The organism is Rhizobium leguminosarum bv. viciae USDA 2370 (assembly GCF_002008365.1).
GTDB classification, from domain to species: domain Bacteria; phylum Pseudomonadota; class Alphaproteobacteria; order Rhizobiales; family Rhizobiaceae; genus Rhizobium; species Rhizobium leguminosarum.
Window position 1 is genome coordinate 113,603 of sequence record NZ_MRDL01000025.1, and the last position, 226,688, is coordinate 340,290.

209 protein-coding genes, 1 tRNA gene, 1 other RNA gene and 1 pseudogene (2 of these 212 running past the window's edge) are annotated in these 226,688 nt (G+C 61.6%); 101 read left to right on the plus strand and 111 right to left on the minus strand.

Features of this window, described 5'->3' with window-relative positions; all coding sequences use genetic code 11:
- Window positions 1–295 carry the final stretch of a LacI family DNA-binding transcriptional regulator gene (locus BS629_RS11560; RefSeq protein WP_003542973.1) on the plus strand. It extends 728 nt beyond the left edge of the window, so only the last 295 of its 1,023 coding nucleotides appear in the window; the start codon falls outside the window, past its left edge; it ends in the stop codon at window positions 293–295.
- 29 nt (window positions 296–324) lie between these two features.
- Complete coding sequence (locus BS629_RS11565; RefSeq protein ID WP_018243592.1) at window positions 325–1,281, plus strand: 2-hydroxyacid dehydrogenase; 957 nt, start codon at window positions 325–327, stop codon at window positions 1,279–1,281.
- Between the two features lie 69 nt (window positions 1,282–1,350).
- On the opposite strand, the gene BS629_RS11570 is transcribed toward BS629_RS11565, so the two are convergent.
- Window positions 1,351–2,130 carry a gamma-glutamyl-gamma-aminobutyrate hydrolase family protein gene (locus BS629_RS11570; protein ID WP_018243591.1) on the minus strand — a complete coding sequence of 260 codons (780 nt, stop codon included), beginning with the start codon at window positions 2,128–2,130 and terminating at the stop codon, window positions 1,351–1,353.
- 293 nt (window positions 2,131–2,423) lie between these two features.
- Between BS629_RS11570 and BS629_RS11575 the strand changes: the two genes are divergently transcribed.
- Window positions 2,424–3,530 (plus strand): TRAP transporter substrate-binding protein, encoded by a 1,107-nt coding sequence (locus tag BS629_RS11575; protein WP_018243590.1) that lies wholly within the window; start codon window positions 2,424–2,426, stop codon window positions 3,528–3,530.
- An 84-nt stretch (window positions 3,531–3,614) separates the two neighbouring features.
- On the opposite strand, the gene BS629_RS11580 is transcribed toward BS629_RS11575, so the two are convergent.
- On the minus strand, window positions 3,615–5,108 hold the full coding sequence (locus tag BS629_RS11580) for a TRAP transporter large permease (RefSeq protein WP_018243589.1): 1,494 nt from the start codon (window positions 5,106–5,108) through the stop codon (window positions 3,615–3,617).
- A 21-nt stretch (window positions 5,109–5,129) separates the two neighbouring features.
- The gene (locus tag BS629_RS11585) at window positions 5,130–5,669 is read right to left on the minus strand and encodes a TRAP transporter small permease subunit (protein WP_026188528.1); all 540 of its coding nucleotides are present in this window, start codon (window positions 5,667–5,669) and stop codon (window positions 5,130–5,132) included.
- A 329-nt stretch (window positions 5,670–5,998) separates the two neighbouring features.
- Between BS629_RS11585 and BS629_RS11590 the strand changes: the two genes are divergently transcribed.
- The 6 genes from BS629_RS11590 (at window position 5,999) to BS629_RS11615 (ending at window position 12,769) form a co-directional block, all read left to right on the plus strand.
- Window positions 5,999–8,302, plus strand: a complete 2,304-nt coding sequence (locus BS629_RS11590; protein WP_018243587.1) for a putative bifunctional diguanylate cyclase/phosphodiesterase — start codon at window positions 5,999–6,001, stop codon at window positions 8,300–8,302.
- 142 nt (window positions 8,303–8,444) lie between these two features.
- Window positions 8,445–9,197 carry an N-acyl amino acid synthase FeeM domain-containing protein gene (locus tag BS629_RS11595; protein ID WP_003542957.1) on the plus strand — a complete coding sequence of 251 codons (753 nt, stop codon included), beginning with the start codon at window positions 8,445–8,447 and terminating at the stop codon, window positions 9,195–9,197.
- Between the two features lie 244 nt (window positions 9,198–9,441).
- Entirely contained in the window at window positions 9,442–9,666 is a 225-nt protein-coding gene (locus BS629_RS11600) for an aa3-type cytochrome c oxidase subunit IV (RefSeq protein WP_018243586.1), read from the plus strand.
- 155 nt (window positions 9,667–9,821) lie between these two features.
- A complete protein-coding gene (locus BS629_RS11605) occupies window positions 9,822–10,970 on the plus strand; it encodes a Re/Si-specific NAD(P)(+) transhydrogenase subunit alpha (RefSeq protein ID WP_018243585.1) in 1,149 nt (382 codons plus the stop codon).
- Window positions 10,970–11,368 (plus strand): proton-translocating transhydrogenase family protein, encoded by a 399-nt coding sequence (locus BS629_RS11610; RefSeq protein ID WP_003542949.1) that lies wholly within the window; start codon window positions 10,970–10,972, stop codon window positions 11,366–11,368. The genes BS629_RS11605 and BS629_RS11610 overlap by 1 nt, the downstream gene beginning before the upstream one ends.
- Window positions 11,369–11,374: 6 nt before the next feature.
- Complete coding sequence (locus tag BS629_RS11615; RefSeq protein WP_018243584.1) at window positions 11,375–12,769, plus strand: NAD(P)(+) transhydrogenase (Re/Si-specific) subunit beta; 1,395 nt, start codon at window positions 11,375–11,377, stop codon at window positions 12,767–12,769.
- A gap of 88 nt (window positions 12,770–12,857) precedes the next feature.
- Here the strand turns inward: BS629_RS11615 and BS629_RS11620 are convergent, their stop codons facing one another.
- From BS629_RS11620 to BS629_RS11640, 5 genes are all read right to left on the minus strand, one after another.
- The gene (locus tag BS629_RS11620; RefSeq protein ID WP_018243583.1) at window positions 12,858–13,340 is read right to left on the minus strand and encodes a DUF992 domain-containing protein; all 483 of its coding nucleotides are present in this window, start codon (window positions 13,338–13,340) and stop codon (window positions 12,858–12,860) included.
- Between the two features lie 100 nt (window positions 13,341–13,440).
- Window positions 13,441–15,096: a sensor histidine kinase gene (locus tag BS629_RS11625; RefSeq protein WP_077988239.1), complete on the minus strand. Its 1,656-nt coding sequence runs from the start codon at window positions 15,094–15,096 to the stop codon at window positions 13,441–13,443.
- Between the two features lie 447 nt (window positions 15,097–15,543).
- Window positions 15,544–16,413 carry a tetratricopeptide repeat protein gene (locus BS629_RS11630; RefSeq protein ID WP_018446048.1) on the minus strand — a complete coding sequence of 290 codons (870 nt, stop codon included), beginning with the start codon at window positions 16,411–16,413 and terminating at the stop codon, window positions 15,544–15,546.
- Window positions 16,414–16,547: 134 nt separating this feature from the next.
- The gene (gene rpsU / locus BS629_RS11635; RefSeq protein WP_003585885.1) at window positions 16,548–16,760 is read right to left on the minus strand and encodes a 30S ribosomal protein S21; all 213 of its coding nucleotides are present in this window, start codon (window positions 16,758–16,760) and stop codon (window positions 16,548–16,550) included.
- 178 nt (window positions 16,761–16,938) lie between these two features.
- A complete protein-coding gene (locus tag BS629_RS11640) occupies window positions 16,939–18,540 on the minus strand; it encodes an adenylate/guanylate cyclase domain-containing protein (RefSeq protein WP_018243580.1) in 1,602 nt (533 codons plus the stop codon).
- 275 nt (window positions 18,541–18,815) lie between these two features.
- Here BS629_RS11640 and BS629_RS11645 point away from each other — a divergent pair, with 275 nt between their 5' ends.
- On the plus strand, window positions 18,816–20,987 hold the full coding sequence (locus tag BS629_RS11645; protein ID WP_018243579.1) for a CHASE2 domain-containing protein: 2,172 nt from the start codon (window positions 18,816–18,818) through the stop codon (window positions 20,985–20,987).
- Between the two features lie 5 nt (window positions 20,988–20,992).
- Here the strand turns inward: BS629_RS11645 and BS629_RS11650 are convergent, their stop codons facing one another.
- Window positions 20,993–22,018: a FecR family protein gene (locus tag BS629_RS11650; RefSeq protein WP_018243578.1), complete on the minus strand. Its 1,026-nt coding sequence runs from the start codon at window positions 22,016–22,018 to the stop codon at window positions 20,993–20,995.
- 252 nt (window positions 22,019–22,270) lie between these two features.
- On the opposite strand from BS629_RS11650, the gene BS629_RS11655 reads away from it, so the two are divergent.
- From BS629_RS11655 to BS629_RS11680, 6 genes are read left to right on the plus strand one after another with little or no spacing between them, the layout of a single operon-like run.
- Window positions 22,271–23,524: a sarcosine oxidase subunit beta family protein gene (locus BS629_RS11655; RefSeq protein ID WP_018243577.1), complete on the plus strand. Its 1,254-nt coding sequence runs from the start codon at window positions 22,271–22,273 to the stop codon at window positions 23,522–23,524.
- On the plus strand, window positions 23,524–23,925 hold the full coding sequence (locus BS629_RS11660; protein WP_018243576.1) for a hypothetical protein: 402 nt from the start codon (window positions 23,524–23,526) through the stop codon (window positions 23,923–23,925). The genes BS629_RS11655 and BS629_RS11660 overlap by 1 nt, the downstream gene beginning before the upstream one ends.
- Before the next feature lie 12 nt (window positions 23,926–23,937).
- Complete coding sequence (locus BS629_RS11665; RefSeq protein ID WP_018243575.1) at window positions 23,938–24,279, plus strand: sarcosine oxidase subunit delta; 342 nt, start codon at window positions 23,938–23,940, stop codon at window positions 24,277–24,279.
- A complete protein-coding gene (locus BS629_RS11670) occupies window positions 24,276–27,269 on the plus strand; it encodes a sarcosine oxidase subunit alpha (protein WP_077988240.1) in 2,994 nt (997 codons plus the stop codon). The genes BS629_RS11665 and BS629_RS11670 overlap by 4 nt, the downstream gene beginning before the upstream one ends.
- Complete coding sequence (locus tag BS629_RS11675; protein ID WP_018243573.1) at window positions 27,262–27,810, plus strand: sarcosine oxidase subunit gamma; 549 nt, start codon at window positions 27,262–27,264, stop codon at window positions 27,808–27,810. Before BS629_RS11670 ends, BS629_RS11675 begins: the two co-directional genes overlap by 8 nt.
- 44 nt (window positions 27,811–27,854) lie before the next feature.
- Complete coding sequence (locus BS629_RS11680; RefSeq protein ID WP_018243572.1) at window positions 27,855–28,253, plus strand: VOC family protein; 399 nt, start codon at window positions 27,855–27,857, stop codon at window positions 28,251–28,253.
- A gap of 15 nt (window positions 28,254–28,268) precedes the next feature.
- Here the strand turns inward: BS629_RS11680 and BS629_RS11685 are convergent, their stop codons facing one another.
- The 14 genes from BS629_RS11685 to BS629_RS11750 all read right to left on the minus strand — a co-directional run bounded on the left by BS629_RS11685 (window position 28,269) and on the right by BS629_RS11750 (window position 52,283).
- Window positions 28,269–28,757, minus strand: coding sequence for a MaoC family dehydratase (locus BS629_RS11685; protein ID WP_011653528.1), 489 nt, complete (start codon window positions 28,755–28,757; stop codon window positions 28,269–28,271).
- A 90-nt stretch (window positions 28,758–28,847) separates the two neighbouring features.
- Window positions 28,848–30,827 carry a glycogen debranching protein GlgX gene (gene glgX, locus BS629_RS11690; protein ID WP_018243571.1) on the minus strand — a complete coding sequence of 660 codons (1,980 nt, stop codon included), beginning with the start codon at window positions 30,825–30,827 and terminating at the stop codon, window positions 28,848–28,850.
- A 12-nt stretch (window positions 30,828–30,839) separates the two neighbouring features.
- Window positions 30,840–32,471: an alpha-D-glucose phosphate-specific phosphoglucomutase gene (locus BS629_RS11695; protein WP_018243570.1), complete on the minus strand. Its 1,632-nt coding sequence runs from the start codon at window positions 32,469–32,471 to the stop codon at window positions 30,840–30,842.
- Between the two features lie 6 nt (window positions 32,472–32,477).
- A complete protein-coding gene (gene glgA / locus BS629_RS11700) occupies window positions 32,478–33,920 on the minus strand; it encodes a glycogen synthase GlgA (RefSeq protein WP_018517635.1) in 1,443 nt (480 codons plus the stop codon).
- A gap of 3 nt (window positions 33,921–33,923) precedes the next feature.
- Complete coding sequence (glgC, locus tag BS629_RS11705; RefSeq protein ID WP_018243568.1) at window positions 33,924–35,186, minus strand: glucose-1-phosphate adenylyltransferase; 1,263 nt, start codon at window positions 35,184–35,186, stop codon at window positions 33,924–33,926.
- Window positions 35,187–35,205: 19 nt separating this feature from the next.
- Window positions 35,206–37,413, minus strand: a complete 2,208-nt coding sequence (gene glgB / locus BS629_RS11710) for a 1,4-alpha-glucan branching protein GlgB (protein ID WP_077988241.1) — start codon at window positions 37,411–37,413, stop codon at window positions 35,206–35,208.
- Window positions 37,410–39,872: a glycogen/starch/alpha-glucan phosphorylase gene (locus tag BS629_RS11715; protein ID WP_018243566.1), complete on the minus strand. Its 2,463-nt coding sequence runs from the start codon at window positions 39,870–39,872 to the stop codon at window positions 37,410–37,412. The genes glgB and BS629_RS11715 overlap by 4 nt, the downstream gene beginning before the upstream one ends.
- 277 nt (window positions 39,873–40,149) lie before the next feature.
- A complete protein-coding gene (locus tag BS629_RS11720) occupies window positions 40,150–41,376 on the minus strand; it encodes a TadE/TadG family type IV pilus assembly protein (RefSeq protein ID WP_018243565.1) in 1,227 nt (408 codons plus the stop codon).
- 115 nt (window positions 41,377–41,491) lie between these two features.
- Window positions 41,492–42,370 carry a transglutaminase family protein gene (locus BS629_RS11725; RefSeq protein WP_032980791.1) on the minus strand — a complete coding sequence of 293 codons (879 nt, stop codon included), beginning with the start codon at window positions 42,368–42,370 and terminating at the stop codon, window positions 41,492–41,494.
- Window positions 42,371–42,375: 5 nt separating this feature from the next.
- Window positions 42,376–44,793, minus strand: a complete 2,418-nt coding sequence (locus tag BS629_RS11730) for a circularly permuted type 2 ATP-grasp protein (protein WP_018243563.1) — start codon at window positions 44,791–44,793, stop codon at window positions 42,376–42,378.
- A 37-nt stretch (window positions 44,794–44,830) separates the two neighbouring features.
- A complete protein-coding gene (locus BS629_RS11735) occupies window positions 44,831–48,157 on the minus strand; it encodes a transglutaminase family protein (RefSeq protein ID WP_018243562.1) in 3,327 nt (1,108 codons plus the stop codon).
- Window positions 48,158–48,260: 103 nt separating this feature from the next.
- Complete coding sequence (locus BS629_RS11740) at window positions 48,261–49,643, minus strand: sensor histidine kinase (RefSeq protein WP_018243561.1); 1,383 nt, start codon at window positions 49,641–49,643, stop codon at window positions 48,261–48,263.
- A complete protein-coding gene (locus BS629_RS11745; protein WP_017967883.1) occupies window positions 49,640–50,317 on the minus strand; it encodes a response regulator in 678 nt (225 codons plus the stop codon). The genes BS629_RS11740 and BS629_RS11745 overlap by 4 nt, the downstream gene beginning before the upstream one ends.
- 97 nt (window positions 50,318–50,414) lie before the next feature.
- Window positions 50,415–52,283 (minus strand): adenylate/guanylate cyclase domain-containing protein, encoded by a 1,869-nt coding sequence (locus tag BS629_RS11750; protein WP_018243560.1) that lies wholly within the window; start codon window positions 52,281–52,283, stop codon window positions 50,415–50,417.
- 434 nt (window positions 52,284–52,717) lie between these two features.
- On the opposite strand from BS629_RS11750, the gene BS629_RS11755 reads away from it, so the two are divergent.
- The 7 genes and pseudogenes from BS629_RS11755 (at window position 52,718) to BS629_RS39180 (ending at window position 59,283) form a co-directional block, all read left to right on the plus strand.
- Window positions 52,718–53,587 carry an ornithine carbamoyltransferase gene (locus BS629_RS11755; RefSeq protein WP_026188527.1) on the plus strand — a complete coding sequence of 290 codons (870 nt, stop codon included), beginning with the start codon at window positions 52,718–52,720 and terminating at the stop codon, window positions 53,585–53,587.
- 183 nt (window positions 53,588–53,770) lie between these two features.
- Window positions 53,771–54,292 (plus strand): annotated as a pseudogene (locus tag BS629_RS11760) (GNAT family N-acetyltransferase); the annotation flags it as partial.
- A gap of 95 nt (window positions 54,293–54,387) precedes the next feature.
- Window positions 54,388–55,434 carry an ABC transporter substrate-binding protein gene (locus BS629_RS11765; protein WP_077988242.1) on the plus strand — a complete coding sequence of 349 codons (1,047 nt, stop codon included), beginning with the start codon at window positions 54,388–54,390 and terminating at the stop codon, window positions 55,432–55,434.
- A gap of 379 nt (window positions 55,435–55,813) precedes the next feature.
- Complete coding sequence (locus BS629_RS11770; RefSeq protein ID WP_018243556.1) at window positions 55,814–56,758, plus strand: Bug family tripartite tricarboxylate transporter substrate binding protein; 945 nt, start codon at window positions 55,814–55,816, stop codon at window positions 56,756–56,758.
- Window positions 56,755–57,246 (plus strand): tripartite tricarboxylate transporter TctB family protein, encoded by a 492-nt coding sequence (locus BS629_RS11775; protein WP_018243555.1) that lies wholly within the window; start codon window positions 56,755–56,757, stop codon window positions 57,244–57,246. Before BS629_RS11770 ends, BS629_RS11775 begins: the two co-directional genes overlap by 4 nt.
- 88 nt (window positions 57,247–57,334) lie before the next feature.
- A complete protein-coding gene (locus tag BS629_RS11780; protein WP_018243554.1) occupies window positions 57,335–58,852 on the plus strand; it encodes a tripartite tricarboxylate transporter permease in 1,518 nt (505 codons plus the stop codon).
- 260 nt (window positions 58,853–59,112) lie between these two features.
- On the plus strand, window positions 59,113–59,283 hold the full coding sequence (locus BS629_RS39180) for a hypothetical protein (RefSeq protein ID WP_018243553.1): 171 nt from the start codon (window positions 59,113–59,115) through the stop codon (window positions 59,281–59,283).
- Window positions 59,284–59,377: 94 nt separating this feature from the next.
- On the opposite strand, the gene BS629_RS11785 is transcribed toward BS629_RS39180, so the two are convergent.
- Window positions 59,378–60,469: a DUF475 domain-containing protein gene (locus tag BS629_RS11785; protein WP_018243552.1), complete on the minus strand. Its 1,092-nt coding sequence runs from the start codon at window positions 60,467–60,469 to the stop codon at window positions 59,378–59,380.
- A gap of 354 nt (window positions 60,470–60,823) precedes the next feature.
- Between BS629_RS11785 and BS629_RS11790 the strand changes: the two genes are divergently transcribed.
- Together BS629_RS11790 and BS629_RS11795 are read left to right on the plus strand one after the other, a co-directional pair.
- Complete coding sequence (locus tag BS629_RS11790) at window positions 60,824–61,054, plus strand: hypothetical protein (RefSeq protein ID WP_018243551.1); 231 nt, start codon at window positions 60,824–60,826, stop codon at window positions 61,052–61,054.
- Window positions 61,055–61,113: 59 nt separating this feature from the next.
- Window positions 61,114–61,296, plus strand: a complete 183-nt coding sequence (locus BS629_RS11795; protein ID WP_018243550.1) for a hypothetical protein — start codon at window positions 61,114–61,116, stop codon at window positions 61,294–61,296.
- 56 nt (window positions 61,297–61,352) lie between these two features.
- Here the strand turns inward: BS629_RS11795 and BS629_RS11800 are convergent, their stop codons facing one another.
- The gene (locus BS629_RS11800) at window positions 61,353–61,865 is read right to left on the minus strand and encodes an MgtC/SapB family protein (protein ID WP_018243549.1); all 513 of its coding nucleotides are present in this window, start codon (window positions 61,863–61,865) and stop codon (window positions 61,353–61,355) included.
- A gap of 234 nt (window positions 61,866–62,099) precedes the next feature.
- On the opposite strand from BS629_RS11800, the gene BS629_RS11805 reads away from it, so the two are divergent.
- A complete protein-coding gene (locus BS629_RS11805) occupies window positions 62,100–62,825 on the plus strand; it encodes a hypothetical protein (RefSeq protein WP_026188526.1) in 726 nt (241 codons plus the stop codon).
- A gap of 156 nt (window positions 62,826–62,981) precedes the next feature.
- Here the strand turns inward: BS629_RS11805 and BS629_RS11810 are convergent, their stop codons facing one another.
- The 3 genes from BS629_RS11810 to BS629_RS40330 form a co-directional block, all read right to left on the minus strand.
- The gene (locus BS629_RS11810) at window positions 62,982–63,476 is read right to left on the minus strand and encodes a hypothetical protein (protein WP_020572931.1); all 495 of its coding nucleotides are present in this window, start codon (window positions 63,474–63,476) and stop codon (window positions 62,982–62,984) included.
- A gap of 443 nt (window positions 63,477–63,919) precedes the next feature.
- A complete protein-coding gene (locus BS629_RS11815; protein WP_018243546.1) occupies window positions 63,920–64,963 on the minus strand; it encodes a porin in 1,044 nt (347 codons plus the stop codon).
- Window positions 64,964–65,517: 554 nt separating this feature from the next.
- Window positions 65,518–65,712, minus strand: coding sequence for a hypothetical protein (locus BS629_RS40330; protein ID WP_018243545.1), 195 nt, complete (start codon window positions 65,710–65,712; stop codon window positions 65,518–65,520).
- A 1,398-nt stretch (window positions 65,713–67,110) separates the two neighbouring features.
- Here BS629_RS40330 and BS629_RS11830 point away from each other — a divergent pair.
- From BS629_RS11830 to BS629_RS11870, 9 genes are all read left to right on the plus strand, one after another.
- Window positions 67,111–67,512: a hypothetical protein gene (locus tag BS629_RS11830; protein ID WP_028742289.1), complete on the plus strand. Its 402-nt coding sequence runs from the start codon at window positions 67,111–67,113 to the stop codon at window positions 67,510–67,512.
- A gap of 819 nt (window positions 67,513–68,331) precedes the next feature.
- The gene (locus BS629_RS38260) at window positions 68,332–68,895 is read left to right on the plus strand and encodes a hypothetical protein (protein ID WP_131705065.1); all 564 of its coding nucleotides are present in this window, start codon (window positions 68,332–68,334) and stop codon (window positions 68,893–68,895) included.
- Entirely contained in the window at window positions 68,892–69,251 is a 360-nt protein-coding gene (locus BS629_RS11840; protein WP_077988245.1) for a hypothetical protein, read from the plus strand. The genes BS629_RS38260 and BS629_RS11840 overlap by 4 nt, the downstream gene beginning before the upstream one ends.
- Window positions 69,241–69,786 carry a hypothetical protein gene (locus BS629_RS11845; RefSeq protein ID WP_077988246.1) on the plus strand — a complete coding sequence of 182 codons (546 nt, stop codon included), beginning with the start codon at window positions 69,241–69,243 and terminating at the stop codon, window positions 69,784–69,786. Before BS629_RS11840 ends, BS629_RS11845 begins: the two co-directional genes overlap by 11 nt.
- Window positions 69,783–70,178, plus strand: coding sequence for a hypothetical protein (locus BS629_RS11850; protein ID WP_077988247.1), 396 nt, complete (start codon window positions 69,783–69,785; stop codon window positions 70,176–70,178). Before BS629_RS11845 ends, BS629_RS11850 begins: the two co-directional genes overlap by 4 nt.
- A gap of 4 nt (window positions 70,179–70,182) precedes the next feature.
- Window positions 70,183–70,425 (plus strand): hypothetical protein, encoded by a 243-nt coding sequence (locus BS629_RS11855; protein WP_077988248.1) that lies wholly within the window; start codon window positions 70,183–70,185, stop codon window positions 70,423–70,425.
- Window positions 70,426–70,577: 152 nt separating this feature from the next.
- Window positions 70,578–70,835 carry a phage tail assembly protein gene (locus BS629_RS11860; RefSeq protein ID WP_158081457.1) on the plus strand — a complete coding sequence of 86 codons (258 nt, stop codon included), beginning with the start codon at window positions 70,578–70,580 and terminating at the stop codon, window positions 70,833–70,835.
- Between the two features lies 1 nt (window position 70,836).
- Window positions 70,837–72,921 (plus strand): phage tail tape measure protein, encoded by a 2,085-nt coding sequence (locus BS629_RS11865; protein WP_158081458.1) that lies wholly within the window; start codon window positions 70,837–70,839, stop codon window positions 72,919–72,921.
- A 182-nt stretch (window positions 72,922–73,103) separates the two neighbouring features.
- A complete protein-coding gene (locus BS629_RS11870; protein ID WP_245315083.1) occupies window positions 73,104–74,639 on the plus strand; it encodes a phage portal protein in 1,536 nt (511 codons plus the stop codon).
- 5 nt (window positions 74,640–74,644) lie between these two features.
- On the opposite strand, the gene BS629_RS11875 is transcribed toward BS629_RS11870, so the two are convergent.
- The 4 genes from BS629_RS11875 to BS629_RS11885 all read right to left on the minus strand — a co-directional run bounded on the left by BS629_RS11875 (window position 74,645) and on the right by BS629_RS11885 (window position 77,370).
- Complete coding sequence (locus BS629_RS11875; RefSeq protein WP_077988252.1) at window positions 74,645–75,607, minus strand: DUF2971 domain-containing protein; 963 nt, start codon at window positions 75,605–75,607, stop codon at window positions 74,645–74,647.
- Between the two features lie 141 nt (window positions 75,608–75,748).
- Window positions 75,749–75,940 (minus strand): hypothetical protein, encoded by a 192-nt coding sequence (locus tag BS629_RS11880; protein WP_077988253.1) that lies wholly within the window; start codon window positions 75,938–75,940, stop codon window positions 75,749–75,751.
- Between the two features lie 542 nt (window positions 75,941–76,482).
- Complete coding sequence (locus tag BS629_RS38265; protein ID WP_131713632.1) at window positions 76,483–76,680, minus strand: hypothetical protein; 198 nt, start codon at window positions 76,678–76,680, stop codon at window positions 76,483–76,485.
- A gap of 180 nt (window positions 76,681–76,860) precedes the next feature.
- Window positions 76,861–77,370, minus strand: coding sequence for an Arc family DNA-binding protein (locus BS629_RS11885; RefSeq protein WP_077988254.1), 510 nt, complete (start codon window positions 77,368–77,370; stop codon window positions 76,861–76,863).
- A gap of 110 nt (window positions 77,371–77,480) precedes the next feature.
- On the opposite strand from BS629_RS11885, the gene BS629_RS11890 reads away from it, so the two are divergent.
- Genes BS629_RS11890 through BS629_RS11905 form a run of 4 tightly spaced genes read left to right on the plus strand, consistent with a single transcriptional unit; the run spans window position 77,481 to window position 79,496 of the window.
- Complete coding sequence (locus tag BS629_RS11890; RefSeq protein WP_077988255.1) at window positions 77,481–77,651, plus strand: Arc family DNA-binding protein; 171 nt, start codon at window positions 77,481–77,483, stop codon at window positions 77,649–77,651.
- 50 nt (window positions 77,652–77,701) lie between these two features.
- Window positions 77,702–78,154 carry a hypothetical protein gene (locus tag BS629_RS11895; RefSeq protein ID WP_077988256.1) on the plus strand — a complete coding sequence of 151 codons (453 nt, stop codon included), beginning with the start codon at window positions 77,702–77,704 and terminating at the stop codon, window positions 78,152–78,154.
- 14 nt (window positions 78,155–78,168) lie between these two features.
- Window positions 78,169–78,567, plus strand: coding sequence for a hypothetical protein (locus tag BS629_RS11900; RefSeq protein WP_077988257.1), 399 nt, complete (start codon window positions 78,169–78,171; stop codon window positions 78,565–78,567).
- A 47-nt stretch (window positions 78,568–78,614) separates the two neighbouring features.
- Window positions 78,615–79,496 carry a site-specific integrase gene (locus BS629_RS11905; protein WP_077988258.1) on the plus strand — a complete coding sequence of 294 codons (882 nt, stop codon included), beginning with the start codon at window positions 78,615–78,617 and terminating at the stop codon, window positions 79,494–79,496.
- A gap of 77 nt (window positions 79,497–79,573) precedes the next feature.
- On the opposite strand, the gene BS629_RS11910 is transcribed toward BS629_RS11905, so the two are convergent.
- Window positions 79,574–79,648: transfer RNA gene (locus BS629_RS11910), tRNA-Val, on the minus strand.
- A gap of 84 nt (window positions 79,649–79,732) precedes the next feature.
- A complete protein-coding gene (gene cpdR1, locus BS629_RS11915) occupies window positions 79,733–80,095 on the minus strand; it encodes a response regulator CpdR1 (protein WP_003542883.1) in 363 nt (120 codons plus the stop codon).
- 187 nt (window positions 80,096–80,282) lie between these two features.
- On the opposite strand from cpdR1, the gene BS629_RS11920 reads away from it, so the two are divergent.
- Window positions 80,283–81,164, plus strand: coding sequence for an N-formylglutamate amidohydrolase (locus BS629_RS11920; protein ID WP_011653502.1), 882 nt, complete (start codon window positions 80,283–80,285; stop codon window positions 81,162–81,164).
- Window positions 81,165–81,440: 276 nt separating this feature from the next.
- Window positions 81,441–82,214 (plus strand): histidinol-phosphatase, encoded by a 774-nt coding sequence (gene hisN, locus BS629_RS11925; protein ID WP_018243544.1) that lies wholly within the window; start codon window positions 81,441–81,443, stop codon window positions 82,212–82,214.
- Between the two features lie 39 nt (window positions 82,215–82,253).
- Here hisN and BS629_RS11930 read toward each other — a convergent pair whose 3' ends face one another.
- Window positions 82,254–83,228, minus strand: coding sequence for an alpha/beta fold hydrolase (locus tag BS629_RS11930; protein WP_018243543.1), 975 nt, complete (start codon window positions 83,226–83,228; stop codon window positions 82,254–82,256).
- Window positions 83,229–83,654: 426 nt separating this feature from the next.
- Between BS629_RS11930 and BS629_RS11935 the strand changes: the two genes are divergently transcribed.
- Window positions 83,655–84,125: an Hsp20 family protein gene (locus BS629_RS11935; protein WP_018243541.1), complete on the plus strand. Its 471-nt coding sequence runs from the start codon at window positions 83,655–83,657 to the stop codon at window positions 84,123–84,125.
- A gap of 163 nt (window positions 84,126–84,288) precedes the next feature.
- Here the strand turns inward: BS629_RS11935 and BS629_RS11940 are convergent, their stop codons facing one another.
- On the minus strand, window positions 84,289–85,338 hold the full coding sequence (locus BS629_RS11940; protein WP_018243540.1) for a bile acid:sodium symporter family protein: 1,050 nt from the start codon (window positions 85,336–85,338) through the stop codon (window positions 84,289–84,291).
- Between the two features lie 45 nt (window positions 85,339–85,383).
- Between BS629_RS11940 and BS629_RS11945 the strand changes: the two genes are divergently transcribed.
- Window positions 85,384–86,238, plus strand: coding sequence for a LysR substrate-binding domain-containing protein (locus tag BS629_RS11945; protein ID WP_018243539.1), 855 nt, complete (start codon window positions 85,384–85,386; stop codon window positions 86,236–86,238).
- Between the two features lie 55 nt (window positions 86,239–86,293).
- Here BS629_RS11945 and BS629_RS11950 read toward each other — a convergent pair whose 3' ends face one another.
- Window positions 86,294–87,346 (minus strand): threonine aldolase family protein, encoded by a 1,053-nt coding sequence (locus BS629_RS11950; protein WP_018243538.1) that lies wholly within the window; start codon window positions 87,344–87,346, stop codon window positions 86,294–86,296.
- 538 nt (window positions 87,347–87,884) lie between these two features.
- On the opposite strand from BS629_RS11950, the gene gltB reads away from it, so the two are divergent.
- The 3 genes from gltB to BS629_RS11965 all read left to right on the plus strand — a co-directional run bounded on the left by gltB (window position 87,885) and on the right by BS629_RS11965 (window position 95,192).
- Window positions 87,885–92,609: a glutamate synthase large subunit gene (gltB, locus tag BS629_RS11955; RefSeq protein ID WP_184328252.1), complete on the plus strand. Its 4,725-nt coding sequence runs from the start codon at window positions 87,885–87,887 to the stop codon at window positions 92,607–92,609.
- Between the two features lie 227 nt (window positions 92,610–92,836).
- Window positions 92,837–94,291, plus strand: coding sequence for a glutamate synthase subunit beta (locus tag BS629_RS11960; RefSeq protein ID WP_026188524.1), 1,455 nt, complete (start codon window positions 92,837–92,839; stop codon window positions 94,289–94,291).
- 268 nt (window positions 94,292–94,559) lie between these two features.
- Window positions 94,560–95,192: a hypothetical protein gene (locus BS629_RS11965; protein WP_018243535.1), complete on the plus strand. Its 633-nt coding sequence runs from the start codon at window positions 94,560–94,562 to the stop codon at window positions 95,190–95,192.
- A gap of 37 nt (window positions 95,193–95,229) precedes the next feature.
- Here BS629_RS11965 and BS629_RS11970 read toward each other — a convergent pair whose 3' ends face one another.
- Both BS629_RS11970 and BS629_RS11975 read right to left on the minus strand, forming a co-directional pair.
- Window positions 95,230–96,462 (minus strand): SGNH/GDSL hydrolase family protein, encoded by a 1,233-nt coding sequence (locus tag BS629_RS11970; protein WP_018243534.1) that lies wholly within the window; start codon window positions 96,460–96,462, stop codon window positions 95,230–95,232.
- Between the two features lie 174 nt (window positions 96,463–96,636).
- Entirely contained in the window at window positions 96,637–97,860 is a 1,224-nt protein-coding gene (locus BS629_RS11975; RefSeq protein ID WP_018243533.1) for a lytic murein transglycosylase, read from the minus strand.
- Between the two features lie 204 nt (window positions 97,861–98,064).
- Here BS629_RS11975 and galU point away from each other — a divergent pair, with 204 nt between their 5' ends.
- Complete coding sequence (galU, locus tag BS629_RS11980) at window positions 98,065–98,952, plus strand: UTP--glucose-1-phosphate uridylyltransferase GalU (protein ID WP_018072820.1); 888 nt, start codon at window positions 98,065–98,067, stop codon at window positions 98,950–98,952.
- Window positions 98,953–99,023: 71 nt separating this feature from the next.
- On the opposite strand, the gene BS629_RS11985 is transcribed toward galU, so the two are convergent.
- Complete coding sequence (locus BS629_RS11985) at window positions 99,024–100,562, minus strand: outer membrane beta-barrel protein (protein ID WP_018243532.1); 1,539 nt, start codon at window positions 100,560–100,562, stop codon at window positions 99,024–99,026.
- Between the two features lie 143 nt (window positions 100,563–100,705).
- Between BS629_RS11985 and BS629_RS11990 the strand changes: the two genes are divergently transcribed.
- Window positions 100,706–101,701, plus strand: coding sequence for a KpsF/GutQ family sugar-phosphate isomerase (locus BS629_RS11990; RefSeq protein WP_018243531.1), 996 nt, complete (start codon window positions 100,706–100,708; stop codon window positions 101,699–101,701).
- Between the two features lie 14 nt (window positions 101,702–101,715).
- Here the strand turns inward: BS629_RS11990 and BS629_RS11995 are convergent, their stop codons facing one another.
- The 12 genes from BS629_RS11995 to BS629_RS12050 all read right to left on the minus strand — a co-directional run bounded on the left by BS629_RS11995 (window position 101,716) and on the right by BS629_RS12050 (window position 113,735).
- Window positions 101,716–102,171, minus strand: a complete 456-nt coding sequence (locus tag BS629_RS11995; RefSeq protein WP_018243530.1) for an NfeD family protein — start codon at window positions 102,169–102,171, stop codon at window positions 101,716–101,718.
- A gap of 3 nt (window positions 102,172–102,174) precedes the next feature.
- On the minus strand, window positions 102,175–103,215 hold the full coding sequence (locus BS629_RS12000) for an SPFH domain-containing protein (RefSeq protein WP_003542866.1): 1,041 nt from the start codon (window positions 103,213–103,215) through the stop codon (window positions 102,175–102,177).
- Between the two features lie 285 nt (window positions 103,216–103,500).
- Entirely contained in the window at window positions 103,501–104,535 is a 1,035-nt protein-coding gene (hemH, locus tag BS629_RS12005) for a ferrochelatase (RefSeq protein WP_018243529.1), read from the minus strand.
- A 125-nt stretch (window positions 104,536–104,660) separates the two neighbouring features.
- Window positions 104,661–106,619 carry a bifunctional metallophosphatase/5'-nucleotidase gene (locus tag BS629_RS12010; protein WP_018517637.1) on the minus strand — a complete coding sequence of 653 codons (1,959 nt, stop codon included), beginning with the start codon at window positions 106,617–106,619 and terminating at the stop codon, window positions 104,661–104,663.
- A 175-nt stretch (window positions 106,620–106,794) separates the two neighbouring features.
- On the minus strand, window positions 106,795–107,115 hold the full coding sequence (locus BS629_RS12015; RefSeq protein ID WP_018243527.1) for a hypothetical protein: 321 nt from the start codon (window positions 107,113–107,115) through the stop codon (window positions 106,795–106,797).
- A gap of 27 nt (window positions 107,116–107,142) precedes the next feature.
- On the minus strand, window positions 107,143–107,511 hold the full coding sequence (gene omp10, locus BS629_RS12020; protein ID WP_018243526.1) for an outer membrane lipoprotein Omp10: 369 nt from the start codon (window positions 107,509–107,511) through the stop codon (window positions 107,143–107,145).
- A gap of 171 nt (window positions 107,512–107,682) precedes the next feature.
- Window positions 107,683–109,134 (minus strand): homospermidine synthase, encoded by a 1,452-nt coding sequence (locus tag BS629_RS12025; RefSeq protein ID WP_018243525.1) that lies wholly within the window; start codon window positions 109,132–109,134, stop codon window positions 107,683–107,685.
- Window positions 109,135–109,329: 195 nt separating this feature from the next.
- Entirely contained in the window at window positions 109,330–109,695 is a 366-nt protein-coding gene (locus BS629_RS12030) for a nuclear transport factor 2 family protein (protein WP_026188523.1), read from the minus strand.
- 17 nt (window positions 109,696–109,712) lie between these two features.
- Window positions 109,713–109,997: a YciI family protein gene (locus BS629_RS12035; protein WP_018243523.1), complete on the minus strand. Its 285-nt coding sequence runs from the start codon at window positions 109,995–109,997 to the stop codon at window positions 109,713–109,715.
- Window positions 109,998–109,999: 2 nt separating this feature from the next.
- A complete protein-coding gene (locus BS629_RS12040) occupies window positions 110,000–110,629 on the minus strand; it encodes an aminotransferase class IV family protein (protein WP_020572932.1) in 630 nt (209 codons plus the stop codon).
- Window positions 110,626–111,786, minus strand: coding sequence for an aminodeoxychorismate synthase component I (locus tag BS629_RS12045; protein ID WP_018243521.1), 1,161 nt, complete (start codon window positions 111,784–111,786; stop codon window positions 110,626–110,628). The genes BS629_RS12040 and BS629_RS12045 overlap by 4 nt, the downstream gene beginning before the upstream one ends.
- A 92-nt stretch (window positions 111,787–111,878) precedes the next feature.
- Window positions 111,879–113,735 (minus strand): M3 family oligoendopeptidase, encoded by a 1,857-nt coding sequence (locus tag BS629_RS12050; RefSeq protein WP_018243520.1) that lies wholly within the window; start codon window positions 113,733–113,735, stop codon window positions 111,879–111,881.
- Window positions 113,736–114,045: 310 nt separating this feature from the next.
- Between BS629_RS12050 and BS629_RS12060 the strand changes: the two genes are divergently transcribed.
- Together BS629_RS12060 and BS629_RS12065 are read left to right on the plus strand one after the other, a co-directional pair.
- Window positions 114,046–115,590, plus strand: a complete 1,545-nt coding sequence (locus BS629_RS12060; RefSeq protein WP_018243519.1) for a sigma-54-dependent transcriptional regulator — start codon at window positions 114,046–114,048, stop codon at window positions 115,588–115,590.
- Between the two features lie 178 nt (window positions 115,591–115,768).
- Window positions 115,769–117,616, plus strand: a complete 1,848-nt coding sequence (locus BS629_RS12065) for a peptidoglycan L,D-endopeptidase MepK (RefSeq protein WP_018243518.1) — start codon at window positions 115,769–115,771, stop codon at window positions 117,614–117,616.
- 154 nt (window positions 117,617–117,770) lie between these two features.
- Here BS629_RS12065 and BS629_RS12070 read toward each other — a convergent pair whose 3' ends face one another.
- The 3 genes from BS629_RS12070 to BS629_RS12080 all read right to left on the minus strand — a co-directional run bounded on the left by BS629_RS12070 (window position 117,771) and on the right by BS629_RS12080 (window position 119,235).
- Window positions 117,771–118,034, minus strand: a complete 264-nt coding sequence (locus BS629_RS12070; RefSeq protein WP_008533181.1) for a DUF2312 domain-containing protein — start codon at window positions 118,032–118,034, stop codon at window positions 117,771–117,773.
- A gap of 91 nt (window positions 118,035–118,125) precedes the next feature.
- Window positions 118,126–118,431 carry a DUF1244 domain-containing protein gene (locus tag BS629_RS12075; protein WP_003582233.1) on the minus strand — a complete coding sequence of 102 codons (306 nt, stop codon included), beginning with the start codon at window positions 118,429–118,431 and terminating at the stop codon, window positions 118,126–118,128.
- 15 nt (window positions 118,432–118,446) lie between these two features.
- Entirely contained in the window at window positions 118,447–119,235 is a 789-nt protein-coding gene (locus BS629_RS12080) for an N-formylglutamate amidohydrolase (RefSeq protein WP_026188522.1), read from the minus strand.
- A gap of 201 nt (window positions 119,236–119,436) precedes the next feature.
- Here BS629_RS12080 and BS629_RS12085 point away from each other — a divergent pair, with 201 nt between their 5' ends.
- From BS629_RS12085 to BS629_RS12095, 3 genes are all read left to right on the plus strand, one after another.
- A complete protein-coding gene (locus BS629_RS12085) occupies window positions 119,437–119,922 on the plus strand; it encodes a DUF1036 domain-containing protein (RefSeq protein ID WP_017967841.1) in 486 nt (161 codons plus the stop codon).
- Window positions 119,922–121,361 carry a pyruvate kinase gene (gene pyk, locus BS629_RS12090; RefSeq protein ID WP_018243516.1) on the plus strand — a complete coding sequence of 480 codons (1,440 nt, stop codon included), beginning with the start codon at window positions 119,922–119,924 and terminating at the stop codon, window positions 121,359–121,361. Before BS629_RS12085 ends, pyk begins: the two co-directional genes overlap by 1 nt.
- 139 nt (window positions 121,362–121,500) lie before the next feature.
- Entirely contained in the window at window positions 121,501–122,136 is a 636-nt protein-coding gene (locus BS629_RS12095; RefSeq protein ID WP_018243515.1) for a LysE family translocator, read from the plus strand.
- A gap of 2 nt (window positions 122,137–122,138) precedes the next feature.
- Here the strand turns inward: BS629_RS12095 and BS629_RS12100 are convergent, their stop codons facing one another.
- The 3 genes from BS629_RS12100 to BS629_RS12110 are packed head-to-tail and all read right to left on the minus strand — an operon-like array spanning window position 122,139 to window position 123,513.
- Window positions 122,139–122,696: a DUF4865 family protein gene (locus tag BS629_RS12100; RefSeq protein WP_018243514.1), complete on the minus strand. Its 558-nt coding sequence runs from the start codon at window positions 122,694–122,696 to the stop codon at window positions 122,139–122,141.
- Window positions 122,693–123,097, minus strand: coding sequence for a cupin domain-containing protein (locus BS629_RS12105; protein ID WP_018243513.1), 405 nt, complete (start codon window positions 123,095–123,097; stop codon window positions 122,693–122,695). Before BS629_RS12105 ends, BS629_RS12100 begins: the two co-directional genes overlap by 4 nt.
- Complete coding sequence (locus BS629_RS12110) at window positions 123,094–123,513, minus strand: tautomerase family protein (RefSeq protein WP_018243512.1); 420 nt, start codon at window positions 123,511–123,513, stop codon at window positions 123,094–123,096. Before BS629_RS12110 ends, BS629_RS12105 begins: the two co-directional genes overlap by 4 nt.
- A gap of 117 nt (window positions 123,514–123,630) precedes the next feature.
- Here BS629_RS12110 and BS629_RS12115 point away from each other — a divergent pair, with 117 nt between their 5' ends.
- Both BS629_RS12115 and BS629_RS12120 read left to right on the plus strand, forming a co-directional pair.
- On the plus strand, window positions 123,631–124,527 hold the full coding sequence (locus BS629_RS12115; protein ID WP_018243511.1) for a LysR substrate-binding domain-containing protein: 897 nt from the start codon (window positions 123,631–123,633) through the stop codon (window positions 124,525–124,527).
- Window positions 124,528–124,756: 229 nt separating this feature from the next.
- Complete coding sequence (locus tag BS629_RS12120; RefSeq protein WP_018243510.1) at window positions 124,757–125,563, plus strand: phytanoyl-CoA dioxygenase family protein; 807 nt, start codon at window positions 124,757–124,759, stop codon at window positions 125,561–125,563.
- A 39-nt stretch (window positions 125,564–125,602) separates the two neighbouring features.
- On the opposite strand, the gene BS629_RS12125 is transcribed toward BS629_RS12120, so the two are convergent.
- Complete coding sequence (locus BS629_RS12125) at window positions 125,603–126,547, minus strand: GlxA family transcriptional regulator (RefSeq protein WP_018243509.1); 945 nt, start codon at window positions 126,545–126,547, stop codon at window positions 125,603–125,605.
- 116 nt (window positions 126,548–126,663) lie between these two features.
- Here BS629_RS12125 and BS629_RS12130 point away from each other — a divergent pair, with 116 nt between their 5' ends.
- The gene (locus tag BS629_RS12130; RefSeq protein ID WP_018243508.1) at window positions 126,664–127,461 is read left to right on the plus strand and encodes an SDR family NAD(P)-dependent oxidoreductase; all 798 of its coding nucleotides are present in this window, start codon (window positions 126,664–126,666) and stop codon (window positions 127,459–127,461) included.
- A gap of 96 nt (window positions 127,462–127,557) precedes the next feature.
- On the opposite strand, the gene BS629_RS12135 is transcribed toward BS629_RS12130, so the two are convergent.
- The 3 genes from BS629_RS12135 to BS629_RS12145 form a co-directional block, all read right to left on the minus strand.
- Window positions 127,558–128,532 carry a threonine ammonia-lyase gene (locus BS629_RS12135; protein ID WP_018243507.1) on the minus strand — a complete coding sequence of 325 codons (975 nt, stop codon included), beginning with the start codon at window positions 128,530–128,532 and terminating at the stop codon, window positions 127,558–127,560.
- A 156-nt stretch (window positions 128,533–128,688) separates the two neighbouring features.
- The gene (gene ggt / locus BS629_RS12140; protein WP_018243506.1) at window positions 128,689–130,425 is read right to left on the minus strand and encodes a gamma-glutamyltransferase; all 1,737 of its coding nucleotides are present in this window, start codon (window positions 130,423–130,425) and stop codon (window positions 128,689–128,691) included.
- Window positions 130,426–130,561: 136 nt separating this feature from the next.
- Window positions 130,562–131,419 carry a helix-turn-helix transcriptional regulator gene (locus tag BS629_RS12145; protein ID WP_018243505.1) on the minus strand — a complete coding sequence of 286 codons (858 nt, stop codon included), beginning with the start codon at window positions 131,417–131,419 and terminating at the stop codon, window positions 130,562–130,564.
- A 116-nt stretch (window positions 131,420–131,535) separates the two neighbouring features.
- Between BS629_RS12145 and BS629_RS12150 the strand changes: the two genes are divergently transcribed.
- Window positions 131,536–132,252, plus strand: a complete 717-nt coding sequence (locus tag BS629_RS12150; RefSeq protein WP_018243504.1) for an SDR family oxidoreductase — start codon at window positions 131,536–131,538, stop codon at window positions 132,250–132,252.
- A 58-nt stretch (window positions 132,253–132,310) separates the two neighbouring features.
- On the opposite strand, the gene BS629_RS12155 is transcribed toward BS629_RS12150, so the two are convergent.
- The 6 genes from BS629_RS12155 to BS629_RS12180 all read right to left on the minus strand — a co-directional run bounded on the left by BS629_RS12155 (window position 132,311) and on the right by BS629_RS12180 (window position 136,385).
- Entirely contained in the window at window positions 132,311–133,366 is a 1,056-nt protein-coding gene (locus BS629_RS12155; protein WP_018243503.1) for an alpha/beta fold hydrolase, read from the minus strand.
- A gap of 192 nt (window positions 133,367–133,558) precedes the next feature.
- Complete coding sequence (locus BS629_RS12160; RefSeq protein ID WP_018243502.1) at window positions 133,559–134,194, minus strand: tetratricopeptide repeat protein; 636 nt, start codon at window positions 134,192–134,194, stop codon at window positions 133,559–133,561.
- A 111-nt stretch (window positions 134,195–134,305) separates the two neighbouring features.
- Window positions 134,306–134,431: a type B 50S ribosomal protein L36 gene (gene ykgO / locus BS629_RS12165; protein WP_003566454.1), complete on the minus strand. Its 126-nt coding sequence runs from the start codon at window positions 134,429–134,431 to the stop codon at window positions 134,306–134,308.
- A gap of 164 nt (window positions 134,432–134,595) precedes the next feature.
- A complete protein-coding gene (locus tag BS629_RS12170) occupies window positions 134,596–135,672 on the minus strand; it encodes a 5-(carboxyamino)imidazole ribonucleotide synthase (protein WP_018243501.1) in 1,077 nt (358 codons plus the stop codon).
- Window positions 135,669–136,163, minus strand: coding sequence for a 5-(carboxyamino)imidazole ribonucleotide mutase (purE, locus tag BS629_RS12175; protein WP_011653459.1), 495 nt, complete (start codon window positions 136,161–136,163; stop codon window positions 135,669–135,671). The genes BS629_RS12170 and purE overlap by 4 nt, the downstream gene beginning before the upstream one ends.
- 18 nt (window positions 136,164–136,181) lie before the next feature.
- Window positions 136,182–136,385, minus strand: a complete 204-nt coding sequence (locus BS629_RS12180) for a YdcH family protein (protein WP_017968168.1) — start codon at window positions 136,383–136,385, stop codon at window positions 136,182–136,184.
- A gap of 228 nt (window positions 136,386–136,613) precedes the next feature.
- On the opposite strand from BS629_RS12180, the gene BS629_RS12185 reads away from it, so the two are divergent.
- Window positions 136,614–136,787 (plus strand): YdcH family protein, encoded by a 174-nt coding sequence (locus tag BS629_RS12185; protein ID WP_003542831.1) that lies wholly within the window; start codon window positions 136,614–136,616, stop codon window positions 136,785–136,787.
- A gap of 206 nt (window positions 136,788–136,993) precedes the next feature.
- On the opposite strand, the gene BS629_RS12190 is transcribed toward BS629_RS12185, so the two are convergent.
- Together BS629_RS12190 and BS629_RS12195 are read right to left on the minus strand one after the other, a co-directional pair.
- Window positions 136,994–137,254 carry an ArsR/SmtB family transcription factor gene (locus tag BS629_RS12190; protein ID WP_003542830.1) on the minus strand — a complete coding sequence of 87 codons (261 nt, stop codon included), beginning with the start codon at window positions 137,252–137,254 and terminating at the stop codon, window positions 136,994–136,996.
- A 181-nt stretch (window positions 137,255–137,435) separates the two neighbouring features.
- Entirely contained in the window at window positions 137,436–138,200 is a 765-nt protein-coding gene (locus BS629_RS12195) for a sulfite exporter TauE/SafE family protein (protein WP_018243500.1), read from the minus strand.
- A gap of 107 nt (window positions 138,201–138,307) precedes the next feature.
- Between BS629_RS12195 and BS629_RS12200 the strand changes: the two genes are divergently transcribed.
- The gene (locus tag BS629_RS12200) at window positions 138,308–138,961 is read left to right on the plus strand and encodes a thiamine phosphate synthase (protein ID WP_018243499.1); all 654 of its coding nucleotides are present in this window, start codon (window positions 138,308–138,310) and stop codon (window positions 138,959–138,961) included.
- Between the two features lie 10 nt (window positions 138,962–138,971).
- The gene (locus BS629_RS12205; RefSeq protein ID WP_018243498.1) at window positions 138,972–140,054 is read left to right on the plus strand and encodes a tetratricopeptide repeat protein; all 1,083 of its coding nucleotides are present in this window, start codon (window positions 138,972–138,974) and stop codon (window positions 140,052–140,054) included.
- A 15-nt stretch (window positions 140,055–140,069) separates the two neighbouring features.
- On the opposite strand, the gene BS629_RS12210 is transcribed toward BS629_RS12205, so the two are convergent.
- Complete coding sequence (locus tag BS629_RS12210; protein WP_018243497.1) at window positions 140,070–141,812, minus strand: hypothetical protein; 1,743 nt, start codon at window positions 141,810–141,812, stop codon at window positions 140,070–140,072.
- Window positions 141,813–142,151: 339 nt separating this feature from the next.
- On the opposite strand from BS629_RS12210, the gene BS629_RS12215 reads away from it, so the two are divergent.
- The 10 genes from BS629_RS12215 (at window position 142,152) to BS629_RS12260 (ending at window position 153,797) form a co-directional block, all read left to right on the plus strand.
- The gene (locus BS629_RS12215; RefSeq protein WP_018243496.1) at window positions 142,152–142,481 is read left to right on the plus strand and encodes an STAS domain-containing protein; all 330 of its coding nucleotides are present in this window, start codon (window positions 142,152–142,154) and stop codon (window positions 142,479–142,481) included.
- A complete protein-coding gene (locus BS629_RS12220; protein ID WP_003552634.1) occupies window positions 142,478–142,846 on the plus strand; it encodes a response regulator in 369 nt (122 codons plus the stop codon). Before BS629_RS12215 ends, BS629_RS12220 begins: the two co-directional genes overlap by 4 nt.
- Complete coding sequence (locus tag BS629_RS12225) at window positions 142,843–144,882, plus strand: chemotaxis protein CheA (protein WP_018243495.1); 2,040 nt, start codon at window positions 142,843–142,845, stop codon at window positions 144,880–144,882. The genes BS629_RS12220 and BS629_RS12225 overlap by 4 nt, the downstream gene beginning before the upstream one ends.
- On the plus strand, window positions 144,879–145,391 hold the full coding sequence (locus tag BS629_RS12230; RefSeq protein ID WP_018243494.1) for a chemotaxis protein CheW: 513 nt from the start codon (window positions 144,879–144,881) through the stop codon (window positions 145,389–145,391). The genes BS629_RS12225 and BS629_RS12230 overlap by 4 nt, the downstream gene beginning before the upstream one ends.
- 33 nt (window positions 145,392–145,424) lie before the next feature.
- Window positions 145,425–147,131 carry a methyl-accepting chemotaxis protein gene (locus tag BS629_RS12235; RefSeq protein WP_018243493.1) on the plus strand — a complete coding sequence of 569 codons (1,707 nt, stop codon included), beginning with the start codon at window positions 145,425–145,427 and terminating at the stop codon, window positions 147,129–147,131.
- A 247-nt stretch (window positions 147,132–147,378) separates the two neighbouring features.
- Window positions 147,379–149,301: a HAMP domain-containing methyl-accepting chemotaxis protein gene (locus BS629_RS12240; protein ID WP_018243492.1), complete on the plus strand. Its 1,923-nt coding sequence runs from the start codon at window positions 147,379–147,381 to the stop codon at window positions 149,299–149,301.
- Between the two features lie 162 nt (window positions 149,302–149,463).
- Complete coding sequence (locus BS629_RS12245; RefSeq protein ID WP_018243491.1) at window positions 149,464–151,272, plus strand: methyl-accepting chemotaxis protein; 1,809 nt, start codon at window positions 149,464–149,466, stop codon at window positions 151,270–151,272.
- Complete coding sequence (locus tag BS629_RS12250; RefSeq protein ID WP_018072866.1) at window positions 151,269–151,751, plus strand: chemotaxis protein CheW; 483 nt, start codon at window positions 151,269–151,271, stop codon at window positions 151,749–151,751. Before BS629_RS12245 ends, BS629_RS12250 begins: the two co-directional genes overlap by 4 nt.
- Window positions 151,752–151,781: 30 nt before the next feature.
- Entirely contained in the window at window positions 151,782–152,639 is an 858-nt protein-coding gene (locus BS629_RS12255) for a CheR family methyltransferase (protein ID WP_018243490.1), read from the plus strand.
- 60 nt (window positions 152,640–152,699) lie between these two features.
- Window positions 152,700–153,797, plus strand: a complete 1,098-nt coding sequence (locus tag BS629_RS12260) for a protein-glutamate methylesterase/protein-glutamine glutaminase (protein WP_018243489.1) — start codon at window positions 152,700–152,702, stop codon at window positions 153,795–153,797.
- Window positions 153,798–153,880: 83 nt separating this feature from the next.
- Here the strand turns inward: BS629_RS12260 and BS629_RS12265 are convergent, their stop codons facing one another.
- On the minus strand, window positions 153,881–154,621 hold the full coding sequence (locus BS629_RS12265; protein ID WP_018243488.1) for a 3-oxoacyl-ACP reductase family protein: 741 nt from the start codon (window positions 154,619–154,621) through the stop codon (window positions 153,881–153,883).
- A gap of 74 nt (window positions 154,622–154,695) precedes the next feature.
- Window positions 154,696–155,274 carry a TetR/AcrR family transcriptional regulator gene (locus BS629_RS12270; RefSeq protein ID WP_018243487.1) on the minus strand — a complete coding sequence of 193 codons (579 nt, stop codon included), beginning with the start codon at window positions 155,272–155,274 and terminating at the stop codon, window positions 154,696–154,698.
- A gap of 218 nt (window positions 155,275–155,492) precedes the next feature.
- Between BS629_RS12270 and BS629_RS12275 the strand changes: the two genes are divergently transcribed.
- The 3 genes from BS629_RS12275 to BS629_RS12285 all read left to right on the plus strand — a co-directional run bounded on the left by BS629_RS12275 (window position 155,493) and on the right by BS629_RS12285 (window position 158,543).
- Window positions 155,493–156,293 carry an inositol monophosphatase family protein gene (locus BS629_RS12275; RefSeq protein WP_018243486.1) on the plus strand — a complete coding sequence of 267 codons (801 nt, stop codon included), beginning with the start codon at window positions 155,493–155,495 and terminating at the stop codon, window positions 156,291–156,293.
- Window positions 156,294–156,404: 111 nt separating this feature from the next.
- The gene (locus BS629_RS12280) at window positions 156,405–157,508 is read left to right on the plus strand and encodes a MotA/TolQ/ExbB proton channel family protein (protein ID WP_018243485.1); all 1,104 of its coding nucleotides are present in this window, start codon (window positions 156,405–156,407) and stop codon (window positions 157,506–157,508) included.
- 3 nt (window positions 157,509–157,511) lie between these two features.
- The gene (locus BS629_RS12285) at window positions 157,512–158,543 is read left to right on the plus strand and encodes a peptidoglycan -binding protein (RefSeq protein WP_018243484.1); all 1,032 of its coding nucleotides are present in this window, start codon (window positions 157,512–157,514) and stop codon (window positions 158,541–158,543) included.
- Between the two features lie 84 nt (window positions 158,544–158,627).
- Here BS629_RS12285 and BS629_RS12290 read toward each other — a convergent pair whose 3' ends face one another.
- From BS629_RS12290 to BS629_RS12315, 5 genes are all read right to left on the minus strand, one after another.
- A complete protein-coding gene (locus BS629_RS12290) occupies window positions 158,628–159,893 on the minus strand; it encodes an RNA polymerase sigma factor (protein WP_077988259.1) in 1,266 nt (421 codons plus the stop codon).
- Between the two features lie 7 nt (window positions 159,894–159,900).
- Window positions 159,901–160,239 (minus strand): YciI family protein, encoded by a 339-nt coding sequence (locus BS629_RS12295; RefSeq protein ID WP_026188521.1) that lies wholly within the window; start codon window positions 160,237–160,239, stop codon window positions 159,901–159,903.
- A 267-nt stretch (window positions 160,240–160,506) separates the two neighbouring features.
- Complete coding sequence (locus tag BS629_RS12300) at window positions 160,507–160,695, minus strand: YegP family protein (RefSeq protein ID WP_017968150.1); 189 nt, start codon at window positions 160,693–160,695, stop codon at window positions 160,507–160,509.
- Window positions 160,696–160,982: 287 nt separating this feature from the next.
- Complete coding sequence (locus tag BS629_RS12310; protein ID WP_018243480.1) at window positions 160,983–161,975, minus strand: Bug family tripartite tricarboxylate transporter substrate binding protein; 993 nt, start codon at window positions 161,973–161,975, stop codon at window positions 160,983–160,985.
- Between the two features lie 143 nt (window positions 161,976–162,118).
- Entirely contained in the window at window positions 162,119–163,921 is a 1,803-nt protein-coding gene (locus tag BS629_RS12315) for an ABC transporter transmembrane domain-containing protein (protein WP_018243479.1), read from the minus strand.
- A 193-nt stretch (window positions 163,922–164,114) separates the two neighbouring features.
- Here BS629_RS12315 and rpmE point away from each other — a divergent pair, with 193 nt between their 5' ends.
- Window positions 164,115–164,336 carry a 50S ribosomal protein L31 gene (rpmE, locus tag BS629_RS12320; RefSeq protein ID WP_003542805.1) on the plus strand — a complete coding sequence of 74 codons (222 nt, stop codon included), beginning with the start codon at window positions 164,115–164,117 and terminating at the stop codon, window positions 164,334–164,336.
- Window positions 164,337–164,524: 188 nt separating this feature from the next.
- Here the strand turns inward: rpmE and rcdA are convergent, their stop codons facing one another.
- The 3 genes from rcdA to BS629_RS12335 form a co-directional block, all read right to left on the minus strand.
- A complete protein-coding gene (gene rcdA / locus BS629_RS12325) occupies window positions 164,525–165,040 on the minus strand; it encodes a protease adaptor protein RcdA (protein ID WP_018243478.1) in 516 nt (171 codons plus the stop codon).
- A 391-nt stretch (window positions 165,041–165,431) separates the two neighbouring features.
- A complete protein-coding gene (locus BS629_RS12330) occupies window positions 165,432–165,623 on the minus strand; it encodes a DUF1192 domain-containing protein (RefSeq protein ID WP_018243477.1) in 192 nt (63 codons plus the stop codon).
- An 86-nt stretch (window positions 165,624–165,709) separates the two neighbouring features.
- Window positions 165,710–167,008: an MFS transporter gene (locus BS629_RS12335; RefSeq protein ID WP_018445941.1), complete on the minus strand. Its 1,299-nt coding sequence runs from the start codon at window positions 167,006–167,008 to the stop codon at window positions 165,710–165,712.
- A gap of 173 nt (window positions 167,009–167,181) precedes the next feature.
- On the opposite strand from BS629_RS12335, the gene BS629_RS39185 reads away from it, so the two are divergent.
- Window positions 167,182–167,346 (plus strand): hypothetical protein, encoded by a 165-nt coding sequence (locus BS629_RS39185; protein WP_018243475.1) that lies wholly within the window; start codon window positions 167,182–167,184, stop codon window positions 167,344–167,346.
- A gap of 45 nt (window positions 167,347–167,391) precedes the next feature.
- Here the strand turns inward: BS629_RS39185 and BS629_RS12340 are convergent, their stop codons facing one another.
- The 8 genes from BS629_RS12340 to tkt form a co-directional block, all read right to left on the minus strand.
- Complete coding sequence (locus BS629_RS12340) at window positions 167,392–168,315, minus strand: PhzF family phenazine biosynthesis protein (RefSeq protein ID WP_018243474.1); 924 nt, start codon at window positions 168,313–168,315, stop codon at window positions 167,392–167,394.
- Window positions 168,316–168,472: 157 nt separating this feature from the next.
- Entirely contained in the window at window positions 168,473–169,498 is a 1,026-nt protein-coding gene (locus tag BS629_RS12345; protein WP_077988260.1) for a class I fructose-bisphosphate aldolase, read from the minus strand.
- A gap of 224 nt (window positions 169,499–169,722) precedes the next feature.
- Complete coding sequence (locus tag BS629_RS12350) at window positions 169,723–170,925, minus strand: phosphoglycerate kinase (RefSeq protein WP_026188520.1); 1,203 nt, start codon at window positions 170,923–170,925, stop codon at window positions 169,723–169,725.
- A gap of 70 nt (window positions 170,926–170,995) precedes the next feature.
- Window positions 170,996–172,870 carry a potassium/proton antiporter gene (locus BS629_RS12355; protein WP_026188519.1) on the minus strand — a complete coding sequence of 625 codons (1,875 nt, stop codon included), beginning with the start codon at window positions 172,868–172,870 and terminating at the stop codon, window positions 170,996–170,998.
- Window positions 172,871–173,361: 491 nt separating this feature from the next.
- Complete coding sequence (locus BS629_RS12360; RefSeq protein ID WP_018243470.1) at window positions 173,362–173,541, minus strand: hypothetical protein; 180 nt, start codon at window positions 173,539–173,541, stop codon at window positions 173,362–173,364.
- A gap of 265 nt (window positions 173,542–173,806) precedes the next feature.
- Window positions 173,807–174,121 carry a hypothetical protein gene (locus BS629_RS12365; protein WP_018243469.1) on the minus strand — a complete coding sequence of 105 codons (315 nt, stop codon included), beginning with the start codon at window positions 174,119–174,121 and terminating at the stop codon, window positions 173,807–173,809.
- Window positions 174,122–174,472: 351 nt separating this feature from the next.
- Window positions 174,473–175,483 carry a type I glyceraldehyde-3-phosphate dehydrogenase gene (gene gap / locus BS629_RS12370; RefSeq protein ID WP_026188518.1) on the minus strand — a complete coding sequence of 337 codons (1,011 nt, stop codon included), beginning with the start codon at window positions 175,481–175,483 and terminating at the stop codon, window positions 174,473–174,475.
- Window positions 175,484–175,565: 82 nt separating this feature from the next.
- Window positions 175,566–177,539 (minus strand): transketolase, encoded by a 1,974-nt coding sequence (gene tkt, locus BS629_RS12375; RefSeq protein WP_018243467.1) that lies wholly within the window; start codon window positions 177,537–177,539, stop codon window positions 175,566–175,568.
- A gap of 333 nt (window positions 177,540–177,872) precedes the next feature.
- Between tkt and BS629_RS12380 the strand changes: the two genes are divergently transcribed.
- The 3 genes from BS629_RS12380 (at window position 177,873) to ssrS (ending at window position 178,769) form a co-directional block, all read left to right on the plus strand.
- Complete coding sequence (locus tag BS629_RS12380) at window positions 177,873–178,148, plus strand: DUF4164 domain-containing protein (RefSeq protein ID WP_012758879.1); 276 nt, start codon at window positions 177,873–177,875, stop codon at window positions 178,146–178,148.
- Window positions 178,149–178,163: 15 nt separating this feature from the next.
- Window positions 178,164–178,541 (plus strand): cell division protein ZapA, encoded by a 378-nt coding sequence (locus BS629_RS12385; protein WP_018243466.1) that lies wholly within the window; start codon window positions 178,164–178,166, stop codon window positions 178,539–178,541.
- Window positions 178,542–178,610: 69 nt separating this feature from the next.
- A non-coding RNA gene (gene ssrS / locus BS629_RS12390) (6S RNA) lies at window positions 178,611–178,769 on the plus strand.
- 81 nt (window positions 178,770–178,850) lie between these two features.
- Here ssrS and BS629_RS12395 read toward each other — a convergent pair.
- From BS629_RS12395 to BS629_RS12410, 4 genes are all read right to left on the minus strand, one after another.
- The gene (locus BS629_RS12395; protein WP_018243465.1) at window positions 178,851–180,338 is read right to left on the minus strand and encodes an esterase-like activity of phytase family protein; all 1,488 of its coding nucleotides are present in this window, start codon (window positions 180,336–180,338) and stop codon (window positions 178,851–178,853) included.
- 249 nt (window positions 180,339–180,587) lie between these two features.
- Window positions 180,588–181,571, minus strand: coding sequence for an NAD-dependent epimerase/dehydratase family protein (locus BS629_RS12400; RefSeq protein WP_018445934.1), 984 nt, complete (start codon window positions 181,569–181,571; stop codon window positions 180,588–180,590).
- A 97-nt stretch (window positions 181,572–181,668) separates the two neighbouring features.
- Window positions 181,669–182,205, minus strand: coding sequence for a helix-turn-helix transcriptional regulator (locus tag BS629_RS12405; protein WP_018243463.1), 537 nt, complete (start codon window positions 182,203–182,205; stop codon window positions 181,669–181,671).
- A gap of 76 nt (window positions 182,206–182,281) precedes the next feature.
- Complete coding sequence (locus BS629_RS12410; protein ID WP_018243462.1) at window positions 182,282–182,614, minus strand: ArsR/SmtB family transcription factor; 333 nt, start codon at window positions 182,612–182,614, stop codon at window positions 182,282–182,284.
- Window positions 182,615–182,684: 70 nt separating this feature from the next.
- Here BS629_RS12410 and BS629_RS12415 point away from each other — a divergent pair, with 70 nt between their 5' ends.
- The 3 genes from BS629_RS12415 (at window position 182,685) to BS629_RS12425 (ending at window position 186,654) form a co-directional block, all read left to right on the plus strand.
- Window positions 182,685–183,167: an SRPBCC domain-containing protein gene (locus tag BS629_RS12415; RefSeq protein ID WP_018243461.1), complete on the plus strand. Its 483-nt coding sequence runs from the start codon at window positions 182,685–182,687 to the stop codon at window positions 183,165–183,167.
- 135 nt (window positions 183,168–183,302) lie between these two features.
- A complete protein-coding gene (gene gnd / locus BS629_RS12420; RefSeq protein ID WP_018243460.1) occupies window positions 183,303–184,334 on the plus strand; it encodes a phosphogluconate dehydrogenase (NAD(+)-dependent, decarboxylating) in 1,032 nt (343 codons plus the stop codon).
- Window positions 184,335–184,542: 208 nt separating this feature from the next.
- Window positions 184,543–186,654 (plus strand): mechanosensitive ion channel family protein, encoded by a 2,112-nt coding sequence (locus BS629_RS12425; RefSeq protein WP_018243459.1) that lies wholly within the window; start codon window positions 184,543–184,545, stop codon window positions 186,652–186,654.
- 6 nt (window positions 186,655–186,660) lie between these two features.
- Here the strand turns inward: BS629_RS12425 and BS629_RS12430 are convergent, their stop codons facing one another.
- Window positions 186,661–187,038 (minus strand): DoxX family protein, encoded by a 378-nt coding sequence (locus tag BS629_RS12430; RefSeq protein ID WP_018243458.1) that lies wholly within the window; start codon window positions 187,036–187,038, stop codon window positions 186,661–186,663.
- A 236-nt stretch (window positions 187,039–187,274) separates the two neighbouring features.
- Between BS629_RS12430 and mprF the strand changes: the two genes are divergently transcribed.
- Together mprF and BS629_RS12440 are read left to right on the plus strand one after the other, a co-directional pair.
- On the plus strand, window positions 187,275–189,878 hold the full coding sequence (mprF, locus tag BS629_RS12435) for a bifunctional lysylphosphatidylglycerol flippase/synthetase MprF (protein ID WP_018243457.1): 2,604 nt from the start codon (window positions 187,275–187,277) through the stop codon (window positions 189,876–189,878).
- Complete coding sequence (locus BS629_RS12440; RefSeq protein ID WP_018243456.1) at window positions 189,875–191,257, plus strand: virulence factor family protein; 1,383 nt, start codon at window positions 189,875–189,877, stop codon at window positions 191,255–191,257. Before mprF ends, BS629_RS12440 begins: the two co-directional genes overlap by 4 nt.
- Before the next feature lie 48 nt (window positions 191,258–191,305).
- Here BS629_RS12440 and BS629_RS12445 read toward each other — a convergent pair whose 3' ends face one another.
- From BS629_RS12445 to ruvC, 8 genes are all read right to left on the minus strand, one after another.
- The gene (locus BS629_RS12445; protein WP_018243455.1) at window positions 191,306–191,869 is read right to left on the minus strand and encodes a DinB family protein; all 564 of its coding nucleotides are present in this window, start codon (window positions 191,867–191,869) and stop codon (window positions 191,306–191,308) included.
- A 91-nt stretch (window positions 191,870–191,960) separates the two neighbouring features.
- Complete coding sequence (locus BS629_RS12450) at window positions 191,961–192,473, minus strand: NUDIX hydrolase (RefSeq protein ID WP_018243454.1); 513 nt, start codon at window positions 192,471–192,473, stop codon at window positions 191,961–191,963.
- 7 nt (window positions 192,474–192,480) lie between these two features.
- Entirely contained in the window at window positions 192,481–193,383 is a 903-nt protein-coding gene (locus tag BS629_RS12455) for a metallophosphoesterase (protein WP_018243453.1), read from the minus strand.
- Window positions 193,384–194,424, minus strand: a complete 1,041-nt coding sequence (ruvB, locus tag BS629_RS12460; RefSeq protein ID WP_018243452.1) for a Holliday junction branch migration DNA helicase RuvB — start codon at window positions 194,422–194,424, stop codon at window positions 193,384–193,386.
- Window positions 194,421–194,819 (minus strand): type II toxin-antitoxin system VapC family toxin, encoded by a 399-nt coding sequence (locus tag BS629_RS12465; RefSeq protein ID WP_017968120.1) that lies wholly within the window; start codon window positions 194,817–194,819, stop codon window positions 194,421–194,423. Before BS629_RS12465 ends, ruvB begins: the two co-directional genes overlap by 4 nt.
- Window positions 194,816–195,076: an AbrB/MazE/SpoVT family DNA-binding domain-containing protein gene (locus BS629_RS12470; RefSeq protein ID WP_018243451.1), complete on the minus strand. Its 261-nt coding sequence runs from the start codon at window positions 195,074–195,076 to the stop codon at window positions 194,816–194,818. Before BS629_RS12470 ends, BS629_RS12465 begins: the two co-directional genes overlap by 4 nt.
- A gap of 54 nt (window positions 195,077–195,130) precedes the next feature.
- Entirely contained in the window at window positions 195,131–195,745 is a 615-nt protein-coding gene (gene ruvA, locus BS629_RS12475) for a Holliday junction branch migration protein RuvA (RefSeq protein ID WP_018243450.1), read from the minus strand.
- A gap of 41 nt (window positions 195,746–195,786) precedes the next feature.
- On the minus strand, window positions 195,787–196,296 hold the full coding sequence (gene ruvC / locus BS629_RS12480; protein ID WP_018243449.1) for a crossover junction endodeoxyribonuclease RuvC: 510 nt from the start codon (window positions 196,294–196,296) through the stop codon (window positions 195,787–195,789).
- Between the two features lie 244 nt (window positions 196,297–196,540).
- On the opposite strand from ruvC, the gene BS629_RS12485 reads away from it, so the two are divergent.
- Window positions 196,541–198,856: a methyl-accepting chemotaxis protein gene (locus BS629_RS12485; RefSeq protein WP_020493406.1), complete on the plus strand. Its 2,316-nt coding sequence runs from the start codon at window positions 196,541–196,543 to the stop codon at window positions 198,854–198,856.
- Window positions 198,857–198,980: 124 nt separating this feature from the next.
- Window positions 198,981–199,982, plus strand: a complete 1,002-nt coding sequence (locus BS629_RS12490; protein WP_018445920.1) for an LLM class flavin-dependent oxidoreductase — start codon at window positions 198,981–198,983, stop codon at window positions 199,980–199,982.
- A 165-nt stretch (window positions 199,983–200,147) separates the two neighbouring features.
- Here the strand turns inward: BS629_RS12490 and BS629_RS12495 are convergent, their stop codons facing one another.
- Window positions 200,148–200,894: a YebC/PmpR family DNA-binding transcriptional regulator gene (locus BS629_RS12495; RefSeq protein WP_018243446.1), complete on the minus strand. Its 747-nt coding sequence runs from the start codon at window positions 200,892–200,894 to the stop codon at window positions 200,148–200,150.
- A gap of 141 nt (window positions 200,895–201,035) precedes the next feature.
- Here BS629_RS12495 and BS629_RS12500 point away from each other — a divergent pair, with 141 nt between their 5' ends.
- Window positions 201,036–201,539 (plus strand): pyridoxamine 5'-phosphate oxidase family protein, encoded by a 504-nt coding sequence (locus tag BS629_RS12500; RefSeq protein ID WP_018445919.1) that lies wholly within the window; start codon window positions 201,036–201,038, stop codon window positions 201,537–201,539.
- 136 nt (window positions 201,540–201,675) lie between these two features.
- Here the strand turns inward: BS629_RS12500 and BS629_RS12505 are convergent, their stop codons facing one another.
- From BS629_RS12505 to BS629_RS12535, 7 genes are all read right to left on the minus strand, one after another.
- The gene (locus BS629_RS12505) at window positions 201,676–202,521 is read right to left on the minus strand and encodes an MBL fold metallo-hydrolase (RefSeq protein ID WP_018243444.1); all 846 of its coding nucleotides are present in this window, start codon (window positions 202,519–202,521) and stop codon (window positions 201,676–201,678) included.
- Between the two features lie 163 nt (window positions 202,522–202,684).
- Window positions 202,685–203,509 (minus strand): TIGR00282 family metallophosphoesterase, encoded by an 825-nt coding sequence (locus BS629_RS12510; protein WP_011653409.1) that lies wholly within the window; start codon window positions 203,507–203,509, stop codon window positions 202,685–202,687.
- Window positions 203,510–203,512: 3 nt separating this feature from the next.
- Window positions 203,513–204,100: a 5-formyltetrahydrofolate cyclo-ligase gene (locus BS629_RS12515; protein ID WP_018243443.1), complete on the minus strand. Its 588-nt coding sequence runs from the start codon at window positions 204,098–204,100 to the stop codon at window positions 203,513–203,515.
- A gap of 118 nt (window positions 204,101–204,218) precedes the next feature.
- Window positions 204,219–204,926, minus strand: coding sequence for a hypothetical protein (locus tag BS629_RS12520; RefSeq protein ID WP_018243442.1), 708 nt, complete (start codon window positions 204,924–204,926; stop codon window positions 204,219–204,221).
- Window positions 204,927–204,986: 60 nt separating this feature from the next.
- Window positions 204,987–205,904 (minus strand): NAD-dependent epimerase/dehydratase family protein, encoded by a 918-nt coding sequence (locus BS629_RS12525; protein WP_018243441.1) that lies wholly within the window; start codon window positions 205,902–205,904, stop codon window positions 204,987–204,989.
- Window positions 205,901–206,737 (minus strand): glycosyltransferase, encoded by an 837-nt coding sequence (locus BS629_RS12530; protein ID WP_018243440.1) that lies wholly within the window; start codon window positions 206,735–206,737, stop codon window positions 205,901–205,903. The genes BS629_RS12525 and BS629_RS12530 overlap by 4 nt, the downstream gene beginning before the upstream one ends.
- A gap of 10 nt (window positions 206,738–206,747) precedes the next feature.
- Window positions 206,748–207,968 (minus strand): NAD-dependent epimerase/dehydratase family protein, encoded by a 1,221-nt coding sequence (locus tag BS629_RS12535; protein WP_018243439.1) that lies wholly within the window; start codon window positions 207,966–207,968, stop codon window positions 206,748–206,750.
- A 119-nt stretch (window positions 207,969–208,087) separates the two neighbouring features.
- Between BS629_RS12535 and ybgC the strand changes: the two genes are divergently transcribed.
- The 14 genes from ybgC to serA all read left to right on the plus strand — a co-directional run bounded on the left by ybgC (window position 208,088) and on the right by serA (window position 224,192).
- Window positions 208,088–208,543, plus strand: a complete 456-nt coding sequence (ybgC, locus tag BS629_RS12540) for a tol-pal system-associated acyl-CoA thioesterase (protein WP_018243438.1) — start codon at window positions 208,088–208,090, stop codon at window positions 208,541–208,543.
- 375 nt (window positions 208,544–208,918) lie between these two features.
- Entirely contained in the window at window positions 208,919–209,638 is a 720-nt protein-coding gene (gene tolQ / locus BS629_RS12545; protein WP_003542733.1) for a protein TolQ, read from the plus strand.
- An 18-nt stretch (window positions 209,639–209,656) separates the two neighbouring features.
- Complete coding sequence (tolR, locus tag BS629_RS12550) at window positions 209,657–210,109, plus strand: protein TolR (RefSeq protein WP_017968102.1); 453 nt, start codon at window positions 209,657–209,659, stop codon at window positions 210,107–210,109.
- 8 nt (window positions 210,110–210,117) lie between these two features.
- On the plus strand, window positions 210,118–211,254 hold the full coding sequence (locus tag BS629_RS12555; protein ID WP_018243437.1) for a cell envelope integrity TolA family protein: 1,137 nt from the start codon (window positions 210,118–210,120) through the stop codon (window positions 211,252–211,254).
- 21 nt (window positions 211,255–211,275) lie between these two features.
- Complete coding sequence (tolB, locus tag BS629_RS12560; RefSeq protein ID WP_026188517.1) at window positions 211,276–212,586, plus strand: Tol-Pal system beta propeller repeat protein TolB; 1,311 nt, start codon at window positions 211,276–211,278, stop codon at window positions 212,584–212,586.
- 153 nt (window positions 212,587–212,739) lie between these two features.
- Window positions 212,740–213,273: a peptidoglycan-associated lipoprotein Pal gene (gene pal / locus BS629_RS12565; protein WP_018243435.1), complete on the plus strand. Its 534-nt coding sequence runs from the start codon at window positions 212,740–212,742 to the stop codon at window positions 213,271–213,273.
- A 163-nt stretch (window positions 213,274–213,436) separates the two neighbouring features.
- Window positions 213,437–214,426 carry a tol-pal system protein YbgF gene (gene ybgF, locus BS629_RS12570; protein ID WP_018243434.1) on the plus strand — a complete coding sequence of 330 codons (990 nt, stop codon included), beginning with the start codon at window positions 213,437–213,439 and terminating at the stop codon, window positions 214,424–214,426.
- Window positions 214,427–214,437: 11 nt separating this feature from the next.
- Window positions 214,438–215,841 (plus strand): tRNA lysidine(34) synthetase TilS, encoded by a 1,404-nt coding sequence (tilS, locus tag BS629_RS12575; RefSeq protein ID WP_018243433.1) that lies wholly within the window; start codon window positions 214,438–214,440, stop codon window positions 215,839–215,841.
- Window positions 215,842–215,937: 96 nt separating this feature from the next.
- A complete protein-coding gene (gene ftsH / locus BS629_RS12580) occupies window positions 215,938–217,869 on the plus strand; it encodes an ATP-dependent zinc metalloprotease FtsH (protein ID WP_077988261.1) in 1,932 nt (643 codons plus the stop codon).
- Between the two features lie 241 nt (window positions 217,870–218,110).
- The gene (glmM, locus tag BS629_RS12585; RefSeq protein WP_018068990.1) at window positions 218,111–219,463 is read left to right on the plus strand and encodes a phosphoglucosamine mutase; all 1,353 of its coding nucleotides are present in this window, start codon (window positions 218,111–218,113) and stop codon (window positions 219,461–219,463) included.
- A gap of 307 nt (window positions 219,464–219,770) precedes the next feature.
- The gene (locus tag BS629_RS12590) at window positions 219,771–220,010 is read left to right on the plus strand and encodes a hypothetical protein (RefSeq protein ID WP_018243432.1); all 240 of its coding nucleotides are present in this window, start codon (window positions 219,771–219,773) and stop codon (window positions 220,008–220,010) included.
- Window positions 220,011–220,307: 297 nt separating this feature from the next.
- A complete protein-coding gene (locus tag BS629_RS12595) occupies window positions 220,308–221,144 on the plus strand; it encodes an outer membrane protein (protein WP_032980655.1) in 837 nt (278 codons plus the stop codon).
- Between the two features lie 190 nt (window positions 221,145–221,334).
- Entirely contained in the window at window positions 221,335–222,513 is a 1,179-nt protein-coding gene (locus BS629_RS12600; protein ID WP_018243430.1) for a phosphoserine transaminase, read from the plus strand.
- Between the two features lie 83 nt (window positions 222,514–222,596).
- On the plus strand, window positions 222,597–224,192 hold the full coding sequence (gene serA / locus BS629_RS12605) for a phosphoglycerate dehydrogenase (protein ID WP_003542699.1): 1,596 nt from the start codon (window positions 222,597–222,599) through the stop codon (window positions 224,190–224,192).
- A 157-nt stretch (window positions 224,193–224,349) separates the two neighbouring features.
- Here serA and BS629_RS12610 read toward each other — a convergent pair whose 3' ends face one another.
- Window positions 224,350–224,613: a hypothetical protein gene (locus BS629_RS12610; protein ID WP_018068984.1), complete on the minus strand. Its 264-nt coding sequence runs from the start codon at window positions 224,611–224,613 to the stop codon at window positions 224,350–224,352.
- A 163-nt stretch (window positions 224,614–224,776) separates the two neighbouring features.
- On the opposite strand from BS629_RS12610, the gene BS629_RS12615 reads away from it, so the two are divergent.
- Window positions 224,777–226,688 carry the 5' portion of a putative bifunctional diguanylate cyclase/phosphodiesterase gene (locus tag BS629_RS12615; protein WP_018243429.1) on the plus strand. The gene runs 242 nt beyond the window's last position, so 1,912 of the gene's 2,154 nt are visible here — the first part of the coding sequence; the start codon lies at window positions 224,777–224,779; the stop codon falls past the right edge of the window.

A 226,688-nucleotide genomic window follows, 5' to 3' on the forward strand; every position in this document is an offset into this window, starting at 1 on the left:
CGCAGCGGTCTGCTGGAACGATCTCGTGGCGATCGGCCTGATGAACGGCATTGCACGCGCCGGGCTAGTGCCGGGACGCGATATTTCCGTCACCGGTTATGACGATCTAGAGGAGGCCTCGATCGCCACCCCGGCGCTGACGACCGTCTGGAACGGTCAGGCCGAGGTCGGGCGCCTGGCAGCCCGGGCGCTGCTCGATCGCCTTGCCGGCAGCCATGAGCCTGATGGCATGCATCTGATCAAGCCGGAAATGCGCATTCGCCAGTCCACCAGTCCCCATCGGCCCCGCGCCTGAACCACGACCGCCATCCAAGAGGAAAAGCCATGTCCCGCATCGCCATTCTCGTTCCTGGGAAGATACACGAGCGTGTTCTTGCAAGGCTGAAGGATCGTTTTGAGATTATTGCCGTCGCACGCGAGGAGAAGCTTGCGCTGGACGGCGAGACCGCCGGCCGCATCCGCGGCGTCGCCGTTTCCGGCTCCTTCCCGGGCGCCTGGATGGAGCAGCTTCCGCATGCTGAAGTGATCGCCAATTTCGGTGTCGGTTATGACGGCGTCGACGTGAAACACGCTGCCGAAAGAGGCATCGTCGTCACCAATACGCCTGATGTGCTGAACGACGAGGTCGCCGATACGGCGATCGGCCTGCTACTGAACACGGTCCGCGAATTGCCGCGGGCCGAAGCCTGGCTGCGTGCGGGCAACTGGAAGCCGGGCACGGCCTATCCGCTGTCGCGCTTCTCGCTCAAGGGCCGCCATGTCGGGCTCTACGGCCTTGGCCGCATCGGGCTCGAAATCGCCAAGCGGCTGGAGCCGTTCAAGGTGAAGATCAGCTATCACACGCGTTCGCGCCATGCCGACGTGTCCTACGATTATCACCCGACGTTGAAGGGGCTGGCGGAAGCGGTGGACACGCTGATCGCCATCGTTCCGAAGACGCCGCAGACGCACAAGACGATCGATGCGGATATTCTGGCAGCACTCGGCCCTAACGGCATTCTCGTCAATGTCGGCCGTGGCTGGACGGTGGACGAAGGGGCGCTGAGTGCCGCTCTTGCCTCCGGCGCGCTCGGGGCTGCCGGCCTCGACGTCTTCTATGAAGAGCCGACCGTGCCGGCCGACCTGTTGGAACCGACCAACGCCGTGCTGCTGCCGCATGTCGCCTCCGCATCCGTGCCGACGCGCAATGCGATGGCCGATCTCGTCGCCGACAATCTCATTGCCTGGTTCGAGAAGGGTGCGGCTTTGACGCCGGTGCCGGAGACGCCGCAGAAGGCTTAGGCGCGGGTTGGTTCGGCGGACGATGCTTGCTGCCAAGCAACAGACATAGCGCTTCGCGGGCGCCTGGAATCAGGCGATCGCCTGCGCGGAGATGACCGGCAGCTTGGCAGCGGCATAGGCGCGGACGGCGTCGCCGAAAGCGGCGAACAGCTGGTTCGAGGACTTGTCGGTTTCAGCCCAATATTCCGGATGCCATTGCACGCCGACGGCGAAAGCCTTGGCGTCGATAACGGAAACGGCCTCCACCGTGCCGTCCTCGGCGATCGCTTCCACCTGCAGGCGTGGGGCGGTTCTGGCGATTGCCTGGCGATGCAGGGAATTCACGCGGATCTCGCCCGGACCGAGAATGCCTGCGATGCAGGAACCTTCCTTGACGTGGACGGTCTGGCGAATGGCGTACATGCCGTCCCGGTCGACGCCTTCCGGCCGGCGATGGTCCCAGATTCCGGGCTGCTCCTGGATCTCGCTTGCCAGCGAGCCGCCGAGGGCGACATTCAGCTCCTGGATGCCGCGGCAGATGGCGAGCAGCGGGATGGCGCGGTCGATGGCGCGGCGGATGAGCGGCAGGCTGGTGGCGTCGCGGGCGGGGTCGAAGGGGCCGTCCTTGTCATTCGCCTCGGCACCGTAGAGGGAGGGATGAACATTGCTGGCCGAACCCGAGACCAGCAGGCCGTCGACGCGGTCGAGGATCGCGTCGGTATCGTAGCCCTCCTCGAAAGCGGGGATGATGAAGGCCATGACACCGGATGCGTTCAATGCGGCGCGCAGATATTGATGCTGCACGGCATGCCAGGTCGCGCCGTCGAAGCTGCGGATATCGGCAGGAATGGCAACGATCGGTTTCGTCATATCAGCCCCGGTCAAAATCTTTATTCTCGTCGTTTCTTCCGCCTGAACGGCCGTCAAGTCAACGCTTGGCTGTATCAGGCGGCCAAATTGCGACGGAAGCGGCGCTCTGCCTTTCCGGTTTACCGCTAAGCCGCTGATTCTGATGGATACGTGCGCGTTGCCTTATTGCCGTCTTGATGCCAAAGGCTAATAGACTAAAGCTTGAATCGCGGCTTGCGCCATGCTTAGCTTTGCCCTTGCTGCGGGTAGGGGTGAGATTGGCCGCGCAGTGTCATCTATATGGGAGGTTTTTGATGGATCGTCGTTCGTTTTTCAAGAAGGCGGGAACCGCCAGCGCCGGTGCGGTTGCCGCAACGGCATTGGCAGCGCCTGCGATCGCGCAGGAGAATCCGAAGATCGCGTGGCGCATGACGTCGTCGTTTCCGAAGAGCTTGGATACGATCTATGGCGGAGCCGAGGATATCGCCAAGCATGTTGCCGCCGCGACGGACGGCAATTTCACGATCCAGCCCTTCGCGGCCGGTGAAATCGTGCCCGGCCTGCAGGCCGTCGATGCCGTTGCCGCCGGTACGGTTGAGGCAGCCCACACCACTTCCTATTATTTTGTCGGCAAGGACCCGACCTATGCCATCGGAACGGCCATTCCGTTCGGGCTGAACAGCCGCCTGACCAATGCCTGGTACTATGAAGGCAACGGCAATAAGCTGATGAACGAATTTTATGCCACACAGGGCATGTATGCGCTGCCGGCAGGCAATACCGGTGCGCAGATGGGCGGCTGGTTCCGCAAGGAAATCAACACGCTCGATGACCTCAAGGGTGTCAAGATGCGTATTGCCGGTCTCGCCGGCCGCGTCATGGAGAAGGTCGGCGTCATCCCGCAGCAGATCGCCGGCGGCGACATCTATCCGGCGCTGGAAAAAGGCACGATCGATGCGGCGGAATTCGTCGGCCCTTACGACGACCTGAAGCTCGGCTTCCACAAGGTGGCGAAGTACTACTATTATCCCGGCTGGTGGGAAGGTGGCCCGACGGTGCATGGGTTCTTCAATCTCGAAAAATGGAGCAGCCTGCCCAAGCATTATCAGGCAGCGCTGACCGACGCCTGCGCTTTCGCCAACACCAACATGCTGGCGAAGTACGACACGAAGAACCCGACCGCGCTGAAGCAGCTGGTGGCGGAAGGCGCGACGCTGCGCCCGTTCAGTCAAGAGATCATGGAAGCCTGCTTCCAGGCGGCGACGGGCATCTACAGCGAAATCTCGGGCACGAACCAGTATTTCAAGAAGATCTACGACGACCAGACCGCCTTCAAGCGGGATGCCTATCTCTGGATGCAGCTGTCGGAATACACCTTCGACACGTTCATGATGATCCAGCAGCGGGCCGGGAAGCTTTAAGGCTTTCCGCCGGCAGGCTCGGCGCTTCAGACGAATGCGATGCCAGAACCCCGGATTTCCGTCCGGGGTTTTGTTTTTGCTGGACTATTTTGCCGGTGGCGGCGGTGCTCCCGGCAGGCCGTTCAGTGGCGGCAGGGTCAGGCCGGGGATCTGCGGTGAGCCATTGCCGCCGCCGCCCATCGGCGGTAGGCCGAGCTGGCCGCCGAAGCCCGGGACTTCGATCTTGATCGAGTTCGGGTCGACCTTCGGACCGTGATCCAGCCAATAGGTTACCGATTGCGGCCAGAAGATCACGATCGCCACCAGGATCAGCTGCATGCCGACCCAGGGGAGAGCACCCATGTAAATATCCGAGGTCTTGACGTCCTTGCTGGCGATGGAGCGCAGGTAGAAGAGCGCGAAGCCGAAGGGCGGGTGCATGAAGCTCGTCTGCATGTTGACGCAGATCAGGACGCCGAACCAGATCAGGTCGATGCCGAGACTGGAGGCGACCGGTGCGAGCATCGGGATGACGATGAAGGCGATCTCGAAGAAATCGAGGAAGAAGGCGAGCACGAAGATGAAGATGTTGACGAAGATCAGGAAGCCGACCGGGCCGCCGGGAATGCCCGACAGCATGTGCTCGATCCAGCGCGAGCCGTCCATGCCCTGGAAAACCAGGCTGAAACAGGTGGAGCCGATCAGGATCATCACCACCATGGAGGTGATGTGCGTGGTCGATGCCATGGCCTCGCGGATCAGCGGCCAGGTGAGGCGCCGGTTCATGGCGGCAAGCAGCATCGCGCCGACGACACCGAGCGCGCCTGCCTCTGTCGGCGTCGCAAGGCCCATGAAGATCGTGCCGAGCACCAGGAAAATCAGGACGATCGAGGGCACCATGCCCATCAGCACTTTCACGAGCAGCGCCCAGTTGAAGTCGCCGCGCACCTCCTTCGGCAGCGGCGGCATCGATTTCGGCCTGATGATCGACAACACCAGGATGAAGAGCACGAAGATCGTCACCTGCAGGATCGAGGGGCCGATCGCGCCGAGATACATGTCACCGACCGACCTGCCGAGCTGATCGGCAAGAACGACGAGCACCAGCGAGGGCGGGATCACCTGGGTGATCGTGCCCGAGGCGGCGATGACGCCGGTGGCAAGGCGCGGATTGTAGCCATAGCGCAGCATGATCGGCAACGAGATCACCCCCATGGTGATGACGGAGGCGGCTACCGTTCCGGTGATCGCGCCCAGCACGGCGCCGACGAGGATGACGGCATAGGCGAGGCCGCCGGGAATGCCGCCGAAGAGTTTGCCGGTACCTTCGAGCAGATCCTCGGCAAGCCCGCAGCGCTCCAGTATCGCGCCCATGAAGGTGAAGAAGGGGATGGCGAGCAGGAGGTCGTTGGAAAGGATGCCGAAGAAGCGCAGCGGCAGCGCCTGCAGGAAGACTTCGCCGAAATGGCCGGTGACGATGCCGACGATGCCGAAAAACAGGCCGACGGCGGCGAGCGAAAAGGCGACCGGAAAGCCGTAGAGCATGAAGATGACCATGCCCAGGAACATGGCCGGCGGGATGATGCCGAAATCAAACAAGTCCGTTTCTCCCAGCCCGCGCTACTGCAGCGGTTTTTCGTATTTTGTATCGATGCTGATATGGCCGGTAACGGCTGCGATCCGCTTGATCAGTTCGGAAACCCCCTGAAGGGAAAGCAGCGCGAAGCCGGCGACGAGGATCAGCTTGACGGGCCATCGGATGAGCCCGCCGGCGTTGCCCGATATTTCTCCCTGCTGGTAGGACAGTGCGAAGAACGGCCAGCAGATCCAAGCGAGGAAGACGCATGCGGGAAGGAGGAAGAGGATGAGGCCGACGATGTCGATCCAGATCTTCGCCCTGTCGGAAACCGAACCATAGATCAGGTCGACGCGGACATGCTCGTTGTTGCGCAACGCATGCGAGGCGCCGAGCATGACGACGAAGGCGAAGAGATACCACTGGATCTCAAGCCAGCCGTTCGAACTGTAGTTGAAGGCATAGCGGACGATGGCGTTTCCGGCGCTGATCAGACAGCAGAACAGCACCATATATTCGGAAATTTTGCCCATGAACTGACTGATCGAATCGATCAGCCGGCTTGCTGCCAGAAGTACCGACATTCGCCTCCCCTTGTTCTTGTCCTGCCGGTTTTCCGGCAGCTTTTCCCTCTTGCAATCGATGTAGACCACGGCCTTTGAAATTGGAAGGATAAATGCCTCGCGTTGGAGTATAGTCTTAGATGCATCGGCCGGGCGGTATGGCCGTCAAATATTTCAACAACCCAGGCGTGGATAAATTATTTCAATAATCTCGCCAGTAGGCTGCATTAGCGCGTGTAAGCTGTGCTGTTCATCCTATGGTTTTAGAAAATTTGACCAAATGTTTGATTCCATTGAAATCAATTTTTAAAGTGTTGGGCTTAGAATTCCCGCGCACAGGGAAAGTGTGGATGAAGCCAGATAACCCGAACAGGGTCCCTTTAGATGTGTATCTGTCGTTTGTGAGTTCCCTTTCCGGGAACCGCATGACGCTGCTTGCTGGCGTGATCGTGCATGTTGCGACCTGCCTTGCCGTTGCTGCCAAGACGCAGTCCTTCGTCTACATCGTGCTGTCGGTCGCCTTCCTCCTGGTCTTCTGCGTTCGCATGGTCGTCTTCCGGCAGTTCGATCGCGTCGACAAGGAGAGCCTGTCGCACGTCGGGATCGAGCGTTGGGAAAGGATCCTGGTTGCCGGTGCGGCCTGCACCACCGCGCTGCTTGGCATCGCCAGCGGATACGCCATCTTCGTGGTCCACGATTCCTTTGCGGAACTTGCCTGCATTGCCGTCACTATGGCGACCATGGTTTCCGTTGTCGGCCGCAATTACGGTTCGCGCCTGGCGGTCGACCTCCAGACCTTCTCCTGCTGTCTGCCGATGATCGTCTGCAGCCTGTTGGCGCTGGATTTCTATCGTGGCCTGCTGTCGATCTTCCTCATTCCGTTCTGGCTGACGACGCGAGCCATGGCGAACGGCGTGCGCGAGTTCCTCTATGAGAATGTCATCGCGCGCCGGGAAATCACCATCATCGCCGACCGCTTCGACACGGCGCTCAACAACATGCCGCATGGCCTGGTCATGGTCGATGCCGAAAACCGTATTCAGGTCGTCAATCGGAAGGCCTGCGAGCTTCTGAAGATCGGTGCGCCGGAGCGGTTGAAGGATCGCGAACTTGGCGCCGTGCTGCGCTACGGTGCGCGCTACAGCTTCATGGACGCCTCGCAGCCGGAGCTTATTCTGCGCCAGCTCACCCAGGTCGCCGAAGGCAACCTATCGCGGACGCTCATTCATTTCCCCGAGGGCCTGTCGCTCGAATTCTCCGCCAGCCGAAGGGCCGACGGCGGGGCCGTGTTGATCTTCGAGGACGTGTCGAGCCGGGTGAAGGCCGAGCAGAAGATCATGCACATGGTCCGCTTCGATGCGCTGACCGGCCTGCCGAACCGCGAATATTTCGGCCAGCTGGTGCAGGAGTATCTCGCCAAACATCAAAGGAAGTCCGGGCCGCTCGGCTTCATGGTCCTCGATATCGACGAATTCAAACATGTCAACGACATGCGCGGCCACGTTACGGGCGACCACCTGCTCTGCGCCATCGCCGCCCGGATCAAGCAGGCCTCCGGCAACGCCATCCTCGGCCGGTTGATGGGAGACCAGTTCATCCTGTTCTTCCCGCATGCCAAGGAACCGGCTTCGCTCGACGTCGAGATTCGCCGCGTGCACGCCGCAATCCAGGGCAATTACGCGGTCGACGAGCTGACCTTCCTGGTTTCGCTCAGCGCCGGCTACGCGATTCTCGAAAGTGCCGCGTTTGCGATGGATGAATGGAGCGTCAAGGCGGATCTGGCGCTGTTTGAAAGCAAGTCGCGCTTCAAGGGCGGCATATCAGGCTTCGAGCGGGAGATGGATGGCCGCTATATCGAGCAGCAGAAACTGAAGGCGGATCTGCGCGAGGCTGTCTCGGCGCAGGCGTTGCATCTCGCCTTCCAGCCGATGTTCCGGTCCGACGGATCGCGGATCGAATGCGCCGAGGCGTTGGCGCGCTGGGTTCATCCGGAGAAGGGCTCGATCCCGCCCGACGTCTTCATCCGGCTCGCCGAGGATATGGGCATCATCTCCGACATCACCCGCTTCGTCCTGTTCAAGGCGTGCAGCGAATGCATGAACTGGCCCGAACATATCGCCGTCTCGGTCAATCTCTCGGCGCGGGATCTGCGCGATGCCGATATTCTTTCGGTGGTCGCCGAAGCACTTGCCCATTCCGGCCTCGACGCAGCGCGGCTGCATCTCGAAGTCACCGAAAGCTGCCTGATCGACGAGCCGGCGGCCGTGCGCGCCATCCTGGCGGAGCTCAGGGCCCGCGGCATCACCATCGCTATCGACGATTTCGGTACCGGCTTCTCCAGCCTCAGCTATCTCGACACACTGCCGCTCGATATCGTCAAGATCGATCGCTCCTTCGTGCGCAACATCGTCGAGGATAACCGCCGCCTGAAGCTGCTGCGCGGCACGGTCCATCTCGCTCGCGAACTGGGCCTGAAGATCGTCATCGAAGGCGTCGAAACCGAGGAACAGCTCGCACTGCTCAACAAGCACCGCAGCGCCGATCTTGTTCAGGGCTACGTTTTCTCGCCGCCGGTGCCTTCCCAGAATATCCCGCTGTTGCAACACGGCATCGGCCGCCGCGTCGTGCAACGCCGCCGCAGCAAGGTCGCCTGAGCGGTCTCAACGGAGAGTTTTCCCCCTGAAGAGTGCGTTCCGCGTTAACCTTAACGATTTAAAAACGGCCGAAATTATCGGATTTCCTTGCCTAAATGTTGCTGGCGTATGATTAATGATCCGTTAACGAGCGGATCGAGAAATGTCAGAGACACTGTTCAAGCGTAGTGATTTCAGCACAAAAATTTTGGAAGTTTTGGATCATGTCGAGTATCGCCGCGTCGAAAGCAGCGAAGACATGGAGCAGGTAGAACGGTTGCGCTACAAGGCCTATAAGGCCCATGACGTGTTGGCGCTCGCCCCGAAAGGGCTGCTGGATGACAGCGATTTCGATAGCCACGCCTATATCTTCGGTCTGTACTATTATGGGGAATTGGTCAGTACGATCCGGGTTCATTATGTGACACCGGAACATCGTCTCAGTCAGTCCGGTGGCGCCTTTCCCGAGGCGATGGATGAACTCCTGGATGCGGGGCTGACCTTGATCGATCCGGCGCGTTTTGCAGCCGACCCCGAGCTCACCGCCGATCTGCCGTGGGTTCCCTATCTGACGCTGAGGCCCACCATCGTGGCGGCGGCGTATTTCCGTGCCGACCGCGTTCTTCAATTCGTTCGGCCGCCGCATGCGGCCTTCTACAAGCGGGTCTTTTATGCCGATACGGTCGTGCCCGGCCGGCTGGCGAAAAATTACGGGATCGACATGACGCTGATGGCGACGAATGTGATCGAGGTCGGACGAAAGCTGCTGACGCGCTATCCCTTCTTCATCTCCAGCGCCAGCGAGCAGCGCATGATGTTTTCGCGCAATCCCAACGACACCTTGCCGCCGCTCACCATCATTCCGACGGCGCGTTTCGTGCCGCAAGGCGAACTCGGCACCGACCTGCCGCTGTAATTTGCCCTCGTCCCCGACGGCGAGACGATCTTCGCCGGGGCAAATGAGGTGGACGACGGACGCAGGCGATATCGGCCGTCCTCAGGTCATATTCCGGGCCTCTGACATGGCGGTTGCCACACGCGCCTGCGGCATTCTCATGCATTGCGCTTTCGCCTGTCATTGTGTAATCCCTGCACGTAGGGATTTCCCTCGCCTAGAGGGAAATTAGGCAGCGCAGAGGCATTTCAGGGAGACGATATTTATGGCCGAACATCATACCGGACCGGTCGAGACCGGCGCGCCGATGGATTACAAAGAACATGAAAAGACCTACGACATGTTCATCGCCGGCGCGAAATACGGCTCGATGCTTCTCATCGTCCTCCTGCTTGCGATGACCGCCGGTTTCTTCGGCGGCGCCGGCCTTCTCGGCGGCCTCTTCGTCTTCATCATTCTTCTCGCCGCCGGCATCTTCCTGTTCCGCTGACCGCGTGGATTCAGAGGGTCAGAGCGTCCTTTGTGCGTCCGAAAGGACGCACGGCGCTCTGAGGGGAGGAGAGCTTCTCTGAAGCTTTGTGAATTAGATGCTTGGCCCGCGCAGGGGAGCCTGCGGCGGTCTGGCTGACCCGGAGGAGGGGGCAGTTGGGCAATATCGTTTTCGTTGCAAGGGAAATCACGGGCGAGGAGACACGTGTCGCCGCCTCCCCCGAGACCGTGAAGAAGATGAAGAGTTTCGGCTTCGACGTCATCGTCGAAGCCGGTGCTGGTGCAGCTTCACGCATTCCGGACGGAGAATTCGAGGCCGCGGGTGCCAGGATCGGCATTTTTGCGGATGCAGCCTCCGCCGACGTGGTCTTGAAGGTGCGCCGGCCCAGCGGATCGGAAATCTCCGGCTATAAAAGCGGCGCGGTCGTCATCGCCATCATGGATCCCTACGGCAATGACGAAGCGATCGCGGCTTTGGCAAGCGCGGGGCTTTCGGCTTTCGCGATGGAACTGATGCCGCGCATTACCCGCGCCCAGTCTATGGATGTGCTTTCGTCCCAGGCCAATCTCGCCGGTTACCAGGCTGTCATCGAGGCGGCGGCGGTTTATGACCGCGCCATGCCGATGATGATGACGGCGGCCGGCACCGTGCCGGCCGCCAAGGTCTTCGTCATGGGCGCCGGCGTCGCGGGTCTTCAGGCGATCGCGACCGCGCGCCGCCTCGGCGCGGCGGTCTCGGCCACTGACGTTCGGCCCGCCGCCAAGGAGCAGGTCGCCTCGCTCGGCGCCAAGTTCATCGCCGTCGAGGACGAGGAGTTCAAGGCGGCGGAAACGGCCGGCGGCTATGCCAAGGAAATGTCCGCCGACTATCAGGCGAAGCAGGCGGCTCTGGTTGCCGAACACATCGCCAAGCAGGATATCGTCATCACCACCGCGCTGATCCCCGGTCGTGCGGCGCCGCGGCTCGTTTCGCACACTATGCTCGCCTCGATGAAATCAGGTGCGGTCGCCGTCGACCTTGCGGTCGAGCGCGGCGGCAATATCGAGGGTGTCGTCCCCGGCGAGATCGCCGATATCGAAGGCGTCAGGGTGATCGGTTTCGCCAACATGCCGGGCCGGGTTGCGGCCAGCGCCTCGGCGCTCTACGCCAAGAACCTCGTCACCTTCCTCGAGACGATGGTCAACAAGGAAACCCGGAGCGTCGTCGTCAATCTCGACGACGAGCTGGTCAAGGCGACGATGCTGACCTATGCCGGCGACGTGGTTCATCCCGCCTTCGGCGGCGCGAAGAAGGGAGACATCTGATGGCCAGTGAAGCAATGGACAGAGCGCTGGAGCAGCTCGACCAGGCGGTGACCGCCGTCATCACGGCGGCGGCCCAGGCACCGGAAGCGGCAAGTGCTGCGACCGGCGGGGCGATCGATCCCTTCGTCTTCCAGCTCGCCATCTTCGTATTGTCGATCTTCGTCGGCTATTACGTCGTGTGGTCGGTGACGCCGGCGCTGCATACGCCGCTGATGGCCGTCACCAATGCGATCTCCTCCGTCATCGTCGTCGGCGCGCTCCTGGCGGTCGGCATCTCGACCAGCGGGCTTGCGACCGGTTTCGGCTTCGTGGCTCTCGTGCTCGTCTCGGTGAACATCTTCGGCGGCTTCCTCGTCACGCAGCGGATGCTTTCGATGTACCGCAAGAAGGACCGGTGAGGACTGATGACCAATATCGCAGCCTTCCTCTACCTCGTCTCCGGCGTGCTCTTCATCCTGGCGCTGCGCGGCCTGTCGCATCCGGCCACCAGCCGCAAGGGCAATCTCTACGGCATGATCGGCATGGGGATCGCGATCCTGACGACGCTGGTGCTGGCGACCCCGAATTTCGGCGGCTTCGTGCTGATCATCCTTGGCCTTGCCATCGGCGGCAGCGTCGGCGCCTATGTCGCCCGCACCATCCCCATGACCTCGATGCCGCAGCTCGTCGCGGGTTTCCATTCGCTGGTCGGCCTTGCCGCCGTGCTGGTCGCGGCCTCCGCGCTCTACACGCCTGCTTCCTTCGGCATCGGCGAGATCGGCCACATCCACACCGAGGCGCGCATCGAGATGGCGCTCGGCGTGGCAATCGGAGCGCTGACCTTCACCGGCTCGATCATCGCCTTCCTGAAGCTTGACGGACGCATGTCCGGCAAGCCGATCCTGCTGCCCTACCGGCATGTGATCAATGCCAGCCTGCTGGTGCTGATCGTGCTCTTCATCATCGGGCTTGCCGTCACTGAAAGCCATTTCGACTTCTGGGCCGTCGTGGCGCTGTCGCTGGCGCTCGGCGTTCTGCTGATCGTGCCGATCGGCGGGGCCGATATGCCGGTCGTCGTCTCGATGCTGAATTCCTATTCGGGCTGGGCCGCGGCCGGCATCGGCTTCACGCTCGGCAATCTGGCGCTGATCATCACGGGCGCGCTCGTCGGTTCTTCCGGCGCGATCCTCTCCTACATCATGTGCAAGGGTATGAACCGTTCCTTCGTCTCCGTCATCCTCGGCGGTTTCGGCGGCGAGACGGCGTCCGGCGGACCTGACACATCAGACAGGACGGTCAAGCTCGGCTCGGCCGAGGATGCGGCTTATCTGATGGCAAACGCATCGAAGGTCATCATCGTGCCGGGATATGGCATGGCGGTCGCCCAGGCCCAGCATGCGCTGCGCGAGCTCGCCGACAATCTCAAGAAGAACGGCGTCGAGGTGAAATATGCGATCCACCCGGTGGCGGGCCGTATGCCCGGCCACATGAACGTGTTGCTCGCCGAAGCGAATGTTCCCTATGACGAGGTTTTCGAGCTCGAGGACATCAACTCGGAATTCGCCCAGGCCGACGTCGCCTATGTCATCGGTGCCAACGACGTCACCAATCCGGCGGCGCGCGACGACAAGACCTCGCCGATCTACGGCATGCCGATCCTCGACGTCGACCGGGCAAAGACCTGCCTCTTCGTCAAGCGCTCGCTCGGCTCGGGTTATGCCGGCATCGACAATACGCTGTTCTACAAGGACGGTACGATGATGCTGCTCGGTGACGCGAAGAAGATGACCGAGGATATCAACAAGGCGATCGCGCACTGATCGACGCAGATACAGCCGCCCTTCGGGCGGCTGTTTGATTCATGCGGCAGGCCACGGCAGTCTGCCTTGGCCGGGCCGGCCGCTTTCGTCAGGTCTCCCCCGGCACGAGCGTCATCTTTTCGACGCCGATCGCCAGGTTCAGGCCTTCCTGAGCCTGGACGTTCAATGGCTGCAGCATGAAGGCCTTGTTATTGCCGCCGGCGATGACCTTGGCGCCGGCCCCTGCACCGATGCTCGCATCGGCACCGATCCCGTAATATTCGCCGGCAAGGGCGAATTGCGGAATATCCGTCCCGGTCTTTGCCAGCACCTGCCAGATCATGACGCTCTTGCCGGTCTGACCGATATCGAGGCCGAATTTCTCGATTTTGCCGGCATAGACCGCCTTGGCGCCGCCGGCCGCCGGCGTATAGGTGCAGATGAGGTTCTTCTGCGAGGTGACGATCAGACCTTGGCCGCCATCCGATCCGCAGACAAGACGGCCAAGCGTGACATAGTTTTCCGCGCCCGCCGGGCTCCCCCAGGCAGCGGCCGTCAGTGCCGCGGCTGCGATCATCGTTTGCTTGAACATGGTCTTTCTCCTTTGGAACGACCTGTCCGAAACGGGTGGAGGTAGCGAATGTTCCGGGCGCGGATTCAAACTTAACGCGTCTGAAGAGACGCGCGGCGCTCTATTCCCGCTCCAGCGTGGCGCGCTGCGCCGTCAGTACCCATAACAGGCCTTCGGGCCGGAAATCGATCTCAACCGTGCCGCGAAAGGCGGAGGCGGCATGGGCTTTGATAACGGTCGTGCCGAAGCCCGAGCGCGATGGCTGCTCGGTGACCGGCGGGCCGCCTTGCTCTTCCCAGGTGAAGCGGAGCAGGGCATCCGGCTTGTCTTCCTCCTTGAGGTCGCGCCATGCGAAGCGGACCCGGCCTTGCGGTACGGAGAGCGCGCCGTATTTTACCGAATTGGTGGCGAGTTCATGCAAGGCGAGGCCGAGATTCTGCACGGCATCCGGCTTCAGCACGAAGTCTTTGCCGCTGATGTCGATCTGCTCGCGCGATTGCGGGAAGGCCTGCAGATGGATGTCGACGACCCGCCGCAGCGACACGCCTCCCCATTGTTCGCTGGTCAGGAGCTCGATCGAACGCACCAAACCCTCGAGCCGGTCGGCGACGGCGGCGCGGAAGGACTCGACGCTGTCGGACTGCTTGGCGAGCTGGCGCATCATTGCCTGGGCAAGCGTCAGAAGATTCTTGGTGCGGTGGACGAGCTCGTGCATGACGAAACGCAGCCGGTCCTCGGTCTGGCTACGATCGAAAGAGGCATTCGAAAGGGCAATCGCCACCTGGTTCGCCTCGATGACGCTGGTCTCGACTGGCGAGACGATATGGCCTTCGCCCATGCGGTTCGCCATGTCGGCGATATCGCGGATGGTGGTGCGCACCTGTCTTGCGACGGCATAAGCGCCTAGCACGGCGACGAGCACCAGTGCCACGCCGCCGATGATGAGGAAACGCCAGGTGCTGAGGATCGATGCCTGGGCGATCGGTCCCCAGATCACCGTCTTCCACGACCAACCGGGAATTTGGGCATAACCGAGGAGCATGTGCGGCAGGATTGTCTCGTCTTGGAAGACGCCGCGGGACACGGTGAGCGCCGGCAGAATGCGCGGGTCGAAGGGCGTGCCGGGTTCGAGGTTGGCAGGGCCGGTGGCCGCGACGACGTGGCCGCTCTCATCTATGACGGCGGCCGACCAGCCGGGCGCAAGGCCCTCGGTGGTCACGAGCTTGCCCAGATCCTTGGCGTCCTGCGTGATGATAAGGGCCGCGACCGGATCATTCTTCCGTGGCAGGGTGACGTTATAGACCCATTCGCCGCTGGTCCAGCCGCGAAAGACGTCTGATGCCTCGATGCGACCAGAAGCCATGACCGCTTCGAGGGCTGTCATGTTCGCCGTCTTGCCAAGCGGCGTGCCGAACGCCCGACGCGTGTTCAACAGCTGCTGGCCGGTGCGGTCGACGGCAATGACGAAAAGCGTGTTGTCTCTGAGGGCCGTTTCCGTGCGCTCGTGGAAGGAGGCGAGATTGCCGTTTTCAAGCTCGGGCGAACTCGAAAGCAGCCGCAGGGTCGTCGCCATGTCCTGAAGCTGGCGGTCGATGATGCGTGAAAGGGCAAGCGCATCCTGGGCCGTCTCGCGCTTCAGCGTCGAACGCTGGTTGTCCTCCAGCTGTAGCAGAAGCAGCGCCACGAAGGCGAAGATCGGCAGTGCGATCGCCACCGCCATGGCGACGAGGTAGGTTCCGATCGAGGCTTTCGGAAAGAACAGCGCGACGATCTTCATCTGTCGCAATTCAAAATGTTACAGCGCCCTTTGCGCCTCTGAAAAGACTCGCGGCGCTGTAATGCGCGTGGCCCGCAACGGTTTTCGCTTGCGGCCAGGACAGCAAAGATCCGCATCTCTCGCAAATCGCCCCCAACACGTGTTCGACCGCTCGATAGCGGGCTATCGAAGCAGGTCCATGTTAGGGGGAGCAAGAGCAGGTTGCAACATACTATGACAGGCATCGACGACGACGGACGCTTTTTCGGCGTCTCGTCTTAATGTCGGTGCGCCGCCTTTGCGCCACGTCGCTTCCACTGCCTGGCGTGGCACGATATCACCTCGATGATATCCAGAGCCGGAAGATTCGATTGAATCATCAGGGCCTTTGCCGGCGTCCGATGGGTGGTGCGACCGGCAGGTGGCGGTTGCGGGCCGCCCGATGCTCAGGGCCGCCCAATTATATCTTTAGCCGGCTGGGGCGACGCCGACGCGGGCAAGGCCGTCGCGAGCCGGCTGGTATTTGGGGTCGAGGCCGATCGCGTGGCGATAGGACCGGGCGGCCTTTGCCTTGTCGCCGCGGCGTTCGTAGACGAGCGCCTGGTTGGCCCAGGATTCGGCGATGTTGCCGTTGAGCTCGATCGCATGATTGAAATCGGCAAAGGCGTTGTCGTCGTCGTTCAGCGCAATATAGGAAATGCCGCGGCCATTATAGGGCTCGGGTGAATTCGGCGCGAGCGAGATCGCTTTCGAGAAATCGTCGATTGCCTTATCCTGCTGATTACGCTTCTGATAGATCAGGCCACGATTATGATAGGCGCGGCCATCGGTGGTGCCGAGCTGGATCGCCTTGTCGAAGTCGTTGAAAGCCTGATCGTCCTGGCCGGCCATCCGGTAGACATTGCCGCGACCGATATAGGCGACATCGTAGCTCGGATTGATCTGCAGGGCGGCATTGTAGTCGCCAATCGCCTGGGCCTGCTGGCCCATATTGCGATAGACGAGAGCGCGGTTGGCGTAAGCCTGGAAAAACCGCGGATTGATCTGCAGCGCCGTGTTGAAATCGTTCAGCGCCGGGCGGAACTGGCCGGCGCGGCCATAGGCGGAACCACGGACGTTGTAACCTTCCGGATCCCTCGGATTGGCGTTGATAACCGCCGTCAGGGAAGCGATATTCTCTTCCGAACCCTGCGCCTTATCGATGCGGATCACGGCATCCGAGGTATTGGTCGTCTCGCAGCCGGCGAGGCCGAACATTGCCGCCAGCGCCAAAGCGGGCAGGAATGCCGTTTTCTGCAAGCGCAAAGCGCGGGACGGATTGAAGGTGTTGACAGCCATTCGGGCTCGCTTTCCCCATGCGGCATATCCGGTGCGCGGATATGCGATCTTCAGCGGCAAACTAAAAAAGCGGCGGCGAACCCATCGCCCCCGCCACAATGCATCTGAAAACGTCGAAAAAACGACGGAAACGCTCAGCGTGCAACCAGACCTTCGCGCTGGGCGCGCTTACGGGCCAGCTTGCGAACGCGACGAACGGCTTCGGCCTTCTCGCGAGCACGCTTCTGCGACGGCTTCTCGTAGTAGTCGCGCATCTTCATTTCGCGGAAAATGCCTTCGCGCTGCATCTTCTTCTTGAGAGCGCGGAGAGCCTGATCAACATTGTTATCGCGGACAAGTACCTGCACGAGAATCACGTTCCTTTGGTTGGTTGATGCCGGAGGCGGCGCAGCGGCCAGAGGCAAAACAATAACGTTCGCGCGGCCGGGGCCTTGCGATTGGTGATGCGAAATAGCAGATTGGGTACGGGAAGTCTAGACGGGATATGGGCGGCGGCGGAAAAATCACGCTTCGCCTGATATCCGGTCATGATCGGGCCGGTTCGGGCGCAGCTTCATCCAGCGCGGCAATTGCCTCCTTGAGAGCGGTTCTGACCCGGAGGCGGTCGGCAGGCTCCAGCCGGCTCATATCCAGATGCAGGTCAAGGCCCGAGAGATGCTCGCTGAGAACACGGCTCTTGTGGTCCGCACCGAGGGTCAGCCCATCCACTGCATAGGGCACGATCTCGCGCTGTATGCCCTTCATCGTGATCGGCGGCAGCGGATGGGCGTCGACGATTTCGTTCACCAGCGCAAAGGTTTCATAGCTGATGACAATCTCTCCTCCCTGGGCGATCGATTGCAGCCGGGCTGCGAGATTGGCCTCCGCCCCGATGATCGTATAGTCCATGCGGTCGCTGCTGCCGAAATTGCCGACGTTGCAATAACCGCTGTTGATTCCCATGCGGACGACGAAAGGCTCTTCTGTGCCATTTCTGCGCCATCTGTCCTTGAGTTCGCCGAGACGGCGCTGCATGTCGACGGCCATGCGCAAACACGCTTTCGCGTCCTCCTCCGGCCCCTTGGTTTCGGGATCGCCGAAGAAGACCAGCATCGCGTCGCCGATGAACTTGTCCACCGTGCCGCCATGCTCCAGGGCAATGTTCGACATCTCGGTCAGATATTCGTTGAGCATCTCCGTCAGGGCTTCCGGCTGCAGACGCTCGGTGGTCGCCGTGAAATCCTTGATGTCGGAGAAGAAGATCGTCAGACGCTTGCGCTCGGTATGGACGACCACGTCCTTCTGCCCGGAGAAGATGCTCTTGTAGATCTGCGGTGAGAGATAGCGCGAGATCTTCAGGGAAACGCTGGCGAGGAATTCGTTCGCCGCTTCCAGATCCCGGTTGGCGCTGTGGATGGTGCGCGTCTGCTGCCGCTGGAGCACAATGAAGCTGATGCCGATGAAGGCGACGAAAAGGAAATAGCAGAGCAGGTATTTGAAGGCGAAGACGTTGCTCGCATAGGGCTGCCGGATGATGACTTCCTGAATGCCGCGCACATCGCCCACCTTCCAATCGGTCTTCGGGCTTTCGGGATGGCCATTGTGGCAGGCAACGCAGGCCTGGCCCATGACGACAGGGGTGATGAGCCGCAAGGTATCGGTCAATCCGACACGGGTGAGGTCGTTCAGCGTCTGCTGCGGATTGGCGCGCAAGGCAGCGAGCGCATTCTTTTCGAAGTCGTCGAGCTCGTGGGATGCGCGGCTTTTGAACGGCAGGTCGGAGACGAAACGGTAGGTGATATTGGCCTGCTGCTCCTTGATGACGTCGCCGAGCTCCAGGGAAAGCGTGGCCGGCAGCGGGATGGCGCCTGGAATATTCGCATAATTGTGAGAGACGACCGTGCCCTCAGTCGTGCCGTTGGCGTGAGCGGCCAGAACGCGCCCCACGACATTCGTGGAATAATAGGAGCGGATGCTCGATATCAGCGAGCTCATATCGCGGGCCTGGCGGCGCAGGGTATTTCCCGAGAGATCGCTGATATCAAGCCAGACGGCGAGCGGCAGGCCTGCGAGCATTGCCAGCACGACGACAATCAGCCAATAGCCGCTGCGACGCGCGGCGGTTTCGGAAATCACGGCGACCTTCATTCTTCTCTCGAAAAAGCATCCGATTTTCGATCGTTACAAGAACATTTCGCCGCGCACCGGGCAAGGTCGAAGCCTCGTCGTCCAGGCAAAAGCCGGGTGAAAACTGGAGGCGTAGCCGTATTCATGGCGCTTCTCCGCCGCCCGGCGGAGGTGACCGAAAGGAGAGTGCCCCGGAACGCAGGTGCGAATGGCATTTGGATGGAAAGCGGCGTAGCCTGTCCGCCGGCAGGTGCGGGTCGCCCTGCCGGCCGTGGGAGGGGACACCCGGTGAGATCATGACGCGCGCGCAGCAAATCGGTGTCGTTCTCGGTCTGGCGATCGTGACTGCGCTTACGATCCTTCGAGCAAGTGATCCCGGGATCTTCAAGTTGATCCGCGGCGTGACCTTCGACGAGTATCAGCGGCTGGTTCCCAGGACCTTCGAGCCGATGCCGGTCCGCGTGATCGACATCGACGAGACTTCGCTGCACGAATTCGGCCAATGGCCATGGCCGCGGGACCGGATGGCGCTGCTGGTGGACCGGCTTTCGGAAATGGGCGCCTCGGCCATCGCCTTCGATATTCTCTTCGCCGAGCCGGACCGGCTGTCGCCGCGCAATGTCGTTCGCGAGGTCGCCGGGGTCGATCCTTCCCTTGCCGAGAAACTGCCTGATAACGACGAGATATTCGCCCGTGCAATTGCCGAAAAGCCCGTCGTGCTCGGCTTCGGACTTTCCAACGAGGGCAATTACCGGCCGCCGGTCAAGGCGGGTTTCGCCTTCACCGGCGAAAGCCCCGTCTCAGCCCCCCCCTATCTCGGTGCTTCGACGCCGTTGCGGCCGCAGTTGGAAGCCAATGCGGCGGGGCTCGGTCATATCAGCCTCAATCCCGGCAATCCCTCGCCGGTGGTACGGGCGGTCCCACTGTTCCTGACCGACGGCGAGCAGCTCTATCCGAATCTCGCGATCGAAGCGCTGCGTGTCGCACAGGGGGCATCGACCTACGTGCTATCAGGCGCACCCGATCGCGCCGGCATCATGACATCGGTAAAGATCGGGGATTTCGTCGTGCCGCTGACGGCGGCGGGTGAGCTTTGGCTCTATGTCACCCCCGACCGGGCGGAGCGTTATATATCCGCCCGGCAGGTGCTTGCGGCCGAAGGGGCCTCTCCAGATGTCGCCGCCGCCGTCGCCGGCAGCATCGTCTTCGTCGGGACATCGGCGGCCGGCCTGCAGGACATCCGCGTCACCGCGCTCGGCGAGAACGTTCCCGGCGTTTCGCTGCATGCGCAGGCCGTCGAGCAGATCCTTGCGGGCCGCTTTCTCTCGCGGCCCGACTGGGCGGACGGGCTGGAGATCCTGATGATCGCCGTGCTCGGATGCCTGCTCGTCGGGGTGACGACCTTCGTCAGTCCGGCCGTCGCGCTGGCCTGCGGCCTGCTGATCACAGCCATGGCGCTGGTGGCGTCCTGGCTCTCGTTTCTTTATGCGGGGCTTCTCCTCGATCCCCTGGCTCCGATCATCAGCGGATCGATCACCCATTTCGCCTCGACCTCGTTCCGGATCCTGGTGATCGACCGGGAGCGGCGCGAGGTGCGGCGCGCCTTCGGGCATTATCTTTCCCCGTCGCTGCTCCATCGCATCGAGCATTCCCGCGACGCGTTGCGCCTCGGCGGAGACGATCGCGAGCTGACGGTCATGTTCGTCGATGTCAGAAGCTTTACCGAGATCAGCGAGCGGCTGGCGCCGACTGCCGTGGTCGCGTTCCTGAATACCTTGCTCGATGCGCTGAGCCGCCATGTGGTGGCCAATGAAGGCACGCTCGACAAGTTCATCGGCGATTCGATCATGGCGTTCTGGAATGCACCCGTCGATGTGGCGGATCATGAAATCAAGGCCGTTCGCGCAGCGCTTGCCATGCGTGAAACGCTGGCCGAACTGAACGCCGGCGACGCCTTCGGCTTCGGGCCTGGACAGCAAGTCGGCATCGGCATCGGCATCCATACCGGTCTCGCCTGTGTCGGTAACATGGGCGCCAAGACCCGCTTCAACTATTCGGCGGTCGGCGATGCCGTCAATGTCGCGGCGCGCCTGGAGTCGTGCTGCAAGGAGGTGGGCTTCGATATCCTCATATCAGACAGCACGGCGAGATCGGTGCAGGGAATGGCGCTGATCGAGGCCGGCGCCATCCCGCTCAAGGGAAAGAGTAGCCGAACGCAGATTCTCGCCGTTGTCGGCGACGAGCGCGTCGCAGCCTCCGCGGAGTTCGCCGCGCTTACGGTCGTTCACGAGCAGCTGACGCAGGCGCTGCATTCGCATTCGAAAAACACGCGCAAGCTTATCGGCACGGCAAAGCTCAGGGCGGCGCAGGTGATCGGCGGGCTGGCAGAATTCTACCAGCGGATATCCGGCAGAAGCGATCACTTCCGCGAGGTGCCGGATGGCTTCGAGAAGAGCGTCGCCGATTGACGGCATCAGCGGTTGCGATTGAAATTCCGGCCCCTATCGTGGTTCCGGTCCCCATCACGATCGCGATCCTTGTCGTGATCGCGGTCACGGTCACGATCTCGATGATGCCCTTTATCGTGATAGTCGTGATCATCGTGCTGATCGTGATGTTCATGCCGGCCACGGCCATCATGCTTGTCGGGTTTATCCGGTTTGTCGTGATGCGGCTTGTCAGGCTTGTCAGGCTTGTCAGGCGTGGCCGGCCGCTCCTTCTGCGGCTCGGCCTGCCGCTGCGGCGGATCTTGCCTCTGCGGACTGGGTGCCGGCGCCGGATCGCGAGGAGGCGGGGGGCGGTTTCTGTCTTTTCTTTCCGGCGCGACGGAGGCCATATTGCAGCCGCCGAGCATGCCGATGCCGCCGGCAAGCCGCTGATTGCCGGAGAGGAAGGGGAGGGCGCGCTGATTTCCGAGCGTCTCGAGGATGCTGGGATCGACCCGGCGTGCTGCCGACATATCGCCGTTCGGCTTGGCCACCACGCAATCGCAGCGCTGCTGCAACTGCCGGCAGCCGCCCGGACCGCAGAAGCGGGCTGCGCCGTTCAGCAGCACGACGGCGGTCGTGCCATCCGGGCCGACGTAGAAATCGAAAGCGGTGCCGCGTACGCCGATCGTGCCGGCCGGTGTCAGGATCTGGTAGGCCGAAGAATTGGAACTGCCGCTGACCCAGCGGAATGTACCCTTTGCCGCCCTGATGGTGAGTTTCTTGACCGATTGGGAATCATCGAAGACATATTTGTCGATGACGACCGACGAACCCCAGCCGACCGCGAGCTTCGTGCCGTCACGAAACAGGAACTGGCCAAGCCCGGATTGCGATGTCTTGATGCGCTCGTTGCGATGGACGCTGGTGTCGACCTCGATCGGGCCGCTCTGTCCCGTCACTTCCGTCTTGATGACGACAGCCTGGCCGACCGGCTCGGCGGCGGGTGCCGGCGATGCGCTGCTTAACGCGATGCAAAGCGTCGCGACTGATACTGAGCGCCAACCCCACATGATACACGTACCCCGGAACACGCGATTGTTAACATTTTAGCAATTGCTTGTCTTCTAACCCTATTGGGTTAGGTCGCCGGCCGACGGTTAGCGGAAATGCCGCGGCTTGCGTCTTCCGCTTGAAGCGGCATTCTCTTCGGCGTGTCGAAACCAAAGCTCTCGCGCGTCGCAAAAGAACCGTTGTGCCGCATTTGGATTTGCGATTTGTATGAGCGCGGAGAACAAGCCCTTTCCCGAAGGAGAAGAAGGCGGATGCGGAAATATTCGGTTTTTGCCGTGGCACGGGAGGCCCTTCGTGGCCACAAGGGTTGGGAGAAGCAGTGGACTTCGCCTGAGCCACGCGCCGAATACGACGTCGTCATCATCGGTGCCGGCGGCCACGGGCTGGGTGCTGCCTACTATCTCGCCAAGGAGCACGGCATCACCAATGTGGCGGTGATCGAGAAGGGCTGGCTCGGCGGCGGCAATACCGGGCGCAACACCACCATCATCCGCTCGAACTATCTCTACGAAGAGAGCATGCACATCTACGAGCATTCGATGAAGCTCTGGGAGGGGCTTTCCCAGGAGCTCAACTACAATGTGATGTATTCGCCGCGCGGCGTGATGATGCTCTCGCACAATATTCACGACCAGCAATCCTTCAAGCGGCATATCCATGCCAACCGGCTCTACGGCATCGACAATGAATGGCTGACACCGGAGCAGGCGAAGGCCTATTGTCCGCCGCTCGATATCTCGGCCAGCGCGCGCTACCCGATCAACGGGGCGGCACTGCAGCGGCGGGGCGGTACGGCGCGGCACGACGCCGTTGCCTGGGGTTATGCGCGGGCGGCTTCAGACCGCGGCGTGCACATCATTCAGAATTGCGAAGTGACCGGTATCCGGCGCGGTCCGGACGGGCGGGTGACCGGGGTCGAGACCTCGCGTGGCTTCATCGGCGCCAGGAAGGTGGCGGTGTCGGCGGCCGGCCATACGACCACTGTCATGCAGATGGCTGGCGTGCGCGTGCCGCTGCAATCGAGCCCGCTGCAGGCGCTGGTTTCCGAACCACTGAAGCCAATCTTTCCCTGCGTCGTCATGTCGAACACGGTGCATGCCTATATCTCCCAGTCCGACAAGGGAGAACTCGTCATCGGCGCCGGCACCGACCAATATAATTCCTATTCCCAGACCGGCGGGCTGCAGATCATCACGCACACGCTCGACGCCATCTGCGAGCTCTTCCCGATGTTCCGGCGCGTCAAGATGATGCGGCAATGGGGCGGCATCGTCGACAATACGCCGGATCGTTCGGCGATCCAGTCGAAGACGCCGGTTCCCGGGCTTTACGTCAATTGCGGCTGGGGCACCGGCGGCTTCAAGGCGACGCCGGGCTCGGCCAATCTCTTCGCGCATCTGATTGCCCGCGACGAGCCGCACAAGTTCAATGCCGGCTTGACGCTGGACCGTTTCCGCAGCGGCCGGCTGATCGACGAGGCGGCGGCGGCGGCGGTGGCGCACTGATGTGGACGGCGGCTCTCCTCGCAATCGGGATCGACGGCGCGGCCATGCCGGCTGGTGACGTCTTTCCCGGCGCCGAGGATTTCCGCCTGCAGAAGATCCACAGGGCTGCCGGCGAAAGCGAGTGGCCCTTCGTCGCCGAGAGCGGCACGCTGCTTTGCGCGATGATCCTGCGCAAACCAGCCGTCTATTTCGTGCCTGAGGTCGGCGGAACGCCGGGACGTGCCTTCGTGATCGACAACGATATCGCCAAGATGGCTTTTGCGAATATCGGCATGACCGATGTGCTGGAGCCCTACGACAATTTCGAACAGCTTCTCAAGCGCCTCATTCCCTACGTAACGATGGGAAAGCGTCTCTGCAATCAACCTCCGGGAACCAATGTTTCCGGATCGGAACTCTAAGACGGGTAACACATGCTGCTGATCTATTGCCCATACTGTCAGGAAGAGCGCTCCGAGCTCGAATTCCGTGGCGCAGGTGACGCGCATATCGCGCGGCCCACCGACATCGCCTCGATCTCGGACGAGGAGTTCGAAGCCTATTTCTTTCTGCGCGACAATCCGAAGGGGCTGATCTTCGAACGCTGGCGGCACATTCACGGCTGCGGGCGCTTCTTCAATGCAGCGCGCGATACGGTGACCGACAAGTTCATCATGACCTACAAGGCGGGTCAGCCGAAGCCTGAGATCGGCGCGGCGGCCCAGCAGCATGGGCCCGTCGAAACATATGAAGCCGTGGAAGGAGAGGCGCAATGAGCGGCGTGAACCGTATCGCCGGCAAGGGGCGCCTGACACCGGCCAGAACCGCGCGCTTCAGCTTCGACGGCAAGAGCTATACGGCGCTCGAAGGCGATACCGTCGCCTCGGCGCTGATCGCCAACGGTGTGCATCTCGTCGGCCGTTCGTTCAAATATCACCGGGCCCGCGGTATTCTGTCTGCAGGGGCCGAGGAGCCGAACGCGCTGATCGACGTCGCCCGCGATACGGCGCGCAAGCAGCCGAACGTGCGCGCCACGGTGCAGGAAGTTTTTGACGGCATGATCGTCAACTCGCAGAACCGCTGGCCCTCGCTTGCCTTCGATGTCGGCGCGGTCAACAATCTGATGTCGCCGTTCTTCGCCGCCGGCTTCTACTACAAGACATTCATGTGGCCGCGCGCCGCCTGGAAACACGTGTACGAACCGCTCATCCGTCGTGCCGCCGGCCTCGGCGTCGCGCCGACGGAGGAGGATCCGGACCATTATGCCAGCCGCTATGCCCATTGCGACGTGCTGGTGGTCGGCGCCGGCGTGGCCGGGCTTTCGGCGGCGCTGGCCGCCGCCGAGACCGGTGCCCGGGTGATGCTTTGCGACGAGCAGGCGGAAGCGGGCGGGGCGTTGCGTTATGATACCGGCGTGACGATCGACGGACAGGACGGCAATAGCTGGGCACAGAAGGCCGTGGCGCGGCTGGAGGCGATGGACAATGTCGAAGTGCTGGTCCGCACAACCGCTTTCGGCTACTACAACCACAATTTCGTTGGTCTTGCCGAGCGCGTCACCGATCATGTCGCCAAGCCTTCCCGTGATCTGCCGCGCGAGCGGCTTTGGCAGGTCCGAGCAAAGCGCGTGATCCTCGCCACCGGCGCGATCGAGCGTCACATGGTGTTTCCGAACAACGACCGGCCGGGCATCATGCTGGCCTCAGCGGGGCGGATGTATCTCAATCATTACGGCGTCGCGGTCGGGGCCAAGGTCGGCATCTACACGGCGCACGACTCGGCCTATGAGGCGGCCTTCGATCTGAAGCGGGCTGGTGTTTCGATCGCCGCCATCGTCGATAGCAGGCAGGCGCCGGGAGCGGCGGTGCTGGCCGAGGCCCGTGCACTCGGTATTGATGTTCTGGCCGGCCAATCGGTCGTCAACACGGCCGGGCGGCTGCGCATCTCCTCGATGACGGTGGCGCGCAACGGCGGCGGTTCGCCGCGCAAGATCACGGTCGATGCGCTGCTGGTTTCGGCCGGCTGGACGCCGTCGGTCCATCTCTTCTCGCAGTCGCGCGGCAAAGTGGCCTTCGATGCCGAAAGCCAGCGATTCCTGCCCGGCTCCTATGCCCAGGACTGCCTCTCGGTCGGCGCCTGCAACGGCACCGACGACCTGCAGCGGACGATCGAGGAGTCGCTTGCCGCCGGCGAGCTGATGGCGCAGGCCACCGGCAAAGGCAGCGACGCGAAGATCGCAATTTCGGCCGAGCAAGCCTATGACTGGACGGGCGGCATGATTGGTGCTGCCGAAGGCGCCGGGCCGAAGACCAACGCCAAGGCCTTCATCGATTTCCAGCATGACGTCTGCGCCAAGGATATCCGCCTTGCCGTGCGCGAGGGCATGCATTCGATCGAGCATATCAAGCGTTTCACGACCAACGGCATGGCCTCGGACCAGGGCAAGCTCTCCAACATGCATGGCCTGGCGATTGCCGCCGAAATGCTCGGCAAGGAAATCCCGCAGGTCGGACTCACCACTTTCCGCGCGCCCTATACGCCGGTCACCTACGGTACGCTGATCGGCCATTCGCGCGGAGAACTGTTCGACCCGACACGCAAGACGCCGCTGCACGATTGGGAAGAAGCGCATGGCGCGGTCTTCGAGGATGTCGGCAACTGGAAGCGTGCCTGGTTCTATCCGAGGGCCGGCGAGAGCATGCATCAGGCGGTGGCTCGCGAATGCCGGACAGCACGCGAGGCGGCCGGTATCTTCGACGCCTCGACGCTCGGCAAGATCGAGGTGGTGGGGCCGGATGCGGCGGAATTCCTCAACCTGATCTACACCAATGCCTGGGACACGCTGAAGCCCGGCAAGGCCCGCTACGGCATCATGACTCGCGAGGACGGCTTCGTCTATGACGACGGTGTTGTCGGACGCCTGGCAAACGACCGTTTTCATGTGACGACGACGACCGGCGGCGCGCCGCGCGTTCTGCATCACATGGAAGATTACCTGCAGACGGAATTCCCGCATCTGAAGGTATGGCTGACCTCGGTGACCGAACAATGGGCTGTCATCGCCGTGCAGGGGCCGAAGGCGCGCGAGATCGTCGCGCCGCTGGTCGAAGGGCTCGATCTTTCGAACGAGGCATTCCCGCATATGAGCGTTGCCGAGTGCACGGTCTGCGGCGTGCCGGCGCGGCTCTTCCGCGTCTCCTTCACCGGCGAAACCGGTTTCGAAATCAATGTGCCGGCCGATTACGGCCAGTCGGTACTCGAAGCGGTCTGGGCCAATGCCGAACCGCTCGGCGCCTGCGTCTACGGCACGGAGACGATGCACGTTCTTCGCGCCGAGAAAGGCTACATCATCGTCGGCCAGGATACGGATGGGACCGTGACCCCCGATGATGCCGGACTTTCCTGGGCGGTTTCGAAGAAAAAGACGGATTTCGTCGGTATTCGCGGGTTGAAGCGGCCGGATCTCGTCAAGGACGGGCGCAAGCAGCTCGTCGGCCTCGTCACCAACGACCCGAAGCTGGTGCTCGAAGAAGGCGCGCAGATTGTCGCAAGCCCGAACGAGCCGAAGCCGATGACCATGCTCGGCCACGTCACATCTGCCTATTGGTCGGAAAATTGCGGCCAGTCGATCGCCTTCGCGCTCGTCGCCGGCGGCCGGGCGCGGATGGGCGAGACGCTCTATGTACCGATGCCGGACAGGACGATCGCCGTCGAGGTGACGGATCTGGTGTTCTTTGACAAGGAAGGGGGCCGCATCCATGGCTGATGTCGCAATTCGCAAGCCGGCGCTTGCCGGACGTCTCGGCGGCTCCGCAACGGTGCGGCTGACGACCGCTCCCACTGCCAGCCGGGTGGCGTTGCGTGCGCCGGCGGAATCGCTCTCGGCACTTTCCTCGGCACTCGGCCTGACGTTGCCGGATGCCCCGAAGACATCCGGCCGGGCCGGCGCCCGATCGGCGCTCTGGATTGGGCCGGACGAGTGGCTGGTGATCGACGAGGCCAGTGCCGATCTGATGGCAACACTTTCGGGTGTCGGCACGCTGCATTCGGCGACCGACGTTTCCCACCGCAATCTCGCGATCATCGTCTCGGGACCGGGTGCTGAGGCGACGCTTTCGGCCGGCTGCCCGCAGGATCTGTCGCTTTCCTCCTTTCCGGTCGGGGCTGCATCGCGCACCGTTTTCGGCAAGGCGGAAATTGTGCTTTTCCGCACGGAAGAAGACACGTTCCGGGTGGAATGCTGGCGGTCGTTTTCGGATTATGTCTTCGGGCTGCTGAACGAGGCGGCTGAAGACGCGGGGCACTGAGCCTCAGCGAATCGCCGGCGTGCGCTCATTTAGGAGGTTAACGAATGCTGCACCATGCCTCGCTCGGCGTTTCCGATATCGAGCGGTCGGCGGCATTTTACGATGCTGCCCTTGCCGCGCTCGGTTATATCAGGGTCTGGGACGATATCAGGCCGGGGCAAACAGGGCAGGCAATCGGCTACGGCCTTCCCGGCGGCGGGGACAAACTGGCGATCAAGCATCGTCCGGACGGCCAGCGTGCGCCTGGCCCGGGTTTTCATCTGGCGTTTGCCGCGCCGAGCCGCCAGGCAGTCGATCAGTTTTATGCGGTGGCAATCGCGCAAGGCGGCAGTGACAATGGCCGTCCCGGCCTGCGGCCCCAGTACGGTGAGCACTATTATGCGGCGTTCGTCATGGATCCCGACGGACACGCGCTCGAAGCCGTGTTCAATTCGGCCGAGTAACAAAAGCAGTTTTGCTCAAACGTCGTCGGGACGGTCCTTCGGGTCGAATTGGATGATGGTGATCCACTTTGCCGTCAGTGCCGGCTTCTTCTCGTTTTCGATCTCGATCGTGACGTCATAGGTGGTCATCAGCATGCCGGCGCCGCGGAAGCGGGCTTCGGAGAGCAGGAAGCGGCCACGGACGCGGGCGCCGCTTTTCACCGGCGTCATGAAGCGGACGCGATCGAAGCCGTAATTGATGCCGAGGGTCTGCTCGCGCACTTTCGGCAGGCAGTTGTAGTTCATCGTCGACAGCAGAGACAGTGTCAGGAAGCCATGGGCGATGGTTCCTCCGAAGGGACTCTCGGCCGCCGCTCGCTCAGGATCGACGTGGATGAACTGATGGTCGTCAGTCGCCGACGCGAAGGCGTCGATCATCGTCTGGTCCACGGTGACCCAATCCGAAAGGCCCGTTTCCATACCGATCAATCCCCGCACGTCGGAGAGTGAAATTTCCGTGACCATGAATTCCTCGTAAAATAAGCCGCCGCGGCAAAGCCTTATCGTGCATTTGTGACGATTGCGACAAGGATTTGGGTGAGGGAGGGGAGGCGGTCAATTTTCTACGAAAAAGGCGACGGAGCGTGGCTCGACGGTTACGGGGCCAGTAGTTTTCTTTGCTCCATCCGGCGTCAACTGGCGCCAGCCCGGTTCGCCCTTAGAGGGAAGCGTGAAAAATTGGCGGTTCCCCGAGCGGTTGAAAAGCACGCCAAGCCGGGTCTGCCTGCCGCGCGCGGAGCGGTCACCGGTCGATAGCAACATGCCGAGGGAGGAAAGCGACGGCGTCTCCCATTCGGCAACGGTCATCGACTCGCCGGAAAGCGAAATCCATTCGACATCGCCATTTCCCGCCAGGAAGCCCATTTCGGAAAAGACGGTGAAGCGGCGACGCAACCCTGCAACGAAGGCAGTATGGACGATGAGACCCTCGTCCAACACCTTCCAGTCAAGCCAGGTGATCTCGTTGTCCTGGCAATAGGCGTTGTTGTTGCCGTGCTGACTGCGGCCGCCCTCGTCGCCCGCCGTCAGCATGATGCTGCCGCGGGTGGCAAAAAGCGTCGATATCAGCGCCATCACATCGTCCCGGCGACGCTTGCGGATCGTCGGATAGACGGTTTCCCCCTCGACGCCGTTGTTCCAGGAGTGGTTCTCGTTATGGCCGTCACGATTGTGTTCGCCGTTGGCGTCGTTGTGCTTTCCGGCGTGGGAGACGAGATCGATCAGCGTGAAACCGTCATGGGCGGCGAGGAAATTGACGCTGCGTGTTTCCTTGCCGTCGTTGCGGGAGAAGATGTCGGAGGAGCCGGCGAGTGCGGTTGCCAGCGAGCCGGTCTTCCAATCGTCTCCGCGCCAGTAGCAGCGCAGGTCGTCGCGAACCCGGTCGTTCCATTCAAGGAAGGGCAGCGGGAAATTGCCGAGCTGGTAACCGCCCGGGCCGATATCCCAGGGTTCGGCGATCATGATCCGGTCGGCCAGCACATCGTCGGCCAGGATCGCGGCAAGTGTTCCGCCGTCGCGCTCGAAGCCTGTCGCGGTGCGTCCGAGCACTGGGGCGAGATCGAAGCGAAAACCGTCGATGCCGGCGTTGAGCACAAAGTGGCGCAGACTGTCGATGACGAGGCGGCGGACCTTAGGATGATCGCAGGCGAGCGTGTTGCCGGTGCCCGTGTCATTGACGAGTTCGCCCGGCCAATTCTGGGCGTGGCGATAATAGTGCAGGTTGTCGAGGCCGCGCAGCGACAGCGTCGCGCCGTACCGGTCGCTCTCGCCGGTATGGTTGAAGACGAGGTCGAGGATGACGGCGATGCCTTCGGCATGGAGAGCCGCGACCGTCTCGCGCAATTCCGTCATGCCGCCGGGGACGAGCCGCGGATCGAGCGCCATGAAGGCTACGGGATTGTAGCCCCAGCCGTTGGTAAGGCCCAGCGGCGGCAGGTGGCGTTCATCGATCCAGGCGGTTATCGGCATCAGTTCGACGGCATCGACCCCGATCCGCTTCAGATGCGCGACGACGGAGGGATGGGCAAGCGCTGCGACCGTGCCGCGCTGGGCCTCCGGCACGTCGGGATGGAGAATGGTGAAGGGCCGCACCGCCACCTCATAGATAAAGCCGCCCGGTTTGAAGAGCGGCTTGCTGATCGCGGCTGGGGTATCGCTGGTGACGATCGCCTTCGGCATCAGATCTTGGCTGTCCTCGCCATAGATGCCGAGGCGGGGATCATAGCGGAACGGCCTATCGATCTCCTTGGCGTAGGGATCGATCAGCAGTTTGGAAGGATCGTACCAGAGGCCGTTGTCGGGCGCGTAGATACCGTCGGCGCGATAGCCGTAGCGAGCGCCCGCCTTCAGTCCATCGACAAACAGACGATGGATGTGGTTACTGTCGCGCGCCATCGGCAGGCGCGCGAATTCCCTGTTGCCGTCATCCTCGAAAAGGCAGAGTTCGATCTGTGCGGCATGATGCGACCACACGGCAAATTCGACGCCGGTCTCGAAGACGATCGCGCCGGCTTGCGCCGAACTGCTTCCCCGCATGTTCCCCCCGGATCAGGTGATCACGGTTGGCGCGTCGCGTCCCGTGCGTTCCCGAATGCTGGCAATGCTTTCGGCGGCCGCGATCAGATCGGCGAGCGCTTCCTGCGTTTCGATGTTATGGCGAGTCGAATCCGGCTCGTAGCGCTCGATATAGACGCGCAAGGTTGCGCCAGACGTGCCGGTGCCGGACAGGCGGAAGACGACGCGGGAGCCGCCTTCAAAGAGCACGCGGATACCCTGATGTTCGCTGACCGATTTGTCGATCGGGTCGTGATAGGCGAAGTCGTCGGCCTTCTCGACCTTCAGGTTGCCGAAGCTCTTGCCGGGCAGGGTGGAAAGCTGGCTGCGCAAATTGTCCACCAGGCCGTTTGCGGCATCGGTGTCGAGGCCTTCGTAGTCGTGGCGTGAATAATAGTTGCGGCCGTAGGTCTGCCAGTGCTGGGTGACGATATCGGCGACGCTCTCGCCACGCACGGCCAGAATGTTCAGCCACAGCAGCACGGCCCAGAGGCCATCCTTTTCGCGGACGTGACTGGAGCCGGTGCCGGAGCTTTCCTCACCACAGATCGTCGCCATGCCGGCGTCGAGCAGGTTGCCGAAGAACTTCCAGCCGGTCGGCGTTTCATACATGCCGATGCCGCGCTTTTCGGCGACACGGTCGGCCGCGCCTGATGTCGGCATCGAGCGGGCGATGCCGGCAAGGCCGCCCGAATAGCCGGGGGCGAGATTGGCATTGGCGGCAAGGATCGCCAGGCTGTCGGAAGGGGTGACAAAGATGCCGCGGCCGATGATGAGGTTGCGGTCGCCGTCGCCGTCGGAAGCGGCGCCAAAATCGGGCGCGTCATCGCCCATCATCTCATCGAAGAGTTCCTTGCAGTGAACCGGGTTCGGATCGGGATGATGGCCGCCGAAATCCGGCAGCGGCATGAAGTTGCGCACCGAGCCCGAGGGAGCGCCGAGACGATTTTCGAAGATTTCCTTGGCATAGGGACCGGTGACGGCGCTCATCCCGTCGAAGGCAATGCGGAAGCCGAGGCTGATCAGATTGCGGATGGCGCCGAAATCGAACAGCTCTTCCATCAGCGCAGCATAGTCCTCGACCGGGTCGATGACTGAGAGGATCGTGCCGCCGGGAAGCTCGTCCTTGCCGATGCGGTCGAGATTGACGTCTGCGAAATCAGCAATCTTGTAGCTGTCGATCGTCTTGGAGCGCGCATAGATCGCGTCGGTGATCTTTTCCGGCGCCGGGCCGCCATTGTTGATGTTGTATTTGATGCCGAAGTCTTCGGTCGGCCCGCCGGGATTGTGGCTGGCGGAGAGGATGATGCCGCCGAAAGCCTTGTATTTGCGGATGATGTGGGAAGCGGCCGGCGTCGACAGGATGCCGCCCTTGCCGACCATGACCTTGCCGAAGCCATTGGCCGCGGCCATCTTGACCGCCTTCTGGATGACCTCGCGATTGTAGTAGCGTCCGTCGCCGCCGATGACGAGGCACTTGCCCTGATAGCCTTCCAGCGAATCGAAGATCGACTGGATGAAGTTCTCCGCATAGTTCGGCTGTTGAAAGACCGGAACCTTCTTGCGCAGACCCGACGTGCCGGGTTTCTGGTCCAGATAGGGCGTGGTGGGGACGGACTTGATCATTTTAGTTCACATGCCTTTCGAGACGAGGCTTGAATAGAGGGCAGCGTAGCGTTCGGCGCTCTTCTCCCAGGAGACATCCGATTTCATGCCCTGCTTTTGCAATTGGGTCCAGAGTTTTCGGTCCTGATAAAAATGCATCGCACGGCGGATTGCCTGTAGCATGCCTGTTTCGGTTACGGGCGCAAATTGTATGCCGGTTGCGACTTTCGCCGCAAGTGCGGCGTGATTGGCGTCGATCACCGTGTCATTCAAACCGCCGGTGCGGGCGACGATCGGCACGCAGCCGTAACGCAGGCCGTAAAGCTGGGTCAGGCCGCAGGGTTCGAAGCGCGAGGGGATGATGATCGCATCGCAGCCGGCCTGCATCAGGTGCGACATCGGCTCGTTATAGCCGATCGAGACGCCGATGCGGCCGGGATGGCGGCTGGCGGAGGCGAGCAGCGCGCCTTCAAGTGCAGCTTCGCCGGAGCCGAGCACGACGAGCTTGCCGCCCATGGCGACGATCTCATCGGCGACATTGGCGACGATATCCATGCCCTTCTGCCAGGTGAGACGGCTGATGACACAGAAGATCGGGGCGTCGTCATTGTCGAGGCCGAAGAATTCGGCGATCGAGCGACGGTTCTCCTCGCGGTTCTTCAGCGTCGTCGGGCCGTAATGGGTGTGGACGACAGGATCGGTCGCCGGGTTCCAGATATCGGTGTCGATGCCGTTGACGATGCCATGCAGATCGTCGATGCGGCTGGCGATGACGCCCTCCAGCCCCATGCCGAATTCCGACGTCAGAATCTCATCGGCATAGGTCGGGCTGACCGTCGTGATCGCATGCGCAGTCTTGAGGCCGCCTTTGAGGAAGCCGACAGTACCGTAATATTCGATGCTTTCGGTGGCGAAGGCATGGGCAGGCAGGCGCAGGCCGGGAAAGATCTCGGAACCGAACTGGCCCTGGAAGGCGATGTTGTGGATGGTCAGTACGCTCGGAAGTTCCAGCGTCGGATAATAGCGCATATAGACCGACGTCAGCGCCGCCTGCCAGTCGTGGGTGTGGACGAGATCCGGCCGCCAGCCGGGCAGCAGGCCGGCGGCGATCTCGGAGGCAGCGAGCGACAGGGCGGCGAACCGACGCCAGTTATCGGGATAGTCCTTGCCGAGCGGATCGAGATAGGGCCCGCCGGGCCTGTCGTAATAGGCCGGCGCATCGAGGACGAGCAGGTCGAGGCCCTCGTGCTGGACCTCGAGCACGGTCGCCCGCTCACCGAGCAGGTCGGGGAATTCGAGCCTGACGACCGGGTCGCGAATAACCTTCATGACGGCGGGATAGCCGGGTAGAAGGGTCTTGGTCTCGACCCCGAAGGCTTTCAGAGCAATCGGCAGGGCGCCGGACACATCGGCCAGACCCCCTGTCTTGATCAAAGGGAAGACTTCGGACGAAACCGAAAGAACTTTCATAAGTTAGATATCCAGCTTGTCGATCATCGGTTGGGTGATCAGGCAGATGCCGCTTTCCGTCCGCCGGAAGCGCTTGGCATCGAGCTCGGGATCCTCGCCGACGACCAGACCTTCCGGAATGACGACGCCATGGTCGATCACCACATTCTTGAGCTGCGCGCGCCGCCCGATCTTCACGTTCGGCAGGATGACCGCCCCTTCCATCTTGGAGAAGGAGTTGGCCCTGACACCCGTGAAGAGCAGGCTGTTGTTCAGCATGGCGCCCGAGATGATGCAATCGCCTGACACAACGGAGGAGGTGGCCGAGCCGCGGCGATCCTCGTCGTCATGGACGAATTTCGCCGGCGGGGTGATCTCGGCATAGGTCCAGATCGGCCAGGACTTGTCGTAGATATCAAGCTCCGGAACGATCGCCGTCAGGTCGATATTGGCTTGCCAATAGGCGTCGATCGTGCCGACGTCGCGCCAGTAGGGTTCGTGCTCGAAATCCGAACGGACGCAGGACTTGGCGAAGCGGTGAGCGACCGCCTTACCGTTGTTGACGATATAGGGGATAATGTCCTTGCCGAAGTCGCGGCTCGAGGTCGGGTCGGCGGCGTCGCGGCGTAGCGCATCGAGCAGGAACTTGGTGTGGAAGACGTAGATGCCCATCGAGGCGAGAGCGAAATCCGGCTTGTCGGGAATGGGCGGTGGATCGGCCGGTTTCTCGACGAAGGCGATGATCTCGTCCTTGTCGTTGACATGCATGACGCCGAAGCCGACCGCTTCCATGCGCGGCACTTCCAGGCAGCCGATCGTGACGTCGGCGCCGGAATCGACGTGCTGCTGCAGCATCCATTCGTAGTCCATCTTGTAGACGTGGTCGCCCGCAAGAATGACCATGTATTCGACGCCGTAATCCTGGATGATGTCGATGTTCTGATAGACGGCGTCGGCCGTGCCCTCATACCATTGCGTCTCGGAGACGCGCTGGCTGGCGGGCAGGATATCGAAGCTCTCGTTACGCTCAGGGCGGAAGAAGTTCCAGCCGCGCTGCATGTGACGGATCAGCGAGTGCGCCTTGTATTGCGTCGCGACGCCAATGCGGCGGATGCCGGAATTCAGGGCGTTCGACAAGGCGAAATCGATGATGCGGGCCTTGCCGCCAAAATAGACGGCCGGCTTGGCACGCCGGTCGGTGAGTTCCTTGAGACGGCTTCCCCTACCGCCCGCCAGGACATAAGCCATTGCATCGCGGGCAAGTGGCTGAACGCGTTTTTCTACCATTTTCTCCTCCCACCAGTCACTAATTTTCAGGTTCAAGCATGATTGTCGCCAAGGGCGGCAAGGTAATCGAGCAGGTGATCTTGCCGCCGGCATCGACGGCCTGCACGCGCCCGCCGTTGCCCTTGCCGCTACCGCCGTAAATGTCGGCATCGGTGTTCAGGATTTCCCGCCAGCGGCCTGCGGACGGCAGGCGGATCGAGTAGTTCTCGCGGTAGACAGGGGTGAAATTGGTGATGACGGCGACCGGCTTCTGGCCCGGCGCCTTGCGCAGCCAGGCAAAGACGGAATTCTGGTGGTCGTCGGCGACCAGCCATTCGAAACCTTCGCCCTCGCAGTCACGCTCATGCAGTGCCGGCTTGCTGCGATAGGTGAAATTGAGGTCGCGCACCAGACGCCGCATGCCCTCGTGCATGCGATACTGAAGCAGGTTCCAGTCGAGCGACTTCTCCTCGCTCCACTCGCTCCACTGGGCGAATTCCTGGCCCATGAACAACAGCTTCTTGCCGGGATAGCCCCACATATAAGCGTAGTAGGCGCGCAGATTGGCGAATTTCTGCCAGTCGTCGCCCGGCATTTTGGCGATCAGCGAGCCTTTTCCGTGAACAACCTCGTCATGCGAGAGCGGCAAGACGAAATTTTCCGAATAGGCGTAGAGCAAGCCGAAGGTGAGCTCGTTGTGGTGGTGCCCGCGGTAGATCGGATCGCGGCTCATGTAGCTCAGCGTATCGTGCATGAAGCCCATGTTCCACTTGAAGCCGAAGCCGAGGCCGCCTTCATGGACGGGCTGCGAGACCTTCGGCCAGGAGGTCGATTCCTCGGCGATGGTCATGACGTTGGAATGATTGCCGTAGAGGCGGATGTTGAGATCCTGCAGAAAACGGACCGCTTCGAGGTTCTTGTTGCCGCCATATTCGTTCGGGATCCATTCGCCGTGCTTGCGGGAATAATCAAGGTAGAGCATCGAGGCGACGGCATCGACACGCAGACCATCGAGATGGAATTTTTCGGCCCAGTAGAGCGCGTTGTTGACGAGATAGGAAACAACCTCGGTGCGGCCGAAATTGTAGATCGCCGTGCTCCAGTCCGGGTGGAAGCCCTTGCGCGGGTCTTCGTGCTCGTAGAGTGCGGTGCCGTCGAACCAGCCGAGGCCATGCTCGTCGGTCGGAAAATGCGCCGGCACCCAGTCGAGGATGACGCCGATGCCGACCTTGTGGCAGCCATTGACGAAACGGGCGAAACCTTCCGGCTCGCCGAAACGCGCGGTCGGCGCGTAGAGGCCGGTCGTCTGGTAACCCCAGGAGGGGTCGTAGGGGTACTCGGTGATCGGCAGGAATTCGATATGGGTGAAGCCCATGTCGGCGCAATAAGGGATGAGGCTGGAGGCGAGCTCGTCCCAGGACAGCATCGTGCCGTCCTGCCGGCGTTGCCAGGAGGCGGCATGCACCTCGTAGATCGAGATCGGCTGGCGGCGCTTGTCGGTCTCGCGCCAGTGCTTCAGATGGGCCTCGTCTTCCCAATCCTGCACCAGTTCGGCGGCGGCGATGGAGGCGGTCTTCGGTCGCAGCTCGCTGCGCCGCGCGAAGGGATCGGCCTTCAGCGGCAGCAATACGCCGTCCTGGCCGCGGATCTCGAACTTGTAGGCGACGCCGATCGGTACGTCAGGGGCAAAGATTTCCCAGATGCCGCTATCGGAGCGGAAGCGCATCACGTGGCGACGGCCGTCCCAATTGTTGAAATCGCCAACGACGGAAACGCGCTGTGCGTTCGGCGCCCAGACGGCGAAATGGATGCCCTGGGCGCCGTCATGCTTGATGAGATGGGCGCCCATCTTGTCGAACAGCCGCAGATGCGAGCCCTCGCGGGCGAAATAATCGTCCATCGGTCCGAGCACCGGACCGAAACTATAGGGATCGGTGACTGCCCATTCGGCATCGCCGCGCCGGGCGCGGTAACGCACCGGCTGGAGCTTCGTGAGGGAAACCGGGCCGGCAAAGACGCCTTCGGCATGGAGCTGTTTCAGCTCGCCGATGACGCTGCCGTCGAGCGTCATGGCGGTCACCTCCTCCGCGCCCGGGATGAAACACCGGGCGACGAAGGCGTCACCGGCCTGGTGCACACCCAGGACGGCAAAGGGATTGGAATGCGAGCCGGCAAGGATCGCCGTGATTTCATCTGCCGAAATTTCCCAGGAAAGCTTTACTTCAGGGACGGTCTTCGGCGTTTTCATCCGGCTCTCCAGATTTCGTCTGCATATTGCCTGATGGTTCGGTCGGAAGAGAACCAGCCCATTCGCGCCGTATTGTTGATCGTCTTGGTGTACCAGGCGGACTGGTTGGTCCAGATCTGGTCGACTTCCCGCTGGGCCTGGGCATAGGCGTCGAAGTCGGCAGCGACCATGAACCAGTCATGCGAATAGATGCCGTCGATCAGCGCCGTGTAGCGATTGCGGTCATCGGGCGAGAAGACGCCGGAACCGATAGCGGCAAGCGCCTGGGCGAGTTCGCGCGATCCCTCGATGATGGCGCGGGGATTGTGGCCATCACTGCGGACTTTCGACACCTCGTCGGCCTTGAGGCCGAAGATGACGATGTTGTCCTCGCCGACATTGTCGCGCATCTCGACATTGGCGCCATCGAGCGTGCCGATTGTCAGCGCGCCGTTCAGGCCAAACTTCATGTTGCCCGTGCCGGACGCTTCCATGCCGGCGGTCGAGATCTGCTCCGAGAGGTCAGCGGCCGGAACCATGACTTCGGCGAGCGAGACATTGTAGTTCGGCACGAAGACGATTTTCAGCAGGCCGCGTACCGACGGATCGTTGTTGATCGTGCGGGAGACGTCGTTGATCAGCTTGATGATGAGCTTGGCATTGTAATAACTCGGCGCCGCCTTGCCGGCGAAGAGTTTCACGCGTGGCACCCAGTCAAGCTCGGGATGCGAGCGGATCTGGTCATAGAGCGCGACGGCCTCGATGATGTTCAGCAGCTGGCGCTTATATTCGTGGATACGCTTGATCTGGATATCGAACATCGCCGACGGATCGAGCTTCACACCCATGCGGCTGGCGACGAGGTTGGAGAGTGCCACCTTGTTGGCGCGCTTTACCGCTGCGAACTTCTGCTGGAAAGCCGGATCGGAGGAATGCACGTCGAGCGCGCGTAGCTTCTCGGCATCATCGAGGAATTCGTCGCCGATCGCCTCGCGGATCAGGCCGGTGAGGCCGGGATTGCACTGCTGCAGCCAGCGGCGCGGCGTGATGCCGTTGGTCTTGTTGTTGATGCGGTCGGGATAGAGCTTGTGCAGGTCGGCGAAGACGGTGACCTTCATCAGGTCGGTGTGCAGGGCCGAGACGCCGTTGATCGAATGCGAGCCAACGAAAGCCAGGTTGCCCATGCGCACGCGGCGGTCGCCGCTTTCATCGATCAGCGAGATCGAGCGGATTTCCCCATCGGAGAAGTTCTTGCCCTTGCGGGCGTCGATCAGGATCTTGGCATTGATCGCATAGATGATCTGCATATGGCGCGGCAGCAGACGCTCGAACAGCGGCACCGCCCAGCTTTCCAGCGCTTCGGGCAGAAGCGTGTGGTTGGTGTAGGAGAAGGTATGGCGGGTGATTTCCCAGGCTTGATCGAAGTCCATGCCATGCACGTCACAGAGCAGGCGCACGAGTTCGGCAACCGAGACGGCGGGGTGGGTGTCGTTCAGCTGGATCGCCACCTTGTCCGGCAGCGAGGTGAAATCGTCATATTGCTGCAGATGGCGGCGCAGGATGTCCTGCAGCGAGGCCGACGAGAAGAAGAATTCCTGGCGCAGGCGCAGTTCCTGGCCGGCCGGGGTGGCGTCGGCAGGATAGAGAACCCGGGTCAGGCTTTCGGCCTTGTTGCTTTCGCGGAGCGCGCCGATGTGGTCGCCGGCGTTGAAGGCATCGAGCAGGATCGGATCGATCGGTTGCGCCGACCAGAGGCGCAGCGTGTTGACGCGCTTGCCGCGCCAGCCGACGGCAGGCGTGTCGAAGGCGGCGGCAATGACGCGCTCGGCCGGTTTCCAGACGTAGCGCGGCTGGTCGTCATGGGTGGTGATGAATTCGACGGCGCCGCCGAAGCCGATTTCATAGGAGCTTTCGCGGCGCTCGAATTCCCAGGGATTGCCATGGGCGAGCCAGTTTTCCGGCAGTTCCACCTGCCAGCCGTCGGCCAACTGCTGGCGGAAGAGGCCGTGAACATAGCGGATGCCATAGCCATAGGCCGGAACGTCGACCGTCGCCATGCTCTCCATGAAACAGGCAGCCAGACGGCCGAGGCCGCCGTTGCCGAGTGCGGCATCCGGCTCCAGGCCGGCAATGACGTTGACGTCGACGCCGAGCGAGGCGAGCGCATCGCGCACCTCCTCCATCAGGCCGAGGTTGGAAACGGCGTCGCGCATCAGGCGGCCGATCAGGAATTCAAGAGAAAGATAATAGACGCGCTTGGCGCCGGTTGCATAAACCTCGCGAGTGGATGCCATCCACCTGTCGATGATGCGGTCGCGCACCACCAGGATCGTCGCCGTCAGCCAGTCATGCGGCTTTGCCACCTTGGCATCCTTGCCGATGCGGTAGGTCAGACGTTCGATGATTTCTTCAGCGAGAATTTCCGGCCTTGAACTGCGAGGGGCGGGGGAGGGGATGATCGGCTTGGAAACAGTGTTCATCGTCAGGTCTCGCCAATTTTAATTTTGTTTCAGGATGTTATGCCTGATTCAATCAATTTGTCGCTTGCGCAGCCGACAGTTTATGCATCGTTACTAAGCACTTGCAACAAGGGATTTGGGCAAACGAAAAATTTGCGAAACCTTCATATTCACACGGGTTGAGGGGGTTGATTTCAATCGCTTTTCTCGATCTGATGGGCCAAACGAGGATAACGAAAAGCCGCTCCGGTTTGTTCCGCAGCGGCTTTTTTGTTCGGCTTTTCGCCGGGACCGATCGTCAGTTCGTCAGGCGCGTCAGCTGTGCGGAGGCCTTCGCTCCGATCGCCTCGAAGGCGGCCAGCAGGTCTTCCATCTTTTCCGCCTGGAAATAATGCGCGTCATCGGAAGCGCAATAGTGCAGCAGCGCCTGTCCGCCCGCGGGTGCCATGAAGGCGATCGTATAGATTTCGATGCCCTTGGACTTGGCGGCGTCGCATGTCTTCTTGGTCGCGGTGTCGTAGGAACGGCCGCCGCTGCTATCATTGTTATTGTCGCCGTCTGTCATAAAAACGATGTACTTCTTGGGCACTTGCCCGGTCTTCTGCTGGTGGGCGGCGTCTTCGGCGTCATTGCCCGCGGCGTTCTTGGCGGTGAGAGACGTGTAAGCCGTGTTCACTGCGCCGCTCGAATTCGTGCCACCTCCCGACTGAAGCGCGTTGACATAGCTCGTGACAGCGGTGGTTCCCCAAGCGAGCTTGCTCGCCGTGTACTCAACGAGATCGTAGGATACCGCGCCTGTGCGTACATATTCGGCATTGGGATCCGCGCTATTGAGCTGATCAAAAAGATTGCCGGCAGCGAGCTTCAGTGCTTCTATTTTTGTATAATAACGCGTACGCGTGCCGGTGCAGGTGTCGTAGATTGTCGTCTTACCGTTTTGGTTGAGGTGAGGGTTGCATTTATAGGTGTATGATTCCGTCATGACGGTGGCGGTCGGTTCTCCCATTGACCCCGATTTATCGAGTGCGAGGAACATAGAGATCGAGCCTTGGGTCTGTGAATGCCCGCCGACCGTCGTGCCAGAGGTCGAGAGATGCTGCGTCTTGAAGCCGACCGCCTGCATCAGCGGGTTGACCGTAAGGTCGTAACTCGGTGAAACCGTCACCTGATAGGATGTCGACTTGCCCGATGTCGTTGTCTGGACACTGACGCTCGTCGTGTCCTTGATATCGGTGCCGCTCTGCAGGTAGTTCGCCATTTGCCCGGCAACGAAATTCTGCGCAAAGGCCTCGGCCTGCGACGTTTGGATCGTGCCGTTCGCTAGCGCGGTAGCGGTTGCGAGCGCCGCCGAATCGGCGGCCTCCTGCAATTGCTGCTTCGAGAGCAGCATATCGCCCACCTGGATCGCCATGCCGGCCGCCCCAAAAAGGACGGGCAGCAGGATCGCCGTCATCATACCGAAATTACCGCCACGGTCGCCAAGCATGCGACGCAGGCAGGGAGTCTGTAGAAAGGAGGTGCTCATCATGTTCACCCAACTGGAGGCCCTGTGAGGTGATATTAGGCACGCCCCTCCTTTCCGCTGTCCTTACGGCGTCAATAGAATTTTAACGAATCGTCGGATTTTTCCAGTTTTGGGATTATTTCAGGGGGATCACGTCGACCGCCTGGACGGCGCGTTGGCCGCCATAGCTTTTCAATACGCCGATGACGGGAACGACGTCGGAATAGTCCCGCCCATAGGCGACGACGATGTGGTCCATGCCGGCGGGGATGTTGTTGGTCGGATCGAGTTCGATCCAGCCGATCGTCTCACCGCACCAGATCCTGACCCAGGCATGCATGGCGTCCGCCCCTTCCAGCCGCTCCTTGCCGGGGGGTGGGATGGTGCGCAGGAAACCGGAGACGTAGCCGGCCGGAATGCCGAGGCTTCGGAGCGCCAGGATCATGATGTGGGTGAAATCCTGGCAGACGCCGCGCTTCAACTTGAACGCCTCGAGCGGCGTCGTGTCCACCGTCGTCGCGTCGGGGTCGTAGGTGAAATCCTTGTTGATGCGGGCACAGAGCGCATGGGCGATCTGCATCGCCGTCAGATCAGGCATGGCGCAGCTTCGCGCATAGTCGGCGATCTCGCGCGCTTGGGTCAGGCGCGGGCTATCGCCAAGGAAGTGGTGCGGCGAATCCGGCGCCAACGACCAGATGCCTGATATCTCCTCCGGCAGGTCGGCAAGCAGCGGCGAGAAATCGGCGGCGATCGGCTGGCTTTCCACCTGCACGCGGGCTTGCATGCGAATGTCGAGCGTCTCGTGCGGCGCGCGCAGCATGAAGGAGGTGGTGGGATGATGGAAGAAATCGACGAAATGTGACTGCTCGTCCGGCGTCGGCGAGATGGTGATCGAGCCGGCGACCAGGCGCTGCCGGTTGGGCAGCGACAGCGGCATCAGGCGCATGACGTGGCGGGCGCCGGAGGCCGGCACGTCGTAGATGTAACCCATGTGGAGGGAGAGATCGTAGAGCATCGCCGTCACCCGAGATAGGTCTGGGCGAGCAGATCGGAAAGCTGCTCCAATTCGCGTTCGAGCCGTTGATAGACCTCGACCCCCATGCCCTCCGGCGTCATCACCGCCAGGCCGGAATGGAGCCGCATCGCCTCGCGGTAGAAGGGCGACATCTGGCCGTTGATCAGGGCATTCGGCAGCTGCTCGACCTCGTGGTGGATCTCGTTCACCTGGAAGAGGACCGAGCGGGGGTTAAGGGGGTCGAGCGCCAGCAAGTCGGTGACGGTCAGCCGCGCCGTGTTGACGTTGTAGCGGCGGCGGTGGGTCATGACGCTGTCGCCGATCTCGAGCAGCATGTCGAGGGCGCCGTCAGGCGCTTCCGGGCCGGACATGTGGCCGAGCAGGCGCGTCATGTGCAGGCCGCGCTCGATATAGCGTCCGAGCGAGAGGAAGCGCCAGCCGGTGAAGCGGTACATGTTCTCGTGCACAAGGCCGGCGAAGCCCGCGAGTTTACGCAGAAGGATCGTCATCGCATGGCTGGCATCGTCGCCGGCAGCGACGGTGACGTGAAAGCGGCGGGCGGTCTTGGCGAGATCGTTGAGTGCCAGCCAGCCGTCCGGCGAGAAACGGTCGCGGATGTTGCTCGCCGAATAGACGGCGCTGTCGATGTTGCGCAAAAGCGTTTCCGGCACGGCCTCGGCGGTATCGATATCGACGGCCGTGAGATACTCGGAGACATCGGCGAGCAGCGGCTGGTTCGGATCGGCAGCTTCGGCGTAACGCGCATGCCAGGCGCGCAGGATGCGCAGCGCCCCTTCGGCGCGTTCGATGTAGCGGCCGAGCCAGAACAGATTATCGGCTGCCCGGCTCGGCAGGCTGCCCGGCATGTTGCGGGTGAAGCTGCCCTCGGCCGGCAGCAGCGTGTGGCGCTCGACCGGCTTGTCACTGACGATCCAGACGTCGGCGGCCGCTCCGCCCGACTGCATGGCGATGGCTGCGACATCGGCGCCGGAGCCGATTCGGGCAAACCCGCCGGGCATGATCTGCCAGCCATTTGCGGTGCGGGCGGCGAAGACGCGCAGCGACATCGGCCGCGGCACGAGCTTGCCGTCAACCCAGGCCGGCGTCGTCGACAGCGTGACGACCTCCTGGCCGACCAGTTTCGGGCCATCCGAATTTAGCCAGTCGGTGATGGAATCCCTGGCGGTGGCACGCAGCGAGGAGCCGAGCACGGATTCGCCGTTGTCGTCGAAGAAGGGCGCCCGGGAATAGGCCGGGCCGATGACCATCTTCTCGATATTCTTTGCGACGTGCTCACGCTCTTCCTTCTGGCCGCACCACCAGGTGGCGATCGAGGGCAGTTGCAGATCCTCCCCCAGCAGACGGTGGCAGATGGTCGGCATGAAGGCCAGAAGCGCCCGGGTTTCGAGAACGCCGGTGCCGAGCGCATTGACGATGGTGACGCTTTCGGCGCGCAGCGCTTCCACCAGGCCGGGCGTGCCGATATGCGAATTCTGGTTCAGCTCCAGCGGATCGGCAAAGGCCGAATCGAGACGGCGCCAGAGTACGCCGATCGGCTTCAGACCGGCGACGGTGCGCACCATGACGCGGCCCTTGACGACGGTCAGGTCCTCGCCCTCGAGCAGCATGAAGCCGAGATAGCGGGCGATGTAGGCGTGCTCGTAATAGGTCTCGTTGGCGGGGCCGGGCGTCAGCACGGCAATGCGGTCGTCGCCCGAATGTTTCATGCCCTGAAGCGCGTCGCGGAAGGCACCGAAGAAGGAGGCGAGACGGTGGACCGGGGTTTCGGCGTAGATATCCGAGAAGGCCCGGGTTGTCGCGACGCGGCTTTCCAGCGCGAAACCGGCGCCTGAGGGCGCCTGCGTCCTGTCGGCCAGCACCCACCAGTTGCCGTCAGGTCCGCGGCCGATCTCGAAGGCGCAGAAATGCAGATAATGGCCGGAGCCTGGCCGGATGCCGGCGAGCGGGCGCTGGAATTCGGGATTGGCGGCCATCAGCGCCGGCGGCAGGACGCCTTCCTCCACCAGTCGGTTGTCGCCGTAGATATCGGCAACGATCGCCTCCAGCAGGTCGGCGCGCTGGACGAGGCCCGCCGACAGTGTCTTCCATTCGCGCTCGTCGATCAGCACCGGGATATGCGAGATCGGCCAGGCGCGTTCGCCGGTGCCTTTGCTGCCATAGGCGCGGTAGAAGACTCCCGCATCCCGGAGGTAGCGGTCGGCGCGGGCGAAACGCTCGGCGAGATCCTTTTCCGGCATCGTGCTCAGATGCGAGAGGAAACGCTGCCAGACCGGGCGGACAGCGCCTTTGTTGTCGACCATCTCGTCGGCGGAACCAGGAAGCGGCGCATAGTCGAAGGCCGCATCCTTGATGATACGTTCCTCTGCCTCTCCCCTGCGCTCCGCTGCCGGCCTCTTACCCATCAAAATTCAGCCTTACCCCCGGCCCGAATCCTCGGCCTTAAATTCCGGCGGGCCGCCTCAAATCCAGCGTCAGCGGGAATTCAAGCGAACCTGTCTCGGCGCGCGGGATATAACCGCCCGCCGTATGTCCCCACGGCTCGAAGCGGGCGAGCCGCCTTGCTTCCGCCTCGTTGCCGTTGACCGGGAAGGTGTCATAGGTCCGGCCGCCCGGATGGGCAACATGATAGATGCAGCCGCCGATCGAACGCTTCGACCATGTATCATAAATGTCAAAGGTCAAAGGTGTGTTGATCGGCAGGACAGGATGCAGGCCGGAGGACGGTTGCCACGCCTTGTAGCGGACGCCGGCCACCGACACGCCGGCGGTGCCGGTCGGCGTCAGCGGCAGGGTGCGGCCATTGCAGGTGACGGTATAACGCGCGGTATTGCTGGTTTCGAGCCGCACCTGAAGGCGCTCGACGGAGCTGTCGACGTAACGGACGGTACCGCCCGGCGCGCCTTCCTCGCCCATGACATGCCAAGGCTCCAGCGCCTGACGCAGTTCCAGCTTCGAGCCCTCATATTCGACTTCGCCGCAGAAGGGGAAGCGGAATTCGAGCTGGGCCTTGAACCATTCCGGGCTGACGTCGAAGCCGTTTTCACGAAGGTCGGCAAGCACGTCGAGGAAATCGGCCCAGACGAAATGCGGCAGCATGAAACGGTCATGCAGGGTCGTACCCCAGCGGACAAATTTGCCGTCGACCGGGTTGACCCAGAAGCGGGCGATCAGCGCGCGCACCAGCAATTGCTGGGCAAGCGACATGCGTGCGTTCGGCGGCATCTCGAAGCCGCGGAACTCGATGAGGCCGAGCCGTCCGGTCGGGCCGTCGGGCGAGAACAGCTTGTCGATGCAGATCTCGGCACGGTGGGTGTTGCCGGTGACGTCGGTCAACAGATTGCGGAACAGGCGGTCGACGAGCCAGGGCAGCGGCTGCTGGCCGCGGCCGGGAGCGGCGATCTGCGCCATGGCGATTTCCAGCTCGTAGAGGCTGTCGTGACGAGCCTCGTCAATGCGCGGCGCCTGGCTGGTCGGCCCGATGAACATGCCGGAGAAGAGGTAGGAGAGCGAGGGATGGCGCTGCCAGTGGAGGACGACGCTCTTCAAGAGATCGGGACGTCGCAGGAAGGGGCTGTTGTTCGGATTGGCGCTGCCGACGACGACGTGGTTGCCGCCGCCGGTGCCGGTATGACGGCCGTCGATCATGAACTTGTCGGCGCCGAGCCGGGTGGCGCGCGCCTCCTCGTAGATCGCCGTGGTGATGTCGACGCAGTCCTTCCAGTTCGAGGCAGGATGAATGTTGACCTCGATGACGCCGGGATCCGGAGCGACGCGGATGACGTTGATGCGCTCGTCCTGCGGCGGCGGGTAACCCTCGATGTGGACCGGAAGCTTGAGTTCGGCTGCGGCGTTTTCGGCAGCCGCGATCAGCTCGAGATAGTCCTCGATGCGCTCGACCGGCGGCATGAAGACGCAGAGCCTGCCGTCGCGCGGCTCGACCGACATGGCGGTGCGCACGGCACCGCGAAGTTCGCCGAGCGTCTGTTCGATCCGGCCGCGATTGCTCTCGTCGGCATGGAAAGAGGCTTCCGGCATGGCCCGGCCGGCCGGTACGAAGACATCTGGCAGCGGTCCGCGCGGGATCGTCGGATCGGCGGGGTGGATATAGGGATAACGCGCCGGGGGGACATAGGGCAGCGTGCCGAGCGGCAGGCGATAACCGATCGGGCTGTCGCCCGGGACGAGGAAGATCTTGCCGCGGCGGGTGCGCCATTTCTCGCTGATCCAGACTCGGCTTTCCGCTGCCTTGGCGTTCCAGGCCTGGACCGGAAGGACGTAACCGGTCGCGACGGTGAGGCCGCGGGCGAAGACGCGGGCGATGCGGTTGCGTTCCTCGGGATCCTTCAGCTTCGAATTTGCCGGATCGACATTTTCGGGAAGGTTGCCTTCCTTGATGATCCAGTCGGCCGGATCCTCATAGGCCGGCTGCACCATCTCAGGTTTGATCGCCAGTTCCTTTGCGATCGCCGTCAGGAGCTTCTCGGCATCTTCGGCGGTGACGCCGGTATCCTTGCCTTCGGTGGCGACCAGATCGAGGTTCTGCCAGACCGGCTTGCCGTCGCGGCGCCAGTAGAGCGAGAAGGTCCAGCGCGGCAGGCTTTCGCCCGGATACCATTTGCCCTGGCCGTAATGCAGGAAACCGCCGGGGGCGAAACGTTCTTGCAGCTTGCGGATCAGGATGTCGGCCTTTTCGCGCTTGGTCGGGCCGACTGCGGCGGTGTTCCATTCCTCCGACTGGAAATCGTCGATCGAAACGAAGGTCGGCTCGCCGCCCATCGTCAGATGCACGTCCTCGGCTTCGAGGACACGATCGACCTTCTCGCCGAGTTCGTTGAGCTCCTCCCAGCTTTCATCGGAGAAGGGCTTGGTGATGCGCGGGTGCTCGGCGACGCGCGAGACCTTCATGTCGAAGGCGAACTCGGTTTCGGCCTCGCCGAAATAACCGCCGGAAATCGGGGCGGCGTTGCGATAATGCGGCGTTGCGGCAAGCGGGATGTGGCTTTCGCCGGTCAGCAGGCCGGACGTCGGATCGAGGCCAACCCAGCCGGCGCCGGGCAGATAGACCTCTGCCCAAGCGTGCAGATCGGTGAAATCGACTTCGGTGCCGGAGGGGCCGTCGAGCGCCTTCAGGTCCGGCGTCAGCTGAATGAGATAACCGGAGACGAAGCGGGCGGCGAGGCCGAGATGGCGAAGGATCTGGACGAGCAGCCAGCTGGTGTCGCGGCAGGAGCCCTTGGCGCTTTCCAGCGTTTCCTCCGGCGTCTGCACGCCGGTTTCCATGCGGATGACATAGCCGATCTGCCGCTGCAGGCGGGCATTGAGGCCGACGATCATATCGACCGTCGGCTGGTCGGGCGACCAGTCGAGAGTCGGCAGCAGCGCCTTCAAGCGCGGACCGGCCGGCTCCGGCGTCATGTAGATCGACAGATCCTCCTGGATCGTTTCAGGGTATCCGAAGGGCCACTTGGTCGCCTCTTCCTCGACGAAGAAGTCGAAGGGATTGTAGACCGTCATGTCGGCGACGAGATCGACCTCGATCTTGAATTCCGACACCGGATCCGGAAAGACGTAACGGGCAAGGTAATTGCCGTAAGGGTCCTGCTGCAGGTTGACGAAATGATTGGAGGGCGTGACCTTCAGCGAATGGCTGAGCACCCGTGTCTTCGAATGCGAGGCAGGTTTCAGCCGGATGATCTGTGGGCCGAGGCGGACCGGCTTGTCATAGGTGTAATGCGTCAGATGATAGATGCTGGCTTTGATCGACATATTTCTCTTTTTATCCGGCGCGCATCGTCGTGCGGCTTGCTGTTCCCGAAAATCAGTGTGTGCAATGCAGCGAAAGAAAGCAAGGCGGAAAGGTCGACGGCTCTTACGCCGCCTTGGCAAAGGTGACGGCCGCTTTCAGGCCTTTGCCATCTGCGCCCGGTTCCAGTGTCAGGTCGGCGTTGAAAAGATTGGCGATTTCTTCGACGATCGGCAGGCCGAGGCCGGCACCGGGCGCACCGGACTCATTGCCGCGCGAAAAACGCCGGCGCACCGCCTCCAGCTTCTCGCGGGGAATACCGGGGCCATTGTCCTCGACTTCGAGGCGGATCGTCTCTGACGCGGCGATAATACGGACGGTGACCTCAGCTCCCTTGCCGGCATAGGCGATGGCATTGCCGGCAAGGTTGCGCAGCATTTCGCCGATCAGCAGCGGCTCGGCGCGGACCATCGCCGGGCTTTCGCCCTCGAAGCCGAGATCGATGCCGGCGACGGCGGCCGTCGGGATTTGCTCGCCGGTGATTTCCTGAGCGATGGCGGCAAGATCGATGGCGGAGGCGGTCAGTGCCTCCTTGGCGGTGGCGGCGTCGATCTTGGCCATCAGGAGAAGCTGGGCGAGGATGCGTTCGGCATGTGCAACCGCCTGGTCGCCCTTCAGTGCCGCCGCCTGGGCCTCATCAAGCGAGCCGGCGCGGGCGGAAAGGGCAAGCTGGGTGCGGATGATCGCCAGCGGCGTGCGCAACTGATGGCTGGCATTGCCGGTGAAATGGCGCAGCGCATCGAGCGCCGATTGCAGGCGGACCATGAAGGAATTTACCGTATCGACCAGTGGTTCGACCTCGCTCGGCACGGTCTGCTTAATCGGATGCAGGTCATCGGGGCTGCGTTCGCCGATGGCGTCGCCGAGCTTGTAGAGCGGGCGCAGAGCCACCGTGACCGAGATCCAGACGATGACGGCCGCGCCGGCGATCATGAAGGCGAGGCGGAGTGCGGAGCGGACGAGGATCGCCTGCGCCAGTTGCCGGCGGCCGATGGTGGTTTCGGCGACCGTTACGGCGAAGGGCACGGAGCGGATGCCCGTCGAGGCGGAGCGCTCGAGGGTGGCGACGCGGATCGGCTCGCCGCGGAACGTGTCGTCGGCGAAAGCGGCCACACCGCCTGGCGTCTTGTCCAGCACCGGCAGGGACTGGTAGCCGGTGATGAATTGGCCCGGCGGGCCGTCGACGCGGTAGAAGACGCGATCCTGCGCGGCCGAGGTCAGCATTTCAAGCGCGACATAGGGGATATCGACCTGCAGCGTGCCGTCTTCGGCGACGACGACCCGCTCGGCGATCGCTAGCGCTGAGCCGGCGAGCACGCGGTCGGAGACGATGTTCGAGGTCTGGACCGCCTCGCGATAGGTATCGGCGAGCGCCAGCGTGCCGATGACGGCTGTCGAGACGAGCAGCCAGAAAAGCAGCCGGCGCCTGAGGGAATAGGCGGCTTTCATGAGGCCTCGGGCAGCTTGTCGAGATAATAGCCGATGCCTCGGGCGGTCTTGACGGTCAGGCCGTGCGGCGAGAGGCGCTTTCGCAGGCGGCTGACATATTGCTCGATGGCGTTTGCGGAAATGTCGTCGTCGAAGGCGGTCAGCGATTGAATGATCGCCTCTTTGGCGACGACCTTGCCGGCCCGCATGAAGAGGATTTCGAGCAGGCCGAGCTCGCGAGCGGGAATATCGAGGGGCGTGGCGCCCGATGAAAAGGTGCGGGAATTGAGATCGAAGGAGATGCCGCCGAAGCTGACCGTCGCCGAGCGCAGCCCGGCCTGGCGGCGCAGCAACACGCGCACACGGGCCTCGAATTCAGCGATGTCGAAGGGCTTGATCAGATAGTCGTCGGCGCCGAGATCGAGGCCCTTCACCCGTTCTTCCGGCGTGCCGCGCGCGGTCAGGATGAGAACGGCCGCCTGGTTCTGCCGGGCGCGCATGGCGCGCAGCACGTCGAGCCCGTCCATCTCGGGCAGGTTGAGGTCGAGGATCACCAGATCGAAATTTTCCGCGGCGATGACCGCATTGGCAGACGCCCCATCATGGACGACATCGACGGCATGACCCGTGCCGCGCAAGATCGCCGACAGGCCGTCGGCCAGCGCGATATTGTCTTCGGTGAGCAGGATGCGCACGGATGTTTCCCCTGTTTTTCAAAGGAGATTACAGAGGTGGCGGAGCGATGTCACAGCGATTTTGAAGATTCGGTGAACGGCCGGGAAAGCCTCGATTTCAGCTCCCGGTTCTTTCGATCCGCTCGCGCTGTGTCATCGCGGCGGCGAGGAGTTTCCGGAAGCGGGGATCGTCGCGGATGTTGTCGAGGTCGGAATCATTGTTGAACCATTTGATATGGTAGACGGAGCTGTTCGGCAGCAGCCTCTCAAGAAGGTCGATAGACTGGTCGACATCGCCGAGGACGGAATAGACGCAGGCGAGATTATACTGCGCGACGATGTCATCGGGATCGATGGCGATCGCGCGGGCAGCCCAGTCGCGTGCCCTCGCCGCGTCGCCGAGATGGGCAAGCGCCAGCGCGCCGCGATGGGCCGGGCCGGAATTTTCCGGATTGAGGTTCAGGGCGCGTTCGGCGCGCAGCAGGCCGAGGCTTGCCCAGTTTTCCGTGTCCACCATACGGCCGAGCGAGCGGTAGGCGGACATCAGATGGATCGGTGAGACATAGTCATCCGGACGGATTTCGGCAGCGCGGGTGAAATATTGAACGGATTCAGCAAAGTTACCCCGCATGAAGAAGAACCGGGCATAGTGGAAATTCGCCTCGAAGAGGTTCGGGTCGAGCGCCAGGGCACGTTCGAAGGCCGCCGCCGCCCTATCATCATAACCGCTCTGATGTAGGGCCAGGCCGTGCGAGGCATGGGCCTCGGGGAGGTCGGGATCAAGCGCCAGGGCACGAGCGCTCATGTCGAGGATGCGCCGCAGCGGCACGTCATCAGGAGCCCAATCGCGGATCGCCGCGTCGCAATCGGCAATGCCGGCATAGGCGCGAGCATAATCCGGGTCGAGCTCGACCGCCTTGCAGAACATGCGCCTTGCGAGCTGGAGATAGGATTTGGTCCAGGTGTGGGAGAGCTGGCGGCCCCTGAGATAATAGGTGTAGGCCTCGACATTGGCGGTCGGCTCCGTCGCGATCGCCTTCTTCTCTTCCGGCAACAGACGCACCTTCAACTGGCCGACGATCGCATGGGTGATCTCGTCCTGGATGGCGAAGATGTCGGTCATGTCGCGGTCGTAACGCTCGGCCCAGAGATGGTCGCCATTGGCGGTGTCGATCAGCTGGCCGGAAATGCGCACACGATTGCCGGAGATGCGGACGCTTCCCTCGAGCACGTAGCGCACGCCAAGCTCCTGGGCGAGCCGCTTCACCTTCACCGATATGCCCTTGTAGGTGAAGATGGTATTGCGCGGCACGACGTGCAGGCTGGAGATCTTGGAGAGATCGGTGATGATGTCTTCGGTAATGCCGTCGGAGAAGTAATCCTGATCTGCATCACCGCTCATATTGGTGAAGGGCAGTACCGCGATGAAGCAGGTATTGCGGTTCTGCGCCACCAATCTGGCGGAGGTGGGCGGCGCCAAGCTGACGGTATAGACCTGAACGGGCTGCCTGATGTTCTTCAGCATATGTTCGCCGATGAATTCGAAGCCGAGATTGAGGCGTGAGCCGACCTGATCGCGCACCGAGGCCGACACGGCGATGCCGCCCGGCGCTGCGATACGTTCAAGCCTGGCGGCGAGATTGACGCCATCTCCGAATATGTCGCCGTTCTCAACCACGACGTCGCCGAGATTGATGCCGATGCGGAATTCGACGCGCTCGTCCTTGGGCACGTTCTCGTTGCGGGCGGCCATGCTGCGCTGGATTTCGGCGGCGCAGGCGACCGCGTTCACCACGCTCTGGAATTCGGCAAGAATGCCGTCGCCGGTGAGTTTGACGATCCGGCCCTTGTAGTCTGAAATACGAATATCGACCAGCTCGCAGCGATGGCGGTTCAGCGCCTGCAACGTGCCGGATTCATCGATGCCCATCAGTCGGCTGTAGCCGACGACATCCGCAGCGAGAATAGCGCTCAGTCGTCGTTCCATGACCCCTCCCATGGATCTTCCCAGATTAGTCTAGCTTTTTATAGAGTTTTTGTCGCGTAGAGTCGTCCCCCGAATAAGAAATTCGGGCGGTTTCGACGTTTTTAATACGGCAGCGCGACCATATAACGTCGTCGATCTTCATCAATACTCTAAATGGGTGAAGGATGGAGCCAGCCTCTAATCCTTTGTGATGAAAAGGGGATTCTAATCGGAGAAAGCGGGAGTGTTCTGCTTTGGTCGATGCTTCCGGGATCGGCATCATTAAACCTATCGCGGATCGATTAAGGCTTGAGCCGGACCCAGGGGCATGGCTTGGACGACGAATCGCGAGGTATCCAACGCGGTATGCAATGTGATTCGCGGTTGCTTCGGCGATTGCCGTGAGGCCAGCGAAGGGTATTGTGGCGACGTTTCATGCCTGACGGAGATTTTAGATGACAGGTTCGGCCCGGAATTTTCTGGAGTTTCATGATATTCCGGAGGCCGGGCTTCGATCGATTGTCGCTCGCGCCGGCGAGCTCGCCGAAGCCTGGGATGAGCGTGCGATGCCACAGAGCCTTGCGGAAAAACGCGTCGCGCTGATTGTCGACGACGGCGGCTGGCGCAATACGACCGCCTTCGATCTCGGCATCCAGGCGATGGGTGGTATCTGCGTGCAAGTGCCGATCGCCTTCAATACCAGGGAGGAAACCGGCGATCTCTCGGGTTATCTCGGCAACTGGTTCGACATGCTGGTGATCCGCACGAAGGAGCTTGCGACATTGAAGGCGGTGGCGGCGGCCTCGCCGGTGCCTGTCATCAATGCGCGCACACGCTCCAACCATCCCTGCGAGACGCTCGGCGACCTTGCCTATATCAAGAGCCGGCGCGGCTCGATCGACGGGCTGAAGGTCGTTGGCGTGGCGGCGGACGCAAATATCCTCCGCTCCTGGGCCGAAGCGTCGATCGTATTGCCGATCGAGGTGGTGCAGGTCTATCCCGAACGCTGGCACATCTGTGACGCCGCGCTGTTCAACAGACGTTTTCGCGTGAGCACCGATATGGGCGAGGTGCTGGATGCCGACATCGTCATCACCGATTCATGGCCGGGTGACGCTGTTGGCGACGCGCTTACCAGCTACCGGATCGGGAGCGATCTGCTCGATCGGCTGGGGGAGGATGCGATCTTCCTGCCATGCCCGCCGGTTCGGCGCGGCGAGGAGGTGACGGCCGAAGCGATGGAGCATCCGCTCTGCCAAAGCCGCGCCGCCAAGGCCTTTCTGCTGCATGCGCAAAATGCGCTGATGGAGTGGGTCGCGACCTAGAGCGGTTCAGCTTTCAGGGAAGCGCAGAACCGCTCCAGCCTTTTGTTTTTACGCAATTCCCGGCAAAACCGCTTCGCGCTTTGCCTGGGAAAACCGCTTCGCGCTTTGCCTGGAATTGCTCTAATCCGGCCTTCGATCTCCACTTGCGCAACAGGTTCGTGATAGAAGGGCGGGGATCGGGAGGTTGGGCGGATGGGAGAGTTGACGATCGAACTCGCGGAAAGCCCGACGGAGGTTGCCGCGGTGCGGGATCTCTGCCGATCATTCCGGCAATGGCTCTATGACAACTACCCCCAGCATCGGCCGGTAGTCGATCTCTATTACAATCCGCAAAAATTCGAGGCGTTGCTCGCCGGCCTGCCGCAGATTCACGAAAGGCCGAAGGGTGCAATCTTCCTGGCGCGGCTTGATGGAGAGCCTGTTGGCTGCGTCATGCATCAAGAGCAAGCGCCGGGCATTGCAGAGATGAAAAGGCTTTTCGTCTCGGCGGCGGCACGCGGTCGCGGTGTCGCTGCGGCACTCTGCGAGGCATCGATGGCAAGGGCAAAAGCCGACGGTTATCTGTCGATGCGGCTCGATACCGGCATTCTGCAGACGGCAGCGCAGGGGCTCTATCGCCGCCTCGGCTTCCGCGAACGGGATGCCTATTATCCGGTCCCGCCGGAACTCGAGCAGATCCTGCTCTTCTTCGAGCGCGATCTCTGACCCCGCAAAACAGGCAGCGAGGCCACCGTCTGGCCGGCGCCCTTGCTCCTCCCGGCGCGCTCGGGCATTGTTGCTGCATGAGGAGAGTTTTCATCTTGCTGCTGGCGCTCTGGCCGGGCTTTGCCCTGGCCGATCAGGTGTCCTATACGGCAAAATCCGGCAATGCCGATGCGCCGGTACTGACGGTTTATTCCTCGCTCGACGAGCCGTTGGCGCAGCCGATGATCCGGGGTTTCCTGGAGGCCAATCCCGATGTCGCAGTCAAATACGAGGACATGCTGACTGGCGACATCTACGACCGGATCGTCAAGGAGACGGATGCCGGCAAGAAGACGGCGGATTTTGCCTTTTCCTCGGCGATGGACCTGCAGGTGAAGCTTTCCAACGACGGATATGCGCAGGTCAGCAACCTGCCGATGAGCGCTGCATGGCCGAAATGGGCGAACTGGCGCAACACCGCCTATGCGCTCACCTTCGAGCCGGCGGTGTTCGTCTATCACAAGCCGAGCTTTGCGCACGAGCCGGTGCCGAGCTCGCGGGCTGAATTCGTCGATTATCTGAAGCGCAAGGGCAACGAGGTCTATGGGCGGATCGGCACCTACGATATCGAGCGCTCCGGCGTCGGCTTTCTTTTCATGGCGCGCGACCAGGAACAGTTCGGCGACATCTGGTCAGTGATCGGGGCGATGGGGGCTGCCGGCGTCAAGCTTTATTCAACGAGTTCGGCGATTCTCGAACGCGTTGCCGACGGGCGCTTCGTGCTCGGCTACAATATTCTCGGTTCCTATGCGGCCGACTGGGCCTCGCGGAATCCCGACGTCGGCATCGTGCTGCCGAAGGATTATACCGTGGTGATGTCGCGGATCGGGCTGGTGCCGCAGGCGGCCGCCGAGCCGGAGCTCGGGCGGCGCTATCTCACCTTCTTCATGTCGAGGGAAGGGCAGACGATCCTGGCGCGCGAACTGCAGATTCCGGCCGTGAGCCCGGAGGTCGCGGGGGAGAATACCGCCAACACGCTGCAGGAACTGCTCGGCGCCCAACTTCGGCCGGTGCCGGTCAGTCCCGGGCTGATGGTCTATCTCGATCAGGTGAAGCGAGCACGGCTGATCGCGCATTGGAACGAGGTTCTACGGATGCAGTGAAGGCGTCAGCTTTCGGCGGGCTGGCCCTCCTTAGAGAGCTTTGGGTCGCTGCGCCCGTAGCTCTTATCAGAAAGGCTCGCGGCCATGCTTCGCGGCGGCCAGTGGTGCTGGCCATGCGGCAGCGAAGAACCGGAATGAGACCGCCGTCCGCCAATTACGGCAAAAAAGTGTCCTGTCCTTCTGGATATCTCGCCGATGTCAGCTAAATGACAGCTTGTTGTGGTCGCTTTGGCTACTTCTTCTCCGTGGAGGCGGAGAGCTGAAGCCTTGGGAGGTATTCCGCTCGTCATTCAGGACCCTTGCGTCCGCTGGCCGGCCCATTCCTCCCGATTCCCAGAGAACAACAGGCGGTCTGCTCAGCCGCCACGGAGGACACATCGTGAAGCATACGTTCATCGCAACTCTTCTTGCCGCGACTATCGCGCTGCCGGCCTATGCGGCCGATTACACCATCATCGCGCCGGCCGCTCCGGGCGGCGGCTGGGACCAGACGGCTCGTTCGCTGCAAACCGCGCTGCAGCAGGAGAAGATCTCCGGCAACGTGCAGGTCCAGAACGTCCCCGGCGCCGGCGGCACCATCGGCCTTGCGCAGTTCAGTAGCCAGGCTGCCGGCAACCCGAATTCGCTGATCGTCGGCGGCTATGTCATGGTCGGCGCGATCCTTACCAACAAGTCGCCGGTGACGCTCAAGGATGTCACGCCGATTGCCCGTCTGACCGGCGAGTATGAGGCCGTCGTTGTTCCTGCCGCGTCCGAGATCAAGACGATGGCCGATCTGGTCGCGGCGCTGAAGAAGGATCCGGGTGCGGTTTCCTGGGGTGGCGGTTCTGCCGGCGGCACCGACCACATCACCGTCGGCTTGATCGCCAAGGCTTCCGGCGTCGATCCGACCAAGATCAACTATGTCGCCTTCTCCGGCGGCGGTGAAGCCCTCGCCGCCATTCTCGGTGGCCAGGTCACGGCCGGCGTGTCGAGCTATAGCGAGTTCGAATCGCAGGTGAAGTCGGGCACGCTCCGTCTTCTCGCCGTATCCAGCGATAAGCGTATCGACGGCGTCGATGCCCCGACGCTGAAGGAAGCCGGCACCGACGTCACCATCCAGAACTGGCGCATGGTCGCCGCAGCCCCCGGCCTGTCGGCCGAGCAGGTGGCAAGCGTCACTGCCGATTTCGAGAAGCTGCACAGCTCCGCAACCTGGCAGGAAACCCTGAAGACCAAGGGCTGGGCCGACACCTATCTCTCCGGCGATGCCTTCAAGGCGCAGCTCGAGAAGGATGTCTCGGCCACTGAAGGCATTCTCAAAGATATCGGACTTGTTCAATGAGCGAGGATAACACCTCCTCGGCAACCGAGCGTCGCCCTGATTGGGCGGCGTTCATCATTGCCGTTTTCCTCTTCGTCGTCGCCGGCGTGATAGCCTGGGATGCCTTGCATCTGAAAACGATTGCGCAATACGACCGCATCGGTCCGGCAACAGTACCTCAAGTGGTGGCGTTCGGCCTCTTCTGTCTCGGGATCTGGACTGCCTTCGAAGCCTGGCGCGGCGATTTTCCCGAACGTGACCGGCAGGAAGTGGCGCCCGTCATCTGGATCGTCGCCGGTCTTGCCGGCCAGATGCTGCTTTTGCGCGCCGCCGGCTTCTCGATCGCGACCGGCATCCTCTTCGCGCTGACGGCACGCGGCTTCGGCAAGCGTAAGCTCTGGATCTCGCTGCCGCTGGGCATCGTCCTTAGCTTCGTCGTCTGGGCGATCTTCTCGCAGCTGCTGCAATTGACGCTGCCGGCCGGCCCGCTCGAACATCTGTTCTTCTGACCGCGCGGACGCGCTGTCAGCTCTTTTGATTTTGCGCGGCGCCTGACCCCGAAATCGGACGGTCGGGAACGCCGCTTGGGACACCAAGATGAGCACATTCGAATTCCTATGGCAGGGTATCCTGGTTGCGATGCAGCCGATGAACCTGGTTTATGCGCTGGTCGGCGTGACGCTCGGCACCGCCGTCGGCGTGCTTCCCGGCATCGGCCCGGCACTCACCGTGGCGCTGCTGTTGCCCGTCACCTACAAACTCGATCCCGGCGGCTCGCTGATCATGTTCGCCGGCATCTATTACGGCGGCATGTATGGCGGTTCGACGACCTCGATCCTGCTCAACACGCCGGGTGAAAGCGCCTCGATCGTCACCGCGCTCGAGGGCAACAAGATGGCGCGCGCCGGGCGCGGCGGACCGGCGCTGGCGACGGCGGCGATCGGCTCCTTCGTCGCCGGCCTGATTGCGACGCTCGGGCTTGCCTTCATCGCTCCCTATATCGTCAAGCTGGCGCTGGTCTTCGGGCCGCGCGAATATTTCGCACTGATGGTGCTTGCCTTCGTCACCGTCTCCTCGGCCTTCGGCGACTCCGCCTTGCGGGGCCTGACCTCGCTGTTCATCGGCTTTGCGCTCGCCATGGTCGGCATCGACCAGCAGACAGGGCAGGCGCGACTTTCCTTCGGCATCCCGGACCTGCTCGACGGTGTCGAGGTGACGACGCTTGCCGTGGCGATGTTTGCGATCGGCGAGACGCTTTATATCGCCGCGCAGGGCAACCGGATCGCGGAGAAGGTCGAGGCGGTCAAGGGTTCGCTCTGGATGACCGCTGAGGACTGGGCGCGTTCGTGGAAGCCCTGGCTGCGCGGCACGCTGATCGGTTTCCCGATCGGCGCGATGCCGGCGGGCGGCGCCGAAATCGGCACGTTCCTCTCCTATGCGACCGAAAAGCGGCTGGCGAAAAACCCGGAAGAGTTCGGCCATGGCGCAATCGAAGGCGTGGCCGGTCCCGAGGCGGCGAACAACGCCTCGGCCGCCGGCACGCTGGTGCCGCTTCTGACACTCGGCCTGCCGACGACGGCGACGGCGGCGATCATGCTCGCCGGCTTCCAGCAATACGGCTTGCAGCCGGGGCCGCTGCTGTTTGCCACCAATCCGCAGCTCGTCTGGGGACTGATCGCCAGCCTGCTCATCGCCAATGCGATGCTTTTGGTGCTGAACCTGCCGATGATCGGGCTCTGGGTGCGGTTGCTGACCATTCCAAAGCCGTGGCTCTATGCCGGCATCCTGCTGTTTGCGACGCTTGGGACAATCGGCGCCAATCCATCCGTGTTCGAGCTCGGCATGCTGCTCACTTTTGGCCTGCTCGGCTATGTGATGCGGCTCTTCGGCTATCCGATCGCGCCTACCGTCGTCGGCCTGATCCTCGGGCCGCTTGCCGAACAGCAGCTGCGCCGGGCGCTGGCGATCAGCCAGGGCGATGTGACGACGCTGGTGATGTCGCCGATCGCGGCGGGTCTGCTCATCGTTGCAGCCGCCGCCTTCCTCATCCCGCTGATTCTGCGGCTGCGTGGCAGGGGCCAGGTGCTGTCGCAACTGGCGGCAAACGAAGACTAGCGCATCGGCCCGAAATCGGAATCGATTTTCGGAAAGCACGATGCGCAGATTTCAAAATGAGATCGTCCTTTGTGCGTCCGAAAGGACGCACGGCGCTCTAAGAAGAAAAAGACGACCCACCCCCTCCCTCGAGGCCGGCTATGGAGACATGTGCCGGCCTGCTGTTTTTTGCATGGCTGAGGTGATTTTCTGAGCATTGTGGAGGTCTGTGCGCGATGCCATCTATGAGTGGTCAATCATAGAGCAAAAGGAAAAGGACAATGTCCGCACTCCGCAATTCAATCCGTACGGGTTTCTTTGGCCGCGCATTCGCCGTCCTTGGTGCTGCAAACGCGGTCAGCGCCGCCGTTGAAGCAGGCCGTCGCCCGCGTGCCGGCGACCTCAGGGAGCTCGGTATCGACCCAGCCTCCTTCGGTCAGGTCTCCCGCTAACACCTGCAAGCCATGCATGAATGAATTAGCCCGCAACCGGATGGTCGCGGGCTTTATTTTTATCCCTATGGGTGCCGCCCAGCGGCTTGCATTGTCAGGCGTGAAGTTCCTCCTGCCGGGCGACGTGACCCTCGACCTTTTCGCGCCTGTTGTGGCGGATGGATGACCAGAGGGACAGGCCGATCAGCGCCGCGCCGCCGAGGCCGGTGATGACTTCGGGGATGTGCACCATCGTCTGCGCATACATGATCACCGAGAGGATCAGGATGGCGTAGAAGGCGCCATGTTCGAGATAGCGGTATTCGGCAAGCGTTCCCTTCTCCACCAGCATGATCGTCATCGAGCGCACGTACATGGCGCCGATGCCAAGGCCGATGGCGATGACGAAGAGGTTCTGCGTCAGCGCGAAGGCGCCGATGACGCCATCGAAGGAGAAGCTGGCGTCCAGCACCTCCAGATAGATGAAGGCGCCGAGGCCGCCCTTGGCGGCAGCACTCATCGTCTGCTGCGAGGCATCGAGCAGCCCGCCGACCACCTCGACCGCGAGGAAGGTAAGCAGGCCGTAGATGGCGCAATGGACGAAGACGGTGGCTTCCTCGCCGCCGATCAGCCAGGAGAAAACCAGCATCAGCGCCAACACGAAGGCGATCTCAATACCCTTGATGGTGGCGGAACGTGCCATCATCTTTTCAAGACCGCCAATCCAGTGCACCTGCTTCTCGTGATTGAAGAAGTAGTTGAGCCCGACCATCATCAGGAAGGTGCCGCCGAAGGCTGCGATCGGCAGATGCGCGTCGTTCATGATGCGGGCATATTCGGCCGGCTCGCGGGCGGCAAGCACCAGAGCATCCCAGGGGCCGATCTGTGCCGCGATCGCGACGATCGCCAGCGGGAAGACGATGCGCATGCCGAAGACGGCGATGATGATGCCCCAGGTGAGGAAGCGCTTCTGCCAGACCGGCGTCATCTCCTTCAGCTTGTTGGCGTTGACGATGGCATTGTCGAAGGAAAGCGATATCTCCAGCACTGCAAGCACCGTGCAGATGAAGAAGACGGTTGCCATGCCGCCGATGGTGCCCGTCGTCTGCCAGCCGAGCACGGCGCCGAGAACGAGGCCGAGGGCAGTAACGATGAAAGCCCAGCGGAAATAGCTGAGCGAAGATTTATGGGTCACGGACTGGTTCATGGCCGCACCTCGCGGCCGCAAATCGCATTGAAGAGGGGTGATATATTGGAAAAACGCGACATGCCATAACGGGCATGCGGGTCAGGCATGGTGAGCTTGTTCATCGATGAAAAATCCGCCGGCTAAGCTGCAGGCGGTACCGACATCACGAGAGCGCCGTAAAAACTCTCGCCAGAGGGGCCCGGCACCAAAGTTCCCCCGTCAGCCGATGTCTGGGAGGCTGCAGGATAGGCTCTAGGTAATGAGCTTCCCGGGCCAGTCAAGGCCGACAGGCATATCGAGATTGGGTAATTTTTTTTGGAACCATCCTGATGCCCGTCCGTTAGGCACTGTTGAGCTTAAAAAAGGAGGCCGATGATGCACACTTCGACCCATGTTCCCGACAAGCGCACGGAGGCGTCCGACCGCATGAAGCGGGCGAAGCCAAACCGCATGCAGAAGGCGCAGGTGCTGCCGCCGCATCATGTCGATCTGACCCTGACGCCCGGCGTCTATCACGACATTCACGTGCCCGCCCATGTTACCGGCGCAGACCTTTCCAAGGGTGGTCCCGACATTAAAGGCAATGCTGACACCAAGAAATAACGGATATTCCGGAGGCCTCTTTGGCGCTGACGGTAGATTTGAAACAGGGTGAGAAACATATGACGATCAACTTTGTGCCCCGCGAGATCTTCATCCGGCACGAAAGTGAATGGCAGGCCGTACGCGAGGCGGCGGACGAGCGCATCAATATCGGCATCGGCGAACGCCAGAAGCCGCTTTCGTCCATCGGCGGTACGGCATCGGTTGGGAAAAACGATCCTTCGGCCGCACGCTCCGAATGACCAGCAGACAGTCACGCTGATACGAACGCCCGGCATGATGCCGGGCGTTTTGTTTTCTATTGATGGTCATCCCGATCGATACGCTGTCCGGAGTTAAAGCCGAATCGTTGCTCGAGCTTACCGAAAGCGAAGAGCACACAGATGGCGGCGAGCGTCGTGAAGAAGGCGATCGGCCAATAGCCGAAGCCCATGGCGAGGCCGATCGCGCCGGAGAGCCACATGCCGGCGCCCGTCGTCAGCCCGTGCACCCGACCTCTGGCAAAGACGATCATGCCGGCGGCAAGGAAAGCGACGCCGGCGGTTACGGCTTCGATGACACGCAGCGGATCGATACGCACCTGCTCGTCATCGGCGAAACCCGGCATGTGCACGGCCTCGATCGAGATGATGGCAAAGAGGGCCGCGGCAAGACTGATCAGAATATGGGTGCGGAAGCCTGCCGGGCGGTCGCGTGCCTCGCGCTCGAAGCCGATCAGTGCGCCGAAGACGATGGCGCCGAGCAGACGGGCGAAGATGACCGGATAGTGGATGCGCGACGCCGGTATCATGTCGGCGATGATGAGATCCATGGATTTTTCCCCTAGAATAGATGGAATTTTTCGCTGGCTAACGTGTAAGCGCGGAATTTGTTCAGCTTTTTCCTCGTCGTGTGTTTCAGGCGCCGCACAGGCCCCGCCGGTGCGCCCCGGCGCTTTCCTGTCATTGGAGGAAAAGATCGCCGAACCAGGCATCATCCTGTCGCCGCGCCAACCTTTCGGAAAGGATTGGGCAGCGATAATCCCGGCCTCACGGGAATCGGACAGATGGCCAAGACAGCGACACGCGGCCGCCGCAAGGCGCCGGCCAGAGGAAAGAGCAAAGCGCGCAGCAGCGGTGGCGGATTGCTGCCCTGGGCGGTGATCGGCATTGCCGCGATCGGTGGCATCGTCGCTCACGACCATTGGAAGAGCATCCAGCCGATGCTTGCAAGGCAATCGGCGCCGATCACGCGGGAAACGGCGGAGCCGAAACCCCTCGTCAGGAAGGACGTGCCTCCGAAGCAGGTGGCGCTTGCCGCACCCATGCCGAAAGCCGTATCGCCGGTGCCACAGTCGCAGCCGCTGCCGCCGGCCGCGATCCCGACGCCGATGATCCAGCCGATAAAAGCAGTGCCGTCCCCGGCCTCTCCTGCCGTTTCGGAAACCGGGAGGGTCGCTTTCGGCTATTGCGGGCAGGGCGCCCATATCAATTGCGTCGGCGATGGCGGCGTGTTCTGGTACAAGGGCGAGAAGATCGTGATCGCCGACATGGCAAGCCCTGTCGTCGACCAGGCCCGCTGTGACGGCGAACGCAGGGTGGCCTTTGCCGCCAAGTCACGGCTGCTGGCACTTCTGAACGCTGGACCCTTCACGATGAATGCCGCGGGCAAGACCGAGTCCTCAGGCGCACCGCGCGTCGTCTCGCGCGACGGGCGCTCTTTCGGCGCGCAACTGATCAATGAGGGACTGGCACGCAAGCCGGGGGCTGCCGGTAGCGCCTGGTGCGCCTGACGGCAATTCAAAATGCTACAGCGTCCTTTGCGCGTCTGAAAAGACGCGCGGCGCTGTAGAGCATTTCCATTCTCGAATGCACGGAAACGCTCTCGCTTTGTTTTCAGGCGATTCCCGACGCAAAACCGCTGCGCAGTTTTGCTGGAGTTGCTCTGGCTATTTGCCTTTTTTCACCAGCTTGCCGCCGGTGCGGAAGCTGCCGGTGAAGGAGGAATCCTTGCTTTCTGCGGTGCATTCGATCGCAATCGGCTTACCGGCATAGGGATTGCCGAAGGTGCAGAAGCCGGCAACCTTGACCTCCCCGGTCATCTTGTTGCCGACACCCGTGGTGACGAGGCTGAGCGGCAGGCGGGCATTGCCGTTGGAGGCGGGCTTGATGCCGCCGCCGTCGCCCTGGAAGCCGAGCGCCTTGCCATCCGAAGTGAAGATGAAGGTCACCAGGCCATTGACCAGGGTGACGCTGGCAAGCTCGTTCTTGCAGCCCTTGGTGGCGTCGAACTTGGCGACAACAAGCTTGGCGCATTTGCCGGAAAGCGTGATGACGCCAGGCGCGCCGGGAAAAGTCTCGGCGGGTGCGGCTGGCGCGGCAGAGGCCGGCAAGGCGAAGGCAGCGGAAAAAATTGCGGCGGCGGCACGCGCGGATAACTTCATTTCGATCTCAAAACCCCATGTCCTGTCGAGGCGAATCACCACCTCATGCTCGGTTCGCCATGGCATGGCTCTGTGTCCGAATTTGGCTCCGTTATTCCAGAGGCACAAAAATTTCGTCGGCCGCCGGGCGGGCTCGGCGATCGGCGGCAGGTGAGTCAAAAGTTGGTTGAGCCTGCTGGTTACAGGGTCCAGCAATGACATAGGCTGCCGGACATCGGCAACGAACCGATGTGACACGACCGTAGCAAGGCGCTCATCGCGCGCCTGCCATCTTGGACGCACTTCTGGTCAAGGGGAATGGGCCCAGGCAGGGAAGTCCAGGCCCATTCTTTCCCGATCGGAGGTCAGTCAGATCAGGAATTTGTAGCTGCCGGTCCAGAGCATGATGCCGAAAAGTATGAGCGGTTTTCGGACGACATCCTGTTCTAGCCGGCAGCCTTTTGTCAGAACGCGCGCTGCAGGCGGAAATAGCCCGAGGTTACGTCTTCAGCATTGTCCGGATCGAGGTACTGAACCGAAACCTTTGCCGAGAGGTTTTCAACGATCTGGTAGTCGATCGTTACGCCGGCCTTCCAGGCGTTAACGTCGTCGTTGAACTCGCCAGCAGTGATGCCGTAATTGTCGTAGTACTGAACGGCCGGGGTGATCTTCAGCTTGTCGGTCGCCTTGATTGCGTATTCAGCAGCGATGGCCCACTCAGCCTTGTTGTAATAGGCGTTCGGGTTGGTCGCGTAGACGACTGCGAGGCCGAGCGTGCCCGGACCGACAGCAACCGTACCCATAGCGCGGACGGCACCTTCTTCGTTGTCGGTGTCGTAACCAGCAGTGATCTGGTAGCTGAATGCTCCAGCCTTGCCCCCGAGACCGACTGCAACGCCGAAGTTGTTAGCGGTTTCGCCATCATAGAACGGGCTGTCTTCCAGCTCGTCGACGCTGATGCCAGCGTAGAAGGCGTCGGTTTCGTACTGATAACGGATAGAGTTGTGCAGCGTTACCGGAGAACCGATATCGTCCGTTTCGCCGGAGAGACCATCGTCCCACCAGGAGTAAAAGAGACCAGCGCGGAAACCTGCGATGTCGATGTAAGCAGAGTCCAGCTGGGCCTTCTGGGCAGAAGCGTTGTCAGCATTGAACTGCATGACGATGACGCCGGTCAGCGGACCATATTCGGTGTCGCTCTTGGCCGTAAACTGAACCTGACCACGCGTACGGGCATCCCAGTCCGAGTCGTTGGCGACAGAACCACCGCCGGCGGCGCCGATCGAGCTGGCGTGCGGAGCCACGTCAACCTGGAAACGGACGTAACCGTTGATCTTGAGGCAGGTTTCGGTGCCCGGGATGTAGAAGTAGCCGGTGCCGTAGGCGTCGCAGACGCGAACGTATTCAACCGGTTCCGGTTCGGCAGCAACGATAGCGTCAGCTGCCTGAGCGCCGGGTACTGCTGCAAGTGCAGCAGCGGAGCCGAGAAGAAGGCTCTTGATGTTCATGGAATAACCTCCAGTTCAGATGCAAGAGGATGAAGACCGTCTGCGCTCGGCAGTCCCTACGTGTCTTCACCCCGTGTGACCGAAGCGGCACCTTTTTGGGTCGGTGCCTGCCTCGCCGCGGAAGTTACATAGGGGATGTTGCACTGCAACGACATTGTCGATCGTGACAGCAGGCTGTCACTGCTATGTTGCTGAAATCACACGCATTTTGTCATAAACCCGTCATCTGTCCGTCACAAAGCTCGCGCTTCCGAATGCTTGAGCAACGAGGGGCTGAACTTCGGCAACGGTATGCAATTGATGATCGCGTGAGCACGTCCTCATATGCGAAAACGCCATCGCTGCAATCTGCACGAATCGGACAAAGCCGAACAATGCCCCAGGACATACCGATGTCGGGCCACAGCTTCTCACCGGCAGTGATCGGTGACTGGCGAATGTCGCCTCGACGGGAAGCAACGAAGACGCGCTTTTGCTGGAACTGCTCAATTTGCCCTCTTTCACCAGCTTGCCGCCGGTCGCTCGGGCGTCGAACGGGGAGAGCAGTCGTCTCGCTAGGGATTTTTGAAATCGTCCCAGAGGATCGCTACCCCAGCCGCGAGGATCGTGATCGGAATTAGCCAAAGCTTGATGCTAATGGGTTCGACGACATGAAACTGCATATAACCGAAACCGAGGAGGCCAGCCCCAGCCAGGGCGAGGCCGAGGATTATGGATATCGCTTTACGTGTCCGCGTCCTTTGCGTCATACGTCCTCCTATTTCCCGCGTGTGGGGGCTATCCCACAGCCATTGAAATCCGGCCCCCGGATCATGGTCGCGGACCAATCACGTACAAGCCCTCGCTGCGCAAAGTGCTGGATCTCGATCGCGTGCCAGGTTCAGGAAACAGAAAATCCCCAAGGCGGGGATTTGTCAACGATGTCAGGGAGATCGGATGGTGGGCGTGACAGGGATTGAACCTGTGACCCCTACGATGTCAACAAGGTAGGCAGCCCAGAAACGGTGGGTTTCGTATCGCCAGCAGACGCCGAAATCAATCCAATTTCGTCCCTTACCCATGGTATTCTTGGGCGAAGATTGGGCATACCTCGTCCCATAAATCAGCCCAAAAACGTTGTCTTAGCGGCCCAATGGCTGGCCGATTTGTCAGTGCCAATTTCCATCGACGACCTTATCGCCGAGTTCGACCTTAGTCGAGAAGAGGTCGAGCAAGCGTTGGCCCTATCGAAAGCGTTTCGGATATGCCGGAGGGCTTTCGGATGACTACTAAGCACCCGCCAACCGGCCCGCAGGCAAGTGAATTGTTGTCCCTATCGGTGCTGGAACGCCTCGCGGTCGCTAGGGAGGCGAGGCTCATTTTTGGCGTTCAGGCTGCGCGGAGGGTCTGGGTCGCGGCCCAGCTCCCCCATGTAGATCGAGCCGCAACCGAGCGACTTCCAAGTGAGAATATGAGCCAGGTCGAGAGGTTCCTTGAAGGCTACACGGTCGCGGACCCTGCATCGGAGGTGTCCGCGAAGATCTTGATCGATGCTTATGTCAACTGGTGCCAATCAACAGGTCTTCCCGCGCCCTCTCGTCCGTCGGTCGGCCGCTTCTTTGTGCGCTGTGGCCTTCGACGTCGAAAACGCAGCGGCACCATTTACACCGGCGTCCGTCTGATTGGCGCCTCATCATCTCAGCACCCAAATCAGCCAAGCCTGCTAGAGGAGTTTGAGGTATGAAAACCCGGACCCCTTGTGTTATTTTGCAGGCAGGATCTCGCTTTCCTTCCCTCGGCGGCCGCAATCGCGGGACAGTGGGGGCGGTAAATCGAGCGCGCAGAATTTCCTTCCCGCCCGAAAATTATGGATTTTCAGGAGCTTGCGACGGTAGGGAAAGTAGGGAAGGTAATTTTCAGGTTGCCTACATATGTGCGAGGGCAGCTAAAAGAATTTCCCTTTCTATAAAAAAACGATCTGCGTGTTTGCGCGCATCACGTAAGGGCTTTTTTGCCTCCCTACGTTCCCTACCCTCCCTCTTCATCAAATTAATCAATACAATCAATGGGGAAAAAAGAAACAGCGGGGACGATAGCCTTAGAATAGGGGACGGAAACCAAAAAATGGGGACGGAGGGCGATTGCTCGACTAGCCGGGGGGCTTTTCGATGAACGCAAGGCGTCCGCCAAGTGCCGAGGACATCATCGCCTGGCTGCAACATGGGATTGCTTTGCTTGAGGCTGCCGGGGTCGCCATCCCCCGCGATCGGATCTTGAGGCCGGAGCGGCCGAGGATCGAGCGGCCGCTGAATTCAGAGCAAAGACGGATCAGAGATCATGTTGATCAGTTCATGGCGGCATCGGTCGACGAGTTGCCGGGCGCGCCGCCGCTGCAGGCTCAGAGGCTCTACGAGGCCTACAGGCGATATGCCGATAAGAAAGCGCACCAGCCTGTTTCACAGACAGCATTCGGCCGAGCGCTAGCGAAGCGCCTCCGAAAAGAGAAGATGGGATCGAGAATCTACTATCTCGACGCGCAGCTGCGCGATGAACCGGGGCTGCCGCTATGAACCCCGTACCCCACCCCTCGAATGAGCCGCCGGTCTCGATGGCGTCAGCAGTGCTGATCCCATCCGCACAAGCACTTAAGGTTTTGGATACCAGGGGTACGCTATCCCCGTACCCCACCCGCATAACGCCTGCCGGCGACGACTATCGAAAGCTGGGCTATCGGCCGGATAGTTGGATAGTTGTCGTAGAGTTTTCGGATAGTCGACGGCGGCGAAAGCGCAGAAACTTCAGGCACTTGGAGAGTCCGGATAGATTTCCCGCGCGTATACATAAGGAAAATTCGACGGCGGCAGCTTTTATAAATAATTGCCTTACGTTACGGGGAAAACTATCCGAACTATCCAATCTATTGAAATGTCTAACATATACTCTCCATACAACTATCCAGAAACTAACCAAACTATCCAATGTTGAGAGGAAAAGTTGCGATAGTTGCGGTAGTTGTTGCGGGTGTTTTTGCGATAGTAAAAGCCTTGCAGCGCAGGGGATTGCGGTAGTTGCGATAGTTTTCCCCCTATATGCGCGCGCGAAAAAATGGGGTGCGGGGCGCAATATCTTTTTTTTCCATATACGTAATACGAGAAAACTACCGCAAACTATCGTACCCTTTGATTTCATTGATAAATACTATCTCTTAAACTACCGCAAAACTATTGCAACTATCGCAGAGTTTGCCTTTAGGGGTTCGACGTTCCCAGAGCCGGCGATGGTGGCACCCCCCCATTCAGGGACCGTGTTTTCGGTAAGCGGCCCAGACGGAAGCGCGCGACTGCGGGATTTGTCCAGTGTGAGACTTCGCAAGCGGTACACGAATACACGTGCGCACGCGTGCGCGCACGGGAGGGCATGAGACCGTGACGTCATCACCATCTCGCTCCGATCCAGCCCTGCGTGCGGTCTTCGATTTGGCGGAACATTTGACCAGTTGCCGACCGATCCCGGCCGATAGCCGGGAGCTGCTTAGGCAGGCTTTGCACGAGGGCATTACCAGCGGGTTTGAGGTGTCGCTATATGCGGCCCTTGGCCTGAAGACGTGGGGAGGAACTTCAGCACTGCGAAAAGTCGATCTCTTGCGCCGCGACAGAGTTCTTCGGCGGCTGCGCAAAACAGTACCGGAATGGAAGGACCTTAGTTCGAGCGCAGCCGCAAGGGCGATGTCGGCTTCAGTGAAGCGTTATGAGACCACGCGGTGGCCGCGCGAGCGAGATCAAGTGGCCGGCCCGGCGACGCAGCCCTATTCGACCTGGTGGAGCTTCCTGCGCAACGGCATCGCCATTCCTGGTGAGCGTCAGCTTTCGACGATCCTCAAAATGGAAATTCAAGATGGTTTTGAATTTCGTGCCGGACCGACGATCCTCGATGCCAAAGGAGCACAGCGATGAACGCACCACACCCCCTCGACCCCCTTCGGCTTGATCGATTGCGCGGGCAGTCGGAAGCCGCACGCGCCGCAGCATCACGTGCACACGACGCGTACCTGCAAGTCCATCAAAAGATTGGCGCAGCAGAGGCAGATATCCGCCTCTTGGAGGAAAGATCGTCCTCCAACATGGTCGACATGGGTCGCAGCCAGTTGTTGCGGCGAAAAGGCGAAATCAGCGAGCAGATCGCGAAGATGGCCACTGAAAAAAGCCGGTTGTACGCCGTCGCCGAGGTCGCTCGCGAAAAGTCGAATGCGATCGGGGAGCTCTACCGCCGCTGCGCTGAATTCGCGGGAGCCGATCCCTATGCTCGATAAGTCAAAAACCGCGATTGCTGCGCTCAAGCGGGCCAAGTCCGTCTCAAACGTCATTGCGGAAAGCCTCGAGGAGATCAGGAAGCAGATCGATGATCTTAAATCCGCCCGCGAGGACATCAGCAGCCTGCCGGTGGCAGAGGAGTATGCCGTTTCCAGGGCGGTCCAGTCGGTTAAGATGAGTATCGCCACAGCGCAGCAGGAAGTAAGATCTCCGTCAGACTTCACTCTTCCGCCAGGCAGTTGGCAAAATCAGTACACACCTCGACAGGACTTCGGAGCTCTGGTGCTCGCATACCTCGGAGACCAGATCGTCGAGGCTGTGACGGCTCAAGTCAGGCAGGCTTATGAAGACCGTCCAGGCGTCAGCGCCGAGGACCGTGAAAATCTCCTCGCTGCGAATGATCACGAGATTCTCGCCGCCGAACTGATGGAAGAGTCGATCATCCGCCAAGCCGAAGAGCAGGGCTTTGCGATTGAACGTCGAATTGACGCGGATCCTCGCGCGGTTCTCGCTCATGGAAGCGCACTGCCATGAGCGATGCACCGATCCTCTTTCGCAAGCGCCGGACGTACCTTGATGAGTGCCGTGAACGCGGTGTGTTCCAAAAGCATGAGGAACTGCTGGCCGAGAACGCGGAGCTGACGTCACAGATCGCCAACGTGAAAAAGTCCGCCGTTGCTGAATTGCACGATATCGCGTCGCATAGTCCCAGCTCGGCGGCTTTCAGCGATGCGCTCGAAGCCTGCCGAAATGAGATGCGGGCAAGAGCTGCCCTGATCTTCGATGCTTTCGCGAGCGTTGGATTAGGCGCGGCTTACCTGCCGCTGCTTGCACATGTTCTGATCCACACAGACACCCCGGGCGAAGAGGCTGAAGGTCTTTTTCGCGCCGCAGCAGCCCCTTCAACTGTTTCAAAGGATAAATAATCCCATGGCTAATGAACTCGATGCTCAGGCATCTCGCGAAGCTCTCAGGAAGTCCGTCGCTAACTTCAATCGTCGTGGCACGATGGCGTTCCGGCCGCGCGCGGCTGATGCGAACCCCGGTGACAAAGTAGCTTCCGCAGACCAGCACACTCCACCGAAGAACGACAAATCCACTGCGCCGGGAGCCGTCAAGACTGCGGTTCTTCGAGACGTCATGGATAAAATTATGGCCGGCAAACGGTCCTAAGAGCCTGTGGCGCGCCCTCTGTTGAGGCCGATGAGCCAGGCCGATAACCAAAGCGAACCTCCCTGCGCCACGATCAGAGGATGGGCCAAGGTTCGCAGGCAATCGGGAAGCGGGCGGGTGACCGCTTCCCACTTAATTTTCAGGGGAACGACATGCTTGCCGATCAAGATCCGGATGTGAAACTCGAAGCGCCAGTGGAGCACAATGGCAAACTTCTAAGCGAGTTGCGTTTCAGAGCGCCGACGATCGGCGACATTGAGGCTGCTGAAAAGATCGCTGGTGGCGTGGCCAGATCCGTTTTCCTCATTTCAAGGCTCTCGGGGGTGGATATTGCGCATGTCCGGAAAATCCCTGCCGCCTATCTCGACAACATTTTAGACCAGCTAAATGACCAGAAGGGAACGGTCTGATATGGCAACGCTCGAATCGAAACTCCGCGTCAGCCTGCTCGACGATGTGAGCCGCAAAGCCAAGGTTATCGGCGGCGCGCTTAACCAGCTGCAGCGCAATGCTGCCATGCCGTTTGGGGGCCTGGCTGGAAAGGTGGCGGCCTTCGGCGGCGCCTATCTCGGCGTCAATGCCGCGATTGAGGGCGGCTTCAAGCCTGCCGCCGACATGCAGGCCGCTATGACCGAGATCGGCATCAAGGCCGATCTTTCACAGACGCAGCTTGGGCAGCTGCAGGCTCGGTTGCAGAAGCTGGCACCACAGGTGAACCAGTTGGTACCGGCGCTCACTGAAGGCGTCGACACGATGCTGACGATGGGCTTGGCCGCCAATGATGCCAGCACGGCAATTCCGGCCGTCGGCAAGGCTGCGACGGCCACGGGCGCCGCGATAACCGATCTCTCTGCCGCCTCGGTTTCAGCCATCCAGAACCTGAAGGTAGCGCCTGGCCTCATCTCGCAAATGCTTGACGGGATGGCGGCGGCCGGCAACGCCGGTGCTTTCGAGCTGAAAGACATGGCGCAGTATTTCCCGCAACTGACAGCCTCGGCGCAGACGCTCGGGATGGAGGGCGTGCCGGCCATTAACGACCTTGCCGCAGCTCTGCAGATCGCCCGCCGCGGCGCTGGCGATGCATCGACCGCGGCGAACAACCTCAGCGACTTCATGGGCAAGATCATGACGCCGCAGACGATCAAGAACTTTAAGAAGTTCGGTGTCGACGTCACCAAAGAGTTGCAGAATGCGCACAAGAAGGGTGTTTCGCCGATCGAACACTTTATCAAGCTCATCGACGAGAAGACGAAGGGCGGACAGGGCGACCTGCTAACGCAGATTTTCGGCGACAAGCAGACGCTGGATTTCATCCGGCCGATGATCGCCGGGTTCAAGGACTACCTGCGTATCCGCGACCAGGCGGACCGCGCCAACGGCACGGTCTCTGAGGCCTTCAACCGCCGTATGCAGGACGCCAACCAGAAGATCAAGGCGGCGCAGATCGGCCTTTCCAACCTCGGCATGTCGATCGGCGCGAACTTCCTCGGTCCGATCGGCGAGGGCGCGCAGTACATTGCAGATATCCTCAACACGCTCGACGAGCGTGCGACGATCTTCGACAGGATCGGGGTCGGTGCGCAAGGTTTTCTGAATGGTCTTGGAATTGGCAGCGGCGAATTGAAGGATGTCGCGAAAGAGGCCGAGGAATTCTTCTTCGGGGTGAAGGATGCCAGCAGAGCGGCAGATGAATATGGCCGCATCTTTCACCGCTTTCAGGAGTGGGGCCAGAATATCCGGAGCTTCTACGACCAGGTGAAGGATAATCCGGTCGTTAAATTCATGGAGCAAATGTCAGGCTACGGCTTTCAACTTGTGTTGTGGTCGGCAGGTTTCTCGATGCTTGCAGGCACGATCATGAAGCTCGGCCGCGCGATCGCCTTCCTGACAGGTATCACGACCGCGATCAGCATCATCAAGTCGTTGGGCAAGGTCGGAGACCTCGTAACCGGCCCTGGCGGCAAGCCCGGAGGCTCATCGACGAAGCTGCCATCCGTTTTGCCGTGGTTCAAGTGGATGAAAGGCTTTGGAGTTCAAAACATCATCGGCGCCGTCCCACAGATTTTGGGCGACACACCGGGAGACACATTCGAGCAGCAGGTCCAAAATCAAAAGCAATACCGCGAAGGCTTGTTGCGGCTGCTCGGGATGGATGATCCGTTGAAGAAGACCAATCCACTTGGAAGCTATTCAGGATCTTGGGCTCAGCTGAACGCGCAGCGCGGTACGAATTATTCGCCGTTGCAGCAGGCAGTGGACAGCAGCAACAGCCCGGTCAAGCTCGATCGCGCGACGATTGTGGAGATGATGAAGCCGAGCGGCGTGCAGGATGTGAAGATCACCAATCCCACCCGGCCGAACATAACCATTCATGCACCGATTTCCATCACCGGCGTCGTCGATCCGAGAGCGGCGGCAGCTGCAGCGGCCGACCAGCTTGGCAAGGCAGCGAAGAGCGCAGTCGAGGGATCGTTCGGTGGTGGCGGCGGGTTTTAGCCCGGATTAACTGGTCAAACACAGGATAGGAAGCGCATTCCATGGAAGCAAAACCTCGTTACCGCGTTAAGGCCATCACTGTTGCTAGCCCGGCCGTTCAGTCCCCTTCGGCGTCGCCGACGGCACAGCAACAACGCTTTACCGCTCGATACCTGCGCGGCGACAGAGCCGGCATTCTCGGCATGCGACGGGCAATCACCCGTGACGCAAAGCAGGACGTTCGCGAGGCCGCCGATCGTGCATCGGCGCTGGCAACGGATTTTCTCCACAACAGCGGATGGATCGCCGGCGCGGTTACGCAGATTTTATCGGACACGATCGGCGAGGAGCTGAAGCTCAACTGCCGCGCGCAGCTAACGAAGTTCGGCTATGCGGACGAAGAGGCGGCCGAATGGTGTCGCAATGTCGAGAAGGAATGGCGGCGGTGGGCTTGGAACCCGAAGGAATGCGATCTCGCCGGTAAGGCAACGATTGCGGAAATGCTCGAAGCTGTGCTTCGCTCCTATCTGGTGTCGGGTGAGGCATTCGGCATCCTCGACAATCTGCCATTACGAGAGCAGCGCCGCCTGGGCCTGAAAACCGGGACGAAGGTATCCCTGACCGATCCGCACCGCTTGCCTCGCGACACGCGAGAGGCGGAAGGCCTTGAGCAGGGCATATTTCAGGACGCCTATGGCCGCGCTCAGACTTACCGTTTTCGGGCACGAGAAGGGGGAATTGAGACAGACCGGGATATCGACGCCGCCGATGTCATCCACGTTATGGATCGTGGCGAGAACCTGAATAGTGTGCGCGGCATTTCTGTTCTAGCTGCAGCGCTGAAGGTCATCGCTCAATCGGACCAGCTCGCGGACGCGACATTGGCAACAGCGTTGATGCAGACGATTTTCGCGGCGACGATCAAGAGCCCGGAAGCGAGCGCTCAGGCGTTCGAGGCGATCTCCACGCTCAGTGACATTCCGGAACCCGATGGCTTCGATCACACCGACGGTTCCTGGAACGAGTTTATAGGCGGCATTCAAAACGATCTTCTTGGTGTTTGGGATGCCCGTCTGGGGGCGCTGAGAGAAAAGGGCATATCAATGTCCGATTCCGCGAGGATCAATCACCTCGGCCCAGGCGAAGAATTCCAGATGCATACGGCGTCGACGCCTGGCTCTCAGTATCTGCCTTTCTTTCAAAATCTGCTTCGAGAAGTCGCGCGATGCCTCGGGATCACGTTCGAGAACCTGACGATGGATCACTCGTCAGCCTCGTACTCTTCGGTCCGAATGTCCGTCGCTAGCATCTGGCCGATCGTCTTGCGTCGTCGGGCGCGGATTGCAGCACCATTCGTTCAGGCGATCTTCGAGCGATGGCTCGAGGAGAAGATCGAGCGCGGACAAATCCCCTTTAAAGGCGGAGCCATTGCGTTTCGACGTGACCGTGAAAGTGTCTTTCAGGCAGAATGGAGCGGACCGGCCGCGCCATCGGCGGACGATTACAAGGCCGCCATGGCTCAGAAAGTCCGGCTGGAGATCGGGACATCGACCTTCTTCGACGAGTGCGCGATGATGGGCAGGAATGGCGAAGAGCAGATCGTCCAGCTCGGCCGGGAGATCAAGATGTTCGCGGCGGAAGGCGTGCCGCACCCATTCGGCCGATCCAAGGGTGGCGGGGGTGGCCCCGATGGTGCGGCCGTCGAGGGGAACCGGGAACCGAAAAAGCAATCTGTTTGATGAATTTAACGACGAATCGGAATTCTAGAAAAGTATGTAGGAACGTTGTAACCTTGATCGACAAGAAACTGTTTTAGCGCAAGGTCCGAGACAGTCGCGTAAGGTGATGGGCCGACCGTCACGCTCACCACTGGTAGCGGCAACGGTCCTTCCTTGCCAACCCATTCGTAATAGGGAACGACGCCGAGAGAGCTAGATCGATACTTTCGCGGGACGCTGTTGCTTTGGATGTCCGGACGATAGCAAATCGCGCGATACTCCTCCTCTGCCTCAAAAGCCGAATTTTTGAAACGAGTGATGAGCTTGACGATCTCCATCGCCGCCGCAACCGACAAACGCTGTGCTTCGTCGTCGTCGAACCGTTCGCGCTCGCCTTTGAGGGCTGTCGCTTTGTCATAGATATCTTTGACCAGTCCGGTCATGAGATCCTTCTGGAACTGCGCATCATAGACCACCTTCGTTAGGAAGTGCGGAAAGTTTCGAAGTTGCCACTTTTCCAGCTCTATCACATCGAATTCGATGCAGTATGGAACGACATCTCTTCCATAATCTCGCCACTGGTTGAGAAGGTTATTCCGCGCACTCATGCAAAAAATGACTGGCTGATAGTGGCGCATCGCGTCCGCGATTTGATCGATCAATTCTGATCCTGCGTTCTTTTCGGCATCCGTTTTGTCTTCGACAAATTCACGGATAGCGTACGCGGCGACGTCGACACCATAGACGACTTCTGACCCATCATTCATGAAGGTGGCGTCGGAGAACCACAGCTTGTGCTCGCTCAAGATACCAATAAGCCCTTGAGCACTGGTGTAGTGGAAGAGAGTGGTCGGGATGATTACGTTCTCGTAGATTTTCTCAATCTGGATCTCAGCCAATCCATCAAACACGTTGACAAACGGCGGCGGCGCGGCTGGCTGCTGCTCTAGTCCCTCCGACCCTTTTTCATCTGGTGATGCGTCTTCCATTGGATTTCCCCGTTGTGAGGTCGAGCGCTCATCCGCGCTTCATCTTCAGCGAAAATTAGCCGGACGATCACCCGCCGGAGGTTTCTCACTCCGGCGGGTGGCATCAATATTCAAGGGCGTGCGGGGTCCGCCACAATTGCCTCAGTGAAGATCGCGCTTTTCCCGAGCGATCAGCTCACTGCCAGGGTGGCGCTTACCCTTCAGCACTTCGTTGACGCGTCCCTGATTGACGCCGAAGCGGAAGGCGATCTCGTGCTGATACTCGCCGTTCCATCGATGGATCCATACCTGCACGGCGTCGTCGAGGGTGAGGCGGTTGTTCGTATGCTTCATTTTCGAGTTTCCTACTGGTTAAGAAACCTCGATCAGCTTGACAGGCCAGCCTCCCCAAGTATCCTTGGGTTGTTAAGGGGTGAGCCGTTTTGCCGATCGAGGCATTCGGTTTATTCGACACGAGGCCGGGGTTGCACCCCCGGCCTTTTTCGTGCCCTGCTCGCCCGATTGGCGATCAGTGATGAAAGTAAAGTTTGAAACCGATGATTCCGTCAAGGGGTTGAAAACAACTCCTGTGGAACGGGTGCAGGCGATAAGCATCTGCATCAACTAGCTTTTTTGCCATCCACAATTAAAAGCTGTTTAAAATCAATGCGTTTCACCTGAAACACTAACCCCATGAAAATACTTATAAAAATTAGTATTTATCCCACCGCTATCCACATAATTCACAGTTTACACTTGTGGACATCCGCATTTAGTGGGCGCGACTGAGAATCGCAACCGCGCGTTTCGTCAAAAGTCCATCACAAGATTTGTCGGAAGTGATTCTCTGGCGATGCTTGGCCTTGGCAGGTCAAGGCTGCCGAGGCCGATCGAACTCAGCCGATTTCCCGCCACCGGGTGACGTCGAAAAGGGGGCCTTCGCCTCCCAATCGATATTGTCGTCTCTGATCAGTGTGATCCGAGCCTTGAGAAACTGGTGTCGACGTGAGGCGGCCGCGTTCGATTGTCCTGCCGTCGCGCTCGAACTCGACATCGCGGTCCGTTGGCGGGTTCGATGTTTGCCATTCGCCCATTTCTCTCTCCTCGGCTCAACAACTCGCAAACGATACATCGTTTCGAGTGAGTGTTGAATGCGTCTGCACGTGGTCCACCTTCGGATAGTTCTGGCGGCATCTGCTGGCGCAATGGGGGGCCGGGGGCGCGATAGTTGCGACTGCCTTTTGCTGCGCAAGGGGTGCGGGGGAGATAGGCTTTCAGCCGGCATCCTTTTTCACCAGATCAAAGCCGTATCGTGCCGCGATCGTCTCCACCTGCCTTAGCAGCGCCTCGTCATAGCCGGGCTCGGTGGGCTTCGGAAACGACTGGGGATCAGGTAATGGAGGGTTGTCGGTGCTTGCGTTCGACGGCGCGAATTCAACCTCGCGCCGGCCGTCCGGATATTGCCGGACGTCGAGGATCGACATGCGCAAACTGCGCACCTCATCGAAGATCCTGTCGAGTGCACCTTTGATGGCTATACCAGGCGTGGGATGCGACTGAAGATGTTCGCCGAACGAAACGCCATAGGCATCTTCGCTCGGTTCAGGCGCCTCCACATGACGGCTCATGTGTTCATCGAAGTCGAGCGTATCTTGCAGCCGCTTGATTATCTCCGCGTTCATCGACCGCCCGTTGGCTTCGGCAACGTTGGCGATTTTGCCGCGCATCCCGTCTGGGAAGCGAAGGTTAAACTGGTCTGAACCTCTACCTGGATTTTTCGACACTGTGGCTCTCGTCTATCACGCCATAGGACTACTGTAATATTACCGACTTGACGTCAATAGGACTACGGTACTATAGGTATGACGGTGATCCTATCGAAGGAGTATGGAAGATGACGACGCGCAGTGCCGAAAAGCTGATGGTCCGGTTCTCAGAGGGATTGAAGGCTAGGATCAAGGAAGAGGCGGAGAGAAATCATCGGTCGATGAATTCAGAAATCGTCACCCACTTGGAAAGGGCGATGTTCGATCCCCTGGAAATGAAAAAGAGCGAAGCGGCCTGATCCGCCGCCTCGCCCTCTAAGATCAACATTCTGGTTAGGAGAATGCCGAAATGCAAAGAGATGATATCCAAAATCCATCGGGAAAAGCAAGCGGCGCGTTGAGCCGGCGTTTCCTGTTGCGTAGCGCGGCGGCAACCGCAGCGCTGGCGGTTCCAGTTGTCGCGGCAGCTGATGAGGAAACCGCGCTCGAAAAGCTGCAGCGCCTGATGTCCGAAGCGTCGGCTGCGTTGGACGATTACCAGGGCGGAACATTCTCCGCCGTCATCCATCCCGCCAGCACTGCGGAAAGGCCGATCTCTATTGAGAAGAGGCCGGCCACATTGGATGAAGAGGTCGACCGCTGCGTGGGTGCGCTAAAGCGGCTGCTTGTCCAGATGCATCCGGAGGCCACAGTCACGGCCTTTCGGTGCATCAGAGAAGACGATCAGGACCGCAGCATCATTTTCAACGTCCGCTACCCTCGTGAAAGCGCCGGGAAGCCGCATTCGGACCTTAACTCCTGAGGCAAAGCTGAACCATGGCTGACATCGACGTTTCAACCCTCGACCCCGACACGCCGCTTCGTCTCAAGCTGGCGGCCAGCCTCGCTTTCCCCGACGGCTCGATGACGGAAAGCGGGTTGAAACGTGAGATCGAGCGCGGCCGCCTCGAATGCGAGCGCATCGCCGGCAAGACCTATGTCAGCCTCAACGACATCAAGAGAATGAGGGAACTATGCCGCGAAAGTCGAAGGGGGTCCGAAAATACCTCCGCAAACGAGAAGGGCGGCCGTCTGTCTGGGTCATCCTCGATGGCGGAAATGAAGTCAGCACAGGATGCGGCGAGGACGATAGCGCTGCAGCTGATCGCTTCCTCGAAAGCTACCTCGCCGAAAAGCATAAGCCGGAATGGCGGAGCGGAGATCCGGACGAAGTAGCGATCGCGGACGTACTGCTGTTCTATGCGACCGAGAAGGCGCCAACTATGGCGCATCCCGAGCTGGTCGGCTTCCATATGATCCCGTTGCTGGAATTCTTCGGCGCGCCGAAGAGGTGTTCATTCGTCGACGGCACCAGCTGCCGCCAGTACGTCAAGGATCGCGTCGCCGGCAAGATCGGTAAGCGAGCCGTGAAGGAGGCGACAGCCGGCCGGGAGTTGGAGACGCTGAGCTCCGCCCTCAACTTCGCGTTCAAGGAAAAGAAGCTGATCATTCCGGTGCCCGTGACCCTGCCTCCGAAGGCGCTTGCTCGCGAGCGCTGGTTGACGCGTTCAGAGGCGGCAGCCCTCGTCGCCGGCTCTCTTGGCATCACAGCGACCGCCTATGACATCGAGACGCGCAAGCCGATCAAATGGGGGCGGATGTTTCGCCCCTCATATCACGTCGCACGCTTCATTCTGATCGGCCTCTATTCCGGCTCGCGCCATGAAGCGATCGTCAAGCTCCACTGGCTTCTCAACACGCGTGGCGGTTGGTTCGACCTGGAGAATAATATCCTGTACCGGCGAGGGCAGGGCGAGCGCGAGACGAACAAACGGCGTCCTCCGGTTCCGATCCCCGAGAACCTGCTGCCTCACGTTCGGCGCTGGCGGAGAATCACTTCTGTTGGCCCGGTCGAGTATCACGGCCGACTGATTGTCAAAGAGCGGAAGGGATTTGCCCGCGCTCGCGAACTGGCAGGCTTAGGCGATGACGTCACGCCTCATGTTCTCAAGCACACCTGCATTACTTGGATGATGCAGCGGGGCGTTCCGATCTGGGAGGTTGCCGGCTTCTCCGGAACCTCTGAAAACATCATCCGGAAGGTCTATGGGCATCATCACCCGGACCATCTTAGCGGCGCTTCGAAGCGGTTTCGTGGGCGATAAATGGGCGAGGCTATGAAGGACGATATTTCACCAAGTAGCGCTTTGGCGAAATCCCCTTGCGGGCCAAGGGGATCGGATGGTGGGCGTGACAGGGATCGAACCTGTGACCCCTACGATGTCAACGTAGTGCTCTCCCGCTGAGCTACACGCCCATCCGATGGCGGCGCATAGATCACAAAACCTTCGGAGCCGTCAATAGGCTTTTTTCAGTTTTGTGACGCGCCGCCCGGCAAGCCTTACGCGGCAAGCATCTTGTTGACCTCATCGACGAGATCGCGCAGGTGAAAAGGCTTCGAAAGGACCTTGGCATCCTTCGGCGCCTTCGAATCAGGGTTGAGCGCCACGGCGGCAAAACCGGTGATGAACATCACCTTCAGGTCGGGGTCGAGCTCGGTGGCGCGTCGCGCCAGCTCGATGCCGTCCATCTCGGGCATGACGATATCGGTCAGCAGCAGGGAAAACGGCTCCTCGCGCAGCCGGTCATAGGCGCTGGCGCCATTGTCATAGGAAAGGACCTTGTAGCCGGCCTTTTCGAGCGCTTTCACCAGGAAGCGGCGCATGTCGTTGTCGTCTTCGGCGAGAAGTATCTTCTGAGTCATCAATCCAGACCGCGATCCATAGGTTTTTGGTGGGCTGCCAGCCGTTTACACTAGTCTTTACCCGGTAAACAACCGGTGAATTGTCTGTGCGTGACCGCCATCCCTCCTACATAGTATGGACTTGCGGCCGGGCAACTGGCAACATGGGCCAAGCAGTCAGTTCATGACATGGTAAAGAGGGCCGAAAGTGCCGGAAATACGCGAATACGAGCTTTTTGAGGTCCATGAGCCCGTGTCGCAGACCATTCCTTTCGTCTACAACTCCCCCCATAGCGGCCGCATTTATCCACCGGAATTTATCGCTCAGTCCAGGCTTGAGGGCATCGCCATCCGCCGTTCCGAGGATCACTATGTCGACGAGCTCTTCGGCTCGGCCGTCGCACTCGGCGCGCCGCTGCTGGCAGCCAACTTTCCGCGCGCCTATCTCGACGTCAATCGCGAGCCTTATGAGCTCGATCCGCGGATGTTCGACGGGTTGCTGCCGCCCTATGCCAATGTCAATTCGCTCAGGGTCGCCGGCGGGCTCGGCACCATTCCGCGCATCGTCGCCGAGAACATGGAGATCTATGCGCGGCGCCTGCCGGTGCAGGAGGGGCTCGACCGCGTCGAAGCGGTCTACAAGCCCTATCATGCGGCGCTTCGACGGCTGATCGCGCGAACGCATGTGCAGTTCGGCTTCGGCGTGCTGATCGACTGCCACTCGATGCCCGGCAATGTGCGCGTCGCCGGCAGCACTGCGCGACCTGATTTCATCATCGGTGATCGCTACGGCACCAGCGCTTCGGCCGAACTTTCGCGCGCTGCCATCGCCATCCTGGAGGAAATGGGTTTTGCTGCGATCCGCAACAAACCCTATGCCGGCGGCTTCATCACCGAACATTACGGCCGGCCTTCGCGCGGACTGCACGCGCTGCAGATCGAGGTGAACCGGGCGATCTACGTCGATGAGCTGACTCTGGAGAAACGCGAGGATTTCGCTGCGGTGGCTGATGCGGTCACGGACTTCATGCAGCAGATGGCGGAATATGTTGAGAAATTTGCCGGTGAGCGGGCGCTGGCCGCCGAATAGATCTCTTTTTCGATGTCGCTGACGTCTGGCCTTCGTCTTCCCGGCCAAAAAAAACCGCGCTTGTGAGCGCGGCTAAGTCTAGGGAGGAAACACCCAAGGAGGGTATTTACAGTCAGAAGACTGTATGGAGACGCTACTATTGCATTGCACAAATGTCAAGCAATATATTGCGCTGCGATATCTTTGGGCAGTTAGAGCCAAATTGCCTGCTGCGTTTGCATTCCCATTGCTTTTCGCTATGAAAAGCGCCACTCCCGCCAGCCAAACGGATCCATCATGTTTCCTGACCGTTCGTTTTTCAACCGCCTGGCGGAAGCCGCCCGAGCCGAGACGCTGCCGCGCTTCCGCTCCGGCCTCGATGTCACGAACAAGCTTTCCTCCGGTTTCGATCCGGTGACGGAAGGTGACCGGGCGGCCGAACTCGCCATCCGGGCGCTGATCGAGGAGAGTTTCCCCGGCCACGGCATTCTCGGCGAGGAACATGGCAATGTCGGGCTCGACCGCGAATATGTCTGGGTGATCGATCCGATCGACGGCACGCGTGCCTTCATCTCCGGTGTGCCGGTGTGGGGAACGCTGATCGGCCTGCAGAGGGATGGCAGGGCGATCATGGGCATGATCGAGCAACCCTTTACCGGCGAGCGCTATTTCGCCGACCAGAACGGCTCGATCTATACCGGGCCGGAGGGCGAGCGGCGGCTGGCGACGCGCCAGTGTGATGCGCTTTCGAACGCCATCCTGTTCACCACCTCGCCGCATCTCTTTGTCGGCGAGGAGATGGAGAAATACCGCGAGATCGAGAGCCAGGTGCGGCTCTTCCGCTACGGCTGCGACTGCTATGCCTATGCGTTGCTTGCCGCCGGCCATATCGATCTCGTCATCGAAAACAGTCTGAAACCCTATGACGTCGGCGGCATCATTCCCGTCATCGAGGGGGCAGGCGGCATCATCACCACCTGGGACGGCGGACGGCCTGAGAACGGCGGCTCGATCATCGCCGCCGGCAGCCGGGCGGTCTACGAACAGGCGATCGCCGTTCTGCAGCGGTGATCCCGCCGTGCTGATTCCGCGGTCAGCAATGCTGGCCGGTCATGTGCCGAGGGCGGCGACTTCTTGGTTTTCTTCGGCATCGCTGCCGGGAATGAAGGCGTGGAAGGCCGCAAGGGCGGCAGCGCGGTAGATATCGCGCTCCTGGAAGATCTCGTGGCGGGCGCCGTTGATCGGCACCAGCTGGCCGGCGCGGAAATAACGCGAAAGCCGCTCCTGCGCCGTGTAGGGCACGACACCGTCACGCGTCGGGGCGATGACGATGGTCGGGATGGTGATGGAAAAGAGATGGTAGGGCGAGGTGACCCGGTCCATCGTGCGAAAGGCCTCGATCAGCCAGCGGGCCGTCGGCGGCCCGAGCGTCAGTTCCGGATGAGCCCTCATCATCGCAACATTGCGCTCGAACCGGTGTTCGTCCGAGGTCAGCGGATTGTCGCTGAAGTTCGGCTCCTTCAGTTTCGAGGTCAGCGGCAGAAAACCAAGGCCGAGGGCCGTCAGCGTGCCTGCAAGAGCGCGGATGACGCGAGGCGAGACCGATTGGCCGGTCAGGCCGATAAAGGGCGCCGACAGCACCATGCGATCGATACGGGTGGTGAGATAGGGCGCGGCCGACAGCGCAATCAGGCCGCCTGTGGAATGCGCGAGCAGATAGAAGGGCAGGCGGGTATCCGGCAACACCACCCTTTCGAGGAAGGTGTCGAGATCACGCTCGTAATCGACGAAGCGGCGAATGTGGCCGTGGTTGCGGCTCTTCAGCAGCCGCGGCGAACCGCCCTGGCCGCGCATATCGAAGGTCGCGACCCAGAGGCCTTTGGCCGTCAGGTCGCGGATCGTCTCGAAATATTTCTCGATATATTCGTTGCGGCCATGCAGGATGACGACCGTGCCCTTGGCGACCAGAGCGCTCGAGCGGAAGACGGCGTAACGCAGCTGGTGGCCGTCATGGGTTTCGAAGAACCCCTCCGTGCGGTTTTCCGGGGCGGGATTGTCGGGCGTCGAATAGAGAACCTGATCCATGACTTTGCCAATGCGCCGCTGCTGACTGCTTCGCCTTCAGGGATAGCGCACGGCATCCGGATTGGAAAGCGGTGGCGCTCGCAAGGCCGGCTGGAGGAAAAGGGCCGGCAGGAGCATGAGGGTGCTCGCGGCCGGCCGAAGTTGAGGCTGAAGAAGAAGGGACGGATGCACTTCAGCCATCGGGACCAGATTCACCCGACGCGGAAATTTCTAGGCGAATGTGCCTGAACGCGCTCCGAACCGGTCGTTCATGCGGGGTTCACGGGCTGATCAAGGCGATTCCGAAAAGGTCTTGAACTCCTCGAATCCCATCACCATCTCCTTTCTGCGGGTGCCGAACAGGGCCCGCGCAACCGCCCCAAGGCCGCCAAAGATGGGGTCTCAGGGGCACTTCATCGCAACACGTCGCTTCCACAGGAGGACATCATGCGTCACGTAGACTTCTCTCCCCTTTATCGTTCGACCGTCGGTTTCGACCGGCTCTTCACCATGCTCGACAGCCTTGCCCAGCCGGAGCAGGCGCAGACCTATCCGCCCTATAATATCGAGCGCACCGGTGAAAACACCTATCGCATCACCATGGCGGTTGCCGGTTTCGACGAGACCGAACTTTCGATCGAAGCCCATGCCCATGTCCTGTCCGTGAAGGGTGAAAAGAACGAGGAACCTGCCGAAAGCGGCGAATTCCTCTACCGCGGCATTGCCAAGCGCGCCTTCGAGCGCCGCTTCCAGCTTGCCGACCATGTCGAGGTGATCGCCGCTTCGCTGAAGAACGGCCTGCTGCACATCGACCTTCTGCGAAATATTCCCGAGGCCATGAAGCCCCGCAAGATTACGATTGCTGCAGAACCGGTCGAGGCTCCGAAAGCCATCGAAGCGCAGATCATCAACGGCTAATCAGATCCTTATCGGATAAAATGAACGGCGCTCCTATGGGGCGCCGTTTTTTGTTTCGGCTTGAAGCGCGTCGCGATCTTTCAGATTCGCTCATCGCGCTTTAGCTCTTATTTTTACGCATGTCGTTGTCGCAAAACCGCTGCACAGTTTTGCGCGACATGCTTCATGCCGGGCTGGCGGCTTCGTCGATTTCCTTGTCCGTTGCACGGCGGGCCGCAGCGGCGGCGTATTTCTGGGCGATGACGGCGCAGACCATCAGCTGGATCTGGTGGAACAGCATCAGCGGCAGCACGATCGCGCCGATCGACTGGCCGGCGAAGATGACGTTCGCCATCGGTACGCCGCTCGCGAGGCTCTTCTTCGAGCCGCAGAAGGTGATGGTGATCTCGTCGGCCTTGTTGAAGCCCAGCCAGCGGCTGCCGAACATCGTCAGCACCAGGACAATCGCCAGCAAAACCATGTCGGCGACGATGACGACGGCGATATCGGCGATCGAAAAGGTGTGCCACAGGCCCTCGACGACCGCCGTGCTGAAGGCGAGATAGACGACCATCAGGATCGAGCCGCGGTCGACAGGCATCAGGATCTTCTTCTTGGCGCGGATCCAGTCGCCGATCCAGGGCTGCAGGATCTGGCCGACAATGAAGGGGGCAAGCAGCTGCAGCAGGATCTGCTCTAATGCATCGAAGGAGAAGCCGCCATGGCCGCCGACGGAAAACAGCAGGCCGACGAGCAGCGGTGTCAGGAACATGCCGAAAATGTTGGATGCCGAGGCCGAGCAGATGGCGGCCGGTACGTTGCCGCCCGCCATCGAGGTGAAGGCAATCGACGACTGCACCGTCGACGGCAGCACGCAGAGGAAGAGGATGCCGAGATAAAGCGGCTGCGGCAGGATCGTGTCGGGGATCAGCCCGAGCGCCATGCCGAGCAGCGGGAAAATGCCGAAGGTGGTCAGCAGGATGACGAGATGCAGGCGCCAGTGCAGCAGGCCTGATATGACGACGTCGCGCGACAGGCGCGCGCCATGCAGGAAGAACAGCAGCGCGATGGCAAGGTCAGTGGCGATACCGAAATAATCCGCGAATGTGCCGCTTGCCGGCAGCAGCGACGCGAGGATGACGGTGCAGACGAGCAGGATGGTGAATGTATCGGGCAGAAAGCGGCGCATGGCGATCTCGCGGCGTGATAAAACAGTCATTGTTCTGTCGTCCATTATGATCCAGGATGCAAGGAATAACAGTTATCGAGAATATGGATCATGCTGGACCTTTCGCAATTGCGCAGTTTCGTCGCCGTCGAGCAGATGGGCAGTTTCACGCTCGCCGCAGAAAGGCTCGGCCTCGGGCAGTCGACGGTCAGCCAGCACATCCAGCGGCTGGAGACGGCGCTCGGGCGCAGGCTGCTGGCGCGCGACACCCATAAGGTGATGTTGACCGGCGATGGCGAGGCACTGCTGTCGCATGCGCGCGCCATGCTTTCGATCGAGGGGCAGGTGCAGTCGCTGTTTAAGAGCAACAGCCTGCGCGGCAGTCTGCGGCTCGGCGTATCGGAGGATTTCGTCACCAGCCAGCTGCCGGCGGTGCTGGAGGATTTCGTGCGTTCGCATCCATCGGTCGACCTGGAACTGACGGTTGCGCTTTCCGGTGTGCTTTACGAGATGCAGGACAATGGCGAGATCGATCTGGTGCTCGCCAAGCGTCGGCTCGGCGATGCGCGCGGAAAACTCGTCTATCGCGAGCCGCTCGTCTGGCTGGCGCGCGATCCCGAGCGCGTGCTCGCCTCAGGGCCTCTGCCGCTGATCGCCTTTCCGCCGCCGAGCGTCACACGGGTGATCGCGCTCGAAGCGCTCGGGCGAAACGGGGTGCCGTGGCGGATCGTCTGCACCTGCGGCAGCCTGAGCGGGTTGACGGCAGCGGCGCGAGCCGGGATGGGCGTGCTGGTGCAGCCGCGCAGCATGGCACCATCGGGCCTGAAGGAGATCGCTGCGGGAAAACTTCCGGTGCTGGAGGACGTGGAATTCGTGCTGGTGCCGCGTAAGGGAGCGGACCAGGCACTGGTTTCAGCACTGTCGGAGGATATTCTGCAAAAGGTGAGGGGACTGAGGTCGGCGTGAATCCTTGCCCGTCACCGAAAGGCCTGCCGGGCCGGCAGGCCTTTCCGGCAGGCGATCAGGCGGCCAGGCACTTCAAGAAGCCATCGACATCCGCTTCGGTGGTCGCGAAGCTGGTGACGAGGCGGATCAGGGTTTCGCTTTCGGAAACGAGTTCGGGCGTTGCCGCCGGGACCGGCCACTCGTAAAATTTGGCCCCCTTTTCCTCCGCAATTTTTGCGGCACTTTTGCTGACCACAGCAAAGACTTCGTTGGATGCGGTCGGCCAGGCCAGGCGAGCCGAGTTGCTCGTGCCGATGCCGGCGCGCAGCCTGTCGGCCATGCCGTTCGAATGACGGGCGAGATCGAGCCAGAGACCGTCTTCGAAATAGGCATCGAACTGGGCGGCGATGAAACGCGATTTGGAGAAAAGCTGGGCGGCGCGCTTGCGGATGAACGGCATTTCCCGGGCTTGATCCGGATTGAAGATGATGATCGCTTCGGCACACCAGCAGCCGTTCTTGGTGCCGCCGAAGGACAGCATGTCGACGCCGCGCCTCCAGGTCATTTCGGCCGGGGTGGCGCCGAGTGCGACCAGGGCGTTGGCGAAGCGGGCGCCATCCATGTGGAGCGGCAGATTGCGCTTCCTTGATATGGCGGCGATCTCGCCGATCTCCGGCAGGGAATAGACGGTGCCGATCTCGGTCGCCTGGGTGATGGTCACGGCGCTGGCGCGGCCGTGATGGACGGCGTCCTCGGGAAAGCTTGCGATCTTTGCCGAAAGTTTTGCCGGGTCGATCTTGCCGGCTTCGCCGTCAACGGCAACGAGACGGGCGGCACCGGAGAAAAATTCCGGTGCACCGCATTCATCCTCGATCACATGGGCTTCCGAATGGCAGAAGGTGATGCCGCCGGGGCGCTGGACGCTTGCCAGCGACAGCGAGTTGGCGGCCGTGCCGGTAGCGACGAAGAAGATCGAAACCTCACGCTCGAAGATCTCGGAAAAACGGGCTTCGACCTTTCTGTCGAGATCGCCGGCGCCATAGGCGGCGGCAAAGCCGGTCGATTCCGTCAGCAGACGTTCGGCAATGGATTTGTGGGCGCCGGCCCAGTTATCGGAAGCAAAGAACATGTGGGGAAACCGTGAGAAAGGAAGGGGGTGGCAAGTCCGCAGCGGACATTACGCCAAAGCTTCACAGGATCAAGGTTGTCGCCCGCGACACATCACGGAAATTGAACTACGCAATTAATAAACAAAATGATACGGCACAACGTAATTTTCTTTCGTCATGGCCGCTACCCAGGCAATCTTCCGTCGCAAATTGACGTTTTTTGACGGAGCGCTCTTGCAGAGCCGAATGCTTTCTGGCATAGAACTGATGAATTAGGACAGTGTTGCTGTCCTATTTTGGCCTTTATGACCGAAGAGGCGCCGAAAGCCCTGGAACAGAACGGCTTTCACGCTATAGTTCTTCCGAGCGTCAAGCCTCAAGGGCGGCGCGCGGAGGCGAATGGCAGGCGCGGAACGCGACGGTTTGCTTTCCTTTAAAGCAGATGTCTGCGGCCGATCTTCACAATGCAACAGCGCTGTCATGCGCCGAACCTATCTTCGGGTTGCGGCGCGGGACGAAAAGCCGCCCGCGGCCCCGCGGGCTTCGACAGGAGGAAAGATGATGACGAAGACGCCATCCATGGAAGTTGACCGGTTTGCTGCTGCAGAGCTGCGCGCGACGGCCAATATGTCCAAATCCGCCTCCGGCCTGCCGAAGAAACAGGGCCTCTACGATCCGCGCAACGAACATGATGCCTGCGGCGTCGGCTTCGTCGCGCATATGAAGGGCCAGAAGTCACACCAGATCGTCAAGGATGGCCTTTTCATCCTTGAAAACCTGACGCATCGCGGCGCCGTCGGCGCCGATCCGCTGATGGGTGACGGCGCCGGCATCCTGGTGCAGATCCCCGACCGTTTCTTCCGCGAGGAGATGGCCGAGCAGGGCATCACCCTGCCGCCGGTCGGCGAATATGGCGTCGGCCATATCTTCATGCCGCGCGATGAAAAGCAGATCGAGCACTTCAAGAAGGTGATCAAGGACGTCATCACCGAGGAAGGTCAGGTCTTCATCGGCTTCCGCGACGTGCCCGTCGACAATTCCTCGCTCTCCAAGGCGCCGGCCATTGCCGCAACCGAGCCGCATCATGTGCAGGTCTTCATCGGCGCCGGCGAGGATGCCGAAAACAACGACGAGTTCGAGCGTCGGCTGTTCACGCTGCGCAAGGTCATCTCCAACCGCATCTATGACGAGTTCGACGGCGAGGAGAGCAATTTCTATCCGGTGTCGCTGTCGTCGGCGACGGTGGTCTACAAGGGCATGTTCCTGGCCTATCAGGTCGGCGTCTATTACAAGGACCTGTCGGATCCGCGCTTCGAAAGCGCGGTCGCCCTGGTGCACCAGCGCTTCTCGACCAACACCTTCCCGTCGTGGAAGCTCGCGCATCCTTACCGCATGGTCGCCCATAACGGCGAGATCAACACGCTGCGCGGCAACGTCAACTGGATGGCGGCGCGCCAGGCATCGGTCTCCTCGCCGCTGTTCGGCGAGGACATCTCCAAGCTCTGGCCGATCTCCTACGAGGGGCAGTCAGACACGGCCTGCTTCGACAACGCACTCGAATTCCTGGTGCGCGGCGGTTATTCGATGGCGCATGCCGTGATGATGCTGATCCCGGAGGCCTGGGCCGGCAATCAGTCGATGGCCGCAGAACGCAAGGCCTTCTACGAATATCATGCGGCGCTGATGGAGCCCTGGGATGGGCCGGCTGCCGTTGCCTTCACCGACGGCAAGCAGATCGGCGCGACGCTCGACCGCAACGGCTTGCGGCCGGCGCGCTACCTCGTCACCGATGACGACCGCGTCATCATGGCGTCCGAAGCCGGCGTGTTGCCGGTTCCGGAGGAGAAGATCATCCAGAAGTGGCGCCTGCAGCCGGGCAAGATGCTGCTGATCGACATGGAAGAAGGCCGCATCATCTCCGACGACGAGGTGAAGTCGCAGCTTGCGACGGCGCATCCCTATCGCAGCTGGCTCAACCGCACCCAGCTCATCCTCGAAGACCTGAAGCCGGTGGAGCCGCGGGCGCTGCGCCGCGACGTGTCGCTGCTCGACCGCCAGCAGGCCTTCGGCTACACGCTCGAGGATACACGCATCCTGATGTCGCCGATGGCGACGACGGGCCAGGAGGCGATTGGCTCGATGGGCACGGATACGCCGATCTCGGCGATGTCGGAAAAGCCGAAGCTGCTCTACACCTATTTCAAGCAGAACTTCGCGCAGGTGACCAATCCGCCGATCGACCCGATCCGCGAGGAACTGGTCATGAGCCTGGTTTCCTTCATCGGGCCGCGGCCGAATATTCTCGACCACGAGGGCGCGGCGAACGCCAAGCGGCTCGAGGTTCGCCAGCCGATCCTGACCAATGGCGATCTCGAGAAGATCCGTTCGATCGGCCATACGGAAGATCGTTTCGACACCAAGACGCTCGATTTCACCTATGATATCGAGCGTGGCGCCGAAGGCATGCCCGAGATGCTCGACCGGCTCTGCGAGCGCGCGGAAGCGGCGGTCAAGGGCGGCTACAACATCATCGTGCTCTCCGATCGTCAGATCGGGCCGGACCGGATCGCCATTCCGGCACTGCTGGCGACGGCTGCCGTGCACCATCACCTGATCCGCAAGGGGCTTCGCACCTCGGTCGGTCTCGTTGTCGAGACCGGCGAACCGCGCGAGGTCCATCATTTCTGCCTGCTCGCCGGCTACGGCGCCGAGGCGATCAACCCCTATCTCGCCTTCGACACGCTGCTCGACATGCATGCCAAGGGCGAATTCCCGAAGGAAGTGGATGCTTCCGAAGTTGTCTACCGCTACATCAAGGCAGTCGGCAAAGGCATCCTCAAGGTCATGTCGAAGATGGGCATCTCGACCTACCAGTCCTATTGCGGCGCGCAGATCTTCGATGCGATCGGCCTGCAGTCGGAACTGATCGACAAGTATTTCTTCGGAACCGCGACGATGATCGAAGGCGTCGGCCTCGAGGCGATCGCCGCGGAAACCGTCGCTCGCCATAACGCTGCCTTCGGCACCGATCCGCTTCTTGCCACGACGCTCGACATCGGCGGCGAATATTCCTACCGCATGCGCGGCGAAAGCCATGCCTGGACGCCGGATGCGGTCGCCGCCCTTCAGCATGCCGTGCGCGGCAATGCCGAGGATCGCTACCGCGAATTCGCCGATATGGTGAACAATTCGGCGCTGCGCATGAACACGATCCGCGGGCTCTTCAAGATGAAGAGCGCCGAGGCGATTGGCCGCAAGCCGATATCGATCGACGAGGTCGAGCCGGCGGCCGATATCGTCAGGCGTTTCTCGACGGGGGCGATGTCCTTCGGCTCGATCTCCAGGGAGGCGCATACGACACTGGCGATCGCCATGAACCGGATCGGCGGCAAGTCGAACACCGGCGAGGGCGGCGAGGAATCCGACCGCTACATGCCGCTGGCCGATGGTTCGATGAACCCGGAACGTTCGGCGATCAAGCAGATCGCGTCGGGCCGCTTCGGGGTGACCACCGAATATCTCGTCAATGCCGACGTGCTGCAGATCAAGGTGGCGCAAGGCGCCAAGCCTGGCGAAGGCGGTCAGCTGCCGGGCCATAAGGTTGACGCGACCGTTGCCAAGACCCGCCATTCGACACCGGGTGTCGGCCTGATTTCGCCGCCGCCGCACCACGACATCTATTCCATCGAAGATCTGGCGCAGCTGATCTACGATCTGAAGAACGTCAACCCGACCGCCGATGTTTCGGTCAAGCTCGTCTCTGAAGTCGGCGTCGGCACGGTTGCCGCCGGTGTGGCCAAGGCACGCGCCGACCACATCACGGTCGCCGGCTTCGACGGCGGCACGGGTGCGTCGCCGCTGACGTCGCTCAAACATGCTGGCAGCCCTTGGGAAATCGGACTTGCCGAAACCCAGCAGACGCTGGTGCTGAACGGGCTGCGCTCGCGCGTCGCCCTGCAGGTGGACGGCGGGCTGAAGACCGGCCGCGACGTCATTATCGGGGCGCTGCTTGGAGCCGACGAGTTCGGCTTTGCCACCGCGCCGCTGATTGCCGCCGGCTGCATCATGATGCGCAAGTGCCATCTCAACACCTGTCCGGTGGGTGTGGCGACCCAGGATCCGGTGCTGCGCAAGCGCTTCAAGGGCGCGCCGGAGCACGTCATCAACTATTTCTTCTTCGTCGCCAACGAAGTGCGCGAAATCCTCGCCTCACTCGGGTTCACCCGGCTTGACGAGATCATCGGCGCCTCGGAGCTTCTGGAGAAGGACGAGATGCTGAACCACTGGAAGGCGAAGGGCCTCGATTTCAGCCGTATCTTCCACAAGGTCGACGCTCCCAAGGAAGAGACCTTCTGGACGAGCCGGCAGAAGCACCCGATCGACGACATTCTCGACCGCGTGCTGATCGAGCAGGCGCAGCCGGCACTGACGGCCAAGACGCCCGTCGCCTTCGAGGTCGGCATCAAGAACGTCGACCGGTCGGCGGGAGCAATGCTTTCCGGCGAGGTCGCCAAGCGCTTCCGCCATCGCGGACTGAAGGAAGACACGATCAATGTGACGCTTCGCGGCACGGCGGGGCAGAGCTTCGGCGCCTTCCTGGCGCGCGGCGTCACTTTCAACCTGATCGGCGACGGCAACGACTATGTCGGCAAGGGCCTTTCAGGCGGCAAGATCATCATCCGGCCGCCGGAGAATTCGAGGATCGTGGCCGAGGACTCGATCATCGTCGGCAACACCGTGCTTTATGGTGCGACCGAGGGCGAATGCTATTTCCGCGGTGTGGCAGGCGAACGTTTCGCCGTGCGCAATTCGGGCGCGATCGCCATCGTCGAGGGTGTCGGCGACCATGGCTGCGAATACATGACCGGTGGCGTTGTCGTCGTGCTTGGCGCCACGGGCCGCAACTTCGCGGCCGGCATGTCCGGCGGTGTCGCCTACGTGCTCGATGAGACCGGCGATTTCGCCAGCCGCTGCAACATGGCGATGGTCGAGCTCGAGCCGGTGCCCGAGGAGGACGACATGCTGGAGAAGCTGCATCATCACGGTGGTGACCTCATGCACAAGGGACGCGTCGACGTCTCTGGCGACATGACGCGCCATGACGAGGAGCGCCTCTACCAACTGATCTCCAACCATCTGCACTATACGGGCTCGGCCCGCGCCACGCAGATCCTCGACAACTGGGCCGACTACCGTCCGAAGTTCCGCAAGGTCATGCCGGTCGAATACCGTCGGGCGCTCGAGGAAATGGAGCGCAGCCGGATGGGCATCGCCGCAGAATGAATTGCACCGGGACATCCGTCACCAGCTGACTGCAGGTGACGGATGACGAAAATATCTCAATGACCCGTGACGATCATACCGACGGCGAAGGCTGTTCAGATCGCACGGATGTCTTGCAGGGGATATGGTCCAATGACGGTCAAGACAAGCAACTTGCCCCGGGTACCGGGACTGACGATAGACAGATTGGCTGCGGTGAGGCGGTCATGAGGGTAAGGGACGAAAACATGGGTAAGGTAACAGGGTTTCTGGAAATCGACCGGCAGGTGGCGAAATACCAGCCGGCGTCGGATCGTATCCGCCATTTCCGCGAGTTCACGATCCCGATGTCGGACCCGGAAGTGCAGAAACAGGCCGCGCGCTGCATGGACTGTGGCATCCCCTATTGCCACGGCCCGACCGGTTGCCCTGTTCACAACCAGATTCCCGATTGGAACGACCTCGTCTACAACAACAACTGGGAAGCGGCGATCCAGAACCTGCATTCCACCAACAACTTCCCCGAGTTTACCGGTCGCGTCTGCCCGGCGCCCTGCGAGGAAGCCTGCACGTTGAATCTCGAGGATGCGCCGGTTGCCATCAAGACGGTCGAACAGGCGATCGCCGACAAGGCCTATGAGCTCGGCTTCATCCGGCCGCAGCCGGCGACGGTCCATACCGGCAAGAAGGTCGCCGTCATCGGCTCCGGCCCCGCCGGCATGGCGGCTGCCCAGCAGCTCGGCCGCGCCGGCCATGAGGTGCATCTCTATGAGCGCGAGACCAAGCCGGGCGGCCTGCTGCGCTACGGCATTCCCGATTTCAAGATGGAGAAGAACTTCATCGACCGCCGCGTCGAACAGATGAAGGGCGAGGGCGTCACCTTCCATTGCGGCGTCAATGTCGGCGTCGACGTCAAGGTCGAGCAGTTGCTTGCCGATCACGACGCCGTTCTTTACTGCGGCGGCTCCGAGACGCCGCGTGAGGCGGGCATTCCGGGCACCGACCTTGCGGGCGTGCATGATGCGATGCCCTATCTGGTGCAGCAAAACCGCCGCGTCGGGCGGGAGAACATCGACAGCGTCGGCTGGCCGTCGGACCCGATCCTTGCCGGCGCCAAACATATCGTCGTCGTCGGCGGCGGCGATACGGCTTCGGACTGCGTCGGCACGGCCTTCCGCCAGGGAGCCGTCAAGGTCACACAGCTCGACATTCGGCCGCAGCCGCCGGAGAAGGAAGACAAGCTTGCCGTCTGGCCCTTCTGGGCGACGAAGATGCGAACCTCCTCCTCACAGGCCGAGGGTGCCGTCCGTGAATTCCAGGTGGCGACTCTTGAATTTGTCGGCGAAGACGGTGTGCTCACCGGCGTCAAGTGCTGCGAGGTCGACGAACGCCGGCGGCCGGTTCCAGGTACGGAATTCGTCATCCGGGCCGATCTCGCCTTCATCGCCATCGGTTTCCGCGGGCCGTTCACCGGCAGCGTGCTGAAGGAGCTGGAGGGCAAGCTGACGCTCAACACCGACAAGCGCGGCTCGACCAACGTCGTCGCCAACGATCGCGACTACAAGACTTCGGTCGACAAGTTCTGGACGGCGGGTGACGTGCGCCGCGGCCAGTCGCTGGTGGTCTGGGCGATCCGTGAAGGCCGCCAGGCAGCGCGCGCCATCGACGAGGAATTGATGGGTTCGACCGTTCTGCCGAACTGACCGTCGGCCGCACACCTTCCCGAAGACCACGAACTCCGCCCCTCCGGCGGAGTTTTTTCATGGTGCGCCGCGCTGTAGTGCGACGGCTTGACGCGGAGGCTGTGCGCCGCAAGCCTCAGGCAATGCCTGGAAGCGAGATTTTTCGCCGGACGCGGGCTCAGGAGGAGCCGGCGGCGACCGAAGCGGAGATGCCCCGCCGTTTTGGCCGTAACGCATTTCACCATCGGCCGCGGCGTGAGACCGCGAATGATCGACAAGGACATTTCCAATGGTTTCCGCACTTGACAGCACGCGGCTGGTTTCGGCCCAATATGCTCTGAAAAACCTCCGCGGCTCCGACGACAGCTCGCAGGACACGCAGAGTTCGTCGGCCGCCAGCATTCTGAGCAGCTACGGGCTCGATCCGAGTTCTGCCTCGCTTCTTTCCAACCAGGCCCTTTCCGGGCTGCTCGACACGCTTTCGGCCCAGAGCGACACGTCTGATGAGTCCGACACGACGGGTGATAGCGCCGACGTAACCAGCGCCTCCTTCATGTCGATGCTGAAGCAGCAGCTGCAGGATGCGGCTGCGGCCGAAGGCGAGAGCGGCAAGGCGCACGACATGCTGGCTGCCCTGGAAGCGGGCACGCTCACCATCACCGATCCGACGCAGGGTGTGTCGGTCAACGCCTGGGATGTCGATGATCCCGATGAGGCGGACACTGAGAGCAAGGCCGGCAAGGAGATTGATGTCAGCGGCTGGAGCGACTTCCTCGATGCGCATCTGGAGCGCGGCTCCGACGGCGCCTTCGTCAAGGAAAACGGCAGCTATGTCGACCAGACGAACGACAGCAACGCCTTCTTCGGCCTGATCGGACAGAACTACTATTATCTGAGCTGGCCGCAGGCGACGGCGAAGTAGACGGGACGAAGCGGAGGGCCGCCTCGCGCGGTCTCTTTTATTTGACCGAGACTTCGGCCGGCGCCTTTGCCACAGGCAGGCGGTAATCATCGACGCGGCCGGGAGGTGCGGGCGTCATTTCGCCCTGCTCGACCAGGAGGTCGCGCGGCGACCGCGTCAAAGCCATAGGCGGCGGCCTGGCGCCGAGAAGCTCGGCGCCGCCATCGAGATCGGGATCGGAGAGGCTGATCGGCACGGTATGTTCGACCGGATTGTCGGGAAGGCCGAGACCGGGCAGATTGCTGGAGTCGAGGCGGACCAGATCGGGGCTTGCCTGCGTGCCGAGAAGGCGCCGGGCCGGTTTTTCCACATAGAAGGCAAGTTTGCGCCGGCCGGCCTGGGTAAGATTGATGCCATCAGAAGTGCGCAGGCGTACCTGCTGGCCGTTCACATCCGAGCCGGTGACGATGAAGTTGCCGTTTTCGTCGACGAAACCATCCCAGATATCGACGAATTCGCCGCCGATGCTTTCGACCTGGTTGCGGTAGAGCTGGTTCATCTGGACGGCATCGGCCGTCATCGAATCGGATTCGAAGGCAGGAAGGCCGACCCAAAGCAGCGGGATCTTGCGGCCGGTGACCTCCTTGCCGAAAGAAAGGACACGGCGGCGGTATTCGGTGAACCAGCCATCGGTGCGGAATTTCTCCTTGGCGGTGTCGGTCACCATCTGCTGGCGGTCGTTGGCGCCGATCATGACAACGACCATTGCCGGCTTCAGCTCGTCGATCATCTTCGGCAGCTGTTCCGGCCAGTCGTAATAATCGTCGCGGACAAGGCCTGAGGAGACGTTGCCGCGGGCTTCGACGACGACGCCTGGCGAGGTCTCGAAGGCGGCGGTGAGGCCGTCGCCGAGGCCGCTGGCCAGGAAATCGCCGACGATCAGGATCGTTCGGGCGTCACCGAGCTTCTGCACCGCCGGCTCCTCTTCGACGGTCCGCAAGGGTGGCGCGGTGCGGGTATTGACCACGGCCTTCGGTGGCGGTGGGCGCTTGCGCTGCTGGCGCCTCGGCTGCTGGACATCAGGGGCTTGCGGCGCATCGTCGAGATAGCGTCGGCCGAGGAAAAAATCGAGGATCGAACGGCGCTGATAGCGCTGCTCCTGGGCTTCGGCGACATGCACCGGCGCAAGAGCGCCAAGGCATAGCGAAGCCGCCGCCAAGGCGAGCACGAGCCAACGGATTGGGGTGCGATCAGTTTTCTTCGTCATGGGCAGTTCCGCATCTGCCGGCATCTTGCACGCAGGGTAGGCCAGCGTCCACTCCCGCTACTATCTAGGTCACGGTTCGGCCTGTTGTAGAGCATCATGCCGAAAAGTGTGTGGGGTTTTCGGGCGGTATCATGCCCTACTTCGTTGATCGAAATGCGGGTTGAGATTTCCGGCCGGTCCGGCCGGGATCATCCCGATCTAGCGGCGCAGTGCGTTCAGAAGCGGCAACGAGGGCTCACCGTCCGGCTGCATGCCGATGCGCGACTGGACGGCTGATATTGCCGCCTTCGAACCCGACCCGAAATTGCCGTCGACCTCGCCATTGTAATAGCCGAGCGTCTTCAGACGGGTCTGCAGCTCGAATTTCTCGGTGATATCAAGGGCGCCGTCCGGGCGCGGCCAGCGCTGTTGCATGCCGCCGTAGCCGGCGATCTGGTCGGCCAGCAAGCCGACGGCGAGCGCGTAGCTATCCGAGGCATTGTAGTTCTTGATGGTGAAGAAGTTGGCGGTCATCAGGAAGCCCGGGCCACTGGGCCCGGCCGGCATCTTCAGCATGGCTTTGGTGGCGCTCTCGCGGAAGGCCTTGCCGTTCGGGCGCGTCAGGCCGAGTGCCGCCCATTGGGCCAACGTATGGGTCTTGCCGGCCTGCTTGGCGACTGCGGCGGGAACGACGACCTCGTAGCCCCAGGTCTTGCCGGTGTCCCAGCCGTTCTTCATCAGGAGATTGGCCGAGGTCGCCAGCGCGTCGGGGACCGAATTCCAGATGTCGCGGTGGCCGTTGCCGTCGGCATCGACGGCATAAAGCAGGTAGCTTGTCGGAATGAACTGGGTGTGGCCCATGGCGCCGGCCCAGGAGCCGGTCATCTCGCGTGCCGGCACATCGCCGTTCTGCAGGATCTTCAGTGCCGCGACCAGCTGCTTCTTGGCGAATTTGGCGCGGCTCGGATCGGCGTAGGCAAGCGTTGCCAGGGCGCGCGGCACGTAGTGCAGCCGGTCGTCCTTGTCGAGAACCGCGCCATAATTCGATTCCATCGACCAGATGGCCAGCAGAATGGTCTTGTCGACGCCGAAACGCTGCTCGATCGCAGCGAGCGTCCTTGCATGCTTGGCAGCCATCTCGCGGCCGATCTTGACGGTATAGGGGTTGACGCGGGAATCGACATAGTCCCAGATCTTCGAGGTGAATTCCGGCTGGTAGGCGGCCTTTTCGAGCACGGTCGGATCGGGCTCGCTCACCCCGGAAAAGGCCTTTTGATAAGTTGCCTTACTGATGCCACTCTGAGCGGCAGTTTGGTAAAAATCCGCGATCCATTTCTGGAAGCGGGAATCAGCTTTCGCGTTGTCGGGGACCAGTGCCACCTGGGCAGCGACAATGAGGGCGAGAGCAAGACCACGAAGGGAGTTTTTGTGATTCTGGGTCATCGACAGTCGTATCCGTCATCTTCAGTTTCTGGTGCAGCGGGACATCCTATCCGCCCAGACCCGAGACTACAGGAACGGAGTCAACAAAATCTTTACCATGGCGATCCGCTGCGGTCACCATTTGCAAAACAGTAGCAATTCTATACTAGTTAAAGCTAAAAAGCTCTATTTCCAAAGCGATGTGATCGAAGCAGGAGGCCGGGTGTGGCTCAACACAACAAAGTTCGTAAAGCAGTATTTCCGGTTGCCGGGTTGGGAACGCGATTCCTGCCGGCGACAAAGGCTGTTCCGAAGGAAATGTTGACCGTCGTCGACAAGCCAATCATTCAATATGTCGTCGATGAGGCGATCGAGGCCGGGATCGAACATCTGGTCTTCGTCACCGGACGCAACAAGCACGTCATTGAAGATTATTTCGACATCCATTTCGAGTTGGAACAGACGCTGCGCGAGCGCGCCAAGAAGGCTGAAATCACCCTTCTCGCCCAGCAATTGCCGAAGGCCGGCACGGTGAGCTTCACCCGTCAGCAGGAGCCGCTCGGCCTCGGCCATGCGGTCTGGTGCGCCCGCGAGATCGTCGGCGACGAACCCTTCGCACTGCTGCTGCCCGATATGATCATGAAGGGCGACAAGGGCTGCATGAAGGGCATGATCGACCTCTACGGCCAGAGCGGCGGCAATATCATCGCCGTCGAGGAATGCGCGCCCGACCAAGCGCATAAATACGGCATCGTCGGCGTTGGCGAGGCGATCGGCGACGGTTTCCGTATCACCGGCATGGTGGAAAAGCCCGCCAAGGGGACTGCGCCTTCCAACTTCTTCATCAACGGCCGCTACATCCTGCAGCCGGAGATCTTCAAGATCCTCGAAACCCAGGAGCGCGGCGCCGGCAACGAGATCCAGCTTACCGACGGCATGCTAAAGCTGCTGAAGGAACAGGATTTCGCCGGTTACCACTTCCGCGGCGCGACCTACGACTGCGGCGCCAAGGACGGTTTCATCCTGGCAAACGTCGCCTTCGCCCTCGAACGCGCCGATATCCGCCCCTCCGTCGAAGGCGGCTTCAGGGAACTGCTTGCCGGCCTGAAATAAGTTGTAGATTCAATGTAATAGAGCGCCGCGTGTCCCAACAGATACGCGGCGCTCTATTTTGGTCGTCATTCTTAGCGTTTCAGCTTGAGACCGACGCCGGCTCGCCATTGCTGCGAATCGCTTCCTTCCTTGCGCGTCGTCAGCTCGTAGCCGAGTGTGCTGGTGAGATCGAGATAGCGGTTGATGTTCCAGGTAAGGCCGGTCGCAGCGGTATAGACGAGCTCGTCGTTGATGGTGCTATCCGTCGGATAATCGCGCCATATTACGCCACCGATCATCGTGCCGACCAGATTGTCGCGCAACTGGTGGGTGACCGTCGTCGTCAGCGCGTGCGAAACGTAGCCGCTTTCGCCCGCCGTGGTCGAGGGCTGGATGCTCGTCTGCAGGTCGAGGTTGACATCGGTGCCGCGGATCGGCGACCAGAGCAGGCTTGCATCGAGTGTGGCCGTATCGATCGAGGATAGCCGGCTGTCTTCGAAATCCGCCATCTCGTAGCCGACACCGACTTCGCCCTTCAGCTTTTCACCGAGATCGACCTCGACGCCGGCCTTGGCGCCGTAGCTATGGCCCGAACGCTCGTAGCCGGCGGAGTCTTGCGTTTCGTCATAGACCGTGCGGCCGATGTTGGCCTCGATGAAGGGGATGAGCGCGGGTGACAGTTCGTAGCCCACACGGCCACGCAACGTGCCCGTCGTCTGATTGCGGTCGCTGAGGGAGACGGTCGTGCCGTTCGAGAGTTTAGCGTCCGAATAGATCGAGCGTGTCAGCGCAAGTGCAGTCGTGCCGCGCAGGATGCCAAAATCGCGCTGGACGGAGGCGCCGGCCGAAAATTCCTGGACGTCCGACTGCTGCGCGGCGTTGGCGATGGCGTCGGGATCGTCCGTATCCTCGCGGTAGAAATTATAGCCAGCGGTCAGGTGCGCGGTCGTATCGTCGGGAAGATCCAGCCTGAGGTCGCTGTTGAGCTTGAAGGAAGGCTGTTCCTCACCCTCGCCGCTGACATTCTTCTGCCAGGCGCCTTCCGAGGTCACGGTCAACTGATGCCGGCCCCAGTCCGAGGTCAGGGTCGCTGCCGCATCGGTTTCGAGAAAGGCGCGCCGCTGCGTCGTATTGTCGTCCTTGGTGGTCTCGGTGTTGATGCTCTGGGTGACGCTCGGGCGGAGCACAAACGTGCCGATCGGGATTCCCGGCGTTTCCTCTGTCGAGGCGCCTTCGGCAGCCCTGCGGCGCGGCAGTGCCTCATCGACCGGCGCTTCACGGGTGTTCAGCCGGCGGATGTCCTCGTCGAGGATGGAGCCGGTAATGTCGTCGCCGGCTTGGGCATCCGGTATGGCGGGCCGCTGCTGGGCACCGTCCGCGTTCGCAGTCGCGCCGTTTGCCGCAGGAGTGGCGGTATCGTCGGTCTCGTCATCGAAACCGGCGGCGGATGCCGCATTGTTGGTGGCGTGGTTGTCCTGAGAGGTGGCGGAGCGGCTGTTTGCGGGCTGCGAGGCGGACTGCGCGAAGGCTGCCGTCTGGCTGAGAAGCAGGCCAGTGAGCACGGCAAATGAGACGGCACAGCTCATGGCGCGGAGCGGCGTCACACTGCTCGTCTGTTTTGGCTGGCCCATGCAATTCGCGCCTGACATGCTTTCGGTTCTTACCCAAAGGTAAAGCCTTGTGGTTAACCATTCGTTGCCGGCGGCCGGCGCTGTTCACAATTCGGAAAGACTGCGGGGTGGACTTGGAAAGTGAAAAGGTCTAACGCAACTTCATGATCAGAAGAGCGATAAACCTCGTTGAAAACAGCGTGCTCGAGTCGGCAAAACGCACGGTAGAGACCGAAAGACGCGGTCTTGAAGCGCTCGAACAGGCCTTTGACGATGGCTTGGCCGGTCCTTTCACACGGGCCGTCGAAGTCATCGGCGACATCTCCGGACGCGTGATCGTCACCGGCGTCGGCAAGAGCGGGCATATCGGCGCCAAGCTGGCGGCGACATTTGCCTCAACGGGAACGCCTGCCTTTTTCGTGCATGCGGCGGAGGCCAATCACGGCGATCTCGGCATGATTGCGCGCGACGACGTCGTCTTGGCGATTTCCAAAGGTGGCGAGAGCGCCGAGCTCAAGAGTATCATTTCCTTCACGCGGCGCTTCTCCATTCCGCTGATCGCGATCACCTGCAGCGAAGGGTCCTCGCTGGCGACCGCCGCCGATATCGTCCTGCTGATGCCGAACGAGCAGGAGGCCTGCCCGAATGGGCTGGCGCCGACGACCTCGACGCTGATGCAGCTTGCAATCGGCGACGCGCTGGCGGTGGCGCTGTTGGAGGCGCGCGGCTTTACCGCTACGGATTTCCACGTCTTCCATCCCGGCGGCAAGCTGGGTGCGAGCCTGATGCATGTCGCCGATGTCATGCATACCGGCGAGCGGCTGCCGCTCGTTGCCAAGGGCACACCGATGCCGGAGGCGATCACCGTGCTGTCGCGCAAGCATTTCGGCTGCGTCGGGGTGCTGGATGAAGATGGGCGGCTCTGCGGCATCGTCACCGAAGGCGACATGGCGCGCAATCTCACGCGCAATCTTTCAGAGCTTGATGTCGACGACATCATGACGCGGACGCCGAAGACGGTGAAGCCGACGGTGCTGGCGACGGCAGCGCTGGCGCTGCTCAACCAGCATCACATCGGCGCGCTGATCGTCATCGACGACGACCGCCGGCCGGTCGGGCTGGTGCACTTCCACGACCTGCTGCGGATCGGCGTCGCCTGATCAGGCTCGTTCGATCAGACGGGCTCGACTCTGAGGTCGCGGCCATTGCTCGAGACCACCTTCACCTGCGTTCCGACGGGCAGGTCGGGTCCCATCACCTGCCATAGTGTATCGTCGAGGCGGATTCGGCCGCGGCCCTCGCGGATCGGTTCGTGCAGGGTGGCGGTGCGGCCGACGAGGCTTGCGCCGCGCTGATTGAGGAAGGGCTCGTCGGTCGTGGCATTGCGCAGCGTCAGCCGGCGGCCGGCGAAGGTCGTGGCAACGGCGAGAAGCGCAAAAAGAATCGCCTGCAACTCCCAGACCCAGAAGGCGCTGTCCCAGAAGAGTAGCGATAGCGCGCCGACGATCAAGGCGGCAAGGCCGATCCAGACCAGGAAGAAGCCGGGAACAATCATCTCGGCGGCAAGCAGCACGAGCCCTGCGACCCACCAACTCCATGGACCGAGTTCGGTGACGATCTTCGCCAGCATGGCTTATCGCTCCTGCTCGGGATTGAAAGGATTGGGGGTCGACGGATTGATCGGCGGCGTCGAGCGTGCCGGTGCGGGGCGCGGGCGCGGCGGCACGGGTAGTGGCGTCGACGGGCTGCTGCCGGCATCGCCGAAGACTTCGCGGGCAATGGCGCCAATGCCGCCGAGCGAGCTTAGGATGGAAGACGCTTCCATCGGCATCATCACGATCTTGGAATTGGGCGCCGAACCGATCGAGGTCAGCGCTTCGGTGTATTTCTGCGCGACGAAATAGTTGATCGCCTGGATGTCGCCGGCGGCGATCGCCTCGGAGACCATCTTCGTTGCCTTGGCTTCGGCCTCGGCTAGACGTTCGCGGGCTTCGGCGTTGCGAAAGGCGGCCTCGCGCTGGCCTTCGGCCTGGAGAATGGCGGATTGTTTGGCACCTTCGGCCCTGAGGATCTGCGCGTTGCGCGAGCCTTCGGCCTCCAGCACCTGCGCCCTCTTCTCGCGCTCGGCCTTCATCTGGCGGGCCATCGCATCAACGAGGTCGCGCGGCGGCTGGATGTCCTTGATCTCGACACGGGTGACCTTGATGCCCCAGGGATGCACGGCTTCGTCGACGACACGCAGCAGCCGGTCGTTGATCGCATCACGGTTGGAGAGCAGTTCGTCGAGATCCATCGAACCCATGACCGAGCGGATGTTGGTCATGGTGAGATTGAGGATGGCGTTTTCGAGGTTGGAGACCTGATAGGCGGCCTGGGCAGCATTCAGCACCTGATAGAAAGAGACGGCATCGGCCGAAACCGAGGCATTATCCTTGGTGATCACCTCCTGGGTCGGCACGTTCAGCACCTGTTCCATCACGTTCAACTTGGCGCCGACACGCTCGATGAAGGGGGTGATGAGGTTGAGGCCAGGCTCCAGCGTGCGGGTATAACGCCCGAAGCGCTCGATCGTATAGCGGTAGCCCTGCGGCACGGTCTTGATCCCGGCAAAGAGCACTAGGATAACGAAGATGACCAGCACGATCACGACGATGTCGAAGCCGCCGAACAGCATGAAAATTCCTCCTATCGGCGCATGCGCGCCTGCCCAACTCATGTGGTGAGTTAGCACGTTATTTGCGAGGAAGAAATGAGGGCGCAACCGCCCGGGCTGCAAGTGAAAAGGAGGTTCCGTTTCGGTTAATTCATTGGGCGGTTGCTAAAGCGCATCGCGATCTTTCAGATTCGCTCCCGCGCTTTATGTCTTTGTTTCTACGCATTTGGTTATCGCAAAACCGCTGCACAGTTTTGCGCGACATGCTTTAGCTCCTCGTCCGACGCCGCTTTCTGAGTGGGGCTCTCAGACCCAGCCCTGCAATTCGCGACGGACGACCTTTTCCAGCACCTTCATGCCGTCCTCGCCGTCGTTGAGGCAGGGAATATGCGCGAACTTATCGCCGCCGTTCTCATGGAAGGAATGGGCCGCCTGCTCGGCGATTTCCTCCAGCGTCTCCAGACAGTCGGAGACGAAGCCGGGATTGATGACGGCGATGCGCTTGACGCCGTCCTTGGCGAGCTTCTCCACCGTCTTGTCGGTATAGGGCTGTAGCCATTCCTCCGGCCCGAAGCGGGATTGGAAGGTGACCATGAAGTTTTCCTTGGTCAGCCCGAGCCGCTCGCGCAGCAGCCGGCCGGTCTTCTGGCATTGACAGTAGTAGGGGTCGCCCTGTTTGAAATAGGACATTGGAATGCCGTGGAAGGAGGCGAGCAGCATCTCCGGCTTCCAGTCGAGGGTCGAAAGATGCCTCTCGACCGACGTGGCGAGCGCCTCGATATAGGTCTCGTCGTCATGATAGGCGGGAACGGTGCGTAGCGCCGGCTGCCAGCGCATCGAGAGCAGCTTCTGGAAGGCCTTGTCGTTGACGGTGGCGGTCGTCGCCGCCGCATATTGCGGATAAAGCGGGAAGAGCACGATACGGTCGCAACCCTCTTCTTTCAGCGCGTCGATGCGCGAGGCAATCGACGGGGTGCCGTAGCGCATCGCCCAATCGACCTTGACGTTATCAAGATCCTTCAGGCGCGCGGCCATCAGCTCCGACTGATTGCGGGTGTAGGTGCGTAGATAACTTTCGTTCTTCTCCTTGTTCCAGATCAGCTCATAGGCCTTGCCGACCTTCTGCGGGCGGGTGTTGAGGACGATGCCGAACAGGATCGGATACCACTTCCAGGGCGACCATTCGATTACGCGGCGATCGGTGAGGAATTCCCTGAGATAGCGGCGCATCGAGGTATAGTCGGTGCCATCAGGCGTGCCGAGATTGACCAGCAGGACACCGACCTTGCCTGACTTGACGGCCGGATGGTCCGCCGGGCGGAGTGAAATATCTGCTGTCATTCTGGTCCCAAAGCTCTTTCTGTCTCTTCGGCTCATACGCAGCCTAGAGATCGTGGTTCACCCTATAGAAACAAAAACCGGCCCGGGAAACCCCGGGCCGGCCAGTGACATCGGGACAAATCGTCTTACTTGGCAGGGACCTCGATCTCCTTGCCGACCGTCAGGTGACGCGGGTTCGGCTTGCCGTTGGCATCCGAAAGCTTCCGCCACAACGTGCCGTCGCCATAGAAGGTCACGGCGAGATCCCAGAAGGTGTCGCCCGCGGCGATGACGTGGGTAGAAGGCGTCGTTGCGGCAGGTGCGGAGGCTGCCGGCGCAGGGGCCGGTGCTGCTGGTGCCGGGGCAGCAGGTACAGCGGGTGCGGGAGCCGGCTCTGTGGATGGAGCAGGAGCGGCCGGTGCAGGGGTGGGTTCGGTGGAGGGGGCCGGAGCAGCCGGTGCGGCAGGCGCAGGCTCGGAAGCGGAAGGAGCGGGCGCTGCCTGCGCCAATTCCGTGACGCGGCCATCCGTGTATGGCTTGTAAGGCGAATGCGCGGCGACGTATTCGGCGGTCACATCTGCAAGATCCGGGCCGAAATCATAAGCGTTCTGGCCTTCCTTAAAGATCGAATAACCGTCGCCGCCGGCCCGCATGAAGTTGTTGGTCGCGACCTTGTAGGTCTTGGCCGGATCGATCGGAGCGAAATTGTCGCCGTCCTTCACCTGCACATCGCTGACACGGCTGCCGACGGGCTTCGACTGGTCGAAGGAGAATTTGAGGCCGGCGACCTGGGGGAAACGGCCGGCGCCCTGGTCGATCTGGCTGACGCCGTTTTCGAGCGCCTTGACGACGTTTGCGCCGGTCAGCTCAAACGTGGCGAGCGTGTTCTGGAACGGCAGGACGGTGATGACCTCGCCCTGGGTGACCTCGCCGCCATCGATTGAAGCACGCAGGCCGCCGCCGTTCTGAACGGCGATGGTGACGCCCTGATTCTTGGTGCGATCGAGCATGGCATCGGCCACCAGATTGCCCATCGAGCATTCCTTGACGCGGCAGACCTTGCGGTCGCCTTCGATCGGGCTTTCGGAAGAGCCGATCACCTTCTTGCGCAATTCCTCGATCGGCTTTGCCAGTTCGGCAATGCGGGTGATGACGGCCGGATCGGGCGTAAAGGTGGAATCGATCAGGATCGGATCGCCCTTGGCATCCTTGACGACGCCGCTATCGTCGAAATTGACGACGAGGTCGCCGAGATACTTGCTGTAGGAGGCGGCCTGGACGACCGGCACTTGATAGCCGCCGGGATTGTCGACCATCGTCGGGTAGGGGCCTTCGGCCTTGGGGTCGGTGTTGGAGAGCAGGCTGTGGGAATGGCCGCCGACGACGATATCGACATCCGGGATCTTGGCGATCAGGGCGAGATCGCGGGGATAACCGACATGGGTCAGCGCGATGATCTTGTTGACGCCCTGGCTCTTCAGATCCTGAACGGCTGAAGTAATGGCCTGGACGTCATCGGCGATCGTCACGTTCGGGCCGGGGGAGGAAAGCTCTGCCGTATCATTGGTGACGGCGCCGACGATGCCGATCTTCTGGCCACCAACATCGAGCACCAGCGAGGGCTTGATGCGGTCGCCGAGCTTGGAGGCGGCTGTCGCCTTGACATTCGCCGTCACGACGGGGAACTGCACCTTGTCGAGGAAGGTCGCAAGCCCATCCTCGCTGTCGTCGAATTCATGATTGCCGACGGTCATGGCGTCGAACTTCATCAGGTTCAGGAATTCGGCTTCGGCCGCTCCCTTGTAGGTCGTGTAGAAGAGCGAGCCCTGGAAATTGTCGCCGGCATTGAGGAGGAGGACATTCTTGCCCGATAGCGCCTGACGACGCTGGTCGATCGCGGTCTTCAGGCGGGCGGCGCCGCCGAAGCATTCCTTCTTGCCTTCCTCCTCTGCCGAGCAGGTGGAGTCGAACTTGTTGATCGATTCGATGCGTGAATGGAAATCGTTGATATGAAGAATATTGAGTTCGTAATCCGCAAAGGCGGCGCCCGCGCTCAGCGCCAGCATGGACGCGGTCAAAAGACCGAAGCTGAAAGACTTCGTCATCCCTGTTCTCCTGATTGAGGCGAAGAATCCCCCTTGATCCTCGCCGATCCCTTTCATCGTGCGCCGGGGCGGTTTCCCGGCGTGCGGATGTTCCATCAGACGATGCACAACCGCAAGAGAAAGCTGGGCCAGGCTGGGCGCTTTCCAAGGGGGCAGGGCAAAAAAGCCGGGTTGCTTATCCCCGGCATTCGCCGTCGGCGGCGTTTCGATAGAGTTCGTGCACGGCCTCTGCAATATTCGGAACTGCAGCGAGTGCTATGACCAAGCAGAGAAGGGAAACAAGGCGATGAAAGCGCCGGCCGGCCCGATAGGCAAGGAGCGCACCTGCGCCGTAGATCAGGACGGCAGGCACGGCGAAGATCAACACCTGCAGCGGCCCGTCGCAATCGGGAGCGGCGATGCCCTGGGCACGATAGACGTTGGCCGGCAAGACGACCGCAAGTGCCGCAAGCGGCATTGCGAGCAGCAGGATGAGATAAGAGGCGAAGGCCCGCATGGTGTGCTTAGCCTATCACCTCATTTTTCAGCCGCGGCGGGAAAGCGTGAATTGTGCGCCGGAATCGGAGGTGCAATTGAGCTGGCTCGGGTTGACGAGGGCGCAATTGACCTTGGACTGGGTCTTGCGCACCAGCGAAGTCATGTTGATCTCCACCAGGGTCGGTGAGGTATTGATATAGGTACCCGAGGCAAGAAGCTGGTTGCTGTCGGTCGTGCGGGTGGTGAAAGTACCGCCCTGGAAGGTGGAAACGATGCCGTTCGGATCGCTCCAGTTGCCTTCGACGCCGGTAGCGGCGGGCGCGGTTGCAACCGGCAGACGGCGCGGCTCTGATGAAACGCAGGCGGCAAGAGCGGCCGCTGCACCGACAAGAACGAGACCAGTTCTGATTTTCATAAGGCTTCTCCCGGCGAATCGGCGCGGCGGACACCCGCCAACTTCGGGCAAAACATGGCGCGCGCCCGGCATGAAGGCAAGCCTTGGAAGGGCAGCGGGCGGCATTTAGACAGCCGGCGTTACAAAAATGCCCGCCTTGTGGCGGGCATTGTCAAAGTCGTGCAGGCGATCTCAGCGAACGAGAATGTTCCTGAACTGCCACGGATCCTTGGTGTCGATATCCTCGGGGAAGAGGCCCGGACGGCCGTCGAGCGGGGTCCAGTCGGTGTAGTGGCCCTCGACCGGGCCGAGATAGGGCATCTGCACTTCGAGGCAGCGCTTGTAATCGATCTCGTCGGCTTCGACGATGCCGGCATTCGGGTTTTCCAGCGCCCAGACCATGCCGGCGAGGACGGCTGATGTGACCTGCAGGCCCGTGGCGTTCTGGTAGGGCGCGATGCGGCGGGTTTCTTCCAGCGACAGGCGCGAGCCATACCAGTAGGCATTCTTCTCATGGCCGTAGAGCAGGACGCCGAGTTCGTCGATGCCGTCCTCCAGCTCGTCCTCATCAAGAACGTGGTGGACCGGCTGCGGCGTGCCGCCATTGCCGAACATCTCATGCAGCGAGAGCACGGCGTCGTTAGCCGGATGGTAGGCATAGTGGCAGGTCGGGCGGAAGGTCACTTCGCCGTCCTTGTCGCGGACCGTGAAAAAGTCGGCGATCGAGATCGACTCATTGTGGGTGACGAGGAAGCCGTATTGCGGGCCGGGCGTCGGGCACCAGGTCCGCACGCGGGTGTTGGCGCCCGGCTGTTCCAGGTAGATCGCCGCCTTGTTGCCTTTCTTGTGCTTCTTGGCGTTCTTCGGCATCCATTCTTCATGCGTGCCCCAGCCGAGTTCGGCCGGCTGCAGGCCTTCAGAAATGAAGCCTTCGACCGACCAGGTGTTCCAGAAGACGTTGAGCGGCTTCGGATGCTTGGTACGCTGGGTATCGCGCTCGGCGATGTGGACGCCCTTGACGCCGAGCTTCTTCATTAGCTTTGCCCAGCCTTCGCGATCGTGCTGGTCCGGTTCTTCGAATTTGAGGCCGGTATCGTTGGCAAGGTTGACGAGCGCCTGCTTGACGAACCAGGAGACCATGCCCGGATTGGCGCCGCAGGTGGAGACGGCGGTGGCGCCGCCCGGGTTCTTCGCCTTTTCCTTGCGCATGGTTTCGCGCAGCGCATAGTTGGTGCGGTCGGCATTGCTCATGCCCTTGTCGAAATAGAAGCCGAGCCAGGGTTCGACGACGGTGTCGATATAGGGAACGTCGAGTTTGCGGCAGAGCTTGATGATGTCGAGCGAGGAGGTGTCGACCGAGAGGTTGACGCAGAAACCCTGGCCTTCGCCTTCCGTCAGCAGCGGCTTCAGCAGTTCCTTATAGTTGTCCTTGGTGACATATTCCTTGATATGGCGAACGCCGTGCTTCTTCAGGATCTCCATGTCGGAAGGCTCTTCGCGCGGGTCAATGACGACCATCCGGCTCTTGTCGAATTTGAAATGGCGCTCGATCAGGGGCAATGTGCCGCGGCCGATGGAGCCAAAGCCGATCATCACGATCGGACCGGTAATTTCGGCATATACCGGATAATTCTGTTCCGTCATTCTTTTCTCCTGTGGAAGGGGACGAAGGCGTTCAGCCAGAGAATTGTTTTGAAATTGCCGCAGAGAGTGCGAGGTGACCGGCTCTAACCATAAAACGACGTCACAATAAAGAGCATTGAGGGGGAAAGGCCAAATATCGAGCGGCGATAGAGGCCGGCGAAGCCGTCCTGGGATCGGCAGCCAGCATGGCTTGGCTTAACCGATGACGGTGCCCTGGTGGAAGAGCATGCGCCAATGCCCATCCTCTTCCAGCCGCCAGATGGAACTGCGCAGCGTTTGCCTTTCGCTTTCGTCGACGTCCGTGTAAATGGCGCGATAGGTGACTAGCGCGATATGCTCGGCAAGTCGTTGGGTTTCGAAATGCTCGCCGCGTGACGTTCCCGTCCGATGCTCGGCCAAAAGAGCGGGCACGATCATATCGAAGGTATAGAGCCGTCCGGAACTGCCGATTTCCCGGAAATCGCGAGAGAGCAGCGCAGTCAGCATCTCCCGCGAGGCGCGAACCGATGGGTCGAAGAGTTTTTCCTCGAGTTCTTTCAGATGGGCGGCGAGATCATCCACAATCGGCTCCTGCAAATTCAGCGCTTCAGGATTTCCAGTCCTTCGACCGCCGTCGTCACGGCTAGCTCGGTGATTTCGTATTCGGCGACGCCGTGGATGGTGAAGGGATCGGTGGCGACATAGGCCTCGACCGCGGCGCGATCGCCGATTGCGAGGATGACACCGCCGGTGCGCGGCACCTTGCGGCCGGAGGCGAGAAACCAGCCCTTGGCATACCCCTCCTTCACCCAGGCCATGTGCGGCTCCATGTGCCTGTCGGCTTCATCGTTGGATTTTACATAGGTGAGCGAGAGAATGAACATGGTCAGTTCCTGACGAGGTTTGCGCGGATCAGGCCGCGCAGCGAGTTGCCGATATAAAGCGTGCCGGCATCGAGATCGGCAAGCGCGAGGCGGCCGACGCGGGCCTGGCGCCGGCAGATGAGCTCGGTGCGCAGCACACCGGCGAGCAGGCCGCAGGAGATGGGCGGGGTGCGCAGGATGCCGGTTCCGTCGTCCAGGAAGATCGAGGTAATGGTACCCTCGCAGATTTCGCCGCGCTCGTTCAAAAGGATGACCTCATCGGCCTCATCAGGCCGATATTCGGCCCGCGCGGCCTCGTAGACGGCGCGGCGCGTGGTCTTGACGCGCAGCAGCCTGTCGGCGGAATTCAGACGGGTTTCGGCGAGGCGGGCGATCCAGGTCGTATCGGGCGCCAGCGGGAGGAAGGCGGCGCTCGTCACCTCGATCCGGCCTTGCGCATCGAAGGTCAGGCGGATGCGCAGCGGACCGGCAGCACCCGCAACGGCTTCGTCGAGCTTGGCCGCCGCCTCGATCGGCTGCGGGAAGCCAAGGCGACGGGCGGAGCGGGAAAGCCGGGCGAGATGCAGCCGCAGCCGAATGAAGCCCTCGCCTGGCTGCCAGCGCAGCGTCTCGATCAGCGAAAAATCGATCATCGCGCAATCCATTGGTCGCCGACGGCGAAGCGGGCCTTGAGCAGGCATTCCTCATATTCGGCCTCGGCGGTGGAATCGAAGACGATGCCGCCGCCGACATTGAATACGGCCCTGCCGCCCTCAAAAATCGTGATGGTGCGGATGGCGACGGAAAAACGCATGGCGCCGGTGGGCGAGATCATGCCGATCGCGCCGCAATAGGCGTCGCGTGGGACATCCTCGAGCGCATGGAGAATTTCCATTGCCCGCATCTTCGGCGCGCCGGTGATCGAACCGCAGGGGAAGAGCGCGGAGAAGATGTCATGGATCGAAAGATCGGGGCGGAGCCTTGCCTGCACATGGCTCACCATCTGGTGGACGGTCGGATAGGTCTCGATGTCGAAGAGCTTCGGGACGTCAAGCGTGCCGACCTCGGTGATGCGGGAGATATCGTTGCGCAGGAGATCGACGATCATGCGGTTTTCCGCTTGCGTCTTGATATCGCGGCGCATGGCCTCGATGATTTCGGCATCCTCGGCGGCGGTCGCGCCGCGTTTCGCCGTGCCCTTCATCGGATGGGTCTCGATCCAGCCCTCTTCATCGGTGCGGAAAAAAAGCTCGGGCGACCGCGAAAGGATGACCGGACCGCCGAGATCGACCAGCGCGCCGTATTTGACCGGCTGGCGTTCGATCAGCGACCAGAAGGCGGCACGGGGATCACCGTTCCAGCGGGCCCCGACCGGCATGGTGAGGTTCGCCTGATAGGCGTCGCCGAGCCGCAGGTGCTTATGGAGGCGGTCGAAGCGCTCCTTATATACAGGGAAATCCCAGGCGGCTTTCGGAGCGGTGAGGAATTCCTCGTTTTCGGGGCGCTGTTTTGGTTGGGCAAGCGGATGTGTATCCGGCTGTGGAGCGTCGAACACACCGAAACAGAGCAGCGGGGTTTCGCGATGTTCACCGGTGAAGGGAGCGAGTTTCTCTTCGAAGAGGTATCCGGCCTCATAGGCCATGTAGCCGGCAAGCCATTTGCCTGCGGTCTTGGCCTGCTCCATCCTGATAAGGCCTGCAAAGAACTCGGCGCGCGTCCTGGCAAGGATGATCTCTGCCGGCTCGGCAAAAAGCATCACCTGTCCGGTCGCGTCGTCGCGGAACAGAATATAGGGTTGGGTTTCGGCCATCGGCGTCTTTTCTTGGAGTGCGATCTCCCTGGTCCGCCAGCCGGCGCCTCTCCCCGCTTGCGGGAAGAGGTTTGGCGTGGGGACAGGGCTGATCAGGCCGCTCGGTCCAACGCTTCCAACTCGTCGATCAGCCCTTCGATCATCGACAGGCCCTGGCTCCAGAACGACGGATCGGTGGCGTCGAGGCCGAAAGGCTTCAGCAGTTCCGAGTGATGTTTGGTGCCGCCGGCCCTCAGCAGTTCGAAATACTTCTCCTGGAAGCCCTTCTCGGCCTTCTGGTAGACGGCATAGAGCGAATTCACGAGGCAATCGCCGAAGGCATAGGCGTAGACGTAGAAGGGCGAGTGGATGAAGTGGGGGATATAGGCCCAATAGGTCTCATATCCCTCGGAAATGCTGATCGCCGGCCCAAGGCTTTCCGATTGAACAGAGAGCCAGAGTTCACCGATGTCGTCAGCTGTGAGTTCACCTGATTTGCGGGCGGTGTGGAGCTTGCGCTCGAATTCGTAGAAGGCGATCTGGCGCACGACCGTGTTGATCATGTCCTCGACCTTCTGGGCAAGCATCGCCTTGCGCTCGCGCGTGTCGGTGGTCTTTTGCAGAAGCGCGCGGAAGGTCAGCATCTCACCGAAGACGGACGCGGTTTCGGCAAGCGTCAGCGGCGTCTGGCACATCAGCGCCCCTTGCGCGCCGGCGAGAACCTGATGCACGCCGTGCCCGAGTTCGTGGGCGAGCGTCATCACGTCGCGCGGCTTGCCCATATAATTGACGAGCACATAAGGATGGGCCGAGGGAACCGTCGGATGGGCGAAGGCACCGGGCGCCTTGCCGGGACGGACCGGGGCGTCGATCCACTGTTCGTTGAAGAAGCGCCTGGCGATATCAGCCATCTCCGGGGCGAAATTGCTGTAGGCCGAAAGCACCGTGTCCTTCGCCTCCGGCCAGGAGATGATGGCGCTGGAGGTTTCCGGAAGGGGCGCGTTGCGGTCCCAGAAATTCATCTGTTCCATGCCGAGCCATTTCGCCTTCATCTTGTAATAGCGATGCGAGAGGCGGGGATAGGCTTCGCGGACGGCCGCGGCCAGCGCGTCGACGACCTCGCGCTCGACGCGGTTTGCCAAGTGGCGGCTGTCGGCGATGTCCTCGAAGCCGCGCCAGCGGTCGGCGATCTCCTTGTCCTTGGCAAGCGTGTTGGTGATCAGCGTGAAGGTGCGGATATTCGCCTTGAAGGTTTCGGCGAGCGCCATGGCTGCCTTGCGTCGTGCCTCAGGATCCTTTTCCTGCAGCCTGTTCAGCGCCACTTCGAGCGGCACTTTCTCGCCATCGATGTCGTAGCGAAGTTCCGCCATGGTTTCGTCGAAGAGGCGGTTGAAGGCGGCGGCCGATGTCATCGACTTCTCGAGGAAGAGCTGTTCCAGCCTGTCGTCGAGCTGGTAGGGCTTGTCCTTCCTGAGGTCGAGCAGCCAAGGACGATAGTGCCCGGCGGCGGGGTCATTCGCCATGCAGGCGTCGACGACCGCGTCGTCGATGCGGTTCAGTTCCAGCGCGAAAAACAGGAGATGGCCGGAAAATTCGGTGATCTTGGCCTGTACGTCGCCGTAAAGCTTGCCGTTTATCGGGTTGGTGGTGTCGGAGAAATAGGTGAGGCCGGCAAAGGAGCCGAGGCGGCCGATGATGTCGTCCAGCGCCTCATATTCCTTCAGGGCCGCGCCGATGCCCTCAGCGCCGGTCTTCGTCGCCGCCTCAGTAAGTTTGCCCTTCCACTTTTCTTCAAAGGCGATTGCGGCCTTGCCGGCCTTTTCCATGTCGGCGACGAAGGCGGTGGAGGTCGCGGAGGGATAAAGATCCTGCAGCTTCCAGACCGGCAGATCGCCGAGCGCCGGGTCGGCGGCCCCAGCCGGTGCTGCTGCCGACAAATGAAGGCCGGCATGCGGGAGCGTGATTTTCATGGGCGCAATTCCTCTCCACTTTCATAACAGGTCTGATTGTCTAGCGCATCGGCCCGAAAATCGGAATCGCTTTTCGGAAAGCATGATGCGTTGATTGAAAGTGTTACAGCGACCTTTGCGCGCCTGAAAGACGCGCGGCGCTGTCAGCGTGCCAAGGCCCGGCATTGCGGGGCTTTCGGTGCATGAAAAGGCTCGCTTCGGCACGAAAACGACCCGTTGCAATTGTTAAAATGCAATTGTTTCTCAAAACTGGATGTTCAAGCCTTCCTGTCAGAGTGCGCTTTATGGTTTCGCATGAAGTGAGGCGACAATGACCGGTTACAATGAGCTCAAGGGAGCAGGGCAAATCCTCGTGGTCGAAGACGACCCCGTGCAGCGCCGCCTGCTCAAGAACGCAATCGAGCGTCACGGCCATGTCGTGCACCAGGCGGAAAACGGCCGCATCGGCCTGGAAATGGTCAAACGCGACTCCGGCCTTTTCAATGTCATCGTGCTCGACCTGATGATGCCGGAGATGACCGGCCTCGAATTTCTCGACGCGCTTCACGAATTCGGCACGCAGATCCCCGTCATCGTACAGACGGGGCAGGGCGGCATCGAGACTGTGGTGCAGGCGATGCGCGCCGGCGCCTTCGATTTCGTCGTCAAGCCGGTCTCGCCCGAACGCATCGCCACGTCGATATCGAACGCGATGAAGCTCGACCAGCGCGAGGTGAAGGCGCGGGCCGGACGCCGGTCGCGCTCAGGCTCCGTCGGCTTCGACGATATTGTCTCGGCAAGCCCGGCGATGCTCAGGGTTATCGATCTTGCTCAGCGGGCGGCTCAGTCCAACATCCCCGTCGTGCTGGAAGGCGAATCCGGCGTCGGCAAGGAGCTGGTGGCGCGGGCCATCCAGTCCGGCGGCGACCGCTCGAACAAGCCCTTCGTCACCGTCAATTGCGGGGCGATCCCACATAATCTGGTCGAGAGCATTCTCTTCGGTCACGAGAAGGGCGCGTTTACCGGCGCGACCGAGCGCCACATCGGCAAATTTATGGAAGCCGACGGCGGCACCATCTTCCTCGACGAGATCGGCGACTTGCCGCTCGAGGTGCAGGTGAAGCTCTTGCGTGCCGTGCAGCAGGGCGAGATCGAGACCGTCGGTGCCCGCACCGCACACAAGGTCAATGTCCGACTGATCTCGGCGACCAACAAGGATCTGATCGAGGAGGTCAAGAACGGCCATTTCCGCGAGGATCTCTATTATCGCCTCAACGTCTTCCCGATCACCATTCCGGCGCTGCGCAAACGCAAGGAAGACATTCCGCATCTCGTGCGCGTCTTTGCCGACCGCTTCTCCAGCGAGCAGAAGAGTGGCCGCCGCATGACGGTGAATGCCGGCACGCTGGCTTTGCTGACCGCCTATGACTGGCCGGGCAATATCCGACAGCTCGAAAACGCGATCTTCCGCGCGGTCGTTCTGGCCGAAGGGCCGGAGCTGACCGAGGCTGATTTCCCGCAGATCGCTGCCCAGCTTCCGGAATATGACGTGGTGGATCATCTGGCGCTCGTTGCCGACAATACCGGCCTCGATCCCGACAATGGCTATGGCGAGGACTTCAGGGCTTCGATGTCGGGAGAGGTGCACCACCGCCTGTCCGAAGTATCGGAAAACGCGATCGCCAGCGTCAATCCTGCCGGAGACGTGCGTAGGCTTGCCGATGTCGAGGAGGAACTTATCCGATTCGCACTCAAATTCTATCGCGGACAGATGAGTCAAGTAGCGCGCAAGCTTGGCATCGGCCGATCCACACTTTATCGCAAGCTCAAGGATTACGGCATAGACCCTGACAATCCCCAGAAAGATGCGGCTTAAGCGCTTTTCGTTAAGATTAAGGCAACCACGTTTTGTTACTAGTCATAAACCACTTGTTAGTGGTGCATTCACTATGTAAAGAAAAGGTTGATCATGTGTGGCATTTTTGCCATCGTGTGACCGCATTTGACAGTCATCTGAGACAGTACGGGACATTGTCTGTCTGACGGGGATCGAGTTGCCGAATCTGAATGGGAATTCCAAGCCTTCGCGCTTGAGCTGGCGTTTGTTGTGCGCCGACATTTGCGGAAAGGCAATAAGGACGGTAGCGGCCGCCCTTCTTGCGCTCGCGGTTTCCTCACCGGTATTCGTTGGTACGCCTTCGCAGGCAGCGGGCGACACCCGCAGTCTCAAGCTCTATTTCATTCATACCGGCGAAAAAGCCGTCATCACCTACAAGCGTAATGGCAAGTTCGACCCCAAGGGTCTGGAGCAGCTGAACCGCTTCCTGCGCGACTGGCGCAAGAACCAGCCGACGAAGATGGATCCGCGCCTGTTCGACCTGATCTGGGAAGTCTATCGCCAGAGCGGTTCGAGGGACTACATCAATGTCGTCTGCGGTTTCCGTTCGCCGGGAACCAACGAGATGCTACGCGGCCGCTCGCGCAATTCCGGTGTCGCCGAAAAGAGCCAGCATATGCTTGGCAAGGCGATGGACTTCTTCATTCCCGACGTCAAGCTGGCGACGTTGCGCGGCATCGGTATGAAGATGCAGGTCGGGGGCGTTGGCTTCTATCCGAAGTCGGGCTCGCCCTTCGTGCATATGGATGTCGGCGGCGTTCGCGCCTGGCCACGCATGAGCCGCGACGAGCTGGTTCGGCTTTTCCCGAACGGCAACACCATTCATATTCCGGCTGACGGCAAGCCGTTGCCGGGCTACCAGCAGGCGATGGCCGATTATAAGCGCCGCGCCAGCGGCACGCAGATCCAGATCGCCAGCGCTTCCGAATCGGAATCGCCGAAGCACAAGACGCTGTTTGAAGCGCTCTTTGGCGGCGGAGCGGACGAGCAGGAAGACGAGTCGGACGATTCCACGCCTGTTGCAGTTGCCAAGGCGACGCCGCCGAAGGCCGAGCCCGCCCCGGCCGAGCCGCAGCCGACCGAGGTCGCCGATCTGAATGCGCCGGTGCCGCAGGTTCGCCCGGCATTCAGCAACCAGCCGGCAGGCAGCGAAGTGGCGAGTGCGCTCGTCGCGCCGCCTTCGGGTAATGCTGCCCAGCAGGCTCTTGCGGCGGCCCTTCCGGCCGATCAGGCTCAGCCGCAGCAGTTCGCCGATCTTAGCGCCTACAGCATTCCGGTTCCCTCGCTTCTCGGCCCGCGCCGCGCGCCTGGCGACGCCGAGGTCGCGTCGACCGATCCCGTGCTGACGGGCGCGAATGGACTGCCGGTACCGACGCCGATCGAACGCCCTTCCGTTGCCGAGAACCTTCTTGCCGCGGCCGATGCCGATCCGGAAGCAGAGGCCGACGAAGCCGATCAGGACGCACTGTCTCCTGCCGTGGCCGATGCGCTCGACCAGCAGCGGAACGAAGGGGAAAGCCAGATCGCATCGAAGGCGCCGCCGGTCACGGTGGAGCAGGCGATCAACGCTGCGATGACGCAAAAGACGCCTGCCGCAAAGCCGCCGCTCGAGCTCGCAGCATTGGCACCGATGACCAAATCGGCAAGCTTTGGCGACAGCTTCGACGAACCGGCGGCCGAAAGCGCCGTGGCGCAAGGACTTCCCGCCAAGGGTGGTCGCCCGACGCAGAAGGAAGCCGCGGCAGCGGATGCCAGCCGCACGACGGTACGCACCGAGCCGAAGCTGACGGAAAAGATGATTTCGCAGTGGGCGCTTACCAATGCCCGCCTGGAAATGGCCTCCAAGCAGGTCAAGGCGCCGCGGTTCGTCAGCCAGACGATGCGGGCTCAGCCGACCGCCGTCTATGCGGAGGGCTTCAACATCAAGACCGCTTCGGTCGATCCGGCCCGCTTCAGCGGCACGGCTGTAAACTTCATGGAAGTGCGCAAGTTCAACACGAACTGAGCCTGCCGATTACGGAATATCGAAAACCGCCGGAGCGATCCGGCGGTTTTTCTTTTTGCTGTTTCGGTGGAGCGAGATGGCCGTTCTGCCTTGCGCGCAAAAGAAAAGCCGCCGAAGAGCCCGGCGGCTTGTCGATATCGGCGATGTCGGCGGATCAGCCTTCCGGCGGCGCCTCGATCATGCCGAGCGCGTGCAGATAGGTGTCGAGGATTGCTTCCTCTTCCATACGCTCCTGCTCGTCCTTCTTGCGCAGCGCCACGACCTTCTTCAGGATCTTGGTATCGAAGCCCATTCCCTTGGCTTCGCCATAGACGTCCTTGATGTCGTCGGCGATGGTCTTCTTTTCTTCTTCCAGCCGTTCAATGCGCTCGATGAAAGCGCGAAGCTGATCGCGGGCGACGCCATGAGCATCAGACATCGTGTTCTCCTGATTTTTCGGTGATCAATTTTGGATGCCAGTGACTGCCGCGAAGCGGCGTCGTGGTCAAGCCTGTTCGCGGCCAGCCAAGCTATTTGTGTGGATTGTTCAGTTCAAAAGCAGCCTTTTGCACAGGCGAGGCTTCGTTCTGGTGAAGATTCTTCCAGTCCTCATAGGGCATGCCATAGACCATCTCGCGCGATTCGTCCCTGGTCACCGGGACACCTTCGGCCTCGGCGGCTTCGCGATACCAGTTCGACAGGCAGTTGCGGCAGAAGCCGGCCAGATTCATCAGATCGATGTTCTGAACGTCGCTGCGTTCGCGAAGATGTGCGACGAGGCGGCGGAAGGCGGCAGCTTCGAATTCGGTCTGTTGTTCCTTGCTGAGCGCGGTCATCTTGCTTCCTTTCGTTCAATAGGGGCCGGTGCGCGACAGGTGAACGTCATATCCGTGCAAGGCGGGATCGGCATTCATCGCCGCAAAGATCGGCACCAAGCGTTCGGCCCATGCCGATATGCCGGTCTCGTCTGCGATCAGATCCTGGCGCACCTCGAGCAGCGCATGCGGAATGCCGGTGATCATGCAGTGACGGTACATGGTATCGCCCTTCAGCGCGCCGTCATAGGGGTCGTTGTCGCCGACGGCGAGATCGGGATCGGCGCGCAGCATGTCGAGCAGCGGGCCGACGGCGCGATGGTCGCTATCCCAGAGCACGGCGGCGTGCCAGGGACGGGCAATACCTTTCCAGGCCGGCGTGAAGGAGTGCAGCGACAGCACCAGCGGCGCCCTGCCGGTGGCATTCGCCACTCTGTCGATCGTGGCGGCCACGGCGTCGTGATAGGGGCGATGGAAGGTTTCGATGCGGTAGTCCCATTCCTGCGGCGTGATCGGATGATTGCCTGATATGACGGCGCCGTCTGAAATTTTCATGATCAGCGTCGGATCGTCTTCGCCGCGGTTCGGGTCGATCAGCAGGCGCGAAAAACCGCCGAGCACGGCGGGAACGCCGAGTTTTGCCGAAAGCTGCCGCGTCAGGCCCTCGATACCGATGTCATAGGCAATGTGGCGGGCGAAGGCCGCGTCGGGCAGTCCGAGCCGGCCATATCGCGCGGGAAGGCGGTTCATCGCGTGATCTGCGAGGATCACCATGCCTTTGTCATGTTTACCGGATAGGATTTCGAAAGATTGGAAGTCGTCCATCAGGGAATTGCCGTTCGTCATTGCGCCGCCGGGCGCAGTGATCGCATGCGCCTGCGGCAGGTTCAAGCGCGGCAGGTGGGGAGAGGTTGCGCCCGACCCTCGACGGGTGGTTATGAAAGGAAATATAATCGATTAGCATTGCGTTGACTTTCGCTTGACGGCGGCGCAAGAAGACACGGATACGAATAACCGTGGAGCTATTTGGGAGCCGTGTTGATCCAAGCCGCGCCAAGTTTCCTCACGCGGTCCGGACCGCTGGTCCGTCTCGCTCTGTTCGCTCTTGCAGCCGCCATGCCGTTTTTCATCGCAGACGCCGCACGCGCCGATTTTCGCGTCTGCAACGGAACACAGAATCTCGTCGGCGTCGCGATCGGATACCGGGCCAAGGATGGCTGGGTGACTGAGGGCTGGTGGCAGGTGCCGGCAACGACCTGCGCCACGCTGATCGAGGGAGAATTGCAGTCGCGCTATTACTACCTCTACGCAGAGGACGCCGCCCGGGGAGGACGATGGACGGGTGACGTGCAGATGTGCGTGGCGGAAAACGAATTCAAAATCACGGGTGTGCAGGACTGTTATGCCCGCGGTTACCAGAAGATGGGATTCAAGGAATATGATACGGGCCGCCAGGGTAGCTGGATGGTTCAGCTCTCCGACACCCCAGGGACGCAAGAAAGCCAGAATTGATGAAGCGTAATCGCAAAGTTAAAATCCTCGCCACCCTCGGGCCAGCCTCCTCCGAGGAATCGATGATCGAGAAGCTGCACCAGGCCGGTGCCGATGTCTTCCGCATCAATATGAGCCATGCGAGCCACGACCTGATGCGTACGCTTATCCAGCGCATTCGCTCGGTCGAGGCGCGCTCCGGCCGGCCGATCGGCATTCTCGCCGACCTGCAGGGACCAAAACTGCGTGTCGGCAAGTTCGTCGACAGCAAGGTCGACCTGAAGCCCGGCCAGACCTTCACGCTCGACAACAACGAAGCGCTCGGCGACCAGAACCGCGTCTATCTGCCGCACCCCGAGATCCTCGAGTCGGTCCAGCCCGGCCACCGTCTGCTGATCGATGACGGCAAGCTCGCCCTGCGCGCAGAAAAATGCGACGGCAAGAGCATCGTCACCACTGTTATTTCAGGCACGCGCATCTCCGACCGCAAGGGCGTCAGCCTTCCCGATACGCTGCTCGGCGTCGGCGCATTGACGGATAAGGACCGCGCCGACCTCGATGCGGTGCTCGCCACCGACGATGTCGACTGGGTGGCGCTTTCCTTCGTCCAGCGTCCCGACGACCTTGCCGAAGTGCGCAAGATCGCCCGTGGCCGTGTCGGCCTGATGTCGAAGATCGAAAAGCCGCAGGCTCTCGAGCGCATCGAGGAAATCATCGAGCTTTCCGACGCATTGATGGTCGCCCGCGGCGATCTCGGCGTCGAAATGCCGCTGGAATCGGTTCCCGGCATCCAGAAGCAGCTGATCCGTGCCTGCCGCCGTTCGGGCAAGCCGGTGGTCGTCGCCACGCAGATGCTGGAATCGATGATCTCAGCGCCAGTGCCGACACGTGCCGAAGTTTCCGACGTCGCGACCGCCGTCTTCGAAGGTGCGGATGCCGTCATGCTCTCGGCCGAGTCGGCCTCGGGCGACTATCCCGTCGAAGCTGTCGCGACGATGGCGTCGATTGCCACTGCCATCGAGCGCGAGCCGCATTATCCCGGCATCATCTATGCCCAGCGTGCCCAGCCGGAAGCGACCGGTGCCGATGCAATCTCGCTTGCTGCCCGTCAGATCGCCGAGACGCTGAAGCTGTCGGCGATCGTCTGTTACACCTCGTCGGGTACGACGGGCCTTCGCGCCTCGCGTGAGCGTCCGCAGGTGCCGATCCTGGCGCTGTCGCCGATCATCAAGACGGCACGCCGCCTTGCCGTCGTCTGGGGCCTGCATTGCGTCGTCACCCATGACGCGACCGATCTCGACGACATGGTCAATCGCGCCTGCCGCATCGTCGCGGACGAAGGCTTCGGCAAGCCGGGCGATCGCATCATCATCTCGGCCGGCGTGCCGCTCGGCACGCCCGGTGCCACCAATATGATCCGCATTGCCTATATCGGCTCCGACGGCCAGAGCGGCGTCTGAGCGAATCGCATGCCTTCGAAAGCCCGCTGCCTGAAGAGGCGGCGGGTTTTTCGTTGACGGACCCGGCATTGCCAAGCTTGGCGGCGCATGCAAGTTTCGGTCCCTGGAGCAGGACATGCTCTGGGTTCGGAGGAGCATCATGGATATCGTCACGCTTCTGGCTTTTGCAGCCGTTTCCTTTGTCGGCATCGCGACGCCGGGGCCAACGGTGCTGCTTGCGCTGACCAATGGTTCTCGGCATGGCCTGCGCCGCGCAGTTGCCGGCATGATCGGCGCGGTGCTGTCCGATTTCGTGCTGATCGGCGCCGTCGCGATCGGGCTCGGTGCGCTGCTCGCTGCGTCGGAATTCTGGTTCTCGATGCTGAAATGGGCAGGTGCCGCCTATCTCGCCTTTCTCGGCATCATGCTGCTGCGTTCGAAGGGCACGATCGATGCGGCGTTGAAGTCCGGAGCGCCTGCGGGCGCGACTTCGCCCTTCTCGATCGGGCTGAAGAGTTTCATGGTCGCGGCGACCAATCCGAAGGGCTACCTGTTCTTCTCGGCCTTCCTGCCGCAGTTCATCGACCCGAGCCTGCCGCAGGCAACGCAATATGCGCTGCTTGCGCTGGTCTTTGCCGTGCTCGATTTCCTCATCATGTTCGGCTACGCCTTCTTCGGTTCGCAGGCGGTACGGTTCCTCAAGACCTCAGGCGCCATGTGGCTGGAGCGGGCCTGCGGTGGCGCGCTACTGGCGCTTGCCGGCTCGCTGGCATTGTATCGCCGGGCAACCGTCTGAGTTCAGGGTCGAGCCAGGGATAGGTGGCCGACGCGATAGGCCTGTGTGTGCTCGCCGATCTCGGGAATTTCTCGCCACAGTCTGAAGCGCACCCGCGTCCAGGTCGTCGGTTCGAAGCCGGTGACGGAGGCGAGCGCGTCGCCTGTCGCGATGTCGGCACCAGCCTGCGCGCTTTCGGCGCGGCGGATATCGGCGAGCGGCGCATATGGCTCTGTCTGCAGGACATCGCGCGTGGCGAACTTGGCTGAGGCGATATCAGCTGAGATTTCTGCCTGCCAGACGATCCAGGTCCTCACCTGTGGCCACCCGAAGGCGCTGGTGAGAGCCTCGAAACCTGGGCCGCAGAGGAAGTCGCTTGCTCCTTCCGGCCTCTGCCAGAGATAGAAGGGCGCATAGAGATTGTCGTGGCTGCCGAACTCTCCCTTGCGGGCGCTGAGATAGGCTTTGAAACCGAGATTGGGAAAGCCGTCGAGCAACGGACCCTTGTCGCGGATGCGGCGGTCGATGATCGACATGTCGTAATCGGCGGGCAGAGTGAAGCTGTACTGCATGGTGATCATGACTGTCCCTCCACCGGTTGCAGCCATTCGACGATGCTGCCGTTTTCCGTCGGCTGGACGCTGATATAGCTGAAGGGGCTGTCATCGGCTGCGCCATGCCAGTGACGCTCACCGGGCGCAAACCAGACGGCATCGCCGGCGCGCAATGCTTCGATCGGGCCGCCGTCATTCTGCGCCAACCCATGGCCCGAAAGCACATAGAGCAACTGGCCTCTGGGATGCGTGTGCCAGCGGGTGATGGTGCCGGGATCGAGCGCGGCGCGCATTGCGGTGTTCTCGCCATCGGCGCTGCCTTCGAGCAGCATCTCGACCCAGAAGGGCGCAGTCGCGACGCCCTCCGGCGAGCGGATTGCCTTGCCGGGGCGCCTGATGGTCATGGTCTTCGGGTTCGAAGCGCTCATTGCCGGCCTCCAGCCACACGAAGCCGCCAGTCTGGGTCGGTCATCTGGGCAATGCCGTCGCCGAAGGACCAGTCTTCCGGCGCGCTGGTGCTGATGACGATCATCACATCCTCAGGCCGGAGGCCCGGCGATTGCGCCAGGAGATCGGCGAGCCGCCGATAGAGCGCCGCCTTCATCTCGCCGGTGCGAGGCCTGCCGATCGTGATCGAGATATAGACGAAGTCGTCCGAGCGCGGGCCGGCGAGATAGCTGCGATCGAAGATCAGCTCGTTCTCGTCATGCTGGTAGATGGTCTGGAAGCGGTCGTTTTCGGGCACGTCGAAGGTCTCGACCAAGGCGCGCTGGATGTTGTCGGCCAGCGCCATGAGGTAGTCCGGCGACTTGCCTCTGCGAAGGGAAATGCGAACGAAGGGCATCGGGATCTCCATGGTTCAGGTCGTCCGTCGACCTTGACAGCTGAACCATCGCACGGCACGATGATGCCGAAAATAAGAATTTTATGGACTGATGATCCTGAAAAATGGGATTATGCAATGCGACGGACGATCTTCGATCTCGATGTGCTTCGAACCTTTTCGACCGGCATGGAACTCGGCAATTTCGCCAAGGCGGCCGAGCGGCTCGGGCGTTCGACCTCGGCAGTGAGTGCGCAGCTGAAGAGGCTGGAGGAACAGGCGGGCACGCCGATCTTCCGCAAGGTGGGTCGCGGGCTGGCGCTGACCGATGCCGGCGAGACGATGCTCGGTTATGCCAGGCGGCTGCTGGAGCTCAACGACGAGGCGGCTGCGGCCGTGCACAGCGTCGAGCTGGAAGGCTGGGTGCGGCTCGGCCTGCAGGAGGATTTCGGTGAGACCCTGCTGCCTGATGTGCTCGGCCGCTTTGCGCGCGCCCATCCGAAGGTCCGGATCGAAGCGCGGGTGGTGCGCAATGCCGAACTGCTCGAGCGCGTCACATCAGGCAAGCTCGATCTGGCGCTCGCCTGGAGCGATGGCACGCTGACGGCGCATTGCGAGCGGATCGGCGAAGTGCCGATGCGCTGGATCGGGCCTGCCGAGGGCCAGCCCGGCTGGCAAGCCGCAAGCGGCGAGCCGATGCCGCTTGCCTCGCTGGAGGCACCGTGCCTGTTGCGCAGTGCAGCGACCAAGGCGCTTGATGAGGCCGGCATCTCCTGGCGGCTCGCCTTCGTCAGTCCCAGTCTCGGCGGTCTCTGGGCCGCGACTGCGGCAGGCCTCGGTCTCACCATCCGCACGCCGATCGGCCTGCCGGCGAAGGTCCGCCCATTGGCGCCGGAGACGATCGGTCTGCCTGATTTGCCGACACTCGGCCTGGTCCTGCATCGGGCGGAAGCCGAACCGCAGCCGGCTGCGGCCCGGCTCGCCGAGCTCGTGCTTCAGTCGGTGCATGCCGCGCTGCGCGAGGTGTTGGCCTGACATCTCCGCATTGACCCCTCGGGCGCAAGCCTGTAGCCTCGAACCGCTATGAAGACGTTCACCCTCAATATCGCTTCGGTCTTCTTCTTGAGCCTCTAAGGCTCTGCCTTCGGGCATCAGAAGATGCGGCCGCTGACCAGCCTTCGTGGCTGGTGCGTTGCCGTGGATGTAACCACCCTGCGTCTGGCCAAGGAAAGAGCCGGCAGGTTTGGCGATAGAGAGATATTTCATGACATCAGATATTTACCCGCCGGCACTGAGTGCTGCGCAGATCGAGCGATTCATCGAGGACGGTTTCGTCAGGATCGACGACGCTTTTCCCCCCGCATTGGCCGAGGAAGCCCGTGCCATCATGTGGCGTGACATTCCCTTCGCCGCGGATGATCCAAGGACGTGGGCGCAGCCCGTCGTGCGACTTGCCGGCTATGGCGGCGGACCTTTCGAGAAAGCCGTCAACACGCCGGTATTGCATTCGGCCTTCGACCAGCTCGTCGGCACCGGTCGCTGGGAGCCGCGCAATGGACTTGGCAGTTTTCCGGTGCGCTTCCCCCATCCCGATGATCCCGGTGATGCCGGCTGGCATGTCGACCTCAGCTTTCCCGGCGAGGGTTCCGATCCGAACGAGCAGCGGGATTTTTCTGCCTGGCGGGTGAACATCACCTCGCGCGGGCGGGCGTTGCTGATGCTTTTCCTGTTCTCGGATGTCGGAGAGGAGGACGCGCCGACCCGCATCCGCGTCGGTTCGCACAAGGATATCGCACGCCTCCTGGCACCAGCGGGCGAGGCGGGAATGGCGTACCTCTGGCTGGAGCATGTGGGGGAGGACCGGCCGCTGGCGTTAGCGACGGGCCCGGCTGGCACGGTCTATCTGTGCCATCCGTTCCTCATCCATGCAGCGCAGATGCATCGCGGCAGGCAGCCGCGCTTCATGGCGCAGCCCGGCCTTGCGCCTTCTGAACCTCTCCGGCTCGAACGGGAGGACGGCGCCTATTCGCCGATCGAGATCGCGATCCGCCGGGCGCTTCAGCAACAGTAGCGAGGACAGAAAGCACCCAGCCCGTCGCAGGCTGGGTGCTCACATCTGCAGTTCCTGCTGGGCGTTGCGGCGTATTGCCTGCGGCGGCTGGCCAAAGGCGCGCAGGAAAGCGCGGCGCATACGCTCACGGTCGGCAAAGCCGGTCTCGTCGGCGACGACGTCAATCGGATGGCGACTCTGCTCCATCATCAGCCGGGCGGCTTCGAGCCTGAGATTTTCCACGGCCTTGGCCGGTGACTGCCCGGTTTCGGCGCGGAAAGCTCGGCTGAATTGGCGGGGGCTGAGATGGGCGGCTTCCGCCAGTTCTTCGACCGAAAGCTGCGATTTCAGATTGCCGCGGGCAAAGTCGAGCGCCTTCTGGATGCGGTCTGATTTCGGTTCCAGCTCCAGCAGCGCGGAAAATTGCGACTGGCCGCCGGAACGGCGGTGATAGACGACAAGCATTCGGGCCACGGCGCGGGCGACTTCAATGCCGTGGTCTTTCTCGACCACGGCGAGTGCCAGATCGATCCCGGCCGTCATGCCAGCCGATGTCCAGACCGAACCGTCGATGATGAAGATGCGATCCTCTTCCACCTTGATCTTTGGGTAACGCGCCTTCATTTCGCGGGCGAGATACCAATGCGTCGTCGCGCGCCGGCCGTCGAGAATGCCTGCTTCGGCGAGGAAGAAGGTGCCGGTGCAAATCGAAGCGATGCGGCGAGAGGCGCCAAGAGCCGCGCGAATGAAGCCGCTTTCGCCGGGACTTGGCAACGCAATGCCGGGTGCGCCGGTGACAATCAGCGTATCGAATCCGGGATCGCCGAAGGGCTCGGTCTCGATCGTCATGCCGAGCGAGGTGCGCAGCGAACCCCCGGCTTCCGAGAGGTAGCGGATGTCGTAGACCTTCTCGCGGAAATGCAGATTGGTGAATTCGAAGGCCGACACGGCCGCCAGGCCCATGATCTGGAAGCCGGGATAGAGCAGGAAAGCGATGGTCTGCATGGCGAAGCTCCTATGTCCTAAAAGGTGGTGTATATGACATTCAGGACGCTGACAATCCGGAGTATGACTCTCCTCAGGCGCAGGGCAGACGCCGGCGCAATTGAAGGAGATGGATCATGACACAGGAATACAAGGGTACTGCGCTTGTAACCGGCGCATCCTCGGGCATCGGCGCAGTCTATGCGCACAGGCTGGCAAAGCAGGGTTACGACCTGATCATCGTTGCCCGTAACGGCGAGCGGCTGAAGGCCTTGGCAAGCGGGCTGACTGAGGAGACGGGCAGGACGGTCGAGACCGTTGTGGCTGACCTCGGCAACACGGCCGACCTCGCCCGTGTCGAGGGCGTGCTGAAGCAAGACCGGAGCATCACGCTTCTGGTCAACAATGCCGGCGTCGGCGGAACGGCGCCGCTGCTCGCCGCCGATGTCGACAAGATGCAGAAGATGATGGAACTCAACGTCACGGCGCTGATGCGGCTGACCTATGCCGCCGTTCCCGGTTTCGTTGCCCGCGGTGGTGGCACGATCATCAACATTGCTTCCATCGTCGCGATCGTGCCAGAGCGCCTGAACGGCGTCTATGGCGCCACGAAAGCCTTCGTGCTCGCCTTCAGCCAGTCGCTGAAGCATGAGCTGGCGGAGAGGAACATCCGTATACAGGCCGTGCTACCGGGTGCCACGGCGACGGAATTCTGGGGGATTGCCGGCACGCCGATAGAGCATCTGCCGAGCGAGATCGTAATGTCGGCCGAAGCCATGGTCGATGCATCGCTCGCCGGCCTTAAGCAGGGTGAGTTCGCAACGATTCCGGCGCTTGAGGATGCAGGCTTGCTTTCGGCCTACGAGCAGGCGCGCCAGGCATTGATGCCCAACCTGTCTCGCAGCATGCCGGCCAAGCGTTACAAGCTGGCATGATGGTTTGCTAACGAAAACCATCCGCGGCATATGCTGCGGATGGCCCAAGAGCGTTCACGGCATTTGCGGCCGATTGCAACCTTGCACCTGCACGCTCTAGCCGAACCGTTCGAGCGCCATGGCGAAGATATCGGCATCGACATTGCCACCCGAGGTGACGGCGACGATCGTGTCGCTTTCCAGCGCCTCGCCATGGAAAAGGGCGGCGGCGAGCGCCACGGCGCCGCCAGGCTCGACGACGATCTTCAACCGCGTGAAGGCGAGCGCCATGGCGCGCAGCGCCTCCTCGTCGGTGACAACGATGCCAGGGCCCGCGAGGCGCTTGAGGATCGGGAAGGTGATGTTGCCCGGCTGCGGCGTAACGATCGCATCGCAGATCGAGCCCGAAACCGTCGCGTTGCGTTCGATCTTGCCGGAGGCGAGCGAGCGGGTGGTGTCGTCGAAATCCTTGGGCTCGCAGGGGCGGACACGAAAGCCGGGGGAACTGGCTTCAAGGGCGAGCGCGATGCCGGAGGTCAATCCGCCGCCGCCGCAGGGAACGAGGACTTCGGCTGATGTCACCCCTTCCTCCCCAGCCTGCTCGGAAATTTCGAGGCCGGTCGTGCCCTGGCCGGCGATGACAAGCGGTTCGTCGAAGGGCTTGATCAGTGTCAGGCCGCGCTCGGCAGAAAGCCTCGCGCCGATCTCGTCGCGATCCTCGTTGACGCGGTCGTAGAGCACCACCTCAGCACCGAAGGCACGGGTGTTGGCGATCTTTAGCTTCGGCGCATCGCTCGGCATGATGATGACGGAGGGGATATTGTGCAGCTTGGCAGCAAGCGCAACTCCCTGGGCGTGGTTGCCGGAGGAGAAGGCGATGACGCCCTTCGAGCGTACCGCAGCATCAAGGCCGGAGACGGCCGACCAGCCGCCGCGAAACTTGAATGAGCCGGAATGCTGCAGACATTCCGCTTTCACGAACAGACGCCGGCCGGCGATCTCATCGAGGAAAGGGGAGGAGAGAAGCGGCGTGCGCCTTGCATGACCGCGCAGACGGGCGCGAGCTGCGACAATCATTTCAATGCTGGCCATTCGGGAATCTTTCTGCTTGCGGGTTCGCCCATGCATAGGGCGCGGCAAGCCAATTGTGAACGGCGACTTTGTCACGGTGACATGAATGGTGCCACCGCTGCTTTTCGAGCCGCGTTGCGCTTCCGCCGACTGTTCGATCAGGCGATCCCCGAAGCGTCAGTAACCGCTTGCCGACCCTTCCGCTGCGCGGCTATCCATGGCGCCGTTGTAGCGGGCGCCGCCGCCTTTTGCGATGGCGGCAAGGCTTTTGCCGCCGACGAGGATGCCGGCGGCCTGGCCCCATTGCGGCGCGTCATTGCCGCCATCGAAGCTGTAGCCCATGGCGGCGAGCGTCTTTTCGGTATCGGGCGAAAGCGCATAGGGTTCGAGAAAGACCTTGTCGGGCTGCCATTGGTGGTGGAGACGCGGGGCGTTGACCGCCTGGCTGATATCCATGCCGAAATCGACGACATTGAGGATCGCTTCCAACGTGATGGTGATGATGCGCGAGCCGCCGGGGCTGCCGATCACCATGAAGGGCTTGCCGTCCCGGGTGACGATGGTCGGGCTCATCGAGGAGAGCGGCGTCTTCTTCGGCGCGATGGCATTGGCTTCGCCCTGCACCAGTCCGTAGAGGTTTGGCACGCCGGGCTTGGAGGTGAAATCGTCCATCTCGTTGTTGAGCAGGACGCCGGTGCCGGGTGCCACGACGCCGGCGCCGAAGGAGCCGTTCAGCGTATAGGTGACGGCGACCGCATTGCCCTCGTCGTCGATGATCGAATAATGCGTCGTCTCGGTGCTTTCCTTGCCGCCGAGCGGTTTGAGGTTCGCCGAGGTGCCAGACCTGTAGGGGTCGATCTTGGCGGCAGTCTCCAAGGCATATTTCTTGTCGAGAAGCTTGGCGACCGGGTTCTCGACAAAATCGGGATCGCCGAGTGCTGCATTGCGGTCGACATAGGCATAGCGCATCGCCTCGACCATGAGGTGCACGGTTTCGGCCGAGTTATAGCCAAGATAGGAGAGCGGATAGCCTTCCAGAACGTTGAGGATCTCGCAGATGATGACGCCGCCGGAGGAAGGTGGCGGCGAGGAGATGATGTCGTAGCCGCGGTAATTGCACTCGATCGGCTTCAATTCGCGCACGGCATATTGCTCGAAATCCTCCTTGGCAAGGATGCCGCCTTTGGCCTGGCTCGCCTTGACGATCGCCTCAGCGGGCGCGGCCTTGTAGAAGGCGTCGGAGCCTTTTTCGGAGATGCCTGCCAGGACCGAAGCAAGGTCCGGCTGCTGGAGTTTTTCGCCGGATGCATAGGGTTTGCCGTCCGGTTTCAGAAATATCTTTGCCGCCGCCTCATCCTTGGCGAGGCGCTTGGCGTTGCCGGCGAAACTTGCGGCGTCGCCCTGTTCCAGGGTGAAACCCTCTTTGGCGAAGCGAAGTGCCGGCGCGATCAGATCCTGGCGCGATTTGGTGCCGTATTTCTCGCGCGCGGTCTCGAAGCCCATGACGGAGCCCGGCACGCCGACCGAGAGATAACCGTCGAGGCTGGCGCGTGGCACGATATCGCCCTTGGCATCGAGATACATGGTCTTCGTTGCGGCAAGCGGTGCGCGTTCGCGAAAATCGAGGAAAGTCTTCGTGCCGTCCTTCAGGCGGATGGTCATGAAGCCGCCGCCGCCGAGATTGCCGGCCGCGGGATAGACGACTGCCAATGCATAGCCGACGGCAACTGCCGCATCGACGGCATTGCCGCCGCTTTTCAGCACCTCGACACCGACATCGGTCGCCAGATGCTGAGCGGTGACGACCATGCCGTGCTCGGCTTCTACGGGCGCAGGCGAGGCGGCGAAAGCCGAGGTAAGGCTCAGCGACAATGCTGATATGACGGAGATCGTCCCGATATGCAGGCGGCCCATGATTTCCCCTCCTATGGACAATGATGAAAAAACATATGGGGCTGCGACAGCCTGAGGCAATGCAAGGGGTTGGCTTTAAAGCATGTCGCGCAAAAGTGTGCAGCGGCTTTGCGACGACGATATGCGAAAACAAAACTTAAAGCGTGAGGAGTTCGGCGAGTTTCCGGTTGGTGTCATCGTGATCGAGCGGCGTATAGACGATGAGCTTCATCTCCGGCCGGCTCGTCAGTGTCAGGCCGGTATGCTCGAAGGACATGCGGCCCTTGAGGGGATGGTTGATGCGCTTTATGCCGGACAGCGGATTGACGACCTCGTGGCGCTGCCACCAATCACGAAATTCAGCGCTTGCCTGTTTCAGCAGCGCGATCAGCCGTTCGAAATCCGGATCGCCGGCATAACGCGCGCAGTCGGCGCGAAACATCGCCAGCGAGACGCGGGCAACCGCCTCCCAGTCGACGAGCAGCTTGCGATGCGCGGGGTCGGCAAAGAGGCGATGCATGGTATTGCGCTCGTCGCGGTCGAGCGTGTCGTAACCGCCGAACAGCACCTCGGCGGCACGGTTCCACGCGAGCACGTCCCACCGGCGGCCAAGTACATAAGCCGGTTGGTGGGTCAGGTTAGCGAGCATGCGCTGCAGCGGCTCGTCGACGCATTCGAGTGCGGATGAGACTGCCTGCGGCGCTTGGCGATTGTTGAGGGTGAAGAGATGTCGGCGCTCGGCCTCGTCGAGGCGCAGCGCATCGGCAAGGGCGTTGAGCACCTGCATGGAGGGCCTGATTTCGCGGCCCTGTTCCAGCCAGGTGTACCAGGTGGTGCCGACGCCGGCGAGCATGGCGAGCTCCTCACGCCGGAGACCCGGCGTGCGCCGGCGAAACCCCTCCGGCAAACCGACCTCGGAGGGCGTCAGCCGTTCGCGACGGGAGCGCAGGAAGGCTGCGAATTCACGGCGGCGGGCTTCGAATGTGTCGGATCTCTGGTCCATGGCGGGAATCATATCAGTATTGATACCAGGATAAAACCGGAACTGGTTGCCGTTTCCGGGCCGCGCATGATGCCGGTGTCGCAGGTGGTTGAAGCGTCTGCGGCTCGATCAATTCAAGGAGCAGCGTCATGTCTTTGCAGCATGTGGTCGTCATCGGCGGTTCTTCCGGCATCGGCCTTGCCACGGCGAAATTACTTTTGAAACAGGGTTACACAGTCACCATTGCGGGCCGCGACGGCGAAAAGCTTGCCGCGGCGACGGCATCGCTCGAGGGCGAGCGGCGCAGCCTCGTGCTCGATGCGGCGGAGCTTTCCGGCCTTGGGGAGGCTTTTGCCGGGATCGGCGCATTCGGTCATCTCGTGCTGGCGATGGGCAGCGGTCACGGCGCCGGACCCTTCGCGACGCTCGCCATGGCGGATCTGCTTGCCGGGTTTCAGACCAAGCTCATTCCGCATGCCGCGACAGCCCAGGCAGCACTGCCTCTGCTGCAGCCGGGCGGCAGCATCACCTTCGTTTCGGCAGTCAGCGCGCAGGCAGCGATGCCTGGCACGGCTGGACTTGCGGCCGTCAATGCCGGCATCGAGGCGATGGTGCCGGTGCTTGCCGCCGAGTTGAAGCCGCTGCGTGTCAACGGCGTTTCACCTGGGGTCGTCGATACGCCGTGGTGGAGTTTCCTGCCGCCGGAGCAGCGCGGCAGCGTTTTTGCGGATTTCGCCGGCCGCACGCCGGTCGGTCGTGTCGGCAGGCCGGAGGATATTGCAGAGGCGATCGCCTTCCTGATCGGAAATGGCTTCATGAGCGGCCATGTCATCACCTGCGACGGCGGTGTGCGTCTCAGCGCTTGAAGCAGCATTCAGGCGGACCGCCGACGATCTCGCGGGCCGGAAATCCAAGCCGGAGAGGTCATGCGCCGTGCAGGGCGCCTGGCCCCAACGACGGCACGGTTACGACCGTCCGATTGCGTGATGCGGCGGCAAGTCTCTCCTCGGCCCTGCGGGCAACCGCCTGCAGGTCGAGCGGCTTTCCGGCGATTTTTTCCATGGCGGCGATGGCGACATCGGTCGCGAGATAATCCGGCTTGTGGCCGACGCCGCTGACGGTGATGAGTTCGGAGCCTGATATATCGCGGGCAAGGCCGCGCGAGTGCAAGTGTTCCCAGACGATCTCGTCGCTGTCGCCGGTTATGATGACGGTCGGCGCGGTGATCTGCGAATAGAGCAGCGACTGCTCCTTCACATAGGCGAGCAGCCTTTTGAAATCGGCGGCGTTGTTTTGGAAGGCGCCGGGGCGCAATACGAGCGACGGACCGGTTTTTTCGATGTAGTCGGCCGGGCGCGGATTAGGGCGGAAAACGTTCCGCGTGCCGCGCTCCAGCCGGCTCAGCCCGAGCGGCACGACGATCGCATGGTTGAAGAGCCAGCCGACGATCGGCACGGTCGCCACGTGATAGTACCAGTCGATGCCGCCCGGCCAGGGATGGGTGGCGGGCGCGAGGAAGAGCAGGCCTGATGTCTTGTCAGGATGGCGCAGGCCGAAGGCGGCGGTGATCGCGCCGCCGAAGGAATGGCCGACAATGATCGCCTTTTCGATGCCGCGCTTTTCCATCAGGCTGGCGATCGCATCGGCCTGGCCGGAGGGGACGGCATTCTCGGGGCCGCCGCGCTCGGAATAACCATGGCCGGGACGATCGACGAACAGCATTTCTGCCCGGCCTTCGAGTGCGGCGCGGAAGGCGACGACCTGATCGAGCAGATTGCCGCTGGCGCCGTGAATGAAGACCAGTGCCGGCAGATCCGCATTTTCGGGACGCTCGATGTGGACGGCATTCATGCGGTAGCCGCCGACATCCGTCAGTTCGCCGATATTCGGATAAGCCTGTTCGAATTGCCGCGCCTTATAAGTGGAGTAACCGATGGCGGCGGCGAGCGGGGCGAGAAGAGCGGAAACTTCTGCAAGCATGATCTCAACGAGCGATAATTGCGGGATGACCTGCATGCGGACAGACCGCTACATCGTTCCCTCTGGATTCTAAAGCGCGTCGCGCTCAGGTCTTTGTTTTACGCATGTCGCTATCGCAAACCGCTGCACACTTCTGCGCGACATGCTTTAAATTGCGCGGCACGATCCGACGTCAAGATATCAGCCCGGGAATCAGGTGCGATTGCCGGCGAGTTTTTCCGCCAGCGTGTTGACCTGTTCCTGCGCAGTGCGTTCGGCGGGATAGACATCGAGGAAACGCTCCCAAGCCTTCAAGGTCAGCTGGTCGTTGCCGGAATTGCTGAGGATCGCTGCCATGCCGGAGAGCGCGCCGAAATGGCGCGGTTCGAGATCGAGCACACGTTCGATGTCGGACATCGACTTGCGGTAATTGCCCATGACGAAATTCAGCGTGGCGCGGCGGTTCCAGCTTTCGGCATAATCGGGTTTCAGCGCGATCGCCTCATCGAGGAAATCGAGGGCAGCGGGATTGCGCTTTTCCTCGATCGCCTTGTCGGCCCACTGCATCAGCAGATTGACGGTGGCACTGCCGGAATCGTTCCATTCCATGCGGATTTCATTGGCGATGCCGCTGGCCTTGTCGGGGTCGCGTTCACGCTTCAACTGGCTGAAGAGCTGGTCGAGGTGCTGCTTGGGCGAACCGTTGACATCCGTCTGCTCGACGATGACATCCTTTTTCGTCGCGGCAGCCGACTGCTCCGCGGCGGCGGCCGGAAAGGGGGAGGTGAGCAGGATGAGGGCGAGCGGCAGTGCCGCTGACGTCAAAGCAAAAAAGCGCATGGCGGACATATTAGCCCGCCAACGCCGAAGATCAAACAAATTTGACGTGATCGCCGCAGCGACCCACCGGATATATCTGCCGGCGTAACCTGCGCGGCAAGGCGATCCGGACGCGCGAAATCAGCCCTGACGAGCCTTGAAGCGCGGGTTCAGCTTGTTGATGATGTAGATGCGGCCCTTGCGGCGAACCAGACGGTTGTCACGGTGACGAGCCTTGAGCGACTTGAGCGAATTCTTGATCTTCATTTTTCTGATCCGCGATCTCTATGGGGGAATTCACATTCGCCCGTATCTTTAACAATCAAAAGCGCGCCATCGGGCGCGCTGTTTAGGTGGGGGAGCAGATACCTCGTCACCTTTTCCGTGTCAACCACATGAAGGTGTTTTTCCCAAGGCACAAGGGTGTTTTCTCAGGCCAAAACCAGCGATTTCGGCGTCAAGGTGGTGACGTGACCCATCTTGCGGCCGGGGCGCCACTCGGTCTTGCCATAGAGATGAACCAGCGTGTCGGGGCGCCGCAACCAGTCGGGAACGGCAAGGATATCGTCGCCGATCAGGTTCTGCAGGATGCAGTCGGAATGCCGTTCGGCACTGCCGAGCGGCAGGCCGGCGACGGCCCGGATATGCTGCTCGAACTGGCTGACGACGCAGGCGGCTTCCGTCCAGTGACCGGAGTTGTGCACACGCGGCGCCATCTCGTTGGCGATCAGGCCGCCATCGGCCAGCACGAAGAATTCGATGCCGATGACGCCGACGTAGTTCAACGCGGCAAGGATCTTTTCGGCAGATTGGCGCGCCGAGTCCGCCGTCGCTGCAGAGATCGCGGCGGGAACCGTCGAGGTATGGAGGATGCCGTTGCGGTGCACGTTCTCGGCGGGATCGAAGCAGACGACCGTCCCGTCGGTGGCCCGCGCAGCGATGATCGAGACCTCGCGCTCGAAAGCGACGAAACTTTCGAGGATGAGCGGCACGCCGCCGAGTGCGGCATAGGCGCCATCCGGGTTGTCGGCGGCCGAGCGGAAAACCTTCTGGCCCTTGCCGTCATAACCGAGACGCCGGGTCTTCAGCACGCCCTGGCCGCCGAAATCCTTCAGTGCCGTCTCGAGATCGGCCTGGCTGTCGATCGCGTGGAAGCGGGCGGTTGATATGCCGCAGTCATTGAGAAAGCGCTTTTCGACGAGGCGGTCCTGGGCGGCTTCCAGCGCCTTCGGCGGCGGATAAACCGACACGGTCGCCGAGAGCCTTTCGGCGGCCGCGACGGGCACGTTTTCGAATTCGTAGGTGACGACATCGCAGATATCGGCGAGTTCGGCCAGCGCGGCGGGATCGTCGTAGGCGGCGGTAATCTGCCGGTTGGCGAGCTGGGCGGCCGGGCAGTCCGGCTGCGGCTCGAGGATGACCGTGCGAAAATTCAACCGGGCGGCGGCAATCGCCAGCATGCGGCCGAGCTGGCCGCCGCCGATAATGCCGATCGTTCTTGCCGTCATAGGTCGTCCATCGGGTATTCGGCGACGGCAGCACTCTGGCGCTCGCGCCATTCGTCGAGCCGGTCGGCGATTTCTTCGTCGGAAAGGGCAAGCACGGCGGCGGCGAGAAGGGCGGCGTTGACCGCGCCGGCCTTGCCGATGGCAAGCGTGCCCACAGGAATACCTGCCGGCATCTGCACGATGGAAAGGAGGCTGTCCTGGCCGGACAGGGCTTTCGACTGGACCGGCACGCCGAAAACCGGCAGCGGTGTCATCGCGGCGGTCATGCCCGGCAGGTGGGCAGCGCCGCCGGCGCCGGCGATGATGACCTTGAAGCCCTCCGCACGTGCGCCCTTGGCGAAATTGACCAATCGGTCCACTGTGCGGTGCGCCGAAATGATGCGCGCATCATAAGGGATCTCAAGCGCCTCCAGCGTGTCGGCGGCGTTTTTCATGGTCTCCCAGTCGGACTGGCTGCCCATGATGATGGCGACGGGTGGTCTGTCTGTCATCGTTGCTGCTATTCCCTCTCAGGCGATGATGTCAGGGATGATCTGATCTTCCAGCTTGGAGAGCCTGTCCTTGATGACGAGCTTTTTCTTTTTCATACGCTGGATCCGCAGAGCATCGCATCCGGTCTGGATCATGGCGTTGATCGCGGCATCGAAATCCTCGTGCTCCTGACGCAGACGCGCCACCGTGAGCCTGATTTCCGCCTGTTCCTGATCGGCCATATGCATTCCCCGTTACCGTCCCTGGACCTTGTCCGATCTGCCGATGATTTCCGCAAGCTCCTATCACCAAATACAGGTAACGGCTAGTTAGTCTTGATCATGAAATTGCCATCCAGTCTCCATCTTTTGGCCTTCGACAAGCCTTCAAAAATATGTCACAGTCCGGCCGTTGACACCTTGATCCCCGACGATGATGGCCGGGGAGGGTAAAGAGGAAGGAAGGGTCATATGACTGTTCAAGCTCATCTTGAGTCACTCCAGAAAAAGCATGTTGCTCTCGAGGAGGAGTTGCACGCGCTCAGAACATCTCCCTCTATTTCCGATACGGAACTTGCCGAATGCAAGCGCCGCAAGCTGCGCATCAAGGACGAGATTCAGCGTCTTAAGTCATCCGTCCACTAATCTTCCCAAGGGTCGCCGGGCGATCATCTTGCGCAACAAGGTAAATCCATCCATTCCGCCAAAAATTAGCAAGAACCGGTGATTTGACACCAGATTTGCGCCAGTCCGATGCATCCGGCATCGTGGCTGGCGCTTTTGGGTCCGCCACGTCTCACATCGCGTTCTTATGATTCGCATCGTATCCCCAGATCTTATGGGGACCTGCCTCAGGCCCAAAACTGATCCAGCCACAAATTGAGCTTGTCGAAGCCGCGGTTGTTGACCGTATAGATACGTTTGGTGCCTTCCGAGGTCACGGAGACGAGATTGCTGTCGAGTAGCGCCTTCAGATGCTGCGAAACAGCAGGGCGGCTGATCGGCAGGCCCTCGGCGAGCTCATTGACCGTCCGTGGCGCGCGACGCAATTCCTCCAGCAGAAACCGCCGGTTCGGATCGGCAATCGCAGAGAAAGGGTCCGTGTTCGACATGGCAGGAACGCTACGTCAAACCGGCCGCGCCAGCAAGGAAATTGTGCATTGCAGCGTGCCGTGGTTTCCAAAGCGCGTCGCGATCTTTCAGAGTCGCGCCTTGCGCTTTCGGTCTTTGTTTTTACGCCAGTCGTTATCGCAAAACCGCTGCACAGTTTTGCGCGACATGCTTTAGTTGTTTCTACCAGCCAAGGCCCTCGCGCACGATCAGGAAGGCGGCGATCAGCGCCATTGCATACATGAAGGGATAGAAGATCTGTGGCCTCATGCGGCGCACGCACCACGCGCCGGCAATGGTGGCGAGCGGGGCAAAGGGCAGAAGCGTCGCGGAGGTCGCAAGGTTCTGGGTATCGAGCTGGCCGAGTGCAAAATAGGGGATCAGCTTGATGGCGTTGAGGATCGCGAAGAAGCGCACGCTGGTGCCGGTATATTCGCGCGGCTGCAATTTGAGCGGCAGGGCATAGATTTGGAAGGGCGCACCGCCGGCATGGGCGACGAAGCTGCCGTAACCGGAAAATGTCCCCCAGAGGCTGGCAGCCACCGGCCGCTGGCCGCGCGGCGGGATCACCTTGCCGGCGCCGGGGCCGAAATTGTTCCAGAAATAGCGCAGGCAGAAGAGGATGGTCACCGCGCCGATGACGATGCGCAGCATGTTGCCCGGAACCAGGGCCGAGGTCGCCCAGCCCAGCGCGATACCGAAGACGGCGCCCGGCAGCATGATCTTCAGCGTCGCCCAGTCGCCATGTTTGCGCCAGATGACGAGCGAGATCATGTCCATGAAGACCAGGATCGGCAGCAGGATGGCCGCCGCCTCGACCGGTGAGACGACGAGGGCGAGGAAGGGCAAGCCGATCAGCGACAAAGCGTCGCCCATGCCGCCCTTTGCGAGCCCCACCAGCAGAACGGCGGGCACGGCGGCGTAATAGAATGACAAATCCTGCGGCATGCTTTCGACGTCCTCCTCTTGCAAGCCTCGTCTAACGGAACTACTCACACAAAACGAGTGCGGATCCCTCATTTCGAAGGGGAATTCGCCGGAAACGGAAAGACCTCATGACCGAACCGGAAAATCGCTGCCGCCTTGTGCTCATCGTGCCTGATATCGCCGATGCCGATGAACAGGCAAAGATCGTCGCCGATGCGCTGAAGGGCGGCGATGTCGCCTCGGTGATCGTGCCGCAATACGGGCTCGACGACGGCACCTTCCAGAAACATGCCGAAAAGCTGGTGCCATTGATCCAGAATGCTGGAGCAGCCGCGCTGATTGCAGGTGACAGCCGTGTCGCAGGCCGGGCAAAGGCCGATGGCCTGCACCTTTCCAGCAATGCCGAGGCGCTTTCGGAAGCGATCGACAAACATGCGCCGAAGCTGATCGTCGGCGGTGGCAACGCGGCCGACCGGCACCATGCGCTGGAGATCGGCGAAGTCAGGCCGGACTATATCTTCTTCGGCAAGCTCGATGGCGACATCAAGCCGGAGGCGCATCCGAAGAACCTTGCGCTCGGCGAATGGTGGGCCTCGATGATCGAGATTCCCTGCATCGTCATGGGCGGCACTGATCCGGCCTCGGCGCTCGCCGTCGCCGAGACTGGTGCGGAGTTCGTGGCGCTGCGGCTGGCGGTCTTTGGTGAGCCCGGCCGGGCGCCGTCGGTCGTTGCCGAAATCAACGCGTTGCTTGACGAAAAAGCGCCACGGTTTGAGGATTGAAATCGCGCTCATGCCGATCCTGCCCGCCCGCCCTTTGAAATATATCCTTGCCAGCGTGACCGCCCTCGTTGCGGCCGGGCCGAATGTCGCCCTGGCGCAGGCGCCGGACAGCGTCATCAGCCAGCCGGGTACAGCGCCGGCTTCGACCTTCCGCACGGACCGGCCCTCCGCCTCGGACGTCGGGCCCTCCGATGGCGTCGGCGTGTTCGACCGCATGGGTGCGAAGTTGCCGGATCTGCCGCCGGAGAAGGATTACAAGGGGCCGATCGATGAAGCTTACGGCGCCTTCCAACGCGGTTATTACCTGACGGCAATGGACAAGGCGCTGCCGCGCGCCCAGCTGGGCGATCCGGCGGCGCAGACGCTGATCGGCGAAATCCTCTCGCAGGGTCTCGGCGTCAAGAAGGACGTGAAGAATGCTGCCTTCTGGTACGGCAAGGCGGCCGAAGGCGGCGATGCGGCGGCCATGTTCAAATATGCGCTGATCCTGATGGAAGGCGAGGGCGTGCCGCGTGACAAGGTCAAGGCCGACGAGTACATGCACAAGGCGGCCGAGGGCGGCAATCCTTCGGCGGAATTCAACTGGGCGCAGCTTCTCGTCGCCGACAATCCCGGCGAGAAGGGACTGAAGCTCGCCCTGCCGTTCTACGAGAAATCAGCCGAGCAGGGCATTGCCGATTCGCAATATGCCGTAGCGCAGATCTATGCGACGCTGAAGGACCTGCCGGAGGAAAAGAAAAAGCTTGCCCGCGAGTGGATGGCACGTGCAGCGCGCGCCGGTTTCGACACGGCCCAGCTCGATCTCGGCATCTGGCTGGTCAACGGCGTCGGTGGGCCGAAGGATTACGTCAAGGGTTTCGAATGGCTGAAACTTGCCGCCAATGGCGGCAACGTCGTCGCGCAGAACAAGCTCGCCCATCTCTATATCAATGCGATCGGCACGCCGCCCAATCCGGTCGAGGCGGCGAAGTGGTACGTGCTGTCGCGCCGGGCCGGGCTTGCCGATCCGTCGCTCGAGGATTTCTATCTCGGCATTGAGGACGATCAGCAGAAGGCGGCGATCGAGGCCGCCAACAAGTTCCGGCGGCGATAGCGACCGTATCCCAACTTAGAAAAGCGCATCGGCGAAGAGGTCTTCATCGTTTTCGGCTTTGGCGGTCTCGGCCGGGGCGGGGGTGGTGTCCTCGCTTGCCGGGATGATGTCGCGATGAATGTTGCGCTCCTGGACCATCGTGTAGTGCTTGAAGATCTTGCGGTCGAGCGGCGCGATCGTTTCTGCGAGATCGGAGATATCGGCGACCTCAGTGCCGGCGACGCCTTCGAGCAGATCGGCGCAGCCGGCAAGGACTTCACCGAGATCATGCTGGAAATCGAGTTTGCCGATCAGCAGGCTGATCTTGGTGGCGACCTCGCGACCGTTCTCGGCGAGCACCTTCAATTCGTTTTCCATCACGTTGGCTGCAGAGCGGATGTTGCCGACGGCCGACGTCAGGCTTTCTCCCAGGCTGCCGGCTCCGGCATCCGTGGCGGGGGCGACGCGCCCGGCTGCGGCTTCGAGCGCCGGCAGGCCGTTGACGATGGCGTCGGCGGAATCATCGAGCTTGCCGGCGAAGATGCGCAGTTCGGCGGTGACGACGTTGATCGACTTGCCTTCCTCGCCGAGGCGGCTGCAGCGCAGGTTGGTATTCAAAGCCATATAGTGAATGTCGGTCTTGACGGCGCGGATGTTGCCGATCGCTTCGGAGAGCTTGGCGGCCGTGCCGATCGTCGACTGGCTCACCTGATCGGCCTGGCGGCTTGCCGTGTCGACCTGCTTGACGATTTCGTGGGCGGCCGAAACGCTGGATTCCAGCGCGCGCATGAAGTTGCCGCCGGCCTCGCCGCTCTGACCGCTCATCTGATCGCGCAGCTTGAGGATCTCTCGCATGTCGTGGTCGAAACTCGCGATCGTCTTGACGACGTTCTCAGAATCCCGCTGGAAATTTGCGCACATGTCGCTCATCTGCGCTGCGGTCAGGTGGTGAATGACGTTCTGGAGGCGCTGGCGCGCGCCGGCGTCGAGGCTGGCGCCATCCTCGCCGGCAAAGAAATCCTCAAGCAGCGAAAAGGTGGCCTGCACATGCTCGATACGCTGGCGGGTGATATCGCCGATCTGCAGGGCAGACAGCGTCGAGGCGACCTTGCTCTGGACGGCGCGCGCAATCGCGCCGACCTCGCGGGCGATGACGCCGAGATCCTTGCGATGTTCGGCGATCTTGGCGGCATCATCGCGCAGGGCTCCGGCGACGGCCGGAACGGTATCGGCATAACCCTTGGAAACGCTGGCGCCAAAGGAGGTGGCGAGCTTGACCTCCTTATCGAGACTGTCGAGATGCGTGGCGAAACGGTTGACCTCATCGGTGCCGGAATAGATGCGCTCCAGGATCTCCTGGGCGAAGCCGGCGAATTCGGCAAGGCCGGCACCGGTGATCTTCACAGTCACGGCGAAGGTTCTGAGATAACGCATCGTCTCCTGCATGTCGGAGACGTGCTTGCGCAGCTCCCTGCCGGTATGCGCCAGCGAGACGAGCGCCTGCTGGCGGTTTTCCTCGGTGACCGGCAGCGCCGTCAAGCTCTCGACCGTGGCGCGAAGATCGGCGCTGGTGTCGCTCGCATCCTTGTTGTCGAGCGTCGTGGTGACACTCTCGAGCGAGTTCAACAGACGGTTGAGGACATCCATCACCGACAACAGCACGGTGCCGCCTTCGAGGAACCGTTCCTCGACTTGGCCGCGGGCGGATTCCAGGGTCTGGCTGATGTCCCGTCCTGATGTGGAGGCTGCAGCGTTCGGTGATACCAGAGCGTGTGCCACTTTTATACCTTTTCTTAAAATCCAGGCAATTCAACTCTATTTTTACGGGCAGGATGGAAACGTCCGGTAAACGCGCCGGACTCGCCAGCGTTGTGATTAACGAAAGATGTCGATGGCGTGTCGCTGAAAGCCTAACGCTCGACTTGATGATTCAACATATTGTTTTTATTTTATTTATTTCTAAATTTTGAGAAAAAAATACAACTTATCCCGGATGAGAATTGGGAGTCGCGGAACGCGCTAGACGGCAGTTTCCTACAACCGCTGTTTACCCTGCATTAACGCTGCCGTGAGAGTCCTTTTAGGGTCGTCAAGTATTTTCTGGCCCAGGAGGCTGCATTGGATACTCAGAAACAATATTACGAATCTATAAATTTGCCGGACGTGCTCAGCATTCGTAACGTGAGCGAACTATATTCCAAGTTTAATGATGCATTTCATAGTCGCGATACAATCATCGTCAGCATTCCAGAAGGTGCGGAAGCGGATCTGAGTTTCGTTCAACTTATCGAATCCTCGCGCCACCAAGCAAAATCCAAGGGAAAGACGTTCAAGCTTTCTTCGCCGGCCAATGGATCGGTCTTGAAGGTACTTGAGCGCGCAGGTTTCATCGAATCCTTCGATCAAGAAGACGCAAATTTCTGGTTGCATAAAGAGGTGACGTTATGAGTGCAAATATCCTGACCGTCGACGATTCCGCCAGCATTCGTTTGACCACCAAGGTCACGCTGACCAATGCCGGCTATAGCGTCACCGAGGCGGTCAATGGGGCAGAGGGCCTCGCGACCGCCAAGGGCAGCAGCTTCGATCTGATCGTGACCGATCTCAACATGCCTGTCATGGACGGGCTGACGATGATCGAGGAACTGCGCAAGCTGCCGGCGCAGGCCGGCGTTCCGATCATCTTCCTGACGACGGAATCGGACGCCGATCTCAAGGCGCGCGCCAAGGCCGCCGGCGCGACGGGCTGGCTGACCAAGCCGTTCGACCCGGAAAGTCTGGTGAAGATCGTGAAGAAGGTTCTCGGACGATGAGTACACTCGATCCGGTCGCCGTATTCCGCACGGAAGCTGCCGAATGCCTCGAAGCGATCGAGGCCGGTCTTCTCGACCTGACCCACCAGCTCGACAACAAGGATCTGGTCGACGCCGTGTTCCGCGGGCTCCACACGCTCAAGGGCTCCGGCGCGATGTTCGGTTTCGAGGCGCTCGCCGCCTTCACCCATCATTGCGAAACAGCCTTCGACCGCGTCCGCAAGGGCGAGGTCGCGGCGACCAGTGAACTCGTCGCCGCCGTTCTCGCCGCCCAGGACCATATGCGTGCCCTCGTCGACCAGCCGGATGCCGATCACGGCGATACCGGGAATAAGCTTCTGGCGCAGCTGCAGGCTGCCGTCGGTGGCAAGCAAGCGGCGGCTGCAGCAGCGCCCGCCGCTGTTCCCCCGCCCGCGGCCGTGCTCGACGCACCGGCGAAGATGAAGAACAGCTGGCGCATCCGCTTCAGCCTGCCCGCCAATTCGATGGCCAACGGCACCAACCCGCTCGGCCTGCTGGACGAGCTGCGCGATCTCGGCGAATGCAGCGTGCGCGCCAACACCTCGGCCATTCCGGCCCTCGACGATCTGGTTCCGACGGAGCTCCATATTTCCTGGGACGTGACGCTGACCAGCGAGCAGGATCGTTCAGCGATCGACGACGTTTTCATCTTTGTGCTCGATGACATGGAACTCAGCGTCGAGGAGATCAGTGATACGGCAGCGGCAACCGCCGCTCCGGTCGAGGAAAGGGCTGCCCCTGTCCCCGTCGCCGCAACATCGACCGCCGTCCCGGAATTCCGTCCAGTCGAGGCGGTTCCCGCCAAGCGCGAGGCGCCCGCCGTCGTCAGCCAGGCAAAGGCGGCCGAGAATGTCCGCGTTCCGGCCGAACGTCTCGATGAGCTGATGGACCGCGTCGGCGAGCTCGTCATCGCGCAGTCGCGCCTCAGCCAGCTCGCCAGCGCCAGCACCGATATCGCGCTGCGTTCCGTTTCGGAAGAAATCGAACGCCTGTCCGGCGAATTGCGCGACACGATGATGGTGCTGCGCATGGTGCCGGTCGCCACCCTCTTCTCCCGCTTCCGCCGCCTCGTCCACGATCTCGCCCGCGAGACCGGCAAGGTGATCGAGCTGGTGACGGAGGGCGAGAGCACCGAAGTCGACAAGACGGTCATCGAGCGTCTGGCCGATCCGCTGGTGCATCTGGTGCGCAACTCGATTGATCATGGCCTCGAAACGCCCGCCGAACGGCTTGCCTCCGGCAAGACCGAAGCCGGGACGGTGACGCTTTCGGCCCGCCAGGCCGGCGGCGAGGTGATCATCTCGATCAAGGACGACGGCCGCGGCATCAATCGTGAACGGGTTCGCGCCAAGGCCGAATCCTCCGGCCTTATCCAGCCCGGCCAGCCGCTTTCCGACTCAGAGCTGCTGCAGCTGATCTTCGCCCCCGGCTTCTCGACGGCAGCAGCTATCACCAATCTGTCCGGCCGCGGCGTCGGCATGGACGTGGTCAAGAAGACGGTCGAAGCCCTCCGCGGCGCAATCGACATCGTCAGCATGCCGGGACAGGGTTCGGAAGTGTCGCTGCGCATCCCGCTGACGCTCGCCATCATCGACGGCCTGCTGGTGCGCGTCGGTTCCGGCCGCTACGTCATCCCACTTTCGGCGGTCGAGGAATGCCTCGAACTGTCGCTCGAGGAAGATCTCCGCTCGCGCGGCCGCAGCTTCATCTCGCTGCGCGACAGCCTGGTGCCGTTCCTGCGCCTGCGCGACCTCTTCCGCACCGGCACCAAGCCCGATGTGCATCAGAAGGTCGTCGTCATCTCGACCGGCACGGAGCGCGTCGGCCTCGTCGTTGACCAGATCATCGGCGACCACCAGACGGTCATCAAGTCGATGTCGAAGCTGCACAATAACGTCGCGACCTTCTCGGGCGCCACCATTCTCGGCGACGGCAGCGTCGCTCTCATTCTCGACGTCGGGCACCTGGTTGCCGCGGGTCAACAACAGGAGGCGCAATTGCGTGTAGCAGGATGAGCGCAACAGCAGCAACGGCCGAACGATTCGACAATCACTGGAGCTATGCCGAGGAAGTCGAGGTCCTGACCTTTGATCTCAATGGCGAAACCTTCGCACTTGAAGCGGTCATCGTCCAGGAGATCCTGGACCTGCTTCCTGAGACCGCGGTGCCGGGCAGCCAGCCCTTCGTCGCCAGCGTCATCAACTTTCGCGGCAAGGTCATTCCGCTCGCCGATCTGCGTCTCGCCTTCGGGATGGAAGCAGCAGAGGCGACGATCGACAGCCGCATCATCGTCATCGAGATCGATCTGCAGGGCGAGCAGACGCTCGTCGGCCTCAGAACCGACAAGGTGAACGAGGTGACGACGCTTGCAAAGTCCGCGAGCGAGGCACCGCCGAGCATCGGCATGCGCTGGCGCGCCGACTACATCAACTGCCTGGTGAAGAGGGGCGGAGAATTCATCATTCTCCCTAATCTGCAGGCGATTTTTTCATCGAGGCACGACGCGGCGGGAGCCGCTAATTGACGCTGGATGAATTCAACGAGGGGTTTGGGGACCATGCGACTGACAATCAAGACGAAACTGGTGACCGCGTTCACCTTCATCATTGTAATGCTCGTGGGCACTGCCGCCTACGGTGTCTTCAGCCTTGGATCGCTGAACGACACGATCGATAAGCTTCTCGCCGGCCCGGCAGCCCGCCTGGATTTCGCGCAGCAGATCAACATCGCTCAGCTCGAGGCGATCCGCCAGCAGAAGAACCTGCTCACCGCCCGCAGCGCAGACGAGACGGCCGGGGCAATCGCCAAGGGCAATCAGGCTCGCAAGGAATTCGCCGACGCCTTCAGCCAGGTGTTGGCGCTGGCAACGGAAGAAGGCAAGGCGCGTTGGGCCCGCATCGCCGAACTTTCCAAGACCTTCAATGGAGCCGACGATCAGATCCGCGAATATGTGAAGGCCGGCAATGCCGAAGGCGCAAATGCCATCTCCGTCACGACGGCGCGCGCCGCTGCCAACGACATCGACTCGACGCTCAGCGAGATCCTGGCACTTGAAAAGCAGCGCATGAAGGCTGCTGACGACGGCGCCGAAGCGCAATACACGACGACGCGCACAATGATGGTTGCGGTCGCCGCGGTCGCCCTGCTGATTGCTGCCTTTACCGCCTTCTGGATCGCCAGCACGATCAGCAAGGGCCTCAGCCGTGCCAACACCGTGGTTCGCGAAGTGTCGGAAGGCGATCTGACAAAGATGGCCGATATCACCAGCCATGACGAAATCGGCGAACTTCTAGGCAACGTCAACACGATGATCGAACGCCTGCGCGGCGTCGTCGCCGACGCACTGTCGGCCGCCGAAAACGTCTCTTCCGGCAGCCAGCAGCTTTCGGCAAGCTCGGAACAGGTCTCGCAGGGTGCTACCGAACAGGCGGCGTCGGCCGAAGAGGCTTCCGCCTCGATGGAAGAGATGGCCGCCAACATCAAGCAGAACGCCGACAATGCGGCGCAGACCGAAAAAATCGCCCGCCAGTCGGCCAAGGATGCGGAAGCCAGCGGTGAAGCGGTGACGCGCGCCGTCGACGCTATGCGCACGATCGCCCAGAAGATCGGCATCGTCCAGGAAATCGCCCGCCAGACCGATCTACTCGCCCTCAACGCCGCCGTCGAAGCGGCACGCGCCGGCGAGCACGGCAAGGGTTTTGCGGTCGTCGCTTCGGAGGTGCGCAAACTTGCCGAACGCAGCCAATCGGCTGCTGCCGAAATCAGCTCGATGTCGAGCGACACGGTCAAGGCTGCCGCCGATGCCGGCGACATGCTCGGCCGGCTGGTGCCCGACATCCGCAAGACTGCCGAACTGGTCTCCGAGATCAGCGCCGCCTGCCGCGAACAGGATATCGGCGCCTCGCAGATCAATGAAGCGATCCAGCAGCTCGACAAGGTGACGCAGCAGAACGCCGGCGCCTCCGAGCAGATGTCGGCGACCTCCGAGGAACTCGCCTCCCAGGCCGAAGAGCTGCAGACGTCGATCGCCTTCTTCAAGGTCGATACGGCAGGCAGCGCGCGGTCCGGCGCCAACAAAGCGCAGCCAAAAGCTTCCGCCAAGGTGAAGGCCCCGGCCGCTGTCCGCAAGGCTGCCCCGCAGGCCCATAGCCAAGGCCGCGCCCAGACGATTTCGGCTCAGCAGCAGCGTCTCAAAGGCTTTGCTCTCGATATGTCGATGGGTGGTCCGGATGCCAGCGATGACGATTTCAGGGAGAGCGCATAAGCGCTCCCCGGGGGAAGCGCTTATGCGCCTTCGCCTCAAACTGATCCCTCGGGCTGCTCCGGCGGCCCGAGACGGGAATGTCCCCCAACGCATGTAGGCGTTGGCGCTGCGATCGATAGATGTCCGGCTGCCGGGAAGTGAATGTAGTCGCTTTCCCCCTTTTCAGACACATCACTTTCAAGTTCGACGTCCCGCCGATGGGACGCGTTTCTATCCATTCGTTTTGACCGCATAGAGGGGGTACCACATGCGTTTCACCATCAAGCTCAAGCTGGGGCTTGCCTTCGGCATCATGACATTGCTGTTGATTGGCATCGCCATCTACGGAAGCATGAGCCTCGGCACCTTGAATGACGCCAGCGGCAAGATGATCGACGGGCCGATGCGCCGCCTGGAACTGGCACTGACCGCCAATGTCGCCGAAGTCAACGCCATACGCGCTCAGAAGAACGCACTGCTTTCCACGGATCCCGACAGCGCTGCCGGTTTCTACAAGGAGGCCGACCAGAACTTGCAGGCCATGTTTGAGGCCGTCGATGCCGGCCACGCCATCGCTTCGCCGGAAGGAAAACCCTATTGGGAAAAGCTGCAGACGATCGGCGCGAAATTCCGCGACAGATCCGCCGAGCTGCAGCAGCTTGACGCCAGGGGCGATCAAGCCGGCGCGCTGGCGCTGTCGCTCGGCGACCTGCGCACGATGACCAACGACATGGGTGACGCGATTGCCGCACTCATCGAGATCCAGCGCAAGGGCATGAAGACGACCGATCAGGCGAACACCGATCTTTATAACTCGACCAAGCTGATCCTCAGCACTGCTTCCGGCATCGCCGTGCTTGTGGCGCTCGGTGCAGCATTGTGGATCATGCTCGGAATCAACAACGGCCTGAGGAAAATCACGACCGTCGCAAATGCCGTCGCAATCGGTGACCTTAACCAGACGGTCGATGTCAAGACCAATGACGAGATCAAGGACCTCATCAACACGGTCAACAGCATGACTGCCAATCTGCGCACCACGGCAGCTCTTGCCGATCAGATTGCCATGGGCGACCTCAGCACAGATGCCAAGCCGCTCTCGGATAAGGATACGCTCGGCATCGCGATGCAGAGCATGATCTCCAACCTGCGGACCACCGCCGGCATCGCCGATCAGATCGCAAACGGCGACCTGACGGTGTCTCCAAAGCCGCTCTCCGACAAGGATGCGCTGGGCCTCGCGCTCGAACAGATGGTCGAGCGCCTGCGCGGCGTCGTGGCCGATGCGATCTCTGCCGCCGAGAACGTCTCCTCCGGCAGCCAGGAACTTTCGGCAAGCTCGGAGCAGGTGTCGCAGGGCGCCACCGAACAGGCGGCTTCGGCCGAAGAGGCTTCCGCCTCGATGGAAGAGATGGCCGCCAACATCAAGCAGAACGCCGACAACGCTGCCCAGACCGAAAAGATCGCCCGCCAGTCGGCCAAGGATGCGGAAGCCAGCGGCGAGGCGGTTTCCCGCGCTGTCGACGCCATGCGCACGATCGCCCAGAAGATCGGCATCGTCCAGGAAATCGCCCGCCAGACCGATCTGTTGGCGCTCAACGCCGCCGTCGAAGCTGCTCGTGCGGGTGAACACGGCAAGGGGTTTGCGGTCGTCGCATCTGAAGTGCGCAAACTTGCCGAACGCAGCCAGTCGGCTGCTGCCGAAATCAGCTCTATGTCGGGCGATACGGTCAAGGCCGCCCAGGATGCAGGCGACATGCTCGGCCGGCTGGTGCCCGACATTCGCAAAACGGCGGAACTGGTCTCCGAGATCAGTGCCGCCTGCCGCGAACAGGATATCGGTGCTGCCCAGATCAACGAGGCGATCCAGCAGCTCGACAAGGTGACGCAGCAGAATGCCGGCGCCTCCGAGCAGATGTCGGCGACCTCCGAGGAACTCGCCTCCCAGGCCGAAGAGCTGCAGACGTCGATCGCCTTCTTCAAGGTCGATATGGCGGGTGGGCGCCGCGAGCGCGCGCCGGCTGTAAAACTCACCGCCCGCAGCCGGGCCTCGGCCGCACCGCGCAAACCGGTCAGTAAGGCGCCGGCCAATACGATCGCTGGTCAGCAGGCCCGCGTGAAGGGGTTTGCCCTCGACATGTCGATGGGCGGTCCCGATACGGCCGATGACGAGTTTAGGGAGAGCGCATAGCGCTCCCCTGGGGAAAGCGCATGACCGCTCCCCGTTCGCAATTGTCGTGGGCCAATCAGGATGGCCCGCGACGCACGCTTCGCCTACCGGAATGTCTTTGCTGCATGATGCCGCGCCCCCTGGTCCACATTTATTGCTTCGCTCTCGGAGAGGTATATTGAGATGCGTATTACGATTAAACTTAAGCTCGCAGCCGCATTTGGCTTTGTCATATTGTTGCTGGTGGGCAGCGCGGTCTATGGAATCATCAGCCTCAGTTCCCTGAACGATGCTGTCGGCAACCTTATTTCGGGTCCGGCAAAGAGGCTGGAACTGGCTCTAGAGGCAAAGACTGCGGAGCTTAATGCTGTTCGCTGGCAGAAGAATGCCCTTCTGGAAATGGATCCGGAAGTAGCCAGGAAGGACTACCAGAATTCGGCGAAGAGCCTGGATGAAATGGTAGTTTTCGCCACGGGCGGCCAACAGCTCGCAACTGCCGAGGGCAAGCCCACCTGGGACAGGCTGGTCGAGTTGGCCAAACGCTTCAGTGAGGGCTCCAACAAAGTCGCCTCTATCCAGGAAAGTGGCGACAGGGCAGCGGCAGCGGCGCTTTCGTCCGGAGAGGTTCGCGCTCTCGTCATGGAACTCGAAGATGTTTTCGAGACGCTCGTCACGCTTCAGCAGAAGTCGATGACGCAAGCCGATAACGATACAGACATTCTTTATAGTTCGACGAAAAACATGCTGATCAGCATCGCTATCGGGGCTTCCGTCATCGCGTTCGCTGCTGCGCTGTGGATCGCGCTCGGTGTCAACAGCGGCCTGCGCAAGATCATGAACGTTGCCAGCGCCGTCGCCATCGGTGACCTGAACCAGAAGATCGAGATCAAGAGCAACGACGAGATCAAGGATCTGGTCAACACGATCAACGTCATGACGGACAATCTTCGCAGCACTGCTGAGATCGCCAACCAGATCGCGAACGGCGACCTGACGGTGTCTCCGAAGCCGCTTTCGGAGAAGGACACGCTCGGCATTGCCCTCGAACAGATGGTTGAGCGCCTGCGTGGCGTCGTCTCCGATGCGGCTGCTGCCGCAGAAAATGTCTCGGCGGGCAGCCAGGAACTGTCCTCGAGCTCCGAGCAGGTGTCGCAGGGCGCCACAGAACAGGCGGCTTCGGCCGAAGAGGCTTCCGCCTCGATGGAAGAGATGGCCGCCAACATCAAGCAGAATGCCGATAACGCCGCCCAGACCGAGAAGATTGCCCGTCAGTCGGCCAAGGACGCGGAAGCCAGTGGTGACGCGGTGACGCGCGCCGTACAGGCGATGCGGACCATTGCCGAGAAGATCGGCATCGTCCAGGAAATCGCCCGCCAGACCGATCTGTTGGCGCTCAATGCTGCCGTCGAAGCGGCGCGCGCCGGAGAGCACGGCAAGGGGTTTGCGGTCGTCGCCTCGGAAGTGCGCAAGCTTGCCGAACGCAGCCAGTCGGCTGCTGCCGAAATCAGCTCTATGTCGGGCGATACGGTGAAGGCCGCTCAGGAAGCCGGCGACATGCTCGGCCGGCTGGTGCCCGACATCCGCAAGACGGCGGAACTGGTCTCCGAGATCAGCGCCGCATGCCGCGAACAGGATGTCGGCGCCTCGCAGATCAACGAGGCGATCCAGCAGCTCGACAAGGTGACGCAGCAGAATGCCGGTGCTTCCGAGCAGATGTCGGCGACCTCGGAAGAGCTCGCGACCCAAGCGGAAGAGCTGCAGGCTTCGATTGCCTTCTTCAAGGTCGATACAGCAAGCAATCGCCAGTCCCGCACGCCGGCCGCCAAGGTCACGGTCCGCAGTCCGGCACAGGCCGCCGGTCGCAAGCCCAGCACCAGGAAGCCGGCTGCCAACAGCGTTGCCGGCCAGCAGGCGCGGGTAAAAGGCTTCGCTCTCGATCTCTCCATGGGCGGTCCCGACGATGGGGACGCCGAATTCAAGGAAAGCGCATGATCATGGCCACGACATCCCTGGAAGCGCAATTCGTGACCTTCAGCCTCGGCGAGGAGATTTTCGCCGTGCCGGTTGAGGTCGTACGGGAAATCCTTGACTATGCGGAAGCTTTCAAGATTCCGAATGGTCCAGACTATCTGCTCGGCCTGCGCGACGTGCGCGGGCAGGGCGTGCCGACGATCGATCTTCGATTGAAGCTCGGCATGACGAAGACCGTGCCGACGCCGCATACGCGCGTGCTCGTCCTCGACGTGCCGATGGAAAGCCGGCTCCTGACCCTCGGCCTCGTCGCCGACCGCGTCTTCGAGGTCACGCCGTTCCGGCGCGAGCAGATCGAGGCGGCGCCTGACATCGGCGTGCGCTGGCGCTCGGACTATATCGCCGGCGTCGTTCGCCGTGAAAACGGCTTCGTCGTCATCATCGATCTTGCACGGTTGCTGTCGCGCGAGGACGCCTCGGCACTGCAATCGGCGGCCTGACCCGCGCATCAACTCGGAGTACTGCGTTCTATGAGTATGGCAGCAGCGGTGGAAACCCAATTGCCGGGCGACCGGATCAGCAAGCGCAATTTCGACAAGCTTGCCCGGTTCATCTACGATTACAGCGGCATCAAGATGCCGCCGACCAAGCTGACGATGCTCGAAGGGCGGCTGAGGCGCCGCCTTCGCGCAACCAACCATGCCACCTTCGACGATTATTGCGACTTCCTGTTCAATCACGACGGGCTCGACCAGGAAACCGTCTACCTGATCGACGTGGTGACGACGAATAAGACCGACTTCTTCCGCGAAGCCAAGCATTTCGACTATCTGCAGACGGTAGCGCTGCCAACGATCGCCAATAGCGGCGTTCGGACCATCCGCACCTGGAGCTCTGCCTGCTCGACGGGAGCCGAGCCCTACACGATGGCGATGGTGCTGGCGGAATTCACCGAAGGCCGCAACGACGTCTCCTACAGCGTTCTGGCCACCGACCTTTCCACCGACGTGCTGCAGACGGCGCGCCGCGGCATCTACCCGGAAGACCTCGTCGCGCCCGTGCCGCGCGATCTACAGCGCAAATACGTGCTGACGGCCAAGCAATCGGATCGGCGGGAGGTGCGCATCACGCCGAAACTGCGCAGCAAGATTGGTTTTGCCCGCATGAACCTGATGGACGAGAAATACCAGATCGGCGAGGCGATGAACGTCATCTTCTGCCGCAACGTGCTAATCTACTTCGACAAGCAGACTCAGGCCGGCGTGCTCAACCGCCTCTGTGATTGCCTGGCGAAGGGCGGCTACATGTTCATCGGCCATTCTGAATCGATCACCGGCTTCGATCTGCCGTTGAAGCAGGTCTCGAATACGGTATTTCAGCGTATCTAAGCGCATGGCGTCATCCCAAAACCGCTGCGCACTTCTGGACGGCATGCATTAGGGGCATTCATGGCTAAGAAAATCCGCGTTCTCATCATCGACGATTCCGCCAGCGTCCGCCAGACGCTGACCCACGTGCTGGAGCAGGATCCCGATATCGAGATCATGGCGGTCGCATCCGACCCCTTCATGGCGGCGCGGAAGCTGCAGGAGGAGATCCCCGATGTCATCACGCTCGATGTGGAGATGCCGCGCATGGATGGCATTACCTTCCTGCGCAAGCTGATGGCGCAGCGGCCGATCCCTGTCGTGATGTGTTCGTCGCTGACGGAGGCGGGTTCGGAGACGCTGATCCAGGCGCTGGAGGCCGGTGCGGTCGACGTCATTCTGAAATCGAAGATCGGGGCCGCCGACAGCCTTGCCGATGATGCGATGCGTATTCGCGAAGTCGTCAAGAGCGCCTCGCATGCACGACTTTCCAATGTCCGCCGCGCCGCCGGAACCATCCGTTCCGCTTCAGCGGAGGGGCCGGCCAAGAAACTGACGGCGGATGTGATGCTGCCGCCACCGACGGGGCGGGCCATGGCGAAGACGACGGAGATGGTCGTCTGCGTCGGAGCTTCCACCGGCGGCACCGAAGCACTGCGCGAGTTCCTGGAAGAACTGCCGGCCAATGCGCCTGGTACGGTGATCGTCCAGCACATGCCGGAGAAATTCACCGCCGCCTTCGCCAAGCGGCTGAACGGGCTCTGCGAGGTCGAGGTCAAGGAAGCCGTCGATGGCGATCCGGTGCTGCGCGGCCATGTGCTGATCGCGCCTGGTGACAAGCACATGCTGCTCGAGCGCCAGGGTGCGCGCTATTATGTGAGCGTGAAGACCGGGCCGCTGGTGTCGCGACACCGGCCTTCCGTCGACGTGCTCTTCCGCTCGGCGGCGCGCTCGGCCGGCTCCAACGCCATGGGCATCATCATGACCGGCATGGGCGACGACGGTGCGCGCGGCATGCTGGAAATGCACCAGGCCGGCGCCTACACGGTGGCGCAAGACGAGGCGAGTTCCGTCGTTTTCGGCATGCCGAAGGAGGCGATCGCCAAAGGCGGCGTCGACCGGGTCCTGCCGCTCGATCAGATCGCTCGCGAAGTGCTGATGACACAACAGAAGTTTTAGGACCTGTTTGAACTGGACGGGATCGAAGCCGGCGGTGTCGCAGGATGCCGCCGACTTTTATTGTAGCCCTCTAGGTTCTGCATTCAGGCGAGATAACCGCCGTCGATCGTCAGGCTGGCGCCGGTGACGAACGCGGCCTCGGCACTGGCGAGATAGGCGGCGAGGCCGGCGATCTCGCGGTCCTCACCCAGGCGGCCAAGCGCCATCAGCGGCTTGAGGCGCTCATGATCGTCCTCATTGGGGTTCATGTCGGTCGCCGTCGGGCCGGGCTGGATGTTGTTGACGGTGATGCCGCGTGGGCCGAGATCGCGGGCGAGGCCGCTGGTCATCGAGGCGATCGCGCCTTTCGTCATGCTATAGACCGAGGAGGTCGGAAAGCCGCTGCGATCGGCGGTGACGCTGCCGATGGTGATGACGCGGCCGCCTTCCTTCATGTGTCTTGCCGCTGCCTGGATGCCGACGAAGGCAGCGCGGACGTTTACGGCGAACATCCGGTCGAAATCTTCGAGCGAATAGTCGTCGAGCGGGTTGAGGATGAGAATGCCGGCATTGCTGACGAGAATGTCGAGACCGCCAAAATGCCCGGCTGTCAGCGCGACGGCATCCTGTACGGCTTTCGCATCGGCACTGTCGGCCCGGATCGCCAGCGCCCTGCCGCCAGCAGCCTCCAGCTCGGCAACGATTGCCTTCGCTTTGTGCTCGGAGTTGGAATAAGTGAAGGCGACGGCGGCGCCGTCAGCGGCGAGCCTTCGGACGATGGCGGCACCGATGCCGCGCGAGCCGCCGGTGACGAGAGCGATCTTGGTGGAAAGGGGTTGAGACATGCAGGTTTCCTTTGTTTTTGGATTGATCAGTCTATAATTGGTCATGGAAAGGCCGGTTCGGAGGTGCCCCGTCGTCAGCGGAGGCTTCTGATTGCCATGTGTGCGATACCGCGGAGCGTCTCGGGTGGGACGCCGTTTCGGGCGCTGACTTTCATGCCCGACAGGGCAGCGCCGAGAAACGGAATGGCGTCGGCGATATCGATATCTGTTGCGAGATCTCCGGTCCTGCGAGCCTCAGCGAGAAGGCTTTCGATCGCCGCGTGAAGCGCGTGGCCGGCGCTGTCGGTAAGAGCTGCGATCTCGGCATCGGTACGGCCGAATTCACAGATGGCGCTGACACCGAGGCAGCCGCGCCGCGCCTCGGCAGCGGGACGCGAGGCGAAGGCGACGAGAGCGCCTTCCAGAGCCTCGATCGGCCGGTTTTCGCGGCGAAGATCGGCGATGATCTTGTCGATGCTCTCCACATTGTAACGCTTTAGCGCTTCCAGATAGAGACCGCGCTTGTCGCCGAAGGTGTCGTACATGCTTTGCCGGCTGATCTTCATCGCCGTCAGCAATTGCTCGGTCGAGGTGCCTTCATAGCCATGCTCGGAAAATACGCCGATGGCGGCATGAAGGGCGGTGTCGCGATCGAATTCCTTGTGTCGTGCCATGAACAGGCTTCTACTCTTATTGGACTGATCTGTCCAGAATAAAATGAATGGTTTCCGCCGCCGCAGGGCAGCCATGCGTGCCTCCCCTTGAAATTTCCCTGATTTTGTGGTCTTGAGGCCGCCAATCTTCGCAGCGCTGCCTGTCATGCATGTTCAGGGACACTTCCCGCCCCTGGCAGCGCGCGCGCCCCGTATCAGTCCCAAGGAAAAATGCGCCGATGGCCCGTTCAGCTCTTCTCAATGTCATGGTTCAGGCTGCCCTCAAGGCAGGAAAGTCGCTGGGACGTGATTTCGGCGAAGTGCAGAACCTGCAGGTGTCCGTGAAAGGACCGGGTGACTTCGTTTCCACCGCCGACCGCAAGGCCGAAAAGATCGTCAGGGAAGAGCTGCTCAAGGCGCGTCCGACCTATGGCTTCCTCGGCGAGGAAAGCGAGGAAATCAAGGGCACCGACGGCGCGCATCGCTGGATCGTCGACCCGCTCGACGGCACGACGAACTTCTTGCACGGCATCCCGGCCTTTGCTGTCTCGATCGCGCTCGAACGCAACGGCGAGATCGTTGCCGCCGTCGTTTTCAATCCGGCAACCGACGAGCTTTATACCGCCGAACGCGGGGGCGGCGCCTTCCTCAACGACCGACGCCTGCGCGTCGCCGCGCGTCGCGCGCTGTCGGATTGCGTCATCGGCTGCGGTGTGCCGGCGCTCGGCAAGCGCAATCACGGCAAGTTCCTGGTCGAACTTCGCCACGTGATGGGCGAAGTGGCGGGCATCCGCCGTCTGGGTTCGCCGACGCTCGATCTTGCCTATGTCGCTGCCGGGCGGTTCGACGGTTTCTGGGAAGCGGAGCTTGCGCCGTGGGACATGGCTGCCGGCATTCTGCTCATCCGCGAAGCCGGCGGTTTCGCCACCGACTGGGACGGTGGCGCGACGATGCTGGAGAGCGGCGCGATCGTCGCCGGCAACGAGATCATCCACAAGGCGCTGATCGAAGTCGTCAAGCGGCCGGTTCCGGCCAAGTGACCGAACGAAAATCTGGCTGTTGTAAAGTCACGGTTTTCGCCCCGGCATACTTCAATTCGGCACAATGTTGCTCTAGTCTCCGCCAGCAATGACTCCGGAGGCAGCGACCCTATGGAAAATGTGAATGTGGCGGAGATCGGCTCCACCGAAAAGACGGCTGGCACTTATGCCAACAGGCTTTCGAGTCCCATGCCCTTCCTCTGGACGATGCTGCTTTTCCTCGTCATCGTCGGCTTTATCGCCGCCATCCTCTTCCGGCAGACGCAGACCGCCTTCATGCACAATCCGGGCCTCAACGGCCTGATCGTCGGCGTTCTCGCGGTCGGAATCATCCTTGTTTTCAACCATGTACTGGCGCTTCGCCCTGAGGTGCGCTGGTTTAATTCGTTCCGCGCCGCCGGCAGCGCCGACAAGGTGAACCGCAATCCGCGGCTGCTTGCGCCAATGCGGGCGCTGCTCGGCAGCCGCAAGTCCTCAGTGGCGCTGTCGACGACGGCGCTGCGCTCGATCCTCGATTCGATCGCTACCCGCCTCGACGAATCGCGCGATGTTTCACGCTACCTGATCGGCCTCTTGGTCTTCCTCGGCCTGCTCGGCACCTTCTGGGGCCTCATCGGCACGATCAGTTCGATCAGCATTGTCATTCAGTCCCTCGATGCCGGCTCGAACGGCACCGGAGACGTGCTCTCGGCGCTGAAGGAAGGGCTTTCCACGCCGCTTTCCGGCATGGGCCAGGCCTTCTCCTCCTCGCTGCTCGGCCTTTCCGGTTCGCTCATTCTTGGCTTCCTCGACCTGCAGGCCGGCCGCGCGCAAAACCGCTTCTACATGGAGCTGGAAAACTGGCTTTCCTCGGTCACGGATGTCGGCTCCGATCTTGCCCCGGCTCTCGAGGCCGTATCCGGCGGCTCCTCGGACGACATGCGCGCGCTCTCCGATTATCTGCGCAAGGTCTCCGAAGAGGGCGGCGCCGGCAGCCAGCGCTCCGTCGCCGCCATGGCGAGCCTTGCCGAAGGTATTCAGGGCCTCGTCAAGAACATGCGCAACGAGCAGCAGATGCTGCGCGACTGGATCGAGGCACAGCAGGACGAGGCGAAGGCCATGCGCCGCACGCTCGACCGGCTTGCCGAGCGCATCGGCGTGCAGGAGCGCGCAGGCGAGAGGGGCGAGCGCATGCGCGACCGCGCCAGCCAGACAGAAAAGAGCGAGGGCAAGTAAGCTATGGCTCTTGCCCGCAACCGGCGCCGCGAACGCGCGGTGGATTATTGGCCGGGCTTCGTCGATGCGCTGTCGACGCTGCTCATCTCAATCATGTTCCTGCTGACGGTCTTCGTCGTCGGGCAGTTCATCCTCAGCCGCGAGATCACCGGACGCGATGAGGTGCTTAATCGCCTGAACAGCCAGATCAACGAGCTGACGCAGCTTCTCGCGCTCGAAAAGGGTAGCAACCAGGATCTCCAGGATTCTGTCGCCAACCTGCAGGCCTCGCTTGCCAGCGCCGAAGGCGACCGTTCGCGGCTGCAGGCGCTGCTGAATGCCGGTTCGGGCGGTCAGGATGCGGCGCAGAAGCGGATCGGCTCGATGACGCAGGAGCTTGACGAGCAGAAGCAGGTGAGCGAACGGGCGCTCAGCCAGGTCGAACTGCTGAACCAGCAGATATCAGCGCTTCGCAGCCAGATCGCCGCCGTCGAAGCTGCTCTTCAGGCGTCGGAGGAGAAAGACCGGGTCTCGCAGACCAAGATCGCCGACCTCGGCAGTCGCCTCAACGTGGCGCTCGCCGCGCGCGTGCAGGAGCTGAACCGCTACCGTTCCGACTTCTTCGGCCGTCTGCGCGAGATCCTCTCGGACCGCGAGAATATCCGCATCGTCGGCGACCGGTTCGTCTTCCAGTCGGAAGTGCTGTTTCCATCGGGCGGCGCCGATCTCAACCCGGAGGGGCAGACCGAAATGGCGAAGCTTGCCGCGGCCCTCCTCGATCTCGCCAAGGAAATTCCGCCGGAGATCAATTGGGTGCTGCGCGTCGATGGCCATACCGACAATGTGCCGCTTGCCGGAACGGGTCGCTATCGCGACAATTGGGAGCTCTCCTCGGCGCGCGCGATTTCGGTCGTCAAGTTTCTGATCGCACAGGGTGTACCAGCCGATCGGCTGGTCGCCGCCGGCTTCGGCGAGTTCCAGCCGATCGCGCCAGGCGATACGCCGGATGCGCACTCTACCAATCGCCGCATCGAGCTGAAGCTGACCGAGAAATGATTACAGCGCCGCGCGTCTTTTCAGACGCGCAAAGGACGCTGTAACACTTTGAATTGCTGCATAATTCCCTAAATCGATTCCGATTTAGGGAATTATGCAGTGGCCCGACATTCCCTGCTGCGCGCCCTTCAGGCGGCCGGCGAGGAAATCGCGCACGGCGGGGCTGTCGCTGAGGCCGATCGCTGTCATATAGGCATCGGCTGCCGCGGTATCATCGCCGGCCTGGGTCAGGAGAAAGGCACGCACGGCCCAGTAGGGCTGGTAGCTTGCGACGTCGCGCGGATCGAGCCGGTCGAGCACTTCCAGGCCGGCAGCGGTGCTCAAGGCCCTGCCGATCACCGCAGCTTGGCTGACACGTGCACCCAGCGTCGGCTTCATCATCACCAGCGCCGCGTAGAGTGTCGTCAGCGCCTGCCAGTCGGTCGTACCTGACAGCCGGCGCGCCGCATGCACGGACTGGATCGCCGCCTGACACTGGAAGGGGCCGAAATGGTCGAAGCCGCCGGCCTTGCGCAACAGTGCATCCGCCTCGGCAATCATGATCGCGTTCCACGCGGCCATATCCTGCTCGTCCAGCGGCACATATCGGCCGCTACCGTCGCGCCGGGCGCTGCGGCGAGCTTCGCAATGAAGCATCAAGGAGAGCAGCCCGACCGCTTCCGGTTCGTCCGGCAGCACCGCCAGAAGCGCGCGGCCGAGCCAGATCGCCTCGCCGGCAAGTGAAGGGTGTTCGTCCTCTCCGTCGAGACCGTCCCAGCCGAGACCGTAAGCCGCGTAGATCGCCGAGAGCACCGCCGCAAGCCGCTCCGGCAAGGTGGGGCGAGGCGGGACGGCGAAGGGAATGCCGGCATCGCGGATCTTTACCTTGGCCCGCACCAGCCGCTGGCTCATCGCCTCAGGTGAGACGACGAAGGTCCGCGCGATAGTCTTTGCCTCGATGCCGAGAACGGTCTGCAGCATCAGCGCCGTATGCACGGAGCGGTCGATGGCGGGATGGGTGCAGGCGAAGAGCAGCTTCAGCCGCTCATCGGGAAAGATGGCGTTGCCGGCCCCGTTCATACGTTCCTCCGCCTCCTCAAAGGCGATCGATATCGTCGTTTGCGCATTGGCCTCGACAGTGCGATGGCGGGCCGCCTGCATGAGATTGCGGCGGGCGGCAACCAGCAGCCAGGCTTCCGGATTGCCGGGAATGCCGCGCTCCGGCCAGACGCGAAGCGCCGAAGCCAGCGCTTCCGACAATGCGTCCTCTGCTGCCGCCACGTCGCGCGAGCGGGCGGTGAGGAAGGCGATCAGCTTGCCGTAGGACTGACGCGCCACCTTTTCGGCAGCGCGTCCGGCATCGGGCGGCATTACCGCCTCACATCTGCAAGCGCGGACGCACCTCGACCGAACCCTTGTCGGAGATCGGGACGCGGGTCGCCCATTCGAGTGCTGTATCGATGTCGGGGACGTCGATCAGATAGAAGCCGCCGAGCTGTTCCTTGCCTTCCGGATAAGGCCCGTCCTGAACATCGTGTTCCTCGCCTTTGCGGCGCACGATCGTGCCGGTTTCCGGGCCTGTCAGCCCGGCGCCGCCGGTCATGATCCCTGCCTGAGCGAGCGCCTTGCTGTAGGCGACCCAGCCGTCGCGATAAGCGGGATCGCCGCGGCGGGCGAAATCCTCGGCGGCCTCGCGAATGATGAGAGCATATTGCATGGAAAACTCCTGATCTCGTTGTTGCGTTGATCCGGGCATGCCGATAGCGGGGATCGAGATCCCGAAAATCGTAAAGCCCGGCGGAGCGGCGCGGCCGTTCCGAAACAATGAGGCGCGACCACCGGTCGTTTCGACATGGCTTTCAAAAAAATATGCGAAAAAGAAAAAGGGCACCGAAAATCGCAAGCGGGCCGGGCTCAAGGGCGCCGGCGCTGCTCAAGGGTGCGAAAGGGCAGGGCGGCAATCACGCCGCCGCTGCCGGTCTGCTCAAGACTCGGCCTTCGTCTGGTCGACGACCTCGGCGCTTGGCGTGTTCTTCTTGATGGATTCGATGGCACTCATGGCGGACGCCTTCGCCTTGTAGCCCTCAGACGAGAACATAGCTTCCCCGTTCGATGCCTTGAAGCGGAAGCGGAACTCGCCGGCCTTATCCTTATAGACTTCGAATTTATACATAGATGTCTCCCGAAATCCCAAAACGCTGAATTGCAACCATCAGCTTAGCGGAGGCTAGATCAAAATGGCGAGCTTTTCCACTGCCTTAATCAGGATTGGGTTGCTTAGCGTCCAATTGTCACCGTTTCCATTGGACGCAAGCGAATGAGGGCGCCAGCGGCTATGCCCCGAGAACAGGATGATTTTAGGCCGGGTCGGCCTAAAATCTGAATCCTGTTCTAAGTTAAATAGTGAGAGCATGATGTCGTCCGAAAACCGCTCGCACTTTTCGGCATCGTGCTCCGGCATCACTCCATCTGGATGTTGGCGCCCTTGACGACCGGTCCCCATTTGGCGAGTTCGGCCTTCACATGGGTGGCGAGTTCCTCCGGCGTCGAGCCGACGATGGTGGCGCTGAATTCCTTCATGCGTTCAGCGACGGCAGGGTCGGCAAGCGCCTTTTTAGCCGAGGCGTTGAGGCGCATCACCGCTTCGTTCGGCGTCTTGGCAGGGGCGAAAAGCGCGTTCCAGGTATAGGTCTCGTAACCTGGAATGCCTGACTCGGCGATCGTGGGCACATCGGGGAAGGAGGGCGCGCGCTCGGCCGTGGTCACCGCCAGCGCCCGCAGGGTGCCAGCCTTGATGTGGCTCGACGACGAGGGCAGATTGTCGAACATGATTGGCACCTGGTTACCGATGACGTCGTTCAATGCCGGGCCGGCGCCCTTATAGGGAATGTGCTGCATGCTGACGCCGGCCATGGACTTGAAGAGCTCTCCGGAAAGATGCAGCGGCGTGCCGTTGCCCGATGAGGCGTAGCTGTATTTGTCGGGCTCGGCTTTCAGCAGGGCGATCAGCTCCTGCACGGTCTTCGCCGGCAATTCCGGATTGACGACCAGCACATTCGGCACGACGACGAGCAGCGAGATCGGCGCGAAATCCTTCTCGGGATCGTAGGGGGTCGATTTGAGGATCAGCGGATTGAGGGCGTGGGTCGCCACGGTGCCCATCAGGATGGTGTAACCGTCCGGTTCGGCGCGGGCGACGTTACCGGCGCCGAGATTGCCGCCGGCGCCGGCGACGTTCTGGACGATCACCTGCTGGCCGAGATCCTCTGACATCTTCTGCGCGACGATGCGGGCGACGACATCGGTCGAGCCGCCGGCCGCGAAGGGCACGACCATGGTGATCGCGCGATCGGGAAAATCCGCAGCAGTGGCAGACGCACCGACGGCAAGGGCCGCAAGCACACCGAAACCGAGCGCAAGGCCCGTACGTCGCGTCATATCGGAAAGTGCCATTCCTATCTCCTCCCAAGGATTTCAGCAGCCATATCCCCACCCGGGGGAATGAAGAGGTTAGGGCAGAACGCGCGAAAGACAACTGCGGGGAGGCGCAGCGGGTTCAGACTTTAGTCGTTGTTGGCGGGAGAAGTGCGCGCCGGCTATTTCGCCGCAGCGAGCACATCCTCGTTGGCGGCGTCGAATTGCAGTCGCGCCAGCCGGGCATAGATGCCGCCATGGCGGATCAGGCTCTGATGCGTGCCCTCCTCGACGACGCGGCCCTGATCCATGACGAGAATGCGGTCGGCCTTCAGCACGGTTGCCAGGCGATGGGCGATAACGAGCGTCGTGCGGCCGTCCACCAGGCCGTCGAGCGCCTTCTGCACCAGCGTCTCGCTTTCGGCGTCAAGCGCTGAGGTCGCCTCGTCGAGCAGCAGCACGGAGGCGTTCTTCAGGATGGCGCGGGCAATGGCGATGCGCTGGCGCTGGCCGCCGGAGAGCATGATGCCGCGTTCGCCGACCTCGGTCTCGTAACCCTGGTCCAGCCGGGCGATGAATTCGTCGGCCTGCGCGGCAAGGGCTGCGGCGCGGACCTCGTCACGCGAGGCGCCGGGGCGGCCGAAGGCGATGTTGTCATGGATCGAGGCGGCAAAGATGGTGACATCCTGCGGCACGATGGCGATGCGCTGGCGCAGCTCGTCGGGCGTCGTCAGCTGCGCGTCGACGCCATCGATCGTCACGCTGCCCTGCTGCGGATCGTAGAAGCGCAGCAATAGCGAAAAGACGGTGCTCTTGCCGGCACCGGACGGGCCGACGATGGCGACCGTCTCGCCTGGCGTGATGGCGAAGCTTAAGCCATGCAGTGCCGATTTTCCGGGGCGCGAGGGATAGGCGAAATGCACACCGGAAAATTCGACGCGACCACGGCTAGGCGAAGGAAGAGCCTGCGGGCTGGCGGGGGCTGTGATCGGCGAGACTTCGTCGAGAAGTTCGGTCAGCCGGTCGGCAGCACCGGCTGCCTGCGAAAGTTCGCCCCAGACCTCCGACAGCGCGCCTAGCGACCCGGCGGAGATGACGGCATAGAGCAGGAACTGGCCGAGCGTGCCGGCCGAGAGCGTGCCAGCAAGCACGCTATGGGCGCCGACCCAGAGCACGGCGACGACGCTGCCGAAAATCAGCGTGATGGCGATCCCCGTCAGCAGCGCGCGCGAGCGGATCGCGGCGCGGGCAGCCTCGTAGGCGGATTCGACGGCAGTGCCGTAACGCGTCGCTGCGGCATCCTCGCCGTTGAAGGCCTGAACGGTGCGGGTCGCGGCGATCGTCTCGTTGGCGAAGGCGGAGGCATCGGCGAGCGTATCCTGGGCGGCGCGCGAACGTTTGCGCACCGAGCGGCCGAAGGCGACGAGCGGGAAGACAATCAGCGGGATCGCTCCGATGACGAGGCTCGAAAGCTTCGGCGAGGTGACGATCATCATGCCCATGGCGCCAATACAGAGAATGAGGTTCCTGAGCGCCACCGAGGCGGTGGCGCCGACGGCCGACTTGATCTGTGTCGTATCGGCGGTCAGGCGCGAGACGATCTCGCCGGACTGGTTGACGTCGAAGAAGGAGGGCGACAGCCTCGTCACATGGGAAAAGACATCGCGGCGAAGATCGGCGACGATGCGCTCGCCGATGGTGATGACGAAATAATAACGCAGCGCGCTTGCGACCGCGAGCACGACGGCCATGACCATCAGCATGGCGAAGTAGCTGTTGATGAAGCGGCCGTCCGACTGGGTGAAGCCGTGATCGATCATGCGACGCACGGCGAGCGGCAGCGCCAGCGAAGTGATGGCGGCAAGCGCCAGCGACATCAGCGCACCGGCCACCATGCCGCGATAACGCATGACGTAGGGCGTCAGCCTGCCGAGCGGCTGTAGCGACCGCCTTTTGTTTTCCTCAGCCCGTGCCTGCTCTGCCAAATCGTCTCCGATCGCCCGCAGGACCCGCGCAATGCGGCCTGTAGGCTCTTGTTATCTAGGCGTCCTTCATGTATAGGCACCGCATCCTAATGGGAAGCCGTAGCCATCACGACTGCGGCTTCATTTATTCAATCGGTTCGTTGGCCGCAACTGCATGCGGCAAATTGAACTCCGGTATCGCAGGAAGATTGTTATGAAGGCAGGCATCCATCCCGAATATCACATGATCAAGGTAGTCATGACCGATGGCACCGAATACGAAACCCGCTCGACCTGGGGTTCGGAGGGCGCTGTCATGAACCTCGAGATCGATTCCAAGTCGCATCCGGCCTGGACCGGCGGCAACCAGCAGCTCATGGACCGCGGTGGCCGCGTCTCCAAGTTCAACAAGCGTTTCGGCGGCCTCGGCCTCTAATCGCTTTTGCTCGATGGAATTCGAAGAGAGCCCGGTTTCGCCGGGCTTTTTTGCGTTTGCAATGGCTTACAGCGTGTCGCGTCTTTTCAGACGTGCCAAGGACGCTGTCGGAATGGTGGTGTTCAGCGGCAAACAAAAAACCGGCCACGTAAGACGCAGCCGGTTTGTATCGAGTTCTTGCGGATCGGTCAGTTGTTGCCGAAGGCGGTCTGCAGCAGGGAAAGCTGGGCCTGGACGCTGTTCTGATTATCATGAATGATCACCGCTTCGGACGGGCGGTAGATCTCGCGGTCGAGCAGGGCGATACGGTTCTGCAGACGCAGCGAGCGTTCGACGAGGTCGCGGAAGGATTCTGGCAGGTCACCCCAGCCGGGTGCGGCGCGGTCGACGTTGAAGCCGTCGAGGCGAACCTTGTTCTTCTCAGCGAGCACCTGGTCACGGGACATTTCGCCATTGTTGACGGCGCGCTGCAACAGCAGCCAGGAGGCCATCTGCATGAGGCGGGTGGTCAGGCGCATCGATTCCGCGGCGTAGAGAACCGAGGCCATCCGCGGCAGAACCTTGGAGGCGGCGCGGCCCTGGCCGTCGAGGTAGGCGGCAGTCTCTTCGACCAGCGACATGCCTTCCGCGTAAAGTGCCTTGAACTGCGAGGATGCAGCGGCGCGGCCTGCAAAACTGATCGTGTTCAACCCAACTTCCGACATCGCAATAGTCCCTGTTTGCACGCAGCTACATATATTCAGGTAACGCCGGCACCGACGGAAAAGTTTCCAGGCCGGGTCTTTATGACTTTAAGATGGTATCATTAGCCCAAATGCGCAAGCCGTTTCTTAAGAAAGGGTTAATCTCCACAGTTTCGTGGAAGTGCGCCGGCCATAGGAAAAAGAAGAGCCGCAAACGCGGCTCTCAAGGTAAAACAGGGAGAAAAATCAGACCAATTCACCGCTTGGAAAACTGTCTGAGATCCAGAGAAAATCCGGATGAATATAGTAATATCTTATAAAGCTTAATATTTTATTAACATTGTGCCGAATTAAGACTTGAGGCGGGTAATTTTATCCGCCTATAGCCTTGTTTTTTGGGGTTTTTAGCGGATTACGAGCGGAAGAAGCTTTCCGCCGCCTGCCGCCCGGAGGCCTTGCGACCGGCCTCGGCCTCGAGACGGGCGATCTCCGTCTTCAGCAATTCCACCCGCGCCTTCAACTCGTCGACCGAAAGCATGGAGAGATCGGCGCCGATCTCGTGGGCGACTTTCTTCTGCGGCCGGTCATCATCGATGAAGCTCATGGTTCGTCCTCCGTTTGCCAATGCTCTATAGTTTTTCCACGCAATTCCGGACGCAAAACCGCCGCGCACTTTTTGCTGGAATGGCTCTAGCCGAACTTTACCGCAGGATCGCCGCTTTCGGGAGACTTTCCGGTTTCAGGAGATTTGCCGGTGCCGCGATCGGCAAGCGACATGCTTTGCGGTGTCAGCATCGGCGAGGTGCCGGTCGGGATCGTCGTGTAGGCGTCGCGGTCGCTGGCCGGGACGGCGGCGCGGATCCGGCTTCTGATGATGGCGTAGACGGTGATCAGCACATGGGCGATGGCGGTGACGAGGAAAAGCGCATGTGGGGTGATCGCCGACATGACCGGGCCGCCGATCGTCGGGCCGATCACCGTGCCGATGCCGTAGAGCAGTAGCAGGCCACCGGAGACCTTGACGAAATCCTCCGACGCCGCGAAGTCGTTGGCGTGGGCAACGGCGATCGGATAGAGCGTATTTGCCACCGCGCCGTAAAGGACAACGAGCCCGATCAGCAAGCCGGCGGACGTCGGGTGGAGCAGAAAGATCAGCAGGCCCGCAACGGCGGCGATGCCGGACATGGCGGCGAGCACATAGCGCCGGTCAATGCGATCGGAAAGCCGGCCGGCCGGCAGTTGCATCACGGCGCCGGCGAAGATGGTGGCGCTCATCATGATGGCGATGCTGGTGTCGGAGAGGCCGGCGCCGGCGCCGAAGACGGCGCCGAGCGTGCCGTAGGCACCATTGGCGATGCCGACGAGCAGGATGCCGAGGCAGGAGACCGGCGAGTTGCGATAGAGCGCAGGCAGGTCGAGGCGCACCGCCTTCAGCGGCTGCGGCGAAGCGGCGGTCGAAAGCGTCGTCGGCAGCATGGCGATGCAATAGAAGATGCCGCAGATCATGAACAGCACCGGCGTGCGCACATCCTCGAGCGGGATCATCATCTGGCCGCCGACAACGCCGAGCAGTGTGATGCCGATATAGAGGGAGAAGATCGCGCCGCGGCTCTCGTTGCTGGCGCGCTCGTTCAGCCAGCTTTCGATGATCATCGACGTGCCGGCGGTGGAGAAGCCTGTGACGGCCCGCAGAACCACCCACCAGACCGGATGGATGATGATGCCGCTGACCAGCGCGATGATGGCGATGATCGAGATGAAGCCGGAGAAGGCGCGCACATGGCCGACACGGCGCACCAATTTCGGTGCCACCAGGCAGCCGATGACAAAGCCTCCAGCCCATGACGTGCCGAGCAGGCCGAGCGTCGTCGTGGCGTAGCCTTCGAGATTGCCGCGCACAGGAAGCAGGATGCCCTGCAGGCCATTGCCCATGAAAAGGAAGAGCGTACCAAAGAGCAGCGCGGCGACGGACAGCAGATTTCTCTTCATTTCCCCAGACTCGGTCTTAGCGATTTGCAATGGACATAAGGCAGGACCTGCGTCAGCCCAGCCTCAAGATGATTGATTGTGCCCCGGAATGTCTTTACGGCGTGTCGAGATCCTCTTGTTCGCGCGGAAAAATGTCCGTCCTGTGACATTCCGAAAAACGGAAAAAATAAAGCATGACAAAGCTGATAGCCTTGCTGCTCATCCTTGCCATGGCGATACAGCTGATCAAGCCGCTCGGGCTTCCCGGCCTCCGACGGCGGATGGATTTCTGGAAGATCGCGCTGATCGCTTTCGGCGTCTGGGCAGTGGCTCTGCTTTCACGCGACTTCATGATGTAGCCCCTGGATTACGCATAACCGGGGGCGACGACCCCACCGGGATCGTCAGTCCTGCAAGCTTATTTCTCCGCACATGACGGAAACGCAGCCTCCGGAGATGACGACATCGCTGACGATGCCGCCGGACTTCGCGACATCAAGGGTGATGACGCTGCGGCGGCCCATTTCGACGCCCTGTTCAATGGTGATGCGGGCGTTCATATCGGCCTCCGGCGCAAGTGAGACGAGATAGGCGCCAAGCGCCGCAGACGCGCTGCCCGTTGCCGGATCTTCGGGCACGTTATCGAGCGGCGCGAACATGCGGGCGCGGATATTCCATGGATTTTCGGCTGTCCTCACATAGAGGAAGAGCGAGAAGTCGTGGCCGCTCGTCGCCTGGCGGCCGGCAGCTGCCTGAAACCCGGCAAGGTTCGGGCGGGCGGCGGCCAGCGCTTCGAGCCCATTCAGCTCTGCAATGGCGAAGTTCAGGCCGACCGAGGCGAAGACCGGGGCATGGGTGGTGCTGACGATGACGCCAGGGTCGAGCGAGACGCAGCCGGCGACGGTGTCCTCGGCAATGATATCGCCGATCGCCAGCGGCTGCGGTGCGCGGATGGCGGCAGCAGCAACCTTTCCGCCGCTGCGTTTCAGGCTGACTTCGACGAGGCCAGCCTTTTCCTCGAAGCGCAGCGTATCGCCGACCGGCTTGCCGAAGATCTCCGCCTGCTGGCCGAGCACATAGGCGGTGCCGACGTTCGGGTGGCCGGCGAAGGGTATTTCCATCGTCGGCGTGAAGATGCGCACGCGGGCGGAATTTTGAGCGTCTTCCGGCGGCAGGACGAATGTGACTTCGGAATAGTTGAACTCGGTGGCGATCTTTTGCATCGCCGCATCGCTCAGACCGCGCGCATCGGAAATGACGGCAAGCGGATTGCCCTCGAAGCGAGTGGAGGTGAAAACATCGACGGTGACGTAGGAGAGGGTGTTCATGGCGGCTCCTGTTGTGACAGGCCGCTATGAGTAATCACGGTTTTCGAGGGAACGAAGCGGTTTCTTGTCGCCGTGACAATGGGAGGAAGGGGAGAGGGACGGGGCAGGGGCGGCTACACTGCTTTTGCCGCCCCTGCCCAGTCCTAAGCGTTAATAATCACGCGGCCTTTTCCAGGTCCTTCTTCCAGTTACCCTTGGCGGCGAGGCTGTTCATCTCGGCGCGGTGGGCGAATTCGCGCTGGCCGGCGGCGACGTTTTCCTGCTTGCCGCTCCAGGCCTTGAGCGCGCTGTCCTGCAGGGCGCGGCCGTAGGAGAAGGTGACGAACCAGGGCAGGCCGCCGGTGGCATTGATCGCCGAAAGGTGGGCTGTCGCTTCTTCGGTCGTCTGGCCGCCGGAGAGGAAGGCGATGCCGGGAACGGCTGATGGAACGGTCGCCTTCAACACCTTGACAGTGCGTTCGGCAACTTCCGCGACCGAGGCCTTGCGGGCGTTCTTGCCGTCGATCACCATGTTCGGCTTCAGGATCATGCCTTCGAGGTTGACGCGGGCATCGGCGAGTTCCTCGAAGACGATGCGCAGCGTGAACTCGGTTACTTCGGCGCAGCGGTCGATATTGTGGTCGCCCGGTTTGCCGTCCATCAGGCATTCCGGCTCGACGATCGGAACGATCCCGGCCTCCTGGCAAAGTGCGGCATAACGAGCAAGCGCCTGAGCGTTGGCGCGGACGGAACCGCGGGTCGGCAAGGTCGACGAGATGGCGATGACGCCGCGCCACTTGGCGAAGCGGGCGCCGGCTTCATAATATCTGGCAAGTCGCTCGCCGAGGCCATCGAGGCCTTCGGTGATGGTTTCAGCGGGATATTTGGCCATCGGCTTGGCGCCGGTATCGACCTTGATGCCGGGAATGGCGCCGGCAGCGCGGATGATATCGACGAAAGGCGTGCCGTCCGCGGCCTTCTGGAACAGGGTCTCTTCGAAGAGGATGACGCCGGAGATATATTTCTTCATCGCTTCGTCGGAGCGGAAGAGCATTTCGCGATAGTCGCGCCGGCTGGTTTCGGTCGATTCGAGATTGATCGCGTCGAAACGCTTCTTGATGGTGGAGGTCGATTCATCGGCGGCGAGCAGTCCCCGGCCGCCCGTAACCATCTGCACTGCAATGTCTTCCACTCGTTCGCTCATTTCGTTCTCTCCACAACAATAAACATCGGCACTTCAGGAATATAGAACGCGGATAACAGAAGTTTATAGGGAGGAAAATGGAAGGCTAAGTCATTGAAACGATTGAATTCAATTCAATCGTTTGAAAGTTGGGATTTTTTTCGTCCTCTGAGCAAAAGACCGCGGAAGCTTCTTTTCTTCCGCGGTCTATCCACATGTAAAATCTGCGAAATCAGTCTTGCGGATTATTTTGCAGCGTTGAGGACCGCGACGCCGGGAAGCTCTTTGCCTTCCATCCATTCGAGGAAGGCGCCGCCGGCGGTCGAAACATAGGTGAAATCGTCGGCAACGCCGGCATGGTTGAGCGCCGAGACCGTATCGCCGCCGCCGGCAACGGAGGTGAGCTTGCCGGCTACCGTGCGCCCAGCAGCGTATTTCGCGGCAGCGACGGTTGCGGCATCGAAGGGTTCGATCTCGAAGGCGCCGAGCGGGCCGTTCCAGACCAGGGTTGCGGCGCGCTCGATCCAGGCGTTGATGGCCTCGACGGATTTCGGGCCGACATCGAGCACCATGGCGTCGGCGGGAATGGCGTTGATATCGACCGTCTCGTTGGCGGCGCCTGCCTTGAACTCGCGGGCGATCACGCCATCCTCCGGCAGGATGATGGCGCAGCCGGCGGTGGCGGCCTCGATCATGATCTGCTTGGCGGTTTCGGCGAGATCATGTTCGCAGAGCGACTTGCCGACATTGGTGCCGCGAGCGGCGATGAAGGTATTGGCCATGCCGCCGCCGATGACGAGCGCATCGACCTTCTTCACGAGGTTCATCAAGAGGTCGATCTTGGTGGAGACCTTGGCGCCGCCGACGATCGCGACGACAGGGCGAGCCGGATCGCCGAGACCCTTTTCCAGCGCCTCCAACTCTGCCTGCATGGTGCGGCCGGCATAGGCCGGCAGGTGGTGAGCAAGACCCTCGGTCGAGGCATGGGCGCGGTGGGCGGCCGAGAAGGCGTCGTTGACATAAATATCGCCGTTGGCGGCAAGCGCCTTGGTGAGGTCGGGGTCGTTCTTTTCTTCGCCTTTGTGGAAGCGGGTGTTTTCCAAAAGTAGGATATCGCCGTCATTCATCGCAGCAACGGCGGAGGCGGCGGCCTCGCCAATGCAATCGGAGGCCGTCAGCACGGCATGATCAAGGACTTCCTCGACGGAAGGGGCGATCAGCGACAGCGACAGCTCCGGCGAAGGGCCATCCTTCGGCCGGCCAAAATGAGCCAGCAGGATCACCTTGGCACCCTTTTCGGACAATTCCATGATCGTTGGCGCCACACGCTCGATGCGCGTCGTATCGGTGACCTTGCCGTCTTTCACCGGGACGTTGAGGTCGACGCGGACGAGAACGCGCTTGCCGCGGAGGTCGGAAAGATCGTCGAGGGTCTTGAAAGAAGGCATGGGGAGGATCCTGTCGTGGTTGGCGAAAGTTGCGCCGAACATAGCAAGGATCATTCGAGACGCAAGGCGTTCAACGGCCGTTTTCGCGTGTGCCTTCGTCGCGTCCGGCTGGCGCTTTCGGCGTGCTTTCGGAGGCCTTGGTTTCCCGGTTCCGGCGTCCGTTCAGTCGGTCGCGGATGCGCTGGGTGATGTCCTTGAGATTGATGAAGATCGGCAGCGTAATTGCCGGTTCGACTGCTTCGAGCGACATGCCGACGGAGGTGATGTGGTCGTGCTCGTCGAGATCGCGGACGATGAGGATGATTGAGCCGAGGCGGACGCGGTCGGCATAATCGGCCTTGCCGCCGAGGCGCTGCCGCATCAATTCGGCGATCGTCAGGCCCTTTTCGGATTCGTTGAGCAGGCCGGGGCCATAGGCGGCGTCGAGATCGGCGGCGGGGCGGGCGGGGGAGAGCGCGAAGGCTCCGAAGAATTCGGCATCGTCGTCATCCACCGGCGCCCGGCTGGCGAAGAGACGGTCGAGCAACCGGGAATAGCTCGGCACGATGAAGAGGTAGACAAGATCGTGCTCGCGCAGCCGCCCGGCATATTGGTAGCGCATCGACTTGCCGTCGCGGATGACGAGCGAGGGTGTCGCCCAGCGCGGAATACGCTCGCCGCGCAGCACCGGGCTATCCTTGATGACGCGGTAGGAGAGCAACTCGTGGTTGGCCGCCCCAGGCAGGTCGACCTCGACCTTGTCGACGGCGCCGATGCGCGGCGGAATAATCAGCCCGAGCTTCTTGGCGACGGGCTTGATCGTCCAGCCCTGGAGAAGCAGCGAGACTAGCACGATGATGAAGGCGGTGTTGAAATAGATCTGGCCGTTCTCAAGCCCGCCGAGGATCGGCATGATGGCAAGCAGGATGGAGACGGCGCCGCGCAGGCCGACCCAAGCAACGAAGCCGATTTCCTGCTGGGTGTAATCGAAGGGAAGCAGTGACAGCCAGACTGCCAACGGTCGGGCGACGAAGATCAGGAAGAGAGCGAGCAGGATGGCGGGCACGATGATGACAGGAAATTGCGACGGCGTGGCGAGCAGGCCGAGCACCAGGAACATGATGATCTGCGCCAGCCAGGTCATGCCGTCCTGGAAGCGTTTGATAGTTCCGATCGCCTGCATCTTGCGGTTCCCGGCGTAGATGCCGGCGACATAGACGGCGAGGAAGCCGCTGCCGCCGACCGCGCCGGTGAAGGAGAAGACGAGAAGAGCGAGCGCCAGCACGAAGATCGGCGTCAGGCCGCGATCGGTATCGAGCTTGCTGACGATCAGCACGATCATCATGCCGCCGAGCAGGCCGAGAATGACGCCGAGGCCCATCTGCTGCACGAACATGGCGAGCATGCCGATATTGATGCCGGCGTAACGCTCGCCGCTGGCCAGCACCTCGACAAGGGCGATGGTGAGGAAGATCGCCATCGGATCATTGGTGCCGGATTCCACTTCCAGCGTCGAGCGCACCTTGTCGCGGATGTTGATGCCGCCGATGCGCAGCAGGAAGAAGACGGCGGCGGCATCCGTCGATGCGACGATCGAGCCGAGCAGCAGACCTTCCAGCCAGGTGAAATTCAACAGCCACATGGCGGCCAAGGCAAAGAGCGAGGCAGTGATCAGCACACCGACGGAGGCGAGCGCCAGAGAGGGCACGGCCGCCAGCCGAAAGGCCTGCATCGGCGTGCCGAAGCCGGAATCGAAGAGGATCACGGCCAGCGCAATGGAACCGAGAATATAGGCAAGGTAATTGTTGCTGAACTCGATGCCGAGGCCATCGACGCCCGCCGCAAGGCCGATCATCAGGAAGAGCAGCAGCAGGGGGGCGCCGAAACGGAAGGCTAGCAGGCTCGAAAAAGCGGCAAGAAGCACGAGCGCCGTCGAGACCAGCACCACGATATAGAACGCTTCCATGCCCACCCCTTTCCATCGACTGCTTCGCGAACACAGCCGCCCCGGCCGATCCGCCCTATTTCAAACCCTCCCTCACGCGCGATCCATCAGTAAACGGCAAAACGTCAGAGAAGGGTAGGCCTTGCGGCTTAACCTCGTCGCGATGCTGCTTCATGCTGCTGAACGGCTGCCGGACGGCCAACCGACACGGAATGCTACGGGAGAGACTCTCTATAAAGAATGTATAGGAAAATCAGGCGAGAGCAGGGCAAAAGAGACAGGCACGGATTTTTCCTGCCGGTATCTGCGAATGGCAACAGGATAAGACACCCTCCTCCTTTCACGCGGCCCGTTTGCCTTGTCCAATGACGGGACGAATGGATTGCAGGCGCGGATGCGGAGAGTTGGGAAAATGAACGCGGAGATTTTTCGATATCGGGTAGGACATGCCGGCCGCCCAGCGAGAGCAGCCGGCTGTCGTTTTGTGCCGGCAGCGACCGGCCCTTGCTCTGCTATCCCAACACTGCCTGAAGCACGACGATGGCAAGAAACGAGAGGCCAATGAACGCGGCAACCCAGATGACCAGACGATTAGCCTTTGCCAGCACGGCGGGTCTGACGTCCCGCTTGGGGTGAAACCGCTGCCGCCGTTTCAGGGTGGTGTGGGACAAGCGTTTTTGTGCCTCTACCATTTGTCACCTCCACTTGGCTCATTTTAGCCATTGTGCAGTGCTGTGCACTTCCTCAATCTAGCACGCTTGGCCAGCGGATTGCCAACCCGTGATCCATCCTTGCGGCCAGGGAATTCGTCGACGATGGTTTCGCGCAGGGAGGCCTATCGAATTCGAACCCGAGGCAGCCTCAACTGCACCGCCATCCTGTCCTGCGAACGGCGGCGTCATATCGAACCCGTCGCTTCGATATGACGTCGAAACCGAAAAAAGATGCGGATTGTGGTCAGTCTTCTGTGTCCTCGCCCTCGTCGGTCAGATCCGCGACCGGGACCAGGAACACGACGAACTCGTCCTCGATGGTCCGTTCGGGATCGTCGTCGAATTCATAGGCGTGCTCGACTTCGCTTGCTTCCTCGGTGGTCGCCTTGCGCAAGCTCAGGGCTGCTTTGCGGTCCCACAGGGGCTTGCCTTCGGATTCCAGGATGGTCAGATCGTCGCGAAAGTCTTCCGCCTCGAAGAAATGCGTCGCTTCTTCGTGATTTTCCGAGCGAAAACTGGCAACGGCGCGGCCGGCGATTTCAACGGTAAAGTAATCCATCCATCTCTCTCATTTTCATGCGGGCGACAGTGCTGCCGCACGGTATTGGCGTGGCCGCGCCTGGCCAGTGGCCAATGCGCGAGGAAACTGGGCATTTCGAATGTCCAGGGTGATGTATTCTAGCAGATCTCATCCGGGCGATGGACGAAAAGATGCCGGAGCGGTTCAGCTTCTCATCGAAGCGCAGAACCGCTCCAACTTTTTGTTTTTACGCAACTCCGGACGGAAAACCGCTTCGCACTTTTCCTGGAGTTGCTCTGGTGCGGGGAAGGCCGGTTTTGTTCGGAAGGCATGGCAACAAAAAGCGGCCCGGTTTCCCGGGCCGCTTGCATGTCGATGCCTGAAGAGCGCTCAGATGAGCTTGGCGAAAGCGACTGCCGTGTCGGACATGCGGCTGGAGAAGCCCCACTCGTTGTCGTACCAGGACAGGACGCGCACGAAGCTGCCTTCCATGACCTTGGTCTGATCGGTTGCGAAGATCGAGGAGTGGCTGTCGTGGTTGAAGTCACGGGAGACGAGCGGCTCGTCGGTGTAGCCGAGGATGCCCTTCAGCTTGCCGTTTGCAGCAGCCTGGATGGCTTCATTGATTTCGCCAACGCTGGTCGCCTTCTTGGCGACGAACTTGAAGTCGACGACGGAAACGTTCGGGGTCGGAACGCGGATCGAGGTGCCGTCGAGCTTGCCCTTCAGATGCGGCAGAACGAGGCCGACTGCCTTGGCTGCGCCCGTCGAGGTCGGGATCATGGAAAGGGCGGCCGCGCGGGCGCGATACAGGTCCTTGTGCATCGTGTCGAGCGTCGGCTGGTCGCCGGTGTAGGAGTGGATGGTCGTCATGAAGCCGTGGTCGATGCCGACGGCGTCGTCGAGAACCTTCACGACCGGCACCAGGCAGTTGGTGGTGCAGGACGCGTTGGAGATGACCAAGTGCTCCTTGGTGAGCTGGTCATGGTTGACGCCGAAGACGACCGTCAGGTCAGCGCCATCGGCGGGCGCCGAGACGATGACGCGCTTGGCACCAGCCGTCAGGTGGGCGGCAGCCTTGTCGCGGGCGGTGAAGATGCCGGTGCATTCCATCGCGATGTCGACGCCGAGTTCGCGGTGCGGAAGCGTTGCCGGATCCTTGATCGCCGTGACCTTGATCGGCTTGCCGTTGCCGACGATGATCGAGTCGCCCTCGACCTTCACCGTTGCCGGGAAGCGGCCGTGGATCGAGTCGTAGCGCAGCAGGTGGGCGTTGGTTTCAACCGGGCCGAGATCGTTGATGGCGACGACTTCGATGTCGGTGCGGCCGGATTCGACGATGGCGCGAAGGACGTTGCGGCCGATGCGGCCGAAACCGTTGATGGCAACCTTGACTGTCATGTTCATTCACTCCCGATAGAGTAGGGCCCGATAGGTGAGGGCCTGGAATTGAGGAGATGGAGAGCGCCTCAAGGCGCCCTCATTAAAGCTTTGCTTCCGCGGCCGCAACGACGGCGTCGGCAGTGATGCCGAAATGCTTGTAGACTTCCTTGACCGGGCCGGAAGCGCCGAAGCTCTTCATGCCGATGAAGGTGCCCTCCGGTCCGATGAACGCATCCCAGCCTTCGCGAACGGCGGCTTCGACGGCGATCTTGACCGGCGAGTTGCCGAGGATTTGCTTGCGATAGGCTTCCGGCTGCTCGAAGAACAGTTCCGTGCAGGGGACCGATACGACGCGGACGGTGACGCCCTTGGCTTCGAGTGCCGTACGAGCCGCAACGGCGATTTCGACTTCGGAGCCGGAGGCGAAGATCGTCACCTTGGCGTCGGCATTGCCGGCGAGCACATAGGCGCCCTGTTCGCAAAGGTTCTTTTCGCTGTATTCGGTGCGAGCTGCGAGCAGGTTCTGGCGCGTCAGAGCAAGGCCCGAAGGACGGTTGTGCGTCTTGATGGCGATCTGCCAGCATTCCGCCGTTTCCGTGGCGTCGGCCGGGCGGAAGACCATCAGATTCGGGATGGCGCGCAGACCGGCGAGCTGTTCGACGGGCTGGTGCGTCGGGCCGTCTTCGCCGACGCCGATCGAGTCATGCGTCAGGACGTGAATGACGCGGATGCCCATCAGCGACGCAAGGCGGATCGGCGGGCGGCAATAATCCGAGAAGATCAGGAAGCCGCCGCTGTAGGGGATGAGGCCGCCATGCAGCGCAATGCCGTTCATGGCAGACGCCATGCCATGCTCGCGGATGCCCCAATGCATGTAACGACCGGCGAAATCCGTCGGGGTGATCGAATGCATCTGGCTGGTCTTGGTGTTGTTCGACGGCGTCAGGTCGGCGGAGCCGCCGAGCGTTTCCGGCAGGAAGCCGTTGATGACCTCGAGCGCGTCCTCCGAAGCCTTGCGGGTCGCAACCGTCGGCTTGGTCTCGGCGAGCTTCTTCTTGTATGCGCTGATCGCGGCGTCGAAGCCTTCCGGCAGCTCGCCTGCCATGCGGCGGGTGAACTCGGCCCTGGCCGGAGCTTTGGCGAGGCCGTCTTCCCAGGACTTGACGAGCTTGACGGAGCGGGCGCCGGCTGCACGCCAGCTGTCAAGGACATCAGACGGGATGACGAAGGCTTCGGCTTCCCAGTTCAGCGCCTTGCGGGTGGCAGCGATTTCCTCGGCGCCGAGCGGGTTGCCGTGGACCTTGTGGGTGCCCTGCTTGTTCGGGGCGCCAAAGCCGATGATCGTCTTGCAGGCGATGAAGGTCGGGCGGTCGGACTTGTGGGCAGCTTCGATCGCGTCGGCGATGGCAGCCTGATCGTGACCGTCGATCTCGATCGTGTTCCAGTGAACGGCCTTGAAGCGGGCGATCTGATCGGTGGAATCCGACAGCGACACGGCGCCGTCGATGGTGATCGAGTTGTTGTCCCAGAACAGAACGAGCTTGTTGAGCTTCAGGTGGCCGGCGAGCGCGATGGCTTCATGGCTGATGCCCTCCATCAGGCAGCCGTCGCCGCAGATCGCATAGGTATAGTGATCCTGGAGATCGGAGCCGAATTCCTCGCGCAGCTTGCGTTCGGCAATCGCCATGCCGACGGAATTGGCAATACCCTGGCCGAGCGGACCGGTGGTCGTTTCGATGCCGGTCGCGTGACCATATTCCGGATGGCCGGCGGTCTTCGAGCCGAGCTGGCGGAACTGCTTCAGATCTTCGATCGTCATGTCAGGATAGCCGGTCAGATACAGCACCGAGTAGAGCAGCATCGAGCCATGGCCGGCCGACAGCACGAAGCGATCGCGGTTCGGCCAGTGCGGCTTCTTCGGATCGAACTTCAGATATTTGGTGAACAGGACCGTTGCCACGTCAGCCATGCCCATCGGCATGCCCGGGTGGCCGGAGTTCGCCTTTTCAACGGCGTCCATGGCGAGAAAACGGATCGCATTCGCCATCCGGTCGTGTTGTTCGGGAGAGGTCATGGCTTTTCCGCAAGTTCCGGGTGTCGGGGGATGGCCTCGAGCCTCCAAGACCATCGAGTGAAAGCGGCAGAGACATAGCAGTTGGGACGGGCAAGTCAATAAATGGCGGGCCAAATCCGGGCGGGCAGCGGCGATTTTTGACATTTGATCGCGCGATTGTACAAATGACGAATTTGATGCGACGAGCATGTGGAAAACGCTCATCCACAGGATAGGCTGGCGGACAAGTGACAGGATTTATTGACGGGCCGTCGGCGAGCTGCATATCCTTTTGAAATCGCAGGATCGGCGCGGCGTGCCGATTCGCGGATCCTGCGCGGGAATCGGAAAGACATGATGCCCACAGGCAAAACCATGGAAGCAGCGCTCAACGAATTGAGACAGGCGATTTCGAGCCTCGAAAACGCCGTCGACATGCGCGTCGAGCGGCAGCGCGAGCAGGGCGAGATCGAGGGCGAGGTGCGGCGCGTGCACGCCGACCGCTCCCGGCTGGCGCAGGAGCTCGATCAGGCCGAATTCCGCGCCAACCGGCTGGAAGAGGTCAATCGCGAAGTATCGCGGCGGCTGGTGACGGCGATGGAAACGATCCGCGCAGTTCTGGATCGCTGATAGAAAGAGTTTGGCATGGCGCAGGTGACGGTAACGATCGACGGCAAGGCCTATCGCATGGCCTGCGAGGAAGGGCAGGAGGATCACCTGACCGATCTCGCCACCCGTTTCGACCGCTATGTCGGCCATCTCAAGGACCAGTTCGGCGAAATCGGTGATCTCAGGATCACCGTCATGGCCGGCATCATGATCGTGGACGAGATTGCCGAGCTGACGCGCCGCGTGGCCGGATTGGAATCCGAGCTCGAGTCGCTACGCGGCAATCGCGATACGGTGCTTGCTGCGACCGCCCGGACCGAAGAAAATCTTGCGGCAGCGCTGAGCGAGGTCTCGAGCCGCATCCGCGGCATCACCGACAAGCTGAATGGCCGGTCCGCCCCGGAACTCAATTGATCTCAATTAAATAGGGGCGGCCTTCCGTCGCCACTGGCGCGTCAGCGCAAACAACCTTATATATCGCCATGCGGTCTGCGCCTCTCGACAGGAACCACAATCCCTGGGGCCATACTCGATCCAAAGGGAGCTGTCCCTGGCCAGGCCCGTGGGCCTGGACACACGGCGCCCACCTACGTTTGTAGGCACCCAGGATCGTAAACATCCATCGGTGGTCGTGGATCGCACCCTTCCCTTTTATCGTCGGCCGGGATCCCGGATATGGCGGGCGAACGCGCGGCTTCCGCGTCCGCCCTTGTCAGTGCGCGACTACTTCTTCAGACCTGGAAGGGTGACCTGAAAGACCTGGAACATGGTGTCGACGTCGGCACCGCCGTCCGCCTTGTAGGCTGCACCCACCTGGAAACCATCCTGCGTCAAGAAGTCGTTGTCATTGGCGACGAACAGGAAGTAGTCGTCCGGCAGGTTCGGGTCGAGAACGCTCGCAAGCCCCATGGCTTCCCATTTTTCCGACAGATTGTTCTTGTCGTTCGGCGCGCCGTTGTGCAGGCCGAAGCGGGCAAGCTCGGCCTTGTCGTTGAGGTCGATGAAGGGTGTCAGCGTCGCCGGCGTCAGCGAGGGATCGACGACGCCCTTCGGCGCGATCGGCTTGCCGGCGTCGAAATCGCTGCCGGCGATGTCGGTCGCAGCGGAAACGTCGACAATACCGACCTTGCGGTAGAGCGAGGTGTCACCCTTCAGGCCCTGGCCGTTGCCGCTGTCGCGGGCGAGCATCAGAAAGGTCTTGTCGGAAAGAGCGACGATTTCGCTCTCCGCGGCGATCGTCGTCTTGTCCTTGGCGTCCTTGAAGACCGGCAGCGGTACGACATATTCGTGCACCAGTTTCAGATGATCGGGATCGGCGGCGTCATAGATCATGGCGCGGGTATTTTGGCGGGTCGAGCCGGAATCGCCGCCGTCCTGGCGGGCAGCCGACTGCAGCACTGATATGATGAACTTACCGTCCGGCGTCATCGCCATGCCTTCGAGACCCTGGTTGTTCTGGCGGCCGGTCTCTGGATCCTTCGGGTCCGGCGTAGATGCGCCGGGGCCGGGATTGTTGGAGGCGAAGCTCAGCGCGCCCTTGCGCATCGGCAAAAGAGCTTTCGGCGGCTGGGTGGCAGACAGCAGGTGGCCGTCGGCCGAGAAGTGATAGATATAAGGGCCATATTCATCGCTGACGAACATGGTACCGTCGGCCATGCGGATGATGGCTTCATTGTCGAGCGCGATCTTGCCGTTCGTCGCCTGCGGCAGCGGCGGAAAATCGCCGGCAGCGGGGCGGACGCCGGATTCCGGGTCGAGACCCGTCATGTCGCCACCCTTGTCGTCGATGAAGAGCGTGGAATCGACGAGCTTTGCGTCGACGCCAGACTGTTCCTTGCCGGCCTCGGGTGCCGCACCCGGAGCGGTCGGTGTCAGGCCGATCGAGATGGTGTTCAGGCGGGGCCGATAGTCGACGGTGCCAACGGCGTTGTAACCGCGGTCGGGCAGCAGGTAGAGCGTGCCTTTGTAGCTGGCGCCGTCGCGACTCCAGGCGGCAGGATCGACTGCCATGCCCGAGCCGGAACCGAAAGTCTCGCCGAATTTGTCACGCTGGTTGGCCGGGATACGCCCGATGCCGACCAGGCCCTTGTTGACGAAGGTGAGGCCACCGACGGTGGCGGAATTCTCGGCACTTGCGACGGCCGGAATGGCGGCGGATGCGGCGAGAACCGCGGCGAACAGCCGCGATGCGTATGGTCTGACATTCTTCATGGAAATACCCTCTCGGTCAAAAGCGCTCTCGAAACGGTTTCCGCCCGCAGGCTGGACACCGCTTCAAATGACACCCCGGCCTGGATTCGATTTCCCGATGGCACAACATGCCCTGGATTTCGTCGCCCCATATCCCCGGCAGACGGTCTATGACGGGATCATGATATCTGGATGACACTTACTTCTCAGTGAAAGCGTCGTGCTGAAGAGGATCTCAGCTTTCGGCTATCCGCATTCCAGCTCGCTGCTCTATCCGACCGGATAGGGCCCTTCGGCAAAGATTTCGTCGTGGTAGCCTTTGGAGCCGATATCCAGTGCCAAGGGGCTTCGCCATTCCCTGTGGTCGCGCAGGCAATCGAGCACGAAACGGAAATCATATCGCGGCTGCCAGCCGAGGTCCCGTCTTGCGCGTTCGTTGACATAGACACGGTCGAGCGCCGGAAACATTTTCCAGCCGCGTGACGCGTAGAGGGCGCCTGCACCCGGGAACAGCCGTTCGACGACATGAGGCGCGTTATGCCTGATCGCGGCAAGATCGCTCGCCGAAAACGGCGTCGTGGCGGAGACGATGTAGCGGCCAAAGCCGATTGCCGGTGCCTTTTCCAGCGCCAGCAGATGGGCGCCGACCACATCGCTGATGTCGACGCGGCGGTGAAGAAGCTCGTTGGCCTGGGCATTCTCCGCCGAATATCTGTTTCGAATGGCGGGATCGTCGTCGTTTTCGGGAAAGAAACGCGCCGTCCTGAGAATGACCACCGGCAGGCCGGATTTGCGGGCAAAGAGTTCGCACAGGCCTTCGGCGGCGAGTTTCGTTACGCCGTAGATGTTTTTTGCGACGGGAAGCACGTCCTCGGTCACCCATGCCGCCGGTTCGCCGGCAACCGGCGTCAATGCCGCGCCGAAGGTGCTGGTGGTGCTGGTGAAGACGAAGCTCGCGACGCCTGCGGCGGTCGCCTCTTCGAGCAGGTGCAGAGCGCCGGCGATATTGGTGTCGAGGAAATCGTAATTGCCGTGGGTCGCTACATGCGGCTTGTGCAGCGTCGCGGCATGGATGACGTGGCTGATGCCTGACATCGCCTGCCGGACGAAGGCGCGATCACTGATCGAGCCGACCATGTCGGTGAAAGCCGAGGGCTTGATATCGATGCCGCGCACCCAGCGGCTTTCCGCCCTCAGGGTTCGCATCAGCGCCTCGCCGAGATGGCCGGCACTTCCCGTCACCAGTATCGTCATCACATCGTCTCCTGACCGTTCGGCGGCGGACGCTATAAAGACTAAGGTTTCCAGACAACGCATAAATTATGCATGGGAATGCAGGAAAGCTGCAGGCTCAGCCGATGGTCGTGACGAGACGGCCGGCGCTGCCATCGGAAAGCATGATCCTTTCCCAGGTCACGCGGCCGGCGGCGATCGGCAGCAGAGCATTGCCGTTGGCGCCGGTATCGAGGGTCAGCGACGAGAGCCTGCCCGCATGCCAACCGTGCTCCTCCAGCGACTGCTCGGCGGCGGCGATTTCGGCGGAAGCGTAGGGGAACAGAGAGCGGCCGAGAAAGGCGCCGAGCGGCGCCCGCCACTCCGCCTGCCGCGGGCGGGAGGCGGAGAGCAGCCGGTGGGTGCGGTCGCAGATCAGATGCACTGGCCGGACGGAATCCTCGACCAACCGCTTCAGCGCCGCATCGACTGCTGCATGTCGCGGCGAGGCGAAAATCCGTTCCAGCTTGACGGCCTGTTCGGGTGATAGGGCGAGCTGATCGCGCTCCCAGCGTGAGATCGTCGCCTGGTTGACGCCGAGGAGCTCGGCGAGATGTCCTTGCTTCATGCTGCGCAGCAGCCGCATGCGGCGTATGCCGGCTCCCGATATCGTCATCCGTCTGATCCCGTGCCGTTTTTGCCAGCATAAGGCTTCGGCGGACCGGGCGGCAAGGCGGTTTGACGCCGGGTCATTATTCAGGCTGACCTTCCAGGTCGCCTTTCAGCCGGTCGAGGATAGAGAGCGCATGGCCGGCATAGGCGCTGATCCAGCGGTCATAGATATGCTTGATCGGCAGGCTGTTCAGGTGGTTCCAGCGCTCGCGGCCCTCCTTCCTGGCGATGACCAGGTCGGCCTCCTCCAGCACCTTCAGATGCTGCATCACCGTGCAGCGGTCCGTCTGCGGAAACATCTCGCAGAGGGTCCCTGTGGTTCGGGGGGCATCCTTGAGCAGATCGAGGATTTCGCGGCGGCGATGATGCGCCAGCGCCTTGAAGACAGGATCGTCGGTTGATTCGCTTGACATGTTATGTTTTTATAACATAATGAAGCCAAGCACAACGGAAACAGCCACAATGGAGAAGAGGAGAAGTGTCATGTCTCTCGGAATCCGCGTTTCCGGCCGCATCGGCCGCCCCGTCGCAGAGGTGTTCGATGCCGTCGTCAATCCGAAGAAGCTCAGCAGCTATTTCACCACGATTGGCGGGGCGAGCGCGCCGCTCGTGAAGGGCACGACGGTGACCTGGTGGAAGGATGCGCCGGTCGAGGTGGTCGAACTGGTGCCGGAAAGTCGCATCGTGCTGCGCTGGGATGGCGGCACCGGCGAGGACGAAGCAAGGTACAAGACGCTGGTCGAGATGAACTTCAAGCCGTTGGAAGACGGTGGCACCTTGGTGACCATTGCCGAGACCGGCTGGCGCGAAGACAATGCTGGCCGGCGCGGCAGCTATCTCAACTGCGAAGGCTGGACACAGATGCTTTGCTGCATGAAGGCTTTTGTCGAATATGCCATCAATCTGCGCGAGGGCATGTTCCTCAGCGAAATGAAGGGTGAGCCGGCCAGCGCGCCGGACATTTGACAGGACGTCGGTCTCAAGGAGGTCAGTGGCGCAATCGTCGCATTCGCCAATATCACCGAGACTTCGCTTGCCTGTCACACTGCGGGTGCTAATTTCCGGATTCGATACTTCATTTCGGTTTCCAGGAGATTCATTATGCAGCTTGGCATGGTTGGTTTGGGCCGCATGGGCAATTATATGGTCCAGCGCTTGATGCGAGGCGGTCACGAATGCGTCGTCTACGACGCCAGGCCGGAAAGCGTTGCCGAGCTCGCAGGCCTCGGTGCGACCGGCAGTGCTTCGCTCCAGGAGTTCGTCTCGAAGCTCACCCATCCACGCGCCATCTGGCTGATGCTGCCGGCGGCGATCGTCGACAAGGTGCTGGCGAGCCTGGTGCCGCTGCTTGAGAATGGCGATATCGTCATTGACGGCGGAAACTCTTATTACCATGACGACATCCGCCGCGGCGCCGACCTCATCACCAAGGGCATCCACTATGTCGATGTCGGCACAAGCGGCGGCGTCTTCGGCCTCGAGCGCGGTTATTGCCTGATGATCGGCGGCGAGAAGGGTATCGTCGAACACCTTTCCCCGATCTTCGCGACGCTGGCACCCGGCGTTGGCAAGACGGAAGCCTCGCCGAACCGGAGCGTTGAAGCGGCTGCGGCCAGCACCGCGGAGCAGGGTTACCTGCATTGCGGTCCGCATGGTGCCGGTCATTTCGTCAAGATGGTGCATAACGGCATCGAATATGGCCTGATGGCCGCCTATGCCGAAGGCATCAACATCCTGAAACACGCCAATATCGGCGCAGCCTCGCATGAGACCGATGCGGAAACCGCGCCGCTCGCCCATCCGGAACATTTCCAATACGACTTCAACCTTCAGGATGTCGCCGAAGTCTGGCGCCGCGGCAGCGTCATCACCTCCTGGCTGCTCGATCTCACGGCCGATGCGCTGCATGCTGACCCCGCACTATCGAAATATGCCGGCCGCGTTTCGGACAGCGGCGAAGGCCGCTGGACGATCATGGCGGCAATCGACGAAAGCGTGCCGACGCCGGTGCTGAGCGCTGCGCTCTACGGTCGCTTCTCCTCGCGCGACAATGACGAATTCGCCAACAAGGTGCTGTCGGCGATGCGTGCGGGCTTCGGCGGCCACGTGGAAAAACCGGCCGCGAAATCCTGAAGGCAAGCGACTTCACTCACCGTTCCGACAAAGCCGTCATCCTGAAGTAGCGAGCGCAGTGCTTCGTTTCGAGGAGGCGGCGACGTTTGCCTTTACTAGCCATCGGTATGGTTTCCCTACTGCTTGCTGGCGGCAACGGTCGCGAGTATCCATTGCAAAGTGTCGGCGCTGCTTTGCACAAGCGACCGACATTTCATTGGAGGCGGTCATGGAGCGTGGCATGGCAGGGGGCTTGAAGGCCGTCATATCAGGCATACTGGCATTGCTTGCGCTTTTTTCGGCGGTTTCGCCTGTCTTTTCCCAGACGCCGCCGGCGCAAGTGCCGGCCGCGGCCGCCCCGCCGGCCGAAGTGCGTCAGATGATGGAGCTCATGCAGACTCCTCAGGTCAAACAATGGATGTCGACGCAAATGGCGACGGCGCCCGCGAGCGATTCGGCGGCCAGCGACCAGATGTCGGTGCTGTCAGGTCTGCTCCAGCACGCTCGCCGGCACGTCTCGATGGTCTCCGACGCGGCGATGACGCTGCCCTCGCAGGTCGGCCATGCTTCCTCGCTGTTCTTCGGTGAAATCGCCGCCACCGGATGGTCGCGCATGGTGGCGCAGTTTCTGGCGATTTTCCTGCTCGGCACCATCGTCGAGCGCATTGCCCGCTATGCCTTCCGCCGCCGCCGCCAGGCGGCGCAGATGGCGGGCATGCATCTCGCCCCGCGCGTCATACCGGCGCTGATCTTCGCAGTGGCGACGGCGCTTGCTCTTCTCAGCGTCAGCTGGCCGCCGGTCAGCCAGAGCATCGCGATCGTTTGCGTTGTCGCGCTTGTGGTCCAGCGCTTCACGATTTGTCTCGGCGGCGTGCTGGTCGATCTCATCGGGCTTGCGCGGGTGGAGGAAGAACGGCAGGGTATCACTGATCCGATCATGCCGGCGCGCGCGGTTGCATTCTTCTGGTATCGGCGCTGTGCGACTTTCGTCATCTATTTCATTTTCGGCTGGGCGGTGATCCAGTCGATGGAGCCGCTCGGTTATTCCCCGAGTGTGCGGCTCCTCGTCGGCTACATCCTGGGCATCGGCCTGCTGCTGATCGCCATCGAGGCGGTCTGGTCGCGGCCGCACAAGGACGAGAAGCGTGGTCACGGGACCTCCTGGGCGCTCACCGTCTATTTCCTGTTGCTCTGGAGCCTCTGGGTCGCAGGCTTCAACTGGCTGCTCTGGCTCGGCATTTACGTACTGCTGCTGCCGCGCGTGCTTGCCGTCTCGACGATTGCGGTAAAATCGCTGCAGCAGACCGAAGCGAGCTTCCTTGCCACGCGCCGCATTGCAGCCGTGCTGCTCGACCGTGGCGTGCGGGCGCTGATCATTGCCGTTGCCGCCATCTGGCTTGGGCATATGCTCGGCGTCGGCGCCGATACCATGGCCGCGGGCGAAACGATGATCGACAAGATCGCGCGCGGCGTGATCGGCGGCATCGTCATCCTGCTTGCCGCCGATCTGCTCTGGCATGTCATCAAGGCCTATATCGACGGCAAGCTGCTCGATTCATCCGTGGATGGCGGAGCAACGGATGAGGAAAAGGCCAAACGCGCGCGGATACAGACGCTGCTGCCGATCTTCCGCAATATTCTCGCCGTCGTGATCGCCGTCATTGCCGTTCTGATGGTGCTCTCCGGCCTCGGTATCGAGATCGGGCCGCTGATCGCCGGCGCCGGTGTCGTCGGCGTCGCAGTCGGTTTTGGCGCGCAGACGATCGTCAAAGACGTCATCAGCGGCATGTTCTATCTCTGGGACGATGCCTTCCGCATCGGCGAATATATCGAAAGCGGTAGCCACAAGGGCGTGGTCGAGGCCTTCAGCCTACGCTCGGTGAAGCTCAGGCATCATCGCGGGCCGCTGACGACTGTACCCTTCGGTGAACTCGGCGCAGTGAAGAACCTCAATCGCGACTGGACGATCGACAAGATCAGCCTCAACGTCAAATACGACACCGATCTCGTCAAGGCGAAGAAGGTGATCAAGCAGATCGGGCAGACGCTGCTCGAAAATCCGGAATTCGGTCCTCATATCATCGAGACGCTGAAGATGAAGGGTGTCGAGCAGTTCGGCGAATTCGCGATCGAAATCCGGCTGTCGATGATGACGAAGCCTGGCGAGCAATTCGTCATCCGCCGCAATGCGCTGGCGATGATCCGCAATGCCTTCCAGGAAAACGGTATCGAATTCGCCGTGCCGACGGTGCAGGTGGCAGGCGATCGCGACGCGGAGGTGGATGCTGCCGTCGCGCGCTACGCCGCCCATGCGCGGGCGGGCGGCGAGCCGGCGGCGTGAACCGCCTCACATCGCGCCGGCGGCTGCGATCAGCAGGCCGCCGATGATCGCCGTGTTGGTTTTCCAGGTATTGATCGCGCTGTCGCGTGCCGTTCCCTGCATCTCCCAGAAATTCAGCAGCATGACGGTGGCGGCCAGCGTGAAGATGATGAGACCGAATGCCGCTGCCGCGACAAAAAGGCCGAGCATCAGCAGGATGCCGGCGACGATCTGGAATATGCTGCCCAAGACCAGCACCCATTTTGCAAAAGGGACGCCGCGGGTTTCGATCGCCTCGGTCAGCGGCACGATAACGAAAAAATGATGAATGCCGCCAGCGACATAGAGGCCACCCAGCAGCAGACGTCCGACGGCAAGCATCACGAAGGCCGGACCATCCTGCATATCGAACCATTCTCCCGCGTCTCAATTCTCCGTCGAGCGCAAGGCTCTTCCGAAGCTTACTAAAATGCAATGCGCCGCGCCGCCTGCCAGCGCAAATTCGCCCCAATTGAGGATGATGGAGGCGCAGGCGGCGGGGCTGGGGTAGCAGCGGCATGGCTTCATAGAGCTTATATGCCTCTCATGTTACGTCTTTCGAAATGATTCCCGCCAAGCTGGAAGTTGCAGCAGGGTACGAGATGTCGGGGCACGGCAATTTGGAAGAGATGGAAGAAACGGACGGGTTTTCTTTTCGCGGGCTTTTCAGGCGTTACAGAACCCCGCTGATGGCAGCCGCGTCACTGGTGGTCTTCTGCCTCGTCGGTTACGCGATTATGCAGCTTACCAACGAGGTGCGTTATGACGACGTCGTCGGTGCGCTGGCGGCGACCAGGCCGAGCGCGATCCTGCTTGCGCTGTTCTTCACGGCGCTCAGTTTCCTCTCGCTGATCTTCTACGATCTCAACGCCATCGAGTACATCGGCAAGAAGCTGCCCTTTCCGCATGTGGCGCTGACGGCGTTCAGCGCCTATGCCGTCGGCAATACTGCCGGTTTCGGCGCGCTTTCGGGCGGCGCGATCCGCTACCGCGCCTATACGCGCCTCGGGCTCTCGCCGGAGGATATCGGCCGAATCATCGCCTTCGTCACGCTGTCCTTCGGACTGGGTCTTGCGGGCGTCGCGGCGATCGCCCTCATCGTCATCGCCGACGAAATCGGCCCGCTCGTCGGCGTGAGCCCCTTCCTTCTGCGGCTGATCGCCGGTTCGATCGTCGCCATTCTGGGCGCGGTGATGATTATCGGCCGTGACGGGCGTGTGCTCGATCTTGGCCCCGTCGCAATCCGCTTGCCGGATTCGCGTACCTGGTCGCGCCAGTTCCTCGTGACCGCCTTCGATATCGCCGCCTCGGCGTCGGTGCTTTACGTGCTGCTGCCGCAGACGGCAATCGGCTGGCCGGTCTTCCTCGCCGTCTATGCGATCGCCGTCGGTCTCGGCGTGCTCAGCCATGTTCCGGCCGGGCTCGGCGTGTTCGAGACCGTGATCATCGCCTCGCTCGGCAGCGCGGTGAACATCGATGCCGTGCTCGGATCGCTGGTGCTCTACAGGCTGGTCTACCATGTGCTGCCGCTGTTGATCGCCGTGCTCGCGGTCTCGGCGGCGGAGCTGCGTCGTTTCGTCGACCATCCGGCCGCCTCCAGTATGCGACGTATCGGCGGGCGACTGATGCCGCAGCTGCTGTCGGCTCTCGCGCTGCTGCTCGGCGTCATGCTGGTGTTTTCGAGCGTCACGCCGACGCCGGACCAGAACCTCGAATTCCTCTCCAACTATCTGCCGCTGCCGATGGTCGAAGGGGCACATTTCCTCTCCAGCCTGCTGGGGCTGGCGCTCGTCGTCGCCGCGCGCGGCCTCGGCCAGCGGCTCGACGGCGCCTGGTGGGTGGCCGTGTTCTCGGCGCTTGCTGCGTTGACTTTGTCGCTGCTGAAGGCGATCGCGCTCGTCGAAGCCGCTTTTCTCGCCTTCCTCATCTTCGGGCTCTTCGTCAGCCGCCGGCTCTTTACCCGCCAGGCCTCGCTGCTCAACCAGGCGCTGACTGCGTCCTGGTTGATGGCGATCGCCGTGATCGTCGTCGGCGCCGTCGTCATCCTGCTCTTCGTCTATCGCGACGTCGAATACAGCAACCAGCTCTGGTGGCAGTTCGAATTTACGGCCGAAGCGCCGCGCGGGCTGCGCGCCGTACTCGGCATCACCATCATCTCGTCGGCGATCGCCGTCTTCAGCCTGCTCCGGCCGGCGAGCTTCCGGCCGGAGCAGGCGACGGACGAGGCGCTGGTGCGTGCCGTCGAGATCGTCATGAAGCAGGGCAACGCCGACGCCAATCTGGTGCGCATGGGCGACAAGAGCATCATGTTTTCGGAAAACGGCGACGCCTTCATCATGTATGGCCGGCAGGGCCGCTCCTGGATCGCGCTGTTCGATCCGGTCGGCGACCATCGCGCCGTGCAGGAACTCGTCTGGCGTTTCGTCGAAGCGGCGCGTGCCGCTGGCTGCCGGGCCGTGTTCTACCAGATATCGCCGGCGTTGCTGTCCCATTGCGCCGATGCCGGCCTTCGCGCCTTCAAGCTCGGGGAACTGGCGGTGGCCGATCTGAGGACCTTCGAGATGAAGGGCGGCAAATGGGCGAACCTTCGCCAGACGGCAAGCCGCGCCCAGCGCGACGGGCTGGAATTCGCCGTCGTCGAACCGCAGGACGTGTCTTCCGTCATCGATGAACTAGCCGCCGTTTCGACGGCCTGGCTCGAGCTTCACAATGCCAAGGAAAAGGGCTTCTCGCTCGGCGCCTTCGATTCCGATTATGTCTCCTCGCAGCCGGTCGGCATCCTGAAAAAGGACGGCAGGATCGTCGCCTTCGCCAATATCCTCGTGACCGAATCCAGACAGGAGGGCACGATCGATCTCATGCGCTTCTCGCCGGACGCGCCGAAAGGCTCGATGGATTTTCTCTTCGTGCAGATCATGGAATATCTGCGAGGGCAGGGTTTTACCCACTTCAATCTCGGCATGGCGCCGCTCTCCGGCATGTCGAAACGCGAGGCGGCGCCCGTCTGGGACCGCATCGGCAGCACCGTCTTCGAACACGGCGAGCGCTTCTATAACTTCAAAGGCCTTCGGGCATTCAAATCCAAGTTTCATCCGCACTGGCAACCGCGCTATCTTGCGGTCTCCGGAGGGGGCAATCCGATGATCGCGTTGATGGACGCGACATTTCTGATTGGGGGCGGATTGAAAGGGGTAGTGAGAAAATGATCAGGACAATCCTTCTTGCCACGGCATGCGCCTGCATGCTCGCGGCCGCACCGGCTGATGCCGCCGAGGAAACCACGCAAAGCTTCGAAACCGGGCTCATCCCGTCGCCGCACATCTTCCTGCCGGAAGGGGAGGTGAAGGGCACGGTGATGCTGATCTCGGATGCCGCCGGCTGGGGCGACTATGAGAAGGCCGAAGCCGACAGGTTGGTCGCCGAAGGCGCCGTCGTCATCGGCGTCGACTTTCCATCCTATATCCAGGCGCTCAGCCGGTACGACGTCAGCCTCAACGACGGCTGTGTCTACATGGTGTCGGACATCGAATCGCTCAGCCAGCAGGTGCAGCGCGCGACCGGCAACAACGCCTATCACCTGCCAATCGTCGCCGGCATCGGCGAGGGCGGGGCCTTGGCGCTGGCGATCGCCGCGCAAACGCCGGATGCGACGATCGGCCAGACACTTGCCGTTAATCCGGTCGCCGGCATTCCGCTTGCCCAGGCGCTTTGCACGCCGGCGTCCAAGCAAGTGGTCGGCGAACGCACCGTATATGGCCTCAGCGACGGCGTCCTGCCGGACCCGATCATTACCGTCTTCACGCCTGATGCCAACAAGGATGGCCGGGCGCATGCCGAGGCGCTGAAGAAGGCCCATGACGCGATCGAGATCCGCGACTCCACCGACGATGCGCAGACGGCGTTTGCCGATACGCTCGACGATCTCGTCACTGCCTCCGGCGCCTTCGGCAACCCGCTTGGCCTGCCGCTGGCTGTGCTCGAGGCGACCCCCGCCTTCGATACGATGGCGGTGATCTATTCTGGCGACGGCGGCTGGCGCGACATCGACAAGGAGGTCGGCGGCACGCTGCAGAAGGAAGGTATTCCGGTCGTTGGCGTCGATTCGCTCCACTATTTCTGGTCGGAGCGCAAGCCGGAGGAGACCGCCGCCGATCTTTCGAAGATCATCGATTTCTACCGCAAGCAGTGGAAGGTGAAGCATGTGCTGCTCGTCGGTTATTCCTTCGGTGCCGATGTCGTGCCCGCCACCTACCAGCTCCTCAAGCCAGCCGAAAAGTCGGCGGTGGCGCAATTGTCGCTGCTGTCGCTTTCGCACGAAGTCGACTACGTCATCTCCGTTCTCGGCTGGCTCGGCCAGAAGACGGAAGGCGCGGGAGGCGATCCCGTCGGCGATCTGAAGAATATCGATCCGAAGCTCGTGCAATGCATCTACGGCAAGGACGACGATGATGATGTCGCCTGTCCGGCGCTGAAAGATAGCGGCGCCGAGGTCATCGAACTGCCCGGCGATCATCACTTCGACGAGAATTACGACCTTCTCACGAAGACGATCATCGACGGCCTGAAGAGACGACTGCAGGACTAAAGCGCAGCGCGTCCGATAGGACGCTAAGGTCGCTTTAACACTTTGAAATCAGCGCATCAGCGTTTCTTCGTTCCAGCCGAGCGCGGTGAGTTCCGTGCCACGAAACCGCGCATCGTCGGCAACGATGAATTCGTCGAGTTGCGGCGGAGCGACGCTGGTGCCGGAGAGCATCGCATGCACCTGGCCGCGATGATGGGTCTGATGCTGGAAGAGGTGACCGATCACGTCTTCCATCCGCTCTTCTTGGATGCGGGCGCCGCGATGGAGGCTGATGGTCGAGGTGAGCCTCTGCGGCGTCAGGGCCTCGCAAAGTGCCACCAGGCGCTGATCGACCCTCGCCTGTGCTTCTGCCAGCGAGGAAACGTCATCGAATGGTTCGTCGGCCTCGAAGGCCTTGAGCCCGAGCGTTCCGCCTTCCAGGCCGTCGACATAGAACCAATCGACCGTGATGATGTGGTTCAAGGTTTCCTTGATCGAGGGGAAGAAGCTGGTGCGCGGCGCTTCGAATTCGCCGGGCTTCAATGTCGCGCAGGCTTGAAGCAGCCGGCGGTTGGCAAGGGCGTTGTTGTAGGCAAGTTTTCGGAATGGCCTGACAGGATCGAAGGTCGGCATCGGCGCATCTCCTCTTTAAGCGCTTTTGGCTACAGCGCCGCGCGCCTTTTGAGGCGCGCAAAAGACGCTGTAACACCTTGAATTGCTTGCATCAGTTCTTGTCATCGAGATCGCCGTCCCGCCAGACGAGATGACGTGGCGCAATGGGCAGGCTCTCGATTTCATCGGCGATGAAATAGGGCGGGATGTCGAGTGTGGTCAGGGCACTACGCGTTGCTGGCACCCATTTGAATTCGAGATAGTTGTCGCCGTCCTCGATCCGATGGATGATTTCGCCCGGCCGGAAGGGGAATTCCGCCGGGATGTCCATCAGATAATAGAGGCCGAGTTCATGCCAGTCGCGCTGTTCGTAGTGGAAAAAATTCTCGACGATCCACAGCAGGCGGAAGACAGTGACTTCGACGCCCAGTTCCTCCACCATCTCTCGTTTGAGCGTTTCCTCCGACGTCTCGCCGATTTCCGCCCTGCCGCCTGGAAAGGTCCAGAAGGGTTCATGCACGGCGCGATGAACGAGCACGTGGCCATCGCGAAAGCCGAGGCCGGCGATGCGATAGTTGAAACGCTCAGCGCCCGCATTCAGGCGGATGAGAGTGCGCTTGGTCATGCCATTCTTATCCAAGATCGATCACGACAATTTCCGGCGGCACGCCGAAGCGGACCGGTGCAATCGAGCAGCCGAGGCCACCGGAAACGATGATATTACGCCCCTCCTCGATCATATGGCCATAGGCGTAGCGATTGCCGTATCGCGAGGGCACGATCGGTGAACGGCCGAGGAGACGGATCTGTCCGCCATGGGTGTGGCCCGATAGCGTCAGCGAGACGCGCTCGGGCACGCGCGGAAAGATATCGGGTTCATGGGCAAGCAGGATGACGGGCGCATCGTCCGTCACCTGAGCCATCGTTCCATCGAGATCGTCGAGGCCGAGCATCTGCGTGCGGCCCCACTTCCGGCCCGGCAGCAGCGCCAGTTGATCCTCGAGGCCTGCCAGCCAAAAGCCGCGGCCATCCTTTTCGAGCCGAACGGCGCGGTTGCCATAGACCGGAATGCCCACGTCGGCGAGGGCTCGGTGTCCGAATGTTTCCATCCCGCCGTTCTTCTGAGCGGTCCTGTCCTCCCACCAATCGTGGTTACCCATGATCGCATGGACGCCGAGAGGGGCCTGCAAGGTGGCGAGCGCCTTCGACCATTGGCTCGAATGCACGTACTGCGTCACCATGTTCATGCCGGCGGCGTAATCGCCGAGCAGGACGGTGATGTCGCCTTCGAGTTCATTCGCCCTGTGGCAGATCGCGGCAATGCGGCTTGCCGACATCCAGGGTTCACAGGCATGGAGATCGGCGAGCGCGACGACGCGCAGCTTGAGCCCTGGCGTCCAGCCCGGCGGCGTCAGCTGGTAGTGGGTGATGGCGAGACGCGCGAGCGGTTCATAAGCGAAGGCATAACCACCGAGCGACATGACGCCTGCGACACTGCCGCCGAGAACCTTGAAAAATCCGCGGCGGGTGATCACTCAATTGTCCTCCTGGAACAGCCGGAACTGCGCAGCCTCCATATCCTTAGGTGGTTGCATTCCCAGATGTTTCCACGCGATTGCGGTCAGAACACGGCCGCGTGGCGTGCGCTGAATGAAACCCTGCTGGATCATGTAGGGCTCGATAATGTCCTCGATCGCGTCGCGCGGTTCGGAAAGGCCAGCGGCAATGGTTTCGATGCCGACCGGGCCGCCGCCGAAATTGACGGCGATCATGTTGAGGTAACGTTTGTCGAGCTGGTCAAAGCCGACATTGTCGACCAGCAGGCGGGTCAGCGCTTCGTCGGCGATCTCGCGGGTGACGGCTTCTGCCCTTGCCACCTCGGCAAAGTCGCGCACACGCCGCAACAGCCGGCCGGCGATGCGCGGGGTGCCACGGGCGCGTCTTGCGATCTCGCGGGCGCCCTCCTCGGTGATCGGCAGGTTCATCAGCCGCGCGCCACGGCGCACGATCAGTTCCAGCTCCTCGACTGTGTAGAAGCTCAGGCGCACCGGAATGCCAAAGCGGTCGCGCAGCGGCGTCGTCAACAGGCCAAGGCGGGTGGTGGCCGCCACCAGCGTGAATTTCGACAGGTCGATCTTCACCGAGCGAGCCGCAGGGCCTTCCCCGATGATGAGGTCGAGCTGGAAATCCTCCATGGCCGGATAGAGGATTTCCTCGACGGCGGGGTTGAGGCGATGGATCTCGTCGATGAAGAGCACGTCGCGCTCCTCGAGATTGGTGAGCAGGGCAGCGAGATCGCCGGCCTTGGCGATCACCGGGCCCGACGTCGAGCGGAAGTTGACGCCGAGCTCTTTGGCCATGATCTGCGCCAGCGTCGTCTTGCCGAGGCCTGGCGGACCGACGAAGAGCACATGGTCCAGCGCTTCGCCTCGGTTTTTCGCCGCCTCGATGAAGACCTTGAGATTGGCGCGCGCTACCGCCTGGCCGGTGAACTCGTCCAGCGATTGCGGGCGCAACGTGATATCAAGGTCTTCGCCCCGCTTTTCCGGCGATATCAGGCGGGCGGAGTCGCTCATGTCAAAAGTTCCATTCCAGGTATGGTTTTTGCGGCTTGGGCATCGAATGTCCTGGTTGTCACGCAGCCCGCATCACGATTACGAAGGGCGATGAAGACATCTGCAAATTCTGCATTTGTCCGCACCATGATTGCGAGCGTCTCCTCGACTACTCTTTCATCTTCAAGGATCAGGTCGGCCGAGTCCAACAAGTCCGAAATCGCCTCCATGATCTGTTCTCTCTTCAGCTTGATCCGTTGTCTCAAGAACCAGGCGCATTCCATCAGCGTGATGCAACTGATATAGCCGGGTGCCGTATCGGACAGGCTCGCGAAGAGCGTTGTGACCTTCTCCGTCTGGACGACATCGTCCTTCAGGAGGAAGCGCAGCATAATATTGGTGTCGAGGCCAATCATCTTGCACTAGTCGCGTGATCGGCGATGGCTTCCCCAATCGCCTCGTCCATTTCCGTCAAAGTGATCGTCGGTCGGTTCGGATCGTGAAACTTGCCTGCAAGGTCGATGGCGCGTTTGTTCTTGGCTTTCATGATGATTTCGCCATCGCGATGGATGTAGCGGATCCTGTCGCCGGACTTCAGATTCAGCAATTCACGAACTTCAGCCGGAATTGTTGTCTGGCCCTTCGATGTCATCGTACCGTAGTAGATATTCATGCGGATCTCCTTACCATTCAAGTTTAGTAAGGAATTGCGATATATTCAAGGAGATCACCGCGCCAGCTCTTTCAATCCCAGCCTGATCAGCTTGGCGCTGTCGGCGCCATCGCCCGCCGCCTTCATTGCCGCGGCAACCGCATTCGCGGCCTGGTCGCGGGAATAGCCGAGGTTGGTCAGTGCGGACACCGCATCGGCGACGGGTGCTGCCGCGACGCCTTCACCGAGTTCCTGCTTGAGAGCGATATTGATCGCTTCGCCGGCAAAGGCCGGCGCCCGGTTCTTGAGCTCGGTGACAAGACGCATCGCCACTTTCGGACCGACGCCCGGCGCACGCGAGACGGCGGCGCGGTCCTGCAGGGCGATCGCATTGGCGAGTTCGCCTGGCGTCAACGTCGAGAGCACGGCGAGCGCCACCTTGGCGCCGACGCCCTGGACGCTCTGGAGCAGGTTGAACCATTCCCGCTCCAGCGCGGTCATGAAGCCGAAGAGCCTCAGCTGGTCCTCACGCACATAGGTTTCGATAAACAGCACGCAGGCCTCGCCGGCCGAGCCGAGCTTGGACAGGGTGCGGGCCGAGCAATGGGCGACGTAGCAGACGCCGTGCACATCGACGAGCACATAGTCTTCGCCGATCTCGTCTATGGTGCCTTTCAGCTTGCCGATCATGGGTCGGGTCTCTCAGCAGATGGGAACAAGTCAAGTATAGATTAACCGGCCAGTGCCTGGCGCATCCGGTTGCTGCCGCGATTGTGCGCATGGCAGATGGCGATCGCCAAGGCGTCGGCGGCGTCGTCGCCCTTGAATTCGACTTTCGGCATCAGGATCTTCAACATCATATGGATCTGGTGCTTTTCGCCATGGCCGACACCGATGACGGCCTTCTTGACGGCGTTCGGGGCATATTCGGAGACCGGCAGCCCGGCACGTGCCGGCACCAGCATGGCGATGCCACGGGCCTGGCCAAGCTTCAGGGTTGCCACCGCATCCTTGTTGACGAAGGTCTGTTCGACGGCGGCTTCATCCGGCTTATAGCTGTGGACCATCTCCGCCAGGCCGTCGTGCAGCTGGCAGAGACGGGAGGCAAGGTCCATGTCTCCATCAGAGGTCACGGTTCCAGATGCCACAAACCGCAGGGAATTGCCTGATGTGTCGATCACTCCCCAGCCGGTGCGACGAAGCCCGGGATCGATGCCGACGATGCGAATCGTATTTTGCATGGTTCAACCTATAGCGATTGCGAAATAAGTGCCATCGATATGTGAACAAAACAAAAACGTTCCTGAATTTCGGCCCTGCCATTTACCGCGAATTAAAACAGATGCCTGAATTCTAGTCATCGAATACGAGAGGGGCTTCTTTTGGCAAAGAGTTAAGCCTCCGATGTTCTGTTTACAGGTCAGTAGATCAGGCATGCGCTGCGTGCCCGCGCTGGCAGGCGCGTTCAGAAGGGGTTCGTTGTACATGGCTCAGAGATTTCAGTCCCTGTCCTTCAAGGTCATCGTCACGTTCATTCTGATGACCGTGCTGTCCATCGCGGTCATCGATGTGCTTGCCTATTTCGCCAGCAGCCGCATTTCCGACGAGCAGGCGCTGAAGGCCAAGGAAAGTGTGCTGATTTTTCGCGGCGACATGCTGCAGGACCAGCTGACGCAGCTTGAAAACCAAGCAAATTCCATCGCGCGCATCGAGGCGCTGCAGATGTCGATCACCAATCTGAAGAGCGGCTGGAAGACCATCGAGAAGACCGCGGGCGATGCCCGCGCCGAACTGAAGAAGGTTTTCATAGCAGGCAACCCCAACCCCGCCGACCAGCGCGAGAAGCTCATCAAGCCGGAAGGGCCGAGCGGCTTTTATTATTCGAGCCACGAGAAGACGCAGGGCGAAGTCGCCCGCGACCTCGAGGATACCGCCTTCAGCGATCTGCTGATTGTCGATCTCGAGGGCACCGTTCTCTATTCCTATAAGAAGGAAGACGACTTCGCCGAGAACCTGAAGTCGGATGCCTGGAAGGGGACGGGCGCCGGCATCGCATTCGCCAAGGCGATCGAGAATACCGCCAAGGCGACCGATGATGCAGCGCCGACAGGCTTTTCCGGCCTTCGTGTCGATGCCGGCAGCGGCAAGTCGGCGATCTTTTATGCCGTGCCGATCGTCAAGCTTGGAGCGGCCAAGGGCGTCATTCTCTTCAAGGTGCGCGACGAGATCGTCACCGGCATCCTCGCCAAGGGCATCGTCCAGGGCAGCACGGCGCGGGCGGCGATCGTCTCCGGCGATGGCTCCGCCGTCGGCCTCGACGGAAGCGGCAAGCTTGCGACGCTCGATACGACGCCCTTCACCTTCATCAAGAGCGCGCTTGCCAGTTCGGCGATGACGGTTGCCGATTTCAGCCGGGCGGACGGCGCGGCCCGCGCCTATGTCCGCGGTATCGACTATCGCGGCGACCGTTTCCTCGTGGCCGAGAGCGTGCTTCTGAGCGAGCTCAATGCCGGCTCGATCGAGATCGCCACCCTGCTGACGATGATTGGCGTCGGCGTGCTCGTCGTCATGGCGATCGCGACCGGGCTCGTCACCAATTTCCTGTTTTCGCCGCTTGCGCGGCTTGCCGGCGTCACCCGCGATGTCGCCGACGGCAAGCTCGACAGCGAGATCGGCAGCCTGAACCGCAAGGACGAGATCGGCACGATGGCCAACGCGCTCGACCGCTTCCGCCACTCGCTGATCGAAAGCCGCGAGCTCGAAGCTGCCAGCGAAGAGACCCGCCTGCAGGCCGAGCACGACCGCCAGCAGAATCTGGCCGAGCGTGAGGCCGAGGCCAAGACGCTGCAGCAGGTGGTCGAGGCGATTGACGAGGGCCTGCATCATCTGGCGAACGGCGATCTCGCCTACCAGATCGATACGCGCTTCCCGAACGAGCTCGAAAGCCTGCGGGTCAATTTCAACGAGGCGCTGGCGACGCTCAGCGAAACCATGACGGCAATCGGCGGCAACTCCATGGCGGTGCGCGCCGGCTCCGAGGAGATGCGCACCGGCGCCGACGAGCTTGCCGGGCGCACCGAGCGCCAGGCCGGCTCGATCACCGAGACGGCAAATGCGATCAGCGCCATCACCCAGTCGGTCCGCCGGCAGATCGAGCGAGCCGAACAGGCCGAGCGCATCGCCCGCGACGCCAAGAAGGAGACGACGGGTTCCGGCCAGATCATGCGCGAGACGATCGCGGCGATGGAGGCAATCCAGGCCTCCTCGCGCCAGATCAACACGATCATCTCAGTCATTGACGACATCGCCTTCCAGACCAACCTCCTGGCCCTCAATGCCGGTGTTGAGGCAGCGCGCGCCGGTGAATCCGGCAAGGGTTTCGCCGTCGTCGCCATGGAAGTGCGCGAGCTGGCCCAGCGCTCATCGAGTGCGGCCAAGGAGATCTCCAGCCTGCTGCAGAAATCGACGCATGAGGTCGAAAGCGGCGTTACGCTTGTGGAAAAAGCGGGCGTTGCGCTGACGGGCATCGGCGCCCATGTCGAGGCGATCAATGGGCAGATCAACGAGATCATGGGTGCGACCCGCGAGGAGGCCAATACGCTGCGTGAGATCAATAGCGCCGTCGCAGAACTCGACACGATGACGCAACAGAACGCCTCGATGGTCGAGGAGACGACGGCGGCGATCCACCGGCTGGCGACGGAAGCCCTGGAAATGGACCGCCAGCTCGACAATTTCACGCTACCGCATAGCCATCACAAGCAGAGCGCCGAGGTGCATGTGCTGCGCCGTCAGCGGTAAGCCACACCTTTCCACATTGCATAAGGGTCGCGCTCGCGCGGCCTTTTTTGTTGCGTCCATGGTTTGGAATGGCGCCGGCGCAACCTACATAGACGGCATCGTCCAACTGCCCGGCAGGTTTCCCATGGTTCCCTTCTCCATACTCGACCTTTCCCCCGTTGCCGAAGGCAGCACCGTGCACCAGTCCCTCAAGGCCTCGGCGCGAATGGCTGTGAAGGCCGAGGAGTTCGGTTACAAGCGCTTCTGGCTTGCTGAACATCACGGCATGCCGGGGATCGCCAGCGCTGCCACATCAGTCGTCATCGGCCATGTCGGGGCCGCGACAAAGCGCATCCGCATCGGCTCCGGCGGCATCATGCTGCCCAATCACTCGCCGCTCGTCATCGCCGAGCAGTTCGGTACGCTGGAGGCACTCTTCCCCGGCCGTATCGATCTCGGCCTCGGGCGCGCGCCGGGAACCGACATGCGCACGGCACAGGCGCTGCGGCGCAACCTCGAGGCCGGTGCAAACAGCTTCCCGAACGACGTGGTGGAGCTGCAGCAACTCCTCGATACGCCGGTCGAGAACCAGGCGATCCTCGCAGTTCCCGGCAATGGTTCACATATCCCGATCTGGCTGCTCGGCTCCAGTCTCTACAGCGCCCAGCTCGCCGCCATGCTCGGGCTTCCCTATGCCTTCGCCTCGCATTTCGCCCCCGACATGCTGCTCGATGCGATCGCGATCTACCGTGACCGCTTCCAGCCCTCGGCGACGCTCGACAAGCCGCATGTGATGGTCGGCGTCATGGGGGCGGTGGCGGCGACGGACGAGGAGGCGCGCTACCATTTCACCTCCGCCCAGCAGCAATTCGTCAATCTGCGCCGCAATGTCCGCGGCCCGTTCCCACGTCCGGTGGCCGATATGGGGGATTTCTGGTCGCCGATGGAGAAGATGAATGTCGAACACACGCTCCGTTATGCCGTTGTAGGCTCGCCGAAGACGGCGGAGGCGAAACTGACTGAGTTTCTGCGGGAAACGCAGGCCGACGAGGTGATCATCTCGATGCCGATCCACGACATTGAGGCGCGGCTGACATCGGTGGAACTATTCGCAGGGCTGGGGAGCTTTATGCGAGCCGCCGCTTAGAACAGGATGATTTTAGGCTGGGTCGGCCTGTCCGAAAACCGCCCACACTTTTCGGCATCATGCTCTAGGATCTACGCAAGGCGCACTCTGACGGCGCCACCTTTCCGGTAAGAAAAAACCCGGCGTTGCAGCCGGGTTTTTATGTTTGACATCTGCCTGAGGAGATCAGGCCGAGAGCTTTGCCAGCACTTCTTCCGAGACTTCGAAGTTGGAATAGACGTTCTGCACGTCGTCATCGTCTTCCAGGCTGTCGATGAGCTTCATCAGTGACTGGGCTTTTTCCTCGTCCACCGGCACGTTGTTCTGGGCGCGCCAGACGGCCTTGACGGTTTCGGCTTCGCCGAGGCTCGATTCCAGCGCTTTCGCCACTTCGCCGAGGGCTTCGAAGCCGCAGGTGATGTAGTGGCCGTCTTCGTCGGTCTCGACGTCGTCGGCGCCAGCTTCGATTGCTGCTTCCATCACCTTGTCGGCATCGCCGACGGAAAGCTTGTAGGTGATTTCGCCGACATGGTCGAAGGAGAAGGAAACGGAACCGGTTTCGCCGAGAGCGCCGCCGGCCTTGGTGAAGCTCGAGCGGACGTTGGAGGCGGTGCGGTTGCGGTTGTCGGTCAGAGCCTCGACGATGATCGCCGTGCCACCGGGGCCGTAGCCCTCATAGCGGACTTCGTCATAATTTTCGCCGTCGGCGCCGGCTGCCTTCTTGATGGCGCGGTCGATATTGTCCTTCGGCATGGACTGGGCCTTGGCGTTCTGGATCGCCAGGCGAAGGCGGGCGTTCATCGTCGGGTCGGGCAGGCCGGCCTTGGCGGCAACGGTGATTTCGCGCGCAAGCTTGGAGAACATTTTCGACCGCACGGCATCCTGACGGCCTTTGCGGTGCATGATGTTTTTAAACTGTGAATGGCCAGCCATGGCACCCCTGTCCACGTCTCATTGTTCGGAATGGGCCGCCTTATAAGAGCGAAACGGCACCCGTTCAAGGAAAAAGCAGTTCGGAACAAAGGCGAGGGGATGGCGTTTCAATCGAACTCCATCCAACGGAAAGGAACGGTCATGGCAAGTCTCAGCGAGGCGCAGGAACATCCAGCACGTCAGCTCTGGGATCAGGTCAACGATGTCCATGCCGGCATGCTCGGAATTTCCGGACTGGATATGCACATGCAGCCGATGGCGCCGCATGCCGATCCCACCACCAACACCATCTGGTTCTACACCAAGACCGATGCCGACATCGTGCGCGCCATCAAGCCCGGCAGCCGCGCGCATTTCTGTGTCGTCGGTAAGGATCACGACTATCACGCCTGCCTCGCCGGTGTGATTGAGGTGCATCCTGACCCTTCCAAGATCGAGGAATATTGGAGCTCGATCGTCGCAGCCTGGTATGACGGCGGCAAGAAGGACCCCAAGCTCACCATGCTGTCCCTCCATGTCGACGATGCGGAGATCTGGGTTTCCACAGGCAACAAGCTGAAATTCGGCTGGGAGATCGCCAAGGCCAATCTCGACGATGACAAGATGCCGGATGTCGGAATCAAGCGTCACCTGCAGTTCGCTTGACGCGCAGTGCCCCTGCATAATTCCTTAAATCGGAATCGATTTAAGGATAAAATTATGCAGCAATTCAAAGTGCTACAGCGTCCTTTACGCGTCTGAAAAGACGCGCGGAGCTGTAGAAAGAAAACCGCCGGGCCTTTTACTGCACGCCCTTCAGCACATAGATCAGCGGCTTTTTCGGCAGAGTGCGCATGGAGACGGTGATACTGGCATCGGGCGCATTGCCGACGTCGAAATCCTTGCCGAACATCGAGACGAAGGCTTCGACTGGCGGGCCGCGTCGGTGCATCGGCAGGATCAACGACGAGCGTAGCCGCTTGATGACGCGGCTCATGCTGTCGGCGCCCATCGTCAGGCCACCGTCGACGGGGACCATGACGACGTCGAGGCGGCCGATCTCGGTATAATGGGCATCTGTCAGCTCGTAGTGCAGGTGGCCGAGATGGCCGATGCACAGGCCGGCGATCTCAAAGATAAATATGGAGTTGCCGTTCTCATGCGCGCCGCCGAGGCCGTAGCTGAAGCGGATATCCGTCGTAACGTTGCGGATATAGGCATCGCCGACGACGAGATTGATGTTGGCCTTTTCGCCCGGAATGTCGCTCCACCCATGCAGCACGTGCTTGATGCCGGGATCGGGGGTCAGGGTATAGTGGGTCGTGTGCGCTTTGTTCATGGTCACGACATCGGGCATCGTCGCCGGTCTGTACCAGCCATTATAGTCTGTCGCGATGACGATGCCGCCCGGGGTCTCGATCTCGAAGGTGGAATGGCCGAGGAAGGTCAGTTTGACGTCCTCGCCCTCGGAGACGGCAGGCATCAGCGGCAGGGCGCCGGAGAAACTTGCGAAGGTCACCTTGGGGATGGTTTGCGCGATCGCCTGGCACTGGCTGACCGGTGGCCGCTGCTCTTGTGCCCCGGCAAGATTGGGCGCGGCGAAGGCCGCAAGGCATGCGATAGCGAGGATAAGATACCGCGGCTTCATGCCACCCCTCCGGCGCTCTATCACCTTCAACCGGCGCATAACCCGGAAAATCGATACCGATTTTGGGGTTATACCCGAGTGGCGGGGAGGATGCGGCATGAGGCCGCAGGGGTCCAGACGGCGGGTCCTCACAATTGCGTGTTGGACGGCCGCCTGTCGCCTGTTACCGCCAGAACTCCGGCACCGTTTCGGCCAGCCGCGGTCCGAGCCGGAGCGGCGCGATCTTTTCTGCAAGTCCTGTCGTATCCGAGATCTCCACGCCGACGCCGCAGATCGTCGCCGGTCCGTTCGCGGCTTCCATGCGGCCCTTCGGCATCTTGGAGATGAAGCGGTTGAGCGGCTCCTCCTTGTCCATGCCGAGAGAGGAGTCGTAGTCGCCGCACATGCCGGCATCCGACATATAGGCGGTGCCGCCGTTCAGGATCTGTGCGTCGGCCGTCGGTACATGCGTGTGGGTGCCGACGACGAAGCTAGCGCGGCCGTCGACGAAATGGCCGAAACACTGCTTCTCGCTGGTCGCCTCGGCATGGAAATCGAAGATGATCGCATCGGCCTGCTCCTTCAGCGGGCAGGCGTCGAGGATGACCTCCGCCGATTTGAAGGGGTCGTCGAGTTCGGGATGCATGAAGACCCGGCCCATGACGTTGGCGACGAGCACGCGCGCGCCGTTTCTGGCATAGAAAAGGCCGGAGCCACGGCCGGGCGTGCCTTGGGGATAGTTGGCGGGACGCAGGAACTGATCGTGCCGACCGGCAAAAGCGACGGCTTCCTTCTGGTCCCAGACGTGGTTGCCTGTCGTCACCACATCGGCGCCGGCATTGATCGTTTCCAGAAAGATGTCCTCAGTGATGCCGAAGCCGCCGGCGGCATTCTCGCCGTTGACGATGACGAAATCGAGCTTGAGGTCGGAAACCAGGCCGGGAAGACGGTCCCAGACCGCCGTGCGTCCCGTCTTGCCGACCATGTCACCCAGAAAAAGCAGCCGCATTCCCTATCCAATCCAAGAGGCAAAAAAGCGAAGGCCGCTTTCTGTCAGGATGGCATCCAGGCTTATGTCGTGCGGCTCAGCGGGCACATGTGCCACTTCCTGGCAGTCGAATGCAATGCCGATCAGCTTCGGATGCAGGCCTTTTTGCCTCAGCCGGCTGATGGCGCGGTCGTAGTGGCCGGCGCCGTAGCCGATGCGGTGGCCGCTGATATCGAAGGCCGAAAGCGGCACCAGCATAATCTCGGGATCAAGAATGGCGGCATCTGCGCCGGGGCCGACCGTGCCGAAACCGGTGTCGACGAGGGGCGCACCTTCCGCCAGCTCGCGAAAGACGATGGTCTGCCGGTCGAGGATCGCCGGCACGCAGAGCCGCGCCCCACGCACGGCAAAGCGCGCCATCAGCGGCCTGAGATCGGCTTCCGAACGGATCGGTAGGAAGCCGGAGACGATCGTACCCAGCGCAAAACCGACGGCCTCGCCGGCATGTTCGGCCATTGCGAGGCTTTTGGAGGCGCGTTTCTCGGCGGGGATGGCGTCGCGTGCGGACAGCCGTTCGTTGCGCAGCTGCGCTTTCAATTCTTTCGCGGTCATTCGATCTGCCGGGTCTGAGAGATTTACCCGAGCATAGACGGCTGGATGTCCGATGCAAATGCCGGATGCGACGGTATCACGCGCGTTTCACGCCTCGTCGGCTGGCGGCTGCGGATCGTCAGACGACGATGCTTGTCGGTATTATCGTGGCGCCGATGGAGAAGCCTGCCATATCAGGAACGGCATTGGCTCCGGCCTGCCGGTCTTGCTGCCGCAACTCGCGCATCGCCTTTTCGAGCACTTGCTTGAGTTCGCGCACCACCGCCTTGAACTCTTCCATCGTTTCGCGATCATCGGCCGAAATGCCCGAAAATTTCGGGGCATCCTCAGCGACGCTCGCATAGGCGTTGCGGGCGTTGGTGGCGGCGTCCGGTTCCTGCGAGCCGGTCTCGCCGGCCGCAGTTTCTCCTGCGGTATCCGTCAGCGCAGCATCAGCCCCGCTGGTTGCGACGGCCGCAGCACCCGTGGCCGCATCCATCGAAACCGCTGTTGCCGGGCTGCCGGTCGCGACAGCCGATGCGAATTCGGAGGCGGCGGTGCCGACCTTGCGCGCCAGTTCGGCGGCCAGACGGGCGACCACCTCAGGAGCCATGTTGGAGCTGCGCAGCATCTCCAATTGCTGTGTTGCTTCTTCGAGCTTGCGTTGCGCCTTCGCCTTGGCCTCGTCTCCCGAGTTCGCCAAGGTCTGGCGCATCTGCTGCAGCGCCTGGGTGGCGCGCTGCAGCTTCAGCACGCCTTGATCGGTCTCGCTTCCAGCAGCTGAAATGGCTGCCGTCGATGACGTGCCGCGCAAGATGATGGAGGCAGACGTGGTTGCGACCTGCATGGACAATCCCCCGATTTTTAATTCGGGCCCCCGATTGCAATTTAGACGCATTCTGCAACGTCAGACTTGCGTGGACCTGTGTCTTGGGGATTTCGGCAGCGCAGCGGCCAGCTGCTGCATCGTCTCCTCGAATAGGGGCGCTCCGCCGGGTGCCCAGCCGAGCGTGCGGATTTTCGCAGTGCTCATGGGATTGAGCGCAGCGTCATCGGCAGGGGCCGGCAGCGTGTGCCGACAGCCCGTCTCGCGGCGGATGGGCGAAAGGATATCGCGCGTGTCGACTGAAATGTCCGAGACGTTGAAGACCTCGCCGGAGATGCGGGTGCTTTCCGTCTCCAGCATGAGCCTTACCGCCCGACCGAGGTCGCGGCCGTGAACTTCCGTTCCCCGACGGGCAAGAACCGGCCGGCCGGCGAGGTAATCGGCGATGAGGCCGTCCCATTTGTTCGGCGAGAGATCGCCATAGACGCCGGTTGCCCTCAGGCTTACGCCGGCAAAACCCGGCGTGGAGAGGTGGTCAAGCGCGCGTTCGGCATCGAGCTTGACCTGGCCGTAAAGTGTTTCTGGCTTGGCCAGCATCGTCTCCGTCAGTTCGGTTCCCTCGGGATGATCGCCATAGGCGGCGCGGCTGGACAGCAAGACGCAGCGGCGCGTGCCGGCGCGTTTGGCGGCTTCGAAAAGCCGGACGGTGCCGTCGAGGTTCAACCTGTGGAAGGTCTTCGGATCGTCGCCCTCGCCGCCACGATACTTGCCCGGAACATGGCTGAAGGCGGCGTGCACGAAGAAGTAGGCGTCGTCGAAGACGTCGATCTGATCCTTGTCGGGATCGAGCGAAAGCGCTGCGAACTCGACCGGGCGGGAGAAGAGGCGGGGCAGCGGCGCGCGGCGCCCGCCGACGATCACCTGATATCCGGCGGCCAGCAGTTCCTCGACGACATACCGGCCGACGAGACCCGTTCCACCCGATACCAGTACCTTCATGCTGCCCCTTCCGGATTGTCCAGCGCCGTGATCTCAGGCACATCGCCGCCATCGTGGAAACGGTGCCACAGATCGATCAAAGGTTGTAGTCGCGCTGCCTTGGGATGATCCTTTTCCCACGGTTTTTCATACTGGTAATGCAGGATCGAAATGCTCTTCCAGTCCCAAAGCTCCGGCATGGTGAACCATACATATTGCAGCATGTTGAAATAAACCGGCAGGCCGTGCCAATCCGGGAAGAACGTCTCGAGAAAGGTCTGATCGGTGCGCCGCCAGAAGGCGTCCCGCCTGTCGAGCCTTTCGAGCATGTGCCGGAATGTGTCATGCGAGGGCGTCGCGACGAAGACACCGGAATTCATGCGGCGGAAGTCGGCGAGGCTTTCGTAGACATTGGGGGCGGCTGACAATTCCGGATAGAGGAATAGCCTGTCGACGTTTTTCAACACGAGGGCGTCGGCGTCGATGAAGACGCAGCGCTGGTATTCGACGAGCTGCCAGAGCCTGAGCTTGCAGAAGTTGTCGAGCGGCGAATGGAAATCCGGTTTGCGACCCTTGGTGAAAGGAGCTGTCGAATGGAGCTGGCCACGCGCATGGCGTTCGTTGAAGGCGGCAGACAGCGGCAGGTGCTCGACCGCGATCAGGCGGCAGTCGAGTGCTTTCAGGGGCAAAAGGGCGGCCGCATCGACGCCGCCGGTGTGGAGAATGACGATGTCAGCCCCGGTGCCGGTTCGGCGCAAGGAGCGGGCAAGCGCGGTTGCGCCCATGGCGTAGTCGGCATTGGTGACGAGTGTGACATAAGCGAAACGGGCGGGGATGCCGCTGGCGCTCGTCATATTGCGGCGCTCACGAGACGGATTTCAGCCGCTTGCCTTCCGGATCGTGATTGATCGTCGCGGCGATGTCCTTGGTCCAGGCGGAGACGGCCGGAACGCGGGCGCGGTCGACGCGATAGGCGAATTTCTTGGCGACGTCGACGATTTCGCCGAGCAGGCCTGCTTCCAGCGTGATCGGGTCGAGGCCGAGATCGCGGAATTTTTCGTTCCGGACGATCAGCTCGTTTTCTGCGGCTTCCTTGCGCGGGTTGGGCAACCAGGCAATGTTGGCGCCGCTCATCCTGGCGATCATCTCGGCGAGGTCGCGCACCCGGTGGGTTTCCGTCATCTGGTTGAAGATCTCGACGCGGGCGCCGCGCGCCGGCGGATTTTTCAGCGCCAGTTCGATGCAGCGCACCGAATCCTGGATATGGATGAAGGCACGGGTCTGACCACCGGTGCCGTGCACCGTCAGCGGATAGCCGATTGCCGCCTGGATGAGGAAGCGATTCAGCACCGTGCCGTAATCGCCGTCGTAGTCGAAACGGTTGATCAGCTGCGCATGGCGGCGCGTCTGCTCGGTATGCGTGCCCCAGACGATGCCCTGGTGCAGATCGGTGACCCTCAGGCCATCATTCTTTGCATAGAACTGGAAGAGAAGCTGATCCAGGCACTTGGTCATGTGATAGATCGAGCCGGGATTGGAGGGGTAGAGGATTTCCTGGTTGACCGTCTCGCCACCTGAAGTTTCGATGCCGACCGGCAGGTAACCTTCGGGGATCGCCGCCCCGACCGTCGAATAGCCGTAGACGCCCATTGTGCCGAGATGGATGAGATGGGCATCGAGATTGAGTTCCGTCAGCGCGTTCAGCAGGTTGTGCGTGGCGCTGACATTGTTGTTGACGGTGTAGTTCTTGTGGCGGTCGCTCTTCATCGAATAGGGCGCGGCCCGCTGTTCGGCGAAATGGATGACGGCATCCGGGCGGTGTTCGGAAAGCCAGTTTTTCAGGAGTTCGTAATCCTTGGCGAGATCGATCAGATTGAAGTGGATGCGGCGTCCGGTTTCGGCATGCCAGATGCGGGTGCGCTCCTGGATCGAATCCATCGGGGTCAGCGACTGAACGCCAAGTTCCGTGTCGATCCAGCGGCGGGAGAGATTGTCGAGGATATGGATGTCGTGACCGGCATCGGAGAGATGCAGCGAGGTTGGCCAACCAATGAAACCGTCTCCGCCCATAACCGCAATCTTCATCACATCGTCTCCTGATTGGTCGCTCATTATCGGGAATAGTTAGGAATTGTGACAATCATTCAATGCTTGCCTGTCGGGAAGCGTTGCGCCAAACAGGGCACCTGAGTTTGGAGAAAATTATGACGGAACGCCCTTTTTCCATTTCGGGAGAGCTGACGGAGGCCGGACACCGCCTCGTTCAGCGGGTCTACTATGAAGATACCGACTTTTCCGGCCTGGTCTATCACGCCCGCTACCTGCATTTCCTGGAGCGCGGCCGTACCGATTATCTTCGCTGCCTCGGCGTCGAGCAGCGCGAACTCGTCAGCGCCGATGAGGAGGGCCTCGTTTTCGTTGTCCACCGCATGGAGATCGACTTCAAGAGCCCGGCGCGCATGGACGATGTGCTGACGATCCTGACACACACGGAGAAAGCCGGCGGCGCCAAGATGGTGCTCAATCAGCAGATCCGCTCGGGCGAGACGCTGCTGATCGCCGCCAAGGTGATCATCGCCGTCATCAACGCCCGGGGGCGGCCAAGGCGGTTGCCGGAAACACTGGCAGCGAAATTCCTGGAAGGCAGCATGCCGCTATAGGCCGAATTGCCGAAAAATCGGACCTTGTCAAAACTTGAACTTTATGTGAAGGAATTCCCGCGCCGCAGGATGAGCGCTCTTTCGGCAGCCGGACCTTGCTCCGGTCAAGTAATCCATGGAACGAAATCTTCCAAATACAGGCTTACTGTCACAGTCCGGCACTAACGATCTATTAACCATAATGGTGTCTTACTGGGAAAGTCGGAGTTTGTGCGGTGCACGCCTTCCTTTGACCAAATTTGACGGCAAGAAGGCGGAAGATGAGCTTGGAAGTTTGACCAGGGCTTTGGGCGGCGGCCGCCGGACACTTCTTGCGAGATCAGTTTGTGCCGCCCGGTCCAGCACCGGGCGTTTGGATTCGGGGATTTTGGATCAATGGAACAAGTAGGATTGGCAGCAGCAACGACGGACGTCAGCCTCTGGTCGCTTTTCATGCAGGCCGGCATCGTCGTCAAGCTCGTCATGCTCGGGCTTATCGCGGCCTCGGTGTGGACGTGGGCTATCGTCATCGATAAATACCTGGCCTATGGCCGCGCGCGGCGCCAGTTCGACAAGTTCGAGCAGGTGTTCTGGTCGGGCCAGTCGCTGGAAGAACTCTACCGCTCGCTGTCGGAACGCAACAATACCGGTCTGGCGGCGATCTTCGTGGCTGCCATGCGCGAGTGGAAGAAATCCTTCGAACGCGGCGCCCGCTCGCCGATCGGCCTGCAGATGCGTATCGACCGCGCGATGGACGTGACGCTCGCCCGTGAGACCGAATTTCTCGGCGCTCGCCTCGGATCGCTCGCGACCATCGGCTCGGCCGGTCCGTTCATCGGTCTGTTTGGCACGGTCGTCGGCATCATGACCTCGTTCCAGGCGATCGCCGGTTCGAAGTCGACCAACCTTGCGGTCGTCGCGCCCGGTATCGCCGAAGCGCTGCTTGCCACTGCGATCGGCCTCGTCGCCGCTATCCCGGCAGTTATCGCCTACAACAAGTTCTCTGCCGATGCCGGCAAGCTCTCGGGCCGAATGGAAGGTTTCGCGGATGAATTCTCCGCCATACTTTCGCGCCAGATCGACGAGAAACTGCAGCCGCGCGCTGCCGCTCAATAACCAACGGAGTATTCTCACATGGGTATGGCTGTTGGAGGCAATGGCGGAGGCGGCGGACGCCGCCGTCGCGGCGGTCGGAACAGGGCCGTGATTTCCGAAATCAACGTGACGCCGCTCGTTGACGTCATGCTGGTGCTTTTGATCATCTTCATGGTCGCGGCACCGATGATGACCGTCGGCGTGCCGATCGACCTGCCGGAAACGCAGGCCAAGGCGCTGAATTCCGAGACGCAGCCGATCACCATCTCCGTCAAGAACGACGGCGAGGTGTTCCTGCAGGAAACACCGATCCCGGCGGCGGAGATCGCCGCCAAGCTCGAGGCGATCGCCACCACCGGTTATAACGAACGTATCTTCGTGCGCGGCGACGCAACAGCGCCCTACGGCGTCATCGCCGACGTCATGGCCCGTATTCAGGGTGCAGGCTTCAAGAATATCGGCCTGGTGACGCAGCAGAAGAAGGACCAATAGCGCGCAAAATGAAGGCCAGTGTCATCACATCTGCTGTTTTGCACGGCCTGGTGCTCACCTGGGCGATGGTGTCGCTTGGCGCTCCGGAATCCTTCAAGGTAGAGGATTTCGAGGCGATGCCGGTCGATCTCGTGCCGGTGGAGTCCATTACCCAGATGCAGCAAGGCGACAAGAAGGCTCCGAAGAAGGAGACTTCCGCGCCCGTGCCGACGACACGGCCGCCGATTGCACAGCCGGCCGAGAATGCCGGCGACAACAATGTCGACCTGAAGACGCCGCCGGTCCCGAACGCCAAGCCCAGCAATACTGAAGCGGCTGCCGCCAATTCGAGCGACAAGCCGATGCCGAAGATCGATCCTAAGCCGAATGACGTCAAGGAGATCGTCAAGGAGGAAACGGAAGTCGAGCAGCCGAAGGAGGTTGCTTCAATTCCGCCGCCGAAGCCTGTCGAAGTGACGCCGCCGAAGCCCGAGGAAAAACCGCCGGAAGAACAGGCCAAGCCGGAGGAGCCGCCGAAGCCCGATGCCGAGGCGCTGCCGGACAATGTACCGACGCCTGTCGCCAAGCCGCAGGTGAAGCCGCCGGAACCACAGAAGCCCGCCGAGAAGCCGCCGGAAAAGACTGCGGATCAGCCGAAGGCTGCCGAAAAGCCGACCGAAAAGAAGAAGGCTGATCAGAAGCAGGAGACGGCGAAATCGGCTTCGGCGATGAAGAGCGATTTCAATGCCGATGAGGTTGCGGCGTTGCTGAACAAGACCGATCCTTCAGCAGGCGGTGCCAAGCGCTCGACGCAGGAGGCATCGCTCGGTGCGAAGAAGAGCAATGGCGGCTCCAAGCTTTCGATGAGCGAGATGGATGCGCTGAAGAGTGCCATCGCCGGCAATTGGTCTGTCATTCCCGGCATGGAAGGCGTGGGCGATGTTCGCATCAAGGTGCATATGAATCTCGATCAGGACGGCAACATCGTCGGCGAACCGGAAGTCGAGGCGGTCGGTGGCGATAACGAATCCACGCGTCGGGCACTCGCCGGCGGCGCTTATCGCGCCATCATGAAATCGGCTCCTTTCTCGTCGCTTCCAAAAGACAAATACGATACCTGGAGCGAAGTCGTCGTCAACTTCGATCCCAGCGATCTAGGAATCTAAATGCTGAAAGGCTTTTCCTCCATGAACAAGTGTTCCTTCTTCCGCGCCATCATGGTCGCTGCAGGCCTGATGACCGCTGCCGCGTTCGCGACGCCGGCGAACGCTCTCGTCGAGATCAATATCAATAAGGGCAACGTTCAGCCGTTGCCGATTGCGGTGACGGACTTCCTGCAGGGTGACATGGGGGCGCAGGTCTCGCAGGTCATCGCCGCCGACCTGCAGCGTTCCGGCCTGTTTGCTCCGATCAGCAAGACCGCATTCATCGAGAAGATTGCGAATCCTGACGCTGCGCCACGTTTCGAGGACTGGAAGGTCATCAACGCTCAGGCGCTGGTCACCGGACGGGTTACCCAGGAAGCGGACGGCCGCCTTCGCGCCGAGTTCCGCCTCTGGGATACCTTTGCCGGACAGCAAATGACTGGTCAGCAGTTTTATACGCAGCCTGAGAACTGGCGGCGTGTCGCTCACATCATTGCCGATGCGATCTACAAGCAGATCACCGGCGAAGAAGGCTATTTCGACACTCGTGTCGTCTTTGTCTCCGAATCCGGCACCAAGCAGCAGCGCAAGCGCCAGCTTGCGATCATGGACCAGGACGGCTTCAACATCCGCATGCTGACCGATGGCAGCGATCTCGTTCTGACACCGCGCTTCTCGCCGAGCCGGCAGGAAGTCACCTACATGTCCTTTGCCAACCAGCAGCCGCGCGTCTACCTGCTGCAGCTTGAAACGGGGCAGCGCGAGGTCGTCGGCAACTTCCCCGGCATGACCTTCTCGCCGCGCTTTTCGCCGGACGGGCAGAAGGTGATCATGAGCCTGCAGCAGGAAGGCAATTCCAACATCTATACGATGGACCTGCGCTCGCGCACGACGACGCGGTTGACCTCGACGGCTGCGATCGACACCTCGCCCTCCTATTCGCCGGATGGTGCGCGCGTCAGCTTCGAAAGCGACCGCGGCGGAAAGCCGCAGATCTATGTGATGAATGCCGATGGCTCGGGCCAGACCCGTATTTCCTTCGGCGACGGCTCCTATTCGACGCCGGTCTGGTCGCCGCGCGGCGATCTCATCGCCTTCACCAAACAGGCCGGCGGCAAGTTCTCGATCGGCGTGATGAAGCCGGACGGGTCCGGCGAGCGCATCCTGACGACCGGCTTCCACAATGAGGGCCCAACCTGGGCGCCAAACGGCCGCGTCCTGATGTTCTTCCGCCAGGCGGCAGGGTCGGGCGGTCCGCAGCTCTATTCGATCGACCTCAGCGGTTACAACGAGCAGCTTGTGAAGACGCCGACCTACGGTTCCGACCCGGCCTGGTCACCGCTTCTGGAGTAGGCGATGCACTGCCGCCTTCATGTCGCCCCAAAGTCATGGAAACCGGGCGGCTACGGGACAAATCAGTAAATCGTTAACCATAATCTTTGAGGGGCGGTTAACCGAGTGCGGTTACTGTCCGGAAACCCTGATGAAATCGCAAGGAGACCGGCCATGAGCCGAATTCATACCCCGGCAATGAGCCGCATGCAGAATTTCGCCCGCAACCCCGTCATGATCGCGCTTATCGCCGGTCTCGCGCTCGCAAGCTGCGCCAAGAAGCCGCCGAACAGCGCCGGCGACCTCGGCCTCGGCACCGGTGCTGGTGGGGCTGCAACGCCGGGCTCTGCCCAGGACTTCACGGTCAATGTCGGCGACCGCATCTTCTTCGATACCGACTCCTCGTCGATCCGCGCCGATGCTTCGCAGACGCTCGACCGTCAGGCCCAGTGGCTCGCCCGCTACCCGAACTACCAGATCACCGTCGAAGGCCATGCCGACGAACGCGGCACGCGCGAATACAACCTCGCGCTCGGCGCCCGCCGTGCGGCTGCCGCCAAGGACTATCTCGCTTCGCGCGGCGTCCCGGCGCAGCGCCTGAAGACGATCTCCTACGGCAAGGAACGTCCGGTCGCCGTCTGCGACGATATTTCCTGCTGGTCGCAGAACCGCCGCGCGGTTACCGTGCTTGGCGGCGCCGGCATGTAATTGCCGAGCAACAATTCGCTTTTTCGACAGGCGGTCCCATCTGGGGCCGCCTTTTCTTTTTGACCACACTTTGGCCAGACTCCGTTGCTTTTTGAAAGCAATTGGAAAAATCTCCTGTTCGTGCCATCGAGGTGCGAAGAATCACTGGGACAGGACGATACATATGAAGAAACTTGTCGTGGCAGGCATGCTGTGCCTCGCGGCTGTGACCGGAAGCGAACGAGCGGCCTATTCCGCCTCGTTCTTCGGGCTACATCTCGGCGGCCGATCCGCGGAAAACCAGGCGGCGCCGCCTGTTGTCAAGGTGCAGAGCGGCGACGCGGAGGTCCGTGTGCAGCAGCTCGAAGAGCAGCTGCGGCAGTTGAACGGCCGGATCGAAGAGATGAGCTTTCAGCTTCTGCAGATGCAGGAGACGATCCGCAAACAGCAGGAAGACAATGAATTCCGCTTCCAGCAGCTCGAAAAGACGGGCGGCGCCGGAGGTGCCACCAAGGCTCCTGTCAAGAAGAGCGAGACCGATGCCGCTCCGGCCGCCTCCGGTGGCGACGACATCGCCAAGGTAATTCAAGCACCGCAGGGAGCCGAAACGGCTCCCTCCACCAGCGTGCCGGAGAATAGCGGTCTCGGCCAGCCGCCGAAGGAGCTCGGCTCGATCGATTTCGATCAGAGCGGTAATCCGATCGGCGGAAGCGTCGACGAAAATGCGACAATTGGTTCCGGGCCGATTCCCGATGCCAACACCAAAACGCCGCAGCAGACCGCCTCGCTCGGCAGCGAAGCCGACCAATACAAGGCCGCCTATGGCCACGTGCTGTCCGGCGATTACAGCACGGCGGAACAGGAATTCACGCAGTATATCACCCGCTACCCGAGCAGCGCGCGGTCGGCAGACGCCAATTTCTGGCTCGGCGAAGCTCTTTATTCGCAGGGTAAGTACAATGAGGCGGCCAAGACCTTCCTCAATGCGCACCAGAAATACGGTACATCGGAAAAGGCACCGGAAATGCTGCTGAAGCTCGGCATGTCGCTTGCCGCCCTCGACAATACCGAGACGGCCTGTGCGACGCTGCGCGAAGTCTCGAAGCGTTATCCGAAGGCGTCGCGTGCCGTCATAAGCAAGGTTGCGAGCGAACAGAAGCGCCTCTCCTGCTAAGGTCTTCCGGAATGTCTCCGGAAGCCGCATCGCCTCAACTGGCGATCCTCGAGTTTGTCACGTCGCTTCAAAGCCCCGCGCGCATTCTCGTCGCGATATCAGGCGGCAGCGATTCCACCGGCCTGCTCCTTCTTCTCGATCAAGCCGTGAAGGCCGCGTCCCATCTCAGGCTTTCCCTTTGCGCTGCAACCGTCGATCATGCGTTGCGCGCCGGCTCCGCAGACGAGGCGCGTGAAGTCGCAGCCCTCTGCGCATCGCTCGGCATTCCCCACACCATCATGATCTGGCAGGGCGACAAGCCGACAACCGGCATCATGGCTGCGGCCCGAGAGGCCCGTTATGGCTTGCTTGCGACCGCCGCCACAGACTTCAAAGCCGATCTCATCGTCACGGGGCATACACTCGACGACCAGCGCGAAACACTACAGATGCGTGGGATGCGAACAGAGCAGGTTTCGACCGGTATTGCAGATGCAGTGCTCTTTGACCGGCGTTTCTGGATTTTACGTCCGCTTCTTTTTTCCACCCGGGCGGATATCCGCGCTTTCCTGAAAGAGCGGGGCGTGCCGTGGATCGACGATCCCAGCAACGAGGACACGAAGTACGAGCGCGTGCGGATGCGCCGGCAGCTTTCGGCCGATGCAGGCATGACGAAGGATATCAGCGCGGCTTGGGAGGAGCGGCTGGCGCTGTCGTCCAGAGGAGCCGAATGGCTGGATCGTCATTTCCGGCTTCACGGCTGCCTGCTCGGGCAGGTGATGCCTGACGGGTTGCGGCAGGATCGCGCAGTCCTCGACTATGCACTCGCCCGTCTGGCAGCCGTTTTCGGTGGGCAGCCGTTTGCGCCGGGGAGGGGGCATATGGAGCGTATCCTTGCATTTGCCACCGGCAGCAAGCCGGGACGCATGACCGCCGGCAGGGTAGTGTTCGATCTGCGGCATGACGGGCTTTATCTGGCGCGCGAGAACCGGGGGATATCGCCTCTGGTATTGCGGCCGGGCGAGGCGGGGGTTTGGGATGGCAGGTTTTATGCGCGCAATGGGTCGGTCGCATCAATTGAAATCCAGGCCGCTGCTGCACACGCGCAAGACACTTCACGCTTTATCGAGTCAATCACCGCGCAGACGCGCGGTGCCTGGATTCCGGTGACGAGCACAGGAATGTGGGAGTATATGCAGCGCCTTCCCAAGAGCGCATGGAAGCGCGCTATCGCTTCGGCGCCGGTGTTATCCGCCGAAGAGAGCCTTTTATCTGAGGAATCCGCCCGCATGGTCGAACTAGCACCCTATTTCGCACCCTTCGACCGCTTTTTGACACGATTTGACTTCATCTTTGCCAATAGGCTTTCGGCGGTTTTCGCGACGGCGCCCTATGCGAGGCTGCCTTTAAGAAGTATTGACGGAAAAACCATCTGACTTGGGGGATCGCCTTGGCAACGGCACGGCGCAACCCTATGTTAGAAACGAATAAGACGGTCGCCATGAGGCGGCTGTTCCATGCTGGGGAGTTCAATGAACCCTAACTTACGTAATTTCGCCTTGTGGGCGATCATAGCGCTTCTGCTGATCGCCCTTTTCAGTATGTTTCAGACGGCGCCGGCACAGACGGGCTCCCGCGAAATCCCTTATTCGCAGTTTCTGCGTGAGGTCGATGCGGGCCGCGTGAAGGATGTCGTGGTGACGGGCAACCGTCTCTCCGGAAGCTATGTTGAAAATGGCACCACCTTCCAGACCTATTCACCTGTGATCGACGACAGTCTGCTCGATCGCCTGCAGTCGAAGAATGTCCTGGTTTCCGCCCGTCCTGAAACGGACGGCTCTTCGGGTTTCCTCAGCTATCTCGGCACGCTTTGGCCGATGCTTCTGATTCTCGGCGTCTGGCTGTTCTTCATGCGGCAGATGCAAGGCGGCTCACGCGGCGCGATGGGCTTCGGCAAGTCCAAGGCCAAGCTTTTGACTGAAGCGCATGGCCGCGTGACTTTCGAAGACGTCGCCGGTGTCGACGAGGCCAAGCAGGATCTCGAGGAAATCGTCGAATTCCTGCGTGATCCGCAGAAGTTCCAGCGTCTTGGCGGCAAGATCCCGCGCGGCGTGCTGCTCGTCGGCCCTCCGGGCACCGGCAAGACGCTGCTCGCCCGCTCGGTCGCCGGCGAAGCCAATGTGCCCTTCTTCACCATTTCGGGCTCCGACTTCGTCGAAATGTTCGTCGGCGTCGGCGCAAGCCGCGTGCGCGATATGTTCGAGCAGGCGAAGAAGAATGCGCCCTGCATCATCTTTATCGACGAAATCGATGCCGTCGGCCGCCATCGCGGCGCCGGTCTCGGCGGAGGCAATGACGAACGCGAGCAGACGCTGAACCAGCTGCTGGTCGAAATGGACGGCTTCGAGGCGAATGAAGGCGTGATCCTGATCGCCGCCACCAACCGCCCCGACGTGCTCGATCCTGCGCTGCTGCGTCCCGGCCGTTTCGACCGTCAGGTCGTCGTGCCGAACCCCGACATCGTCGGCCGCGAGCGTATCCTCAAGGTGCATGCGCGCAACGTTCCGCTGGCGCCGAATGTCGATCTCAAGATTCTCGCCCGCGGCACACCCGGTTTCTCCGGCGCCGACCTGATGAACCTTGTCAACGAAGCCGCCCTGATGGCCGCCCGCCGTAATAAGCGCGTCGTCACCATGCAGGAATTCGAAGACGCCAAAGACAAGATCATGATGGGCGCCGAGCGCCGTTCTTCGGCGATGACCGAGGCGGAAAAGAAGCTCACCGCTTACCATGAGGCCGGTCACGCCATCACCGCGCTCAATGTCGCCGTCGCCGATCCACTGCACAAGGCGACGATCATTCCGCGCGGCCGTGCGCTCGGCATGGTCATGCAGCTTCCCGAGGGCGACCGCTACTCGATGAGCTACAAGTGGATGGTTTCGCGCCTCTGCATCATGATGGGCGGCCGCGTCGCCGAGGAGCTCACCTTCGGCAAGGAGAACATCACTTCGGGTGCCTCTTCCGACATCGAGCAGGCCACCAAGCTTGCCCGCGCCATGGTCACGCAGTGGGGCTTCTCCGACCAGCTCGGTCAGGTCGCCTATGGCGAGAACCAGCAGGAAGTCTTCCTCGGCCACTCGGTTTCGCAGTCGAAGAATGTTTCGGAAGCAACCGCGCAGAAGATCGACAATGAAGTGCGCCGGCTGATCGACGAGGCCTATACCCAGGCCCGCACGATCCTGACGGAAAAGCACGACGAATTCGTCGCTCTTGCCGAAGGTCTGCTCGAATACGAGACGCTGACCGGCGAAGAGATCAAGGCGCTGATCCGCGGTGAAAAGCCTTCTCGCGATCTCGGCGATGATTCGCCGCCGAGCCGCGGCTCCGCCGTTCCGAAGGCCGGCGCACGGCCAGCCACCAAGGGTGACGAGCCCGAAGGCGGCCTCGAACCGCAGCCGCATTGAACAGCGGCACCAATCCGAACAAGGCCGGATTTCCGAAGTGGGAGATCCGGCCTTTTCTATTGGTAACGGGATATAATCATTTTTCTTGCTAATTTACGTGCTGATCGCCGCATTTTGTGGCATTCCGCTGAATTGAGGCAAGTATGAATCACGCTCGTGGATTGACGACATTCCACTGAAGCCGGATTCGCTTGGAACGGTGCGCTGCCTTGAATGGCGCGCGGAAAGCGCAGGAGTGCAGATGAAAAGACGCTATTTCGGTACGGACGGCATTCGCGGCCAATCCAATGTCTTCCCGATGACGCCGGATCTCGCCATGCGGGTCGGCATTGCCGCCGGTACGATCTTCCGCCGCGGCAACCATCGCCACCGCGTCGTCATCGGCAAGGATACGCGCCTTTCCGGCTATATGCTTGAGAACGCCATGGTCGCGGGCTTCACGGCCGCTGGTCTCGATGCCTTCATCCTCGGCCCGATCCCGACACCAGCTGTTGCCATGCTAACGCGCTCGCTGCGCGCCGATCTCGGCGTGATGATCTCGGCTTCGCACAATCCTTACGAGGATAACGGCATCAAGCTCTTCGGCCCTGACGGTTACAAGCTGTCAGACGACATCGAGGCCGAGATCGAGGATCTGCTCGAAAAGGATCTGAATGCCCAGCTTGCCAAATCCGACGACATCGGCCGCGCCAAGCGCGTCGACGGGGTGCATGACCGCTATATCGAACATGCCAAGCGCACGCTGCCGCGCGACGTGACGCTGCAGGGTCTGAGGATCGCGATCGATTGCGCCAATGGTGCTGCCTACAAGGTGGCACCGGCCGTGCTCTGGGAGCTCGGCGCCGAGGTCGTCACCATCGGCAACGAGCCGAACGGCACCAACATCAATCTCAATTGCGGCTCCACCAGCCCCGTCGCGCTGCAGAAGAAGGTCGACGAGGTGCGCGCCGATATCGGCATCGCGCTCGATGGCGATGCCGACCGCGTCATCATCGTCGATGAAAACGGCTCGATCGTCGACGGAGACCAGCTGATGGCCGTTATCGCCGAGAGCTGGGCCGAGAGCCAGCAACTGCGCGGCAACGGTATCGTCGCCACCGTCATGTCCAATCTCGGCCTCGAGCGCTTCCTCGACGAGCGCGGCATGGCGCTTGCCCGCACGCGGGTCGGCGACCGCTACGTCGTCGAGCATATGCGCCAGCACAATTACAATGTCGGCGGCGAGCAGTCCGGCCATATCGTGCTTTCGGATTACGGCACGACCGGCGACGGTCTCGTCGCGGCGCTGCAGATCCTGGCCGCGGTCAAGCGCACCGGCCGGACCGTCAGTGAGGTCTGCCGTCGCTTCGAGCCGGTGCCGCAGCTCCTGCGCAATGTCCGCATCAGTGGCGGCAAGCCGCTGGAGGATATCCAGGTGCAGAAGGCGATCGCCGATGCCGAAGCCGAACTGGCCAGGAACGGCCGCCTCGTCATCCGCCCTTCGGGCACCGAGCCGCTGATCCGCGTCATGGCCGAGGGCGACGACCGCGCCCAGATCGAGCGCATCGTCAACGAGCTGATCGGCACGATCTCGAACGTCCGGACCGCCGCCTGATTTTTTAGGGACGAAATTTCAAAAGCCGGTACGTAGGTGCCGGCTTTTTCGCTGTTGGCGCCTTCGGTTCGAAGATCCACTCCGGATGGACTTCCCGCCGAAACCGTTTCCGCCCTTCCGAAGACAACATGTCAATGAATTGCCAGCTTGGCTTCCGGTAGGGAGCAAGCGTCGGCAACTGCACCATGTCGGGCGCGGTGAGCACTGAGGCGGCGTCCGCGGAAATCTGCCGATATCTTTGGCGACAGCGCTGTCAACCGCCACACGCGGATGCTACACGGCGGCGTTTGCATTCAAAGGAAAAATCATGAAAAAACTGGTGCGCCTGCTGCTGACGATCGCTCTCGCATTCGTCGTCTTCACTGGTTTCCGGTGGTATCGCTACATCAGCAACACCGACAGCCCTTACGATGAAATCGGCATCACGCTCAACAATGCCATGCCAGGCCCGATCAATGCCTGGGGCTGTGCCCAGCTGAAAACGACCTTTGGCACCTCCTTGCCACCGTACGGCTGCGCCGCCGAAAACGCGACGCAATGGAAGTAACAGCAGGATTCGCCGAGTGGAGCAGCCGATCCATCTGACGGCGAAGGTAACCGACTTAACCATTTGACAGCAGCGGACTTCATGGCGTTGCAGCTGGCGGTCTTCGGCAAGTGCGGCGGCTGCCAGCCTTCGGCCGACCTTCACCATGTCGAGGAACTTGCTGCCAATCTTTCTCTTAACGTTTCTTCCTATTTATAGTTAAGCAGCTTTTAACGTTTCCCATTCATTATCCATACGAAGCGTACCAGATTGGCAGCGACTGAGCCTGCCGACGCAACGGATTTTGGAGTGGGATCCATGAAAAGAAGCTTGTCCGGCATCTTCGCCGCATTGTTGATCGCGACAAACGCCTATTCCGCGGACCTCGCCCCTGCCGAGCCTATCCCGGAGCAGCCGCCTGAGGTGACGGTCACCGAAGCGACCGGCTGGTACCTGCGCGGCGATGTCGGCTATGCCTTCACCGATCTGCGCGGCGCCCGCTATTTCCAGGGCAGCAACGCAACGGAAGTCGATTTCGACGACGCCGATCTGGATGATGCATGGACCATCGGCGGCGGTGTCGGTTATCAGATCAACAGCTATCTGCGCACCGATCTGACCTTCGACTATCTCACCCAGGCGGATTTCAAGGGCTCGACAGTCGGGCAGTGCGGCTTTCCTCTGGTGGACTGCACCTCGAGCGACCGCTCCTCGCTGACAGCCTATACGCTGCTCGCCAACGCCTATGTCGATCTCGGCACCTACGGCTACGTCACGCCTTATGTCGGCGCCGGTATTGGTGGTTCCTATGTGAAATGGAAGAACCTGCGCAACGTCGCCTGCGCCGATGACGGCAGCTTCTGCGACGACCAGGTCACCCACGGCGGTAAGGGCAACTGGCGCTTCACCTACGCCCTCATGGCCGGCGCTTCGATTGACGTGACCTGCAACATCAAGGCCGATGTCGGCTACCGTTATCTGCATATCGATGGCGGCAACATGTTCGGCTATGCCGAAAATGGCGGCCCGGGCCGCGACAAGGGTCTGAGCGCCCACGAAGCCCGCGTCGGCGCCCGTTATCTCTTCGGCGGTTGCGCCCAGGCGAGCTATGAACCACCGCCGGAAATCCCGCTGCAGCAGCCTGTCTACAAGTAAATTTGATCGCCTGACACCAGAAGCCGCCCCCAACCGGGCGGCTTTTTGCATTGTGGCCGCCCTACCGTCCTGCGTCAAAATATGTTCCGCCCGCGACACTTCGATCTTGACTATGACGCGCCGGATCCATACACACGGCGGCGGGACACCCTTCCCCAACGAAGGGCTTTCTATCTGAGAGGATAGCATCATGGCGAAGACCGCAAAGCCGGACATCCGTCCGCACAATACCCATTTCTCTTCTGGCCCTTGCTCGAAGCGCCCCGGTTGGTCGCTCGAAGCCCTTTCCGACGCGGCCCTTGGCCGTTCGCACCGCGCGAAGGTCGGCAAGGCCAAGCTCAAGCAGGCCATCGACCTTACCCGTGAAATTCTTGAAGTGCCGGCGGATTACCGCATCGGCATCGTTCCGGCGTCCGACACCGGGGCCGTCGAAATGGCGCTCTGGTCGCTGCTCGGCGAACGTGGCGTCGACATGCTCGCCTGGGAAAGCTTCGGCGCCGGCTGGGTCACCGATGTCGTCAAGCAGCTGAAGCTCAAGGATGTGCGCAAGCTCGAAGCCGGTTACGGCGAGCTTCCCGATCTCTCCGCCGTCGATTTCGACCGCGACGTCGTCTTCACCTGGAACGGCACAACCTCGGGCGTGCGCGTTCCGAATGCCGATTTCATCCCGGCCGACCGCAAGGGCCTGACGATCTGCGACGCCACTTCGGCGGCTTTCGCACAGGAACTCGATTTCGCCAAGCTCGATGTCGTCACCTTCTCCTGGCAGAAGGTTCTGGGCGGCGAGGGTGCGCACGGCGTCATCATTCTTTCGCCGCGCGCCGTCGAGCGTCTGGTCACCTACACGCCGGCCTGGCCGCTGCCGAAAATCTTCCGCATGACCTCGGGCGGCAAGCTGACGGAAGGCATCTTCCAGGGCGAGACGATCAACACGCCGTCGATGCTCTGCGTCGAGGACTATATCGATGCGCTTGTCTGGGCCAAGCAACTCGGCGGCCTCAAGGGGCTGATCGCGCGTGCCGATGCCAATGCCAAGGTCATCCACGATTTCGTTGCGGCAAACGACTGGATCGCCAATCTCGCCGTCAAGGCGGAAACGGCCTCCAACACCTCCGTTTGCCTGAAGATCGTCGACAAGGACATCGCAGCCCTCGATGACGACGGCCAGGCGAATTTCGCCAAGGGTCTGGTCGGCCTCCTGGAAAGGGAAGGTGTCGCCTATGACGTCGGCCATTACCGCGACGCGCCGTCCGGCCTGCGCATCTGGGCCGGCGCCACGATCGAGGCATCCGACATGCAGAAGCTGATGCCCTGGCTTTCCTGGGCCTTCGAGACGCAGAAGGCGCAGCTTAATCAGGCTGCCGCCTGAGGTGATCGCATCCGGCTCCGCCATAGGGCGGAGCCCAGCATTCCTGATTCATTCATCGCTGAACACTTTTGAAGGAGGCCCTTATGGCACCTCGCGTTCTCGTATCCGACGAATTGTCGGAAACCGCCGTCCAGATCTTCCGCGACCGCGGCGTCGAAGTCGATTTCGAACCGCAGCTCGGCAAGGACAAAGACCGTCTGCTCGAAGTCATCGGCAAGTATGATGGCCTGGCCATCCGCTCTGCCACCAAGGTGACGGAAAAGATCATCGAGGGGGCGACGAACCTCAAGGTCGTCGGCCGTGCGGGCATCGGCGTCGACAATGTCGATATCCCGGCCGCCTCGCGCCGCGGGATCATCGTCATGAACACGCCCTTCGGCAACTCGATCACGACAGCCGAACACGCGATCGCGCTGATGTTCGCCGTCGCCCGCCAGCTTCCGGCAGCCGATACCTCGACGCAGGCCGGCAAGTGGGAGAAGTCGAAGTTCATGGGCGTCGAGATCACCGGCAAGACGCTCGGCGTCATCGGCGCCGGCAATATCGGCTCGATCGTCTGTGCCCGCGCTATCGGCCTGAAGATGCACGTCGTCGCTTACGATCCGTTCCTGTCCAAGGAGCGCGCCGAGGAGATGGGCGTCACCAAAGTCGAACTTGAAGAGCTTTTCGCCAGGGCCGATTTCATCACGCTGCATGTGCCGATGACCGACAAGACGCGCGGCATCCTCAACAAGGAAGCGCTGGCAAAGACCAAGCCCGGCGTGCGCATCATCAACTGCGCCCGCGGTGGCCTGGTCGATGAGGCAGCGCTTGCCGAAGCAATCAAGTCGGGCCATGTCGCGGGTGCCGCCTTCGACGTGTTCGAGGTCGAGCCCGCCAAGGAAAGCCCGCTCTTCGGCCTGCCGAACGTCGTCTGCACGCCGCATCTCGGCGCCTCGACGACCGAGGCGCAGGAGAACGTCGCTTTGCAGGTGGCTGAACAGATGGCGGATTACCTCGTCAATGGTGCGGTCTCCAACGCTATCAACATGCCGTCGATCACGGCGGAGGAAGCGCCGATCCTGAAGCCCTTCATCCGCCTTGCCGATGTTCTCGGCGCCTTCGTCGGCCAGGTCACCGAAGAGCCGATCAAGGAAATTGAAATCCTCTATGACGGCATCACCGCCAACATGAACACGCGGGCGCTGACGAGTGCTGTGCTCGCCGGCCTCATCCGTCCGCAGGTCGCCGACGTCAACATGGTTTCGGCGCCGATCATGATCAAGGAAAAGGGCATCGTGCTTTCCGAGGTCAAGCGCGACAAAACCGGCGTCTTCGACGGCTACATCAAGCTGACGGTGACCACCGAAAGCATGACGCGCTCGGTCGCCGGCACGGTGTTTTCGGACGGCAAGCCGCGCTTCATCCAGATCAAGGGTATCAACCTCGATGCCGATGTCGGCTCGCACATGATTTACATCACCAATACCGACGTTCCCGGCATGATCGGCTTCATCGGCACGACGCTTGGTGCTGCCGGCGTCAACATCGCCAACTTCCAGCTCGGCCGTGACAAGCAGGGCGGCGACGCCATCGCGCTGCTCTATGTCGACGGCAAGGTTGATGACGCCGTGCTTGCTGAGTTGACCGCCCACCAGGCGGTTCGCCAGGCAAAGCCGCTGACCTTCAATATCGACTGAGTTTTTCCTCCCGAGGAAATGAAAAACCCGGCGCTGGAAACGGCGCCGGGTTTTTTCGTGTCAGGAACCGATGAATCTTAAAGCGCGTCGCGCTTTAAATCTTTTTTTGATCCATGTCGTGGTCCCAAAACCGATGCACACATTTGGGCGACATGCATTAGTGGTGCCGGCGTTTCCGGCGGAGGATTTTGCCGAAACGGGCGACATCGTCTTCAGCCTTCGTGCGGTGAAGGAAGGCGAGCCTGCTGCCGTCGAGGCCCTGAAAGAATTCGTCCCAGGAAATCTCTTCCGGTTCCGAGGAAAAATCGACGCGGACGGTTTCGCTGTCCGGTGCGTTCTTGATTCGGGCGGGATGGCCTCCGCGCGCCTCGATCCAATGTCTGATTCTGCTGTAATCCGTCGTCGTGCCGAACCTGCCCATGAAACCCTCCTCAGCAATTCGAATGCGACATCGATCACCCGCAACGCACGATCGACGGAATTGTTCCAGGACGCCAAAATTATTTTATCGAGAGCCGAGATCGTGACAGCAGGCCGCCGCTTTGCACATTCTGAAGGCGGAAGCCTAAAGTTTAACCCTAAGTATGATTCTGATTTTATTTAACTTTTCTCGGTATATCCCTGGCATCGGCATCAACCGCACGCGAATTCCCATGGCCCCCTTGCAGAAGACCGAGCAGACCGAAGCATTAAACGACGACTTCCGGTCATTGTTTGCAACGCATCCGTCGCCGATGTGGGTCTATGATCCGGCATCGCTGCGCTTTCTTATCGTCAACGAGGCGGCGGCAGCACTTTACGGCTACGGCGCGGACGAATACCGGCGCATGACGGTTCTGGATATCCGCCCTGAGCATGAGCGGGAACGGATGGTCGACGCCGTCAGCGGCCGTACCGACATGGAAAAGGCGGAGCGTTGGGTTCACCTCAAGGCGAGCGGCGAGACCTTCGAAGTGCTGACCTATGGCCGAGAAGTGCGTTTCGAGGGCCGAGCGGCAATCCTGGCGATCGTGCAGGACCGCACCGAGGTCAATGCCGCCAGACGCCAGATCAGCGATACGCGCTCGCTTCTCGACAGCATCGTCGACAACCTGCCGGTCGGCGTCTTCGTCAAGGACATGGAAGCGGACGGGCTTTACGTTCTCTTCAACGAGGCCTGCGGCGACATTGTGGGCATGAGGGCGGAGCACGTGGTCGGCCGAACCGACCGGGCGCTGTTTCCCCCCAGTCAGACAGACGCCTTCCGCGAGCAGGATCGCCGGGCCTTCGAAGCCAATACGGCGATCAGCTTCGAGGAGAGCATGCTGCGCGCCGATGGTGTGCCACGCCTCCTGCGCACCGTCAAGCGCGCCCTGCCGACGCCGGAGGGCCAAGCGCCGCGTTATCTGCTCGGCATCTCGCAGGACGTGACGGAGGAGCGCTCCGTCGAGGCAAAGCTTGCCCATCTCGCCATGCATGATCCGCTCACCGGCCTGCCGAACCGGGCGGCATTTTCCAAGCATATCAACCGGCGGGCGGTCGAGGCGACCGCCGACAGCCCGATCGCATTGCTTTATATCGACGTCGATCACTTCAAGCATATCAACGACAGCAAGGGACATGCCGCTGGCGACGCGCTGCTTTGCCAAGTATCGGGGCGGCTGCTGCAGCTGGCGGAGGAGGGCGATCTCGTCGCCCGCCTCGGCGGCGACGAATTCGCCGTCGTACTGGAGCTCGACGAGCCGGAGCGGGCCGGGCGTTTTGCGCAACGGCTGCTCAAGGCGCTCAGCCGTGCCTTCGATCTCGACGGCGCCCGGGAGCATGTCACCTGCAGCATCGGCATCGCCTTGGCACCGGATCATGCCGGCGACGCGGACGTGCTGATGCGGCATGCGGATCTGGCGCTCTATGCCGCCAAGGAGAGCGGGCGGTCGACCTATCGCTTCTACGAGGCGGAGATGCGGCTTGCCGCCGAGCGCCGGCACGTGATGACCGCCGAACTGTGGGAGGCGCTGGAGAAGCGCCAGTTCGAACTGCACTACCAGCCGATCGTGCAGCTCGATAATGACGGCATCGGCGGCTTCGAGGCGCTGATCCGCTGGCGCCATCCCAAGCGCGGGCTGGTAGCGCCGATGGAATTCATTCCGCTCGCCGAGGAGACCGGCCTCATCGTGCCGATCGGCGATTGGGTGATCCGGGAAGCCTGCCGCGCGGCCGCCGGCTGGCCCGCGCATCTGAGGATCGCCGTTAATCTCTCCGTCAGCCAGTTTCGGCATGCGAGCCTGCTTTCGACCGTGGTCGCGGCGCTCGACGAGACGGGCCTCAATGCCGACCGGCTTGAAATCGAAATCACCGAGTCCGTATTCCTGACCGATGCCGACCAAAGCTTGCCGCGGCTGCGCGCATTGAAGGAGCTCGGCGTTCGCATCGCCATCGACGATTTCGGCACCGGTTATTCGTCGCTGAGCTATCTCAGATCCTTCCCCTTCGACAAGATCAAGCTCGACCGTAGCTTCG

Excerpts from the sequence above, each read along its gene's own strand:
- BS629_RS11565 (WP_018243592.1), top strand. The coding sequence starts at position 325 with ATGTCCCGCATCGCCATTCTCGTTCCTGGGAAGATACACGAGCGTGTT.
- BS629_RS11570 (WP_018243591.1), bottom strand. The coding sequence starts at position 2,130 with ATGACGAAACCGATCGTTGCCATTCCTGCCGATATCCGCAGCTTCGAC.
- BS629_RS11575 (WP_018243590.1), top strand. The coding sequence starts at position 2,424 with ATGGATCGTCGTTCGTTTTTCAAGAAGGCGGGAACCGCCAGCGCCGGT.
- BS629_RS11585 (WP_026188528.1), bottom strand. The coding sequence starts at position 5,669 with ATGTCGGTACTTCTGGCAGCAAGCCGGCTGATCGATTCGATCAGTCAG.
- BS629_RS11590 (WP_018243587.1), top strand. The coding sequence starts at position 5,999 with ATGAAGCCAGATAACCCGAACAGGGTCCCTTTAGATGTGTATCTGTCG.
- BS629_RS11595 (WP_003542957.1), top strand. The coding sequence starts at position 8,445 with ATGTCAGAGACACTGTTCAAGCGTAGTGATTTCAGCACAAAAATTTTG.
- BS629_RS11600 (WP_018243586.1), top strand. The coding sequence starts at position 9,442 with ATGGCCGAACATCATACCGGACCGGTCGAGACCGGCGCGCCGATGGAT.
- BS629_RS11610 (WP_003542949.1), top strand. The coding sequence starts at position 10,970 with ATGGCCAGTGAAGCAATGGACAGAGCGCTGGAGCAGCTCGACCAGGCG.
- BS629_RS11615 (WP_018243584.1), top strand. The coding sequence starts at position 11,375 with ATGACCAATATCGCAGCCTTCCTCTACCTCGTCTCCGGCGTGCTCTTC.
- BS629_RS11620 (WP_018243583.1), bottom strand. The coding sequence starts at position 13,340 with ATGTTCAAGCAAACGATGATCGCAGCCGCGGCACTGACGGCCGCTGCC.
- BS629_RS11625 (WP_077988239.1), bottom strand. The coding sequence starts at position 15,096 with ATGAAGATCGTCGCGCTGTTCTTTCCGAAAGCCTCGATCGGAACCTAC.
- BS629_RS11630 (WP_018446048.1), bottom strand. The coding sequence starts at position 16,413 with ATGGCTGTCAACACCTTCAATCCGTCCCGCGCTTTGCGCTTGCAGAAA.
- BS629_RS11640 (WP_018243580.1), bottom strand. The coding sequence starts at position 18,540 with ATGAAGGTCGCCGTGATTTCCGAAACCGCCGCGCGTCGCAGCGGCTAT.
- BS629_RS11645 (WP_018243579.1), top strand. The coding sequence starts at position 18,816 with ATGACGCGCGCGCAGCAAATCGGTGTCGTTCTCGGTCTGGCGATCGTG.
- BS629_RS11650 (WP_018243578.1), bottom strand. The coding sequence starts at position 22,018 with ATGTGGGGTTGGCGCTCAGTATCAGTCGCGACGCTTTGCATCGCGTTA.
- BS629_RS11655 (WP_018243577.1), top strand. The coding sequence starts at position 22,271 with ATGCGGAAATATTCGGTTTTTGCCGTGGCACGGGAGGCCCTTCGTGGC.
- BS629_RS11660 (WP_018243576.1), top strand. The coding sequence starts at position 23,524 with ATGTGGACGGCGGCTCTCCTCGCAATCGGGATCGACGGCGCGGCCATG.
- BS629_RS11665 (WP_018243575.1), top strand. The coding sequence starts at position 23,938 with ATGCTGCTGATCTATTGCCCATACTGTCAGGAAGAGCGCTCCGAGCTC.
- BS629_RS11670 (WP_077988240.1), top strand. The coding sequence starts at position 24,276 with ATGAGCGGCGTGAACCGTATCGCCGGCAAGGGGCGCCTGACACCGGCC.
- BS629_RS11675 (WP_018243573.1), top strand. The coding sequence starts at position 27,262 with ATGGCTGATGTCGCAATTCGCAAGCCGGCGCTTGCCGGACGTCTCGGC.
- BS629_RS11680 (WP_018243572.1), top strand. The coding sequence starts at position 27,855 with ATGCTGCACCATGCCTCGCTCGGCGTTTCCGATATCGAGCGGTCGGCG.
- BS629_RS11685 (WP_011653528.1), bottom strand. The coding sequence starts at position 28,757 with ATGGTCACGGAAATTTCACTCTCCGACGTGCGGGGATTGATCGGTATG.
- glgX (WP_018243571.1), bottom strand. The coding sequence starts at position 30,827 with ATGCGGGGAAGCAGTTCGGCGCAAGCCGGCGCGATCGTCTTCGAGACC.
- BS629_RS11695 (WP_018243570.1), bottom strand. The coding sequence starts at position 32,471 with ATGATCAAGTCCGTCCCCACCACGCCCTATCTGGACCAGAAACCCGGC.
- glgA (WP_018517635.1), bottom strand. The coding sequence starts at position 33,920 with ATGAAAGTTCTTTCGGTTTCGTCCGAAGTCTTCCCTTTGATCAAGACA.
- glgC (WP_018243568.1), bottom strand. The coding sequence starts at position 35,186 with ATGGTAGAAAAACGCGTTCAGCCACTTGCCCGCGATGCAATGGCTTAT.
- glgB (WP_077988241.1), bottom strand. The coding sequence starts at position 37,413 with ATGAAAACGCCGAAGACCGTCCCTGAAGTAAAGCTTTCCTGGGAAATT.
- BS629_RS11715 (WP_018243566.1), bottom strand. The coding sequence starts at position 39,872 with ATGAACACTGTTTCCAAGCCGATCATCCCCTCCCCCGCCCCTCGCAGT.
- BS629_RS11720 (WP_018243565.1), bottom strand. The coding sequence starts at position 41,376 with ATGAGCACCTCCTTTCTACAGACTCCCTGCCTGCGTCGCATGCTTGGC.
- BS629_RS11725 (WP_032980791.1), bottom strand. The coding sequence starts at position 42,370 with ATGCTCTACGATCTCTCCCTCCACATGGGTTACATCTACGACGTGCCG.
- BS629_RS11730 (WP_018243563.1), bottom strand. The coding sequence starts at position 44,793 with ATGGGTAAGAGGCCGGCAGCGGAGCGCAGGGGAGAGGCAGAGGAACGT.
- BS629_RS11735 (WP_018243562.1), bottom strand. The coding sequence starts at position 48,157 with ATGTCGATCAAAGCCAGCATCTATCATCTGACGCATTACACCTATGAC.
- BS629_RS11740 (WP_018243561.1), bottom strand. The coding sequence starts at position 49,643 with ATGAAAGCCGCCTATTCCCTCAGGCGCCGGCTGCTTTTCTGGCTGCTC.
- BS629_RS11750 (WP_018243560.1), bottom strand. The coding sequence starts at position 52,283 with ATGGAACGACGACTGAGCGCTATTCTCGCTGCGGATGTCGTCGGCTAC.
- BS629_RS11755 (WP_026188527.1), top strand. The coding sequence starts at position 52,718 with ATGACAGGTTCGGCCCGGAATTTTCTGGAGTTTCATGATATTCCGGAG.
- BS629_RS11775 (WP_018243555.1), top strand. The coding sequence starts at position 56,755 with ATGAGCGAGGATAACACCTCCTCGGCAACCGAGCGTCGCCCTGATTGG.
- BS629_RS11780 (WP_018243554.1), top strand. The coding sequence starts at position 57,335 with ATGAGCACATTCGAATTCCTATGGCAGGGTATCCTGGTTGCGATGCAG.
- BS629_RS39180 (WP_018243553.1), top strand. The coding sequence starts at position 59,113 with ATGTCCGCACTCCGCAATTCAATCCGTACGGGTTTCTTTGGCCGCGCA.
- BS629_RS11785 (WP_018243552.1), bottom strand. The coding sequence starts at position 60,469 with ATGAACCAGTCCGTGACCCATAAATCTTCGCTCAGCTATTTCCGCTGG.
- BS629_RS11790 (WP_018243551.1), top strand. The coding sequence starts at position 60,824 with ATGATGCACACTTCGACCCATGTTCCCGACAAGCGCACGGAGGCGTCC.
- BS629_RS11795 (WP_018243550.1), top strand. The coding sequence starts at position 61,114 with ATGACGATCAACTTTGTGCCCCGCGAGATCTTCATCCGGCACGAAAGT.
- BS629_RS11800 (WP_018243549.1), bottom strand. The coding sequence starts at position 61,865 with ATGGATCTCATCATCGCCGACATGATACCGGCGTCGCGCATCCACTAT.
- BS629_RS11805 (WP_026188526.1), top strand. The coding sequence starts at position 62,100 with ATGGCCAAGACAGCGACACGCGGCCGCCGCAAGGCGCCGGCCAGAGGA.
- BS629_RS11810 (WP_020572931.1), bottom strand. The coding sequence starts at position 63,476 with ATGAAGTTATCCGCGCGTGCCGCCGCCGCAATTTTTTCCGCTGCCTTC.
- BS629_RS11815 (WP_018243546.1), bottom strand. The coding sequence starts at position 64,963 with ATGAACATCAAGAGCCTTCTTCTCGGCTCCGCTGCTGCACTTGCAGCA.
- BS629_RS40330 (WP_018243545.1), bottom strand. The coding sequence starts at position 65,712 with ATGACGCAAAGGACGCGGACACGTAAAGCGATATCCATAATCCTCGGC.
- BS629_RS11830 (WP_028742289.1), top strand. The coding sequence starts at position 67,111 with ATGAACGCAAGGCGTCCGCCAAGTGCCGAGGACATCATCGCCTGGCTG.
- BS629_RS11840 (WP_077988245.1), top strand. The coding sequence starts at position 68,892 with ATGAACGCACCACACCCCCTCGACCCCCTTCGGCTTGATCGATTGCGC.
- BS629_RS11845 (WP_077988246.1), top strand. The coding sequence starts at position 69,241 with ATGCTCGATAAGTCAAAAACCGCGATTGCTGCGCTCAAGCGGGCCAAG.
- BS629_RS11850 (WP_077988247.1), top strand. The coding sequence starts at position 69,783 with ATGAGCGATGCACCGATCCTCTTTCGCAAGCGCCGGACGTACCTTGAT.
- BS629_RS11855 (WP_077988248.1), top strand. The coding sequence starts at position 70,183 with ATGGCTAATGAACTCGATGCTCAGGCATCTCGCGAAGCTCTCAGGAAG.
- BS629_RS11860 (WP_158081457.1), top strand. The coding sequence starts at position 70,578 with ATGCTTGCCGATCAAGATCCGGATGTGAAACTCGAAGCGCCAGTGGAG.
- BS629_RS11865 (WP_158081458.1), top strand. The coding sequence starts at position 70,837 with ATGGCAACGCTCGAATCGAAACTCCGCGTCAGCCTGCTCGACGATGTG.
- BS629_RS11870 (WP_245315083.1), top strand. The coding sequence starts at position 73,104 with ATGCGACGGGCAATCACCCGTGACGCAAAGCAGGACGTTCGCGAGGCC.
- BS629_RS11875 (WP_077988252.1), bottom strand. The coding sequence starts at position 75,607 with ATGGAAGACGCATCACCAGATGAAAAAGGGTCGGAGGGACTAGAGCAG.
- BS629_RS11880 (WP_077988253.1), bottom strand. The coding sequence starts at position 75,940 with ATGAAGCATACGAACAACCGCCTCACCCTCGACGACGCCGTGCAGGTA.
- BS629_RS38265 (WP_131713632.1), bottom strand. The coding sequence starts at position 76,680 with ATGGGCGAATGGCAAACATCGAACCCGCCAACGGACCGCGATGTCGAG.
- BS629_RS11890 (WP_077988255.1), top strand. The coding sequence starts at position 77,481 with ATGACGACGCGCAGTGCCGAAAAGCTGATGGTCCGGTTCTCAGAGGGA.
- BS629_RS11895 (WP_077988256.1), top strand. The coding sequence starts at position 77,702 with ATGCAAAGAGATGATATCCAAAATCCATCGGGAAAAGCAAGCGGCGCG.
- BS629_RS11900 (WP_077988257.1), top strand. The coding sequence starts at position 78,169 with ATGGCTGACATCGACGTTTCAACCCTCGACCCCGACACGCCGCTTCGT.
- BS629_RS11905 (WP_077988258.1), top strand. The coding sequence starts at position 78,615 with ATGGCGCATCCCGAGCTGGTCGGCTTCCATATGATCCCGTTGCTGGAA.
- cpdR1 (WP_003542883.1), bottom strand. The coding sequence starts at position 80,095 with ATGACTCAGAAGATACTTCTCGCCGAAGACGACAACGACATGCGCCGC.
- hisN (WP_018243544.1), top strand. The coding sequence starts at position 81,441 with ATGTTTCCTGACCGTTCGTTTTTCAACCGCCTGGCGGAAGCCGCCCGA.
- BS629_RS11930 (WP_018243543.1), bottom strand. The coding sequence starts at position 83,228 with ATGGATCAGGTTCTCTATTCGACGCCCGACAATCCCGCCCCGGAAAAC.
- BS629_RS11935 (WP_018243541.1), top strand. The coding sequence starts at position 83,655 with ATGCGTCACGTAGACTTCTCTCCCCTTTATCGTTCGACCGTCGGTTTC.
- BS629_RS11940 (WP_018243540.1), bottom strand. The coding sequence starts at position 85,338 with ATGGACGACAGAACAATGACTGTTTTATCACGCCGCGAGATCGCCATG.
- BS629_RS11945 (WP_018243539.1), top strand. The coding sequence starts at position 85,384 with ATGCTGGACCTTTCGCAATTGCGCAGTTTCGTCGCCGTCGAGCAGATG.
- BS629_RS11950 (WP_018243538.1), bottom strand. The coding sequence starts at position 87,346 with ATGTTCTTTGCTTCCGATAACTGGGCCGGCGCCCACAAATCCATTGCC.
- gltB (WP_184328252.1), top strand. The coding sequence starts at position 87,885 with ATGATGACGAAGACGCCATCCATGGAAGTTGACCGGTTTGCTGCTGCA.
- BS629_RS11960 (WP_026188524.1), top strand. The coding sequence starts at position 92,837 with ATGGGTAAGGTAACAGGGTTTCTGGAAATCGACCGGCAGGTGGCGAAA.
- BS629_RS11965 (WP_018243535.1), top strand. The coding sequence starts at position 94,560 with ATGGTTTCCGCACTTGACAGCACGCGGCTGGTTTCGGCCCAATATGCT.
- BS629_RS11970 (WP_018243534.1), bottom strand. The coding sequence starts at position 96,462 with ATGCCGGCAGATGCGGAACTGCCCATGACGAAGAAAACTGATCGCACC.
- BS629_RS11975 (WP_018243533.1), bottom strand. The coding sequence starts at position 97,860 with ATGACCCAGAATCACAAAAACTCCCTTCGTGGTCTTGCTCTCGCCCTC.
- BS629_RS11985 (WP_018243532.1), bottom strand. The coding sequence starts at position 100,562 with ATGGGCCAGCCAAAACAGACGAGCAGTGTGACGCCGCTCCGCGCCATG.
- BS629_RS11990 (WP_018243531.1), top strand. The coding sequence starts at position 100,706 with ATGATCAGAAGAGCGATAAACCTCGTTGAAAACAGCGTGCTCGAGTCG.
- BS629_RS11995 (WP_018243530.1), bottom strand. The coding sequence starts at position 102,171 with ATGCTGGCGAAGATCGTCACCGAACTCGGTCCATGGAGTTGGTGGGTC.
- BS629_RS12000 (WP_003542866.1), bottom strand. The coding sequence starts at position 103,215 with ATGCTGTTCGGCGGCTTCGACATCGTCGTGATCGTGCTGGTCATCTTC.
- hemH (WP_018243529.1), bottom strand. The coding sequence starts at position 104,535 with ATGACAGCAGATATTTCACTCCGCCCGGCGGACCATCCGGCCGTCAAG.
- BS629_RS12010 (WP_018517637.1), bottom strand. The coding sequence starts at position 106,619 with ATGACGAAGTCTTTCAGCTTCGGTCTTTTGACCGCGTCCATGCTGGCG.
- BS629_RS12015 (WP_018243527.1), bottom strand. The coding sequence starts at position 107,115 with ATGCGGGCCTTCGCCTCTTATCTCATCCTGCTGCTCGCAATGCCGCTT.
- omp10 (WP_018243526.1), bottom strand. The coding sequence starts at position 107,511 with ATGAAAATCAGAACTGGTCTCGTTCTTGTCGGTGCAGCGGCCGCTCTT.
- BS629_RS12025 (WP_018243525.1), bottom strand. The coding sequence starts at position 109,134 with ATGACGGAACAGAATTATCCGGTATATGCCGAAATTACCGGTCCGATC.
- BS629_RS12035 (WP_018243523.1), bottom strand. The coding sequence starts at position 109,997 with ATGTTCATTCTCTCGCTCACCTATGTAAAATCCAACGATGAAGCCGAC.
- BS629_RS12040 (WP_020572932.1), bottom strand. The coding sequence starts at position 110,629 with ATGATCGATTTTTCGCTGATCGAGACGCTGCGCTGGCAGCCAGGCGAG.
- BS629_RS12045 (WP_018243521.1), bottom strand. The coding sequence starts at position 111,786 with ATGGCCGAAACCCAACCCTATATTCTGTTCCGCGACGACGCGACCGGA.
- BS629_RS12050 (WP_018243520.1), bottom strand. The coding sequence starts at position 113,735 with ATGAAAATCACGCTCCCGCATGCCGGCCTTCATTTGTCGGCAGCAGCA.
- BS629_RS12060 (WP_018243519.1), top strand. The coding sequence starts at position 114,046 with ATGACCGGTTACAATGAGCTCAAGGGAGCAGGGCAAATCCTCGTGGTC.
- BS629_RS12070 (WP_008533181.1), bottom strand. The coding sequence starts at position 118,034 with ATGTCTGATGCTCATGGCGTCGCCCGCGATCAGCTTCGCGCTTTCATC.
- BS629_RS12075 (WP_003582233.1), bottom strand. The coding sequence starts at position 118,431 with ATGACCGCGCTCAGCAAGGAACAACAGACCGAATTCGAAGCTGCCGCC.
- BS629_RS12080 (WP_026188522.1), bottom strand. The coding sequence starts at position 119,235 with ATGGACGACTTCCAATCTTTCGAAATCCTATCCGGTAAACATGACAAA.
- pyk (WP_018243516.1), top strand. The coding sequence starts at position 119,922 with ATGAAGCGTAATCGCAAAGTTAAAATCCTCGCCACCCTCGGGCCAGCC.
- BS629_RS12095 (WP_018243515.1), top strand. The coding sequence starts at position 121,501 with ATGGATATCGTCACGCTTCTGGCTTTTGCAGCCGTTTCCTTTGTCGGC.
- BS629_RS12100 (WP_018243514.1), bottom strand. The coding sequence starts at position 122,696 with ATGATCACCATGCAGTACAGCTTCACTCTGCCCGCCGATTACGACATG.
- BS629_RS12105 (WP_018243513.1), bottom strand. The coding sequence starts at position 123,097 with ATGAGCGCTTCGAACCCGAAGACCATGACCATCAGGCGCCCCGGCAAG.
- BS629_RS12110 (WP_018243512.1), bottom strand. The coding sequence starts at position 123,513 with ATGCCCTTCGTTCGCATTTCCCTTCGCAGAGGCAAGTCGCCGGACTAC.
- BS629_RS12115 (WP_018243511.1), top strand. The coding sequence starts at position 123,631 with ATGCGACGGACGATCTTCGATCTCGATGTGCTTCGAACCTTTTCGACC.
- BS629_RS12120 (WP_018243510.1), top strand. The coding sequence starts at position 124,757 with ATGACATCAGATATTTACCCGCCGGCACTGAGTGCTGCGCAGATCGAG.
- BS629_RS12125 (WP_018243509.1), bottom strand. The coding sequence starts at position 126,547 with ATGCAGACCATCGCTTTCCTGCTCTATCCCGGCTTCCAGATCATGGGC.
- BS629_RS12130 (WP_018243508.1), top strand. The coding sequence starts at position 126,664 with ATGACACAGGAATACAAGGGTACTGCGCTTGTAACCGGCGCATCCTCG.
- BS629_RS12135 (WP_018243507.1), bottom strand. The coding sequence starts at position 128,532 with ATGGCCAGCATTGAAATGATTGTCGCAGCTCGCGCCCGTCTGCGCGGT.
- ggt (WP_018243506.1), bottom strand. The coding sequence starts at position 130,425 with ATGGGCCGCCTGCATATCGGGACGATCTCCGTCATATCAGCATTGTCG.
- BS629_RS12145 (WP_018243505.1), bottom strand. The coding sequence starts at position 131,419 with ATGATTCCCGCCATGGACCAGAGATCCGACACATTCGAAGCCCGCCGC.
- BS629_RS12150 (WP_018243504.1), top strand. The coding sequence starts at position 131,536 with ATGTCTTTGCAGCATGTGGTCGTCATCGGCGGTTCTTCCGGCATCGGC.
- BS629_RS12155 (WP_018243503.1), bottom strand. The coding sequence starts at position 133,366 with ATGCTTGCAGAAGTTTCCGCTCTTCTCGCCCCGCTCGCCGCCGCCATC.
- BS629_RS12160 (WP_018243502.1), bottom strand. The coding sequence starts at position 134,194 with ATGTCCGCCATGCGCTTTTTTGCTTTGACGTCAGCGGCACTGCCGCTC.
- ykgO (WP_003566454.1), bottom strand. The coding sequence starts at position 134,431 with ATGAAGATCAAGAATTCGCTCAAGTCGCTCAAGGCTCGTCACCGTGAC.
- BS629_RS12170 (WP_018243501.1), bottom strand. The coding sequence starts at position 135,672 with ATGACGGCAAGAACGATCGGCATTATCGGCGGCGGCCAGCTCGGCCGC.
- purE (WP_011653459.1), bottom strand. The coding sequence starts at position 136,163 with ATGACAGACAGACCACCCGTCGCCATCATCATGGGCAGCCAGTCCGAC.
- BS629_RS12180 (WP_017968168.1), bottom strand. The coding sequence starts at position 136,385 with ATGGCCGATCAGGAACAGGCGGAAATCAGGCTCACGGTGGCGCGTCTG.
- BS629_RS12185 (WP_003542831.1), top strand. The coding sequence starts at position 136,614 with ATGACTGTTCAAGCTCATCTTGAGTCACTCCAGAAAAAGCATGTTGCT.
- BS629_RS12190 (WP_003542830.1), bottom strand. The coding sequence starts at position 137,254 with ATGTCGAACACGGACCCTTTCTCTGCGATTGCCGATCCGAACCGGCGG.
- BS629_RS12195 (WP_018243500.1), bottom strand. The coding sequence starts at position 138,200 with ATGCCGCAGGATTTGTCATTCTATTACGCCGCCGTGCCCGCCGTTCTG.
- BS629_RS12200 (WP_018243499.1), top strand. The coding sequence starts at position 138,308 with ATGACCGAACCGGAAAATCGCTGCCGCCTTGTGCTCATCGTGCCTGAT.
- BS629_RS12205 (WP_018243498.1), top strand. The coding sequence starts at position 138,972 with ATGCCGATCCTGCCCGCCCGCCCTTTGAAATATATCCTTGCCAGCGTG.
- BS629_RS12220 (WP_003552634.1), top strand. The coding sequence starts at position 142,478 with ATGAGTGCAAATATCCTGACCGTCGACGATTCCGCCAGCATTCGTTTG.
- BS629_RS12225 (WP_018243495.1), top strand. The coding sequence starts at position 142,843 with ATGAGTACACTCGATCCGGTCGCCGTATTCCGCACGGAAGCTGCCGAA.
- BS629_RS12230 (WP_018243494.1), top strand. The coding sequence starts at position 144,879 with ATGAGCGCAACAGCAGCAACGGCCGAACGATTCGACAATCACTGGAGC.
- BS629_RS12235 (WP_018243493.1), top strand. The coding sequence starts at position 145,425 with ATGCGACTGACAATCAAGACGAAACTGGTGACCGCGTTCACCTTCATC.
- BS629_RS12240 (WP_018243492.1), top strand. The coding sequence starts at position 147,379 with ATGCGTTTCACCATCAAGCTCAAGCTGGGGCTTGCCTTCGGCATCATG.
- BS629_RS12245 (WP_018243491.1), top strand. The coding sequence starts at position 149,464 with ATGCGTATTACGATTAAACTTAAGCTCGCAGCCGCATTTGGCTTTGTC.
- BS629_RS12250 (WP_018072866.1), top strand. The coding sequence starts at position 151,269 with ATGATCATGGCCACGACATCCCTGGAAGCGCAATTCGTGACCTTCAGC.
- BS629_RS12255 (WP_018243490.1), top strand. The coding sequence starts at position 151,782 with ATGAGTATGGCAGCAGCGGTGGAAACCCAATTGCCGGGCGACCGGATC.
- BS629_RS12260 (WP_018243489.1), top strand. The coding sequence starts at position 152,700 with ATGGCTAAGAAAATCCGCGTTCTCATCATCGACGATTCCGCCAGCGTC.
- BS629_RS12265 (WP_018243488.1), bottom strand. The coding sequence starts at position 154,621 with ATGTCTCAACCCCTTTCCACCAAGATCGCTCTCGTCACCGGCGGCTCG.
- BS629_RS12270 (WP_018243487.1), bottom strand. The coding sequence starts at position 155,274 with ATGGCACGACACAAGGAATTCGATCGCGACACCGCCCTTCATGCCGCC.
- BS629_RS12275 (WP_018243486.1), top strand. The coding sequence starts at position 155,493 with ATGGCCCGTTCAGCTCTTCTCAATGTCATGGTTCAGGCTGCCCTCAAG.
- BS629_RS12280 (WP_018243485.1), top strand. The coding sequence starts at position 156,405 with ATGGAAAATGTGAATGTGGCGGAGATCGGCTCCACCGAAAAGACGGCT.
- BS629_RS12285 (WP_018243484.1), top strand. The coding sequence starts at position 157,512 with ATGGCTCTTGCCCGCAACCGGCGCCGCGAACGCGCGGTGGATTATTGG.
- BS629_RS12290 (WP_077988259.1), bottom strand. The coding sequence starts at position 159,893 with ATGCCGCCCGATGCCGGACGCGCTGCCGAAAAGGTGGCGCGTCAGTCC.
- BS629_RS12295 (WP_026188521.1), bottom strand. The coding sequence starts at position 160,239 with ATGCAATATGCTCTCATCATTCGCGAGGCCGCCGAGGATTTCGCCCGC.
- BS629_RS12300 (WP_017968150.1), bottom strand. The coding sequence starts at position 160,695 with ATGTATAAATTCGAAGTCTATAAGGATAAGGCCGGCGAGTTCCGCTTC.
- BS629_RS12310 (WP_018243480.1), bottom strand. The coding sequence starts at position 161,975 with ATGGCACTTTCCGATATGACGCGACGTACGGGCCTTGCGCTCGGTTTC.
- rpmE (WP_003542805.1), top strand. The coding sequence starts at position 164,115 with ATGAAGGCAGGCATCCATCCCGAATATCACATGATCAAGGTAGTCATG.
- rcdA (WP_018243478.1), bottom strand. The coding sequence starts at position 165,040 with ATGTCGGAAGTTGGGTTGAACACGATCAGTTTTGCAGGCCGCGCCGCT.
- BS629_RS12330 (WP_018243477.1), bottom strand. The coding sequence starts at position 165,623 with ATGAGCTTCATCGATGATGACCGGCCGCAGAAGAAAGTCGCCCACGAG.
- BS629_RS12335 (WP_018445941.1), bottom strand. The coding sequence starts at position 167,008 with ATGAAGAGAAATCTGCTGTCCGTCGCCGCGCTGCTCTTTGGTACGCTC.
- BS629_RS39185 (WP_018243475.1), top strand. The coding sequence starts at position 167,182 with ATGACAAAGCTGATAGCCTTGCTGCTCATCCTTGCCATGGCGATACAG.
- BS629_RS12340 (WP_018243474.1), bottom strand. The coding sequence starts at position 168,315 with ATGAACACCCTCTCCTACGTCACCGTCGATGTTTTCACCTCCACTCGC.
- BS629_RS12345 (WP_077988260.1), bottom strand. The coding sequence starts at position 169,498 with ATGAGCGAACGAGTGGAAGACATTGCAGTGCAGATGGTTACGGGCGGC.
- BS629_RS12350 (WP_026188520.1), bottom strand. The coding sequence starts at position 170,925 with ATGCCTTCTTTCAAGACCCTCGACGATCTTTCCGACCTCCGCGGCAAG.
- BS629_RS12355 (WP_026188519.1), bottom strand. The coding sequence starts at position 172,870 with ATGGAAGCGTTCTATATCGTGGTGCTGGTCTCGACGGCGCTCGTGCTT.
- BS629_RS12360 (WP_018243470.1), bottom strand. The coding sequence starts at position 173,541 with ATGGTAGAGGCACAAAAACGCTTGTCCCACACCACCCTGAAACGGCGG.
- BS629_RS12365 (WP_018243469.1), bottom strand. The coding sequence starts at position 174,121 with ATGGATTACTTTACCGTTGAAATCGCCGGCCGCGCCGTTGCCAGTTTT.
- gap (WP_026188518.1), bottom strand. The coding sequence starts at position 175,483 with ATGACAGTCAAGGTTGCCATCAACGGTTTCGGCCGCATCGGCCGCAAC.
- tkt (WP_018243467.1), bottom strand. The coding sequence starts at position 177,539 with ATGACCTCTCCCGAACAACACGACCGGATGGCGAATGCGATCCGTTTT.
- BS629_RS12380 (WP_012758879.1), top strand. The coding sequence starts at position 177,873 with ATGATGCCCACAGGCAAAACCATGGAAGCAGCGCTCAACGAATTGAGA.
- BS629_RS12385 (WP_018243466.1), top strand. The coding sequence starts at position 178,164 with ATGGCGCAGGTGACGGTAACGATCGACGGCAAGGCCTATCGCATGGCC.
- BS629_RS12395 (WP_018243465.1), bottom strand. The coding sequence starts at position 180,338 with ATGAAGAATGTCAGACCATACGCATCGCGGCTGTTCGCCGCGGTTCTC.
- BS629_RS12400 (WP_018445934.1), bottom strand. The coding sequence starts at position 181,571 with ATGACGATACTGGTGACGGGAAGTGCCGGCCATCTCGGCGAGGCGCTG.
- BS629_RS12405 (WP_018243463.1), bottom strand. The coding sequence starts at position 182,205 with ATGACGATATCGGGAGCCGGCATACGCCGCATGCGGCTGCTGCGCAGC.
- BS629_RS12410 (WP_018243462.1), bottom strand. The coding sequence starts at position 182,614 with ATGTCAAGCGAATCAACCGACGATCCTGTCTTCAAGGCGCTGGCGCAT.
- BS629_RS12415 (WP_018243461.1), top strand. The coding sequence starts at position 182,685 with ATGTCTCTCGGAATCCGCGTTTCCGGCCGCATCGGCCGCCCCGTCGCA.
- gnd (WP_018243460.1), top strand. The coding sequence starts at position 183,303 with ATGCAGCTTGGCATGGTTGGTTTGGGCCGCATGGGCAATTATATGGTC.
- BS629_RS12425 (WP_018243459.1), top strand. The coding sequence starts at position 184,543 with ATGGAGCGTGGCATGGCAGGGGGCTTGAAGGCCGTCATATCAGGCATA.
- BS629_RS12430 (WP_018243458.1), bottom strand. The coding sequence starts at position 187,038 with ATGCAGGATGGTCCGGCCTTCGTGATGCTTGCCGTCGGACGTCTGCTG.
- mprF (WP_018243457.1), top strand. The coding sequence starts at position 187,275 with ATGTCGGGGCACGGCAATTTGGAAGAGATGGAAGAAACGGACGGGTTT.
- BS629_RS12440 (WP_018243456.1), top strand. The coding sequence starts at position 189,875 with ATGATCAGGACAATCCTTCTTGCCACGGCATGCGCCTGCATGCTCGCG.
- BS629_RS12445 (WP_018243455.1), bottom strand. The coding sequence starts at position 191,869 with ATGCCGACCTTCGATCCTGTCAGGCCATTCCGAAAACTTGCCTACAAC.
- BS629_RS12450 (WP_018243454.1), bottom strand. The coding sequence starts at position 192,473 with ATGACCAAGCGCACTCTCATCCGCCTGAATGCGGGCGCTGAGCGTTTC.
- ruvB (WP_018243452.1), bottom strand. The coding sequence starts at position 194,424 with ATGAGCGACTCCGCCCGCCTGATATCGCCGGAAAAGCGGGGCGAAGAC.
- BS629_RS12465 (WP_017968120.1), bottom strand. The coding sequence starts at position 194,819 with ATGATTGGCCTCGACACCAATATTATGCTGCGCTTCCTCCTGAAGGAC.
- BS629_RS12470 (WP_018243451.1), bottom strand. The coding sequence starts at position 195,076 with ATGAATATCTACTACGGTACGATGACATCGAAGGGCCAGACAACAATT.
- ruvA (WP_018243450.1), bottom strand. The coding sequence starts at position 195,745 with ATGATCGGCAAGCTGAAAGGCACCATAGACGAGATCGGCGAAGACTAT.
- ruvC (WP_018243449.1), bottom strand. The coding sequence starts at position 196,296 with ATGCAAAATACGATTCGCATCGTCGGCATCGATCCCGGGCTTCGTCGC.
- BS629_RS12485 (WP_020493406.1), top strand. The coding sequence starts at position 196,541 with ATGGCTCAGAGATTTCAGTCCCTGTCCTTCAAGGTCATCGTCACGTTC.
- BS629_RS12490 (WP_018445920.1), top strand. The coding sequence starts at position 198,981 with ATGGTTCCCTTCTCCATACTCGACCTTTCCCCCGTTGCCGAAGGCAGC.
- BS629_RS12495 (WP_018243446.1), bottom strand. The coding sequence starts at position 200,894 with ATGGCTGGCCATTCACAGTTTAAAAACATCATGCACCGCAAAGGCCGT.
- BS629_RS12500 (WP_018445919.1), top strand. The coding sequence starts at position 201,036 with ATGGCAAGTCTCAGCGAGGCGCAGGAACATCCAGCACGTCAGCTCTGG.
- BS629_RS12505 (WP_018243444.1), bottom strand. The coding sequence starts at position 202,521 with ATGAAGCCGCGGTATCTTATCCTCGCTATCGCATGCCTTGCGGCCTTC.
- BS629_RS12510 (WP_011653409.1), bottom strand. The coding sequence starts at position 203,509 with ATGCGGCTGCTTTTTCTGGGTGACATGGTCGGCAAGACGGGACGCACG.
- BS629_RS12515 (WP_018243443.1), bottom strand. The coding sequence starts at position 204,100 with ATGACCGCGAAAGAATTGAAAGCGCAGCTGCGCAACGAACGGCTGTCC.
- BS629_RS12520 (WP_018243442.1), bottom strand. The coding sequence starts at position 204,926 with ATGCAGGTCGCAACCACGTCTGCCTCCATCATCTTGCGCGGCACGTCA.
- BS629_RS12525 (WP_018243441.1), bottom strand. The coding sequence starts at position 205,904 with ATGAAGGTACTGGTATCGGGTGGAACGGGTCTCGTCGGCCGGTATGTC.
- BS629_RS12530 (WP_018243440.1), bottom strand. The coding sequence starts at position 206,737 with ATGACGAGCGCCAGCGGCATCCCCGCCCGTTTCGCTTATGTCACACTC.
- BS629_RS12535 (WP_018243439.1), bottom strand. The coding sequence starts at position 207,968 with ATGAAGATTGCGGTTATGGGCGGAGACGGTTTCATTGGTTGGCCAACC.
- ybgC (WP_018243438.1), top strand. The coding sequence starts at position 208,088 with ATGACGGAACGCCCTTTTTCCATTTCGGGAGAGCTGACGGAGGCCGGA.
- tolQ (WP_003542733.1), top strand. The coding sequence starts at position 208,919 with ATGGAACAAGTAGGATTGGCAGCAGCAACGACGGACGTCAGCCTCTGG.
- tolR (WP_017968102.1), top strand. The coding sequence starts at position 209,657 with ATGGGTATGGCTGTTGGAGGCAATGGCGGAGGCGGCGGACGCCGCCGT.
- BS629_RS12555 (WP_018243437.1), top strand. The coding sequence starts at position 210,118 with ATGAAGGCCAGTGTCATCACATCTGCTGTTTTGCACGGCCTGGTGCTC.
- tolB (WP_026188517.1), top strand. The coding sequence starts at position 211,276 with ATGAACAAGTGTTCCTTCTTCCGCGCCATCATGGTCGCTGCAGGCCTG.
- pal (WP_018243435.1), top strand. The coding sequence starts at position 212,740 with ATGAGCCGAATTCATACCCCGGCAATGAGCCGCATGCAGAATTTCGCC.
- ybgF (WP_018243434.1), top strand. The coding sequence starts at position 213,437 with ATGAAGAAACTTGTCGTGGCAGGCATGCTGTGCCTCGCGGCTGTGACC.
- tilS (WP_018243433.1), top strand. The coding sequence starts at position 214,438 with ATGTCTCCGGAAGCCGCATCGCCTCAACTGGCGATCCTCGAGTTTGTC.
- ftsH (WP_077988261.1), top strand. The coding sequence starts at position 215,938 with ATGAACCCTAACTTACGTAATTTCGCCTTGTGGGCGATCATAGCGCTT.
- glmM (WP_018068990.1), top strand. The coding sequence starts at position 218,111 with ATGAAAAGACGCTATTTCGGTACGGACGGCATTCGCGGCCAATCCAAT.
- BS629_RS12590 (WP_018243432.1), top strand. The coding sequence starts at position 219,771 with ATGAAAAAACTGGTGCGCCTGCTGCTGACGATCGCTCTCGCATTCGTC.
- BS629_RS12595 (WP_032980655.1), top strand. The coding sequence starts at position 220,308 with ATGAAAAGAAGCTTGTCCGGCATCTTCGCCGCATTGTTGATCGCGACA.
- BS629_RS12600 (WP_018243430.1), top strand. The coding sequence starts at position 221,335 with ATGGCGAAGACCGCAAAGCCGGACATCCGTCCGCACAATACCCATTTC.
- serA (WP_003542699.1), top strand. The coding sequence starts at position 222,597 with ATGGCACCTCGCGTTCTCGTATCCGACGAATTGTCGGAAACCGCCGTC.
- BS629_RS12610 (WP_018068984.1), bottom strand. The coding sequence starts at position 224,613 with ATGGGCAGGTTCGGCACGACGACGGATTACAGCAGAATCAGACATTGG.